The organism is Caulobacter sp. 17J80-11 (assembly GCF_014349105.1).
Lineage (GTDB): Bacteria > Pseudomonadota > Alphaproteobacteria > Caulobacterales > Caulobacteraceae > 17J80-11.
The window spans coordinates 1-170,786 of the sequence record NZ_JACSJI010000007.1 but is presented as its reverse complement, the minus strand read 5'-3'; the positions used below and the strand labels follow the sequence as shown (position 1 = coordinate 170,786).

Genomic DNA, 170,786 nt, shown 5'->3' with positions numbered 1-170,786 from the left:
GCCGCGACCGGCTCGCGGCCGGCGGGCGGCGCAGCGTGCGCGGTCTCGACAGGCGGCTGGGGCGGCGCGGCCGCCGCCGACGACGACGCCGGGCCAAGCACCGTGTCGAGCTTGTGCTCCAGCAGGTCGATGCGCCGGGCGCGATCGGCCGCCTCGGCTTTCAGGGCGCTGAGCTCGGCGCGCAGGGCCGCGACCTCGTCGGCGGACAGGGTCACGTCCTGGGCGAACGCGGGGCCGGCGAACGCGCCGGCGCCCAGGGCGAGCGCCAGCCATCCCGCCCGTGCGGCGGCGAACCGAAGCGACATCACTACCCCCGTCGGTGAAACGGACGCCCGGCCCTCAGACCGGGCGCACCATGTACGGATTGCCGCCAAGCGCGTTGGAGACGTCGGTGATGGCCCGTTGCCCGCGCACGCTGTTGCCGGCCTCGTCCAGCGGCGGCGAGAAGGTGCCGATACCGAACTTGCCCGGCGACACCGCCATCAGGCCACCGCCGACGCCGCTCTTGGCCGGCAGGCCGGTGTGGAACAGCCACTTGCCGCTGTCGTCGTACAGGCCGGCCGTCGCCATCACCGCCAGCGCATGGGCGATCAGCTTCGGATCGACGATCTGCTGCTTGCTGACCGGGTTCTTGCCGCCGTTCGCCATGGTGGCGGCCATCACGCCGAGATCCTTGGCGGTGACGTTGATCGAGCACTGGCGGGTGTAGAGGTCCACCGCCTGGGCCGGATCGCCGGGGAAGCGCTCGTAGGCGCTCATCAGGGCGCTGATCGCGCGGTTGCGCTGGTTGGTGTCGGACTCCGACTTGTAGACCTCCTGGTTCACCTCCAGCTGGCGCCCGGCGAAGGCGCTGTGGATGGCCAGGATCTTCTTCCAGACCTCGTCGGCGCTGGCGCCCTTGACGTTGCCGACCGTGGCGATGGCCCCCGGATTGACCAGGGGGTTCATCTCCTTGCCCTTGTACTGCTCGATCGCCTCGATCGAGTTGAACACCCGGCCGGTGGCGTCGACGCCGACCGTCTCCTCGATCTTCTGCGGGCCGGACTCCTGCATCACCAGGATCATGGTGAAGACCTTGGAGATCGACTGGATCGAGAACGGGCTGTCGATGTCGCCGGCCGTGGCCTGCTGGCCGCCCGGCGTCAGCAGGGCGATGCCGAACAGGCTGGAAGGCACCTTGGCGAGCGCCGGGATGTAGTCGGCGTTCTTGCCTTCCTGCAGGCCTCGGTACTTGTTGAAGGCGGCCTTCACCGCCTTGTCGGCGGCGCCGGCGGCGACGCCGGCCTCCTCCTTCTTAAAGAACATGGCGTTGGCGGGGGCGGCCGAGGCGGCGGCGCCCGCGATGGCGATCCCGCCCAGGCCGAGGGCGAGGCGGCGACGGGTGGTGTCCATCAGAGGATGTTCCCGCTGGAGAAGTTGTATTTGGCGGTGAGCTGGATCCGGTAGTCCTCGGCCGACCGGTCGTCGTTGTCCTCGCGCTGGCCCCAGAGGAACTCGCCGCCGAACAGCAGCTCGGGCGCGGGCGTGAACAGCAGGTTGATCGAGGCGTACTGGCCGGTCTGGAAGGCTTCCGGCGCCTGGAAGTCGGTGTTGTCGACCTTGGTCTGGCTCCAGCCGAAGGAGGTCGACCAGCGGTCGTTCCAGTAGTGGTCGTAGTAGAGCGAGATGCCGACCAGATTGACCGCCTCGGCGCTCAGATCGCCGGGCACGCCCTCAGGCGCCAGGTCGGTGCCGCCGTCGTTCATGTAGCTGGCGATGCCCTTGCCGGCGACCACGCCGGCCAGGATCTTGTCCTTGTGGCCGACCATGATGTTCGACGTCAGGTTCAGCCCGTAGCCGAGTTCGTTGCCCTTCGGCCGGTTGTCGACCGTGCCCAGCGTCTCGAAGCCGAGATTGCGCAGGATTCCGGCCAGTTGCACGTAGCCCCACTCGCCGCCGGTGTAACGGAACTGGGCGGTCAGGTCGGGCACGTTGTCGTGGGCTTGGATGTTCGCGCCGATGTTGGGGTCGATCTCGCGGATGCGGCCGGGATCGATGTCGTTGCCGGGTTTTTCGGCCGCGATGGCGAACCGGTAGGTGTCGTTGTCCACGAAGGTCCAGCGCGCCTGCGGGTTGCGCAGGAAGACCATGCCGGCCGGCCCCCAGTAGTCGATCACGTTCGGGAAGATGTCCCCGTCCATGAACAGGCTGTTGGTCTGCCCGGCCAGGAAATGACCCCACACGCCGTAGGCGTGGCGCAGGCGGATGGTGGTCTGGCCGGCGTCCGAGCCTACTCCGAAGAAGTCGAATTCGAACTTGAACTCGAACGGCAGGCCGTCGACGTCGTCCTGGCCGCCCTTCACCCCGAAGCGGGTCTGGCGGACGCTGATGATCGACTCGCCGTCGCCGCCGAACTGGCCCGGGATGGTCGGGATCTTCGAGGGTCGCAGCGTGGCTTCCCAGTCCGGGTCCACCCGCCGGAAGTCCTGAATGTAGTCGGCGTCCGCGAAGCCGTAGACCTCGAAAGTGCGGTCCTGGGCCTGGGCGGCGCCGGGCAGCGCCACGAGCAGCGCGGCCGCCGAGAGGCCGCAGAGCAGTGCCGGGCGCAGCGCGCCCGTTTGGCTGGGAAACATCCCCCACCTCCGACAGTGAATGACCAGAGCGACGCTACCGACGCGCCTTGCCGCCTCACTCTCGGGACAAGCGCCACCACAACCACGGTCAAGCCGGACTGTTCCGTTTCGCCTAGGCAGATTCTCGGGGGGACAGCGGTGCGGACCGGCGCGCGGGCGGCCGCGGCGCAACCATGCCCGCGCGCTCGCGGTTGGATCGCCGCGCTTGGAAGCGCCGCAAGCAGCCGGGTCGATCGTCCATGAAAGCCCTCGCCGTCCTGTCGGCCATCGCCCTGCTGTCCGGCTGCGCGCCGCCGGCCCCGGTCACGCAAGGCGCCCACCGCGGCTATACGCAGGGCGAGGCGGCCAAGGGGCGCAACTGCGCTGACAACCGTCGCGCCGGCGAGGTGTGGTGCACCGCTTGCTGGGTGGTCGCCGGCGAGCCGCAGTTCAAGGAAGTGACCTGCGACGACGGCAAGGTCCGCGACTACGGCCCGTGCACGACCGAAGCGGTCTGCAAGGCCCCCGCCCCCCCGTCCGGCTCGGACGCCAAGGCGTCGCTGATGGTCTACGACATCGACGCGCCGGACCGCGGCTGCAACCTGCCCGGCAAGGGCGCGCGTGCGGTGATGCTGCTCAATCGCGACAAGGTCCGCGCCGTCGTCGCGACCATCCGCTCCGAGCAGAGCGCCGCCCAGGCCATCACGGTGCCGCCGGCCCAGCAGGTCCGCCTGGGCTGCGCCGAGGAGGCCACGCAGCCGACCAACTGGCGGGTCGAAAAGGCGGAGTGGGCGGCCTCGTAGCAGGCGCTATGTTGCCGGCATGACGACGCAGACGGTGACGATTCCGATCGAGGGCGCCGAGCCCGTGTCGGGCCTGTGGCAGGCGCCGGCCGGTGCCCGTGCCAGCCTGGTGCTGGCGCACGGCGCGGGGGCGGGCATGACCCACAAGGCCATGGCCGCGACGGCCGACGGCCTGGTCGAGCGCGGCGTGGCCGTGCTGCGCTACCAGTTCCCCTACATGGAGAAGGGCTCCAAGCGCCCGGACCCGCCGGCCGTGGCGCACGCCGCCGTGCGCGCCGCGGCGGCCGAAGCGGGCCGGCTGGCGCCGGGCCTGCCGCTGTTCGGCGGCGGTCGCTCGTTCGGCGGGCGGATGACCTCCCAGGCGCAGGCGCAAAGCCCCCTCCCCGGCGTTCGCGGCCTGGTGTTCTTCGCCTTCCCGCTGCATCCGGCCGGCAAGCCCGGCATCGACCGGGCCGGCCATCTGGCGGACGTGACCGTGCCCATGCTGTTCCTGCAGGGGACCAACGACGCCCTGGCCGGGCTGGACCTGCTGCGCCCGGTGGTCGAGGGGCTGGGCGAGCGCGCCAGCCTGGTGCTGGCCGAGGGCGCCGACCACAGCTTCCACGTGCCGGCCAAGAGCGGCCGCAAGGACGCCGACGTGCTGGCCGAGCTGCTGGACGCGGCGGCGGCGTGGATGACGGCGCGGGCCTGACGGCCGCGCTGCGTCTTCTCGCCCGGCCGGGATGTTGTCCGCCGGGTCGCGAAGGAGTGAAGCATGGCTGGCGCGCACAAGGTCGAGATGAAGCTCGAGGTCCTCGTCATCCCCGTCTCCGACGTGGATCGCGCGGCGCAGTTCTACGAAGGGCTCGGGTGGCGCAAGGACGCGGACTTCCGCGCGGAGGGCCGCCGGCTGCTCCAGTTCACGCCGCCGGGCTCGCCCGGCTCGATCATCTTCGGCACGCGCGCCAGCCCGGCCGCCCCGGGCTCGGCCCAGTTCAATCACCTCGTGGTCGAGGACGTCGAGGCGGCGCGGGCGGAGCTCGTCGCCAGGGGGATCAAGGTCAGCGAGGTCTTTCACGACGTCGCCGGTGGCTACAACCCGTTCGACCCGGCGGCGCGGGCCAGCGGGCCGGATCCGCAACGGCGCAGCTATCTGTCGTTCGTGAGCTTCAAGGATCCGGACGGCAACGTCTGGCTGCTGCAGGAGGTCACCTCCAGGCTCCCCGGCCGCATCGAGGCGGAGGCGACCAGCTTCGCCGACGCGTCGGACCTCGCCGCCGCGATGAAGCGGGCGGAGACCGCCCACGGCGAGCACGAGAAGCGGTTGGGTCACCGCGACGAGGACTGGCCGTCCTGGTACGCCGCCTACATGGCCGCCGAGCAGCACGGCGCGGCGCCGCCGGCGTGAGCGGCGACATGATCGACCGGCGCGCCGTCCTGGCCACGGGCGTGGCGACGGTGGTCGCGCCGGCGGGGCTGGCCCGGGCCGTCCCGGCGAAGGCGCGCAACGTTGTCTGCGTGCACGGCCTGTTCGCCGACGGCTCCTGCTGGTCTGACGTGATCGTCCGCCTGCAGGCCAAGGGACTGAACGTCACCTCGGTGCAGAACCCGCTCACCACCCTGCCCGAGGCCGTCGCCTCGGCGGAGCGGGTGCTGGCCCGGCAGGAGGGCCCGACCGTGCTGGTCGGCCATTCCTTCGCCGGCATGATCGTCACCCAGGCCGGCGTGCAGCCGAACGTCTCGGCCCTGGTTTATGTGGCGGCCCGCGCGCCGGACGCGAACGAGGACTACTCGGCGCTGGCCGCGAAATATCCGCCGCCGCCGGCCACGGCCGGGATCGTCTACGACGGCGACGAAGGCCGGCTGAGCGAGACCGCCTTCCTGCGCGATTTCGCCAACGGCGTCCCGGACGTGCGGGCGAAGGTGCTCTACGCGGTGCAGCAGCCGTTCCACAAGGCGCTGCTGGCCGGGCGGACGAGCGTGGCGGCCTGGCGGTCGAAACCCAGCTTCTACGCGGTGTCGAAGCAGGACCGGACCATCGACCCGGGGCTGGAGCGCTTCATGGCGAAGCGCATGGGCGCCACGACCATCGAGCTCGACGCAGGCCACCTGTCGCTGATCTCTCATCCGGACGAGATCGCCCGGCTGATCCTCGACGCCGCCGGCGCTTAGTCGGCGGCCGCGTCCGTCCGGCGCTGGGCGACATGCCAGAGCACGCCGGAGGGATCGAAGACGTAGGCGACGCGCAGGCCCCAGGGCTGCATCGCTGGGGCACGCGGCGCGGCCACCCCGAAGGCGGTCGGGAGGTCCAGCGCCTCGATGTGCGCCCACCAGCCGTCCAGGTCGTCGACCAGCAGCTGCATCATGAAGTTCGAGGCCCAGGCCTCGACGTAGTAGTTCTGCAGGATGAACTCGCTGCGCCCGACGCTGAAGATCGCCACGTCGCTGTCGAGGAGTTTCGCGAAGCCTAGCGCCTCGTAGAAGGCGCGGCTCAACTCGAAGTCTTTGGCCGGCAGGAAGGGCCGCGCCGATTCAGATCCGTCGAGCGCCGCCATGTCCCTGCCCCGCCTCAGCCCAGGGTCTTCTCGTACACGTCGGGCTTGAAGCCGACCAGCAGGGTCCCGTCCACGTCCAGCACAGGGCGCTTGATCATCGACGGCTGGGCCAGCATCAGCGCGATCGCCTTGGCTTCCGTCAGATCGGCGCGGTCGGCGTCGGGCAGCTTGCGGAAGGTGGTGCCGGAGCGGTTCAGCAGAACCTCCCAACCCACGGACTTCACCCAGCTTTCCAGCCGCGGCCGGTCGATGCCGACGACCTTGTAGTCGTGGAAGGCGGCGTCCACGCCCCGGCTCTCCAGCCAGGTGCGGGCCTTCTTCATCGTGTCGCAGGCCTTGATGCCGTAGATGGTGACGGGGCGAGTCATGCGGATCCTCGGAACTCGCCGCTGCTTAGCCGCACGCCGCGGCGGCCGCCAGAGGCGGGGGGGCGCCTGCGCCGCTCAGGGCTCAATTCGGGGATGGGAACCGAACTTCACCGTCACGAGGGCGCGCGCTTTCTTGCCTGCTCGGACCTTCGGGACGCCGTGGCTGACCTGATAGGCCTTCAGTGCGTCGGCGACGGTCTTGTGCAGCTTTTGCTTCGGTAGGTCGCCGCTGCACGACGCCACGTGCCAGGTGACGTGTTCCTGGATCCCCGGGTTGAGCAGCCGCTCCAGCGCCGACAACGGTCGCATGCCGGTCTGGGAAGCGAGAAAGCCGATGTAGCTAAGACCCTTGCGGGTGATCCGGTACGTCGCCGCATGGCGCATGTGCTCGACGACGCTCAGTTCGAGCCGCTCGTTCGGCTCCCAGGTGCGCTCGCTTTCGTAATCGGACTTCCACGCCACCGAAGCCCCCCGGACCGCGTGTGCGGACGGTAAGGCTTCGGCCGCGAGCCTGCAAACCGCCCTGAGCAAGCGGAATGCAGGCGCGCCGCCTTCTCCCGCGAGGGGAGCGGCTTACGGCAGGATCACTCCCACTCGATGGTCCCGGGGGGCTTGGAGGTGACGTCGTAGACGACGCGGTTCACGCCGCGGACCTCGTTGATGATGCGCGTGGCGGTCTTGCCCAGCACGTCCCACGGGAACTCGAAGAAGTCGGCGGTCATGCCGTCGGTGGAGGTCACGGCGCGGAGCGCCAGGACGTTCTCGTAGGTGCGCGCGTCCCCCATGACGCCCACCGTCTTCACCGGGAGCAGCACGGCGAAGGCCTGCCAGATCTTGTCGTAGAGACCGGCCTTGCGGATCTCCTCGAGGTAGATGGCGTCGGCCTCCTGCAGGACGGCGACCTTCTCCGGCGTGATGTCGCCGGGGATACGGATGGCCAGGCCCGGCCCCGGGAACGGGTGACGGCCGACGAAGGCCTCGTCCAGGCCCAGTTCACGGCCCAGCGCGCGGACCTCGTCCTTGAACAGCTCGCGCAGGGGCTCGACCAGCTTCAGCTTCATGAAGTCCGGTAGGCCGCCCACGTTGTGGTGGCTCTTGATCACCGCCGAGGGGCCGCCGCGGGCCGAGACGCTTTCCACGACGTCCGGGTACAGCGTGCCCTGGGCCAGGAACTCGGCGCCCTCGATCTTGGCGGCCTCGCGGTCGAACACGTCGATGAACAGCTTGCCGATGGTCTTGCGCTTGGTCTCGGGATCCGAGACGCCGGCCAGGGCGCCGAGGAAATCCTTAGACGCGTCAACGTGCACCAGCGGGATGTTGTAGTGGTGGCGGAACAGGTTCACGACCTGGTCGCTCTCGCCCTTCCGCATCAGGCCGGTGTCGACATAGACGCAGGTCAGCTGGTCGCCGATGGCCTCGTGGATCAGCACCGCGGCGACCGAGGAGTCGACGCCGCCCGACAGGCCGCAGATCACCCGGCCTTGGCCCACCTGGTCCTGGATCTTCTTGACCATCTCCTGGCGGAAAGAGGCCATGGTCCAGTCGCCGGTCAGGCCGGCCACGCCATGGGTGAAGTTCTTCAAGAGCTGCGCGCCGCGCGGGGTGTGCACCACCTCCGGGTGGAACTGCACGCCGTAGAAGCGGCGCTCCTCGTCGGCGATGGCCGCGAACGGCGCGCCGGTCGAGGTGGCGACGACGCGGAATCCTTCCGGGATCGCGGTGACGCGGTCGCCGTGGCTCATCCACACCTGCTCGCGGTGATCCATCGCGCCGATGCCGGCGAACAGCGGGGTGTCGTGGGCGATGACGATCTCGGCGCGGCCGAACTCACGGTGATGGCCGGCTTCGACCTTGCCGCCCAGCAGGTCGCACATCAGCTGTTCGCCGTAGCAGATGCCCAGCACCGGCACGCCCATCTCGAACACCTTGGCGCCGATGCGCGGGCTCTCCTCCTCGGTGACGCTGGAGGGGCCGCCGGACAGGATGATCGCCTTGGGCTGGTAGTCGTCGAGGATCGCCTCCGCCTTGTCGAACGGATGGATCTCGCAATAGACGCCGCTTTCGCGGATCCGGCGCGCGATCAGCTGGGTGACCTGCGAGCCGAAGTCGATGATCAGGACGCGCTCGTGTAGTCGGGCGGGATCGGGGGCGGTCATGCGGTCCTTTCGTATAGCGCGATGAAAAAGCCGTCGGTGCCGGTCGCGCGCGGGGAGAGCCGGAGCCTATGGCTCCCGTTCGCCAGCGAGGCAAGCCGAGCCCGGGCGGCGTCGGTCAGGTTCGGAGTGTTCAGGGCCGTCTCGATCGAAACCGGGCGGAAGTTCGGGTGCGCCGCCTCGAAGGCGTCGCAGCTGTCCTCGTTCTCGCGCTTGAGCATCGAGCAGGTGACGTAGGCGAGCCGCCCGCCAAGGCGCACCAGCTTGGCCGCGCGTCCCAGGATCACGACCTGCAGGGCGTGCAGGCGATCGACCTCTTCTTCGGTCAGCCGCCAGGCGTCCTCGGGACGGCGACGCCAGGTGCCCGAGCCCGAGCACGGCGCGTCGGCCAGCACCAGCTCGGCCGAGTTCTCCAGGTCGGCCATGCCGCCGCCCTCGAGCCCAAGCTTGCGCAGCTCGGCGGTGACGCCGGCGCGGTTCAGGCGCGGGCGGATGTTGTCCAGCCGCTTCTGCTCGACGTCGCAGGCGATCAGGCCGCCGCTGCCGGCCATGGACTGGGCCAGCGCCAGGGTCTTGCCGCCGCCGCCGGCGCAGTAGTCGACCACGGTCCAGCCCGGATGCGCGTCGGCGAGCCACGCGGCCAGCTGGCTGCCCTCGTCCTGGATCTCGATGTGGCCGGCCTGGAAGGCCTCCAGCTTCTGCACGTTCGGCGGCGGTTCGGCGGTCAGGCGCAGGCCCCAGGCCGAGAACGGCGTGCGCTCGGGGGCCAGCCCCTCGCCTTCCAGCTCGGCCTTCACGGCCTCGACGCTGGCGCGTTCGCCGTTGACCCGCAGGTCGATCGGCGCGCGCGGCCGCATCAGGGCCTCGGCCTCGTCGGCCCAGGCGTCGCCGTAGACTTCGCGGAAGCTGTCCGCCGCGAAAGCGGGAAGGCCCGCGGCGACCCAGGCCGGCGGCTCGCCCGGCCGGGCCTCGAGGCGGGCCCGTTCCTCCGCGGTCAGCGCCGCCGGGGCATAGCCTTCGCCGGTGTAGAGGGCGTCGATCTCCTCCAGCGGCACCCCGTCGATCAGGGCCAGCGACCCGATCACCAGCGCGCGGCCGTTGCTCGCGCCCATGGCCCAGCTCAGCCGGGCCTTGGCGCGGATGCAGCGGTAGACCCGGTCGGCGATGGCGCGCCGGTCCTTGGAGCCGGCGAACCGGTGGGTCTGGCCCCAGGCTTTCAGCGCCCCTTCCGCCGGCGCGCGCGAGCGGGCGATCTGGTCGAGGACTTCGGCGGCGGCGGCGAGGCGGGCGGCGGGGGTCAAGGGACTCCGATCAGACGAACGGCGCGGCCAGCACCATCAGCAGGCCGACGAGGGAAACAAACCAGACCAGGGAGCGCACGGTGGGCACCCCCAGGGCGTAGAGCGGCACGTAGACGATCCGCGCCACGACGTAGAGGAGCGAGCCCCACAGGCTGAGCTCGCCGAGCTTTCCCGTGACGGTCGCCAGCAGCACGGCGGCGGCGAAGAACGGGAAGGTCTCCATGTAGTTCTTGTAGGCGCGGTCCAGGCGCCCGGCGACCTTGCCCAGCGGCCGGTCGGTGTCGCGGGCGCCCGCGCCCCACTTCAGCCCCTGGGTCATCCGTGCGGCGTAGGCCGCCCAGGCCAGGTGCAGGACGCCCAGCAGGATGGCCGCGCCGAGCAGGCAGAACTCGGGCCGGCAGCCGGCCTTGAACGCCAATTCCGAAATCTGAACGCCCGTCATGGTCCCCTCCCCCTCGTCGCTCTCGCGGAGCCGAAATCCTCGCCCTTCGACAAGCTCAGGGTGAGGATTTCTACTTCGCTGTCAGTCGCCCTCATCCTGAGCTTGTCGAAGGACGAGGGCGATCGCACGGGTTCACCCCGGCCGGTAGTTCGGCGCTTCGCGGGTGATCTGCACGTCGTGCACGTGGCTTTCGCGCAGGCCCGCGTTGGTGATGCGCACGAAGCGGGCGCGCTTCTGCAGTTCCGGGATGGTCGGCGCGCCGACATAGCCCATGGCCGCGCGCAGGCCGCCCACCAGCTGGTGCAGGATGGAGCTGATCGGCCCCTTGTACGGCACCTGGCCCTCGATGCCTTCCGGCACGAGCTTCAGGGTGTCGCGCACCTCCTTCTGGAAGTAGCGGTCGGCGGACCCTTGCGCCATCGCGCCCAGCGAGCCCATGCCGCGGTAGCTCTTGTAGGAGCGGCCCTGGTGCATGAACACCTCGCCCGGAGCTTCCTCGGTGCCGGCGAACATGGAGCCCAGCATGGCGACCGAGGCGCCGGCGGCGATGGCCTTGGCCAGGTCGCCCGACTGCTTGATGCCGCCGTCGGCGATGATCGGCACGCCGGAGCCTTCCGCCGCGCGGACCGAGTCCACGATGGCGGTCAGCTGCGGCACGCCCACGCCGGCGACGATGCGGGTGGTGCAGATCGAGCCCGGCCCGATGCCGACCTTCACCGCGTCGGCCCCGGCGTCGATCAGGGCGCGGGTGGCGTCGTAGGTGGCGACGTTGCCGGCGATGATCTGAACCTTGCCGGCCTCGCGCCGCAGGCGGCGGACGGCCTCGGCGACCTGCGAGGAGTGGCCGTGGGCGGTGTCGATCACCACCACGTCCACGCCCGCCTCGACCAGGGCCAGCGAGCGCTCCAGGCCGGCGTCGCCGACGGTGGAGGCGGCGCCGACGCGCAGGCGGCCCTGCTCGTCCTTGGCGGCGTTCGGGAAGGCCTGGGCCTTCTCCATGTCCTTGACGGTGATCAGGCCGACGGCGCGATAGTCGCCGTCCACCACGATCACCCGCTCGACGCGGTTCAACGCCAGCAGGCGGCGCGCCTCGTCAGGCCCCGTGCCCTGCAGCAGGGTGACCAGGTTGTCCTTGGTCATCAGGTCGGCGGCGATACGGTCGCCGTCGCCTTCGAAGCGCATGTCGCGGTTGGTCAGGATGCCCAGCAGCTTGCCGCTGCCGCGCTCGACCACCGGGAAGCCCGAAACGCTCTTCTGGGCGACGATGGCGCGCACTTCGTTGAGCGTGGTGTCCGGGTGGACGGTGATCGGGTTGATCACCATGCCGCTCTCGTGGCGCTTCACCTGGCGGACCTGCTCGGCCTGCTGTTCCACGGTCAGGTTGCGGTGCAGCACGCCCAGCCCGCCGTACTGCGCCATGGCGATCGCCAGGGCGCTTTCGGTGACCGTGTCCATGGCCGAGGACACGATCGGGATGTTCAGCTCGATTTCGCGGGTAAGCCGTGACGCGGTGGTCACTTGGGTCGGCATCACATCGGACGGACCCGGCTCCAGCAAAACGTCGTCGAAGGTGAGACCTTCGCGAATCTCCATAGGGACTCTCCGTTTTGCGGGCCGCCTATAAACCCTAGTGCTGCGGTGCGGCAACCCCGATCGGGCGCGGCGCCACAGCGCAGCAGGATATTTCTCGGAACGCCGCTACGGAGGTCGTCTGCTGCGTCGTCGAGCTTGAGCGCGCAAAACGGCGCCTCGGGTGGTCAGGTGCGGTCGGCGTCGCCGGAGCCCGGTTCGGCCAGCTTGCGATGGCTCTCGGCCGTGGCGGTCTTGGGCAGGATGGCGGCGGCGGCCGCCTGCAGCTTGTTCTTCATGCCGTGCACCACGTCGCCGTCGCCACGCATCATCGCCTCGAAGCCGGTCTTGGCCACGTCGGCGGGATCGTCCTTCTTCTCCTGGCCGACCTTGGTGTCGGTCAGGTCGGCCCGCTCGAAGAACCGGGTGTCGGTCGCGCCGGGCATCAGGCAGGTGACGGTCACGCCGGTGTCCTTCAGCTCGTTGCGGATGGCGAAGGCGAAGGAGTCGATGAAGGCCTTGGTGCCGTTGTAGACCGCCTGGAAGCTGCCGGGCATGAAGCCCGCGATCGAGCCGGTGATCAGGATGCGCCCGCGGCCGCGCTCGCGCATGTCGTTGCCGACCAGCTGGATCAGGCGAAGCGTGCCGGTGATGTTGGTGTCGATCACCCGCACGACCTGGTCGAAATCCTGGTCGAAGAACGACTTGCCCAGGCCCACCCCGGCGTTAGCGGCCAGCGCGTCGACCGGCCGGCCGGCGCTGCGCGCCTGCTCGTAGAGCCGCTTCACCCCGTGTTCGGTCGACAGGTCGGCCTCCAGCGGCGTGGCTTCGACCCCGAGGCGCCGGCAGGTGTCGGCCGCCTCGACGATCGCCGGTTCGTCGGCGACCAGCAGCAGGTCGTAGCCGTTCTGGGCGAACTGCTTGGCCAGCTCGTAGCCGATGCCGCTGGACGCGCCGGTGACGACGGCGAAGGGGCGAAGGAGGTCTGCCATGGCGAAACTCCGGAAACGGGGATTTCGCCAGAACGGCGCGCCCGTCCGGGACGTTCCGGACGCCCTTCCCTTTCCGTCCGCGACGAAATCTTAGCCCTGTCGGCGCAGTCTGAGGATCGACGCCAGTTCGCCCGGCGCCCTCGTTTCGGAGGGGTCACATGGCTGCGGCTCGCACACGAACGCCTTCCCCGAAGGTCGCTCCGGGGAAGGCTGTGCGGCGCGGTCCGCCGGCGGTTCGCGCCAACCGGGCGCTGGAACAGCACCGCGCCGACGTAGCCGTGCTGGCCGAGATCGCCGACACCTACGTGAAGATCGCCTGCAAGCTGATCGGCGCCGCCGTCGTGGCCTGGGCGGCCAGCCGGCTTTTTACCGGCCGCGTCGCGGAGCTCGACCCGTGGTGGGTGGCCGGCGGCGGCGGCGCGGGGGCGCTGCTGTGGTTGTTCGGACGGCTGACGGACCGCAGCCCGCCGCCGGGCCTCAGGCCACGTGAACGGCGTCGGAGCTGAAGCTCTCGAAGCTGAGCGCGTCGGAGCCGTAGCGGTCCTCGCGTTTCAGCGACACGCCGACCTCGCCGCCGTCCTCGAAGCGCACGAACACGCGCTCGGCCTGCACCTCGGCGCCGGCGACCTCCCGGCCGATGCGGGCGCACAGCGCGTCGCGGAAGCCCGGGTCGTCGGCCGTGATGGTCCCGTCCTCGTCCCGGACGTCGGTCAGGGCGTAGGCCGAGATCACGTGACCGTCGAAGTCGAGCTGCAGGTAGTCCTTCAGGAAGGTCACGGCGCTCAGGCGTTCGCCGGCCAGCACCTGCAGGGCGTCGTTGAGGCTCATCGGGGGGCTCCCTTGAATCCGGTCGCCACCAGATAGACTTCCGAGGAGTCCTGCCGGCTGGCCTTGGGTTTGACGAACTTCACCTCGGTGAAGGCCGCTTTCAGGCGGCCCAGCACGTCGCCGGCCGAGCCGCCCTGGAAGTTCTTGGTCACGAAGGCGCCGCCGGGCTTAAGCGTGTCGATCGCGAAGTCGGCGGCGATCTCGATCAGGGCGACGATGCGCAGGTGGTCCGTGGCTTTATGGCCGACCGTGTTGTGGGCCATGTCCGACAGCACCAGGTCCGGCGCGCCGCCCAGCATGTCCAGCAGCCGCTCGCCCATGCCGGGCTCGGTGAAATCGCCCTCGACCAGGTCGGCGCCCGGGATCGGATCGACCGGCAGCAGGTCGACGCCCACCACCTTCTCCGCCCCGCGCTTCAGCGCCACCTGCACCCAGCCGCCCGGCGCGCAGCCCAGGTCGATGACCTTGGAGCCGCGCTTGATCAGCCGGAATCGGTCGTCGATCTCGGCCAGCTTGAAGGCCGCGCGCGAGCGCCAGCCCTCGGCCTTGGCCTTCAGGACGTAGGGGTCGTTGATCTGACGCTCCAGCCACTTCTGCTGGGAGGTCGTCCGCCCGAACGCGGTCTTCAGCCGCTTTTCGGTCCCGCCTCGCCCGGCCGGATCGCCGCCCGTGGGCGGGCGGACCATGCGGCGGCGCTCTTCACCTTCACTCATGGGCGCCCTCTTAGCACGTCGGGCGGGCGCGAATACGGCGTTTGCAGCCTTCCCCCGCCGCGCGAGTTGGGGCAGACAGCGCGAACACTGAAATCAGGAGTGCCCGCCGATGGCCGCCGATCCCGAAAACACCCTGCTCGTGAAGCTCGACACCGGCGACGTGACCATCCGTCTGCGCCCGGACCTGGCGCCGAACCACGTCGCACGCATCAAGGAACTGGCCCGTGAGGGCTTCTATGACGGCGTCGTGTTCCACCGGGTCATCCCGGGCTTCATGGCCCAGGGCGGCGACCCGACCGGCACGGGCTACAACGGCTCCAGCAAGCCGAACCTGAAGGCCGAGTTCTCCGACGCGCCGCACGTGCGTGGCGTCTGCTCGATGGCCCGCGCCGCCAGCCCGGACAGCGCCAACAGCCAGTTCTTCATCGTATTCGACGACGCCCGCTTCCTGGACAACCAGTACACCGTCTGGGGCGAAGTGACCGAGGGCATGGAAGCCGTGGACGCCCTGCCGAAGGGCGAGCCGCCGCGCGCGCCCGGCAAGATCGTCAGCATGAAAGTCGCGGCCGACGCCGCCTGATGCGGCCGGGGGCGACCGCCCTCGCCGTTCTCGTCGCCCCGTTGATCGCCCTGCCTCTGGCGGTGGTGGTCGGCGGGGCGGCCGACACCTTCGCGTCCGGAGACCGGCCCGACCTGATCGGCCTGTTGCTGCTGGGCGCCGACGCTGTGACCCGGGGCTATCTCCCGGCGATCCTCGTCACCGCGCTTCTGCTGGTCCCGCTGAGCCGCGCGCTCCACGCCGCCGGCGTGGTCGGCGCCTTCAGCTACGGCCTGGGCGGCGCCCTGACCGCCGTTCCGCTTCTGCTGATCCTGCCCTTCGTGGAGCGCCTGCTCGATGAAAGCCTGCTCGGCGGGTACGTCGCGCCCGTGTTCTGGGCGACGGCGCTCGGCGTCGGGTGCGTCGCCAGCTGGCTGAGCTTCTGGGTCGTGGCGCGCCCGGATCTCGCCAGCGATCACGCCTGAACTATTGTTAACTCGGCCGTATTTAACTTCAGCGCTAGCGTCCGTGCCGTATCGCCAGCAGTTCGGCGGCAGGAATGACACGCGCACCTCACTCCGGCCTGGTCCTGGCCTACGCCGAGCCGCATCGGCGCTATCACACCCTCGCCCACGTGCAGGACTGCCTGGACGAGCTCGCCGCCGTCCCGGACCTGTCGGCGGCCGAGCGCCTGACCCTGGAGCGGGCGATCTGGTGGCACGACGCGATCTATGACCCGACCCGCTCCGACAACGAGGACCGCAGCGCCGACCGGGCCGAGCGCGACCTGGCCGGCCAGGGCGTCAGCGCTGAGGAGCGCGCCGAGGTGGTGCGGCTGATCCATCTCACCAAAGGCCATGCGGTGGAGCCCGGCGACCGGCTGGGCGCGCTGCTGGTCTCGATCGACCTTTCGATCCTGGGCCGGCCGGCGGCGGCGTACGACGCCTACGCCCGCGCGATCCGGCAGGAATACAGCTACGTGCCCGAAGACCTCTACCGGATGGGCCGCGCCGCGGTGCTGAAGCACTTCCTGAACGGCCCGGCGATCTACGCCGATCCGGGCTTCCGCGAGCGCTACGAGACGCAGGCGCGGGCTAACCTGGCGCGCGAGGTGGCGGCGCTGACGGCGTGAACCGCCCTCGTCCTTCGACAAGCTCAGGATGAGGGCTCCTGCGCGGTCAGTAGAAATCCTCATCCTGAGCCCGTCGAAGGACGAGGATTTCGGCCTCGCATTGGCTTTCCGGCTCTGCAGTCCCTAGATCGGAGCGCAATGAGCGCCCCCGCCTCCGCCCCAACCAACGTGCGCGTGCACGGCCGCATCGCCGAGATCGGCCGCGAGGCCTGGGACGCCTGCGCCGCGCCCTCCGGCAATCCGTTCGTCAGCTTCGATTTCCTCGACGCCTGCGAACAGGCCGGCTGCGCCGTCGAGGCGGCCGGCTGGGGACCGCGGCACCTGGCGGTGGAGGGCGAGGCCGGCAGCGTTGTCGGCGTCATGCCGCTCTACCTGAAGGGTCACAGCCAGGGCGAATACGTGTTCGACCACGCCTGGGCACAGGCCTACGAGGACGCCGGCGGGCGCTACTATCCCAAGCTGCTGTCGGCCGTGCCGTTCACGCCGGTGACCGGCCCGCGCCTGCTGGCCCGGCCGGACGCCGACGCCGAAGCCGTGCGGGAGGCCCTGCTGGGCGGCGCGCTGCAGTTTTGCCGCCAGAGCCGCGCCTCGTCCCTGCACGTGACCTTCCCGACCGAGGCCGATTGGAAGCGGCTGGGCGGCCACGGCCTGCTGCTGCGCCAGGACGTGCAGTACTGGTGGGACAACCCGGGCTACGCCTCGTTCGAGGACTTCCTGGCCGCCCTCTCGTCGGGCCGGCGCAAGACCATCCGGCGCGAGCGGCGCGAGGCCCTGGCCGGGCTCGAGATCCAGATCCTGACCGGCGCCGATCTGACCGAGGCGCACTGGGACGCCTTCTTCGCCTTTTATGAGGACACCGGCTCGCGCAAGTGGGGCCAGCCCTATCTGAATCGGCGGTTCTTCTCGCTGATCGGCGAGCGCATGGCTGACCAGGTCGTGCTGTTCCTGGCCCGGCGCGGCAGCGAGCCGATCGCCGGCGCGCTGAACTTCGTGGGCGGCGACACGCTCTACGGCCGCTACTGGGGCGCGACCGAGCCGGTGCCGTTCCTGCACTTCGAGCTCAGCTATTACCAGGCGATCGAGTACGCGATCGCGCGAGGGCTGAAACGGGTCGAGGCCGGCGCCCAGGGCGAGCACAAGCTGGCCCGCGGCTATCTGCCCAGGCCGGTCTATTCCGCCCACTACATCGCCGACCCGGCGCTGCGCGCGCCCGTGGCCCGCTACCTCGAGCGCGAACGCCCGGCGGTGGCGGCGGAAATGGCGGCGCTGGAAGAGGAGTGTTCGCCCTATCGTTCTCCTTCTCCCGGTCGGGAGAAGGAAGGGGCCCGCCCGCGATAGCGGGTGGGAAGGTTGAGGGACAAACGGCGGGCCGCGTAACCCCTCACCCTCCCACGCTGCGCGTGGGCCCCTCCCTCTCCCTCTGGGAGAGGGTCACGAGTTCTCGTACGCCCGCTTTAGCCAGGCCGCGAGCTCCGCATCGACGTCCGTCGGCCGGTCAAGCCGCACCGTCGCCTTCAGGCGGTCGGACCAGGACACGCTCTTGCCGCGCGGGGCCAGGCGCTCGCCCTCGGGCGGCACGGCCAGGCCCAGCGACGCCGCGCCGCCCTTCAGCGGCTTCACGGCCGCGAACTGCACCTTGCGCGACCAGGCGGTGTAGCCCTTGCGCTGGCCCTCGGTGACGTCGTCGTGGGCGGCGGCCGCCTGCGCCACCGCCTCGAAGATCGCGCGCGCGGCCGGGTCGGCCCACAGGGCGGCGCGCAGGGCGTCCGGGTCGTCCCAGCCCATCTCGTTCGGGAAGGCGGCGTCCAGCACGGTGGAAGCGCGGTTCTGGCCCAGGCCGTGGTGCGTCTTCAGCCACTCAAGGCGCGCCCGGTGCGCGGTCTCCGGACAGCCGCGGGCGATCTCGGCCCACTCTTCCAGGGTCTTGCCGGTTTCGCGCTCCAGACCCTCGCGCACCGAGGCGAACCACTTGGCCTGGCGCTCGGTGATGTTGGCGTCCCGCTTGGCCAAGGGCCCCTCCCCGTTCTAGCGTTCGCAGAACGCAAGCCTCCGACTCCCGGGAACGTCAAGATGAGCCTGAACGGCGCCTACGACCGCGACAACGTCTTCGCCAAGATCCTGCGCGGCGAGATGCCGGCGACCAAGGTCTATGAGGACGACCAGGTGCTGGCCATCATGGACGTCTTCCCGCAGTCGCGCGGCCACACCCTGGTGCTGCCCAAGGTCGAGGCGCGCAACCTTCTCGACATCGAGCCTGACGCCCTGCAGGGCCTGATCACCCGCGTGCAGAAGGTCGCGCGCGCGGTCGAAAAGGCGCTGGATCCGGACGGCGTGACGGTCATGCAGTTCAACGGCGCGGCCGGCGGCCAGACCGTCTTCCACCTGCACTTCCACATCGTGCCCCGCTGGGACGGCAAGGCCATGGGCCGCCACGCCGAGGGCATGGCCGATCAGGCCGAACTGGCCGAACTGGCGAAGCAGATTTCGGCGGCGATGAGGGGGTAAGGCTCAAGGCGTCGTCGTGTCAGACGGCGGCCCGTCCGGCTTCCAGGTCAGAGGGATGCGGCCGTCCGGATTCCGAGGCTACTCCGTCGCGGTCGTGCCGGGCTTGAAGCGGAACGGGATCCGAACCCGCTTCACCTCGCCCAGCTCCGGCGGAGGCGGCCTCATGCGGATTTCAGCCGTCGCCTTCAGGCAGCCCTCTGCGAAGCCGCTCCCCGCAGGCGCTTCGTAGAGCGTCAGGCAATTCGCGAGGGTGCCGTCCGCGTTCAGGTCGCATTCGATCAGGGCGTAGGCTTCGCCGGGCTGCAGGACGGGTACGCTCGCCGGATCAGACGATGGAGCCGCAGACTCGGCTGCGAGCGCGGCCGCGAACGCAAACGCTGCACTGATCATTTGACGCCCCCCGACGCCCAGCAAAAAGGCCGTCCGGATCGCTCCGGACGGCCCATGCTTAGCTCAGGTTGCGAGCCGGCGTCACTCCACCGGTTCGGCCGCGTCGTCGGTCTTGGCGTGCCCGTCCTTGGCCGCCTCGATGTCGAAGGCCAGCTTGCCGTCGACCAGGGTGATCTTGACGTGGCCGCCGCGGACCAGCCGGCCGAACAGGATCTCGTCGGCCAGGGGCTTCTTGACGTGCTCCTGGATGACGCGGGCCAGCGGCCGGGCGCCGTAGAGCTCGTCGAAGCCGTTCTTGGCCAGCCAGTCGGCCGCGTCCTCGGCCAGCTCGACCGTGACGTTGCGGTCGGCCAGCTGGGCCTCCAGCTGCATGACGAACTTGTGCACGACCTGGCGGATGATCTCCGGGCTCAGCGGCTTGAACGCGACGACCGCGTCCAGGCGGTTGCGGAACTCCGGCGTGAACAGCCGCTGGATCGCCTTCTCGTCCTCGCCCTCGACCTTGGAGCGGCCGAAGCCGATCGAGTTACGGGCGTTGTCGGCGGCGCCGGCGTTGGTGGTCATGATCAGGACGACGTTGCGGAAGTCGACCTTCTTGCCCACCGCGTCGGTCAGGGCGCCGTGGTCCATCACCTGCAGCAGGATGTTGTAGACGTCCTGGTGCGCCTTCTCGATCTCGTCGAGCAGCACCACGGCGTGCGGGTGCTGGTCGACCGCGTCGGTCAGCAGGCCGCCCTGGTCGTGGCCGACATAGCCCGGAGGCGCGCCGATCAGGCGGCTGACGGTGTGGCGCTCCATGTACTCCGACATGTCGAAGCGCAGGAGCTCGATGCCCAGCGTCGAGGCCAGCTGCTTGGCCACCTCGGTCTTGCCCACCCCGGTCGGGCCGGAGAACAGGTAGGAGCCGATCGGCTTCTGCGGGTCGCGCAGGCCGGCGCGGGCCAGCTTCATCGCCGCCGACAGCTGGGTGATGGCGTCGTCCTGGCCGAACACGGTGCGGCGCAGGTCGCTTTCGAGCTGGCGCAGCGCCTCGGTGTCGGACTTGGAGACCGACTTGGGCGGGATGCGGGCGATCTTGGCGACGACGGCCTCGACCTCCTTCTGGCCGATCACCTTCTTGCGCTTGGACTCGGCCACCAGCATCTGGCTGGCCCCGGCCTCGTCGATCACGTCGATCGCCTTGTCCGGCAGCTTGCGGTCGGTGATGTACTTGGCCGACAGCTCCACCGCCGCCTTGATGGCGGAGTCGGTGTAGCGGAGCTTGTGGAAGGTCTCGTAGTAGGTCTTCAGGCCCTTGAGGATCTTGATGGTGTCCTCGACCGTCGGCTCGTTCACGTCGATCTTCTGGAACCGGCGCACCAGGGCCCGGTCCTTCTCGAAGTGCTGGCGGAACTCCTTGTAGGTCGTGGAGCCCATGCAGCGCAGCGTGCCCGAGGCCAGGGCCGGCTTCAGCAGGTTGGAGGCGTCCATCGCCCCGCCGCTGGTCGCGCCGGCGCCGATCACGGTGTGGATCTCGTCGATGAACAGCACCGCATTCGGGTGGTTCTCGAGTTCCTTGACCACCTGCTTCACGCGCTCTTCGAAATCGCCGCGGTAGCGGGTGCCGGCCAGCAGCGCGCCCATGTCGAGCGAGTAGATGGTCGCCCCGGCCAGAACGTCGGGCACTTCGCCGTTGACGATCTTGCGGGCCAGGCCCTCGGCGATGGCGGTCTTGCCCACGCCCGGGTCGCCGACCAGGAGGGGATTGTTCTTGGTGCGGCGGCACAGGATCTGGATCGCCCGCTCGACCTCGGCCGCGCGGCCGATCAGCGGGTCGACCTTGCCCTGGCGGGCCTTCTCGTTGAGGTCGACGCAGTAGGCCTCCAGGGCCTCGCCGCCGGACTTGGCGACGCGCTCCTCGGGCTCCTCGTTGGCGCCCTTGACCGCGCGCGGCTCCGAGGCGCCCGGCTTCTTGGCGATGCCGTGGGCGATGAAGTTCACCGCGTCGTAGCGGGTCATTTCCTGCTCCTGCAGGAAGTACGCCGCGTGGCTTTCGCGCTCGGAGAACACCGCGACCAGCACGTTGGCGCCGGTCACCTCGTCGCGGCCCGAGGACTGCACGTGGATGACGGCGCGCTGGATCACGCGCTGGAAGCCGGCGGTCGGCTTGGCGTCGTCGCCGTCCTCGACGATCAGGCTGTTCAGCTCGCTGTCGATGTAGTCGGTCAGGCTCTTGCGCAGCAGCGTCAGGTCGACGTTGCAGGCCCGCATCACCCCGGACGCCTCCGGGTCGTCCGCCAGCGCCAGGAGCAGGTGCTCCAGGGTGGCGTACTCATGCTTGCGCTCGTTGGCGTAGCCGACTGCGCGATGAAGGGTCTCTTCGAGGTGACGGGAGAAAGAAGGCACCGGTGCTCAGTCCTTTTCCATAGTGCACTGGAGCGGGTGTTGATGGCGGCGCGCGGTCTCGACGACCTGCGCCACCTTCGTTTCGGCCACTTCGTAGGTATAAACGCCACAGACGCCGACACCATGCTGATGCACATGCAGCATGATACGAGTCGCGTCCTCTCGCGATTTGTTGAAGAACCGCTCGAGGACGTAAACCACGAATTCCATCGGGGTGTAGTCGTCGTTCAGGATCAGCACGCGGTAAAGCGAAGGCTTCTGCGTCTTCGGCTTGACCTGCGTGACGACCGCCGACCCGGCGCCGTTGCTTTGATCACCTTGCTTCCGCTCGGTCATCAGGTTCCCCGACTGTGTGGGCCGAAGCCCGGACTCTAGAATTAGATATGGCAACGCGGGCGCATTGGAAGGTCCCCCCGGCAACCTTAACGTCGCACGCGCGGCCTTCGATCCGGTAAACGCGGAAAGGCCCGGGACGTCGCCGTCCCGGGCCCCTTGCTGCGTTCGGGTTTCGGCGCCGCTTAGCGGACCGACTGGAACCGCTCGACGGTCGCGGTCATGCGCTCGTTCAGCGGCTTCAGGCTGTCGTTGACCGACGACGAGACGATCTCGGTCATCCGGGTCATTTCCGACAGGTAGGATTCGATGGCGGATTTCGCCCACTTGGTCTGCAGCTCGACCACTTCCTGGACGCTCTTGGCCGACGACAGGGCCTGGGCGGCGGACACGTTGTCCTCCCAGCTCTTCTTCGAATAGGCCAGCGCCTGGGCGCCCAGAGTCTCAGCCCCGCGGGTCGCGGCGGTGACGCTCTCGACCACGGCTTCCAGGTTGCGCTTGCCGGCCGAGTTGATCTCGTTCAGCGCGCCCAGCGACTTCTCGACGTTCTCGCGGAAGGCCTGCTGGCCGGCGGCGGTGGCGCGCTCGACGTTGGCCTTGATGGCTTCGGAACCGTTCTGCATCTCAGTCTCTCCTGCGATGTCCACGGGGCGATGGGAGGCCCCGCGCGCGCACCGTCGGGGTCCGCGCCACGTGACCCTCGATATATTGCACCTGCGAACTAAGTCAAGGTCACGTTGTGCGCTGCACAATCGACAAGGCTTACCCTGCGACAATCACGTTTGTGGCAAAGCTCGTTTACCGGCGAGAAACCGTAACGGGATCATGCTAAACAGATGTTTCGACGGCGCGGAAAGCCGTCGCGTGCCTTCCAGAACGACGGACGATCGTATGCTCCTCACCGCCCGCCGTATCGCCGTGGCGCTCAGCCTGGTTTTCGGCGCCGTCACGGCCTCGCTGCCTCTCGCCCTCGCCGCCCCCGCCGTCGCCGCTCCGGCTGACGACGTTCGCTATGCGGCCATCGTCGTCGACGCCAATTCCGGCGAAGTCCTGTACGCGCGCCGCGCCGACGAACAGCGCTACCCGGCGTCGATCACCAAGATCATGACGCTCTATCTGGTCTTCGAGCAGCTGAGCCAAGGCAAGCTGAAGCTGACCGACACCATCACCATTTCGCCGCGCGCGGCCGCCCAGCCCCCGTCCAAGCTGGGCCTGGCCCCCGGTCAGAAGATCACCGTCGACGAGGCCATCCAGGCCCTGTGCATCAAGTCGGCCAACGACGTGGCCCTGGCGGTCGCCGAGAAGATCGGCGGCTCGGAAGCCCGCTTCGCCGCCCTGATGACCCTGCGCGCCCAGGAGCTGGGCATGACGCAGAGCCGCTTCGTCAACCCGCACGGCCTGCCCGACAGCCGCCAGCTGACCAGCGCCCGCGACATCGCCATCCTCTCGCGCGCCATGATGCGCGATTTCCCGCAGTACTATTCGTACTTCGGCCAGAAGAGCATGACCTTCCGCGGTCAGACCATGCGCAACCACAACGGCCTGCTGCACCGCATGCCGGGCGTGGACGGCATCAAGACCGGTTTCACCAACGCTTCTGGCTACAACCTGGCGGCCTCGGCCGTGCGTGACGGGCGTCGCCTGATCACCGTGGTGATGGGCGGCTCCTCGACCCGCTCGCGCGACGACAACGTGGCCGACCTGCTGAACACCGGCTTCGAGGTCATGCGCCGCCGCCAGGCCGGCGAGGTGATCAACGTCGCCCAGAACCTGTTCGAGCACCCGACGAGCCCGAACGGCCCTGTGGCCTACGCTTCGCTCGGCCCGAGCGCGCAGCCGCGCGACATCGGCGACGTGCTGAGCGCCGCCCAGGCGTCCGACTCCGGCGTCGCCGTCGCGGCCACCTCCCGCATGCGGCCGATCGCCAACCCGGAAGAGTCCGACCCGATGGCGATGGTCTCGGGCATGGACGCCAAGGCCAAGGCCAAGGTCGTTCCCGCCAAGACTACCCCGGCCAAGACTGCGCCCGCCGCCAAGAAAAAGAAGAAGGACCCGGACGCGATCTGGTCCGTCCAGGTCGGCGCCTACAAGCAGAAGTCGCTGGCCAACAACCAGCTGAAGCAGCTGAGCAAGAAGTTCGCCCAGCACTTCGCCGAGGCCGAGGGCGGCGTCGACGCCGGCGGCGGCTGGTATCGGGCCCGCTTCGAGGGCCTGACCAAGAGCGGCGCGCAGCAGGCCTGCAAGGCGCTGAAGGCCAAGAAGATTCCCTGCCTGGTGATGGCTCCCTGAGCGGGGGTCGCGCCGATCAGACCGATTGAGAGCCCTCCGCCCCACGGCGGAGGGTTTTTCCTTTGGGCCCTTGCGAGCGTTGTCTACGCTGCGCCGATGCTCACCGTCTCGATCAGCGGCGATGAATGGGATCCCCGGGCGGTGGAGGCGGCCACCTGGGCCCTGCACGAGGTCGGGGCGAAGCCCCACGGCGGCTCCTGGGGCGTCGGCGGCTCGCAGGAGATCGTCTCGCAGGAGTGGCGCTGCGGGGGAGCTTCTCTGACCCTTGGGGCCGAGACCTATGTCGGCCTCACGCTTAGCGGGCCGGCGGCGTTGGTTATGCGGGTGGCGCGACTGGCGGCAGACAGGCTCAGCGCCGCTCCAGTAGGCGATCCCGCGCGGCGTTGAGCTGGCTGGCGAGGCCGCTGGTGCCGCCGGCGTCGGGGTGCACGGCGCGCATCAGGCGGATGTAGGCGGCCTGGATCTGCTCGGGGCCGGCTTCGGCGTCGACGCCCAGGACCGCCCTCGCCTCCGCCAGGCTCATGCGCCGCTGCGGATCGGCGGGCCGTTCGGCGCGGCGCGCGCGAGGCCGGCGGGCCGAGGCCGCCACGCTGACGCCCACGGCCAGCAGGGCCAGCCCCACGATGTAGGCGCCGCGGATCACCGCGGCCGTGCCGGCCACCAGCACCGCCAGGCCCAGCAGGGCCGCGGGCGTGCGCCAGTCGGCGCGGGCGGAGGCGCTGCGCCGTCCCAGCCAGACCAGGAAGGCGAACACCGCCACGATGAGCAGCAGATAGGTCATCGGTCGGCCGTCAGCCCGCGGGTGAGCAGGGCTCCTTCATAGGCGCGGCCGCCGGCCGGGGAAATCCCGCTCAGGCGGCTTCGTCGCGGACCAGTTCGCCCAGGTTCAGCGCCTTCATCAGCGAGCGCAGCTCCTGGCGGGCGGCCACGTGGGCCAGCGACACGGCCACGGGACGGATCTGCGAGGACAGGTCGGCCACGGTCAGGCCGAAGGGGAACAGCTCGCGATAGATCACCCGGTCGCGCAGGCCCGGGCCGATGCGGAAGCCGACCTTCTTGGACAGGGCGGCCATGCGCTCCTCGACCCGGCGGCGGTTCTTGGCCTCGGTCGGGGCCAGGCGGTTCCGCAGCACCACCCAGTCGGCCATTTTGCGCTCGCGCTGGGCCTTCAGCTTGCGCGCTTCCCAGACGCTCTCCGAATAGATCGACGGCTTCACCAGCTCGAAGCTGACCGGGTCGACCTGGCCCAGCAGGTCGAAGTCCACGAAGCTGTCGTTCATCGGGGTGACGATCAGGTCGGCCGCGGCGTGGGCCGCGCGCGACAGCGGGGTGTCGGCGCCGGGGGTGTCGATCACCACGTGGTCGGCCTGGGCGCGGGCCTCGGCCAGGATTTCCTCGAAGCGGGCCACGGCGGCCTCCGCCGTCGCGCTGGCGAAGGCGGCGGTGTCCTCGCCCAGCTTGAACTCCAGCGGCATGGGCGCCTCCGCGTTGGAGGCGGCCAGCCAGGTGCGGCGGTTGGCCAGGAATCGGCCCAGCGACTGCTGGCGCAGATCCAGGTCGATGATGGCGACGCTCGCCCCGCCCCAGCCCAGACCGGTGGCGAGGTGCATGGCGATGGTGGACTTGCCCGCCCCGCCCTTTTCGTTGCCGATGACGATCACACGTGACTGAGACACGACGAAGCTCCCCCGCCCGACTCAGATTCGGGCCAGGCGCGCAGGGTCACTTGCCCCGCCCGAGGGGTCAACGCGGCGTTCCGGACGTCGTTCGACGAGGGGGGGCTCGTGTCCGCCGGGCAACCGGCCGAGGCACGCCGCGTTGTTCCGTCATGGCCCACCCCCGTCCCCGATGCCTGTTGGTGGTCGAAGACGAGGCCCTCTTGCGTATGCTGCTCGAGACCGTCCTCGAGGACACCGACTACACCTTCCGGCTGGTGAGTTCGCCGGGCTCGGCTATGGCGGCGCTGGAGGCCGAGGGGAGCCGGTTCGACGCCCTGGTGACCAACGTCAACCTCGGCGAGGGGCCGGACGGTTTCGACATCGCGCGGCGCGCCCGCGAAGTGAAGCCGGACATTCACGTCATCTACATGAGCGGCGACGCCGCCCACCGGGTCGAGAGCGAGAAGGTGCCGGACGGCGTGTTTCTGCCCAAGCCGTTCGACCCGAACGATCTGCTGGAGGCGTTGCACCGCCGGCTGGCCCCGCCGACGGGGCTTGGCGCCTCCGTCGAGCAACCGCGACCGGCCTAGCTTTTCGTCAGGCGCGCGCGCACCAGGCGTCGGCGACGCCGGCCGCGGCGCACAGGGCCTTGGCGGCTTCCGGCGTGGTGATCGGGCCGGCCTTCAGGCGCACCCAGGCGCCCTTCGAGCCCAGATCGACCTTCTCGAACTGCGGGGTCAGGCCGGCCAGCTCGCGGTGGCGGTCCACCAGGTCCGACCAGGCCGTACGCGCGTCGGCCTCGCTGCGGAAGGCGGCGATCTGGACGGCGCGGCCGGCGGTCGCCTGGGTCGCCTGGGCGAGCTTCTCGCCGATCACGTCGCGGACGACCGGAGCCATGGCCGGGGCGGCCGGGCCTTCGTTCGCCACGGCGGCGATCAGCCGGCGCTCCGCCTCGGTCGTGGCGGCCTCGACCGGGTCGATCACGTCGACCTTCACCGGCTCGGGCGCGCCGTGGCGCTGACGCGAGGCCTCGATGTCGGTGACCGGGATGCTCTTCACTTCGGCGGCCCAGCGCTGGAACATCTGCCCGTCGTTCTGGACGCTGCAGCCCGTGAGCACGAGGGCGGCGAGGACGAGGGCGGCTGGACGGAACGCGCGCGACAGGTTCATAAGGCCGACCCTACGCGCCGCCGCTTAAATCGTGGTTGAGCGACGTGCTTAAGAGGCCTGGTTAACGGCTTAACCATGACGAACGAATTTCCCCTCCCCGTGGCCCGTACCGTGGCCGATCTCCGCGCGACCGTGCGCGGCTGGCGCAAGGCTGGCGAGAGCGTCGGCTTCGTGCCGACCATGGGCGCCCTGCACGAGGGCCACCTGTCGCTGATCCGCGAGGCCAAGGCCCGCGCCGACCGGGTGGTCGCCAGTGTGTTCGTGAACCCCAAGCAGTTCGCCGCGCACGAGGACCTGGGCACCTATCCCCGCCAGGAGGGCCGCGACGCCGAGCTGCTGGCCGCCGAGGGCTGCGACCTGCTGTTCCTGCCGTCGGTCGAGGAGATGTACCCGGAGGGCGCGGTCACGTCCGTCAGTGTCGGCGGCCCGGCCGAGGGCCTGGAGAGCGACTTCCGCCCGCACTTCTTCGGCGGCGTGGCGACCGTGGTGGCCAAGCTGCTCAACCAGGTCCAGGCCGACGTGGCCGTGTTCGGCGACAAGGACTACCAGCAGTTGCTGGTGGTCCGGCAGATGGCCCGCGATCTCGACATCCCGACCGAGATCGTCGGCGCGCCCACCGCCCGCGACGACGAGGGCCTGGCCCTCTCCTCCCGCAACGCCTACCTCTCGCCCGAGCAGCGCGACCGCGCCGTGTCCCTGAACCTGGCCCTGGCCGAGGCCGCCCGCCGCGCCGCCAAGGGCGAGCCGATCGCCCGGGTCGAGGCCGACGCCGCCGCCGCCATCCTCGAGGCCGGCTTCGACAAGATCGACTACGTCTCGATCCGCCGCGCGGACGACCTGAAGCCGTTCGAAGGCGGCGTCCTGCGCGGACCCGGCCGGGTGCTGGCGGCCGCTTGGATGGGCAAGACGCGGCTGATCGACAACCTGGCTGTTTGACGAGGTCCGCCCCCATTGGGGCGCCCTAAACCCGTCTGTCCCGGCGAAAGTCGGGACCCAGGTTCATCCGAAAGCGTGAGTGGGTTTCACTCCGACTTTCGTCGGGCATGCGGGGAAAAGTGAGCCTGGAAGCCTGCTCCAGGCCGGCCTCACCACGCCCCCAGCGCGCGCAGCTCGCGGGCCAGTTCCAGCGGCATCTCGCCGGCGTCTCCGGTCGAGAGGTCGGGCGGGATGTCCTTGGTCTCGAAATAGCGCCAGCCCTGGAAAGCCCGCCGGGGCTGCGGGGCGGTCGGGATCACGTCGTCGTGCAGCGTGATCTCGCAGCGGCTCTGGCCGCCTTCCTCGAAGGTGTCGACCTTGAGGATCTGCTGGCGGCACAGGATCACGCCCTTGATCACCCAATAGAGCGAGCCGCCCTCGATCAGTTCGTCAGCGCGCTTGGGCGTCTGGCGGGTGTGCACGATCGGCACCCGGCCGCGCCCGCGCTCTGCCCGGCCCCACGCGGTCAGCTCCTCGACGCGCTCGACGCCGACGCAGAGTTTGACGAGGTGCAGGGGCATGGACGCGATCCGCTACTGGTGACGGTGTGCAGATAGCGGCTTCAGCCCGCCTTCTCCACCCGCGCCAGGGTCGCGCCCTCGACCACCTGGTCGCCGAGCTGGACCGGCAACTCGGCCACCACGCCGTCGAACGGGGCGGTGAGCGCGTGTTCCATCTTCATGGCTTCCAGCACCACCAGCGCGCGGCCCTTCTCGACCGTGTCGCCGGCCTTGGCCTGCACGGCGACGATCTTGCCGGGCATGGGCGCCAGCAACGCGCCGGTGGCCTCGGCCTCGCCGTGGGCGTGGCCGGCCAGTTCGCTCTCGCGCACGTCCAGGGCCAGGCCGTCGTCGAACAGGGCCACGCCGTCGTCGGTGCGGACGAAGTTGAGCGACAGCTCCTCGCCGATGGTCACCTGCTCGTGCATGACCGCGGCCACGTCCATGCGGCCCTCGTGCTCGATCATCCAGCGCCATTCGCCGGGCGCGAGCGGACGGGCGGAGCCGACCACGGTCTGGCCGTCGACCTCGACCTCGTGGCGCACGCGCTCGGGCCCGTTCAGGCGGAAGCCGTAGAGACCGTCGGGGGTGGCCTGCCAGGGGCTGTTGCGGTCGCCCTCGGCCGGCAAGCCCAGGTCGGCGGCGGCGTCGGCCGCGGCCAGGGCCAGGGCGGCCACGAAGGCCTCCGGCGAGCCGCCGGTCGGAACCAGCTCGTCCAGGCGCGCGGGAATGAACCCCGTGTCCACGTCCCCCGCCACGAAGTCGTCGTGGTCCAGGCAGCGGGCCAGGAAGGCGGCGTTGGTGCGCACCGGCCAGACCTCGACCTCGCGGCAGCCTGCGCCCAGCAGGGCGGCGGCGGTCTCGCGGTCGTCGGCGTGGACGATCAGCTTGGCGATCATCGGGTCGTAGTGCTGGCTGACCTCGCCGCCCTCCTCCACGCCGGTGTCGACGCGGATGAAGTCCTCCGGCAGGCGGAAGTGGTCCAGCCGGCCGATCGACGGCAGGAAGCCCTTGGCCGGATCCTCGGCGTAGAGGCGGGCCTCCATGGCCCAGCCGTTCAGCTCGATCTCGTCCTGCTCCAGCGGCAGAGGCTCGCCCGCGGCGACGCGCAGCTGCCATTCGACCAGGTCCTGGCCGGTGACCATCTCGGTGACCGGGTGCTCGACCTGCAGGCGGGTGTTCATCTCCATGAACCACACGCGGTCGGGCTTCAGGCCTTCGGAAGCGTCGGCGATGAACTCGACCGTGCCGGCCCCGACATAGTTCACGGCCTTGGCGGCGCGGACGGCGGCGGAGGTGACGGCGGCGCGGGTGGCCTCGTCCATGCCCGGCGCGGGGGCCTCCTCGATCACCTTCTGGTGGCGGCGCTGCAGCGAGCAGTCGCGCTCATAGAGGTGCACGACATTGCCGTGGCCGTCGCCGAACACCTGCACCTCGATGTGGCGCGGGCGGGTGACGTATTTCTCGATCAGCACGCGGTCGTCGCCAAAAGCGGCCTTGGCCTCGCGCTTGGCCGAGGCCAGGGCGGCGGCGAACTCGCCGGCCTGCTCGACCTTCTTCATGCCCTTGCCGCCGCCGCCGGCGACCGCCTTGATCAGCACCGGATAGCCGACCTTTCCGGCCTCCTCGGCCAGGCGCGCTTCCGACTGGTCCTCGCCCAGATAGCCCGGGGTCACCGGCACGCCGGCCTCGGCCATCAGCTTCTTGGCGGCGTCCTTCAGGCCCATGGCGCGGATCGCGCCCGGCGGCGGGCCGATCCAGACCAGGCCGGCGGCCATGACGGCTTCCGCGAACTCGGCGTTCTCGGACAGGAAGCCGTAGCCCGGGTGGATGGCCTGGGCGCCGGTCGCCTTGGCGGCGGCCAGCACCTTGGCGGCGTCGAGATAGCTCTCGCGCGCCGGCGCGGGGCCGATCAGCACCGCTTCGTCGGCCATCTGGACGTGCGGCGCGTCGGCGTCGGCCTCCGAATAGACGGCGATGGTGCGCAGCCCCATCTGGGCGGCGGTGCGGAACACGCGGCAGGCGATCTCGCCGCGATTGGCGACCAGGACGGATTCGAACATGGCGGTCCTTTAGCGCACCCGAGCGGTCGGCGGCCACAGGTCTGCGTGGCCGGCGCGCGGGTTATGGGCAGTCCGTCGACGGCGCAGCGAGGCAGCGGTCGGCGAGGCGCACGGCCTCGGCGCGCTGCTCGGGGGTCAGGTTGGCGAGGATGGCGTTGCGCCCCTCCGGCGAGACCCCGTTTCCGGCCTTTTCGGCGACCAGCACCCAGGCCTGCGCCTTGACCGGGTCCCTGGCCACGCCGCTCCCTTCGAAGAAGGCCTGCGCGAGCTTGGTAGGTGACTCCTTCGCTCCGGCCGCGAAGGCCTGCCGCCACAGGTCAACCGCGCGCGCGGAGTCGCGGGGGACACCCTCGCCGCGATCCAGCAGGTCAGCCAGTTCCGAGAGGCTCTCAGTATCTCCGGCCACCACGGCGCGTTCGAACCAGGCCGCCGCTTCGGCGGGGCGGCGGTCGGCGTAGCGGGCCATGTAGCCGAGATTGTAGAGCGACGACGTCTGGTTCAGCTCGGCGCCCCGGCGCCAGATCCTTTTCGCCTCCTCGAGGCTTTGCGGCACGCCGTCGCCTTCGAGGTAGGCCATGCCCAACGCGCCGATCGCGCGCGGCTCCCCGCCCTCGGCGGCGCGGCGCAGCAGGACGAGCGCCTGCTCGGGATCGGCCCGCACGACGCCGTAGCCGTCCTTGACGATGACGCTCAGCACGAAGGCCGCCTCGGCGCCGTACGGCGACGCGGTCAGGGCCGAGTAATGCGCGTACGCGGTCTTGAAGTCGTGCGCCTCGAAAGCGGCGCGTGCCTGGGCCAGGTCGTCAGCTGGCGGCTGCGCGGACGCGCGCCCGCCGGCCAGGGCCAGGCCGAGCGCCAAGGCTGTCGCAACAATCCGCATGGTCCCCTCCCCGGCCGCTGAGCGCGTCCTCAGTGTCCCGCCATCTGCTGGACGCCGAGGTAGAACCACAACAGCGCCAGCCCGCTGAAGCCGAACACGGTCAGCACCGCCAGGCCGGCCATGCGCCCGATCGTGCCGAACACGCCGGTCGAATAGACCCCGCGCATGTGCAGGAACAGGTGCACGGGGGCCAGCAGCACCAGCCACCAGGCCACCGGCCCCAGCGGAATCGACAACAGCAGGATGGTGGTCAGCAGCAGCAGCTGGAACGACAGCGAGTGCATCGAGAACACCAGGTGGTCGAACACGAAGAACCGCCGCTGGAACACGAACAGCAGGCTCAGGAACAGGGCGGCCATGGGCAGCATCAGCACCGCCACCCGGTGGGCCCAGATCTCCAGGATCAGGAAGAACCGCTCGGGGTCCTTGTTGATGGTGTCGACGCGGCTCTCGAGCCAGTGCTCGAAGGCCTGCCCCTTGTCGTCCTTGGGCGAGAACAGGTTGATGTCGGCCGAGCCGGTCGCCTTCAGGCGGTCGTCGGCCTTGTCCAGCTTGGCGAGCGCGGCCTTGCGTTCCGCCGGCGACAGGCTCTTGTCCTGCTCGACCGCCTTGCGGGTGGCGGTGGACAGGGTCGCCGGCGTGGCCTTGTCCTTCGGATCGAGCACGACGGGCGCGGTGCGGACGCTCTCGGCGTGTTCCTTGTTTCCGCTGGCCAGGTGACTGGCGAAGAAGGCGACCAGCAGCACCACCAGGAACAGGCGGAAGGGCGGGATTTGCGGCGCGCGCTTGCCGTCCAGGTAGGCGCGGGTCAGCCGGCCGGGCTGGATCGCGAGCTGCGGCAGGGTCTTCCACAGCCGCCCGTCCAGGTGCAGCAGGCTCTCGATCGCCTCGACGAACAGGGCGACGATCGACTTGTGGAAGTCCTCGGCGAGCTGGCCGCAGGTGTGGCAGTAGGCCCCCTGCAGCGGCGTCTCGCAGTTGGCGCACGGCGTGCCCGGCGGGATGTCCGCGTGCTTGCGCCGCCATTTCAGCCAGCCGCCCGCCGCCGCGGCGCCGACCAGCTCAAGTTCCCTCGCCATGTCACGCCCTCGCTGATCGTCGATCAGCGCAGGGCATAACGGCTAGGCTGGAGTCGTCAACCGTGAAGGTCCGCGGTTCGGCGAACCGGCCTACGCGATCCAGCTGGGCTTGCGCTTTTCGAGGAAGGCGCGGACGCCTTCGCGCCCCTCGGGCGAGACCCGCTTCTTGGCGATGCGCCGGGCGGTGTCGTCCATCAGGGCGTTGTCGATCGGCCGGCCCCAGACGTCCCAGACCAGCCGCTTGGACTCGGCGATGGCTTCGGGCGCGCAGGCCATGATCTCGCCGGCCAGCCGCTCCTGCAGCGCGTTCAGCGCCTCGGAGTCGTGGACGACCTCGGTCACCAGGCCGATTTGGCGGGCGTATTCGGCGTCGAACACCCGGCCGGTGCTGAACAGCGCCCGGGCCTGGCGCGGGCCGATGGCGTCGACCACGTAAGGGCTGATGGTGGCCGGGATCAGGCCCAGCTTCACCTCCGAGAAGGCGAACTTCGTGTCGCGGGTGGCCACGGCCATGTCGCAGGCGGCGACCAGGCCCGCGCCGCCCCCCATGGCGGCCTTCTCGACCAGGGCCACGGTCAGGGCGGGGATGTCGTAGAGCGCCTTCAGCATGCGGGCCAGCTGCAGGGCGTCGTCGCGGTTGTCGGCCTCGGTCCAGTCGGCGGAGTCGCGCATCCATTCCAGGTCGGCCCCGGCGCAGAACACGCCCTCCGCCCCGCGCACGAACACCACCCGCACGTGGTCGGCCCCGTGCAGGGTCTCGAACGCCTCGCGCAGCGCCGCGATGGTGGCGGCGTCGAAGGCGTTCTTCTTCTGCGGCCGGTTGATCATCACGAAGGCCACCCCCGACGGGCTGGCGTCCAGGAGCACCTTGGTGGTCTCCAGGTCCGGGGCGGGCTCTTCCACCCAGGGGTCGGTGATCGGGAAGTCGGACATCGCGCTGGCGCTCCTGGTCCGCCCTCGTCCTTCGACAAGCTCAGGATGAGGGCTACTGATCCGACGAAGTCCTCACCCTGAGCCTGTCGAAGGGCGAGGACTTCAGCATTACATCCTAAACACGCCGAACGTCGTTTCGGGCACGGGCGCGTTCAGCGAAGCCGAGATGGCCAGGCCCAGCACGTCGCGGGTCTGGGCAGGATCGATCACCCCGTCGTCCCACATCCGGGCGGTGGCGTAGTACGGGCTGCCTTCCTGCTCGTAGCGCTCGCGGATCGGGGCCTTGAAGGCCTCCTCGTCGGCCTTCGACCACTCGCCGCCCTTGGCCTCGATGCCGTCGCGCTTGACGGTGGCCAGCACGCTGGCCGCCTGCTCGCCGCCCATCACCGAGATGCGCGAGTTCGGCCAGGTGAAGAGGAAGCGCGGGCCGTAGGCGCGGCCGTTCATGCCGTAGTTGCCGGCCCCGAACGAGCCGCCGATCAGCACGGTGAACTTCGGCACCTCGGCGGACGCGACCGCGGTGACCAGCTTGGCCCCGTCCTTGGCGATGCCGCCAGCCTCGTACTTGCCGCCCACCATGAAGCCCGAGATGTTCTGCAGGAAGACCAGCGGGATCTTGCGCTTGCAGGCCAGCTCGATGAAGTGCGCGCCCTTCAGCGCGCTCTCCGAGAACAGCACGCCGTTGTTGGCCAGGATGGCGACCGGATAGCCCCAGATGCGGGCGAAGCCGCACACCAGGGTCGTGCCGTACAGCGGCTTGAATTCGTCGAAGGACGAGCCGTCGACGATGCGGGCGATCACCTCGCGCACTTCGTAGGGGGCGCGCACGTCGGTCGGCACGATGCCGTACAGCTCGGACGGATCGTGGGCCGGCGGGACCGGGTCGCGCACGTCCAGCGGGACGTCCTTGACAGTGTTCAGGTTGCCGACGATCGAGCGGACGATCTCCAGCGCGTGCTCGTCGTTGGCCGCCACGTGGTCGACCACGCCGGAGCGGCGGCCGTGCACTTCCGCGCCGCCCAGGTCCTCGGCCGAGATCACCTCACCGGTGGCCGCCTTCACGAGCGGCGGGCCGGCCAGGAAGATGGTGCCCTGGTTGCGGACGATGACGGTCTCGTCCGACATGGCCGGGACATAGGCGCCGCCGGCGGTGCAGCTGCCCATCACGCAGGCGATCTGGGCGATGCCCTTCGCCGACATGCGGGCCTGGTTGTAGAAGATCCGCCCGAAGTGCTCGCGGTCGGGGAAGACCTCGGCCTGGTGGGGCAGGTTCGCGCCGCCGCTGTCGACCAGGTAGACGCACGGCAGCCGGTTCTCGGCGGCGATCTCCTGGGCGCGCAGGTGCTTCTTCACCGTCATCGGGAAGTAGGCGCCGCCCTTCACCGTCGGGTCGTTGGCGACGACCATGACCTCGCGGCCGGAAACGCGGCCGACGCCGGTGATCACGCCCGCGGCCGGGGCCTCGTCGTCGTACATGCCGCCGGCGGCCAGTTGGCCGACTTCCAGGAAGGGCGCGCCGGGATCCAGCAGCCGCTCGACCCGCTCGCGCGGCAGCAGCTTGCCGCGGCTGACGTGACGCTGACGGGAGGCCTCAGGGCCGCCCAGGGCGGCCTTAGCGACCTTCTCGCGCAGCTCGCGCACCAGCGCTTCGTTGTGAGCGCGGTTGGCCTTGAAGGTTTCGGACTTCGGATCGATCGAGGAGGTCAACTTCGGCATGGGGCCCGCCATAGCGGGGTTCCCCGGCCGACGGAAGGCCCGCCGCGGCGATCACGGGCGCCCAGCGCGCGCGCGCCTGGTTCAGCTGGGTGACCAGCTCGTGGGCGCTGATCTTCAGTCCGCCCGGCAGGCGGCCGGGACGACGGGCGTCGGCGTAGTCGAAGCCGACGCTTTGCCGGACGACCTTGAACGCCCGGACTTCGGACCAGGCGAGCCGGGTCCGCTTGCCCAGGCGGGTCCAGGAAAGCCCCTGCGGTCCGTAGGTCAGGCGGGCCGGAAACAGCGCGTCGACGAAGCCGACCACGAGGCAGCAGGCGCCGGCGGCGGCCCAGGCGCCCGCCTCGACGGCATGGACCCAGTCCGTGCGGGGATCCCAGCCCGTCTCGCCGCGGAAACGCCAGACGGCGACCATCATGAGCCAGAACAGCAGGCTGAAGCCCGACAGGCGGGACGCCTTGAACACCCTGGGTTGGTTGAGATCTGTCGCCACGGCGTGCGCCCCCTGCCCCGAATTGATGCCTTGCGGCGGCGCTTGCGTCTAGCCGACCCGCGTTCGACGGGAGCTCGTGGGCTTCCGGATTCAACCGGCGCGGGCGGGTTGCAGCTTTCGGGGCACAGGGTACGGCGGCCCGAAATGCCGGCGCAGCGCCGCGACGACCAAAATGCCAAGCTGCAGGTAGACCAGCACGCTGATCAGCCACCACTGGGCCCACCAGGCGGCTCCCCAGGCGCCCTTCGGCATGAAGGCGTAGTGGATGAAGTCCACCACCGTCGTGATGGTCTGCACGACGACCTGCAGGCCGACCCACAGCGCGCGGTCGCGCCAGTAGAGCCAGAGCGCGGCCGCCAGGATCGCGCCGTCCAGGGCGACCGAGGCCCACGTGAAGGTCCGCCCCATGGGAATGACGGCGTAGGCGATCAACGACAGGCCGCTCACGATCAGCAGCACCAGCGCGAAGTAGCGCACGGCGCGGCCCCCGGGCCCGCTCGAGATGGCGACCACGGCGAACAGCACGAAGATGAAGATCAGCGGCGAGAGCATCCGCCCCCTTCGTCGCTCCAAGCGTGGCGGTTTGGCAAGCCGGCGGGCTTGTCAGGGCGCCCGGTGCGCACGATTTCATCGCGACGAATCCGAAACCGCCTTAGTTTCCGTCCATGGCCCACGACCGACGCTCCGACACGGTGGAGAGCGCGCTGGCGCGCCTGTTCGAGGCGGCGCCTGACGCGCACTGGTTCTCCTTGCCTGGCGGCGAACGCCTGTTCTCGGCCGGCGAGGCCGCCGACGCGGTCTATCTGCTGCGGGTCGGACGGCTGGGCGTGTTCCGCCGCGAGGAAGGCCAGGACCCGCACCTGCTGGGCGTGGTGAAGCCCGGCGAGCCGGTCGGTGAAATGGCGCTGATCGCCGGCACGCCGCACACCTCCACCGTCGTGGCGCTGCGCGACAGCGAGCTGATCGCCCTGCCCCGCGACGCCTTCTTCGCCGCCGCGCGCCAGATGCCGGAGCTGATGACCGAGCTGGCGCGGCTGATGATCCTGCGCGCCCGCCAGACCGGCGCGCACGCGGCCGAGCCGACGGTGTTCGGCTTCCTCGGCTGCGCCGAGCACCCCTGCCGGGGCTTCGTCGAGCAGGTCGCCGCCGAGGTCCGCTCCCAGGGCTCCAGGGTCCAGGTGATCGATTCCAAGGCCCTGCGCTCGGCCGCGGCCTGGTTCTCGGCGGTCGAGGAGAGCCACGACTACGTGCTCTACGTGGCCGAGCGTGGCGAGGTCGCCTGGTCGCACCTGGTCGCCCGCCAGGTCGACCGGCTGTTCCTGGTCGGGCGCGCCGAGGACCCGGCCCCGCACGAGCGGCTGTGGGCGGCCGCGCCGCTGGACGAGCACCGGCTGGTCGACCTGATCCTGATCCACCGGCCCGACACCGTGCGCCCCAAGGGCACGTGCGCCTGGCTGGACGCCAAGAACCCGGCCCGCTGGTTCCACGTTCGGGCCGACGACCGCGGGGACGCCCAGCGGATCGCCCGGGTGCTGACCGGGACCTCCGTCGGCCTGGTGCTGTCCGGCGGCGGCGCGCGCGCCTACGCCCACATCGGCGCCATCCAGGCCCTTCGGGAAGCCAAGGTGCCGATCGACTTCATCGGCGGCTCGTCCATGGGCGGCATCGTGGGCGGCGGCGTCGCCATGGGTTGGGACCAGGACGAGCTGGACGACCGCATCCGCAAGGCCTTCGTCGACTCCAGCCCGGTCGATGACCTGACCTTCCCGCGCATCGCCATGACCCGCGGCCGCAAGGTCGACCGCCGGCTGGAGGAGCACTACGGCGAGGCCCAGATCGAGGACCTGTGGCGGCCCTTCTACTGCGTGTCGTCCAACATCACCGCCGGCGGCTATGTCGTGCACCGCACGGGCTCGCTGCGCCACGCGCTCCGCGCCTCCATTTCGCTGCCGGGCGTGCTGCCGCCGGTGCTGGAGAACGGCCAGGTGCTGGTCGACGGGGCGGTGATCAACAACTTCCCGGTGGGGCTGATGCGCGCCTGGCACCTGGGCCCCGTGGTGGGCGTCGACGTCAGCCGCGCCCGCAGCGTCGATCCGAAGGCCCTGGAACCGCCGAAGTCGTGGCTGCGCTGGATCGCGACGGGCGAGTGGCGCAGGGGGCCGCCGATCGTTTCGATCATGATGCGCTCGGCCACCCTGTCGACCCGCGCCGACCTGATGGAGGCGCGCAGCGCCACCGACCTGCTGGTCATCCCGGAGCCGGCCGGCGTCGAGATCCGCGACTGGAAGGCCTACGAGCCGGCCGTCGCCGCGGGCTACACCGCAACGGTCCACGCGCTCGCCAAGCTGGACGGCCCGGTCCCGACCCTGCGCCGGCGAAAGCACGCCGCCGCCGCCGCCCTGGTCGCCCCGGTCAGCCCCGACGCGCCGCTGGACGTCGCCGCCGCCAAGCCCAAGGGCTGGTTCCGCCGCTCCGGCGAGAAGCCGGCCAAACCCGCCCCGGCTCGACGCCGCCAGCCCTCCCCCGCCCCCTCGCGGAGCTGAGGCCGGGCGTTCGGCGAACGCGGTTGCCAGACTCGGCTGTCCCCCGCAGGATCGAAGTTTGGGGGACAGCGAATGTTCAGACGTACATCGAGCCCGGCCGTCGTCCTGTGCGCGGTCCTGCTGCTCGGCGGTCCGGCGATCGCCGGTCCGGCCGCGAAGGCTGACGAGGGCCGGCCGATCGTCATCGGCCGTTCGTTCGAGCTGCCGTCCAAGGTCCTGGGCGAGGTGCGGCGGATCAACGTCTACGTGCCCCCCAGCTACGCCAAGGGCGACGCGCGCTATCCGGTGCTCTACGTGATCGACGGGGGCGAGGACCAGGACTTCCACCACATCAGCGGCCTGGCCCAGCTGGGCACCATCTCGGGCACCACCCAGGACCTGATCGTGGTCGGGATCGAGACCGTCGACCGGAGGCACGAGCTGACCACCCGCAGCGCCGACCCGGCGTACGTGAAGCGCTGGCCGACCCACGGAGCGTCGGCCGACTTCCGCCGCTACGTCGCCGACGAGGTGATCCCCTTCGTCGAGGCGCGCTGGCGCGCCGACGGCGAGCGCGCCGTGATGGGCGAGAGCCTGGCCGGCCTGTTCGTGCTCGAGACCTTCCTGCGCGAGCCGGGCATGTTCGACCGCTATGTCGCGATCAGCCCCAGCCTGTGGTGGGACGGCGGCGCCCTGGCGGCGGAGGCCCCAGCCCTGCTGGCCAAGCACGACGGCGCCGAGCGCACGCTCTGGATGACCGTCGCCGACGAGGGCGACGAGATGCAGGCCAGGATCGACGACGTAGTCGCGGCGCTGAAGGCTAAGCCGCCCTCGGGGCTCAAGTGGAGCTACGCGCCGCGGCCCAACGAGACCCACGCCACCATCTATCACGCCGCCGCCCTGGACGCGCTGCGCGCCCTGTACGGCCCGAAGCCGGAGACTTCGGCCGCGCGCTAGGCCCGGCGGGCGACCAGGAAAAGGCGCTGGAACGGGAACAGGGTGACCCCGTCGGCGCGCCGCAGGAACGCCGCGCGCAGCCGCGCCCGGTAGGCGTCCACAAATCCTGACCGCTCCGCTTCGGAGGCGAGCGCCTGCAGGTAGGGCCGCAGGCCCGTGCCGGCCATCCACTCCAGCACCGGGTCCTCGCCCTCGAGCGCGTGCAGGTAGGTGGTGGTCCAGACGTCCACGCTGGCGCACGTCGGGGCCAGCCAGGCGTAATAGTCGGCCGGCTCGCCCAACGGACGCACGCCGATCACGCCGGCCAGCCGCTCGGCCCACGGGCCGTCGGCGGCGGTCTCGCGGAGCAGGCGGTGCTGGTCGCCGACGTAGGACACCGGCATCTGGCAGGCCAGCACCCCGCCGGTGGCCAGGAGGCCGGCCAGGCGCGGGAACAGCGCCTCATGGTCGGGCAGCCACTGCAGGGCCGCGTTGGAGAAGATCAGGTCGACCGGCCGCTGCGGCGTCCAGGTCCCGGCGTCGCCTTCGACCCAGCGCACGGCCTCCGGCCGCGCCGCGCCCTTGGCCAGCATGTCGGGACTGGTGTCGAGGCCGCAGACCTCGGCGTCGGGCCAGCGCCGCTTGAACAGCGCCGCCTGCTCGCCCGTGCCGCAACCCAGGTCCCAGACCTCGCGCGGCCGGAGGTCGGCCGGGATCTGGGCGATCAGGTCGTTCGCCGGCCGCTCGCGCCAGGCCTTGTAGCGGTCGTATTGGGTCGGGTCCCAGCGAGTCGTCATGGCGGGAGTCTAGCGCGAGCGCGTCGGCCCGCCCTCGTCCTTCGACAAGCTCAGGATGAGGGCTACTGAAGCGCAGTCGAAATCCTCACCCTGAGCCTGTCGAAGGGCGAGGATTTCGGTTCGTCCGCCCTAGCGCGCGCCCAGCCGGGCGATCACCGCGCGCGGGATCTGGTAGGCCTCGATCGCCTCGCTGTGATCACAGAAGCCGCTGAGCTCGCGCAGGATGAAGTACTCGTAGACCGCCTCGGCCGCGTGCCCCATCGGGCCGGCGTCGCCGCTCGCGGCGGCTTTCAGCGCGACCATCGCCTGCTCGACCTTCCGGCCGGCGCGGCCGAGCGCCGCAGCCCGTTCGGCCAGGATTTCGGCGTCGAGGATGCTGGCGCCGGTCTCGAACTGGAGCTGGTTGCTGAGGTTCTGGGGCATACGCAGCGACATGGGGCGGGCTCCGCTCTGCTGAGAGCGCTGGTACGCCTGGGCGCGGGCCCGTTCAACCTCGCTGGCCTTCAACCATTGTGACGCGAAACCATTGCGCCGGAGGTCGGGAAGGCCCACCTTCGACTTCCTGTTCAACAGCTGAAAGGAGGTGACCCAGTGTCTCATTGTCTCAAACGCGGTGCTGAGATCGTGACCCTGGCCCTCGTTTCCGAGGTCCGCGCGTAAGCAAGGGTTCGAGACCGCATCGCGGTCGACAATGGAAAGGCCGCTCCGGCGACGGGGCGGCCTTTCGCATTTCGGGGGTCGCCGTATAAGCGCTACTGTAGGCTGCGCTGTGGGAGGACGCCTCGTGTTGAAGAAAGCCGGATTGCTCGCGGCGCTGCTGCTCGGGGTCAGCTCCGGCGCGCTCGCCGACTCGCGCGTGCGGGCCGACCGTCCGGTCCTGGCCTCCTCCGCCCTGGAAACCAGCGCCCGGCGCGACGCGCGCATGGCCATGGCGATCGGCGATTTCCGCCAACGCGATCCAGCCCAGGCGAAGACCGAGGAAGGCCGACGCTACGCGGTGGCCTTCAACCGCACCCTCTCGCAGGAGCGGCCGTACATCACCGCCGGCAATCCGCTGGAGGAGACCCTCCTGGCCCTGGCCCGCACGCCGTCGCCGCTGACCAGCCAGGCGTTCGAGGACGCCTTCCTGACCTCGAAAGTCTATTTGGTCACCACCAAGGAAGGTCAGGCCGAGGCGCGCCCGCCCTTCTGGCGCACCTCGGTGGGCGCGAGCGCCGAGGCCATGGTGGTCTTCACCAGCGAGGATCGTCTGCGCGAGGCGCTGACCAACGAGCCGACGATCTATTGGGTGACGATGAGCGGGCGCGACGCCCTGCGGCTGGCGCGCGGCCTGCCGGTCGCCATCAATCCCGGCCTGCGCCCGCCGGCGGTGATCCAGCCCGCCCAGGCGGAAAGCCTGCTGCAGAAGATCGGCGGCTAATCCGCGGCGGCGCGGCGCTTGGCGTCCTTGCCAGCGGCGCCGTCCACGCGCACGGTGCCGCCCGACGCCCAAGGTTGCCGATGACCCGTTCCCTTCTTCTCGCCCTCGCCCTGCTGGCCGGCGGTTCGGCGGCGAACGCCGCGCCCGCCCCGGCTCCGGCCCCGGCCCAAAACCCCGCCCAAAACCTGGCCAAGCCTCCCGCCGCCGCGCCTGCGCCCGCGCCGACGCCGGACGACGCGGTCGCCGACGCTCGCGCCGCCATCGCCAAGGGCGACCTGCGCCCGCGCGAGCTCAAGGCCGGCCTGACCGACGCCCAGCGCCGCTACGCGCTCGCCTACAACAAGACCATCCTGCTGGAACGGCCGTTCATCGCGCCGGCCAACGAACTGGAGCGGCGTCTAGTGTCCATGGCGCGCAACCCCTCGGAGGCGAGCGAGCGCGCCTTCGGCGAGCTGCTGCTGACCTCGAAGGTCTATCTGGTCACCAACAAGGAAGGCTACGCCGCGGCCAAGGCCGGCTCGACCGACGTGTCGTTCTGGACCGCCCCGATCCGGCCGGGCACGGACGCCCTGGCCCTGTTCACCAGCGAGCAGCGGGTGCGCGAGGCGATGGCCAACGACGACAAGATCTACATGCTGGCCATGCCCGGCCGCAGCGCTCTGGAGCTCGCGGGCGGCGTGCCGATCGCCGTGAACTACGGCCTGCAGCCGCCCGCCATCGTGCAGCCCGAACAGGTCGCGCTGCTGCTGGAACGCTCGACCGCGCCATAAGGCTCAGTCCTCGGGCTGGGCGGGCAGTCGGGCCAGCACCGCGGCGGTCATGCGCTCGCAGCGCGTGCCCAGGAACGGGAAGGCCGAGCTGGTGGTGGCGGACAGCTGCTCGTCCAAGGCCGCGCGCAGCATCCGGCGCGCCCGGTGCAGGCGGGTCTTCACGGTCTCGGGCTTGAGGTCGAGGTTCGCGGCCGTCTCTTCGACCGTGCACTCCTCCACTTCGCGCATGACGAACACCACGCGGAACGGCTCGGGCAGATCGTCGACCGCGCGCTCGATCAGGCGGCGGATCTGGGCGCGGGCGGCTTCGGATTCCGGGCTTTCCGGCCGGGCGGCCGACAGGGACACGATTTCGGCTCCTTGGCGCTGGGCGGTCTCGACCGCCTCCAGCTCGACGGTCGGGCGGCGGCGGCGCAGCCGGCCGCGCGCCTCGTTCAGGGTGATGCGGGTCAGCCAGGTCAAAAGCCCCGCCTTGCCGCGGAAGCTGTCCAGCTTAGCGAAGCCCTGCAGGTAGGCGGCCTGCACCACGTCCTCCGCCTCGGCGTCGTCGCGGACCACCGCACGCGCGACCCGGAACAGGCGCTGGTTGCAGCGCTGCACGATCACCCGGCAGGCCTCGCGTCGGCCCGCACGGGCCAGGGCGACCAGTTCGGCCTCGTCGAGGTCGTCGTAGTTCAGCGCGTGCGCGTGGCTGACTGGCATCGGCATGGGCTTTCCCGGAACTCGCACCATTGGATGCGGCCGCGGACTCTAAGGTTCCCGCAATTCGCCTCCAAGCGGCGCGCACCCCCGGGAACCTTTCGAGCGGCCCCCTCCTCCAATGGAGCGTCTCAAGGAGGACGCCCCATGTTCAACCGCCTCGGCCTCGCGGCCGCCCTCGCCATCGCCGTTCCGGCCGTCGTCTCGGCTCGGGCCCAGAAGCCGACCGATCCCCAGATCGCCCACATCGCCTACACCGCCGGCGCGATCGACGTCGCCGCGGGCGAGCAGGCCCTGAACAAGTCGCAGAACCCCGACGTCCGCGCCTTCGCCGAGGAGATGGTGCGCGACCACAAGGCGGTGAACGACCAGGCGCTGGCCCTGGTGAAGAAGCTGGGCGTAACGCCCCAGGACAACCCGACCAGCCAGGCCCTGACTAGGCAGGCCGAGGCCAAGCGCGCCGAGCTCGCCAGGCTGAGCGGCCCGGCCTTCGACAAGGCCTACGTCGCCAACGAGGTCGCCTACCACAAGACCGTCAACGGAGCGCTCGCCGGCACGCTGATCCCGGACGCGTCGAACGCCGAGCTGAAGTCGCTGCTGCAGACCGGCCTGAAGCTGTTCCAGGAACACGAGATGCACGCCGAGCACCTGAGCGGAGAACTGAAGTGAGCGCCCGCCGCGGCTTCGGCTTCGCGCGGCTGCTGATCGCCGCGGGCTGGGTGACGGTCGCGGCGGTCTCGTCCGCCGCGACGGCGCCCAAGGTGCACACGGTCGTCATCGCCGACATGGCCTTCGGGCCCGCGCCGGCCGACGTGCACGTCGGCGACACGGTGCGCTATGTGAATAAGGACATGTTCCGCCACACCGCCACCGCGCGCGACGGATCGTTCGACCTGGACATGCAGCCCAAGACCAGCGCCGAGACGGTCGTGAAGAAGGCCGGGACGATCAACGTCTATTGCCGCTTCCACCCGGGAATGAAGCAGGCGCTGACGGTGAAGTGAGCGTTTTAGGGGCCGAAATGGCCGGCGCCCTACTTCCGGTCCGACACGTGCTCCGGCTTGCCGGCGCGCTTGGTGTGGGCGAATTCCTCGAGCTGCTTTTCGCTCATGGACTCGTACATGGACTTCGACGCGCCCTTGAGTTCGCTCTTGGGCGTCTCGCCCCGCTTGGCCGACAGGGCGATCCCGGCGGCCTCCTGTTGCGCCTTGGACTTGGCGGGCATGTAAGCCTCCCGCGGTTACTGGTGGGACAGGCGGAACGGCCCGGTCAGCCGCCGGTTCCGGCGTGGAACAGGCCGTCGACCACCGCCTGCACGCCGTCCCAGGCGGCGTTGCCGACCAGGGCCAGCAGGCCCGCGGCGATCGCGGTCGCCAGCCAGCCGAGCAGGGCGATCAGCCCGTCGCGCTCCATGATGGCCAAGGCGAACAGGGCCATGGCCAGGGCCGGCACGAGATTGCCCAGCGGTATGGGCAGGATCAGCACCAGCGACAGGATCACCGAGGCGATCCCGATCAGCCGCTCGCCCACGCCCGAGACCAGCCAGCTCATCCGCTGGTCGGACAGCCGCTCGGCCACCCGCACGGCCGGCATGACCTTCTCGGCTCCCTTGCGGAAGGCGGAGCGCGACACCGAGGCGTCCATCACCTTGTGCGGCAGCCACAGGCCGCCGCCCAGCGCCAGTTCCAGCGACAGGAGCAGCAGCGGCAGGCCGGTGATGGTGGTGCCGCCTGGCGGCAGGGGCAACAGGTTGATCAGCGCGATCACCAGCATGATCGCGCCGAAGCCCCGGCCGGCGAAGGTGTGAACCATCTCGGCGACCGGCAGGCGTTCGCCGTCGCCTTCGCCGAGCGTACGGATCAGGACCGAGAAGTCGCGGCCGTCGTGGGGGCCCTGCCAGTGGCTTTCGCCTCGTCCTTGGCTGGCCTTCATCCGCCGTCCGACCTTTCGCGAGCGTCTCGCGCGGCGGATGCGCCGCGGGGGTGAAACTCGCGAAACGGTGAGAGGTCCCGGCGGCTCCCCCGAAAAGGGGATGGGCGCCGCGCCCCGGAGCGCGCGGCGCCCGATGACGCTTACGCGCCCAGCAGCTCGCGGCCGATCAGGAAGCGGCGGATCTCGTTGGTGCCAGCGCCGATGTCGTAGAGCTTGGCGTCGCGCAGGAAGCGCTCCACCGGCCACTCCTTGATGTAGCCTGCGCCGCCGAGGGCCTGGATGGCCTCCAGCGAGGTCTTCACCGCGTTTTCCGAGGCCATCAGGATGGCGCCGGCGGCGTCAAAGCGGGTGGTCTTGCCGGCGTCGCAGGCCTTGGCCACCGCGTAGACGTAGGCGCGGGCCGAGTTCAGGGCGACGTACATGTCGGCGATCTTGCCCTGCATCAGCTGGAAGCTGCCGATCGGGCGGCCGAACTGCTTGCGTTCGCGGACGTAGGGCAGGACCACGTCCAGGCAGGCCTGCATGATGCCGAGCGGGCCGGCCGACAGGACGGCGCGCTCATAGTCCAGGCCGCTCATCAGCACGGCCGCGCCGCCGCCGATCGGGCCCATGACGTTCTCTTCCGGGACTTCGCAGTCCTCGAACACCAGCTCGCCGGTGTCGGAGCCGCGCATGCCCATCTTGTCGAGCTTACGGCTGACCTTGAAGCCGGCCATGTCCTTCTCGATCAGGAAGGCGGTCACGCCGCGGCTGCCGTCCTCCGGCGAGGTCTTGGCGTAGACCACCAGGGTGTCCGCGTGCGGGGCGTTGGTGATCCAGAACTTGGTGCCGTTCAGGACGTAGCGGTCGCCCTTCTTCTCGGCCCGCAGCTTCATGGAGATGACGTCCGAGCCGGCCTCGGCCTCGGACATGGCCAGGGCGCCGACGTGCTCGCCCGAGATCAGCTTGGGCAGGTAGCGCCGCTTCTGGTCGTCGTTGGCCCAGCGGCGGATCTGGTTGACGCACAGGTTCGAGTGGGCGCCGTACGACAGGCCGACCGAGGCCGAGGCGCGCGACACCTCTTCCATGGCCACCACGTGCTCGAGGTAGCCCAGGCCCAGGCCGCCCCACTCCTCCTCGACGGTGATGCCGTGCAGGCCGAGGTCGCCCATTTCGGGCCACAGCTGGCGCGGGAAGGCGTTGGTCTCGTCGATCTCGGCCGCCAGCGGGGCGATCCGGTCGGCGGAGAACCGGGCGGTCGTTTCGCGGATGGCGTCGGCGGTCTCGCCGAGGCCGAAGTCCATGGAAGGGGTGAATTGAGTCATGGCGCGCGCTTAGCACGCGCGCCGCGGCCCCTCCACTCCCCCGCTTCAGTCGTGAACGCCGCCCAGCCGCTTCAGCAGGAAATAGACCGAGATGGTCACGCAGCCGAAGGCGATCAGGGCCAGGGTCCAGGCCAGGATCACCGGCTCGGGCGAGGCCAGCTGCTTGGCCTTGATGAAGGCCGCCACCGCGCCGCCGAAGGCGAACAGGCCGATCACGCCCAGCAGCACGAACGGCCCGCTGGGACCGGCCTCCTCGTCGCCCAGATCGGTGTCGACCGGCTCGTGGCGGATGATGCGCGGCGCCGGGCGGACCTCTTCCCAGGTCTCCTCGAACAGCGGCGTCTCGTCGACCGCCGCCGTCTCAGGCTGCGTCCAGACGACGCTGGCCGGCTGCGGCATGAAGGTCGGTTCCCGCTCGGGCGGCGGGGTCAGGCTGAAGGCCTGGGCCTCGAAGCCGGTCTGGGTGGTCACCGCCGGCTCCGGCTGCGCCGGCGGTTCAAATTTTGACGGGGCGGCCTCCGCCAACGCCGGCTCGAACGCCGGGGCGGCGGCCACGGGCTCGGGCGCGCGCTCCACGACCGGCTCGACGACCGGTCCAGGCGCCGGAGCGGCCCCGACCTCGGTCAGGGTGGCGCGCGGCGGCAGCGGGCCGAAGCCGGCGCCGCCGCCATAGGGCGAGAACAGGCGCGCGCTCATCACCGCGGCGGCGGCGACGTTGAGCGCCGGCGCGCCCGGTCCGGGCGTGGTGTCGACGGCGGGCGCGGGGGCCGGCTGGACCGGCTCCGGGGCGACCGGCGCGGGCTCGGCGGCGACCGGTTCGACCACGGCCGGTTCGACGACCGGTTCGAAGGCCGCTTCGGGGGCGACAGGTTCGGCTTGGGCGGCGACCGCTTCGACGACGGGCTCGGCCATCACCGGGGTGATCACCGGCGCGATCGCCTCGGCGCCCGGCTCCGACGCCTCGGCGGCGGCGACCTGCTGCTCGAAGGCGTTCCACAGCGGGGCGACGACGTCGGCCGGTTCCACCGGCGCGGCTGCGACTTCCGGCTCCAGCGCCTCGGCGCCGGGCTCGGCGGCCTCGAGGACGGCCAACTCGACCTCGGCGGGCTCCGCCTCGACGACCGGCGCGGCTTCGACCTGCGTCTCCACAGGCTCGGCGGCGACCGGGATGACGCCGGCGCCCGCTGCGGCGGCCGTCAGCGCCTCGGCGCCGGGTTCGGCCTCTTCCGCGACTTCAAGCGCGTGTTCGGCCGGCGTCGCTTCGGCGACAGGCGCCGGTTCCGGCTCGACGGCGGCGGGCTCGGGCTCGGGCTCGTCGATCGGGCCGACGCGGCGGACGACCGCCTCCTCGCCTTCCAGCGGGGTTTCGATGTGGGCCGGGCGGCGCTGCGGCAGCATGGGCGCCATGGCCGGGTCGTAGGCCGGGCGGACCAGCGGGGTCGGTGTCGGCACCACGCCGTCGGCCGGGGTCAGGAACAGCGCCTTCTCGGCCGCGCGGCGGCGGATCAGGGCGTCCAGCACCATCTCCTCGCCGGCGATGTCGGCCTTGCGCCACAGGTCGAAGGCGCAGGCGGCTTCGGTGAGCCGGCCCTCGTTGACGCGCTTGAGCACGTCGGAGCTGCGGAACGCCTCGACGCCGACGTTGAAGGCGAAGGCGCTGAGCGCATCGAACTGGTTCTGGGTGAGCTCGACGAAGACCAGGCCGTTGACGGCCTCGACCACCGGCAGCAGGTCGAACAGCAGCAGGGCCTCGGCGTCCTCCGCCGTGACCTCCGCCCCCTCGCGGGCGGAAAGCGTGTGTCCGTAACCGATCGTCCAGCGGCCGTCGGGCAGGCGCGCGGCCTTGCGACGCAAGCCTTCGAAGCTCTCGATCAGTTCGATCCCCGCGCGGGAGATCTTCAAACGCGATCGCATGTCGTCGTCGGTCCCCTGACCCAAAACGGCACGGGCGTCCTCGCCCCGGAGGCGAAGGAGCAAGACCCGCGCCGCCGTAACGGCGCCGCTGGCCACTCTAGAACGCGTTCAGCGAACGGGAGGTCGACAATTTCGTGAACAGGAAATTCACCCTCCCCTCGACGGGGAGGACGGCCTGAAGGGCCGCGTCCTAAAGCAGGACGATGGTCGCCAGGCCCAGGAAGATCAGGAAGCCGAAGAAGTCGGTCGTGGCGGTCACGAACACGGCCGAGGAGACGGCCGGGTCGAACTTCAGGCGCGACAGGGTCAGCGGCGTCAGCACGCCGACCGAGGCGGCGATCAACAGGTTCAGCACCATGGCGGCGCAGATCACCAGGCCGATGCGGTAGTCGCCGGACCAGACGGCCGCCACCACCCCCATCAACGGGGCCAGGGCCAGGCCGTTCAGCAGTCCGACCGCGATCTCGCGCCCGAAGGTGCGGATCGAGTTGGCCGCGGTCAGCTCGCGGGTCGCCAGGGCGCGCACGGTGACGGTCAGCGACTGTGTGCCGGCGTTGCCGCCGATGGCCGAGACGATCGGCATCAGCACGGCCAGGGCGACCACCTTCTGAATGGTGCCCTCGAACAGCGAGATCACCCAGGCGCCCAGCATGGCCGTCGCCAGGTTCACCGCCAGCCACGGAATGCGCGAGCGCGAGATGCCCAGCACCTTGGCGTCGCGGCCCGCGTCGGTCACGCCGGCCAGGGCCAGGATGTCCTCGCGGTTCTCCTCCTGGATGATGTTCACGACGTCGTCGACGGTCAGCTGGCCGACCAGCCGCCCGCCCGCGTCGATCACCGGCGCCGAGATCAGGTGGTATTTTTCGAAGACGTAGGCGACTTCTTCCTGATCGGCGTCGACGGCGATTTCGGTCACCGGCTCCATGATCTCGGAAAGCTTCACGTCTCTTTTCGTACGAAGAAGACGGCTGACCGGAACAGCGCCCACCGGCTTGTAGGCGGGATCCACGACGTAGATGTCGAAGAACAGCTCCGGCAGGTCCTCGTCGTGGCTGCGCACGTGGTCGATGGTCTGGCCGACGCTCCAGAACTGCGGCGCGGCCATGACCTCGCGCTGCATCAGACGCCCGGCGGTGTCTTCCTCGTAGGCCAGCGACTTTTCGATCGCGGCCCGGTCGCCCTCCGGCATGGCGGCCAGCACTTCGCGGCGCTGGTGCTCCTCCAGGTCTTCGACCACGGCGGCGGCGTCGTCGGAGTCGAGCTCCTGCAGCGCCTCGGCCAGGGCGCCCGGCGGCAGCAGGTCGAGCACTTCCTCGCGGATGCGGTCGTCCAGTTCGGGCAGGATCTCGGCCAGTTCGTCCAGCGGGATCCAGGGCGCGACTTCGGCCCGGTGCTCCGACGACAGGAAGCCCATCAGGTCGGCGACGTCGGCCGGGTGCAGCGCGCCCAGCAGCTCGCGCAGGCGCAGGCCGTCGCCGCGGTCGGCGGCGTCGACCACCAGCTCGACGTATTCCGGATTGAGCGCGTAGTCGTCACGGAGCGCCAGCTCTTCCAGCGCGGCCGCGTGATCGAGGGGCTGGGCGGCGGTGTCGCTCATCTCAGCCTCCTCTTGGCCGGGGTGGTCCCCGGATTATTCTTTTAGAGAGTTGGTGCGGTCGAGAAGACTCGAACTTCCACGGGTTGCCCCACAGCGACCTCAACGCTGCGCGTCTACCAATTCCGCCACGACCGCACGCGTCGGAGGCCGGGGGAATAGCAACTGATTCCGCCCTTGTGAAGGCTCGTCGAAGCCTTGTCGCAGAATCGCCGTAGAACGCCGGCTTCCTACGGTGATGGTGAGACCGCGCACCGTGTCCGAGCCCGCGTTCCGCATCCTGGTCGTCGAAGACGAAACCCTTGTGGCCCTGCTCCTCGAAGAGCTGCTGGTCACGCTCGGCTGCGAGGTGGTGGGCCCGGTCCCGACCCTGGACGAAGGCCTGGAGCGCGCCGGCGCCGGCGGATTCGACGCCGCCCTTCTGGACGTGAACCTGGGCGGCCAGCGCAGCCACCCCATCGCCGAGCTGCTGGCCGCGCGCGGCAAGCCGTTCGCCTACGCCACCGGCTACGGCAGCTACGGCGTGCGCGACGAGGACCTGGAGCGGCCGCTGCTGCTGAAACCGTTCACGCGCAAGGAGCTGGCGAAGGTGGTGGACGAGCTGAAGGCGCTGTGCGCCGGCGCTTAGGTGTTCTTGGCCCCGGCCATGTAGTCGTAGACGTCGGCCGCGCGGGTGACGGTGATGGCGATCTTGTCGTCCTGGATCTGGATCTCGCCGCGCGCCACCGGATGGTTGTTGGCCAGAATCCACACCTCGTCGTTCTCGCGGGCGTCCAGCGGAATCACCGCGCCGCGGCCCATGCGCAGCAGTTGCTGCATGGGAAGCGAGCTGCGCCCCAGCACCACCGAAATTTCGACGTTGACGGCTTCGACCTGACTCACGGCTTTTCGATACGCCCCGGAATCGCCGGCGCCTGTTGCGCGGCGGATCACGCTCCCACATTGGATCGGCATGCTTGACGACGCGTTAAACATCTCCGCCCCGCCCTTCGCCCGCGAAGACGGACTGCCCGCCGGCTGGGCGGTCTCGAAGGGCTATGTCCCCTACCCCGACGCCGTGGCCTTCATGGAGAAGCGGGTGGCGGAGATCGCCGAGGGCACGGCGGGCGAGCTGGTCTGGCTGCTGGAGCATCCGCCGCTCTACACCGCCGGGGTCACCGCCAAGGAAGCCGACCTGCTGACGCCCGAGCGCTTTCCGGTGTTCAAGACCGACCGCGGCGGCCAGTTCACCTATCACGGCCCCGGCCAGCGGGTGGCCTACCTGATGCTGGACCTGAAGGCCCGCAAGCGCGACGTGCGCGGCTTTGTCGAGGCGATGGAGCGCTGGATCATCGGGGCGCTCGGCGAATTCAACGTCGAGGGCCAGATCCGCGAGGGCCGGGTCGGCGTGTGGGTCGAGCGCAAGGCGCCGGGCTTCCCGACCCGCGAGGACAAGATCGCCGCCATCGGCGTGAAGCTGCGCCGCTGGGTCTCGTTCCACGGCATCGCGCTGAACGTCGAGCCCGACCTCTCCCACTTCGGCGGCATCGTGCCGTGCGGCATCACTGAGCACGGGGTCACCAGCCTGGTCGACCTGGGCCTCCCGGTCGGGCTGGACGAGGCCGACGAAGCGCTGAAGGCGAGCTTCCGCCGGGTGTTCGGCGAGGTGGTCGAGGCGGAAGCGCCCGCGCTCTAGCGCGCTTACGCCGCCACGGGCGCGCCGCCGTCGGCCTTCGGGTCCGGGCCGTAGCGGTTCGGGCCGTGCGTACCCGGAATGATGCACAGCAGCACGAAGAGCGCGAAGCTCGCGCCCGGGATCAGGGCCAGCAGGGCCAGCCAGCCGCTGGCGCCGACGTCGTGCCAGCGCCTCGCCGCCAGCGCCATGTTGGCCCAGAAGGCCAGGATTCCGACCAGGGCGGCCAGGGCGGCCACCACCGGATTGGGCGTGAACACCATGGACCAGCTGTGCAGGCCGTGGACCACGTCGGCGTCGCCGTTGATGGCGGCCAGGCCGAACAGGTTGGAGATCACGCAGACGGCCAGCGCGGCCAGGAAGTAGTGGGACCGGCGCAGGCGCCCGTTGAACCCGAACAGAAAGCTCAGCATCGGAGGCCTCCCTGTGTGTCGCCAGGGAGCCTCGGCCCGAAGACGGGCGGTCGCAACTTAAGCTTTGTTCACACCCCGCCGGGGCCTTGCGGCGCGCGGCGCGGGCTGGGGCCGAAGCGGTTGGCCCCCTGCTCGCTCGGCATCAGGGCGCACTCCACGAAGGCCCAGCCCAGCAGGATCATGCCCAGCACGTCCCAGAAGTTGGTCGGGTACGGCAGCACCAGGGCGTAGGCGAACAGCACCGGCGCCGCCCACCAGCCCGACCGGCCACGGTCGTGGAAGCGCTTGGCCAGCACGCAGGTCGCGACATAGCCCAGCAGCAAATAGACCGGCACGCCGGTGATCCAGTGCAGCAGCGAGCTGCCGGCCACCAGCGACTCATAGAGAGTGAAGAGCAGCAGCAGCAGCACGCCGGCGATCAGGAACGGCGTGCGCGCGACACGCCCGTTGGCCGAGAAAAACAGCTCGCTCCAGTCGATCCGATCGGTCATGGACGTCCCACGCTGATACCGGCGCGAAAGCTAGGGATGTTCGCCCCGCCGGTAAACCGGTGACGCTGTTAGCGCGGATACGCGATGGCCGACGAGTCCAGACGCTCGGTGAAATACTCGACCCTTCGCCGCCCCTGCGGGTCAGGCTTGGACAGCAAGACCAGGTAGCGGCTCCCGTCGACAGGCGGCGGACCGTTGCCGCACTGCGCCCGAGGCTGCTCCCATTCGGTGTAGGCGACGTCGACCGCGCCGGCGGCGTCGAGCGCGCCGAAGCGCACGCTCTCCACCGTGAACCGGCTGCTGAAGGTCTGGGTCGAGCCCTCGCCTTCCGGCGTCGCGGGCGCGGCCTCGGTATCGGTGATCACGCCGACGGCCACGACCGAGCCTTCGCTCGCCCGCGGCTGGGCCAGGCTGCACGCGGCGGCGGGCGTGGCGGCCACGGCCAGGGCTGATGCGACGAGGGCGGCTGCGGCTTTCACGACAAAACCTCCGGCTCGCCGTGACGCTATCGGGATCAGGCGAACTCGACCAGCACCTCGTCGGCGGCGACGCTGTCGCCCGCCTTGGGGCCGACCGACTTCACCACGCCGTCGCGTTCGGCCTTGATGATGTTCTGCATCTTCATGGCTTCGATGATGGCGACGGTCTCGCCTTCCTTGACCTCCTGGCCGGCCGTGACCTCCAGCGCGACCACCAGGCCCGGCATGGGCGAGACCACCAGCTTGGAGGTGTCGGCGGCCTGGCGCTCGGGCAGGCGGGCGTAGAGTTCGGCCACCTTCGGGGCCAGCACGCGCACGCGGGCCTTGGCGGCGCGGTGGCGCACCACGTAGCCGTCGGCGGCGGGCTTCACTTCGGCGGCGAAGCTGCGACCGCCCAGCACGCCGCGGAACAGCGGCTGGCCCGGTCGCCAGTCGACCTGGTCGAGGCGCAGGGTTCGCCCTTCCTCCGGCAGCTCGACGTCGAGGCCGCCGTTGGAGTGGGTCACGCGCACGCCGCGCACTTGGCCGTCGATCGAGACGATCCATTCCGACCGGCTGGTCGGCGCGCCGCTGCGCTCGGCCTGCAGGCGCTGCATGGCCATGGCCGCGACGGTCATCACGTCGCGCTGGAAGTCGGAGGCGTCCAGGCCGTGGAAGCCGTCCTTGAACTCCTCGGCGATGTAGGCGGTCGAGATCGCGCCCGAGCGGAAGCGGTCCTGGTCCATCACCGCCGACAGGAACGGCACGTTGTGGCCCGGGCCCTCGATGTGGAATTCCTCGAGCGCGTGGGCCATGCCCTCGATCGCGCCCTCCCGGGACGGCGCCCAGGTGCAGAGCTTGGCGATCATCGGGTCGTAGTACATCGAGATCTCGTCGCCCTCGCGGACGCCGGAATCGTTGCGCACGGTGTAGGCGCCGGTCGCGGCCGGGCCTTCGGCCGGCGGGGCGTAGCGCGACAGCCGGCCGATCGAGGGCAGGAACTTGCGGTACGGATCCTCGGCGTAGATCCGGCTCTCCATGGCCCAGCCGTTGATCTTCAGGTCGGACTGGCCGAAGGCCAGCTTCTCGCCGGCGGCCACCCGGATCATCTGCTCGACCAGGTCGAGGCCGGTGATCAGCTCGGTGACCGGATGCTCGACCTGCAGGCGGGTGTTCATCTCCAGGAAGTAGAAGGAGCGGTCCTGGCCGGCGACGAACTCCACCGTGCCGGCCGAGTCGTAGCCGACGGCCTTGGCCAGCGCGACGGCCTGGGCGCCCATGGCCATGCGGGTCGCCTCGTCCAGCAGCGGCGACGGCGCCTCTTCGATGACCTTCTGGTTACGGCGCTGGATCGAGCACTCGCGCTCGAACAGGTGCACGACGTTGCCGTGCTTGTCGCCCAGCACCTGGATCTCGACGTGGCGCGGATTGACGATGAACTTTTCCAGGAACACCCGGTCGTCGCCGAAGGCGTTCTTGGCCTCGGCCTTCACCGCGGCGAAGCTCTCGGCCATCTCGGCCTTGGAGTAGGCGACGCGGATGCCCTTGCCGCCGCCGCCGGCCGAGGCCTTGATCATCACCGGATAGCCGATCTGCTCGGCGATCTCGACGGCGTGTTCGGGGCTGTCGATCAGGCCCATGTAGCCCGGCACGGTCGAGACGCCCGCCTCGGCGGCGAACTTCTTCGAGGTGATCTTGTCGCCCATCGCCTCGATGGCGTGCGGGTTGGGCCCGATGAAGACGATGCCCTCGTCCTTCAGGCGCTGGGCGAAGGCGGCGTTCTCGGACAGGAAGCCGAAGCCCGGGTGGACCGCCTCGGCGCCGGTCTGGCGCACGGCCTCCACGATCTTGTCGGCCAGCAGGTAGGACTGCGCCGCCGGGGCCGGGCCGATGAACACGGCCTCGTCGGCCATCTCCACCGCCATCGAGTCGGCGTCGGCCTCGGAATAGACCACGACGGTTTTGATCCCGAGACGGCGGGCCGTCTTGATGATGCGAACGGCGATCTCGCCACGGTTGGCGATCAGGATTTTCGAGAACATGGCGGTCGCGGACCCAATAAACCGAAGCGCGCCTGCTTACGGCGACCGGCGTTGGTTGGCAATTCGCGACACGCGGCCAAGCCTTGGCAATTCGCGACAGGGTTGGTTTACGCTAACGCTGGTATAAGCTTGACCGTTAAAGCCGCGACTCCGGAGTTCGCCGATGAAAGCCTTCGCCCTCGCCGCCTGCGCCGCCGCCCTGGCGGTCGCCACCGGCGCCCAAGCCCAGGACTGGCGCGCCGCCGCGGGTCAGGACCTCGCCAAGATGCGCGAGCTGCTGAAGGCCGATCACCCGGCCGCCTATGTCGAGAAGGACGGCGGCACGTTCCGCAGCTGGGTCGACACCGGCTACGAGCAGGTCCGCGCCAACCTGGACAAGGTCGACGACACTTCCGGCTACTACTACGCGCTGAACGGCTACGCCGGCGGCTTCCGGGACGGCAACATCCGCGTGGTGCGCACCCTGCCCGCGCTGGATCCGGCCTTCGCGGGCGCCTGGCCGGGCTTCTCCACCGCCTGGCGCGACGGGGCCTACATCGTCGCCTGGTCCGACGGCGCCTCGAAGACCCCGCCGGTGGGGGCCAAGCTGATTTCCTGCGACAAGCGTCCGGCCGAGGCGATCGCCCGTGAGCGGCTCGACCGCTGGGAGGGCGACCTCGAGCTGCAGGCTGACCGCGCCCGCACCGCGCCCTACCTGCTGTGGGATCGGGGCAACCCGTTCGCCGGCGCGAAGCCGGCAAAGTGCGATTTCGACGTCGCCGGGCGCAAGAAGACCTTCACCCTGACCTACGGCTTCACCGCCGAGGCTCAACGGAAGGCGGCCTTCCAGGCGGCCACGCCGCGGCCGGAGCGCGCCCTGTCGGTCGAGCAGTGGAACGACGGCTACTGGATCCACCTGCCCTCCTTCGCCGACGACATGCCGTGGGAGGCCTTCCTGGGCCAGCTGGAGGCGCAGCGCGCCGCGATCCAGAACTCCAAGGTGGTGGTGATCGACATGCGCGGCGCCGGCGACGGCCCGGGCCGTCACGGCTACCGGGTGGCCAACTGGCTGTGGGATCCCGACTTCGTGCTGGCCCACACGCCCCAGTTCGGCGACGTCGCCTATCGGGTCTCGGTCGACAACCGCGCCTTCTACGCGGGCGTGCTGGCCAACCTGAAGACCGACGGCAAGTACTACAAGGAATGGGCCCGCTGGGAGGCCCTGCTGGCCGAGTTCGACCAGGCTCTGGCCTCGGGCCAGCCGCTGCTGAAGCGCAACGAGGCCCGCGCGGCGGTGGCCGAGACCCCGGCCAACCCGATGAAGGCCAAGGTCGTGGTGCTGACCGACGCCGCCTGCGCGCGCGCCTGCCTGAACATGATGGACCTGTTCACCCGTCTGCCGGGCGTGGTGCACGCCGGCTCGGTGACCAGCGCCGACAGCATCTTCGTCGGCGAGGCGGTTTCGCCCCTGCCGTCCGGCTTCGCCAACCTCAGCATCGGCGACCGCGCCTGGCTGGACCGCCCGCGCGCCTCGCACACGCCCTACACGCCGTCCCTCGCCTACACCGGCGACCCGGCCGACGAGACGGCGGTGCGCAGCTGGCTGGCGGGGGCGCTGTAAGGGGACTGCAGGAGCTTTGATCCTTCTCCCCTTGAGGGAGAAGGACGGAGCCCGCGCACCGGAGCCCGTCAGGGCGAAGGTCCGTGCGGGAGGATGAGGGGTCGCACCGCGGCCCCTTTTTCTTTGTCCCGGATGTGTCGACGGGTGAAATGAAGTCGTCACCCTCGGGCTTGTCCCGAGGGCCCAGAGTTCCGCTCGCACGAACCGTGGCGATGTGATCGCCCGGCCAGCGCTCTGCGGCTGCGCCCTGGGCCCTCGGGACAAGCCCGAGGGTGACGAACCTTGGACAGCGCTCGCCTGGACTTACGCCCGGAACACCTTCTCCAGGTCCGTCCCCAGCGCCTCGAACTCTCCGCGGGCCATGTTCCAGTAGGCGACGACTTCGGCGGCGCGCTCGGGCTTCACCGCCGCGGCCACCGCGCAGGCGAAGCTGGCCGGGGCCGAGCCCGGGGCGGTGACGATCACCCCGTCGCTGACCGCGTGGGCCACGTCGCGATAGTGCGCCTCGCCGTGGTATTCGGCGGCGTTCTCCTTCAGGAAGCCCAGGGCGTTGGAGGTGTGCGGGCGGCCGTCCAGCACGCCGGCGCGGGCCAGCGGCAGGGTGCCGGCGCAGATCGCCGCGATCGGCCGGCCGGCGTCGGCGCGGGCCTTCAGGCGCTTCTCCAGGGCGCTGTCGCCCTGCGGCTGCCAGACGTCCGATCCGACGATCATGACGATGTCGGCGTCGACGATGTTGGCGGTCTCGAAGATGGTGTCGGCCTGCACGCGCAGCCCGCCGATGGTCTCGATCGCATGGCCGTCCGGCGTGGCCGTGCGAATCTCCAGGCCCAGGTAGTAGCGCAGCACCGGCAGCACCGGGCCGAACTCCCAGTCGGCGGCGCCTTGCTGAAGAAGGACGGTGGCGACGGCGGACATGGGGAGGCTCCGGGTTCGGGTGGCGGGGCGTCGTCGTTACGCCCGCGTCGTCCGGTTTGCAAACCGCGCGTGGGCACGCCAGTTGAGGGGCGAAAGCGGAGACCCGACCATGACCGACCCCCGGCTCGAGAGCGCCCACGCCCACACGTCGGACTTCGACCTGACCCCGCCCTCGCCCGAGCAGCTGCAGGCGCTGGCCGCCAAGCTGGACCCGGAGGCCCGGCGCGTGCTGCTGCACCACGGCACCGAGGCGCCGTTCTGCGGGGCCTTCCTCGATGAGAAGCGCAAGGGCGTGTTCGCCTGCCGGCTTTGCGGCCTGCCGCTGTTCCGCGGCGGCGAGAAGTTCGACAGCGGCACCGGCTGGCCCAGCTTCACCGCGCCCTACGACGAGACCCACCTGAAGTTCGTGCAGGACACCAGCTACGGCATGGTCCGCACCGAGATCCGCTGCGCCCGCTGCGACGGCCACCAGGGCCACGTCTTCGACGACGGCCCGCCGCCGACGGGGCTGCGGTTCTGCATCAATTCGGTGTCGTTGGACTTCGTGCCCGAGGGCGAACGCCTGCCGGATCCGCTGGGGCGTGGGGAAGAGTTCGCCTGACTCCCGCGCGCGCAGCGCGTGGGAAGGATGAGGGTAAGGCGGCTAGCCACGTAACCCCTCACCCTCCCAGCCTACGGCTGGGCCCCTCCCTCTCCCCCCGGGAGAGGGGTCACTTGAGCTCCCCCAACAGCGTCGGGATCAGCTCGGCCACCGTCGGGTGCACGTGCACCGCTCGGCGCAGCGCCGGGTACGGCATCTTCGCGTACATGGCGTCGATCACCGCGTGGATCGCCTCGTCGCCGCCGGGGCCCAGGATGGCCGCACCCAGGATCTCCTGGCTGTCGGCGTCGACCACGATCTTCATCAGGCCCTCGGTCTCGCCTTTCTCCAGCGCGCGGGCGACACGGGTCATGGGCCGCGCGCCGACCTTTACGTTGCGGCCTGAGGCGCGCGCCTCCGTCTCGGTCAGGCCGACCCGACCAAGCGGCGGGTCGGTGTACAGCGCGTAGGCCGGCAGGCGGTCGGTCACCTTGCGGTCCTCCCCGTCCAGCAGGGCGCCCGCGACGATCTCGAAGTCGTTGTAGGCGGTGTGGGTGAAGGCCCCCCGCCCGTTGCATTCGCCCAGCGCCCAGACGCCCTCGGCGCTCGTGCGCAACCGCTCGTCGACGCTGACATAGCCGCGCTTGTCGGTCTCGACCCCGGCGGCCTCCAGGCCCAGGTCGCCGGTGTTGGGCGTGCGCCCGGCCGCGACCAGCAGGTGCGAGCCCTCGACCGCCGACGCGTCGTCGCTCCGGCCGGTGCGGACCCGCACCCCGGCCGCGCACGGCTCGACCGCTACGCACATGGCGTCGGTGACCACCCGCACGCCCTCGGCCTGCAGCGCGCCGCGAATGGCCTCGCAGACCTCCGGATCCTCGCGCGACAGCAGCCGCGCGTCGGCCTCGACCACCGTCACCTGCGCGCCGAGACGCCGGTGAGCCTGGGCGAACTCCAGTCCGACATAGCTGCCGCCGATGATCACCAGGTGGTCCGGAACCTCGTCGAGACCCAGGACGGTGCTGGAGGTCAGGAAGGCGACGCCGTCCAGGCCTTCGATCGGCGGACGGGCCGGCCGCGCGCCGACGTTCAGGAAGATCTGCCGGGCGGTCAGGGTCTGGTCGCCGACGCTGACCGTGCCCGGCGCCGTGAAGCGCGCCTGGCCGCGGATCAGGGTGCAGTTCTCGGTCTCGCTCAGGCTGTGCTCCAGCCCGCGACGGAAGGCCAGCACCACCTCGTCCATGCGCCGCTTGACGTTCTTCATGTCGACGGCGAGCTCGCCCACGTTCACGCCCCAGCGCGCGGCCTCGCGCGCCTGCCAGGCCACCCGGGCGCTGGCGATCAGGGTCTTGGTGGGCGTGCAGCCGACGTTGACGCAGGTGCCGCCGACCCGGGCCCGTTCGATGATCGCCGTCCGCCAACCGGTCGCCGCCAGCCGCAGCGCCAGCGACGGACCGGCCTGGCCCGCCCCGATCACGATCGCGTCGTACTCCGCCATCCCGCCCTCCGCCGAAGGTCCTGGACGTCGAACCCCGGGAGCGGCGGCGGCGTTGCGGGCGCGCCGGAACGGCCCGATGCTGGCGCCCTCAGATTCGGGGGTATTCAGATGCGTCTCGCCGTCATCGCCGCCTGCGCGGCCCTCTTCGCCACGGCCGCTTCGGCCCAGACTTCGCCGGCCGCCCCGGCCGCGGCCCCGGCCCCCCCGACGATCTACCCCTACGGCGCGCCGGTCCTTCAGGAGCAAGCCCGCAAGGTGCTGGCCGCCGCCGAGGCCGAGGCGCGCAAGAACGGCTGGGTGATGTCCTTCGCCGTGGTCGAGCCGTCGGGCGAGCTGGTCGCCTTCCAGAAGATGGACGGGGCCGGCTACGGCTCCATCGAGGTCAGCCAGCTGAAGGCCCGCTCCGCCGCCCGCTTCGGCCGCGAGACCAAGGTGTTCGCCGACGGCGTCGCCGCCGGCCGGCTGGGCGCGCTGGACATCGACGCCATCGTGGCGGTGGAAGGCGGCGTGCCGATCGTGCTCGCCGGCAAGACCATCGGCGCCATCGGCGTCAGCGGCGCCACCGCCGCCCAGGACGGCCAGGTCGGCCGCGCGGCCGCGGCGGCGGTGCAGTAGGACCTGCGCGCCGCCCTCAGGGGCGCTCCCGTGGCTCGCAATGCTTGAAGAACGCCCTGATCGCATCCCGCTCCGGCGCGGTCTGGGCCGGGAAGCTGCCGACGCTCGGCCCCGACAGGCCCCCGGTCACGCGGAAGGCGGTCATCACCGCGTCGGACGTGCGGGCGCGCAGCACGGCGTAAAAGCCGTCCGTGAGTTCGCCGTCGTAGCGGACCTCGGCGGCGTAGTCGGCCCTGGCGGCTCCGGCCCAGAGCTCGACCCGCTCCGGCCAGGGACCGTCGCCGGCGCCGGGCCGATGGTAGCCGGGAACGGAGACGAGGACCTGGACCAGCCCGCTGCCCGGCACGCAGGTCAGCGACACGGGCTCGTTGTCGGTCTCGTCGACGGCGTAGCCGAGATAGCCGTGGTTCTGGGCGTCCTTGTGGAAGCCCCAGACGAACGGGTCAGACGCCGCCGCTTGCGTTGTGCAAGCGAACGTCGCCAACGCCAGTCCGGGAATGCATACACGCATCTTCACTCCCCTATCGGACGGGGACGATGGACCGACGTGGGCGAATGCTCAAGCTCGTGAAATCCTTCTCCCCTTGCGGGAGAAGGAGGGGCCCACGTGGCCGCAGGCCGCGTGGGAGGATGAGGGGTCACACGACCTCTCAGAGCGCGGCGCGACCCCTCACCCGCCCGCGCGGACCTCCGCTGGCGCTCCGGTGCGCGGGTCCCTCCCTCTCCCGCAAGGGGAGAGGGCAAGAAGCCTCACAGCGGAATGTTGTCGTGCTTCTTCCAGGGATTCGACAGCTGCTTGTTCTTCAGCGTCTTCAGCGCCTTGATCAGGCGACGGCGCGTGCCGTGGGGCATGATCACGTCGTCGATGTAGCCGCGGGAGGCCGCCACGAACGGGTTGGCGAAGCGCTGCTTGTATTCCGCCTCGCGGGCGGCCAGGGCTTCGGGGTCCTTGGCCTCGGCGCGGAAGATGATCTCCACCGCCCCCTTGGCGCCCATCACCGCGATCTCGGCGGTCGGCCAGGCGTAGTTGACGTCGCCGCGCAGGTGCTTGGAGCTCATCACGTCGTAGGCGCCGCCGTAGGCCTTGCGGGTGATCACGGTCAGCTTCGGCACGGTGGCCTCGGCGTAGGCGAACAGCAGCTTGGCCCCGTGCTTGATCAGGCCGCCGTACTCCTGCTTGGTCCCCGGCATGAAGCCCGGCACGTCGACGAAGGTGACCAGCGGGATCTCGAAGGCGTCGCAGAAGCGCACGAAGCGCGCGGCCTTACGGCTGCTGTCGATGTCCAGAACCCCGGCCAGCACCTGCGGCTGGTTGGCGACCACGCCCACGGTCTGGCCGTCCAGGCGGCCGAAGCCGGTGATGATGTTCTTGGCGTAGTCCGGCGAGATCTCGAAGAAGTCGGCCTCGTCCACGACCTTCAGGATCAGCTCCTTCATGTCGTAGGGCTTGTTCGGGTTGGCCGGGACCAGGCTGTCCAGCGAGGCCTCGTCCCGCATGGGATCGTCGAAGGTCTTGCGCGGCTCGGGCCGGTCGCGGTTCGACAGCGGCAGGAAGTCGATCAGCCGGCGGATCTGCGCCAGGGCCTCCAGGTCGTTGTCGAAGGCGCCGTCGGCCACGCCCGACTTCTGGGCGTGCACGCGCACGCCGCCCAGGTCCTCGTGGGTGACGACCTCGTTGGTGACGGTCTTCACCACCTCAGGGCCGGTCACGTACATGTAGGAGGTGTCCTTCACCATGAAGATGAAGTCGGTCATGGCCGGCGAATAGACGTCGCCGCCGGCGCACGGTCCCATGATCACCGAGATCTGCGGGATGACGCCCGAGGCCAGGGTGTTCTGCAGGAAGATGTCGGCGTAGCCGGCCAGGCTCTCCACGCCCTCCTGGATGCGCGCGCCGCCGGCGTCGAACACGCCGATGATCGGGGCGCCGTTCTGCAGCGCCATCTTCTGCAGCTTGACGATCTTGCTGGCGTGCGCGCCCGACAGCGAACCGCCGAAGACGGTGAAGTCCTTGGAGAAGACATAGACCAGCCGGCCGTTGATGGTGCCGTGGCCGGTGACCACGCCGTCGCCGGGGATCTTCTGGTTCTCCATGCCAAAATCGGTGCAGCGGTGCTCGACGAACATGTCGGTCTCCTCGAAGGAGCCTTCGTCGAGCAGGACCTCGATGCGTTCGCGCGCGGTCAGCTTGCCCTTGGCGTGCTGGCTGGCGATCCGCTTCTCGCCCCCGCCCAGACGGGCCTGGGCGCGGCGGCGTTCGAGTTCCTCGAGGATGTGCTGCATGGGGGTACCCGGCTGAACTGTGCGCCCCGGATTAGAAGCGTGCGGGGATTGTGGCAAGCGCGTGACGTGAAATGGCAAGCGGGGCGGCGCGCACAGGCCTTCGCCCGCGTGTGAATTCACGACACAGTGGCGCCGGGGACAGGGAGTTCAGCGATGATCAGCGGCGTTCACGCCATGCTCTACAGCCGCGCCGCCGACCAGGTGCGCGCCTTCTTTCGCGACGTGCTGGAGGTGTCGGCGATCGACGTCGGCGGCGGCTGGCTGATCTTCAAGCTGCCGCCGGCCGAGATGGGCGTGCACCCGACGGAAGAGACGCCGCACGCCGAGCTCTACTTCATGTGCGACGATCTCGCGGCGGTCATGGCGACCCTGGACGCCAAGGGGATCGCCTACAGCCCGGCGCGCGAGGCCGACTGGGGCGTGGCGATCGGCGTCGAGGTCGCGCCGGGCGAGCGGATCGGCATCTACCAGCCGCGCCACCCCTCCCCGCGCTGAGGCGTCAGAACGCCTCCCAGCCCTCTTCGTCGACGACCGGCTCCAGCTTGCGGGCGGTCGCCGCGCCGCCGGCGTAACCTCCGGCCTGCGGGCGGGCGGCGGGACGGCGCTCGGCGGAGCCAGCTGACGCGGTCCGGAACTGGCGCATCAGGCGCGCCACCGAGGCGGCCTCCTCGGCCAGGCTGTGCGAGGCGGCGGTGGACTCCTCGACCATGGCGGCGTTCTGCTGGGTCATCTGGTCCATCTGGTTGACGGCCGTGTTGACCTGCTGAAGCCCGGTGGCCTGCTCCTGCGCCGAGGCGGCGATCTCGCTCACCGCGCTGTCGATCTGGCCGACCTGGGCCACGATCTGCGACAGCGCCTTCCCGGTCTCGGCCACCAGATCGACGCCGGCGTCGACCTGCTCGGTCGAGGTGTTGATCAGCGCCTTGATCTCCTTGGCCGCCTCGGCCGAGCGCTGCGCCAGGGCGCGCACCTCGGAGGCCACCACGGCGAAGCCCTTGCCGGCGTCGCCGGCGCGGGCGGCTTCGACCCCGGCGTTCAGCGCCAGCAGGTTGGTCTGGAAGGCGATCTCGTCGATGACGCCGATGATCTGCCCGATCTGCTTGGCCGACCCCTCGATCTGGTGCATGGCCGCGACGGCGCGGGACACCACCTCGCCGCCGTGCTCCGCCCCTTTGCGGGCCGTGGAGACCACGCCACGCGCCTGACCGGCGCTGTCGGCGGTGCGCCGCACGGTGGCGGTCAACTCGTCCAGGGCCGCGGCGGTCTCTTCCAGGCTGGCGGCCTGCTGCTCGGTGCGGCGCGACAGGTCGTCGGCCGCGCGGCTGATCTCGGCGGCCCCGGCGTGCATGCCGCCGACCGCGCCGGCCACACCGCCCAGCGCGTCCTGAAGACGGGTCGCGGCGGCGTTGTAGTTGTCCTTCATCGGCTGCGACATGGCCGTGAACGGCGCGTCGATGCGGTGGGTGAGGTCCCCGTCGGCCAGCGCCTGCAGCGCCCCGGCCAGCGCGGCGACGATGGCCTCGTCTGTGGCGTTGGCCTGCGCCCTCTCGGCCTCAAGGGCGGCGCGCGCGGCCTCGGCGTCGCGGCGCTCGGCGTCGCCGGCCCTCTCGCGGCGGCGCACCTCCAGTTCGGCTTCACGGATCAGGCCCAGGGCGTAAGCGATCTGCCCGATCTCGTCGGGGCGCCGCGCGTCCGGCAGCTTCACCTCGGCGTCGCCGGCCGACAGGGCGCGGGCGGCCGCCACGGTGCGCGCCAGCGGACGAGCCACGGATTGCAACAGCCACCAGCTGGTCGCTGCGGCGATCGCGAGCACGCTCGCCCCGCCCAGCAGCAGGCCGCCGCGGGCGGAAGGCTCCAGGGCGCCATAGGTCGATGCGACCGTGGCGACGACCCCGATCGCGGTTACGCCGAACCCCACCGCAAGTTTTGCGCCCACACGCATGCGACCCACCCCTATTCGCAGCCGGGCCGCCTTGAGTCGGGCGGGCCCCGACGCACTCAGTGGGGGGACAAGGGTTAACGGTTGCTGTAACGCGGGTCCGCGTCGCAGGCGCGTCAGGCGAGCGCGCGGAACCAGCGGTCCAGCAGCAGGGCCTCGGCCTTGTGCGCCTCGGCCCGTTCGGCGGCTTCGGCGTCCACGCCCCACTGCTCGGCCTGGTACTGCTCGTCCAGGCGCGACAGGTCGAAGGCTTCCGCCCCGCTCAACCGGCCGCGCTGCAGCGCGAAGGCCAGCACCGCCGAGCCCAGCAGGCCGGCCGCCCAGGCCAGGCCGGTCAGGCCGAAGTCGTCGCTCTCGGCCGCCAGCGCCCGGGCGCGGGCCAGGGTTTCCGGCGACTGCGGCCGGTGCACGACGCCGCTGGTCCGTTCCAGGTGCAGCCCCAGCTCCTTCGCGGCCCAGGTAAGCCACGGGCCCCAGCGTTCCTCCTCGCGGTCGACCAGGGTCGCGGGACTGTCGGCGAAATAGCAGAGCACGTCGGAGCCGGCGTAGCGGCCGACCTCGTCGGCGACTTCGGCGCGCGTCTCCGACACCCGGTCGATGGCGGTGAAGGCCAGGCGGGTGGCCGGCATCAGGGCGTAGTCGACGACCTCCCCAACCCCGTTCCATTCGCCAGCCACCAGAGCGGCCAGGGCCTCGGTCGGCAGCACCAGCTCGGCCTTGGCCGGGGTGCGGGCGGTGCGCGCGTCCAGCAGCACCGGCCAGCCGTCGTCCTGGCGCGGACCCACGGCGGCCTCCTTCCAGAACCGCCGCGGGCGGTACAGCTGGTCGGGACGTTCCTTGAACTGGGACATGGTCGGGCCTCACGCGGGGAACGACGCCTATGGAGCGGAACGCGCTTGTCCCGCAAGGGGCGCCGCGCGCCCCGCGAACGCGCGAACTTCTCCGCGAGATGGAAGCATTCGCCTCTTACGGCGCCGTCTTGCGGCGGGGAAACCCCCGCAAAATCAGGCCGAACGGTGAAGCTCGGCCGGCCCGTCCGCCGCTTCGCGCCCGGCGGCGATGCTAGCTTCGCCATATCCGGTTCAACGAGAGGCCGGGTCCATTCACGCCGGGGGGCGGGACGACGCGGCGCACGCCGCGACGTCGGGTGCGCGTGCGGTTTCTTCAACGCTTTCAGACATCTGCAGAAGGAACAGCCATGAAGCTGTTGATCACTTGCGGCGTGGCCGCTGTTGCGCTGGCGGCCGCCTCCTCCGCCTTTGCGGAAACGGGGAACGGCTCGGTCACGGTCATCCGGCCGCTGACCGTCACCAAGAACGACGACCTGGCGTTCGGCACCGTCGTGCGCCCGACCTCCGGTTCCGGCTCGGTGGGCGTCAGCACCGCGGGCGTCGCCTCGTACAGCGGCGGCGTCGCCAACGTGACGTCCGGCGGCGGCCAGGCCCCGGCCCGCTTCACCATCGACGGTGAAGGCGGCCAGGCCATCTCGGTGTCGGTCGACCCGACCTTCACCATCTCGGGCAGCGCCGGCAACCTGACCGTCACCACCACCAACGACTTCGACAGCCTGCCGCTGTCGGGCTCTCTGGGCGGCTCGGGCTCCAAGACCGTGAAGGTCGGCGGCAGCGTGCCGATCACCTCCACGACGGGCACGGGCGCCTACACGGGCGCCTTCAACGTGACCGCCAGCTACAACTGAGCCGACGGCGACGGCGGGCCTCGCCGCCCGCCGTCGCCGTGTTCATCCTCGGGGGGATCTGAATGCGGTGGACGTGGGTGCGGGCCCTGAGGCTCGCCTTGCTGACCTGTCTGGTCGTCGGCGTGGCGGGCTCGCGCGCCTCGACCCCGGTCGGCGCGGACCTGAACCTTTCGCCCAAGCGCCTGGTGTTCGACGACGCCGGCCGGTCGGCCACGCTGTTCGTGTTCAACCAGGGCGACCAGCCGGCCACCTACAACATCGAGCTGATCGATCAGGCGATGACGCCGGAAGGCCGCATCGAGCGGCTTGGCGATACGCCCGGCGCGGCCGAGGCCGCCGGCGTCCGTTCCGCCAAGCCGCTGGTCACCTTCACGCCCCGGCGCGTCACGCTCGGCCCACAGCAGAGCCAGACCGTGCGGCTTCGCATCCTGCGCCCGGCCGATCTGCAGCCCGGCGAGTACCGAAGCCACCTGCTGGTCACCGCCGTGCCTCCTCAGGACACCGGCCTGACCGCCGACCAGGCGGCCGCGGGCGGCTCCAGCCAGGAGCTGTCGGTGCGCGTGGTCGCCGTGTTCAGCCTCAGCATTCCCGTCATCGTCCGCCAGGGCGCCCCGGACGTGAACGCCGGCATCGAGGGCGTGCGCTACGCCGCGGCCGACCCGCAGATTCTGAACCTGGAGCTGGTGCGCAAGGGCGCGAGCTCGCTCTACGGCGACGTGGAGGTGGAAGCCCAGCGTCCCGGCAAGCCGGCCGAGAAGATCGGCGGCGTGCGCGGCGTCGGCGTCTATCCGGAGATCGGCCGGCGCGCCCTGCGCGTGCCGCTCAGCCGGGCGCCGGCCGCCGGCGAACGCCTGACCGTGACCTATCGAGACGACGACACTCACCCGGGCGCGGCCCTGGCGACGGCGACCTACGCCGCCCCATGACCGCGCTTGTCCGGATCGGCCGGACGCTCTGCGTGCTGTTCCTGAGCGTCGCGGCGGTCGCCCATGCAGAGACCAGCGATGGCCAAAGGGTCGAGACCTCCGCCGCCGCCCCCGCCGCCGCCCCGTTCGGGCGCGACGACCTCATGCTGTTCGAGGTCGAGGCGGCCGGCCAGCCGCTGTCGGACTCGTTCGAGGGCTACGCCGCGCGCGGCGGGGTCTGGCTTCCGCTGGGCACGTTGGCGCGGCTGCTGGACCTCGCCGTCGTCGTGGTTCCACCCGAGCGGCGGGCCGAGGGCTGGGTGATGGACCGGGCCCGCACGGTGAGCCTCGACCTGAGAAACGGCCGGGCCACGGCGAACGGGCGCGACTTCTCCGTGTCGCCGGCCGAGGCCGTGCTGTTCGACGACGACATCTACGTGCGCACCGACCTGGTCGAGAAACTGCTGCCGGTCGCGGCCGAAGCCGACCTCTCCAGCCTGAAGCTCACCCTCACGCCGAAGGAGCCCCTGCCCTTCCAGCAGCGGCTGGCGCGCGAGCAACGGCGCGACGGACTGGGCGCGACGGGCACGCCGGCCGAGACGGTCATGCGAGTGGAAACGCCCTACGCGCTCGCCACCGCGCCGGCCATAGAGCTGGTCCTGGACGCCGGCTGGTCGAACCGCGAGCCGGAACTTGTCGGCCGCTACGACCTGCGCCTGGCCGGCGACCTGGCGCGTGCGGGCTATCAGGTGAACGCCGGTTCCGACGACGACGGCCGCCTCAGCTATGTGCGCATGCTGTTCGAGCGGTCCGACGTCGAGGGCCGGGCGACCGGCCGTCCCTGGGGCGTGACGCGCGCGGCGCTCGGCGACGCCTACAGCCCGCAGACCTCGCTGGGCGCGCGCAGCGTCGGCGGTCGCGGCGGCTTCTTCACGACCGCGCCGCTGGAGGCGGCCGACGTGTTCGACGGCCTGGACGTACGCGGCGACCTATCCCCCGGCTACGAGGTCGAGCTCTACGTCAACGACGTGCTGCGCGGCTCGCAATCCGCGCCGGTCGCCGGCCGATACGAGTTCAACGACGTGCCGCTGGCCTTCGGGGGCAACGTGCTGCGCCTGGTGTTCTACGGCCCGCGCGGCGAGCGGCGCGAGGAGGTCCGGCGGATCAACTACGGCCAAGGCCACACGCCTAAGGGCAAGCTCTACGCCAGCTTCGGCGCGGTGCAGCAGAACGTGCCCGTGGTCGAGCTCGACAGCGTCGGCGGACCAGGCGACCCGGGCTACGGCCGCTGGCGCTTCGCCGGCACGCTGGACTACGGCCTCATCTCGAACCTGAGCGTCAGCGCCGGCTTCGCCCAATACACGCCGGCGTTGGACGACACTCGTCAGCTGGTCAGCGCGGGCCTGCGCACCTCCTTCGACGGCTTCGCCCTGCAGGCCGATCTGGCGGGCGACAGCACGGGCGCGGCCGCCGCGGCGCTGGGCGCGGCCGGGCGGCCGTTCGGCGTCTCCCTGGTCGCGCGCCACGCCGAATACGCGGGCGGCTTCCTCGACGAGACGCATCCGCGCGGCGCGCTGCTGGGCGCGCCGCTCCTGCGCCGCTCGAGCGAGCTGCGCCTGGACGCCCTGGCGCACGTGTTCTTCACCGACCTCGCCGTGCCGGTTTCGGCCGACGCGCGGCGGGACGAGAGCGTCGACGGCGCCGCCTTCCTGCAGGCTGGCTTGCGCGTCTCCACGGCGGTGGCCGGCTGGTACTGGTCGTCGGCCTGGTCTTACCAGCACGACGGGACGCTCGCCGAACCCGACCGCCTCGCCGGGGCGTGGGACGTCTCGCAGCTGTCGGCCGGCGGCTGGCGCCTGCGGGGCGGCCTGACCTACGACGTCCTGCCTGAAAGGCGGCTTTCGACCGCCTTCGTCAACGCCGACTGGGAGGTCGCGGACCGGAGCGCGCTGCGTCTGGGGGTGGCCCACAGCTTCGGCGACACGCCCGACACGACCGTCTCCGCCGTCCAGACCTGGCGGCTGTCGACCATGGACCTGTCCCTGACCGGCGCTTACGGCGTGCGCGACGGCGACGTGCGCGTGGGCCTTCAGCTGGCGCTCGGCGCCTGGCGCGATCCCTGGAGCCGCCGCTATCTCGCCGCACGGCCGGGCGTGGCCAGCGGCGGCGATCTGGCGCTGCTCGCCTTCGTCGACCGCAACCACGACGGCGTCCGCCAGCCCGGCGAGCCCGCCCTTGGCGACCTTGCGCTGGAGGGCGGCCAGCGCCCGACCACGACCGACGCGGACGGCCGCGCCGCCCTGGTCGGCCTGGGCGTCGCGCCGCGCGCGCGGCTTCGCGTGCCGGCGGACTCGCTGGGCGACCCGTACCTGACCGCTCCGGCCGAGGTCATCGAGTTCGCGCCGCGCGCCGGCCGGACCACGCGGGTGGCCTTCCCGGTCACCGCGCTGGGCGAGGTCGAGGTGCAGGTCCAGCTGCAGCGTCCGGGCGCGCCGGCCAAGGGCCTGGCCGCCGTGCAGGTCCAGCTGGTCGCGCCGGACGGCGCCGTCGTCGCCTTCGGCTCGACCGAGCACGACGGCACCCTGGTCCTGGACCGCCTGCCCCCCGGGGCCTTCGCGGTCCGTCTCGATCCCGCCCAGGCCGAGCGCCTGGGCCTGAAGCTGGTCGCGCCCGCGGCCGTGCGCATCCCGCCCGAGGGCGGCTTCGCCGGACGCGTGCCCGCCCTCGTCGCCCTGGAGTCTGTCCGATGACGTGGAGACCTTCGATGAAAGCACGCGTGTTCGGCCTGCTGGCCGCCCTCACCGTCGGCGTGTCCGGCGCGGCGGGCCAGGCCCTGCCGGTGTCCGCCTCGCCCTCGGCCGAGGCGCCGAGCCTGGGCAAGGTGATGACCGGCCCCTCCAGCAGCGTCTTCGCGATCAGCTCGAGCGGCGCCGTCACCCGCACGAGCGGCACGGCGGTCCGCATCACCAACACCGGGACGTCCGTTCCTACGGTGACGGTCACCTGCAACATCCAATCCGGCAACACCTGCAGCACCGGCACGGTCCGCATCGTCGTCACCGCGGCCAGCACGTCGCGGGCGTCGATCACCTCGTTCACGGCCAGCGGGCTGAAGTGCGACGGCGCGACCTGTCAGTCGATCACCGGCACGACCGGACCGGCTCCTTCGCTCGATTTCAGCGTGCGGGCGCCGGGGAAACAGAAGGCGGTGACCTTCACCCTGCCGATGGAGGTGACGATCGCCGCAACCCCCACGACCGGAAACGCCGTCTACCGCTACAACGTCTCAGCGAGCGTGAACTGATGACCCGCGCACACCTCTCTCCCGCCCTGCGCGCCGGCACCCTGATCCTGGCCGCCGCCCTCGTGTCGACCAGCGCCGCCTCCGCGCCCGCCAAGCAGGGCGCCGCCCGCATGACCCTGCTCCAGCCGCTGACCCTGACCTATGACAGCGACCTGGCGTTCGGTCGGTTGCACACCGACAACGGCCACGGGAGCGGGACGGTCACCGTCAAGCCGGGGCCCACGCCTACTCGCACCGCGGTCAACGCTCACATTACGCCGGGGGGAGCTTTCGGGCCTGCGATCACCACGGTGCGCGGCGAACCCGGGCGGCTCTACAGGGTGACTCTGCCGAGCGGAGTAAAGGCCGCGCCCGGCGCCCACCCGGTCGGCGCCTTCACCGTTTGGAGCGCCCTGCGAGGCGACGTGACCACCTCGGGCGTTGGCCAGATCGGCCCGGACGGCAAGGACACCATCCGCATCGGCGGAACAGTCACCCTGCCGCCAGGGACTAAGGTGCAGATCTTCCACGCCGAGCCGGCGATCACCGTGTCCTACGAATAGGCGCGGAGTCGGACGGGCGCGGATCTATAGCGAAGCTTCGCCAGTTGCTCAGCTGTCTGACGGTCAAGCTGCCGGAGGTCCGCCATGAGCGACGCTTTCGTTCCCGAGTACGCTTCCTCGGTTCCGATCCGCGCCGCGGCGCGGCCCCTGCCCGCGGCCGCCGTGCCTCTGTGCCTGGGCGCGCTGGCGGGCGTGCTGGTCGCGCTGAGCGCCGGGCAGGACCTGATGCTGGCCGTCAGTCCCACCCTGCAAGCGCAGAAGATCTGGCTGCTCGACCTCGACTACGAATACAACTTCTCGACCTGGTTCTCGTCGGCCGTGCTGCTGGGCGCGGCCATCCAGCTGTTCGAGATCGCCGAGCAGGCGCGGCTGGCCGGGGACCGGTTTTTCGCCCACTGGGGCGTGCTCAGCCTGAGCTTCGCGGCGGTGTCGGCCGACGAGTTCATCGGCCTGCACGAGCGGCTGAGCGACGTGCTGCAGGCGCGCCTGAACACACATGGGGCGCTCTATCCGGCATGGGTGATCCCGGTGCTGATCGCCTGCGCCGCCGGCGCCTTCGCCTATCGCGGCTTCCTCAAGGCGCTGCCCTGGCCGGTCGCGCGCACCATGCTGCTCGCCGCCGCCTTCTACGTCGGCGGGGCGGCCGGCTTTGAGATGGCGGCCGGGAGCTTCTTCGAGAACGACGCCACGCACCAGCTGGCCTACCGCGTGGTCACGACGCTGGAGGAGAGCGGCGAAATGGCCGGGGCGATCCTGTTCCTCTACGCCCTGGCCCTGTACCGCCGGGGCGCCGAAGGGGCGCGTCCGAAAACGCGCCCGTCTGGTGCTAGCCGAGCGACGGATCGAGCTTGAGCGCCCTGGCCTTGTCGGCGGCGGCGCCTGCGGCGTCGCCCAGCTCTTCCTTCGCAAAGCCGCGCTGCCACAGCACGATCGCCAGGTCCGGATTGATCGCCAGCGCGGCGTCGAACCACTCCAGCGCCGTGGTTTCGTCACCCATCCGGCGGTAGGCCTCGCCTTTCGCGCCCAGCGCGTTCGCATCCTTGGGCGACAGCTTCAGGGCGGCGTTCAGGTCGCGCAGCGCGCGGTCGTAGCGGCCCTGGTCGGTGAACACCAGGGCGCGGTTATAGAGGACGTAGTCGGTGTCCGCCTCGATCGCGAGCGCCGTGTCGAAGTCGACGAGCGCCTTGTCGTATTTCTCCGCGCGGTAGTAGGTGAGCCCGCGGGCGTTCAGCGCGTAGACCGACTTCGGGTCGATCTTCAGGGCGGCCTCGAAATCAGCCAGGGCCTGCTTCGCGTCCTTCTTCTTCACCCACACCCAGCCGCGATCGACCAGGAGGTCGGCGCGCTTGGGATTGAGCGCGATGGCGCGGGTGTAGTCGCGGATGGCGTCGGCGTCGCGGCCCTCCTCGCTCGACAGGTTGGCGCGGGTCGTCCAGTTCTCGACGCTCTTCGGATCCAGCGCGATCGCCTTGTCGAGGGCCGAGCGGGCGCCCTTGCGGTCGCCGGCTTCGGACAGCACCCCGCCCAGCCAACGGTGGAGGTCGGCGCGCTGGGGATCCTGGGCGATGGCCTTGCGGTAGGCGATCTGCGCGTTCGCCAGGTCGCCCTTGCGCCAAAGGGCGCCGGCGCGGGCGGTCAGGGCCCAGGCGTGCTTCGGGTCGAGCTTGAGGGCCGCGTCGTAGCTGGCCATCTCCTCGTCCGGGCGTTTCAGGCCCAGCAGCTCCTCGCCGATGGCGACCAGGGCGTCCGGATCCTTCGGGTCGAGCTCGGCGGACTTGCGGTAGTCGGCCAGCGCCACGGCGTGGTCGCAGTTCTCCGACGCGCTCATCAGCTGAGCCCGGTTGTAGTAGGCCCCGGCATTGGGCGCGATGCGGATGACTTCGTCGTAATCGGCCTTGGCCTTGGCGGCCTCGCCCAGCAGGGCGTGGGCGCGGGCGCGCTGGAACAGGGCCTCGCTGTTGTTGGGCTCGGCGGCGATCAGCGGTTCCAGCCGCTTAAGGGCGGCCTCGGCCTGATTGTCGCCCACCAGCGCGCGGGCGAGGCCCGTGACGGCTTCGTTGTTCTTGGCATCGATCGCCAGCGCCGCCTCATAGGCTTTGACCGCTTCCGCGTTTCGATTCAGGTCGACCAGAACGCCGCCGCGGTACAGGTGCGCGCCGGCGTACTTGGGGTCGAGCCGGACGGCGGCGTCGAGGTCGCGCAGCGCGCCGGCGAGGTCGTTGCGGTTCCACAGCGCCACGGCGTGGTACATCAGCGGCTCGGCGTCCTTGGGGTGCGCCTTGATCAGCCCAGCGTAGATCGCCAGCGCCTCGTCGTGGCGGTCGAGGTGTTCGAGCGCGGCGCCTTTGGCGAGCAATATGCTCTGGCTCTTCGGGCTGTCCTTCAGGGCCACTTCGAGATCTTCCAGCCCACCGGCCGGATCGCCGTTCTCGGCGCGCAGCTGGCCGCGGGCGTATTTCCACCAGGGCTTCGGGTCCAGCGCGATGGCGGCGTCATAGTCGACCCGCGCCTTGGCCGGCTCCTTGCGGAAGCGGTCGTAGATCCAGCCGCGCAGGTAGAGGCCTTCGGCCTGCTTGGGATTGATCTTCAGCGCCGCCTCGAGATCGCTCATCGCCGGGACGTCTTCCTCCAGCCCCAGGTGGGCCAGGGCGCGGGCGACCAGGGCGTCGGCGTCGCCGGGGGCCAGGCTGACGGCCTTTGCGGCGTCTTCGAGGGCGGCCTTGTACTTCTCCTGGTCGAACAGCGCGTCGCTGCGACCGCGGTGGGCGCGGGAACGATCGGCGTCGGTCGTGGCCGCCTCCAGCGCCCGGTCGCAGGCGGCGGCGCGGGGCACGGCGTCCATCTTCCGGTCGGCGCAGGCGACGGCCGGGTCGATCGCCGTGCGTGGCGCGGCCAGGGCGTGGGCGGGCAGGCTCGCCATGCCGAGGGCGAGAGCGGCGGCGGCGGCGGGACGGGACATGGAGACGGACTTCATCGGGCGACGCGGGTGGGCTGCGCGGCGGCGGCGGATACGGAGGTGACGACCATGGGCTGACGCGCCAGCCAGGTGGCGGCGGCGGCGCGCAGGTCGTCGACGGTCAGGCTGTTCATGATGGCGGCGTAGTCGAGGACTTCCTTGACGCCCTCGTCGCTGCTCGCCGAGCCGTCCAGCGCGGCGACCCACAGCTCGTTGCTGGCCAGGTCGGTGCGCATCTGGGCGAGCATCGGCGTGCGGGCCGCCTCCAGTTGCTTGGCGGTGATCTCGCCGCGCGCCAAGGCCGCGGCGGCTTCGCGGACCTGGGCCACCACGGCGTCCAGGTCGCCCGGACGCGCCTCGACGGCGGCGACCAGCATGCCCTGGTCGGCGTTGTCGGGCATGGCGGTCGAAACTTCCGGCGCATAGGTCATGCCCAGCCGCTCGCGCACCCGCAGGCGCAGCTGTTCCGCCAGGATCTCAGAGACCACGCCCAGCGCGTACTCTTCCTTCCGGCGCGCGGGCGACGCGACGTAGAGCGGCCAGACCACCAGCGCGATGCCCTGGTCGGCGGGGCCGTCGTGGACCGTCTGGACCGGCCCCGGGAGAGTTTCGGGGAAGCGCAAGAACCAGGGGTCCGGACGCGACCTGTTCACTGCCTTGCGCGGCGGCAGGGCCCCCAGGGTGGAGGAGACCATGCGCAGGACCTCCGACTCCGGCACGTCGCCGACGATGGTCAGCTCCATCGGCGACTGGGTCAGGGCCGGCTTGAACATTTCGGAGATCTGGGCGCTGCGCAGGCGCAGCAGGACCGCTTTGTCCGGCATGGCCGACGGACTGTCCGGCTCGAGCGCGCGGGCCATGGCGTCGGAGGCCGTCGTGCCCGGCGCGGCGGAGTAGGCGCGGTAGGTCGCCTCGACCGCGGTCGGCAGCACTTGATCGACGGTGTCGCGGAAGCCCGGATCGCTGACGAAGGCCGCCAGCACGTTCATCTGCACTTCCAGGCTGCTGCGGTTGGTGCCTGCGTACAGCACGAAGGAGTCGTTGCCGATGCCGACCTCGGCGCCCCACGACGAGTTGCCGAACATGGCGTTCAGATCGTCGGCGCTGTGACGGCCGAGGCCTCCGGACGGCAGCACCGCCGCCGCGAGCGCGGCGGTCGGCAGGTTGGCGCGGCCCAGTTCGTGGCGCCCGGCGCCGAAGCTCAGCCGCACCTGCACGCCTTCCTTCACGAAGTCGGTGCGCTTGTAGTTGAGGACCAGCCCGTTCTGGAACCGGAAGCGGACGTAGTCGCCCAGCGCCACCGGCTCGCGCTTCGCCACCTTTCCGGTCGGCCCGAAGGTCGAGTAGGCCCAGGTGGCGGTGTCGTGGTCGACGTACTTCGAGATCGCCGGCGCCTTCTCGGCCGCGCGCCAGGCGTCCGCCAGGGCGGTCGAGGCCGGGGCTTCGGGGGTGTTGAGGGTCACCAGCGGTCCGGCGCCGGACCAGTCGCGGGCGAACGCCGCCTTGATCGCCTCGGGCGTCAGGTCCTCGACGGCGAGGTTGAACACCCGCATGGCCTCGCGCGGGGTGACGAAGGTCTCGCCGTCCAGTTCGCTGCCGAGGATGTCGCCGGCCAGGCCGTAGGAGCTGCGGGTCGGGGCCTCGCTGACCGAGCCGCGGTGACGCGAGCGGAGCTCCTCGATCGCGGTTTCCACCTCCCGTTCGGTCGGCCCGTCGGCCGCGAACCGGCGCAGTTCGGTTTCGAGCGAACCCAGCGCGGTCTTCCAGTCGTCGCCCACCGCGGTCGCCTCGACGCACGCCGCCCAGGAGTCGCGGCGGTCGTCGACGCCGGAGGCGGCCCGCGCCACGGCGGTCTCCGGCCGCTGGCGCAGGTTCATCAGGCGCTTGTCGAGAATGCTGCGCCACAGATCGGAGCCGGCGCGGCGGCGCAGGCGCGCCGTCTCGTCCATGTCCTCCGGATCGCTGGCGCGCATCCGGCACACCGACACCGCCGTGGGCAGGTGGGTTTCGGCGATCGCCAGGGCGTCGAGGCCGCGCTTGGAGCTGTAAGGCGGGACCGGCGCCCGAACGGGCGCGGGCCCCTTCCCTTTCCAGCCCTCAAAGGCGGCCTTCACCTCCGCTTCCATGGTCTCCGGCGGCAGGTCGCCGACCATGACCACCACGGCGTTCTCGGGCCGATACCAGCGCTCGTAGAAACCGCGCAGGCGCGCGCCGGTCGCCGAGGCGACGCTTTCCGGCGTGCCGATCGGCTCGCGCGCGGTCGAGCGCAGGTTCGGGCCGCGGAAGGCGCTGGCCGCGCGCCAGACGCGCATGCCGGGGCCGTCGCGCGTGTCCGCCTCGGCGCGGATCACGCCGCGCTCGCGCACCACCGCCGCGTCGTTGAAGTCCAGGCCGTCGGCCACGTCGCGCAGCCAGCGCATGGCCATGGCGCGCGGCTCGGCGCGGCTGTCGGGAAGGTCCAACTGGAAGGTCGTGGCGAACCAGTCGGTGCCGGCGTTCAGGTCGCGCCCGAAGGCGACGCCCATGGGCGCGAACAGCTCCTCGATCTGGTCCTCGGGGACGTTGCGCGTGCCGTTGAAGGCCATGTGCTCGACGAAGTGGGCGTAGCCGCGCTCGGCGTCGGTCTCTTCGTAGCTGCCGACGTCGACGCCCAGGCGGACAGACACGCCGTCCTTGGGCGAGGCGTTGCGCATGACCGCATAGCGCAGACCGTTGGCCAGCACGCCGCGGCGAACGGCCGGATCGGGCCGCGGCTTGGCGGGATCGACGGCGGGCGCGGCCGCAGCCGGCGCGCCGGTTGACGCGACAGGGGGCGTCGCGGGCGGCGCGGCAGGCGCCTGGGCCTGTGCGGCGGCCGTGATCGGCCAGAGAGCCCCGAGGGCGACAGCGTAAGCGACTATGGACTTGGACAAGGCACTCGCCCCCCGGCGTGGACTATGGCCAAGCTATACACGGCGCGAGGCCGAGGCCAGTACACGCGGGGGCTGTTTGATCGCATTCTCCCCGGTGGGTGGGGCGCCGGCCTCAGAGGGCGGCGGCGAAGCGGTCCAGTTCGGCGTCCAGTTCGTCGAAATCGTTCGCCACATGGTGGGCGCCGGCGGCCCAGACCTCGTCGGGCGTGTGGAAGCCCCAGCCCACGCCCTGCGCCCGCGTGCCCGCATTCAGCGCCATGCGGATGTCGTGGCCGGTGTCGCCGATCATCACCGTCTGGCGCGGCTCGCAACCCGAGGCCTTCATCGCTTCCAGCAGCATGGCCGGGTGCGGCTTGCCCGGGCCGTCGGAGGCGCAGTGGGTGGAGACGAACAGGCGGCTCCAGTCGTGGTTCGCGAGCAGCCGCTCGACCCCGCGGCGCGAATTGCCTGTGGCCATGGCGATCAGCCAGCCGTCCTTCTCCAGCCGCCGCAGGGTGCGCTCCGCGCCCTCGTAGAGCGGCTCCTTGAAGCCCGGTTCGGCGTGCATGCGCGAGAACGAGGCCTGGAATCGCGCCACGAACTCGGCCAGCTCCGCGTCGGTCAGCTGGGGCGCCAGCACGCGCAGCGCCTCGTGCAGGGACAGGCCCACGATCTGGCGCACCGCGTCATAGCGCGGCTCAGGCAGGCCCACGTCACGGGCCGCCTCGACCGCGGCGCGCAGGATGGTCTGGCGGCTGTCGACCAGGGTGCCGTCGACGTCGAAAACGGCGAGTTTCAAGGACATGGACGCGACTCTGGAACTACGGGGTCAGGCGGGGACGACGTCGAAGGCCACGGTCATGCGGCTCTCGTCGGTCGTGAAGGGCACGGTGCCGTGCCACATGTAGGAAGGGAACAGCACCAGCGTACCGGGCTCGGGCCGGACGTAGTGTCCCGCGTCCAGCGCCGGCGTGGTGCGCATGCGCGGCCGGCCGAACCGGATCCAACCTTCGCGGCCCGGCGTGTCCAGCGCCGCGGCCGGGGTCTCGACGTAGAAGGCCGAGGACAGCCAGCCCTGCGGATGGATGTGGTCGACGTGGAAGCCGTTGGGCCTGAGGCGCACCGACCAGGCGGCCTTGACCGAATAGTCGCCGGTGTTGCGCGAGCGGACCGGGTCGTCGCCGTTTCCAACGGCGGCCATATACGCCCGGATAGGCTCGTCGATGGCCTGGAAGAAGGCCGTGATCACCGGATCCTTCGAGCGCAGCAGGCTCTGCGAGGTCTGGCTGCCGCCGCGCAGCGAGTTCTCCAGCGGGTGGGCCTTCAGCGCATGCAGCCGGACCAGGGCGTCCTTCAGGTCGGCCAGGTAGGCGTCCAGCGAGCGCCAGCCCTTCGGCGCCGCGATCTGCGCCGGCCGCACGAAGGCCGCGTAGTCGTAAAGCCGCTCGTACTGGGGATCGCCGACCATGCGCGCGGCCACCGCCGCGAAGGCCAACGCGACGTGGTCATGAGGCGCGCGGGCCAGGCGTCGGCGCGCGACGGCGAGCGCGTCGTGCGGACGACCGGCGGCCAGATAGACCGTGCACAGCGCTTCTTCGACCGCCGGCACGCCCGGCGCGACCTGGGCCACGGATTCGGCCAGCCGCACGGCGGCGGCGTCCTCGCCGAGATCGGCGGCGGCCTGGGCGGCGGACAGGCGCAGGCGCGGATCGCCCGGATGGCGCGCGATCGCCGCGTTCAGCACCTCATAGGCTTCGCGGGGGCGCCCGCCGCGATCCAGCACCAGGGCGCGCACGGAGGCGAGTTCGGCGTTGGCGCCCTGGGGGTCGGCGCGGTCCAGCGGTTTCAGCGCGGCGTCGACGTCGGCCGTGCGCATCCAGATCAGCTGGGCCAGGTCGCGGTGCGCCTCGCCGTAGGCCGGTCTGCGGAACAGGGCGTCGCGATAGGCGGCCTCGGCTTCGTCCAGCTTGCCCAGGCCCAGCAGGGCGCGGCCGTAGACCAGCCGGGTCTCCGGCGCCTCCAGACCCATCCGGATGGCCCGCTCAGCGGCGGCCTTGGCCTCGTCGTTACGGTTCAGGTCGCCCAGCACCGAGGCGTAGTTGTGCCAGGCGATACGGTCGTTCGGGGCGATCAGGGTGGCGCGCCGGTTGGCCTCGGCGGCCTCCTCGTGGCGGCCGGCGGCCTTCAGGGCTTCTGCGTGCAGCTGCAGGTGGTTGGCGCTGACCGCGGGCGCGTTCGCCAGGTCCGCGGTCAGCCGCAGAGCTTCGTCGATACGGCCCTGGGCCAGCAGCTGTTCGGCGAGCTGCGCGGGCGTGGGGCCGCCGGCGATCACCGCCGCCCGCCCTTGCCGCCCTTGCGGCCGAAGGGCTCGGCGTCGGCCTCGTGCTCGTCGAAGCCGAAGCGCTCGAAGCCTTCCTTCATCTCCTTGGAGAGCGGCGCCTCGATCACCAGCCGGCCGCCGCCGGGGTGGTCCAGCTCGATGCGACGGGCGTGGAGCTGCAGGGCCAGCCCGCGGCCCAGCTCGTTCGACTCCTCGTTGCCGTACTTGGGATCGCCCAGGATCGGGTGGCCGATCGCCTGCATGTGGGCGCGCAGCTGGTGGGTGCGGCCGGTGTGCGGGCGCAGCGCCATCCAGGTCGCCCGGTGGCCGGCGCGCGAGACGGTGACGTACTCGGTCTCCGCCGGTTCGGCCCCGAACTCCTTCGGATCGGCCGGGCGGACCAGTTCACGGTCGCCGATGCCCTTCTTGACCAGGTGCAGGTCGATGACGCCCTCGGGCGGGCGCGGATCGCCGGCGACGATGGCCCAGTAGGTCTTCTTGGCGCGCCGCCTGGCGAAGGCGCCGGCCAGCCGGGCCGCCGCGTTCGGGGTCTTGCCCAGCAGCAGCACGCCGGAGGTGTCGCGGTCCAGGCGGTGGACCAGGCGCGGACGCTCCAGCCCCTCGCCCCAGGCCGACAGCAGCCGATCGACGTGCTTGGTGGTCTTGGTGCCGCCCTGCACGGCCAGGCCCGAGGGCTTGTTCAGGGCGATGACCTCTTCGTCTTCGTAGAGCACCAGCGACTTGGCGTAGGCGACGTCGCGCGGGGTCAGCTTGGGCTTCTCCCCTTCCCGCTTCTCCTGCTGCTCGGGCAGCGGCGGCACGCGCACCTGCGCGCCGGCGGTCAGCCGGGTGGCGGCGTCGGCGCGGGCGCCGTCGACCCGGATCTGGCCTGAGCGCAGCAGCTTCTGCAGCTGGATGTGGCTGACGTGCGGCCAGCGCCGCTTGAACCAGCGGTCCAGGCGCACGTCGTCCTCGCCGGCGCCCACGAACAGTATCTTGACCTCACGGCTCACGCGAACGCTCTCCGGACACTCACAGGGGACGAACGTCGAAGGCCACGGTCATGCGGCCTTCGTCGGTCGTGAAGGGCACGGTGCCGTGCCACATATAGGACGGGAACAGCACCAGCAGGCCCGGCTCCGGGCGCACGTAGTGCTCGGCCGGCAGCGGGTTGCGCAGCGGCATCTCCGGCTGGCCGAAGCGGATCCAGCCCTCGCGGTCTGGGCTGTCCAGCGCCTGGGTCGGGGTCTCCACGTAGAAGGCCGACGACAGCCAGCCCATCGGATGGATGTGGTCGACGTGGAAGCCGTTCGGCTTCAGCCGCGCCGACCAGCCGCCGGCGATGGCGTAGTCGCCGGTGTTGACCGCGCGGACCGGGTCCGGCCCCTGCCCCACCGCCGCCATGTACTCGCGGATCGGCGCGTCGAAGGCCTTGAACAGGGCCACCAGCACCGGCTCGTCAGAGGCCGAGATGTCGCCCGAGGTCTGGGTGCCGTGGCGCAGCGACTGGTAGAGCGGGTGGTGGTCGAACTGGTGCATCTCGTCCAGCTTGGCCTTCAGGTCGGCCAGGAAGGCCTCCAGGCTGGGCCAGCCGGCCGGGGTCTCGATCTTGTAGGTGCGGACGAAGGCCTTGTAGTCGTAGAGCGTCGCGGCCTCGCGACCGCCGCCGGCGCGGGAGGCCGTGGCCAGCAGGGCCAGGCTGGTCTGGTCGCCCGGGTTCAGCACGATCAGTTCGCGCGCGACCAGCAGGGCCCGCTCGACGTCGCCCGCGGCCAGCAGCACCCGGCACAGGCGCTGCAGGACGATCGGGTTGTTGGCGGCGTACTTGGCGGCCCGCGCCGCCAGCTTGAGGGCGGAGTCGAGATCGCCCGCCTTCAGCGCCAGGTCGGCGCCGATCACGTCGACCGGGACGGCCGCGACGCCCTGCTGGATCAGCATGCGGACTTCGGCCCAGGCCTGGGCGTGACGGCCGACCAGTTCCATGGCCGAGGCGCGCACGGCGATCAGGCCGGTCGCGCCCGGACGCTCGGCCTTGGCGCGATCCAGCGCGGCCAGCGCCTGGTCGGCGTCGCCGGTGCGCATCCACACGATCTGGGCCAGTTCGCGGTGCAGTTCGGGATGCTCCGGCTCGCGCAGCAGGCCGTCCTTCAGGATCGCCTCGGCCTCGAAGATCGAGCCCTGCTGGACCAGCGCGCGGGCCTGCAGCAGCACCGTCACCGCGCCGGCGGCGCCCAGCTTGCGGGCCTGTTCGGCGGCGTGGGCGGCCGGGACCGGGCGGCCGCATAGCATCAGCGTCGCGCCGAGCGCCAGCCAGCCCTGCGGCTCTTCAGGCGCAAGCTCGACGATGCGCAGGTCGTAGTCCAGCGCCTCGCGCCGCTTGCCGCAGGCACGCAGCGCCGTGGCGCACAGGCGCAGCGCCGCGACCGGCGCGTCCGCCGCGGCCGCGACCGGCTGGATCAGGGTCAGCGCCTCGCGCGGCTTGCCGGCGCGCAGCAGCGCCTCGGCCTGGTCGGTGACGGTCTTGGTCATGCGAACGCCCTTCGCGCGATAAGCAGGCCTGCGAACAGGGCCGCGACGGAAAACACGACGGAGCCGGAGATGTAGCCGGCGGCCGTGGCCAGTTCCCGGCGCTCGATCATCAGCGCCGTTTCAAGGGAGAAGGCCGAGAAGGTGGTGAATCCGCCCAGCGCGCCCACGCTCAGCAGCAGGCGCCAGCGCTCCTGGTCGGCGCCCCCGCGGTGCGCCAGCCAGCCGGCCAGCACGCCCATCAGCAGGCCGCCCACGAGGTTGACGGCGAAGGTGCCGTAGGGCCAGCCCGGACCCAGCAGACGGCCGGCCTGAACGCCCATGGCGTAGCGCGCGATCGAACCCGCGGCGCCCCCCGCGGCCACAAGCAGATACTTGTCCATACGGCGCCTTATGCCCGCTTCGCGCTCAATCGCGAAGTCCTGCGCGACGCGCCTTCAGTCGCGGGCCCCGAAGGCGCGGATCAGGGCGGCCAGTTCCGGCTCGTGCACGGCGTCGGCGGCGGCCTCGACGCTGAACCACTGGCGGGTGCGCTGGCTCTTCTCAGGCCACTTCTTGCGCTCGCGCTCGACACGCAGGGCGTACAGCTGCACCTCGCACAGGCGCGTGTTGCCGCGCTTCAGGCGCTTGTCGTAGCGGTAGCAGCCCAGCGGCCAGGCCTCGACCTCGCCCTCGACCCCGGCCTCCTCCAGCGCCTCGCGGGCGGCGGCGTCCCAGGGCTCATGGTCCTCCATGGGCCAGCCTTTGGGCACCACCCAGCGCTTGGTCTCGCGCGAGGTGACCAGCATCACCTCGACCACCCCGCCCTCAAGGATGCGCCAGGGCAGCGCCGCGTACTGGGCCGCGGGCTGGCCGTGCTCGACTTTCGGGGCGTGGGCGGGGTGCGTCGTCACGAGGTCAGTGGGTCCACAGGCCGGCGAGGTAGTAGAAGGCCGCGGCGATCACAGCGGCCATCGGCATGGTGATGATCCAGGCCCAGACGATTCGCCCTGCGATGTTCCAGCGCACCGCCGACATGCGCCGGGCGGCGCCCACGCCGACGATGGCGCCGGTGATGGTGTGGGTGGTCGAGACCGGAACGCCGAGGTTGGTGAACAGGAACAGGGTCAGGGCGCCCCCGGTCTCCGCGCAGAAGCCCTGCTGCGGCGACAGCCGGGTGATCTTAGAGCCCATGGTGTGGACGATCTTCCAGCCGCCGAACATGGTGCCCAGGCCCATGGCCGCCTGACAGGTCAGGACCACCCACAGCGGCACGTCCTCGGGCCCGTTGAACTCGGGAATCATGCCGTGGGCGAACAGCAGGACAGTGATGATGCCCATGGTCTTCTGGGCGTCGTTGCCGCCGTGACCGAGCGAATAGGCGGCCGCCGAAACCAGCTGCGCCTTGCGGAAGAAGCCGTCGGCGAAGGCCGGCGTCGACTTCAGGAAGGTCCACGAGACGATCAGCACCAGGACGAGGGCCAGCAGGAAGCCGATGGTCGGCGACAGCACGATGGCGGAGGCGGTCTTGACCACGCCCTGCATGACCACGGCTTCGAACCCGGCCTTGGAAATCCCCGCGCCCAGCAGGCCGCCGATCAGGGCGTGCGAGCTCGACGACGGGATCCCGCCGATCCAGGTGATCACGTTCCACGAGATCGCGCCCATCAGCGCCCCGAAGATCACCTGATCGGTGATGATGTCGGCGTTGATGATGCCCTTGCCGACCGTGGAGGCGACGTGGAGGCCGAAGAACAGGAAGGCGATGAAGTTGAAGAACGCCGCCCACAGCACCGCCACGCGCGGCGACAGCACGCGGGTGGAGACCACGGTGGCGATCGAGTTGGCGGCGTCGTGCAGGCCGTTCAGGAAATCGAACAGCAGCGCGATGCCGATGAGGATGATGGCGAGGATGAGCCCGGCGTCCACGGTCGTCGGCTCACATGTGCTCGATGACGATGCCGCTGATGCGGTTGGCGACGTCCTCGAACCGGTCGACCACCTTTTCGAGGTGGTCGTAGATCTCGGCGCCGACGATGAACTTCATCGGCGAGGCCTCGCCGTAGGTCTGGAACAGGGCCTTCATGCCCTGGTCGAACAGCTCGTCCGACTTCTCCTCGACGCGCACGATCTCGGCGGTCAGGGCGTTCAGGCGGCCGACGTTCGGGCCCATCTTGTTCAGCAGCGGCAGCGCTTCCAGCGTCAGCTTGGCGGCCTGCACGACGGTGTCGGCCATCTCCAGCATGGCCGGCTCGAACTTGGCCACGTCGTAGAGCGTGACCGCCTTGGAGGTCTTGTGCATCTGGTCGATCGCGTCGTCGAGCGAGCTGGTCAGCTCCTGGATGTCGATGCGGTCGAACGGGGTGATGAAGGTGCGGTGCACGGCCGTCATCACCTCGGCGGCGACCAGGTCGGCCTCGTGCTCGTGCTGAGCGACCTTGCGGCTCTGCTCCTGCACGTCTGCGCCGGGCTCCATCATGGCGCGCAGGGCTTCGGCCCCGGCGACCAGGGTCTGGCCGTGACGATTGAACAGATCGAAGAAGCGCTCTTCCTTGGGCATGAGCGCGCTGAACAGCTTCAGCATGGGACCCCGCACTGGACCGACGAAGCACCGACGGCGCACGCCGTGGGGCGCGGCTGACTACGCCGTGGACGGAGCAAAGTAAACCGAGGCCCGAACGCCGCCGTTCCGGATCAACTGGCGATGCGGGCGCCCCGGTCCCTCAACAGCTGGCGCAGCACCGAACGGTGGCAGCGGGTCTCGTCGTCGCAGTAGCAGCCGACCGAGGCGTTCGCGGTGTGCGAAAGCGCCGCGAGCAGATCCAGCGAGCGCGCGGCGTGCGGCTCGGCCATCTCAGAGCGGAAGGCGCGCACGAAGCCGTCCCAGTCCTTGTCGGTCCGGGCGTCCTTGCCCCTGGCCATCAGCTCGGCGCTGGGCGACAGGTCCGGGTACCAGACGTCGTACCAGTCCTCCGAGGCGTAGTTCTCCTTCTTCACCCCGCGCGGCGGGCGGCGCACGGTGCCGATCCGCAGGCCTTCGTCGGGCGCGCGCGGCGTGCCGAGGCGGACGATGCGAAGGGTCATGGGCGCGTCTCCCGGGCGGTGCGACAGAGCTGAACTGATAGCGGCGGAACGGCAGAGCGGCCAGCGCGGCTCTACGTTCAGGCGAGCCGGCTGGCGCCCCGCCGGACCGGCGTTATGCTGCGCGCCGCCGGCGTGACAGGAGGGGCGCATGTTGTTCGGGAAGAAAAAGAAGAAGGCGGCCGCGCCCTGCCCGCCCACGCCGATCGATCCGAACGGCGCGACGCCGGTGATCCGCACCATCGCCATGCCGGCCGACACCAACCCGGCCGGGGACATTTTCGGGGGCTGGCTGATGTCGCAGATGGACCTGGCGGCCGGCAGCGTCGCCACCCGCCGCGCCGGGGGCCGAATCGTCACCGTGGCGGCCGAGGGCATGGTGTTCCACGAGCCGGTCAGCGTCGGCGACGAGGTCAGCCTCTACGCCCGCATCGTCTCCACCGGCCGCACTTCGATCCGCATCGAGGTCGAGGCCTGGCGCCGGCACCGTCACGAGGCCGACAGCGTCAAGGTCACCCAAGGCCTGTTCACCTGCGTGGCCATCGACGCCGAGCGCAAGCCGCGCCCGCTGCCGCCGGCGTGACCGCCCCCAATCCGGGGCGCGGCCGCGAAGCTTGGCTGTAGCGCTGACGAGAACATTTCGATAACATCGGTCTCCGAAACGCCGACAACTCGACGACCGGGGGATGATGGTGCGCGTCCTGATCGACCTTTCGCCGCGGGCGATCCGTGGCCTGGCCGGGGTGCTGGGCGCCGTGGCCGCGCTCGTCTCGACGGCGACCGCGGGGCCGGCGCGCGCCGAGGAGAAGCCCGTCGATTGGGTGACCGTCTTCAGCGACGACGAGGGGGAGATCCAGGTCGACCGGGTCTCGATGGCGCGCCACGGCGGCGTGGTCTACTCCTGGATGACCTACACCCCGCGCAAGCGCCACAAGTCGCCGGTCAACAACCAGAAGTACGACTACCAGCTGCACGCGCGGATCGACGACTGCACCGCCGCCACCATGGCGACCGAAGTCATCCTCTACACCCGCTACGACGGCCGGGACGTCGAGGTGAACCGCGCCGAAGGTCCCCTGAAGTTCGGACCGCACCCGCCGGGCAGCGTGGGCGAGCTCGTCGCTTCGACCATTTGCCGGCTGGGCGCGCAGGCCACGGCTCTGCAGTCCAGCGTCAGTCTGGACAAGGTCGAGCCCGGCGATTGGCGCTCGTTGGGGCCCGACCAGGGCCGCGGCGCGACCCTGTCGGTGCTCACGCCCTCGGCCTACCGGGACGGCTCCACCGCCGCCATCGTCGTGCGCGGCGACTTCGCCAAGCCGCTGGAGCTGGAGGACGGGCGCGGGTACAGCCGCATCGTCGAGCAGGCGATCTTCGTGTGCGACGAGAAGACCTACGTCGTGCTCTCGTCCGATTACTACAACAGCTCCGGCCTTCTGGTGGCGGCGGACCGTCACCCTCTGGAGACCGCGCCGGTGCGCCCGGTCGGCGACTCCGGGGTGGCCGAGGTCGCCAAAGCCGCCTGCAGCGCGCCGGGCGCCACGCACACCGGGACCGGCTGGCTGGCCGGCCAGGGCTATATCGTCACCGCCAGCCACGTCGTGGGCGAGCTGACTGAGGTCGAGGTGTTCCAGGAAGGCCGCCGGCTCGGCGCGGCCCAGGTGGTCCGCAACGACCCGGCCAACGACGTCGCCGTCCTGAAGCCGCTGTTCGACACCTCCCGCCACGCAGCGCTGCGGGTCAGCGCCTCCGCGCCCGCCCTGGGCGCGCGGGTCCTCACCCTGGGTTATCCGTTGGCGGACGAACTGGGCGTGGGCGCGGTCAAGATGACGACCGGCGACGTCAGCTCGCTGGCCGGGGTCGACGTCGCGACCGGCCGCGCCGACGACCATCGCTACCTGCAGGTCTCGATCCCGGTCCAGAGCGGCAACAGCGGTGGCCCGGTGATCGCCGCGGACGGCTCGGTCGTCGGCCTGATCGTCGGCAAGCAGGAGATGAGCGCCGACCGCGAGATCGTCCAGAACGTCAACTTCGCGCTCAAGGCGGCCTACATCAACGGCGTGATCGAGGGCCTGCCCGCGATCGGCCGCGCCAAGGTGTCGTCCGCGCGCGGCGACACGGCGGCCGTGGTCGCCGGCGCGCAGAGCGGCGTGTTCCTGATCGTCGCCGCGCCGAAGCGCGAACAGACCGCAGCGAGGTAGGCCGATGAAGACGGAGCTTCAGGCGTCCGGGACGGCGCTCGCCCTCGTGGTCACCGGCTTGATCGGGTGCGCGCCTGCCGAGGCCGAGCCAACCGGGAGCGAGCCGAACCGGGATTGGGTGTCGGTCGTCGATCAGGACGGCTTCCGGGTCCACGTCGACCGTAGGTCACTCAAGCGCGACGGCATGCGCGTGCGCTCCGAGATCAGGGTCGCCAACGACGAGCCGGGTCGGACTCCGAAAAGCCGGGCTTACGTGGACGCTATTCACTTCAGGGTCGACGACTGCGCCACGGGCGCTTTCACGACGGAGCTCTTCGTCTATCGAACCGCAGACGGTGCCGTGGTCGAGGAAGATCGCCGGAAGGATCCGCGACCGATCTCGAATGATCCGGGCACCGTCGCCGCGCGGGTCACCGCGTCGATCTGCGAGCTCGCGGGGCTTCCCGCGCCGTTGGTGGCGAGCATCCCGCTCAGCGGCCTGAAACCCGCCGATTGGCATGTCCTCGGGATTGATCCCAAGGGCGGCTTCACCGTTTCCGTTATGCCCGCGTCAGCTCACCAGCTGGACGACGGCGTCGCTACGATCGTCGCCCGTATCGAACTCCCGTCGCCCTGGAAGCTTCCGGACGGCCGGCCATTCAAGAGCATAGTGAACAAGCTCTATTTTACTTGCGCCGGGAAAGCCTACGGAATCGAAACATCGGACTATTACGGCCTTTCGGGCGAGCTCCTCCAGGCGGACCTTCTCGACGTCATGAAATCGGCGCGCACCGTCGAAGCCGGCACCCTGACCGACTCGGCGCGGCAGATCGCCTGCGCCGCGCCGGCCCGTACCAGCTAAGCGCCGCTCAGGCCGCCTTCACGCCCTTGGCGTCGCCGTTGAGCAGCTTCTTGATGTTGCGGGCGGCCTGGCGGATGCGCTGTTCGTTCTCGACCAGGCCGATGCGGACATAGCCCTCGCCGTATTCGCCGAAGCCGACGCCGGGCGCCACGGCGACGTGGGCCTCTTCCATCAAGAGCTTGGCGAACTCGATCGAGCCCATGTCGCGGAACTTCTCGGGCATGGGGGCCCAGGCGAACATGGAGGCCGGCGGCGCGGGGATGGTCCAGCCGGCCCGGCCCAGGCTCTCGACCAGCACGTCGCGGCGCGACTTGTAGGTGTTGCGGATCTCGGCCACGCAGTCCTGGGGCCCGTTCAGCGCCGCGCTCGCGGCGACCTGAATGGGCGTGAAGGCGCCATAGTCGAGATAGGACTTCACGCGCGCCAGCGCCGCGCACAGCTCCGGATTGCCTACGACCATGCCCATGCGCCAGCCGGCCATGGCGTAGGTCTTGGACATGGAGTTGATCTCCACCGCCCGCTTCTTGGCGCCCTCGACCTGCAGGATCGACGGCGGCGGGTTGTTCTCGAAGTAGATCTCCGAATAGGCGACGTCCGACAGCACCAGCAGGTCGTGCTTCTCGGCCAGCCGGATGACCTCCCTGTAGAAGTCGAGGTCGACGGTCTGGGCGGTCGGGTTGGACGGATAGCTGACGATCAGCACCGAGGGCGCGGGCACGCTGTGGCGCACGGCGCGGCTGATGCCGGACAGGTAGTCCTCCGGCGACAGGGCCGGCACGTGGCGCACCACGCCGCCGGCCATCAGGAAGCCGAAGGTGTGGATCGGATAGGCCGGGTTGGGACAGATCACCACGTCGCCGGGCGCGGTGATGGCCTGAGCCAGGTTGGCGAACCCTTCCTTGGAGCCGAGGGTCACCACGACCTCGGTGTCCGGGTTCAGCTTCACGTCGTAGCGGCGGTCGTAATAGCCGGCCACGGCGCGGCGCAGGCCGGGAATGCCCTTCGAGGTCGAGTAGCCGTGGGCGGCCGGGTTCTGGGCCGCCTCCACCAGCTTGTCGACGATGTGCTTGGGCGTCGGCATGTCCGGATTACCCATGCCGAAGTCGATCACGTCTGCGCCCTCGGCCCGCAGGCGTGCCTTCAGACGGTTCACTTCCTCGAACACGTAGGGCGGCAGGCGGCGGATCGAGTGGAACTCGCGGGACGAGGACATGGCGGTGGACCGGGGCCGAAAAGGAGAGGATGACCCGCTCAGGTTAAGCGCGGTTTTCGGCGCCGGTCACGCGTCATTTTTGCAGGTGCGAAGGTGACGCTGCGGCGCCCTCCTCGCACGCGTTTCACATGGGCGCGCCCGGTCGGTTCGACGGGGCCGCCAGCACCCGCACCTACACCCTGATGGGCGCGGACTTCTTCTCGACCCTGGTTCTGCCGCGGCTTTTCGAACGCGTGCCAGCCGAGGCGCTAAGCGCGGCGGGCTGATCGCCTGCGCGCCGCGCCAGGTCGCCCTTGCGGTGGCCGTTCAGCTCGGTCTGTCGGGTTATTTGCCGCCGGTTTCCGTGCCGGTTCCGGAGATAATAATGTACTGGCGCAGGCGCCACGACCGTAATCCGACCCACGCCTGGCTGAGGGCGCGGGACCTCGACGTCGTGGCCGATTTGTGACGGAAAACCGTCCGCGAACGCCGGTATGCGTTAATCGCGCTGGATTCCTTGGAGAGAGCGCGGCAAACACCGGAGCGAAAGCGGCCGTGAGCCGCGGAAGAGGATGCTGAAATGGCGACGGGCGTGGTCAAGTGGTACAACCCCACCAAGGGGTTCGGCTTTATTCAGCCGGACGACGGCGGCAAGGACGTGTTCGTCCATGTCAGCGCCGTCGAGCGCGCGGGCCACGGCGACCCCATGGAAGGCGACCGCATCAGCTATGACCTCGAGACCGGCCGTGACGGCCGCGCCTCGGCGATCAACCTGCGCCCGCCCGAGGAGTGAGCGCTTGCGCCGGCTGATCGACCTGCCCGGCGTCGCCGACCTGGAAACCAAGGCGTTGATGAAGCCCCGCTATGCGGAGCCTGAAGCGCGCGAGGAGTTTCCGGAGATCGACGCCTGCTCCACGGCTGTCTTCGGGATCACCGCCGACCAGGCGGCCGACCTGAAGCCGGCCGACTGGGACGGGGTGGACCGGCTGCCGGTGCGCGATCAGATCGAAGCCTTCGAAGCGGCCGGCTGGGACGTCACAGACGCCAAGCGCCGGCCGCTTCGGATGTTCGGTCACTTCAACCTGCAGCTCTGGCTGGCCGTGCGCGGCGTGGCCGGGCAACTGCCGTTCGAGCCTGAAAAGCCGGGCGCCGCCGACCTGTGGGGCGGCTCGCTGGCCGCCGACGCGGCCAAATTCCGGCGGGATCGTCGCTAGGACCTGAGGTCCTTTCCCAGTTCGGCCGCCACGTCGCGGACATTGGTCCCGCTCTTGTGGGCCGCCGCGGTCAGCTGTTCGCGGCTGACGTGCCAGCGCTTGGCCCAGTACTCGACCTCGTGCCGGTCGCGCAGGTCGATGCGCTCCTTGCCCTGAAAATCGCGTCTGCCCTTGCCGGTCATGGCCGTCTCTCGCGTCTTTACGCGTGAACGGTTGAGGCGCGCGTCCGTGCCCGCTATCGCACCCGCATGACCGCCCCCGAAGACGCGATCCGCGCCCGCCGCAAGCTGACCAACAAGCTGATCGCCGCCCACGAGGCCGCGCGCCTGCGCCCGTTCTTCGCACCGGACATGAAGCTGATCGCCGGCGACGGCTCACTGATCCTGGGCGCTGACGAAGTGGTCGCCGCCTTCGACGCCCAGTTCCGCGATCCGACCTTCGTCGCCTACCTTCGCACGCCCGAGACCGTGACCCTCGACGACGAGGGCGCCCGCGCCGCCGAAAGCGGCCGCTGGGTCGGGACCTGGAAGGACCAGCAGCAGTCCGGGACCTATCTCGCCACCTGGCGCAAGGTGCTGGGCCAATGGCTGCTGGAGAACGAGCTCTTCGTCACCCTGGATCAGGGCGGCTGACGGTTAACTCTGTTCACGAAGGGGGCTGACAGCGGTCGCCGGGACGACCAAGCTCGCGGCCTCGACCGGAGCCTCCCGATGTCCCGCTTCGCCCCAAGGACGCACCTCGAGACCCACGAGGTCTTCAACCAGCCGCCCGAGTTCGCCGGCCGCAACCTCTATGCGACCGACGCGGCGCTGCGGGACGCGGCCGTGCGGGAAGCCGGCGACTGGGTCGAGGCGCCGCTGTCGGCCTTCGGGGCCGTGGTCGGCTCCGAGCAGGTGCTGGACTGGGGCGAGCAGGCCAACCGCTATCCGCCCGAGCTGGTCAGCTTCGACCGCTACGGCCGGCGCGTCGACGAGGTGCGTTTCCATCCGGCCTACCATTCGCTGATGGCGCTCGCGACCGAGCACCGGATCCACGACATCGCCTGGACGGCGGGCCGGCCGGGCGGCCATGTCGCCCATGCCGCCCTGCTGGCCCTGCACACCCAGGCCGAGGCCGGCACCATGTGCCCGATCAGCATGACCTACGCGTCGGTCCCGGCGCTGCGCCGCCAGCCGGGCGTCGGCCAGGCCTGGGCCGACAAGATCCTCGGCGGGACCTACGACGCGCCGCTGAAGCCGGTCGCTGAAAAGTCCGGGATTACCGTCGGCATGGCCATGACCGAGAAGCAGGGCGGCAGCGACGTGCGGGCCAACACCACCCGCGCCTACCCCCTAAGCGCCGGCGGTCCGGGCGAAGCCTACCGCCTGGTCGGCCACAAGTGGTTCTGCTCGGCGCCGATGAGCGACGGCTTCCTGACCCTGGCCTACACCGACGCAGGCCTGTGCTGCTTCCTGGTCCCGCGCATCACGCCGGACGGCGAGCGCAACTCCGTCCAGGTCATGCGGCTGAAGGACAAGCTGGGAAACAAGTCCAACGCGTCCAGCGAGATCGAGTACCACGACGCCTTCGCCTGGCTGCTGGGCGAGGAAGGCCGCGGCGTGCAGGTGATCCTGGACATGGTCCACCACACGCGGCTGGACACCATGGCCGGGACGCTCGGGATCATGCGCATGGCGCTGGCCCAGGCCGCCTGGCATGTCGGCCATAGGCGGGCCTTCCAGAAGACCCTGATCGACCAGCCGGCCATGCGCGCGGTGATCGCCGACCTGGCGGTCGAGTACGAAGCGGCCGTGGCCCTGACCATGCGCGTCGCCTCGGCTTTCGACGGAACGACCGAGCATGAGCGCGCCTTCGCCCGGCTGGCGGTGGCGCTGGGCAAGTACGGCCTGACCAAGCGCAATCCCGACTTCGTCTACGAGTGCATGGAGTGCCACGGCGGCGCCGGCTACGTGGAGGAGAGCCCCCTGCCCCGGCTCTATCGCGAGGCGCCGCTGAACGGCATCTGGGAGGGCTCCGGCAACGTCATCGCTCTGGACGTGCTGCGCACCCTGCAGCGCGAGCCGGCGGCGCTGGAGGCCTACGTTGCGGAGATCAGGAAGGCCGAGGGCCAGGACGCCCGCTTCGACGCCGCCGCCCGCGAGCTGACCGACCAACTGGCCGCGCCGCTGTCAGAAGGCCGCGGCCGGCGCCTGACCGAGCGCATGGCCCTGCTGCTGCAGGGGGCCCTGCTGGTTCGCCACGCGCCGGCGGCGGTCGCCGACGCCTTCTGCGCGTCACGGCTGGCGGGGCTGGGCGGGCGCAGCTACGGCGCCCTGCCCGACGGCGTCGACATCGACGTGATCGTGGCCCGGCAGGTCACGACCTAGCGCCCCTTCACGATGCTCAGGGTCATCGCCCCGCCCGGGCCCGCGGTCCAGGTGTCGCCGACGTTCTGAGTGATGGCGGGCATGCAGCGCGCCGCCACCGGCTGGGGCGCGGTCTGGGTGAGGCAAAATTTCCCGCCGGTGTCCGTCCAGGTGCCCGACACCTTCGAGCCGTCGGCCTTCACCTGGGTGTAGGTCCCGCCCTGGTCCACATAGACCTTGCCGGTCTTGCCGGCGTGGGTGACTTGCAAGGTGTTGCCGAACAACACGCTGGTGTCTGCCAGGGCCGGCGCAGCCCCGGCGAGAGCGGTGATCAAAGCGGCGGCGGCGAGCGAACGACGGAGCATGGGATCTCCTTTCCGTGACGCGGCGGCGGAGCGGGAACGCGCGTCCGCCGGCCCCGGGCTTCTGCGCCCAGCGCCGGCTCGGGTCCAGCGGCGCGTGGGCTGAAAATCTCCCGCCCCGATGCGGAACAGGTCCCCATAGCCGGGGCGGAACCTCTGAGCGGAACGACGGATTTTCACTCCTGAGCGGGCGCGCGCGTCCCGCCAGCGGGGCCCCGGATGAAGTGGCCGTTTCGACCGCTCAGCCTGAGAGCGACTGTCGCGGCGGCCCTGCTGACGGCCGGCCTCGCGCCGCTGGTGGCGACCCTGGGGGTCTACCTGCTGGTGCTCGAACCCCGGCTGGAACGCGACATTCTGAAGGAGCACGAACAACTGGCGCTCGAGATGGGCGCCGTGCTGAACCGCGGCCTGTTCGAGCGTATCGCCGACACCCGCGCCTTCGTCCTGAACCCGCACACGCGCGAACCGTCCGCCTGGCGCACCCCCGGAACGGGCCCTCTGGTCGGCGCGATGAACGATTACGTCGATCTCTACGACGCCTATCGCCTGATCATGCTGGTTTCGCCCTCCGGCGAGGTGCTGGCCGTCAACAGCCGCGACCCGAACGGACGGCCGCTGGACACCGCTTGGCTGTATGACCGCGACCTGTCGGTCGAACCCTGGCTGGCCGCCGCGAGCGGCCTCAACGGATCGTTCGGCCGCGCGCCCCCGGCCGTCGTCGGGGCTCCGATGAAGTCGGATTACGTAGGCGAGATCTACGACGACGACGGTCACGTCCTGCCGATCGCCGCGCCGGTGCGGGCCGCCGACGGCCGCGTGCTGGGCGTTCTGGTCAATCTGTTCGACTTCCACCGGGTGGGGGCGACCGCGCGCCAGATGATCGCCCAGCGCCAGCAGATCGCCCGCTCGGATCGCCGGTTCCAGATCTTCGGTCCCGGGGGCGAGCTGATCTTCGACTCGCGGCCCGACGCCCCCGATCCCCGGCCGGCCTGGCTGCTCGACCTGCTGGCGCGACGCGCGTACGGCGTTCCCGCGATCGCCGGCGTGCTGCACGGCGAGGCCGTGGCCGCGGCCCCTGCCCCCGCCCAGCCCGGCTTTCCGGGGCTGGGCTGGGTCGTGGTCACCCGCGAACCGGCGGCCGACGCCTTCGCCGGCGTGCGGGACATCCGCGAGAAGGTCCTGCTGCTGTTGGCCCTGACGGCCGTGGCCATGTCGTTGCTGGGAGCGTGGTGGGGCCGGCGGATCAGCGCGCCGCTCATCGACATCACCGACCGTATGCGCGCCCTGGCGGCGGGCGGCACCGCCGCGCCGGTTCCGCACGTCGAGAGCGGCGGCGACATCGGCGAGATGGCGCGCGCCCTCGCAGTCTTCCGGCAGGCGGTGATCGACAAGGACGTCGCCGTCGCCGACCTGGCGCGGGAGAAGGCCGAGACCGAGACCGAGCGAGGCCGCCTGCGCGACGTGATCGAAGGCGTCGGCGACGGGTTCTTCGCCGTGGATCGCAACTGGCGGGTGACGCTGATCAACTCGCTGACGGCCCGTTACACCGCCATGCCCGAGGAGGCCCTGGTGGGCGCGCTGCTCTGGGACGCTTTCCCCGCCATGGCGGGCTCCCAGCTGGCGAGCAATCTCCGAGAGGTCATGCGCAACCGCACCGCAGCCAACTATGAAGCGCCCTCGGTGACGCGCCCGGACCACCTGATCCAGACGCGCCTGTTCCCGACCCCGGAAGGCGTCGGCGCGTGGTTTCGCGACGTCACCGAGCAACGGCGAGCCGAAGCGGCGCTACGTGAAAGCGAAGCGTTCCGCACTCTGGCCCTGGAGGCGGCCGACATCGGGGCCTGGGATTACGACCCGCTCACCGGCAAGGTCGTCTGGGACGACCGCTGCCAGGCGCTATACGGTGTGTCTCCCGGTACGGTCGTCGACTACGCCGGGTTTGTGGCCCTGGTGCATCCAGCCGACCGCGAACGGGTCGACGCGGAGGTGCACGCGGCGCTCGACCCGGCCGGGACCGGGGCCTATGCGACCGAATTCCGACTCAATCCCGGGCCGAGCGGGGGCGAGGAGCGCTGGGCGGCCGAGGAAGGCCAGGTCCTGTTTGAAGACGGCCGCGCGGTGCGCATGATCGGCGTGGTCCGCGACGTGACCGAATACAAGCGCTCGGAGTTACACCGCGAGCTTTTGGTCAACGAACTGAACCATCGCGTGAAGAACTCGCTCGCCACCGTTCAGGCCATCGCCCAGCAGACGCTCAAGGCCGACGCCGATCCCGAACAGGCGCGCCAGCGCTTCATCGTGCGCATCCAAGCCCTGGCCCGCGCCCACGACGTGCTCACCCGGCGTAACTGGGAGAGCGCGGACCTGGCCGAGGTGATCGCCGAAGCCGTTCTGCCTTATCGCGAAGCGGCGCAGCACCGGGTGCGCCTGGAGGGGCCGCGCGTGCGCCTGACGCCGAAGGCGGCCCTGGCGATCTCGATGGCGGCTTACGAGCTGGGGGCGAATGCGGCCAAGTACGGCGCGTTGAGCAGCGACGGCTCGGTCGAGATCCGCTGGTGGGTCGAGCACGGGCGCCTACATCTGGTCTGGCGCGAGGCCGGCGGCCCGCCGGTGACGCCGCCGGGGCGCAAGGGCTTCGGCACGCGATTGATCGAACAGGGACTCGCCGGAGAATTGGAGGCGGACGTGCGCTTCGAGTATCGCCCCGAGGGGCTGGTCTGCGCCATCGACGCGCCTCTGGCGCGCCTGTCGCCGCCATGACGGAGGAGACGCCGCTGCGGGTGCTCGTTGTCGAGGACGAGATGCTGGTGGCCATGATGGTCGCCGACATGCTGGAGGACCTCGGCCACGAGCCGGTCGGGCCGGCCATGCGGCTGGACCAGGCGCTGGAGATGGCGCGCACCGAGCCGATCGACGCCGCCGTCCTCGACGTGAACCTGGGCGAAGGCAAGTCCTTCCCCGTCGCTGACGTGCTGCGCGAACGCCACGTCCCCTTCATCTTCGCCACCGGCTACGGAATCCAGGGCCTGAGCGAGGGCTACCGGAACGTCGAGACCCTGAACAAGCCGTTCCAGGCCGCCGATCTGGCGCGCGCGCTCGAGCACGCCGCCTAGAACCACCCTAGTGCGACGGCGCTATGGGGACGGCCCGCGTCGGTGCGGCGGGCGGCTTGCAGCCGGCCTTCTCGCCGACGCCCTTCAGGTAGCCCCGGCGCACCGCCCCGGCGACGACCGCCTGCTCCACCTTGGCGGCGTGGGCGGAGGCGCCGGTCACCTGGCGAATGGCGCCGCGGAACGGGATCCAACCGGTGGACAGGCCGCGAACCGCGCCTTCGACGATTTCCATAGTCGGGTTCTCGTCGCCCTTGGCCGGTTCGACGTCGAGGTCGGCGCCGAGGGCGGCGTCCAGCGCTTCGATCTCCTTCGTCAGGCCTTCGCAGTCGAGCGGCGGCGCCCGGTAGGTGTCGGCCCGCGCGTCGAGCAGGACCTTGGGGACCTCGACTTTCTGGATGTTGAAGTCCTGCAGCGGCTGGGTGGCCGCGCCGGCCATCTCGGTCAGGTCCGTTTCGTGTGCGCCGCCGGGCAGCCCCTTCGGCAACGGCGTCGTCGCGCAGGCCGACACCGTCAGCACGACGGAGACCGCCGCCATCGCCCGCGTCGCGCGTCCCCATCGTGGGGTGTGCATCGCCGTCTCCTGGTGGGCCCGAAGACCCTTGCCTGGAAAAAACACTCGACGGTGCAGGTGGTTGCGCCTGAAAGCTCAGGTCTTGGACGCGTGCCGCCCGAGGCCCTCGATCATCTCGATCGGCAGGGGGAAGACGACGGTCGTGTTCTTGTCGACGCCGATATCCTGCAGGGTCGAGAAGTAGCGCAGCTGCATGGCCCCCGGCTGCTTGGCCAGCACGCCGGCCGCCTCGGCCAGGGTGTCCGCGGCCTGGCGCTCGCCAAGGGCGTTGATCACACGCGCGCGCCGGGCCCGCTCGGCCTCGGCCTGGCGGGCGATGGCGCGGATCATGCTCTCGTTGATGTCGACGTGCTTGATCTCGACGTTGGCGACCTTCACGCCCCAGGCCACGGTCTGGCTGTCGAGGATTTCGCGGACGTCGTGGTTCAGCTTGTCCCGCTCGGCCAGCATCTCGTCCAGCTCGTGCTTGCCCAGCACCGAGCGCAGCGTGGTCTGCGACAGCTGGCTGGTGGCGAACAGGAAGTCCTGCACCTGGATGATCGCCTTGTCCGGGTCGATCACCCGGAAATAGACCACGGCCGAAACCTTCACCGAGACGTTGTCGCGCGAGATCACGTCCTGGCTGGGCACGTCCAGCACGACGGTCCGCAGGCTGACCTTCACCATTTGCTGCACGATCGGGATCAGCAGGATCAGGCCCGGCCCTTTCACCCCGGTGTAGCGGCCGAGCGTGAACACCACGCCGCGCTCGTATTCCCTCAGGATGCGGATCGCCTGCAGCAGCAGCATCACCGCCAGCACGGCGATCACCAGGACGACGAACAGGGCGATCATTGGGGGCTCCGGGGCTCGGGTTCGACGGTGAGGGTCAGACCGTCGCGGCTGGTCACGCGCGCGGCCTGGCCGGGCGCGAGCGGGGATTTCGCGTGGGCGCGCCAGTCCTCGCCCTCGACCCGGACGGTGCCCTGGGTTCCGGACCAGCGGAGCACCTCGGCTGGCGCGCCGATCAGGGCCTTGCCCCCGGTCCTCACCCGCAGGCGCCGGCTGCGTACGGCGGCGCCGATGACCACGAGGAAGAAGGCGAGGCTCACGCCCACGCCGACCAGGATGACGCCCGGCGACAGGCGGTATTCCGGGCCGGCCGCCCGGAACAGCATCAGCGAGCCGAGCGCCAGGGCGACCGTGCCGCCGGCCGCGCAGGCCCCGGACGGCGCGTGCGCCTCGGCGACCAGCAGGCCGATGCCGATGACGATCAGGCCCAGGCCCGCATAGCTCACCGGCAGCAGGTTCAGAGCGAACAGGCCGACCACGAGCGCGATGGCGCCGACGACCCCGGGGCCGACCGTCCCCGGGGTCAGGAACTCGAAGATCAGGCCGTATACGCCGACCAGCAGCAGCAAGTAGGCGATGTTCGGGTTGGTGATCACGCCCAGGAAGCGCGAGCGCCAGTCCGGCTCGACGGCGACCACCCGAGCGCCGGCGGTCTTCAGTACGAAGAGCTGGCCGTTCAGCTTGACGGTGCGCCCGTCGGCCTGGGCCAGCAGGTCGGGCACGTCGCGGGCGACGATCTCCACCACGTCCTGCTTCAGGGCCTCGTCGGCGGTCAGGGTGGCCGCCTCGCGCACGGCCCGCTCGGCCCACTTGGCGTTGCGGCCCTGCAGGGCGGCCAGCGAGGTCAGGTAGGCGGCCGCGTCGTTGACGACCTTGGACGTCTCGGCGTCGGCGGCCGGGGGCTTCGTCTCCCCCTCGCCCGCTCCGCCGCCCAGCGGCGAGCCGCCGCCGCCGATCTGGACCGGGGTGGCGGCGCCGAGGTGCGTGCCCGGCGCCATGGCCGCCAGATGGCTGGCGTAGAGGATGTAGGTCCCGGCGCTGGCCGCGCGCGCGCCCGAAGGAGCGACGTAGGTCGCCACCGGCACGGGCGAGGCCAGGATGTCGTGAACGATGTCGCGGGTGGAGGATTCAAGCCCGCCCGGCGTGTCCAGGCGGATGATCACCAGCGCGGCGTTGCGCGCGGCGGCGGTCTTCATCCCATGCTCGAGGTACTCGGCCGTCGCGGGCCCGATCGCCCCGTCGACCTCCAGTTCGACGACGGGGGCTCCGGCGGGCTGGGCCAGGGCGGCTGACGTCGCGGCCAAGCCGAGCACGAGGCCGAACAGGGCCGCCCCGAGCTTCCAAAGCGTCGGTGTTTTCCGCCCCCGGACCGGACCTCGCCGGGTCCCCACGGTCGGCGCTCCTTCGCCGCGTCGTTCGCGGCCGGACTACGTCCAGATAACCCCCGCGCCGGGCGAAGGGTTCGGCCGGTAGGGCGGGTTAGAAGCCGTGAGCGGCCAGCGCCGCGGTCACGCTGTCGCGTACGCCCGCCGCCCGGAAGGGGAAGGCGCGCAGGAAGTCGTCGCGGGCGAAGGGCGGCGCGCGGCGGCGCACCGACTGCGCCCACCGTTCCGCCTCGGCTGGATCGCCGTTCAGGGTGTGAGCGGCCACCGCGATCATCTCGATCAGCGCATGCGCGCCGGGCGACAGGCCGGCCTGCTCGGCCCAGCGGGCGGCCTCCCCCGGCTCCTCGCGCACCAGGTGGGAAAAGGCGCGCACGCCCAGCATGCCGTAGCGCCGCGGGTCCAGCGGGCTCAGCCCACGGGTTCGAGGATCACGCCTTCGTCGGGGGCCAGCCGCAGGTCGGCCTGCGCCAGCGTCGCCCCCTCCTCCCGGCCGGCGGTGGACAGCAGCACGCGCGCCCCGGCCAGGTCGGGGCGATGCAGGCGCTGCGGCTCCGCGCCGAAGTTCAAGGCCACCACCAGCCGCTCGGCCCCGGCCCGGCGCTCGAAAGCGAACACCTCGCCGGCCACCGCCAGCGGGGCCCAGGCGCCCCCATGCAGGGCCGGACGCGCGCGGCGCAGGGCCAGCAGACGCCGGTAGAGGTTCAGAAGCGAGCCGGGATCAGCGCCGGCGGCCGCCACGTTGCGCGTGCGCCAGTCCGGGCTGAGGGGCAGCCAGGGGGCGGCCGTGCTGAACCCCGCGTTGGTCGATCCGTCCCACTGCATGGGCGTGCGCGACGGGTCGCGCCCGAAGGCCGGTTCGTTCTTGCCCCAGGGGTCCTGCACCGCCTCGGCCGGCACCGGCACGCGGCCCAGGCCCAGCTCGTCGCCGTAGTAGAGGGTCGGCGTGCCCCGCAGCGTGGTCAGCAGCATGGCCGCCACCCGCGCCTGACGCTCGCCCGCACGCGCCGCCACGCGGAGCCGGTCGTGGTTGGACAGCACCCAGTTCGGCCATCCGCCGTCGGGCAGGGCCGCCTCGTAGGCCTCGACCAGGGCGGCGACCGCGTCCGCCCGCCAGGCGGTCTCCAGCAGCAGGAAGTTGAACGGCAGGTGCGCGCCCGCCAGATCGCGCCCGTAGTAGGTCACCAGCCGTTCCAGCGGCAGGTAGATCTCGCCGATCAGCACCCGGTCGGGAAACTCGTCGACCACCCGGCGCAGCTCGGCCACCACGTCGTGCACCTCGGCCTGGTCGGCCGAGAACAGCGGCAGCAGCCGCTCCTCCTGCGGCCGGTCGGCGGTCCAGGCGGGATTGACGGGATCGTCGCGGAAGTCGGCGTCCTTGATCAGCCGCCACAGCACGTCGACGCGGAAGCCGTCGACCCCGCGCCGCATCCAGAAGCGCAGCACGTCGTACATGGCCGCCCGCACGCGCGGATTGCGCCAGTTCAGGTCCGGCTGCTCGCGCAGGTAGGAGTGCAGGTAGTACTGGCCGCTGGCCGGATCGAAGGTCCAGGCCGGGCCGCCGAAGCTGCTCAGCCAGTTGTTCGGCGGGCCGCCGCCCGGCGCCGGATCGCGCCAGACGTACCAGTCGCGCCGCGGGTTCTCGCGCGAGGCCAGCGCCTCCACGAACCACGGGTGGCGCTCGGACGTATGGTTGGGGACGAAGTCCATGATCAGCTTCAGGCCCAGCGCCCGCGCCTCGGCCGCCAGGGCGTCGAACTGGTCCAGGTCGCCGAACAGCGGGTCGATCCCGCAGTAGTCGGCCACGTCGTAGCCGAAGTCGGCCATGGGCGAGGGAAACACCGGCGACAGCCAGATCGCGTCGATCCCCAGCTCCGCCAGATAGGGCAGCCGCCGGCGCAGGCCGGCCAGGTCCCCCACCCCGTCGCCGTCGCCATCCTGGAACGAGCGCGGATAGACCTGGTAGATCACGCCGCTTCGCCACCAGCTCATCCGCCCGCCTCCGGTCTCGCCGGAAGGAAAGCTCCATGGCTTCGCCGGTTCCACCGCGCGTCATGGCGACGGTTTGGCGATGACCGAGGGTACACGAAGAACTCGGACGTCATGGGCAGATCTACAAAGATCATCCCGCGGCCCCGCTAGTTCTTGCGGGCGAATTCTACGGTAACGCCAGAGCAGATAATGCGCGACGGCGGGAACACCTTAAGGGACGCCTCGGTTTTTCGGCTCGCCTTTGCGTAGTTCATTGGAGGCTGTCGAATGAATATCAAGCTTGCTCTCGCCGCGGCCGCCGCTGCGGCCCTCGCCACGGGCGCCGTCGCGGTCGCGCAGTCGTCCTCGACCTACGGCCAGACGCCGTCGCCTACCCAGTCGGGCCGCACCACGACCGGCACGACCGGCACAGCCACGTCGCCGAGCGCCACGACGCGCTCGACCACGCCTGAGTCGTCGACCACCACGCCGTCCAGCCGGATGATGACGCAAACGACCCCGGCCGAGCCGTCCGACACCGGCACGGCCACCACCACCACGCCGTCCAGCCGGACGACGACCGGCGCGACCACGACCCGAGGCTACGAGACGACCCAGCCGTCGAGCCGGATGATGACCAGCACGACGGAGGAAGAGCAGGCCCGGATGCGCCGCGCCGGAGAGCGGGGCTGACCACGCCGCCTCGCGGCGACATTGACGCTCATAACGCTTCCGACCGACCGCGGTCCGCGAAGCCGGTCCGGGGTGCGACCCTGGCCGGCGCGCTGGCCGCGGTCGCGCTGTCGGTCGCGGCCCTGCCGGGCTGCGTCGGGCACGCGGTCCAGACCGTCGCCAACCCCGCCGGCCCCGGCCTGCGCGCGGCGCTGGGCGATGCCGACGCCGACCGCGAGCTGGCGGAGGCCTACCGCGCCCGCAACTGGCGCCCGATCTGGTGGGACGGCGCGCGTCCGCGACCGGCGGCCGCCGCCCTGCTCCGCGTCCTGGCGGACGCCGGCGCCGACGGGCTGGATCCGGAGCGCTACGGGACCGACGAACTCGCCGCGGTGATGAAGGCGGCCGAGGCCGGCGGCCCCGCCGAACGCGCCCGCGCCGACGTGCGCCTGACCCGCGCCTACGCCGACTACGTCGTCGACCTGCACCGGCCCAGGGCCGACGCCGCGCTGTTCGTCGCCGATCCCGCCGCCGCCCCGGCGCCGCCGACGCGCGCGGCCGTGCTGGCCGACCTGGCCAAGGCGCCGGATCTCGCCGGCCAGCTCGCGGCGTCGCGTCGGATGAACCCCGTCTATGAAGACCTGCGTCGCGCGCTTCAGGCCCATCGCGCGCTCTGGAGCGGCCTGCCGCAGGCCGGCGTCCCGACCGGTCCGACCCTGACCCAAGGCGCCGAAGGGCCGCGGGTCGCGGCCCTGCGACGGCGCCTGGGCCTGCCCGGCCACGGCCCCTACGATCCGGTGCTGGCCGAGGCCGTCCGCGAGTTCCAGGCCAGCCACGGCCTGCCCCAGACCGGCGAAGCGGACGCACAGACGATCGGCGCCCTGAACCGGGGCTTCGCCCATGACGAACAGCTGATCCTGGCCAATCTGGAGCGCGCCCGCGCCCTGCCCGCCGACCCCGGGCGGCGGTTCCTGGTGGTCGACGTCGGGGCCGCGCGTCTGGCCCTCTACGAGAACGGCCATGTCGCCGACAGCATGCGCGTCGTGGTCGGCAAGCCCGCCCAGCCCACACCCGCGCTGGCCGGCATGGTCCGCTACGCGGTCTTCGAGCCCTACTGGAATGTGCCCGAGGACTTGGCCCGCACCGGGGTCGCCGCCCACGTGCTCAGCGAGGGGGTGGGTTATCTGGAGCGGCAGCGCATGGAGCTGCTGTCCGACTGGAGCGACGACGCCCACGTGATCGCGCCCTCCGAGGTCGACTGGCCGGCGGTCGCGGCCGGGCGGCGGTCCCTGCGCGTGCGCCAGCTGCCGGGCCCCGGCAACATGATGGGCCAGGTCAAGCTGATGTTCCCCAACCCGTACGGCGTCTATCTGCACGACACGCCGGCCAAGGAGCTGTTCGGCAAGGCGCAGCGCAACTTCAGTTCCGGCTGCGTGCGCCTGGAGGACGCGCCCCGGCTGGCGCGGCGGCTGTTGGGGCCGGCCGCGCCGGCGATCGCGTCCGGGGGCGTTCCCGAACAGCGCGTCGACCTGGCCGAGCCGGTGCCGGTCTACATCCTGTACCTGACCGCCGCGCCCGGCAGCTGGGGCGTGGAGTTCCGGCCCGACGTCTACGGCCGCGACCCGGCCCTGGTCGCCGCCCTCGCCCGCCCGTCGGCGCCGTCCGTGCGGACGGCCGCGGCGCCGGCGGATCCGCAGCTCATCCAGACGCGCCGATAGCCAGACGATAGTCGGCCTTCTCGCCCCGGCGCGCGGCGTTGCGCATCAGATAGACCTGGACCGTGTAGTCGCCGCCGGCCAGCACCTTGCCCTGAAACGTGTCGCCCGAGACCGGGCCGACGAACATGGCCTCGGTCGCGCCCGGCGCCAGCAGGTTGAAATAGGCCGACGCGTTGTCCGAGACCAGGCGCACCGCCAGGGTCTGGCCGGCCCGCACGTTCACCAGGTAGCGCACGCTCTCGTAGCCCGAGACCCGGCCCTGCAGCAGGGTCGACGAAGCCCCGGGCAGGAAGGTCACCCGCTCGGTGCGCACGCCGGCGTCGGCGGCGATGCAGGGGGCCGCCGCCAGGATCGCGAGCACGGCCGGGGCGGATCGAAGGGGCATGCCGGGCTCCCGTTGTACACCTATGGCCGTCCAACGGCGTCAGCCCCGCCCCGTTCCGCCGAGGCGCCACCCGATCCGGCCCCGGGCGCGGCTCGTCCCGGCTTCATCCGACGGACGCGACCGGGACTGGGCCACGCCCTCAGGTCAGGCCGCCGCCACCGGCTCCTTGGCGCCGGGTTCGCCGGAGTGGACCTGGTGGTCGAAGTACCAGCGCACGTTGCTGAACCGCGGATGCTCGGCCAGCGCCCGCGCGAGCTTGGTCATGATCTCCTGATAGGCCGGGTGATAGCCCAACGCCTTGCCGAAGAACGTCCGGTCGTCGACGACGACCAGGTACTCCTCGATCAGCGTCACCTGGCACCACAGCCCCCGCTCCTTGTAACGGAAACTGAACTGCCACCCGTGCTCGTGGGCGTAGGTCACAGGCTCCATCGCGCAGCCGAGCCCCTCCAGCACCGCATGGATCGCCTCGGCGACGCTCTTGCCGCCGTACTGCACGATGTCGTGCTCGTCCTCGATCTGATCCTCCGGCAGGTCCGAAGCGAACTCGGCCCACCGCCTCACCGTCACGCCCCCCATCACTCGCCCTCCTCGTCTGTCAGCATGTCGCCGAAGTCACCCAGCAATCCGAGTTCGACCAGGCCGAGCCCGAGCTCACGCGCCGCGATGGGTCGGCCATGCCAGTTGCGCCCGAGCTCGCCGTACTTCGTCAGCCCCATCCTTTTCCCACTCCAGCCCCGTTGGCCCACCCATTTGGGAAGCCGGCCGCCGAAGAAGTCCTCGTCCACCTTGAAGTGCAGAACGTTCTGCTGGCCTTTGTCGAAGCCGACCGGCTTCAGCACGTTCAGGGAGTGATCAAGGATTTCCCTTGGAAAAGGTCCCCCGCCGAGGAACTTCGGGAGCAGGTCGCTTTGCCTGATGAAGGCGTGGTGTCCCTGGCCGACGTCCGGCAGCGCCCAGTTTTCGGCGAACTTCGGCTCAAGTCCTTCGGCGGCGTACTTGGCGAGCCGCTCCGCTCTGGTCATCCGCCCCATCTTCGCGACTTCGCTCAGCCCCTTCAGCTCGGCGCCCCCGTACAGCAGCGACCCGACATCGAGAGCCAACTCGCCCTGCTTCCTTCCCATCGGCGCGACCCTCACGATCTCACCCAGGGCCGTGTCCGCGCGGGGCGTCGCCGCCGGGTCGATCCCGACGTACCAATCGTGCACCCCCTTCTTGATGTCGTCGCCGATCCTCCCCGGATCAGCACGCCGACTGTCGACGTATGCGCCAAGCTGCTCCTTCAGCTCTGCCGTCGCGATCGCAAGTCCGAGCGCCTGCCGTAGGGCTTCGTCGCGATTTGGCCCGACGAGGGTCTCCAGAGGGTGTGCCGCCAAATTGATCAGAGGGGCGGCCTCGACCAGTCCTGTCGCGCTGTCCCACATGCTTCGGGCGGCGCCATATGGGCGCGCGGCTTGCATCGTCGCATAGCTCGCCACCTCTCGGACCAGAGGGTTGCGATTGAGCTCGCCGATGAGGCGATCGACCCTCGGCGCCACAGGCGTCGTCGGCTGCACGCGGTTCCCCACCGCGACTGGCCGCTTGGCGCGCGGGGCGGGCGTAGTCCTTCGGCTGGCTTCCCGATCCGCCAACAACTTGGCGACCGCCACCGCTTGTGCCCCGGGTGTCATCAGGCTCAGCACCGCCGGCGCATACCGGCGCGCTTCGTTCAGCGCGGTTCCAAACCAATCTTCCTGCCTCTGTCGCTTCGCCGGTGCCGGGTTCGCCATTCCTGTTCGTCGCCGCCTTATGTCGTGCCCGCGCCCAAATTGCGCAGCTTGGAGCGTCGCACGAGAACGGCGTTACGGCAAGAACAAAAACAGAACAAATCGCATCGGTCGAGCTAAAGGCACGCCTGACGTCGCCCGGGTCGCGGCAGACTTTTGCCGCGGTTGGGTCTCCCTGGAGGTTTCCATTAACCCGCCGTCCGCACCGCGCCTGGGGAAAAACCTCCACAGCCCCCGAGGCTTCCGTTGCCATCCCAAACCGAACAGGCTATCCGGATCGCGCCGGAGACGTGGCCGAGTGGCTGAAGGCAACGGTTTGCTAAATCGTCATACCCCCTAAAGGGTATCGAGGGTTCGAATCCCTCCGTCTCCGCCACTGCTTCCCGCTAAATCGCGAGCGATGTGACCGCGTGGCCCCGCGCCACGCCATCGTCGCCGCCGTCGCCACGCGTGCGTCGCGAAACGAGGCGAGCTCCGCGCCCCATCCCCACTTCAGGTTGCGATGAGGGCGGGCCCTGGCCTCGCGCCGCAATCTGCTTACTCGCCAGCAAACATTATGGCCGCTTTGCGGCCAATCTGCGGCGCATCCAACATTCTACAGGTCAGCATCCTGTATTCGGGCAGTTTCGTCTCGGCGACTCACGTTGACTCCCTGAACCTTACGAGTCTGTAATCCGATCAACCGTGGGGGCGGGGATCGATGTTCAGACTCTGGAGTATACGATGAGCGGGTCGGCCGGCGCGGCCGCCCGGGAATGCGGCGCATGCAACCTGTGCTGCAAGCTGCTGGGGATTTCCGATCCGCAGCTGAAAAAACCCGCCGACACCTGGTGCCCGCACGTGAAGAAGGGCGCCGGCTGCGGGATCTACGAGACCCGCCCGATGCAATGCCGGGCCTTCGTGTGCGGCTGGCTGGCCGGGGCGCTGGACGGTCACTGGCGCCCGGACCGCAGCAAGATGATCCTGTCGTCGACCGACCGGCCGGACGTGCTGCTCGTGCACGTCGACCCGGCGCACGCCGGCCGCTGGCGCGAGCCGCGCTACCTGAACGACTTGAAGGCCCTGTCCCGGCGCGGGACCACGGTGCTGATCGGGGCCGGGGCGGACTCGGCGCAGATCATGGCCTTCACCGGCGAGGTGATCGAACGGCGCCGCCGTCCGGAGCTGTTCGAACCGCAGGGCGCGCAGGCTTCGGCGTGATCGGAAGGCGCGAGCGCCGCTCGCCTGTTGCACGAGCTTTGCAAGCCTGAGGCGCGATAGCTCGTTTTCGGACAGTTGATGCCCGTCGTCGCCCGCAAGCTCGTCCCCGCCAACGATTCCGCGCCGCTGGAAGCCGCCGATCCGAAGGAGCGCCGCGGCCCGTTCCGGCCGGGCCGGCTGGTCTCGTCGCGCGCGCGCCAGAGCGGGGCGCAGGCGGTCGCCATGTTCCGCGCGGTCGACACGACCGTGCTGGCCGCCCTGGCCCTGGCCGGCGCGGCGACCGCCCTGCCCGCCCCGCTGTCCCAGGCGCCTGTGGCCCAGGCAGCGCCCTTCGTAATGGCGCTGGCCTTCACGCTGTGGGCGCTGAAGAGCCTGGACCTGTACGGCTTCGGCGGCCGTAAGCGCCGCGTCCCCCACCTGGCGCGGCTGGTCGGCGCCTTCGCCCTGGCCGGCGTCCTGACCGGTTTCGGCTCGGCCCTGCTGGGCGCGGACGCCGTGGTGCTGAAAAGCGTGCTGGCCGGCTTGGCGCTCAGCTTCCTGACCGTCCACGCCCTGCACATGACCTGGTGGGGCCTGGTCCAGCGCTGGCGCACGGAGGGCAAGCTGACACCCAACGTCGTCGTCGTCGGCGCCACGCGTCACGCCGAGCGGCTGATCCGCGACGCGCTGGAACGGCGCGAGGTCAACATCATCGGCGTGTTCGACGACCGGCTGGCGCGCGCGCCGGGCGCGGTGGCCGGCGTGCCGGTGCTGGGCGACACCCAGGCCCTGCTCGACCATCGTCTGCTTCCCTATGTCGACCGCGTGGTGGTGGCGCTGGACCCGTCGGCTCGCACCCGCGTGCGCCAGGTGGTCGAGCGCCTGCGCGTGCTGCCGAACGAAGTCTCCCTCCTGGTCGATCTGGAGGACGCCGAGGGCCGCGACGCCGCCTTGTCCAAGCTCGCCAATGCGCCGCTGGCCAAGCTGTCGGGCGCGCCGGAGGACGAGCGCCGCGCTTTCGCCAAGCGGATCCAGGACCTGGTGATCGGTGGGGTCGCGCTGGTCCTTCTGGCCCCGGTGCTGGCCGTGATCGCGCTCTTGGTGCGGCTGGACAGCCCGGGCCCGGTGTTCTTCCGCCAGCGCCGCCACGGCTTCAACAACGAAGAGATCGTGGTCTGGAAGTTCCGCTCCATGCGCCACGAGGCGGCCGATGCGCGCGCCGAGCGCCAGGTCGTCGCCGACGACGACCGCGTCACCCGTCTGGGCCGGTTCCTGCGTAAAACCAGCCTGGACGAGCTGCCGCAGCTTCTGAACGTGCTGAAGGGCGAGATGAGCCTGGTCGGCCCGCGCCCGCACGCGGTCGGCATGAAGACCGGCGAGACCGAGAGCGCGCAACTGGTGGCCGAGTACGCCTGGCGCCACCGCATGAAGCCCGGCATGACCGGCTGGGCCGCGGTCAACGGCTCGCGCGGCCCTCTCCACGACGCCGCCGACGTGCGCCGGCGCGTGGCGCTGGACGTCGACTACATCGAGCGCCAGTCGTTCTGGCTGGATCTCTGGATCATGCTGGTCACCGTGCCGTGCCTGCTGGGCGACCGCGAGGCGATCCGCTGATGCGCGCCATGTTCTGGAGAGGCGTGTGGGGCTACCTGCCGGCCAACGCCGTGCAGGGCCTGGTGGGCCTGGGCTCCATCGTCGTCTTCACCCGCCTGCTGACGCCGGAGGAGTACGGCCGCTACGCCCTGGCCTTCTCGGTGCTGGTGCTCGCGCATACGAGCGTGTTCACCTGGCTGGAGGCGGCCATGGCCCGCTTCTGGGCGGCCGAGCGCGACGAGGGCCTGAGCGCGCACTTCGCCACCCTGTACCGGACCTTCTTCGCCCTTACCGTCCCGTTCGCGCTGGTCGCCGGCCTGGCGCTGTGGCTGTGGCCCGCCGCCCCGGCCCTGAAGGGCGCCGTCGCCGCAGCGCTCGGGACCGTGATCGCCAAGTGCCTGGTCCAGCTGGCCCGCGAACGCCGCCGGGCGGCGGGCGAAGTCGCGTCCGCCTCTCTGCTCGACATGGCCCAGACCGCCGGCGGCTTCCTGCTGGGCGCGGGCTTGGCGGCCGCCGGTCTCGGCGCCCGCGGTCCGCTGCTGGGCCTGTTGCTGGGCGCCCTGCTGCTGGTCCCGTTCTGCCTGCCGCGTGAGCTTTCGTTCGCCAAGGGCGGCGGCTTCGAACCTGCCCGTGCGCGAGCCTACGCCGCCTACGGCCTGCCGGTCTCGGCCTCGCTGATCCTGGCGCTCGGCCTGGCCAGCCTGGACCGGTTCCTGATCGCGGGCTTCCTGGACGCGGGCGCGGTGGGCGCCTACCACGCCGCCTACACCCTGGCGAACCGCACGCTTGACGTCCTGTTCGTCTGGCTGGGCGCCGCCGGCGGCCCGGCCCTCGTGGCGGCGCTGGAGCGCGGCGGGCGCACCGAACTCGAAAAGACGGCGCGCGAACAGGCCTCGACCATGCTTTTGCTGTGCCTGCCGGCCGCCGCCGGCCTGGCCCTGGTCGCGCGTCCGCTGGCGGAGCTGCTGGTCGGCGAAGGTCTGCGCGCCGCGGCCGCCCAGGTGACGCCCTGGGCCGCCCTGTCGGCGCTGTTCGCCGGCCTGACCACCTACTACTTCCACCAGGCCTTCACGCTGGGCCGACGCACGACGCTGCTGCTGGCGGCCATGGCCGTGCCGGCGGCCGCCAACCTGGCGCTCAACCTGATCCTGCTGCCCCGCTTCGGTCTGGCCGGCGCCGCCTGGGCGGCGGCGGCCAGCTACGCGATCGGCGCGGTCGCCTCCTACGTCATCGGCCGCAAGGCGACCCGCCTGCCCCTGCCCTGGAACACACTGCTACGCTGCGCGTTCGCCACAGCCGCCATGGCCGTCGTCGTCGTCCTGCTGCCCGAGCTCGGAGGCCTGCCTGAACTGATCCTCAAGGCCGGCGCGGGCGTGATCGTCTACGGCGCGTGCGCCTGGGCGCTGGACGCCGGCGGCGTGCGCGAGGCGGCCGCCCGCACCCTCTTCCCCCGTTTCAACGCCTTCCTGTCAGGACGTCCGGCATGACGCGTAAGACCAAGAAGACCGCCACGGCCGAGACCGTCCGCGACAACATCGCCTACGCCGCCGCCCGCCCGGTGCTGTCGGTGCTGGTGCCGTTCCTGCGCGATGATCCGTTGGCCCTGCTGGAGGCGCTGGACCAGGAAGCCGACATCACCCAGGGCGCGGTCGAGGTCGTGCTGCTGGACGACGGCTCGGCCGACGCCGCTCTCGCCGCGCGCGTCGACGCCGGGGTGGCGCGCGCGAAGCTGCCGGTCCGCGTGGTGCGCCTGACCGAGAACGAAGGTCGCGCGCGCGGCCGCAACCGCCTGGCCACCCACGCGCGCGCCGACGTCTTCCTGTTCCTCGACGCCGACATGCGCCCGGACAATCGCCGCTTCCTGCAGGCCTGGCTGGACGTGATCGCGCTCGACGATCCGGCCGTCGCCTTCGGGGGCTTCTCGCTGAAGCACGCCTCGCGTGAGTCCGCCTTCGCCGTGCATCGGGCCATGGCCGAAAAGGCCGAGTGCGTGCCGTGGTACGAGCGCGCCCGGGCGCCGGAGAAGTTCGTTTACACCTCCAACCTGCTGGTCCGCCGCGACGCCTTCCAGGCGGAGGCCTTCGATCGCGACTTCGCCGGCTGGGGCTGGGAAGACGTCGAGTGGGGCATGCGCGTCGCCCGCCGCTTCAGCGTCCGCCATGTCGACATCCCCGCCACCCACCTCGGCCTCGACACGGTCGAGAGCCTGGCCGCCAAATATGAGAGCTCGGTCGGCAACTTCGCGCGCGTGGTGAGCCGCCATCCCGAGGTGGTCCGCGGCTATCCCAGCTATCGCGCGGCTCAGCTGCTGAAGAAGGCCCCTGCCCTGCCGGCCTGGCGCCCGCTGCTGAAGCGAGCGGCACTCGCCCGCCTGTTGCCGACCGCCGCGCGCGCCTTCTCGCTGCGGCTCTACCGCGCCGCGCTCTACGCCGAGGCCGTATGATCCCGCAGGTCTACACCGCCGACGCCTCGCTGAAGGGCAAGCTGCGCCGCCGCTGGAGCCGGCTGGCGCACCGCCGCGCCGTGGCCTCGTCGCCCGCGCGGCCGATGATCAGCTTCAGCTTCGACGACGCGCCGGTCTCGGCCGCCCGCGACGGCGCGCCGATCCTTCGGTCCATGGGCGTGCGCGGCACCTTTTACGTGTGCGCCGGCCTGGCCGGCACGGACGGACCGATGGGGCCCTACACCCAGCGCCACGACATCGAGGCCCTGGTCGAGGCCGGCCATGAGATCGGCTGCCACACCTTCGGCCACCTGGACTGCGGCCAGGCCGACGTCGACGAGGTCGCCCGCGAGGCGCGCAAGAACCGCGAGGCCCTGATGGCCTGGGGGGCGCCGGACCCGACCACCTTCGCCTATCCCTACGGCGACGTCGCGCCGGCCGCGAAGGCGCAATTGGCCCGCGATTACGACGGCTTGCGCGCGCTGCATCCGGGCCTGGTGAAGGCCGGAAGCGACCTGAACCAGCTGCCCGCCGTGGGCGTCGAGGGCCCCGACGGCGAGGCGGTCGCCTGCCGCTGGATGGACCGCGCCGCCGAGCGCGGCGGCTGGCTGATCCTCTACACCCACGACGTGCGCGAGGGCGCGTCGGCCTTCGGCTGCACGCCGCGTGCGCTGGGCCGGCTGGTCGACCGCGCGCTTGAAGCCGGGTTCGAGCCGGTCACCGTGGCCGAAGGCGTTCGCCGCCTGGGCGCGGCCGCATGAACCGCGACGTCGCCATCCTGATCCCGACGCTGCGCCGGCCCGACAGCCTGGCGCGCGCCGTGCGCTCGCTCTCCGGCCAAGCGCCGGAGCGGCTGCGCGAGATCGTGGTGGCCGACAACGATCCGGCCGGATCGGCCCGCGCGACCGTCGACGCCGTGGCGGCCGAGGCCTCCGTACCGGTGATCTACGTGCATGCGCCCAAGCCCGGCGTGGCCACCGCCCGCAACGCTGCGCTGGCCGCCACCGACGCCCCGCTGATCGCCTTCCTCGACGACGATGAGGAGGCCGCCGACGGATGGCTGGCCGCCCTGCTCGACACGCACGAACGGTTCGGCGCCGACGCCACCTTCGGCGCGATCGAGGGCCGCGCGTCCGACGCGAAGCCCTGGCTGCGACCCTATCTGGAAGACTTCTTCTCCCGTCGCGGGCCTGAGGTCGCCGGTCTGGCGGCGGAGCCCTACGGCTGCGGCTGCTCGCTGATGACACGGGCGGTCGCCCTGCCCGGCCCCGCCCCGTTCGACACCTCGGCCGACCAGAGCGGCGGCGAGGACGACAAGCTGTTCGCGGCGCTCGCCGCCCGCGGCGGCCGTTTCGCCTGGGCCCCCGATGCGATGGCCTTCGAGCACGCGCCGGCCCACCGGGCGACCCTGGGCTACGCCCTCAAGCGCGCCTTCGCCTACGGCCAGGGCCCCAGCCAGACCTGCGCCCACGCGCGTGACTGGGCCGGCGTCCTGAAGTGGAGCGCGGTCGGCGCCGTTCAGGCCTGCGTCTGGGGCGTGCTGGCGCTGGCCCTGTGGATCGCCCGCCGCCCGACCCGCGCCCAGGCGCTGGACCGGGCCGCTCGCGGTCTCGGAAAGCTGTGCTGGTTCAACGGTCTGGAGCCGCAGCTTTATGGCGCGGCCGAGCTGCGCCGCGCCGCAGCCGCGCACGCCTGATCGCTACTTCGAGCCGGTCGTCGTGTCGTCGTGCCGGGCGACCGGCACCGCGAAGCCGATGGTCGGCCGTCGGGCCGGCTCCTGCTTCAGGGTCAGCGCCGTCTCCTCGTAGGCGCTCTCCATGTCCTCGGTCACAGAGGGCCGCACCTCGCGCAGCGCCACCTCGAAGCAGCCGGCGTCTATGGTCTCGGCGTCGATCGAACGGTACAGCGCCGTCAGCCCCGCCGCCCGCACCAGGTCACGCAGGTCGGTGCCGGTGAACCGCTCGGTGCGCTCGGCGACGGTCTGCAGGTTGACGTCCTCGGACAACGGTACGTTACGGGTGGCGATCTCCAGTATCTTCCGGCGTGCGTCGACATCGGGCGCCGGCACATAGACCAGCTCCTCCAGCCGGCCGGAGTGCAGCAGGTCCCGCTCCAGGATGGCCGCACGCGCCGTGGCGCCGACCACGACGATGCCCGGCGTCTGGACCAGGGCGTCCATTTCGGCCAGGAGGGCGTTGAGGCCGTGGCGCGCGGCGTTCGGATCCTCCACACCCGCGGCCACCGGATTGGTCAGCCGGTCGACCTCGTCGATGTAGATCAGCGCCGGAGCCACTTCGCGCGCCCGGGCGAACAGGTTGGCGATCAGGTCCGGGACTTGGCGGCCGGTGGACAGCAGCTCCGACACCCCGGCCGACAGGAAGTTGGCGCCCGCCTCGCAGGCGGCCGCGGCGGCCATCATCGACTTGCCGTTGCCCGGCGGGCCGAACAGCAAAAACCCCCGCGGCGGGCGCACGCCCAGACGCGCCAGGGCCTCCGGCCGGGTCAGCGGCAGGACCACGCCCTTGCGCAGGCGGTCCATGGCGGTCTCGTCGGCGCCGATGTCGTCCCATTTGACGGCCGGCGCCTGCACCACGACCTCGTGCAAGGCCGAGGGCTTCACCCGCTTCATGGCTTCCATGAAATCTTCGCGGGCGATCACCGTCGGGCCGGTGCCGCACATGTCCTCGCCGCAGGCGCGGTGGATGGCGTGCAGCGCCGCTTCGCGCACGAACGAGCTGAGATCGCCGATCGAATAGCCCCAGGTGAACCGGGTCAGCTCGTCATAGTCGACGTCCTCGGCCAGAGGGCTGCGGGCCAGGCCGATCTCGAGGAACTCGCGTCGGGCGTCGGGATTGGGAGGCGAGTTGACGATCTCCCGGTCGAGCCGGCCGGGGCGCCGGACCGCCTCGTCCAGCGCTTCGGGCCGCGAGGTCATGCCGACCACCACCACGCGCGCGTCCGGATCCAGCGCGTCCAGCCGCGCCAGGAAGCGCGCTGCTATCCGCCGCTCCGCGTCGGTCGTGGTCCAGTCGCGACGTCGGGCGACCTGATCGAGGTCCGACACCACCACCAGGGTGGGCTCGCCCGGCTTGACCGCTGCGAACGCCTCGTCCAGCTGTCGATCCGCCTCGTTGATGTCGACCGCGTTGAGTTCGGCGCCGCTCACCAGCAGCAGCTTCGCCCCCATGTCGGCCGCGACCGCGCGCGTCAGGCGGCGGGCGCCCGACAGCGGCGCCCCCCGGATCAGCACGCCTCGTGGCGGACGGATGCCGAGCCGCCGGTACATGTCGGGCTGCCGCAGGGGCAGCTCGATCATCTCCCGGATCTGGTTGAGGATCGGCCGAAGCGTCCGCACGTCGTCGTAGATGGCGTCCAGCCCCGGCGTCAGGCTCTCGACGGTCGGTACGGGCCTGTCGCGCACCTCGATCCGGGTCCCGTCGTCGACCTGCACTCGGCCTTCCGGCGTCGTCGCCACGACTTGAAGGCGCACGGGCGGCGCGCGGCCCGGCTCGGCGCGGGCCACGGGGGCCTCGACCAGCTCGCCGGCGCTCACCGGATGGTCGCGCAGGGCCTCACGCACCTGCTCAGGCGCGAAGGTCCGGCCCTCCGCGGTCGCACCGGCGGCGGGCGCCAGCACCACGCGCGCTGCGGGCCGCACCTCGTCGGGCGCGCGGCTGGTCGGACGGTCCTGGTCGGGCATGGCGCTCTCCGCTGCGGTCGCAGGGGAAACGCGCCGAAGGGGGGCCTTGCTCCCGCTTCGTTTAGCCGACGAAGCGGCGCAGGAATTTCGGGGTCTGCACCTGGGCCCGGTTGAAGACCAGGCCGATGCAGCGGCCGCCGGCCTCTTCAATGCGCGTCTTCAGCGCCGAGGCCTGTCGGGCGTCGGTGTCGTCGGCGGCGACCACCAGGACGGTGGCGTCGACCAAGGGCGCGAGCACCTCGGCCGTCTCGGCCCGGTCGGCGGCGGGGCAATCGATCACCACGGTGTCGGCGTGGCGGCGCAGCGCGCTCCAGTAGGTCCCGTCGGAGAGCACCTTCGCGCGGCGGCCCGGCGGCACCAGCTCGACGCTGAAACGGCTCACCCACAACCGTCCGCCCAGCGCCGAGCGCGCCACGGTCAGGCGGCGATCGGCCACCGGCACGCCGTTCCTCGAGCGGATCGGCGGGCGCACCGCGTAGAAGATCGACTGGTCGGGCGTGGCGGACGCCGGCGGGCCGACCCGACCGAACCGCTCGGGCTCGGCGCAGACGGCGTCCAGCTGGCTGGGGTTCTCGAGATCGGCGTCGACCAGCCAGACCGGCTTGCGGGCGCGAACGGCGGCCATGCGCGCGAATTCACGGGCGACGGTCGAGGTGCCCTCGCCCTGGTGCGCGGCCACGAACTGGATGACGCGACCGCCGGCCCCGGCGCCCTGGACGCGCGCCAGAGCGGCCCACAACGCCGCCATTTCAGCCGTCAGATCCACCATCTCGAATCGCCCGTACGCGCGTTCCTGACTTCCGTAGCACAGGCTATGGGATTCGCCCTTCAGGGGGTCTTAAGCGGCGCGCTGGCCAGCACCGGCAGCTCCAGCGTCCGCCCGGCCGAGGCGGCGGTCGGGAAGCCCCGGCGCAGGAACACCCGCAGCAGACCGGCGCACACCGCGGTGAAGGCCGCGAAGCAGAAGGCCAGCGCCACGATGACCTTGCGCATGCTCTCGCCGCGGGCCGGTTGGGCGGCGCGCTCGACCACCCGGATGTTGTCGTCGGCGCCCTCGGCGATGGCCCGAGCGGCGCCGATCTCCTCGGCCCGGGTGGTGAAGCCGCGGATGTTGGTCTGCAGCACTTCGCGCTCGACCGACAGGTTCTGGTACTCCGACTCCAGCTTGGTCAGGTTCAGCTGGCGGTCGGAGACCTCTTTCAGCTGGCCCACCAGGGCGTCGCGACGCGCGGCCAGCGACGCGGCTTCGGCCGACAGGCGCACGCGGTCGGTCTCCAGGTCCTGCCAGACCGGGTTGGCGCCCAGGCGGCGATCCTTCTCGCCCACGCCCTGGCCCGAGCCGATCAGGCGCTCCAGCTCGGAGATCTTGGCGTCGACGTCCTTCACCGGCTGCGAGTCCGGCTTGTAGCGCGACAGCAGGTCCTGCCGCTCGACCTTCAGGGCCAGCAGCTTCTGCGGCGCGGTCAGGTCCAGGTCGCGCTGGACGCCGACTTCCGCCGGCACCGAGGCCAGGCCGGCCGACAGGCTCGCCAACTGGGCGCGCACCTCGCGCAGGCGGGCGTCGACCTTGTACCGTTCGTCCAGGACGTTCTGGTAAAGCGCGGAAAGGCTTGCCTTTTCCGTCGGGAAGTCGCCCAGCGCGTGATCGCGCAGGAAGGTCTCATAGGCCGCGTCGGCCTCGACCAGACGCTTTTCGAACGCCGCCTTCTGGGCCAGCAGAACCGGCGAGGAGACGTCTTTGAACACCTCCTTACGGTAGGCCAAGTAGGTCTCGACCAGCCGGTTCAGGATCAGGGCCGCGGTCGCCGCGTCCCTGTGCTTGAAGCTCAGCCGCACCACCCCGGTCTCGGGCGCGGTGTCGACGCCCAGGCCGTCTGTGATGGCCTTGATCGCCGCGCCCTCGATCTTGCGACGCTCCTCGGCGTCGGCCTGGTTCCAGGCCTCGGCCAGCTTCGGGTCGATGGCGGCCAGGCCCACGGCCTTGACCACACGGGCCTTCAGCTCGTCGCTGGACAGGATCTCGACTTCGGAGCGCACCACCTCGTCGGTCTTCGGCACCGCGCCGCGGGCGGCGTCGCCGGCGCGCGGTTCGTAGACGTATTCCTGGCCCAGCTGGACCAGCAGGCTGGACTTGGCGGTGTAGGTGCGCGGCGACATCACCGCCGCCGCTACCCCCAGGCCGAACACCAGAGCGAAGACCAGGAACATGTTGGTCTTTTCGCGCCACAGCAGCACGGTCAGGTCGCCCGCGGAATAGCGCGGACGCACGACGAGCCGGCCGCCCCAGGGCGCCTCGCTTCCGCTCGTCCAGTCCGTATCCCGCATACTGTTCCGACTCACTCCGCGCACGTCGCGGGATGGAAGCACGGTCGGCCGGTAGCGTTAACCGTGAGTGAACGAGCCTGCGAAGACGCCGCGGGTCAGCGGACGGTGAAGCCGAAGGCGCCGTACATCATGTGCCCGTCGGCCGAGGTGGCGTGCCAGGCGGCCTTCCAGACGCCGGCGGCCAGCACCGGCAGCTTCACCGTGGCGCTGTCGGCGACCGCGGCGGATCCCTTCAGCTTCAGGGTGGCGCCGTTCGGACCGGTCAGGGTGACCATGTCCAGCTTCATCGGGTGCTCGAAGGTCAGCGCCAGGGTCTTGGGGGCGCTGACGGTCGACCCGGATTCGGGCGAGGACGACTTCAGGCCGCCTTCCATCATGGCGCCGTGGCCGGCGTGATCCTGCGCGCCGTGGTCCATACCGGCATGGTCGGCCAGGGCCGGGGTGGCGACGGCGAGCGCAAAGGCGGCCGCGAGGGCGAGTTTCATTCGGGTCTCCAGGGGAAGGATTAGAACCAGCTCCGCACGCCGATGCGGATCGAGGTCGTGTCGACGTCGGATCCGCTAGCGCGGGCGATGGAGGCGGTCTCGCCGAGGCGCCGTTCGTAGGCGGCCTCGACATAGGGGGCGAACTTGCGGGTGATCTCGTAGCGGAGCTTCAGCTTGGCCTCGACGTCAGAGAAACCGGCGCCGACCTCCTTCTCCGGAACGTCCTGGGCGAAGGCGTTCACTTCGACCTCGGGCTCGAGCACAAGCCGCTGGGTCAGCAGCACGTCGAAGCTCTGCTTGAAGCGCACGCCCACGTCGCCGTCCTCGCTGAGGAAGGCGGCCGCGTCGGTCTCGAACTGGTAAGGGGCCAGGCCCTGCACGCCCAGCGCCAGATAGGTGGTCGGGTCCGGCTCGAAGTCGTGGCGCACGCCCGCCTGCAGGTCCCAGAAGGTCGCCACGTTGCGGCTCCACAGGGCCTGCAGCTCAGCCTCTTCGGTCTCGCCGTCCTCGACGTCGCCCTCGGTCTTGAACCAGAGCTTGTTCTTGTCCCCGCCGATCCAGGCGTCGCCCTCCCAGGAGCCGATCCCCTCCCCGTCCGTCGTCGTCCCGGCGTCGGCTTCGAGCCGGACCATGGAGTAGGTGCGGTGCTTGTGGGACGCAGGATCGTTCAGCGACTTCTCGCGGACTTCCTCGGCGGCGGCCGGAGCGGCCAGGGCGGCGGCGGCCAGGCTCGCGAACACGGCGGCGCGGATCATTGGCCCGCTCCATGGCCGGCGTGGTGGTGCCCGTGTTCGGCCTCGCCCTTGTCGGCCGAGGCGGCGGGCGCGTCGCCGTCCAGGCGGGCCACCGTCACCTTCTGCATCATGCCGGACTCCATGTGGTAGAGCAGATGGCAGTGGAAGGCCCACTCGCCCGGGGCGTCGGCGCTGATCAGCACCGAATAGCTCTTGCCCGGCGCGACGCTGACCACGTGCTTGTCCGGCAGGCGGTCGGCCGGCTGGCCGTTCTCCAGCTGCACGAACATGCCGTGCAGGTGCATCGGGTGAGCCATCATCGACTCGTTGATGAAGGTCATCCGCACCCGCTCGCCGTAGCGCAGGCGGATCGGCTCGGCCTCCTCGAAGGTCTGGCCGTTGATGGTCCAGCGGTAGCGTTCCATGTTGCCGCCCAGCCGCACCACGATCTCGCGCTCGGGGGCGCGCGTGTCGGCCTGCGGGGCGGCCGAGCGCAGGTCCGCGTAGCTCAGCACCTTGGCCCCATACGGCGCGCCCGAGGCCCAGCCGTAGACCTCGCCCGAGCCGTTCAGGCTGCCTTCCGGCGCCAGCTCGCCCATGTCGTGGGCCATGGTCGGCTTGCCCATGCCGTAGTCGATCTTCGGATAGTCGGTGACGACCTCGTCGCCGACCGACATGTCGTGGCCCATGGCGGCGTGATCCATGCCCTCCATGCCGGCCATGCTCCCGTGGTCCATGCCTTCATGGCCGGCGGCCGGCGTGGAAGCGCCGTGCCCCATGGCGGCGTGGTCCATGCCGGGCATGGCGTGGCCCATTTCGCTCATCATCAGGACGGCGCGCGGGCGCATTTCGGGTATGGCCGCGCTCATGCCCTCGCGCGGGGCCAGGGTGGCGCGAGCGTAGCCGGAACGGTCGATCGCCTCGGCGAAGACGGTGAAGGCTTCCTCGGTCTGCGGCTCCACGATCACGTCGTAGGTCTCGGCCACGGCGATGCGGAACTCGTCGACCGGCACCGGCTCGACGTCGCGCCCGTCGGCGGACACCACGGTCATCTTCAGGCCGGGGATGCGCACGTCGAAATAGCTCATGGCCGACGCGTTCACGAACCGCAGCCGCACCTTCTCGCCCGGCCTGAACAGGAAGGTCTCGTTGGTTTTCGGCCCCTTGCCGTTGACCAGGAAGGTGTAGCCCGAGACGTCGGCGATGTCGGTCGGGTCCATGCGCATGCCGCCCCAGGCCGTCCGGTCCTTGACCGCCGCGCCGAACCCGAAAGTCCGGGCGTCACGGAAGAAGTCGCCCAGCGTGCGCTTGCGGTAGTTGTAGTAGCCCGGGTCGACCTTGAGGTTGCGCAGGATCCGCTCCGGATCCTCCGGCGTGAACTCGGACAGCACCACCACGTAGTCGCGGTCAGTCTTGATCCGCGGCCCGTCGGCGGGATCGATCACGATCGAGCCGTAGTGACCGGCCTGCTCCTGCGTGGCGGCGTGGGCGTGGTACCAGTAGGTGCCGTTCTGCTGGATCTGGAACTGGTAGGTGTAGGTCTCGCCAGGCGCGATGCCCTTGAAGCCGTTGAAGCCCGGCACGCCGTCCTTTTCGGCCGGCAGCAGGAAGCCGTGCCAGTGGATCGAGGTGGTCTCGTTCAGCCGGTTGGTGACCCGGATGGTGGCGGTCTCGCCCTCGCGGAAACGCAAGGTGGGACCCGGCAGCTGGCCGTTGACGGTGATCTGCTCGGCCTTGCGGCCGTCGATGTCGACGAGGCGCTTGTCGATCACCAGGTCGTACTCGGCCGCCAGCACGGCCGGCGCGAGCATCAGGCTCACACAGATCGCCAGCAGCAGTCGGGTCAACGTCATCACAACTCTCGAGCCGTCACGGGAACGGCGCACCCTGCCCCTTCCCATCATGGGAGGGTCAAGTCCCCGTCTCCAGTCTCATACGCGCCCGCGGCGCTCACCCCTCGCGGTCGCCGAGCGAGGCCCCTGTAATTTCCGCCAGACGCCGCCGTGCCCGGTACACCCGGGTCTCCACCGCCTTGACCGAGACGCCCAGCAGGGCGGCTGCTTCCTGCTGCGACAGCCCCTCGAGCGCCGTCAGGATCAGGGGCTCCTTCAGCGCCGGCGGCAGGTCGGCCACCGCGCGGTCCAGCCGGCGCAGCGCCTCGGCCTCGACCAGGGCGGCCTCGGGCGAAAATCCCGGATCGGGCGCGGCCTCCAGTTCCGCCGTCTCCGCGCCGACGCCGCGCACCAGCCGCCGCACGAACCGGCGGCGGCTCCAGTCGCGGCACTTGTTCAGCGCCACCCGCCGCAGCCAGACTTCGAACGGCCGTGCGGGGTCGTAGCGGTCCAGCCCCCGCCAGGCGGCAGCAAAGCTCTCCTGCAGCAGGTCATAGGCCTCGTCGGCGTCGCCGACATAGCGGCGGACAAAGCGGTACAGCCCCTCCTTGTGCTTGCGCATCAGGAGGGTGAAGGCGCGCTCATCGCCGCTGGCGGCCCGGCTGGCGAGCTCGCCGTCGCTTTCGACCGGAGGCGGACTCACTTGTCTTCGGCGGTCAGGGTCCGGGCGACCTCGGCGTCGAACCGCGCGGCCTGCGCCGGGGTCAGCTCGGCCCGCATATCGAAGACGTGGGCGATGGTCTCCTTCTGGAGCGCGCCCATCGCGTGGTGGAAATGATCGACCGCGGCCTGGACCTGCGGGGAATAGCCGTCGCTGGCCTCGATGGCGGCGGCGAGCTCGGCGTTGGCGGCGCGCATGTCGGCTTCCAGCGCTTTGCGGCGGACGGCGAAGCGGCCTTCCAGCGCGTCGATCCGGCGCTCCTGCTCGGCGCTGAGGTCCAGCTTGTGATGCACGGTCTCGTGCAGGGAGGCCGGCGCGCGGGCCCCGACCACGTAGCGCGCGCCGCCCCAGGCCCCGAGCGCGGCGGCGACGGCGGCCAGGGCCGCCGTGAACAGCAGGTTGCGCAGACCCACGCTCATCGGCCGCCCTCCAGCAGGGTCGAGGGCGCCAGGTCGGGCTTCACCGCAAAGACCTGCATCTCCTTGGGGGTGTGGACGGCCGCGGTGGCCGCGGCCCCGCCGACCGCCACGCCGGCGACGAGGGCCAGCGACACGGTGGCGACCCGCAGCGGCCCGAACGGTCGCGGCTGGACCTCCTCGCGCGCGCCGATCCGCGCCCACACCGCCGGCTCCAGCTGGGCCAGAGACCGCTCGGGCGCGGTCCGCGCCAGCGCGCGCAGCTGCTCGTCCAGCGAATTCGTCATGGCGGCGGACTCCGGGGCTCTCGCTTGCACACTACGCGTGGTTCGGCCCGAACCCTCAATATGAGGGCTCGGGAACCTCGGCGCGTATTCCCTCATCGAAACCGGCGGCGCGCGCAGGGAACGCGGGCCGCCGACAGTGTGAGTCGGGGGGACGTGATGAAGGTTCTGCGTTGGTCGCTGCAGCTGCACAAGTGGATCGGCCTGGTGGTCGGCGTGCAGGTGCTGGCGTGGGTGGCGGGCGGTCTGATCATGACCGTCCTGCCGATCGAGAAGGTCCGCGGCGAGCATCACGTCGCTGACGCCCGCCCCGCCCCGCTTGACCCGTCCCGGCTGCTTTCGGCCGCCGACGTCGCGCGGATCGCCGGCGTGGCCCCGATCGACGCCGACCTGAAATCGACGCCGCGCGGCCCGGTCTGGGTGCTGAAGCCCGCGTCGGGCGAACCGGTGATCCGCGACGCCATTCTCGGAACCCCGCTGCCGCCGATGGACGACGAGGAGGTCCGCACCTTCGCCCGGCTGGCCTACAAGGGCGACGCCCACGTCGTCGCCGTGCGCCTGCTGGCCGAGGCGCCGCAGGAAACCGGGCGGACCGGTCCGCTGTGGCGGGTCGATTTCAACGACCTGGAGCGGACCACATTCTACCTGTCGCCGGCGACCGCGGAGGTGGTGACCCGCCGCTCCGGTCTCTGGCGGTTCTACGACGTCTTCTGGCGGCTCCACATCATGGACCTGAAGACCGGCGAGAACTTCAACCACCCGCTGATCATCGCCGCGGCGGTCCTGACCCTGAGCATCGTGGTCACCGGCATCATCCTGCTGTGGATCCGGCTGGCGCGCGATCTCCAGCAGTGGCGGGCCGCCGGTCGACGCGCACGGGAAGCCCGCCAAGCCGGCTGAGCCGATCAGGCCATCCGGAGCGCGCTGGCCGGCGTGCCGAACATCCGCCTGAACGTTCGGCTGAGATGGGCGGAGTCGGCGAAACCCGCGTCGTAGGCCGCCTCGGTCAGGGGCGCGCCCTCGGCGTAGCGCCGCACGGCCCGCATCAGCCGCAGCCACAGCACGTAAGAGCGGAACGCCACCCCGGTCTCCTGCACGAACAGGTGCCGGGTCCGGCCGGGCGACAGGCCCGCGACCTCGGCCGCGGCTTCGAGGGAGAGCGGCTCGGCCACGTTCTCGTTGGCCCATTCGATCACTTCGCGCACGCGGGCGTCCGGGGCGCTGACCTGCTCGACGGCCGGCGCGAGGGCTCCGAACGCCACTTTGGCGAGTTCGGCCAGACGCTCGTCCGGCGCGCTGGCGCGATAGGCGTCCCGCAGCGCTTGGGCGGCCTCCTGCAGGACGGCCTCCGGCAGCAGTGCGACCGGAGCGTCCCCGCAGTAGGCGGCCAGCAAGGCGCGCCCAATCCGACTCTCCGGTTCGACAAACAGATGGGCGATCTCGCCCTGGGCGCGGAAGGCGTGAAGGACGTCGCTGGCCACCATCGCGGCGCGGCCGCACACGACCTTGTCGCGGGCCTCGAAGCGGAAGTCGCTGTCGAAGCCGAGCGTCAGCTGAACGGCGTGGTGGGCGTGCGGTTCGAATTCGCCGGTCGTTTCGCCGATCCAGAGGCTCCCGCCTTCCCAGAGACAGATGCGGCCGCGGCTGTGGACGGTCATGACGTGCTCTCCCGTTTGCGCGGGCGAACCTGCTGCTTCCCATCGTGGGAAGGTCAACCCCCGTTCATCGAGAGAAATTTTCCGGCCCGAAAGCGCTTAGCCCCTTCGTTCAATCGCCGGCCCGCAGGCGTCGGTAGGGATGCTCTCACCAACGACGAAACAGGAGCTACCCCATGTCGACCAAGTGCGAGAACCAAGCCTGCACCTGCGCCCCGCGCTGCGAATGCGCCCCGGCCGCCTCGAGCTGCGCCTGCAACACCCAGTGCGGCTGCGGCGACCGGTGCGCCTGCTCGTCCGAGCAGCGGTGCGCCCCGGGCTGCGCCTGCGGCGAGTGAACCTCGTGCCGCTCGCGCGCACGGCGGCGGCGATCCTCGTCCTGACGGGCGTCTTCTGGATCGTGGCCGCCTGGTACGCCGCCGACCGCGGGCCGACCGTCGCACGCAAGGCGCCCCCGCCCTTCGCGTCCGACGGCCGCCACCGCGCGGCGCCCGACGCCGGCTGACCCCGGCCGGCGCCCCCTAGCGCCTCCCGGTCCTCCCCCTCGCCGGGGGGCGCACCTCTTTCCCAGGACCCGTTACGATGACCGCCGCGCCCCGCGTCCTCGTGGTCGAGGACCATCCGCTCATCCTGCCGCTCGCGGCCGAAACCCTGGCCAGCGTCGGGTGCGAGGTGATCTCAGCCGCCACGGCCGAGGCCGCGCTGGCCGCGCTCGACGCCCATTCGGGGCGCCTGAGCGCGCTTGTCGCCGACATCGACCTCGGCTCCCCGGACCTGACCGGCTTCGACGTCGCCCGGCGCGCGCGCGAGCTGAACCCGGCCCTGCCGGTGATCTACGCCAGCGCCCGTGCGGCCGAGGACGTCGAGGCCCAGGGCGTTCCCGGCGCCGTCTACCTGCCCAAGCCCTACTGCCCGGCGCGGTTGTGCCGGCAGGTCGCCGCCCTGCTCGCGGCGCCGGCCGGGATTGCGGCGTGAGGCCTAGAGCGTCACGCGCCTCAGTCGAAGCGCGTTGCCGACCACGCTGACCGACGACAGGGCCATCGCTCCGGCGGCGATCGCCGGCGACAGCAGCAGTCCGAACAGCGGGAACAGCACCCCGGCTGCGATCGGCACGCCGGCGGCGTTGTAGACGAAGGCGAAGAACAGGTTCTGGCGGATGTTGCGCATCACCGCCCGCGACAGTCGCCGGGCCCGCACGATGCCCGCGAGATCCCCCTTCAGCAGGGTCACGCCGGCGCTCTCGATGGCGACATCCGCGCCCGTGCCCATGGCGACGCCGACGTCGGCCGCGGCCAGGGCGGGCGCGTCGTTGACCCCGTCCCCGGCCATGGCGACGACCCGCCCCTCGCGCCTGAGCCGCTCGACCACGGCGGCCTTGTCCTGCGGCAGGACCTCGGCGGCCACGTCGTCGATGCCGAGCTTGCGCGCCACCGCCTGGGCGGTCGTGCGGTTGTCGCCGGTCATCATCACCAGGCGCACGCCGGACCGCTTGAGCGCTTCGACGGCGTCGGGCGCGTTCGCCTTGATCGGGTCGGCGATCCCGAAGACCCCGGCCAGCCGCCCGTCGAGACCGGCGAAGATCGCCGTCGCCCCGTCCTGCCGCAGCCGCTCGGCCGCGGCGTCCAGATCGGCGGTGGCGACGCCCAGCTCGGCCATGAACTTGCCGCTGCCCAGCGCCAGGGCGCGGCCTTCGACCCGCCCGACCACGCCCTTGCCGACGGGCGAGTCGAACTCGTTCGCCTCCACGAGCGCGATGGAGCGGTCCGCCGCCGCCCGGACGATCGCGTCCGCCAACGGGTGTTCGCTGTTGCGCTCCAGACTGGCGGCCAGTCGCAGCAGCTCCGTTCCGTCGAAGCCGGCGGCCGGTTCGATCGCCACCACGGCGGGGCGCCCCTCGGTCAGGGTGCCGGTCTTGTCGACGACCAGGGTGTCGACCTTCTCGAAGCGCTCCAGCGCCTCGGCGTTCTTGATCAGAACGCCCGCCTGGGCCCCGCGGCCGACGCCCACCATGATCGAGATCGGCGTCGCCAGGCCCAGCGCGCAAGGACAGGCGATGATCAGCACCGACACCGCCGCGACCAGGGCGAAGGCCATGCGCGGCTCCGGTCCGACCAGCGACCAGGCGAAGAAGGCCAGGGCCGCCGCGACGATCACGGCCGGCACGAACCAGCCCGACACCAGGTCGGCCAGGCGCTGGATGGGCGCGCGGCTGCGCTGGGCGGCGGCCACCATCTGAACGATCTGGAACAGCAGGGTGTCGGCCCCGACCTTCTCGGCCCGCATGACGAACGAGCCGGTCTTGTTCAGGGCGCCGGCCACCACCTGCGCGCCCGGCTCCTTGGTCACGGGCATGGATTCGCCGGTCACCATGGACTCATCGACGGCGGCGCGGCCGTCGGTCACCACGCCGTCGACCGGGACCTTCTCGCCGGGCCGGACCCGCAGCCGATCGCCGACCCCGATCAGGTCGAGGGTGACCTCTTCGTCGGTCCCGTCGTCGCGCACGCGCCGCGCGGTCTTGGGCGCGAGGTCCATCAGGGCCCGGATCGCGCCGGAGGTCTGTTCGCGCGCCCGCAACTCCAGAACCTGGCCCAGCAGGACCAGCACGGTGATCACCGCCGCGGCCTCGAAATAGACCGGCACCGCGCCGTGCTCGCGGAAGGCGTCGGGGAACACGTCCGGCGCGAACACGGCGACCACGCTGTAGAGCCAGGCGACGCCGACGCCCATGGCGATCAGGGTGAACATGTTGAGGCTGCGCGCCTTCAGCGACGCCCAGCCGCGTGCGAAGAACGGCGCGCCCGCCCACAGCACGACCGGCGTGGCCAGGGCGAACTGCAGCCAGTGCGAGGTCTGGCGCCCGATCAACATGTTCAGGCCGGTCAGGTGGCCGCCCATCTCCAGCACGAACACCGGCGCCGCGAAGGCCAGGCCGATCCAGAACCGCCGGGTCATGTCGGCCAGCTCCGGGTTGGGGCCGGTGTCCGCGGTCATGACCTCCGGCTCCAGGGCCATGCCGCAGAGCGGACAGGCGCCCGGACCGATCTGCCGGACTTCCGGGTGCATGGGGCAGGTGTAGACCGTCCCCTCCGGCGCGGGGGGCGGCGGGGCGCGGTCAGCCTTCAGGTAGGCCTGCGGGTCGGCTTCGAACTTGTGCCGGCAGCGCTCGGCGCAGAAGTGATAGGTCCGTCCGTCGAACATCGCGCGGTGCTTGGACGTATGCGGGTCGACCTTCATGCCGCACACGGGGTCGACGACATGACAGGAAGCGTGGGGATCGGCCGTGTGGGTCACGACTTCGCACTCCGGAAATCTGCAAGGAGCCGCACGCTAGGGCTTCCCATCATAGGAGGGTCAACACCGCCGCCGCAGCTCCCGATCGCCGCTCGCCTTCCAAAAGAACGCCGAAAATGGCCGCTTGACCTTCCCATGACTGGAAGGTCTATCACCCCCAGGCACATCGCTGACCAACGAGGTTCGACATGCCGACCAAGTGTGAATGCTCCCCCTGCACCTGCGCCCCGTGCACGTGCGCGTCCGCCAGCGCCGGTTGCGGCTGCGGCCCCGCCTGCGCCTGCGAGTGCTGCAAGTGCTCCAGCGCCGACAGCCGTGACGGCTGCGACGGCCACTGCGGCTGAGCCGCCCTCCCCCGCGCCTCCCGGTCCTCCCCCCGGGGGGCGCGCCCATTCCGACAGGAGGACCTGATGAACATCGGCCAGGCGTCCAAGGCCTCCGGCGTCTCCACCAAGATGATCCGGTATTACGAGAGCATCGGCCTGGTCCGGCCGGCCGACCGGACCGATAGCAACTATCGCAGCTTCGGCCCGTGCGAGGTCAATGAGCTGCGCTTCATCCGCCGCGCCCGCAACCTGGGCTTCTCGGTCGAGGAGATCGGCAAGCTGCTGTCGCTTTGGCGCGACCGCGAGCGGCCCTCGCGCGAGGTCAAGGCCATCGCCCAGAGCCACGTCGCCGACCTCGACGCCCGCATCGCCGAAATGCAAGCCATGGCCGACACCCTGCGCGAACTGGCCCGCTGCTGCGCCGGCGACGAACGCCCGGACTGCCCGATCCTGGCCGACCTGGCGGAGGCTTGATTTGAAGCGTCACCCTCGGGCTTGTCCCGAGGGCCCAGTCGTCAGGTACGCGAACGGAGCCGGACAACCACTCCCTCAACGCCGTGCGAGCCGAACCCTGGGCCCTCGGGACAAGCCCGAGGGTGACGCAGCTTTGTTGGGCGACCCTTGTCGTTAACTGCTGATTACCCATTCCAGCGGACTTTCACCTCTATGTTGAATGGCGCGCGGACAACTCGGCGGCTGATGCTGGCGGCTCTGGCGGGCCTGGCGCTCGCGGGCTGCGCCACGTCGCGCGAGGCCGCCCGCTTCCCCGATATCGGCTTCGCCACCTGGGACGACGGCGAGCCCGGCTACCGGCTCTATCCCGGCGACGAGATCGAGGTCGCCACCCCGACCGCGCCGGAGCTGACCCGCACGGTCAAGGTCGGGCCGGACGGGCGCGTCGCCCTGCCCCTGATCGGCGACGTCATGGCCGCCGACCGCTCGCTGCCGGACCTGCAGGACGACATCTCCAAGGCCTACAGCGCCCAACTGCTGCGCCCCGTGGTCGAGGTCTCGCTGAAGACCGCCGGCCTGAAGGTGTTCGTCGGCGGCGAGGTCGCGTCCCCGGGCGCCATCGATATGCCCGGCGACATCGACGCCCTGCAGGCGGTGATCATGGCCGGCGGCTTCAAGCCCGGCGCCAAGACCTCGGAAGTGGTGCTGATCCGGCGCGGTCCGGGCGGGCGCGCCATGGCCCGCACCATCGACCTGTCCAAAGCCCTGAAGGACCCCAGCCGCGCCGACCGCGCCGCGCTCCGCCGCTTCGACATCGTCTACGTGCCGCGCACCGCCGCGGCCGAAGCCGGCGTCTACATGGCTCAGGTCCGCGACATGATGCCGATCGGCTTCAGCTACTCGCTGAACAATCCTTACGGGCGCTAGCGCATTTTCCGCCGGAGCGGCCGCCGGTTCGGCGGAGAAAATGCGCTCACTCCAGGCTGCCGACCTGATCCGATCCGAGCGATCGGATCAGGAGGGGCGTATTAGCCACACCTCGCCGAACAAGCTTGGCATTACGCCTTTGTAACGCGACTCACCCCATAGGCGACGGCACAGCTTCGCGGTGCGCGAGGGAGCCTCCGGCGTGGGTATCGGGAGGACGGCGCACCAGGGGGGATCTCCATGACGCGCATCGTCCGCTCGCGCCGCAACGGCGCCTGGCTCGCCGCCGTGGCCGCCGCCAGCAGCCTGCTCGCCGGCGCCGCCCTGGCCCAGGTCCCGGGTGCGGACGGCAGGACCGTCTATCCGGCCGAGTGGTTCGCGAAGTTCGCGCCTTCGAACGCCTGGGACATGGCTTCCCAGGTGCCGGGCGTGACGGTCGAGAACGGCGAGGACGTGCGCGGCTTCGCCGGCGCGGCCGGCAACGTGGTGATCAACGGCGCGCGCCCCAGCGCCAAGGCTGAGAGCCTGCAGTCGATCCTGAGCCGCATCCCCTCCGCCCAGGTCGTGCGCGTCGAGGTGGTCCCTGGCCAGCTGATCGGCGGCGAGTACCGGGCCCGCGCCCAGGTCATCAACGTGGTGCTGACCGAGGAGGCCAGCGGCTGGTCCGGCGCGGTCGACGCTGCGGTGCGCATGCCCTACACCAACCAGGCGGCGCTCTCCGGCGGCGTGTCGGCCCTTTACCGCAAGGGCGCGACCTCGCTGAACCTGGCCGCCAGCCACTACAGCGAGAACGCGCCCGACCAGGGCTACGACCTGTGGGTCGAGCGGCCGTCCGGCGACCTGATCGAGCGCCGCGACAAGGTCAACCGCTACACCACCCGCGAAGACACGCTGAGCGCCAGCTGGGCCTGGGAGCCGACCGACGGGCGCGCCGCGCACCTGAACGGCCGGGCCTGGAGCTGGGAAAACCCGCTGCGCCACAAGTCCGAGGTCAGCAACGACAGCGGCCCGCTGCGCTACGACACCATCGCCCAGAACCCCGAGCGACTGGGCTTCGAGCTGGGCGGCGACTTCAGCCGGCCGTTCGCCGGCGGCACGGCCAAGCTGGTCGGCCTGATGCGCCGCGACCACTACCAAACCGAAGAAGCCCAGCTGAACCACACGCCGGCCGGCGTCCTCACCGGCGGCGTCGCCCAGAGCGTCGACAACAGCTACGGCGAGAGCATCGTGCGCGGGACCTGGGCGCGCGAGAACCTGTGGGGCTGGTCGATCGAAACCGGCGCCGAAGCGGCGCTGAACACGCTGGACGCCGACATCGGCCTGGCCCTGGTCGACGACCTCGGCGTGCGCACCCCGATCCAGCTGCCGGGCTCGCAGGCCACGGTGAAAGAAGTCCGCGGCGAAGCCTTCGTCAGCGGCGGACGCAAGCTGTCCCCGACGCTCAGCTTCGACTGGGGCGTGGCGGTCGAGACCTCGACCATCTCGTCCGACGCTTCGACCCTCACCCCGGGCCTGACCGTCTCGTCCGAGCGGACCCTGACCTTCGTGAAGCCGCGCGCTTCTCTGGAATGGCGCCCCGACACGAACTGGCGCGCGCGCGTGGCGGTCGGGCGCACGGCGGCCCAGCTGAATTTCGACGACTTCGTCTCCAACGTGGAGCTCGCTAACGGGCGCTCGAACGGCGGCAACGTCGCGCTGGAGCCCGAGCGCACCTGGCGGCTGACCGGCGAGATCGAGCGCAAGGTGCTGGGCGACGGCACGCTTCGCCTGGGCCTGAACAGCGACTGGGTCGAGATGGTCCAGGACCGGGTGCCGATCGAGATCTTCGACGAGCACGGCGTGCTGGTCGACATCGTCGACGGCCCGGGCAACCTGGGCGACGGCCGCCGCATCTGGCTGGAGGCCGTGGCCGGCCTGCCGCTGGACCGCTTCGGCGTCACCGGCGGGCGGTTCAACGCGCGCTGGACGCTGCAGGACAGCTCGGTCACCGACCCCTACACCCACACCGACCGCGAGTTCACCGGCGAAGAGCCGTGGGGCTTCTCGGCCGACTTCCGGCAGGACCTGCGCGCCCACAACCTGGCCTGGGGCGTGGTCTACGACGCCGAGGGCGGCAGCCCGCAGTACCGGATCAACGAGATCGACGTCTGGAACCCGGAGAACTACTGGTTCCGCGTGTTCGTGGAGGCGCGTCCGAACGCCCAGACCACCATCACGCTCAGCGCCAACAACGTGTTCAACCGGCCGGTCATCCGCGACCGCACCTTCTTCGACGGCACGCGCGAGTTCGACATCAACGGCCATGAGCTGCGCTGGCGCAAGCAGGGCACGGTCTGGGCGATCCAGCTGAAGCGCACCTTCGGCTAAGGGCCTCCGCCCGATCCGGTTTCGTCGCCGAAAAGCGGGGGTTCGTCGCAAATCCCCGCGCCTTTCCCGTCCCCACGGCAAAGCTTTCGCGTGCGCGAAAACCCCCGACGCGTGATGATCGGCGGGACGGCGCAGTACGGGGGATACCGATGCGCCTTTCTTATCGTTGTCGCGGCCGCCGCGGCTGCCTGCTCGCCTTCGCCGCCGCCGCCAGCCTGGCCGCCGGGGCCGCCCTGGCCCAGGAACAGGCCGCCGACGGCCGCACCGTCTACGCCTCCGCCTGGTTCGAACAGTTCGCCCCGTCCAACGCCTGGGACATGGCTTCCCGTGTTCCGGGCGTGAACGTCCAGGACGGCGAGGACGTCCGCGGCTTCGCCGGCGCGGCCGGCAACGTGGTCATCAACGGCGAGCGGCCCAGCGCCAAGGCCGAAAGCCTGCAGTCGATCCTCAGCCGCATTCCCGCCGCTCAGGTCGTGCGCGTCGAGATCGTGCCCGGTCAGGTGATCGGCGGCGAGTACCGCTCGCGCGCCCAGGTCATCAACGTGGTGCTGAGCGACAGCGCCGACGGCTGGTCCGGCGCGGCCGAGGCCACGGTGCGCATGCCCTTCACCCGCCAGACCGCCCTGTCCGGCGGCGTGTCGGCGCTCTACCGCAACGGCGCGACGTCGCTGAACCTGGCGGTCGACCACTACAGCGAGAACCTGCCCGACGAGGGCTTCGACCTGCTCACCGCCCTGCCGTCCGGCGACCTGATCGAACGGCGCGACAAGGTCAACCGCTACGCCCAGCGGCAGGACACGCTGAGCGCCAGCTGGGCCTGGGAGCCGTCCGACGGCCGCGCCGCCCATGTGAACGCCCGCGTCTGGAACTGGACCAACCCGCTCGCCCACAACTCGCGCGTCAGCGACGCCCTAGGCCCGATCCGATACGACACCATCAACCAGGTCCCCGAGCGGCTGGGCGTCGAGCTGGGCGCCGACTTCAGCCGCCCGCTCGCCGGGGGCACGGCCAAGCTGGTGGGCCTGATGCGCCGCGAGCGCTACGAGACGGACGAAGCCCAGCTGAACCACACGCCCGACCGCGTGCTGACCGGCGGCTTCGCCCAATCCGTGAACAACCTCTACGGCGAGACCATCGGCCGGGGAACCTGGTCGCACGAAAACCTCTGGGGTTGGTCGTTCGAGACCGGCGCCGAGGTGGCGCTGAACACGCTCGACGCCGACATCCGCATCGCCTCGGTCGACTCGTCGGGCGTCCACACCCCGATCCCCTTCCCCGGTTCGCAGGTGCTGGTCGAGGAGATCCGCGGCGAAGCCTTCGTCAGCGGCGGGCGCAAGCTCACCCCGACCCTGACCTTCGACTGGGGCGCGGCCATCGAGACTTCGACCATTTCGGTCGAGGCGGCCGACTACGAGCGCACCCTCACCTTCATCAAGCCGCGCGCCTCGCTGGAATGGCGCCCCGACGACAAGTGGCGCATGCGCCTGGCCGTCGGCCGCACGGCGGCCCAGCTGAACTTCGACGACTTCGTCTCGAACGTGGAGCTCGCCACCGAGCGCGAGAACGGCGGCAACGTCACCCTGGAGCCGGAGCGCACCTGGCGTGTCACCGGGGAGATCGAGCGCAAGGTGCTGGGGGACGGCGCGGTGCGCCTGGCGCTGAACAGCGACTGGGTCGAGATGGTCCAGGACCGCGTGCCCGTCGAGGTGCTGGGCCCCGACGGTCCCGACCCGGACAGCGATCCGGACGTGGTCGACGTCATCGACGCCCCGGGCAACCTTGGCGACGGCCGGCGGCTGTGGCTGGAAGCGGCGGTCGGCCTGCCGCTGGACAAGTTCGGCGTCGCCGGCGGCCGCTTCAACGCCCGCTGGACGCTGCAGGACAGCCGCGTGCGCGATCCGTACACGCACAAGGATCGGGACTTCACCTTCGAGGAGCTGTGGGGCTTCTCGGCCGACTTCCGCCAGGACCTGCGGGCCCGCAAGCTGGCCTGGGGCGTGATCTACGACGCGGAAGGCGCGCTGCCGCAGTACCGGCTGAACGAATTCGACGTCTACAACCCCGAGAACACCTGGTTCCGCGTGTTCGTCGAGGCGCGCCCCAACGCGCAGACGACCATCACGCTCAGCGCCAACAACGTGCTGGACCGGGCGCTGGAGCGGGATCGGGACTTCTACTTCCCCAACCGCACCACGCCGGATCCGATCGCGCACGAATACCGCTGGCGCACCCAGGGTGTGACCTGGGCCCTGCAGGCCAAGCGGACGTTCGGGTAAATCCTCCTCCTCTGGGGGAGGGGGACCATGCGAAGCATGGTGGAGGGGGCTCGTCTTGGCGCGACCCTGCAGCTGAGCGGGTCCACTCCGCTGGCCCCTCCACCGCTTCGCGGTCCCCCTCCCCCACCGCTCCGCTCGGGGGAGGAATTAAAGGTACGGCGCGAGCGTCAGCGCCCCCAGCACGACCGCGCCGATCGAGCAGATCAGGACGGCGCCGGCGGCCACGTCCTTGGAGCGCTGCACCAGGACGTGGAAGTCCGGCGAGACCACGTCGCACAGGTGTTCAAAGGCGGTGTTCATCGCCTCGGCCACCCAGACCAGGACGACGGCCACGATCAGCCAGCGCCAGTCCTCGGTCCGGACCTTCAGCCCGATCCCGGCGGCCACGACCGCCGCGGTCGCGGCCAGGTGGATCCAGGCGTTGTGCTGGGTGCGCAGCATGAAGCCGATGCCTGTGAAGGCGTAGCGAAAGCTCTTCAGCCGGGCGGCGATGGTGAAACGGGCGGGCGTCATGGCGTCGAGGGTCATGGTGAGGCGACGGCGGCGAAAACGCCAAGCTAGGCCATTGCGCGCGCCCGCGTCAGCCCGCTGCTCGCCTGTCGGGCGACACGAACTTGCACAACCCTGACGGTTGAGCGAACGTCCGCGCTGTAGAGGTCGACTGCGCCGATTCCGGGGGGAAGCGCGCCAGGCGGCCTCGCGATCCGGGGGGATCGTCACAAACCAGACCGCAATCGCGGCGCGCCTGCGCCGCGGCGGCGCGTGCGCGTCGGACTCCCTCGCATTTTCGGCGGTCGCGGCCGCCCATCGAAGGAGAGAGTTCCGTGCTGATTATCTGGTCCGGCAAGGGCATTCTGGTGCCGCTGTTCGTGGTGGTCGCGTTCTTCCTGTGCATGTTCATCGTCACCCCGCTGCACCTGCAGGGCGGGCTCGAGTCGGCCGCGGCGGTCAGCCTGGCCGGCGTGGTCGCCGGGGCGGCGCTGTTCTTCACCACCCGCGCCATCGAATCCAAGGAAGGCCGCGTGTACATCGACGCGGCGACCAACCAGCGCTTCGAAGTGAAGCCCAACGCCGGCTCGTTCTTCTTCATCCCGACCCGCTACTGGTCCTACATCGTCGCCGTGCTGGGCGTCGGCATCGCCGTCATGGCCATGTTCGACCCGGCCGGCACCGCGTCCAAGTTCTGATCCCGGTTGAGCCCGGGAGGAGCGCGGGGGGCTTTGGCCCTCCGCGCTTTTTCGTGTCCGGCGGCGGTTGAAAGCGGCCGGCCGCCGGCGCGGGCGTGTTACACTGGGCGGATGTCCGATCCCGTCGACACCGCCCAGAAGCCGGCCAACGCGGCTGAAGCCCTCGCCGCCGCGCTCGCCCGCAAGAAGGCCGCCCAGGCCGACTACGCCAACGGCCCCGGGGGCCGGCGCCAGGCCGAGCGCGCCGCCGCCGCCCGCGCCGCCTCGAAGTCCAAGCCGAAGCTGCGCAAGTGAGCGTCGCCTTCACCAAGGAGCAGGATTACGAGGCGACCGCCGCGGACCTGCCCGACCGCCCGATCTCGACCCATCCCAACCTGGTCACCGCCTCGGGCCTGGCCCAGCTGGACGCCGCCCTGGCCGAGGCGCGTGAGGCCTACACCGCGGCCAAGGCCGGGGGCGGCGACATCCAGGCCGACCGCACGGCCATGGCGCGCGCCACCCGTGACCTGCGCTACTGGAACGCCCGGCGCGCGTCGGCCCAGCTGACCGAGCCGGACGGCCCGGCCGACCAGGCCCTGTTCGGCCGCACCGTCACCATCGAGCGCGAGGACGGCCGCACCCAGAGCTTCCGCATCGTCGGCGAGGACGAGGCCGACCCGGCCAAGGGCAGCGTCTCCTACATCTCCCCCCTCGCCCAGGCCCTGATGGGCAAGGCCGTCGGCGACGAGGTGGTGGTCAACGGCGCGGAAGTGGAGATCGTCGCGGTCGCCTGAAACGCGAGCGCTGTCCCGAGCGGACGCCACGGTGTAGCTTGCGCGCCGCGGCGCCTCGCCGCTCGGGGGATCAGTCTCATGCGCTTCTTGGCCTCACTCGTCGTCGCGACCGTCATGCTGGTGGCTGGCCCGGCCGCCGCCCAGGCCGCCTGGACTAACTTCAAGAGCGTCGACTACGGCTTCTCGGTCGACCTGCCGGGCGAGCCGGCCGTGACCCATCCCCCCATCGAGCAGACGGTGGACACCGCCCAGTTCACCGTGGCCGGCGATGGCGAGGCCTTCATGATCATGATCGTCCAGTTCCGGCCGGGCGAAGCCGCCACCCCGGGCGCCCTGGACACCTTCCTGGACGGCGTGGTCACCGGCGCAAACGGCCGGGAGACGTCGCGCGAGACCACGCGCGTCTCGGGCAAGGACGCCCGCAAGGCGGCGATCGAGTTCGAGAGCGGCGCGAAAGGGAGTGCGGTGGCGTTCATCCACGGCGACCGAGCCTATATCGCGGTGGGCATGCGCGCGCAGAACGTCGGCTCCGCCGACGTCGAACGGATGGTCGCCTCCTTCCGCCTCATGGGCTGAGATCGGCCGATCGGGCGTCGTCGCCCCCGTCACGGACCTCCGGTATTCACCACGGCGCTTTTGTGGTTAAGCTTGCCCCGGCTCGGGGGAGCTGGAGGGCGGGATCATGGTCTGGTGGTGGTGGATTTTGCCGGCGCTCGTCGGCCTGATCGGCGTGGCGATCCTGCTGGGCGGGTTCGGCGCGATGTTCCGCGGCAAGCCGGGCAAGGGCCTTTTCGGAACCCTGGCCGGCGCTCTGTTCCTGGCGGTCGCGGCCGCCGCGGCCCTGCTGGGCCTGAACGTGCAGACCTACAACCGGCTGACCTATGAACGTCCGGTCGCCACGCTGGAGCTGAAGCAGAAGGGGCCGCGCCTCTACGACGCCGCCCTGTCCCTGCCGGCTCCGGAAGGCCAGGCCTCGGCGGTCACCCGCACCTACGAGATCCACGGCGACGAATGGCGGGTGGAAGCCCGGGTGCTGAAGTGGAAGGGCTGGGCCAACGTGCTGGGCCTGGACAGCCAGTACCAGCTGGACCGCCTGTCCGGCCGCTACGAGGACACCGAGTCCGAACTGCACGCCGAGCGCAGCGTCTACGACCTGCGCCCGACCCAGCAGGGCGGCCTGGACGCCTGGACCCTGGCGCGCAAGCACAAGAAGTACGCCCCCATGGTCGACGCCCTCTACGGCTCGGGCGCCTCCATGCCCATGGCCGACGGCGCGAAGTACGAGGTCTGGATCACCCAGAGCGGCCTGATCGCCCGCCCGGTGAACCCGCAGGCCGAACAGGCGTCGACCAGCGGCTGGCGCTGATTTCCTTCTCCCCTTGCGGGAGAAGGAACACAGCACCTCTACCCCCACTTCGGCCACGTCTCTCCGACCACGCGGCCCACGTCGGCCAGGGCCTGATCCCGCGCCTTGGCGTCGACCGCCTCGGCCCCGGTCAGGTAGGCGGTGATCAGCACCGGCCCGCCGCTGGGCGGCCAGGCCACGGCGATGTCGTTGGCGGTGCCCCGCTCGCCGGTGCCGGTCTTGTCGCCGATGGTCCAGGCGCTCGGCAGTCCGGCGCGCAGCCGGTGCTGGCCCGTGGTGGTCGCCTTCATCCAGCCCGTCAGCCGGGTGCGCGACGCTTCCGTCAGGGTCGGGCCGAGCACGATCGCGCCCATCGACTTCAGCATGGCCTGCGGCGAGGTGGTGTCGCGCGGGTCGCCGGGCCGGCCCATGTTCAGCCCGGGCTCGGTGCGGTCCAGCCGGGTGACCTCGTCGCCCAGCGAGCGGGCGAAGGCGGTCAGGGCCGCCGGCCCCCCGCTGAAGCCCAGCATCAGGTTGGCGGCGGCGTTGTCGCTCTGGCTGACCGCCGCGGCGCACAGCTCCTCGACGCTCATGTCCGCGCCGACCCGCTCCTTGGTCGCCGGCGACCAGCTGACGATGTCGGCCGCCGTCACCGGCACGCGCCGGTCCAGGCCTTCTTCGCCGCGGTCGACCCGGGCCAGCACCTGCGAGGCCAGCAGGAATTTGAAGGTGCTGCACATCGGGAAGCGCTCGTCCCCACGATGAGCGAACCGGCGGCCGTTCTGCAGGTCCAGCGCCGCCACGCCGAGCCGCCCGCCTACGCGGGCCTCGATTTCGGCGATACGCGGACTAATCACGTCCGGCACCGGCGGGGCCGGTTCGGCCGCCGCGCGACCCTCCGCCCGCACGCCGCAGCCGGCCAGGGCCGCCGCTCCAAAGCCAAAGCCGGTCAGGACCGCGCGCCGTCCGATCATCGAAAATCCCCTGTTGATGGAGAGAGCGTGGCCGGAGGGGCGCGCGGCGGCAAACGATGATAACTGGGACGAGCCATTAGATTTTCTAAGACGTCGTCGTGACCCGCCCTCACCTGCCGCTGAACGCGCTGCGCGCCTTCGAGGCCTCGGCCCGCCACCTCAGCTTCACCCGCGCCGCCATCGAGCTGTGCGTCACCCAGGCCGCGGTGAGCCACCAGGTGAAGGGGCTGGAGGAGCGGCTGGGCGCGGCCCTGTTCCGTCGTCTGCCGCGCGGACTGGCCCTGACCGACGAGGGGCTGGCCCTGCTGCCGACGCTGCGCGACGCCTTCGACCGCATGGGAGACCTGGTCGCCCGCTTCGAGGCCGGCCAAGTGCGCGAGGTGCTGACCGTCGGCGCGGTCGGCACCTTCGCGGTCGGCTGGCTGCTGCCGCGCCTGCCGGCCTTCCACGACGCGCATCCGTTCGTGGACCTGCGGCTGATGACCAACAACAACCGCGTCGACCTGGCCGCCGAGGGCCTGGACTGCGCCATCCGCTTCGGCGACGGGGCCTGGCACGGCACCGAGGCGGTCGAGCTGTTCGACGCGCCGATGACGCCGCTGTGCACCCCGGCCCTGGCCGAGCGCCTGCGCCAGCCGTCCGACCTGGCTGCCGAAACCTTGCTGCGCTCCTACCGCGCCGACGACTGGCCCGACTGGTTCGCCGCCGCGAACGTGCCCTGCCCGCCGGTGCGCGGGCCGGTGTTCGATTCGTCCTGGGTGATGGTCGAGGCCGCCCAGCTCGGCACCGGCGTGGCCCTGGCCCCGCCCGCCATGTTCGAGCGCGACCTGACCCGCGGCCGGCTGGTGCGGCCGTTCGCAACCCAGGTGTCGACCGGCCGCTACTGGCTGACCTGGCTGAAATCACGCGCGCCCTCGCCGGCCATGCGCGCCTTCCAGGCCTGGCTGGCGGAGGCGTCCGCCGCCTGACCTGCGACGTCCCGCCGCACCCGCGGACCCGCCTTGCGCGCACGGCGTTATCCCTGCGAGCCACCCGGCTTACGTACAGGGTCCCCGCATGAGCACCGCCGACGAGTTCCGCGCCCACGCCGAGCACATGGAGCGCCTGGCCCGCAGCGCCCGCACCGACGCCGAGCGCGAAGTGTTCATGGGCTTCGCCACCACCTGGCGGCAACTGGCGGACGAGTCCGATTACGGCCGCCGGCGGCTGGCCGAGCCCCCGCCGCATCCGACCCGCACCCAGTACCTGACCCACGCGGTGGAAATGGAAGAACGCGCCAAGGCCGCCAAGACCGGCGAGGAACGCGAGCTGTTCCGCGACTTCGCCGCCCGCTGGCGCCAGCTGGCCGATGAGCTGTCCGCCCACGCCCGCGGCGTGGCGGAGACGCGGCCGCGGCACTGACGCGGGCCCGCCCTCGTCCTTCGACAGGCTCAGGATGAGGGCTACTGTGGCGGCGCAGTCGAGATCCTCATCCTGAGCTTGTCGAAGGACGAGGATTTCGCAGCGCGGCCCGCGCCGCCCACACGCCCGTCGCGAAGCTGGCCTGCAGCAGGTAGCCGCCGGTCGGCGCCTCCCAGTCCAGCATTTCGCCCGCGACGTAGACGTCCGGCAGGGCACGCAGCATCAGCTCGTGGTCGACCGCGGCGAAATCAATCCCGCCCGCGCTGGAGATGGCGCGGTCCAGGCTCTGAACGCCGCTCAGCACCACGGGCGTCGCCTTGATCCGGCGCGCCAGTTCGGTCGGGTCGGCCGGGATCTCGCCGGCCTCGCGCAGCAGGCCGGCCGCCGCCGGCGACAGGTGCGCCGCCTTGCGCAGGAAGTTGGACAGGGACTGCCCCGCGCGCGGACGCGAAAGCCGTTCGGCCAGGCGCTCCAACGGCAGGTCGGGGCGCAGGTCGATCTCCAGCACCGCCCGCCCGTCGCGCTCGACGGCGTCGCGCAAGGGCGCCGACAAGGCGTAGACCGCCCCGCCCTCGATGCCGTAGCGGGCCAGCATGGCCTCGCCCTTCACCGTGCGCCCGCCGAACGACAGGGCCACGTTCTTCAGCGGCTCGCCGGCGAAGCGGTCCTTGAACACCGGGCTCCAGGCCACGTCGAAGCCGCTGTTGGCCGGCCGGAACGGCTGAACCGGCACGCCGCGCTCGGCCAGCACGCCGGCCCAGGCGCCGTTGGACCCCAGGCCCGGCCAGCTGGCCCCGCCTAAAGCCAGGATCGTGGCGTCCGGCCGAACCGTTTCGATCGCGCCGGCCTCGGTGCGGAAGCGAAGCGCCCCCTCGGCGTCCCAGCCCAGCCAGTCGCGCCGGGTGCGAATTTCCACGCCCAGCTCGGCCAGCCGCGCCAGCCAGGCCCGCAACAGGGGCGAAGCCTTCAGCGCCTTGGGAAACACCCGCCCGCTGCTCCCCACGAAGGTGGGTTGGCCCAGCCCCTCGGCCCAGGCGACCAGGTCGGTCGGCGCGAAAGCCTCCAGCATCGGGCGCAGCCGCTCGGCGGCCGGCCCGTAGCGGCCGACGAAGGCCTCGAACGGCTCCGAGTGGGTCAGGTTGAGCCCGCCGCGGCCGGCCATCAGGAGCTTGCGCCCAGTTGTGGGCATCCGTTCGAACACCGTCACCCGCGCCCCGGCCGAGGCCAGGGTCTCGGCCGCGATCAGGCCGGCGGGGCCGGCGCCGACCACAGCGACGGAAGGGCGGTGATCGCTCATGCGGCCGCCCTACGCGGCTGGACCCGCCGGGCTGTTCGCAGTACGTGGCGCGACGGCTCGCCGACGCGGGCCGAACCGGGTCTGGAGGCGAAGATGGCGGGGCTGAAGGACAAGCGTGGGTTCATCGACAAGGAACGGCTCGACCTGTCGGAGCGCCAGGCCGTCGAATACTGGATGAAACGCTGGGGCGTGACCCGCGAGCAGATCACCGCCGCGCACCGCAAGGTCGGCCGCCTGACCAAGGACATCGCCGCCGAACTCGGCAAGAAGCGCTGACGGAGCGGCGATCGGATCGCCGCCCCGCGCCCCTCGCCTGGATCAGGCCACGCCCAGGAAGTCTTTCTTACCGATCTCCACGCCGTTGTGGCGCAGGATCGCGTAGGCGGTCGTGCAGTGGAAATAGAAGTTCGGCATGGCCTGCATCAGCAGGTAGGTCTGGCCCTTCACCACGCTGGTCTGGCCGCGGCGCACCAGGGTGATGTCGCGCTCTTCCGAGCCGTCGACGTCGGCGGCCGGGATGCTCTCGAGGAAAGCGACGGTCTTGGCGATGCGCGCCTTCAGCTCGTCGAAGCTCGCTTCGTTGTCTTCGTAGGCCGGCGGCTCCTGACCGGCCAGGCGCGCGACGCAGCCCTTGGCGAAGTCGGCGGCGATCTGCACCTGGCGGGTCAGCGGGAACATGTCGGGGAACAGCCGCGACTGCAGCAGGACGGCCGGCTCGATGTTGCGCGCGGCCGCGTGGGCGGCGGCCTTGTCGAGCACGCCGGCGAGGCCCTTCAGGCCCTGGATGAAGACGGGCGCAGAGGCCTGATGCATGGAAAGGGACATGGGAGCTCCGAAGGTCCGAACGACTCGCCCGGCCCTTCTACAGGGCGCTCACGCCGCCCGCGACGGTTACCTTTGATCACAAGCTGCGGCGCGGGACTCCGCTGGGCGTCCGATTGTGTCATTATGAGCAAACCGGCCGAGACGTCTGGGGCGTCCGCACGGCCGGACCTGTGAGGCGAAAGTGCCTGAGTGCGCAGTGAAGACGGTGCTCGTCGTCGACGACGAGGCCCTGATCCTCGACCTGATCGCAACCGCCCTCGAGGAGGCCGGCTACCGCGTCCTGCGCGCCGCTCACGGCATCAAGGCGATGGACGTGCTGGCGGCCGAGCGCCCGGACCTGATCGTCACCGACTACATGATGCCGCTGATGAACGGCCAGGAACTGGCCGTCGCCGTCCGCTCCGACCCGCAGCACATCGCCCTGCCGATCATCCTTCTCAGCGGCGCCCAGAGCTTCCTGGCGCGCGGCCGTCGCGACCTGTTCGACGCGGTGTTCGAAAAGCCGTTCGACGTCGACGAACTGACCGCCGAAGTCGCCAACCGCATCGGCGCCGCCTGAACCACCTCGCCCGCGAAGCTTAACTGTGGCGCAACGTCCGCGTGTGCTATCAGCGGCGCCGGGGGACAGTGAATCGTGGCGTCGGCGTCTCAGGTGAAACAGGGTGCGGTTCAGGGGGACGCGGTCGCGCGGGCCCATGAACAGATGCTCGCCGACAAGTCGCTGCAGTTCGACCTGAAAGGGTTCGACCCGCCGAAAGTCCCTGAATGGCTGCAGTGGCTGGGCGAGCTCTTTCGCGCGCTGGCCCCGGTCCTGAAAGTGCTGTTCTACGTCGGCCTGGCGGCCGGGGTCGGCCTGATCCTGTACTTCGTGGGCCGCGAGCTGATCCGCCTGCACTGGGGCGGCCGGGGCAAGGTCCTGGTCCTGAACAAGGGCGAGCCCGCCGTCGAATGGCGCCCCGACGCGGCCGTGGCGCGCACCCTGCTGGAGGACGCCGACCGCCTGGCCGGCGAGGGCCGGTTCGCGGAGGCCGTGCGCCTGCTGCTGTTCCGCAGCATCGAAGACATCCAGGGCCGCCGCCCGCATGCGGTGAAGCCGGCCCAGACCACCCGGGACATCGCCGCGCTGGACGCCCTGCCCGCCTCCGCGCGCCCGGCCTTCGCCAAGATCGGCGAGGCGGTGGAGCGCAGCTTCTTCGGCGGCCGCCCGGTCGACGCCGAGACCTTCGCCGACTGCCGCCAGGCCTACGAAGCCTTCGCCCTGCCCGGGGGCTGGAGCGCATGAGCGAGGCGGTCCTGAACACGCCGGCTGCCGGCGCGCGCCGGGGCGCCTTCTCGCCGGTCACCGTGCTGTGGCTGGTGCTGGTCGGGGTCTTCACCCTGTCGGCGCTGGGCGTGCTGTCGGCCTATGCGCCGGACCTGCGCAAGGGCGACGACGGTGGGGCGCACGCCCTGTCGACCTCGGCGGTCGGCTACGCCGGGGCGGTGAAGATGCTGCGCCTGCGGGGCCAGCCGGTCGTGGTCAGCCGCGGCGCCCTGCCCGACGACGCCGAGGGCCTGCTGATCCTCACCCCGACCGAGGCGCACGACGCCAAGGCCCTGAACGAGATCGACTACGACGGGACCGTGCTGGTCGTCCTGCCCAAGTGGCGCACCGCGCCGGAGCCGCTGCACCGGGGCTGGGTGCGCGCCGTCGAGAAGATCGACCCCGGCGTGCTGACCAAACGCCTGCTGAAGGACCTGGCGCCGGGCAGCAAGGTCGAGCGCCGCAAGGGCAAGGCCCGCCCCCGGCTGGGCGAGACCGGCCAGGCCCTGGGCGCCCCGCTCGGCGAGATCGAGGACTTGCAGACCCTCTCAGGGGCCGGCTGGGCGCCGGTGCTGGTGGACGAGACCGGCCGCGCCGTTCTGGCCCGGCAGAAGAACGGCGGCGTCTACGTCCTGGCCGATCCCGACCTGCTGAACACCCACGGCCTGCGCGATCTGGCCACGGCCCGGGAGGCGATGGCGATGATCGATTACCTGCGCGCCGGCGACGGCGGCCCGGTCGTGTTCGACGCCACCCTGCACGGCTTCAAGCGGCCGCGCAGCGTGCTCCGCCTGGCGCTGGAGCCGCCGTTCCTGGGCGTGACCCTGTGCGCCCTGGCCGTGGCTCTGCTGGTCTCGCTGCAGGCCTTCGCCCGCTTCGGCCCGGTGCGGGTCGCCGGCCGTTCGCTGGCGCTGGGCAAGCAGGCCCTGGCCGACAACACCGCCGCGCTCATCCGCATGGCCGGGCGCGAGCACCGCATGGCCGCGCCCTACGCGCTTCTGATCCGCGCCGCCGTCGTGCGCGCGGTCGGCGCGCCCCGCAACCTGAGCGGAGACGAACTGGACGCCTTCCTCGACCGGCTGAGCAAGCTGGGCGGGGCCAGCCACGGCTACACCGAACTGGCGGGCGAAGCGCGCGCGGCGCGCACGCCGGCCGATCTGATGCGGGTCGCCCGCAAACTGCACCTTTGGAGACTGGAGATGACGCGTGAACGTCGCTGACGTGAAGGACCTGGCCGGCCGCATGCGCGCCGAGATCGCCAAGGCCGTGGTCGGGCAGGCCGACACCGTGGACCTGATGCTGACCGCCCTGTTCGCCGGCGGCCACGTCATGCTGGAAGGCCCGCCCGGCACCGCCAAGACGCTCCTTGCGCAGAGCTTCGCTCGCACGCTGGGGCTGGACTACGGCCGCATCCAGTTCACGCCGGACCTCATGCCGGGCGACATCATCGGCACCAACCTGTTCAACTTCCAGACCAGCACCTTCACCCTGACCAAGGGCCCGGTGTTCGTCGACCTGCTGCTGGCCGACGAGATCAACCGGACGCCGCCGAAGACCCAGGCCGCCCTGCTGGAAGCCATGCAGGAACGGACGGTCACCATCGACGGCCAGGGCCATCGGCTGAGCGAGCGCTTCACCGTCATCGCCACCCAGAACCCGATCGAGCAGCAGGGCACCTATCCCCTGCCCGAGGCCCAGCTGGACCGCTTCCTGTTCAAGCAGACCCTGGCCTATCCGGGGCTTGAGGAGGAGCGCGCCATCGTCGCCGCCCACGGCGCGCGCACCGGCTCGCCCGATCCGGTGGCGCTGGGCGTCACGCCCGTGGTGGGCGCGGCCGACCTGGCCGTGGCCGTGAAGGCCGTCGCCGACGTGCGCCTGACCGACGAGGTGGTCGGCTATGTCGTCGACCTGGTCCGCGCCACCCGCGAAAGCGCCGACCTGGAGTCCGGCGCCTCGCCGCGCGCCGCCGCCATGCTGGCCGTGGGCGCCCGCGCCCGCGCCGCCCTGCAGGGCCGCGACTACGTCATCCCCGACGACGTGAAGGCCCTGGCCCTGCCGGCGCTCCGCCACCGGGTGATCCTGTCGCCGGCCGCCGAGATCGAGGGCCGCAAGGTCGACCAGGCGATCGCCGCCCTGGTCGAGCAGGTCGCCGCGCCCCGGTGATCTGGTGATCTACCCCACCCGCCGCGCCGTCATCCTGGCCGCCGTCGGCGCGCCCGCAGCCATGCTGCTGGGCGTGCTGGCGCCTGGCCTGTGGCTGGTCGGTCCGGGCTGGATCGCGCTGACAGCCGGCCTGCTGCTGGCCGACGCCGCCCTGTCGGCCCGGCGCGGGGCGCTGGCGCTCGAACTGACCGCGCCGACCAACGTCGGCGTGGGCACGACCGAGCCCCTGCCGGTGGCCGCCCGCTTCGCCAAGGGCCCGGCGCCGCAGTCGGTGGAGCTGGCCCTGGAAGCCGATCCGCGCCTGGGCGCCCGGCCCGGTCGGCTGACCGCCGAGGTCGCGGACGGCGCCGCGCGCGGGCTGTTCGAACTGGCCCCCGCCCGTCGCGGCGAGGCGGTCATGCAGAAGCTGTGGGTGCGCTGGCGCGGGCCGCTGGGCCTCATCTGGAAGCAGACCGTCGAGACCATCGACGCCGTCGTGGCGGTCACCCCCGACGTCCAGGGCGTGAAGAACGAGGCCGTGCGCCTGTTCGCGCGCGACGCCATGTTCGGCGTGAAGGTGCAGATCGACACCGGCGACGGGGCCGAATTCCACGCCCTGCGCGACTTCCAGACCGGCATGGACCGCCGCGCCGTCGACTGGAAGCAGTCGGCCCGCCACTCGATCCTGCTGGCCAAGGAGTTCCGCACCGAGCGCAACCACCACATCGTCGTGGCGCTGGATACCGGCCGGCTGATGTGCGAGCCGCTGGCCGGCCTGCCGCGCGTCGACCGCGCCCTGAACGCCGCCCTGCTGCTGGCCTATGTCAGCCTGCGCATGGGCGACCGGGCCGGCCTGCACGCCTTCGACGCCAAGCCGCGGCTGACGACCGGCGCGGTGGCGGGGGTCGGCGCCTTCCCGCTGCTGCAGCGGATGGCGGCCAAGCTCGACTATTCGGCCGAGGAGACCAACTACACGCTGGGCCTCACCGCCCTGTCCGGCTCGCTGGAGCGCCGCTCGCTGGTCGTGGTGTTCACCGACTTCGCCGACGCCACCAGCGCCGAGCTGATGATCGAGAACATCGCCCGGTTGCTGCGCCGCCACCTGGTGCTGTTCGTGGTGCTGCGCGACGAGGAGCTGGAGGCGCTGGCCCGCGCCGAGCCGCACGAGCCGGAAGACGTCTCGCGCGCGGTCACCGCCGCCGCCCTGCTGCACGAGCGCGACAAGGTGATCGCGCGGCTCCGCCGCATGGGCGTGCACGTGGTCGACGCGCCGGTCGAACGGGTCGGGCCGGCGCTCCTGAACGCCTACCTGGACCTGAAGCGCAGGGACCTGCTGTGAGGAGGACGCCGTGGCCGAGCTGCAGCTGAAGAGCTGGCGCTTCCGGGTCGAGCGCGAGGACGACTGGCGTCGCCTCGAGGCCCTGCTGCGCAAGGCGGAAAGCAAGTCGGCCAGCGCCCTGACCGACGAAGAGATCCTGGCCATGCCGGTGCTGTACCGCTCGGCCCTGTCGTCGCTGTCGGTGGCGCGCGCCACCTCGCTGGACCGCGGGCTGGTCGAGTATCTCGAGAACCTGTCCACCCGGGCCTACTTCTTCGTCTACGGCGCGCGCTCCACCCTGGGTTCGCGGCTCCAAAGCTTCTTCGCCCGCGACTGGCCGCGGACCATCGCCGGCCTGTGGCGCGAGACCCTGGCCTCCTTCGCCCTGCTGGCGATCGGAGTGATCGCCGGCTACGTGCTGACCGGCCAGGATCCGGACTGGTTCTACTCGTTCATCCCGGCCGGGATGGCCGGCGGGCGCGATCCCACCGCCTCGACCGAGTCTTTGCGCGCCACCCTCTACGGCGCCGACCACGACGGCCTGTCGGTGTTCGCCACCTTCCTGTTCACCCACAACGCCCAGGTCGCCCTGCTGGCCTTCGCGCTGGGCTTCGCCTTCTGCCTGCCCTCGGCCCTGCTGGTCGCCTACCAGGGCGCGACCCTGGGCGCCTTCGTCTGGCTGTTCGTCAACCGCGGCCTGGGCTTCGAGGCGATCGGCTGGCTGGCGATCCACGGGGTGACCGAGCTGTTCGCCATCGTGTTGGCGGGCGCGGCCGGCATCCGCATCGGCTGGGCCACAGCCTTCCCCGGCGAGCGGCCGCGGCTGGAAGCGGCGGCTGCGGCCGGCAAGACCGCGGGCGTCGCCATGGGCGGCGTGGTGGCCATGCTGTTCGTCGCCGGCATGCTTGAGGGCTTCGGCCGCCAGCTGATCACCCTGGACCTGGCCCGCTACGGCGTCGCCGCCGCCACGGCGGTCATGTGGGGGCTTTACTTCTACTGGCCGCGTCGCCGGGAGGCGCTCGATGGCGCGCGCTGAAGCGATCCGCAAGCCGGGTGGCGACGCGCCCCTGGTGCGCGAGCTGATCACGCCGGAGGGCGTCGACCTGCGGCTCCAGCTGGGCGACGCCGGCCAGCGCGCGTCCGCCTTCCTGCTGGACGGCGCCTTCATCGTCCTGGCCCTGATCGTCATGACCATCGCCGCGATCGGCGCCGCCATCGCCTCGGGCTTCAAGGAGGCCGGCGCCGAGGTGGCCCTGATCGTCTGGCTGCTGGGCGCCTTCCTGCTCCGCAACGCCTACTTCCTGGCCTTCGAGCTGACGCCGCGGGCCGCCACGCCCGGCAAGCGGATCATGGGTCTGCGGGTGGCCGCGCGCGACGGCGGCCGGCTGACCGCCGACGCCGTCTTCGCCCGCAACGCGCTGCGCGAACTGGAGGTGTTCCTGCCCATGTCGGTGCTGGCCGCTCAGGCGCAGAGCGGCGACGTCGAGGGCTGGATGTGGCTGCTGGCCCTGATCTGGAGCTGCATCTTCGTCTTCATGCCGCTGTTCAACCGCGACCGCCTGCGTTGCGGCGACCTGGTGGGCGGCACGTGGGTGGTGCGCACGCCCAAGCGCAAGCTGGAACAGGACCTCGCCGACGACGCCTTGCTGCGCCTGAAGCGCTTCGCCTTCAGCCCGGCCCAGCTGGACGCCTACGGGGTGAAGGAACTGCACGTGCTGGAGGATGTCCTGCGCGTGCGCCACCGCGCCACCATGGCCGAGGTGGCCGGCCGTATCCGCCGCAAGATCGCGTGGGTGGCCGCTCCCGCCGAGGACGACGAGGACTTCCTGAACGCCTACTACGCCGCGCTCCGCGGCCGGCTGGAGGCGCGCCTTCTCATGGGCAAGCGCCGCGCCGACAAGCACGACAAAAGCTAGTCGAACGCGGCGGCCAGCGCCTCGACGCCCTCGCCTTCCCGGGCGGTTTTCAGCTCATGGTAGATCGTCGCGACCATCACGGAGCTGATCACGGCGAACAGCGCCGCGAACAACGGTCCGATCAGGTTCTTGAGCAAGGCCAGCGTCGCGGCCTCGTACGCCACGCCGAAAAGCCCGACGACAAGCGAACAGACCACAAACACCACGCAACCGAAGGCCAGGAACAGGAGCAGCGTCCCGAGGACAGCCCAGCGGCGTCCCTCGGTGAGCTTCGCACTTCGCGCAAGACTGGCCCGAACGCCGCGCCTCTCGACGACGAGCGCCGGGACCGCCGCCATCCACATCAGCGCCAGCACAAGGCCGGGGACGAGCAACAGCAGGCCGGCGAGCGCCAGGGCGACGACAACGACCAGCGCCAGCCCGATCGCCGGCAGCAGGCGCTCAGTCCCGGCTCGCAGGCTTCGTCCCCAGGAGCTGCGGTCTCCGCGCAGATCCTCCACCGCGCCGTGGACCAGCGCGGCCTGCAACAGCACGCCGGCGAGCAGGATCAACGCGCTGCCACCGAACGTCACGACGACCAGCAAGGTCTGGTCGCCCCCGATCAGCTGGGCGCGCAGCGTCCCCCACAACACCCGCGGCGCAAAGCTGAGCAGCCCCGCCAGCAGGACATAGGTGATCGCGTTTCGCCGCAAGGTCGCGAACACTCGGCGCACCACGCGCGTGATCTCGTAGCGCCCCGGCTGGATAATCGCACTCACACTCAGCCCCCAGAATGAAAACGCCGGCCTTAGGGGCCGGCGCTACGCGTTACTCGAACTCGCCCGCGCAAGTGCGCCGGCCCGAAGGCCGGCGCTTCGCGTCAGTCGAACACCGAGGCCAGGGCCTCGGCGCCGACGCCTTCCTTCGTCGAGCGCAGCTCGTAATAGATCACCGCGCCACCGGCCGTGCCGACCAGCGAGACCAGGCCCATCACGACCTGCTGCACGAGCAGGTTCACGATGACCCCGACGGACCCCAGGGCGAGGCCGATGATCCCCCCGATGGCGCCCGACACCAGGGTGACCAGCCAGATGGCCACGAGGTAGGCCACCATCAGGCCGAAGATCATCCAGCGGGAGCCCTCGGTCAGCCGCGCGCTGCGGCCGAACGCGGCGAAGACGCCGGTGCGCTCGACGACCAGCACCGGCGTCGCGACGCACCAGAGGACCGCCAGGATGACCCCCGGGACGATCAGCAGCATCGAAGCCGCGCCGATCGCGAGGGCCGACAGCAGGGCCAGCCCAATCACAGGCAGAAGGCGGTTCAGCCCCGTGCTGAGCGCGGCCCCGAACGTCACAGGCTTGCCGTTCAGATCCGCCACCGTGCCATGCACGAGGGCGGTCTGCAGGACCGCGCCACAGATCATGGCCACGACCATGCCCAGCATCATCTTCGGGATGGCCCCGAGCATGGCGCCCGGGTCGGCCACGCCGCTCTGCGCCGCCGCCATGACTTTCGCATACGTGAACAAGGCGAACAGAACCTGCGGCAAGATGCTCAGGACCAGCGCCAAACCAATGAACACCGTGAGGTTTCGGCTCAGGACGCTGAAGGTCCGTTGCACCACCCGCCCCATGTCGAAGCGCCCGACGCCGTCCGCTGTAACAGCCACCATCTCAATCCCCCGTCATCACAACTGCACCGGCCCGACGCCGGCGCGGGAAACTCAAGCCCAGTCGTCTTAGATCGCCCCCCGCGGCGGACAGCCCGCTCAGCGACGGAAATGCGCCGAACACGGCCGAAGACCGCGCCGGCGCAGGCCTCGTCAATCGAACACCGAGGCCAGGGCTTCGACGCCCACGCCTTCCTTGACCGCACGCAGTTCGCAGTAGATCGCCGCGCTCCCAGCCGAGCCGACCAGCGAGGTGACGACCGTGATCGCCGCCATGACCAGCGCCTGGACGATCGTCACGCCACCGGTCTGGCCCGAAACCACGCCGCCAGCGGCGAGCCCCATCGACAGGCCGATGACCACGATGGAATAGACGGCGATCAGGCCGAACACCGGCCAGCGGCTGCCCTTGGTCAGACGGCCACTGCGCGACAAGCTCTCGCCGACGCCCTTGTTCTCCATCACCACGGCGGGGACGGCCACCGCCCAGGCGGCCATCAGCATGCAGCCCGGAACGATCAGCAGCAGGAAGGCCAGCCCGAGCCCCAGGCCCATTACGATCGCCAGGCCGAACAGGGCCAGGAAGTTGCGCAGGCCGACCTGCACGGCCGCTTCGAGCGAGGGCTTCTTTCCGTTCAGATCCTTGACGGTGCAGTAGATGATCGCCGCCTGCAGGGTGTAGCTGCAGACCGTGGTGACCACCCACCCGACGATGCTGACCATGACGTTGGTGAAGCTCGCACCCTCGGTGCGCACTTGCTGGCCACCCAGCGTCACGACCAGATAGGGAAGCGCGCCGAACACTACGGCCAGTCCGCAGAACGGGACCAGATTGCGCCGGATCACCCCGAAGGTGCGCCGCACCACCCGGGCCATGTCGAAGCGCCCGGCCGGGCCCTCCGCGAAGAGTTCAGCCGCAACCATCTGATTCCCCCTACTCACTTGCCCCGACGCTAGCACGCAACTTGAGCGTGCGTGTTAATGCGCGCCGTTGACCGGGCGCCGGCCTGTCGATACGGCCCACCCTCGGCGGGGCGCCCAGGGACGCGAGCGTTTTGACTTCCTACGACGTGGTGGTGATCGGCGCGGGCGCGGCCGGGATGATGTGCGCGGCCGAGGCGGGCAAGCGCGGCCGCCGGGCGCTGATCGTCGACCACGCCGACAAGCCGGGCGAGAAGATCCGCATCTCGGGCGGCGGGCGCTGCAACTTCACCAACCTGCGCGCCAGCCCGGCCCAGTTCCTGTCGGCCAACCCGCGCTTCTGCATCTCGGCGCTCAGCCGCTACACCCAGCACGACTTCCTCAAGCTGGTCGAACGCTATGGCATCGCCTGGCACGAGAAGACGCTCGGCCAGCTGTTCTGCGACGACAGCGCAAAGCAGATCATCGACATGATGCTGGCCGAGATGCGCGCCGGCGGCGTGGAGCTGCGGCTGGGCACGTCGGTGACCCGCGTCGCCAAGGCCGACGACGGCTTCGAGGTGTCGCTGTCCAGCGGCCAGGTCCGCTGCCGTTCGCTGGTGGTCGCCACCGGCGGCAAGTCGATCCCCAAGATGGGCGCGACCGGCTTCGGCTACGACCTGGCCCAGTACTTCGGCCTGCGCCTGGTCGAGACCCGCCCGGCGCTGGTCCCCCTCACCTTCGAGGTCGGCCTGCTGGAGCGGCTCAAACCCCTGGCCGGCGTGGCGGTCGATCCGACGGTGATCGGGGCCGGCAAGACCCGGTTCGAAGAGGCCATGCTGTTCACCCACCGGGGCCTCAGCGGCCCGGCGGTGCTGCAGATCTCCTCCTACTGGCGCGAGGGCCAGGAGATCGTCGTCGACATGGCGCCCGGCGTCGACCTGTTCGAGGCGCTGCGCGCCGCCCGGCGAGAGCGCGCCCGCCAGGCCCTGGTCACCGTGCTGTCCGACCGCCTGCCCCGGCGCCTGGCCCAGCACGTCGTCGAGACCGAAGACGCCGCCACGGGCAATGTCGGCGACCTGTCCGACAAGGTGCTGCGCCGCGTCGCCGACGCCGTGAACGCCTGGCGCGTGAAGCCGGTGGGTTCGGAGGGCTATCGCACCGCCGAGGTGACGCTGGGCGGGGTCGACACGCGCGACCTCGATTCCAAGACGATGGCGGCGCGCGACGTGCCCGGCCTGTATTTCATCGGCGAGGTGGTCGACGTGACCGGCTGGCTGGGCGGCTACAATTTCCAGTGGGCCTGGTCGTCCGGCTGGGTGGCCGGGCAGACGGTCTAGCGCCGGCGCCCATGCAATCCCCGTCATCCCGGAAAGCGCGCAGCGCTTATCCGGGACCCAGCAGGCTCTAGCTCAACGCTGCGCGTGTCGGCCTGCAACAAGCGTCGCGCTTGCTGGGTCCCGGCTCTCCGCTGCGCTTCGCTCCGCTACGGCCGGGATGACGGAAAGCTTTGCACCGTCCCCGGAGCATTTGCCGCGCGCCCCTCGACTCGCTAGCGTCGCCGCAGTCGGGGAGCCTACCAATGAACACCAAAACCCTGCTCGCCGCGTGCGCGAGCGTTCTGGCCTTGTCGATGGCCGCGCCGGCCTTCGCCGCGGACGCGCCCAAGCCCTTCGCCGAAGTGGTGAAGGACATGAAGGCCGAGGTCGGCCTGCTGCCGGTCTACGTGGACGCCAAGCAGGGCAAGATCCTGCTCTCCCTGCCCAAGCCCGACGCCCAGGGCGTCTCGGCCAAGTACCTCTACTTCACCGCGCTGCGCACGGGCCTGGGCTCCGCGCCGGTGGGCCTGGACCGCGCCAAGACCAGCGACGCCCAGGTGCTGGTGTTCCGCCGCGTCGGCAAGAAGGTCGTCGCCGAGCTGGAGAACCCGCGCTTCCGCGCCGCCAACGCGCCCGCCGACGAGCAGGCCGCCGCACGCGACGCCTTCGCCTACTCCACCCTGTGGGCGGGCGAGGTCGTGTCGGAGAACCCCGACGGCCGGCTGCTGGTCGACATCTCCAGCTTCCTGAACCGCGACGCCATGGGCGTGGCCGACACGCTGAAGCAGGCCGGCGAGAACGGCTGGAAGATGGTCGGCGACCTGACCATGGCCGATCCCTCGGCCGTGAAGGTCTTCCCGGAGAACCTGGAGTTCGAGGCGCGCCAGACCTTCGCCTCCGACACCCCCGGACCTGAGGTGCGCAACATCGCGCCCGATCCGCGCCAGATCACCCTGGTGGTGCGCCACTCTCTGGTGAAGCTGCCCGACGACGGCTACCAGCCGCGCCGCTTCGACCCGCGCGCCGGCGGCTTCTCCACCCAGGTGCTGGACTACGCCGCACCGCTGGGCCAGCCGATCGTGCAGGACTTCGCCAACCGCTTCCGCCTGGAGAAGACCGATCCAAAGGCCGCGCGCTCGACGGTGAAGAAGCCGATCGTCTTCTACGTCGACCGCTCCGCCCCTGAGCCGATCCGCTCGGCCCTGGTCGAGGGCGCGGCCTGGTGGGCCAAGGCGTTCGAGGACGCCGGCTATATCGACGCCTTCAAGGTCGAGGTGTTGCCCGAGGGCGTCGACCCGCTGGACGTTCGCTACAACGTCATCAACTGGGTCAACCGCGCCACCCGCGGCTGGTCCTACGGCCAGAGCCTGGTCGACCCGCGCACCGGCGAGATCGTCAAGGGCTCGGTGCTGCTGGGCTCGCTGCGCGTGCGCCAGGACATGCTGATCTTCGAAGGCCTGGTCGGCGCCGACAAGGTCGGGACCGGCGGCCCGAACGATCCGGTGCAGGTGTCGCTGGCCCGCATCCGCCAGCTGTCCGCCCACGAGACCGGCCACGCCATCGGCCTGGCCCACAACTTCGCGGCTTCCACCCAGGGGCGCGCGTCGGTGATGGACTACCCCGCCCCGCGGCTGAACGTGAAGGACGGCGAGATCGACCTGTCGGACGCCTACGGCGTCGGCGTCGGCCGCTGGGACGACTTCGCCATCGACTGGCTGTACGGCGACGCGCCCGAGGCCCAGCAGCCGGCCAAGGCGCTGGCCGGCGTGAAGGAAGGCCTGCGCTACATCAGCGACTCCGACTCGCGGGCGGCCTCGACCGGCCAGCCGTACGGCAGCATCTGGGACGACGGCACGGACCCGGCCGCCGAGCTGTCGCGCATGATGGACGTGCGCAAGACAGCCCTGGCCCGCTTCGGCGTGAACGCGCTCCATACGAACGAGCCGGCGGCCAACCTGCGCCGCAAGTTCGTGCCGATCTGGCTGGTGCACCGCTACCAGGTCGAGGCCGCGGCCAAGCTGGTGGGCGGCGTCGACTACGCCTACGCGGTCAAGGGCGACGGCCGCGAGAGCGCCCGCGCCGTCCCGGCCGCCGACCAGCGCAAAGCCCTGGCCAGCCTGCTCGACACCCTGAAGCCCGAGGCGCTGGACGTGCCGGAGGCGATCGTGCCGCTGCTGTCGTCGGGCTGGTCCGGCGCCTATGACCGCCAGTTCGACATCGAGATCTTCCGCACCGCGGGCGAAGGCGTGTTCGACCCGCTGGCGGCCTCGGAAGCCGCCGCCAACCAGACGCTGAACGCCCTACTCGCGCCCGAGCGCCTGAACCGCGCCGCCGACCAGCACCGCCGCGACGAGACTTCGCCGGGGGCGGACGAGATCGTCCAGAAGCTGATCGACGCGACCTTCGCCGCGCCGTCCGGCGAGCCGCACCGCCTCGGCGACGTGCGCCGCCGCGTCGCCCGCCAGGCCGCCCTGCAGCTGGCCGCGGCCAGCCGCGACACCGACCTGGCCGCCGGCGTCTCGGCCGACATCGACCAGCGCCTGCACGAGCTGGCCGGCAAGCTGGCCAAGCGCGGCGGCGACCCGGCCGAGCGCGCGTGGGCGCAGAGCCTGTCGCGCCTGCTCTCCGACCGCGAGGCGCTGGACGCCGCCCTGAAGGACCAGGCCAAGGCTCGCGTCCCGGTCCCGCCGGGCATGCCGATCGGCGCCGGCGAGGCTGACTGGATGGGCGACCTCTAACACGCGGCGGCGCCTCAGTATTTTCTCCGGAGATCTCCGCAAGGGAACGAACCTCACCCCCTACGGGTCATGCTGTTCGCTCGCGCGTGCTCGCGTCCAGTTCACGGCCGCGCGGTCGGAGAGCTGTAAATGCCCGACCTCGCCCCGACCGAGTACGCAGACGATCCCCCGCAGTCGAGCCGCCCCAGCAGCAATCGCGTCGAAGGCAGCTCCGCCGCCGAAACCTTGACCGGCACGCCCGGCGACGACGCCATGATCGGCCGGGGCGGCGGCGACGTCCTTTACGGCGGCGCGGGGGACGACGTGTACACCCTCGAGAGCGGCGGCGACGTCGTCGTCGAAGCCGCCGGAGAAGGTGTCGACACGGTCAACATCGCCTGGTCCTACGTCCTTCCCGACGGCGTCGAGAACCTCGTCCAGTGGGGCTGGTCCGCCAGCGCCCAGGGCAACGCGCGCGCGAACCTCATGCTCGCCTATGGCGGCGATCAAGTCCTGAACGGGCTCGGCGGCGACGACGTCCTCACGGGCGGCGACGGTTCGGACGTCTTCGTGGTCGACCCCGGCGCCGGGCGCGACACGATCAGCGATTTCGCCGGCGGCGCCGACAAGGTGCGGCTCACCGGAGCGGCGATCTGCAATTTCAGCCAGGTCCAGGCCGCGATGACCCAGGTCGGTGCGGACGTCGTGCTGGACCTGGGGGCGGACCAGAGCGTCACCTTCCGCAACCATCAGATCGCCGACTTCCAGCCGCAAGACTTCCAGCTGCCGGTCGATTTCAGCCAGATGAGCCTGACCTTCGACGACGAGTTCGACGCCTTCGACCGGCGCGTCGACTGGTCCGGTCCCGGCGTCTGGAACACCACCTTCGGCCCGGGCCGCGCGTTCGACACCCGCACCCTGCCCGGCAACGCCGAGAAGCAGTACTACATGGATCCGGAGTTCGCCGGCTCCGGCGCGGCGCCGCTCGGCGTCAATCCGTTCTCCGTAGCCGACGGCGTACTGACCATCACGGCCCAGCCCGCCTCACCCGAAGTCCAAGCGGCGATCGGAGGGTACGACTACACCTCGGGCCTGATCGACACCCGCGACACCTTCAGCCAGCTCTACGGCTATTTCGAAATGCGCGCCGCCGTGCCGGCCGGTCAGGGCCTGTGGCCCGCGTTCTGGCTGTTGCCGCAGGGCGGGGGCTGGCCGCCCGAGCTAGACGTGGTGGAGATCTTCGGGTCGCAGCCGCAGGTCGCGCACACGGCGGCGCATTCGAACGCTTCCGGAGCGCACACCGCCGACTACAGCGCCAGCGACGTTCAAGGCGATCCGGCCGGGTTCCACACCTACGGGGCCCTTTGGGAGGCCGACAAGCTCGTCTGGTACGTCGACGGCGTCGAGGTGGCCCGGACGGCGACGCCGGCCGACATGCACCAGCCCATGTACATGCTGGCCAACCTGGCGGTGGGCGGGACCTTGCCCGGCGATCCGGACGCGACGACCCCGTTTCCGGCGCAGATGCGGATCGACTACATCCGCGCGTACAGCCTGAACGGCGGCACGGCCGGGGGCGCGACCGAGGCCGCGGACGTCCTGCTCGGCGGCGCGAGCCACGACCGCATCAACGGCCAGGGCGGCGACGACCGGATCGAGGGCGGCGGCGGCGACGACGTGCTGGACGGCGGCGCCGGGGCGGATCTCATGGTCTTCGGCCCGGCCTCCGCGGCGGACGTCGTGTATCACTTCCAGCCGGGCCAGGACCGCCTGGACTTCGGCGGATACCAGGCCGCCGGCCTCGCCCCGACCGTCGCCCAGGACGGCGCCGACGTGGTGTTCAGCTTCGCCGACGGAGCCACGGTGACGTTGAAATTCATCGCCCTCGCCGCCCTGACGGCCGCCGATGCGTGGCACTGGAGCTGATCACGCCCCGGTCGCACGGAACGATCAGACCCTCCCAACGGTCTAGCCGGGGTCCACGGAGCTCCAGCTTGGCCGACGTCCGCACGCGTATCGCTAGCCTGATCTTCACCGCCGCCGCCGCCCTGCTCGCCGGCGGCTCGAGCTGCGGCGCGCAGAGCGCGGTTGATCGCGGGCGCATGACCCTGACCTTCGACGACGAGTTCGACCGGTTCGACCGGCGGGCCGACTGGAGCGGGTCGGGCGTGTGGAACACCACCTTCGGGCCGGGCCGGGCCTTCGACACCCGCACCCTGCCCAACAACGCCGAGAAGCAAGTCTACATGGACGTCGACTTCGCCGGGGCCGCCAAGGCGCCGCTGGAGGTCGATCCGTTTTCGGTGAAGGACGGCGTGCTGACCATCACCGCCGAACCGTCGACCCGAGAGGTGAAGGCGGCGACCGGCGGCTACGGCTACACCTCGGGCCTGATCAACACGCGCGACACCTTCAGCCAGCAGTACGGCTACTTCGAAATGAGGGCCCGGCTGCCGGCCGGTCAGGGCCTGTGGCCGGCCTTCTGGCTGCTGCCCCAGGCCGGCGGCTGGCCGCCCGAGATCGACGTCATGGAGGTGCTGGGCAACGAGCCCGGCACGGTCCACACCTCGACCCACTCGAAGGGCCCCGGCGCCAACGTCACCGAGCACGCCGCCACCAAGGTGGCCGACACCTCGCAGGGCTTCCACACCTACGGCGTCCGCTGGGACGCGGCGGAGATCGTGTGGTACGTCGACGGCCGCGAGGTGTTCCGCACCGACACACCCCACGACATGCACCAGCCCATGTACCTGCTGGCCAACCTGGCCGTCGGCGGCAAATGGCCCGGCGACCCCGACGCCGGCACGCCGTTCCCGGCCAGGATGCAGATCGACTACATCCGCGTGTACCAGTTCAAGGCGGCGAAGAGCGGGGCCGGCCGCTAGCGCCCTTCTCCCCTTGCGGGAGAAGGTGGCCGGCGGAGCCGGCCGGATGAGGGGGGCACGCGCGCCGCTCACCGTCTGAAAAGCAATCGGCGCCACGATCCGAGACCGCGGCGCCGACACCCCTCATCCGACGCGCTCCGCGCGCCACCTTCTCCCGCAAGGGGAGAAGGAACTCAGTGACCTACTTCCCGCCAAGGAACGCGCTCACCTCGTCGGCGAACACCTTGGGCTGGTCGAACATGATGAAGTGGTCGCTGTCGGGGATCCGCTTCAGGGTCGCGGCCGGAAGGTTCACGAACGAGGCCTTGTAGAAGCCCTCCATCTGGGCGTCGGTGACCGGCGCGTTGTTGCCGCGCACGAAGAGCACGGTCAGCGGCGCGCTGATCGACTTCAGCTCCGGGCGCAGGTCGGTGAGGATCAGCTCGGCGAAGGCGCGGGCCGACACGTCCGGATCGCTGGCCTTGGCGTCGGCCAGGGCCATAGGACGCATGTCGACCGTGCGTATCATGCCCGCGATGGTGGCGTCCAGGCTGGCGGCGCGCTGGGCGTCGTTCGCTTCGGCCATGGCCTTGCGGATCCGCTCGGCGGTCGGCTTCAGGGTCTCGGGCGTCGAGCCAGGCGGGCCGAACATGGCGCCCATGAACGGCAGCATGTCGACGACCATCACCTTGCTGACCTCGTCCGGGTGACGGGCCGCGACCATCATGGCCATGGTGCCGCCCATCGAGTGGCCGATCACGGCCGGCTTCTTCAGGTGCCGCTCGGAGATGTAGCGGGCGATCTCCTCGGCGGCCGGGGCGGCGACGTCGCCGGTCGCGGCGCCGTCGACCGGCGCGCCGGCGAAGCCGTTCAGCTGGACCAGGTGGAAGCGGTAGCCCGGGTGCGCCTTGACCGTCTGCTCCCACACCTTGGGCGAGGACGACAGGCCCGGGATCAGCACGACGTCGGGGCCTTCGCCCACCGTGGTGACGATGATGCGGTCGCTCTTGAACGGCGCCTTGGCCTGCGCCGGCGCGGCCACGGCGACGACGGCGGCCAGCGCCAGGGTCAGCATACGAAACATGAGGGCTCCTCCCCGCGCGGCCGCCCCTGCGTCCGCGTCATGACGAAGAACTTTGCATCTTAAAGTGCAATCGTCAAGCTGGGAGAACGAGGGTCGGGCTACCGCTAGATCGAAGGCGCCGCGACCATGACGCCAATCAAAGCGAGCGCCACGGCAGTCACAAGGCGCAAGCCCCAAATCAGCAGGGAAAACACCGGATCCCGCAGCTCACGGTGCTCGCCCGTCCAGACGAACCGGATCGCATGCCAGCGGTCGAAGAAGCCCCAGGAGAAGAAGCGCGGCGCCCGCGCGCCCATCCTCGCCGCTCCTCCAATCGCTTCAAAGCGCAAGGCGACGAGCAGGCTGAGGCCCAAGAGCGGCAGCACCAAAAGCGGAAGGATTCCCTCCCCGTTGAGTGTCATGCTCGTCCTCACGCCTTCAGCCGGTACCCGGTCTTGAAGATCCAGCCGACGATCATCAGGCACAGCAGCAGGAATCCGCCGGTGGCCGCCAGGCTCCACCACACGCCCACGTCCGACACCCCGAAGAAGCTCCAGCGGAAGCCTGAGACCAGGTAGACGACCGGATTGAACAGGGTGATCTGCCGCCACGGCTCGGGCAGCATGTCGATCGAGTAGAACGCCCCGCCCAGGAAGGTCAGCGGCGTGACGATCAGCATGGGCACGATCTGCAACCGCTCGAACCCGTCGGCCCAGATGCCCAGCACGAAGCCGAACAGGCTGAAGGTCACCGCGGTCAGCACCAGGAAGCCGGCCATCCAGGCCGGATGGGCGATCTCGAACGGCACGAACAGCCGCGCCGTGGCCAGCATGATCGAGCCCAGGATCACCGACTTGGTGGCGGCCGCGCCGACATAGCCGATGACGATCTCGGTCGAACTGATCGGCGCCGACAGCACCTCGTAGATCGTGCCGGAGAACCTCGGCAGGTAGATCCCGAAGGAGGCGTTGGAGATGCTCTCGGTCAGGATCGACAGCATGATCAGGCCCGGCACGATGAAGGCGCCGTACGGGACCCCGTCGATGGCGACCATGCGCGAGCCGATCGCCGAGCCGAACACGATGAAGTACAGCGACACCGAGATCACCGGCGACAGGATGGACTGCATCAGCGTCCGCCAGGTGCGCGCCAGCTCGAAGAAGTAGATGGCTCTAATGGCGTGCAGGTTCACTTACCGCCCCCTCACCAGGTTGACGAAGATCTCCTCCAGCGAGGTCTCCTTCGTCTGCAGGTCCTTGAAGTCGACCCCGTGCGCGGCCAGCCGGCGCAGCAGGGCGGCGATGCCGGTTTCGTCGGCGTGGGCGTCGAAGGTGTAGACCAGCGACTGGCCGTCGCCCGACAGCTCCAGCGGCTCGCCCTCGAAGCCGGCCGGCAGGGCGGTGAGCGGCGCCTGCAGGTGCAGGGTCAGCTGCTTCTTGCCCAGCTTGCGCATCAGGACGTGCTTGTCCTCGACCAGGATCAGCTCGCCCTTCGAGATCACCCCGATCCGGTCGGCCATCTCCTCGGCCTCCTCGATGTAGTGGGTGGTCAGGATGATGGTGACGCCACGCTCGCGCAGGCCCCGGACCATCTCCCACATCTCGCGGCGCAGCTCGACGTCGACGCCGGCGGTGGGCTCGTCCAGGAACAGGATGTCCGGCTCGTGCGCCAGCGCCTTGGCGATCATCACCCGGCGCTTCATGCCGCCCGACAGGGTCATGATCTTGTTCTTGCGCTTGTCCCACAGGGCCAGGTCCTTGAGGACCTTCTCGAGGAACTTGCGGTTGGGGCCCTTGCCGAACAGGCCGCGGCTGAACTTCACCGTGTCCCAGACCCGCTCGAACATGTCGGTCGACAGTTCCTGCGGCACCAGGCCGATCTTGCGGCGCGCGGCCTTGTAGTCCGCGACCACGTCATGGCCGTCGGCCTGAACCGTGCCCGTGGTCGGGTTGACGATGCCGCAGACGATGCTGATCAGGGTGGTCTTGCCGGCCCCGTTCGGCCCCAGCAGGGCGAAGATCTCGCCCTTGCGGATCTCCAGGTCGACGTTCTTGAGCGCCTGGAAGCCGCCCTTGTAGGTCTTCGACAGACCCGAAACCGAGATGATCGGCTGCACGCGGCCCCCGTGTGTGACGCCCCGCCCTCAGATACCGGCGCTCCGTCGCGGGCGCTAGTGGCCGGAACCATCGGCCCCCTCCCTCGTTCGGCGCGGAAGGGGACGGGCTCCGTCAGGAGACCCGCATGCGCATCGCTTCATCCATCCTCGTCGCGGCCGCCCTGCTGGCGGCCAGCCCGGCGCTGGCCGTGCCGCCGGCCCGCTCGGACCAGATCAAGCAGGACGACGATCCCTATATCGCCGGACCGAGCACGCCGGAGCGCACGCTCCAGCCGCGCGAGCCGGCGCTGGAACAGACCACGCCCAGCCAGACCCGGCAGTTCGTCGCCCAGACCGACGACCAGGGCCGGGTGATCTCCAACGCGCCGATACCCGACACCCAGGCGAACCGGCAACGCTACGGCCAGCCGCTGTCCAACGCCGGGCGCCGCTCGCCGGCCAAGGGCAACTAGGGCCGCCGCCCCTCCCCACGCGGTTCGCCCGAGCCCGGGTCGGTGCGGGTCGGGCTCTCCTTCTGCGCCCGCGCGCCCTTCGGCTCGGTGGCCGGCCGCGGCGGCCCGCCGTCAGCCGACGGGCGCAGGTCCTCATTCTCGACTTCACGGTTCTTGGGGCGTTCGGCCATGGCGGGGCTCCTCTGTCGGGAGGGAACGCGTGACCGCCCAGGAGGTCGCGCCTCCCCTCCGTCATCCCGGCCGCAGCGGAGCGAAGCGCAGCGGAGAGCCGGGACCCAGCAAGCGCGACGCCGGTTGTCGCCCGCCTTCGCCGTGGTCAGGTCGAGCTTGCTGGGTCCCGGCTCTCCGGCCCGCTTACGCGGACCTCGGCCGGGATGACGGTGAGGATGCGGGGCAGAGATCGCGCTACAGCCTTTCCAGCTTCAGCCAGCCCGGCTCGCCCTTCCAGGCCTTGGCCAGCGCCGCCCGGCTCTGCGCCGCGCCGGCCTTGTCGCCGAGCGCCGTCTGGGCCTCGGCCAGGCCGTACAGCGCCCACGCGTCGTTCGGGTGGCGGGCCAGCACGGTCGTGAAGGTCTGCCTCGCGTCGGCCGCCCGGCCGGCCTTCAGCTGGGCGGCGCCCAGGGACTGGCCGACGGGGTAGTACCAGAACGGCGGCTCCATGTAGGGCACCTCGGCCTCCAGCTCGGCCGCCTTCTGGAAGTAGCCGACCGCGCGCTCGTAGGCGCCCTGCTGCATGGCCAGGCGCCCCCAGGCCACCTGCTCGGCCAGGCTCAGCAGGGTGCGCGCCGGGAAGCCGCCGGCCTCCATGACGGTGAAGTCGCTCCCGTCGCGCACCTTGCGCAGCTCGATCAGCTCCGCCTCGACGCCCTTCGGATCGTCCTTCAGCGCGTTGGCCACGGCGCGCGAATAGCGCCACATGCCGACCGCGTAGGGCAGCCGCGCGTCCGGGGCCGGCTGGGCCAGGATCTCCTGCGGCGGGCTGTACTGGGCGTAGGCGAAGGACGGCGCGGCCCAGATCGCCTGCACCCACGGCGCGCGCATCGCCGTCTCGACGTCCAGCACCGAGCGCAGGCGAGCCGCCTCCATGAGCGCCGCGTCGCGGTCGCCGGCCATCTGGGACGAAGCCACCAGGAAGTGCACGTTGTGCGGGTAGTAGCCGTAGCGATAGATCGCCGACTCCGGGTTGGCCTTGAAGAAGGCCTCGTCGGCGCGCACGGCCGCGAGGTTGGACTTATACGAGTCCTCGAACCGCCCGACCCGGTAGTAGATGTGGGCCGGCATGTGCACCAGGTGCCCGGCGGTCGGCACCAGCGGCTTGTTCAGCCGGTCGGCGTAGGGCTCGGCCCGTTCCGGCGTCTTCGACGCCTCCACCAGGTGGATGTACAGGTGGTCGGCCTGCGGGTGGCCGGGATTGCGCTTGAGCACCTGCTCGACCCGTTCGATGGCCCAGCCGGCCTCGCCCTTGGGCGTGACGCCGTCGGCCTCCCAGTAGGACCAGGGCTGGGTGTCCATCGCCGCCTCGGCCGCCATCAGCTGGATGTCGTCGTCGGCGGGAAAGCGATCGGCCGCCTGGCGCATGGCGGCCGAGAACGCCTTGTCCAGCGCGGCGCGATCGGCGTTCGGATCGAGCGAATAGCGGGTCTGCACCGCCTGGATCAGCGCCTGCTCCTGGGCGGTCGTCTTCGCGGCCAGGCTGGCGGCCTTCTTCGCCGCGGCGACGGCGCCGGGCGTCTCGCCGGCGTCCATGGGCGCGTTGATGTTGGGCCCGCGCGCCCAGGCCTCGCCCCAGTAGCACATGGCGCAGGTCGGGTCGGCGGCCTGGGCCTTGCGGAAGGAGCGGATCGCCGCGTCGTGGTTGAAACCGTAGGCCAGCATCAGGCCCTGGTCGAACCAGGCCTGGGCGTCGGGGCTGTTGGTGGTGATCTTCACCCGGGTCGGGCCGAGGTCGGGGATGCGCTGGATCTCGCCTCCCCCCGGCGCCTCCAGCGCGGCGGCCGCCGCCAGGCGCGCCCGCATGGCCGCGCCGCCGCCGCGCCCCGGCCCGCACATGGCCTGGGCCTGCTGGACGGGATCGAAGGGGTCGGCCGGTGCAGGCGCGCGCGCGGCGCCCAGCATCAAGCCCGCCGCCCCGGCCGCGGCCAACAGCCTTATCCGCCGTTCCATGGCGCGCCTCCTGTCGTCTCAGGCGAAACAACCGGACGCGCGCCGGAACGGGTCCGGATCAGAACAGCAGGAAGCCGTCGAAGGTCGGCAGCGGCGCCCCGAAGCTGCTGAACAACTGCGGCTGGCCGAACACCAGGCCGACGTCGGTCGGCGTGGGGAAGTCGACCGAGACGGTCACGACGTGCGAGGTCTGGTCGGCGAACTCCACCCCGCCGCCGACCAGGGGCGAGACCTCGGCGGTCACCTGCAGGTTGGTCACGGCCGGAATGGAGAAGCCGGGGACGACCGCGTCGGTGATCAGGGCCTGGCCCTGGTCGGAGAAGGATTGCACCGCCTCGCGTACGATCTGGCGGTCCTCGGCCTGGAAAAGGAACATCAAACTACTCCGGAATGCGTACCCGGCCGGGCCAACAGCCCAGGACGCTCCGGTGTTTCAGCGTCAGCGCACCGACCAAATCTCCCCCCGAGCGTCAGCGCTGGGGGGAGCAGGCGGCGTAGCCGCCGAGGGGGGGGGGCCAGCGGAGCGCGACGGCGCCCGTCCGGCCAAGACGAGCCCCCTCCGCCGCCTTCGGCGGTCCCCCTCCCCCACCGCTTCGCTCGGGGGAGGATTTCAGTCTATGACGGGCGCCCGCATTCACGAACGGACCGCCCGTGGCCGAGCCTGCTCCCCTACATGTCCTCTACGGCTCGCCGCCGCTGGAACTGGTCGATCCCGGCGCCGCCGTGCAGGTTTCGCCGCTGGCGCCAGGCGCCGCGCGGCTGGAAGATCTCGCCGACGGATCGCTGGAGGCCGCCACCCTGCTGGCCCCGCCCGGCACGGCCGAGCGCCGCTACGCCCTGGCCCACGCCCTGCGCGCGCTTAAGCCGGGCGGCCGGCTGACGGCGCTGGCCCCCAAGGACAAGGGCGGCTCGCGCCTGGGCAAGGAGCTGGCGGCGTTCGGCTGCCAGGTCAACGAGACCGGCAAGCGCCATCACCGCATCTGCGTCTGCGAACGCCCGGCCGAACCTGTGGGCGTCGCCGAAGCCATCGCCGCCGGCGCGCCCCGCTTCGTCGAGCGGCTGGGCCTGTGGTCGCAGCCCGGCGTGTTCAGCTGGGACCGGCCGGACCCCGGCAGCGCGCTGCTGCTGGAACGGCTGCCGGCGCTGGCGGGCCGCGGCGCCGACCTGGGCGCCGGCGTCGGCTTCCTCGCCGCGAAGATCCTGGCCTCGCCCAAGGTCGAGGCCCTCGCCCTGATCGATCTGGACCGCCGCGCCGTCGAGCTGGCCCGCCGCAACGTCGAGGACGCCCGCGTGACCTTCCGTCAGGCCGACGTGCGCTCAGGCGTCGGCCTGGAGGGCCTGGACTTCGTGGTCATGAACCCGCCCTTCCACGACGGCGGGGCCGAGGACAAGGCGCTGGGCCAGGCCTTCATCCGCCGTGCGGCCGAGGCGTTGAAGACCGGCGGCCAGCTCTGGCTGGTGGCCAACCGCCACCTGCCCTACGAGGCGGTGCTGAAGCCGCTGTTTTCCCGCGTCCGCCTGGACGTCGAGACCGGCGGCTTCAAGGTCTACGAGGCGCGCAAGTGAGCAAGACCCCGACGCTGCGCCTGGACCGCCTGCTGTCCAACCTGGGCTACGGCTCGCGCCGCGAGGTGCAGTCGCTCGTCCGCGCCGGCCGCGTGAAGCTGGACGGCGCCGAGGTCGAGGACGCCGACGACAAGATCGCGCTCACGCCCGACCTGCCGGCGCGCATGACCGTCAACGGCAAGCCGCTGGACCCGCCGCCGGGCCTGGCGCTGATGCTGCACAAGCCGCTGGGCGTCACCTGCTCGCACAAGGAAGCCGGGGCGCTGGTCTACGAGCTGCTGCCGGCGCGCTGGCGGCTGCGCGATCCGGCGATCTCGACCGTGGGCCGGCTGGACAAGGAGACCTCGGGCCTGCTGCTGCTGACCGACGACGGGGCCCTGCTGCACCGGATCATTTCGCCGAAGAGCAACGTCGCCAAGCGCTATCGCGTGACCCTGGACCGCCCGATGAAGGGCGACGAGGGCCAGGTCTTCGCCGCCGGGACGCTGATGCTGGAGGGCGAGGAGAAGCCGCTGCTGCCCGCCGAGCTGGAAGTCCTGTCCCCGACCGAGGCCCTGCTGACCATCCACGAGGGCCGCTACCACCAGGTCCGGCGCATGTTCGCGGCCGTGGGCAACCACGTCACCGCGTTGCATCGCGACCGGATCGGCGGGCTGGACCTGCCGAGCGACCTGCCGGCCGGCGAATGGCGGGTGATGGGCGAGGCCGACGTGGCGGCGGTGTTCGGCGGCTAGAGCTCAGCCGAGCCAATCCGGTCGGTGCTCAATCACCAAGAGCCCGAGCAACCCCCAAGCGCCTAGCCAGAGCACGGCCACCTCGACAAGGTAGATCCGGTCAGGTGAGGAAATCCGATGGGCCGCCCAGAGCGGCAGCACAGGCGGCGTGATCCAGAACAAGCAAAGGGCCGGGATAACTGCCCAGTCCCCAAAGACGGCGGCCGCCGGCTTAGCCACAAGCATCGCCGGAATGATTGCTGCAAGGGTTCCTAGCCCACCGGCCCAAGGGACAGCGAAGACGACGAACGCGGCAAAGAGCAGGGTCGATACGCTGCGCCAGGGGATAAGCATGACCGTACGGGAAATGGGTGGTTAGGCCCACAGTCCGCCAGACCTAGTTCAGGACACGTGAACGAGCCCTCCTCGCTCGCATAATGACGTTACCGTAAGTTGCGGCGCAGCTTCGCCCGCCGCATACGGGACCTAGCCGGCCCGCGCCGGCCGGGGGTCCGCCATGCGCTTCAGGTCCGTTCTCGTTTCCGCGCTGCTCACGCTGGGAGCCTGCGCCAGCGCGCCGAAGCCTGAGCCGGTCGACGTCGACGTCACCGTCTCGCCGGCCGCGGACGGGAGCTGGACCGCCGACTACCGCTTCGGAAAGTCCGCCCCGGCCTGGGCCTTCGCGCGGTCGGCCGTGACCGCCGCCGACAAGACGCCCTGGCGGGCTCAGGCCTGGACGGTCGAGACCCCCGGCGTCAGCCTCAAGCGCATCGGCCGCTACGACGTGCTGAGCGCCGACGGCGCGCCGCTGACCGGCGTGCGGATCCGCTTCAAGCCGTTCACCGAGGAGCTGGAGAAGGACTACCGCCCCACCCTGCAGTTCTCCGACGGCGGCCAGGCCCACTACACCAACCAGTTCGAGGTCGTGCCGCTGGCCAATGCGGCGGCCGCTGAAAGCCTGCCGGTCGACGTCGACAGCGAGATCATCCCGACCCGCTCGCGCCTGACCTTCGACGCGCCCGGCCGGCGCGCGCTCTACAACGGCGCGGTCCTGGACGGCCGCGTGGTCACCGGGGCCGGCTCGGGCGGCTACGCCTATTTCGGCGACGCGAAGGCGATCGAGACCGGCTCCCTGGCCGGGATCGTGGACCCGGGCATTCCGAGCTGGCTGCGCGACGAGCTCGACGACTACCTCCCAAAGCTGCTGGCCCAGCATACGCAGCGCCTCGGCGCGCCCGCCGCAGGGCGGCCGATGGTGTTCGCGGCCTGGGGCGGCGCGGCCCAGCCCGGCGTCAGCCTGAACGGCGGCGTGCTCGGCGGCCTGATGCAGATGGACCTGCGCGGCCAGCGCGTCCTCAATCCCGACAAGCCGGTGAAGAACCTGGCCCGCTGGTTCCTGGGCCACGAGACCGCGCACTTCTGGCTGGCCCAGACCCTGCGGGTCGAGACCGGCGCCGACAACTGGATGATGGAGGGCGGCGCCGACATCCTGGCCGTACGCGCGCTCGGCGTGCTGGCCCCCGACTACGATCCGACGCGCCGGCTCCAGGGCGAGGTCGACGACTGCCTGGGCCTGGTCGGGCCGAACGAGTCGCTGGCCGGGGTGCTGGAGCGCGGCGAACCGCAGGCCCAGTACGGCTGCGGCGCGGTGCTGCTGCTGGCGGCGGAGGCCGGCCTGCGCAAGCGCGAGCCCGAGGCCGACGCCTACACCTTCTGGCGACGGCTGATCGACGCCAACCGCGCGGACGGGGTGGTGACGGCCGACGAATGGCTGGAGGCCTTCGGCCAGGCCACCGGCGACGCCGAACTGACGGCCGAAACGCGCCGGTTCGTGACCGAGGGCGTCGCCGATCCGACGGCCTTCGTCGCGACGCTGTTTGCGCGCACGGGCGTGGCCCATAGCCTGGGTGCGGACGGAAAGATCAAGCTGGGCGCGAACTGAACCGGGCGCGGGCGCGGGGAGTTCAGCGACGAACCGCTGGAGAATACGATGGGACTACGTTTCGCCGCCGCGGCGCTGAGCCTGATCCTGCTGGCCGGCTGCGCGCCCACCGAAACGGCGGCGCCGAAGCCTGTGGCCGACTCCAGCGTGGATGTGGCCTCGTGCCAGGCCAAGGGCGGGACCGTGAAGCCGGTCTGCCGGCGGCAACTGCCGCAGTGCGTGATCGCCTACCCGGACGCCGGCAAGAGCTGCACCGACGGTTCGCAGTGCGCGGGCGACTGCCTTTACCAGGGGGACGCCGCGCCCGGGACGCCGGTCACCGGCCAGTGCCAGGCCGATTCTGATCCCTGCGGGTGCAAGACCCCGGTCGTCGGCGGCAAGGTCGGAATGGGCCGCTGCGTCGACTGACGCTGCAGTCGGCCCGTTTCCGTCAGGATTAGGCGCGCAGCGCGGTGACGCCCTGGTCGATCCAGCGGCGGGCGCAGCGCTGGGCCTCGGCCACGTCCTCGCGCTCCATCTCGGCGCTCAGTTCGCGGCGGTAGGCGACGGCTTCGACCGAGCCCATCATCGAGGCCAGGTTGAACAGCATGTGGGCCGAGACCCGGTCGAACGGCGCGCCGCCCTGGCCGGTCGAGTACATCATGCCCAGCTTGAGCAGTTCGTCGGCCGACATGGCCGGATGCGGAAGCGGCAGGCCTTTGGCCGGAAAATCGCTGACGTGCATCATCTTCTTGTCCTCCGCCGGCGCGCTTTCTGTGCGCCGGTTCCCTCATTGGATGAGACGATAAAAACGCCGGTACGTGAAACTAGGGTTAACGGCGAAATTCAGCACAAATATTTTCTGTAAAGCGAAGATGAATACTCGAACCGTGCTTAAGACTTGCGCAAGACGTCGGTAACGCTTCGTTCAGAACCCGCGCGCGGCCTCTCGGCGTTTCTAAGGGAATTCCACGCCTCGAGCCCGAAAGGAGCTTTGCCTATGGGACCGTCCCGACCCCTGGCCTGCGGCGCCCTGGCGGCCGCCGCGGCCCTCATGACCGGCTTCGCGCCGGCCGCCGCGCCCAGCGACGACGTCTGCGCCCTGCTGAGCGCGGCTGAGATGGGCCGTGTCATCGGCCGGCCGGTGGCCAGCGCGGTCAGCGGCGAGGACGAGAACGGCGACACCTGCACCTACGCGGTCACGCCCGACGGCCCGCGCGTCACCCTCACCCGGCCCGACGGCTCGTGGAACGACGCGGTGGCCGCGCGGAACGACAGCCCGCAGGACAATGTCTACGGCCTGGGCGCCGCGGCCCTGTGGGCCCCGAACGCGACGGACCTGCTGGTGCGCTCGCAAGGCGGCGCGATCGTTCTGGTGTCGATCGACGACGACGCGCGGGCCCTGCGCGGCGGCGACGCCAAGGGCGTGGCGATGGACGTCGCGCGGGCGGTGCTGGCGCGGATGAAGTAGCAGCTCGCCTTCCCTGCCCGTCATCCCCGACAGCGCGTCAGCGCTGATCCGGGACCCAGCAACTCGACTTCGAAGCTGCAGGCGAGCGGCATCACCCGCAGTTCTTGCTGGGTCCCGGCTCTCCGCTGCGCTTCGCTCCGCTCCGGCCGGGATGACGGTCAGATATTTGCTGGTGGAGTCGACGCCCCCTGCCCGCCCGCGCATAGTCCGCCCGCAAAGCTTCTGGGGGCGAGTCATGGTTTCGAGGCGGGGTCTGTTCGGGTTCGCGGGTCTGGCGCTGGCGGCGGGGCCGGCCCTGGCGGCGACGGAAGCCAAGCCGGACGTGAGCGGGCTGAAGTCGCTCACCACCAACGTCCAGCCGATCTCCAAGGCCGAGCGCGCCGCCCGCATCGAGAAGGCCCAGCGGCTGATGGCCGAGCGCGGCGTGTCGGCCCTGCTGCTCGAGCCGGGCTCGTCCATGACCTACTTCACCGGCGTGCGCTGGAACCGCTCGGAGCGGACCACGGCGGCGGTGATCCCGGCCAAGGGGGCCGTGGTGATCGTCACCCCGGCCTTCGAAGAGCCCTCGGTGCGCGAGAGCCTGGCCGTCGACGGCGAGGTGCGCCCCTGGAACGAGCACGAGAGCCCGTTCGAGCGCATCGCGCAGGCCTTGGCCGACGGCGGTGCGGGCTCCGGGACCCTCGCCGTCGAGGCCACGACCCGCTTCTTCATCGTCGAGGGCGTGCGCGCCGCCGCGCCCGGCGTCACCGTCACGTCGGGCGACCCGATCGTGCGCGGCTGCCGGATGATCAAGTCGCCGGCCGAGCTGGCCCTGATGCAGGCGGCCTCGGACGTGACCCTGGCGGCGCTGCGCTACGTCCACCCGCGGGTGAAGCCCGGCATGACCGCCGGCGAGATCGGCGCGATGATGAACGCCGCCACCGCCGCTCTGGGCGCCAGGCCCGACTTCGCCCTGGTGCTGCTGAACGACGCCTCGGCCTATCCGCACGGCTCGGAGAAGCCGCAGGTGGTGCGCGAGGGCGGCGTGATCCTGATGGACTGCGGCGCGGACGTGCACGGCTACCAGTCCGACATCTCGCGCACCTGGGTGCACGGGACGCCCTCGGCCAAGCAGCGCAAGGTCTGGGACACGGTCAAGCGCGGCCAGGAGATCGCCCTTGCGACCGCCAAGCTGGGCACGCCCTGCGGCGCCGTCGACGACGCCGTGCGCGCCTTCTACGAAAAGGAAGGCTGGGGGCCGGGCTACAAGCTGCCGGGCCTGTCGCACCGCACCGGCCACGGCATCGGCATGGACGGCCACGAGCCGTCCTTCTTCGTGCACGGCGACACGACCCCGCTCGCCCCCGGGATGTGCTTCTCCGACGAGCCCGGGATCTACATCCCCGGCGAGTTCGGCATTCGGATGGAAGACTGCCTCTACATGACCGAGACCGGCCCGAAGCTGTTCTCGGCCTTCGCCAAGTCGATCGACGATCCGATCTGAGGCGGCGCGGCCGTCTTCTCAGGGTTTCTCCCGATTTTCGCCTGAACGCCGCGGGCCGAAGGTGCGGGCTCTGACAAGGAGCCCGCGCCCATGTGGAATATCCGCTCCCTGGCCGCCGGCGCGGCCGTAACGGCCGCGGCCGCCCTGCTGACCGGCTTCGCCCCGGCGGCCCCGCCGGCTGGCGATGTCTGCCGTCTGGTCGACAAGGCGCAGATGAGCCGGATCATCGGCAAGCCCGTGGCCCTGGCCGAAGCCGCGGCCGACGACGGCGGCCCCTACTGCAACTACGGCGTCTCCGACGACGGCCCGTTCATCCGGGTCAGCCAGCTGAACGGCGACTGGGGGCAGATGGTCGGCGAGCTCAGCGACGAAGCGCAGGAGACCGTGGCCGACCTCGGCGCCGCGGCGGTCTGGACGCCGGACGACTACGCCCTGCTGGTGCGGGCCAGGAACGGCAAGATCCTGCGCGTGTCGCTGGACGACGACGACAAGTCCCTGCGTAGCGGCGACCTGAAGGGCGTGGCCGTCGACATCGCGAAGGCGGCGCTGAAGAGCCTGGGCGGCTAGCCTTCTCCCGGAGGGAGAAGGACGGAGCCCGCGCGCCGGAGGGCGAAAGCCCGAAGGCCTGCGCGGGAGGATGAGGGGTTACGGACCGAGGCGGCCTTGGCGCGCCAAGTCCTGATCCCTCCCGTATCCCACACCCTCTCACGCTTCGCGTGGGCCCCGCCCTCTCCCGACCGGGAGAGGGAATGGAGTCACCGTCCCCTTTGCCCGAACAGCACCGCGCGGGCCGCGTCGCCCTGCTTGCCGGCGTTGGACAGAGCGTTGTTGCGCAGCGCCTCGCCGACGGCCAGGCCGCGCTGGACGCCGTCGCGCTCGCCGACCCGTTCGAACCAGGCCTTCAGGTGCGCGAAGGCGTCCAGGTCCTGGCCCTGGTTCTTCCACGGCCGGATCCACGGGAAGATCGCCATGTCGGCGATCGAGTATTCGCCCGCCACGAAGTCCCGGTCGGCGAGGCGCTTGTTCAGCACCCCGTACAGCCGCTCGGTCTCGTTGGTGTAGCGGTTCACGCCATAGGCCAGCTGGCGCTGGTCCTTGATCATCTGCGGGGCGTACTGGCGGAAGTGATGGGTCTGGCCCGCCATCGGTCCGAGGCCGCCCATCTGCCAGAACAGCCACTGCTCCACCTCGGCGCGCTCGCGCGGGCTCTGGGGATAGAACTTGCCGGACTTGCGGCCCAGGTGCTGGAGGATGGCGCCGGACTCGAAGATCGACAGCGGCTGGCCGTCGCCCGCCCCGTCCGGGTCGACGATGGCCGGCATGCGGTTGTTGGGGGAGATGGCCAGGAATTCGGGCTTGAACTGCTCGCCGGCGCCGATGTTCACGGCCTTCAGCTCGTAGGGCAGACCCATTTCCTCCAGCGCGATGCTGATTTTCCAGCCGTTGGGCGTGGGCCAGTACCAGAGCTCGATCGGCGCGGTCATACAGTCCTCCATCTGCAACAGACGGCGATATGGATAGCGTCGAAGCCGGCCGCAACGGCTCAGCTCTCATGAACGCAGCCTGACAGCGGGCTCAGCGTCGGTTCAGCCTGAGAGGACGATAACGGTCCTCGGAAGCGGACGAAAAGGGTCCGCAAGGTAACCGAGGTGAGCGTCATGAAACGTCTTCTTCTCGCCGTCGCGGCCGTCACCGCCATCGCCGCCCCCGGCATGGCCCTGGCCGACAGCTATCGCGGCGATGGGGGTTACTACGACGGCCGTTACGACGGCGGCCGCTACGACGGCGGCCGCTACGACGAGCGCGACTACGGCGGCCGCTACGATCGCGGCGACTACGGTCGCTACGAGCGCGCCTACGCCCGCGAGTGGCGCCGTGGCGAGCGCCTCCCGCCGCGGTTCCGCGGCGAGTGGGTGAACTGGCGCCGGGCCGGCCTGCGCCCGCCGGTGGACCGCAACCACGCCTGGTTCCGCGTCGGCGGGCAGTTCGTGATGGCCAACGTCAACAACGGCCTGATCGCTGTGGCGATCTGGCGCCGCTAACCGAACGCGCCCTGCCCCGCTCGTTCAGGTTCGGTTCAGCCGCGGGGCGAAATAACGGCGATACGGCGGCGGAGCGGGGCCGTTTCGCCGGGCGGGTCCAGGACGGACCGCCCATTCAGGAGGACGGGATATGAAGCGTCTGATGCTCACCGGGCTCGCGGTCTTGGCCGTGGGCGCCCCCGGGGCGGCCTTCGCCCAGCCGGGCCGGGAAAACCCGCGCGCCGAGCAGCGCGACGAGCGCCCGGCTCGCGGCGACCGCAGCCAACGCACCCAGCCGACCCGCGACGACCGCGGCGGCCGGCCCGGCGGCGGCGACCGCCAGAGCGGCGGCGGCCAGACCGCCGGTCGCGGCGACGGCCGTTGGGACGG

At 70.9% G+C, this 170,786-nt stretch carries 182 protein-coding genes, 2 tRNA genes and 6 pseudogenes; 87 read left to right on the top strand and 103 right to left on the bottom strand.

Annotated elements, in window-relative coordinates:
• The 3 genes from H8B08_RS09805 to H8B08_RS09795 form a co-directional block, all read right to left on the bottom strand.
• Positions 1-305: hypothetical protein (locus tag H8B08_RS09805; RefSeq protein ID WP_370545452.1), on the bottom strand; the 305-nt coding region annotated here is incomplete at its 3' end.
• Positions 306-339: 34 nt separating this feature from the next.
• On the bottom strand, positions 340-1,392 hold the full coding sequence (gene glsA, locus H8B08_RS09800; RefSeq protein ID WP_187450005.1) for a glutaminase A: 1,053 nt from the start codon (positions 1,390-1,392) through the stop codon (positions 340-342).
• Positions 1,392-2,612 carry a DcaP family trimeric outer membrane transporter gene (locus H8B08_RS09795; RefSeq protein WP_222934392.1) on the bottom strand — a complete coding sequence of 407 codons (1,221 nt, stop codon included), beginning with the start codon at positions 2,610-2,612 and terminating at the stop codon, positions 1,392-1,394. The genes glsA and H8B08_RS09795 overlap by 1 nt, the downstream gene beginning before the upstream one ends.
• A 239-nt stretch (positions 2,613-2,851) precedes the next feature.
• Here H8B08_RS09795 and H8B08_RS09790 point away from each other — a divergent pair, with 239 nt between their 5' ends.
• From H8B08_RS09790 to H8B08_RS09775, 4 genes are all read left to right on the top strand, one after another.
• The gene (locus tag H8B08_RS09790; RefSeq protein WP_187450004.1) at positions 2,852-3,394 is read left to right on the top strand and encodes a hypothetical protein; all 543 of its coding nucleotides are present in this window, start codon (positions 2,852-2,854) and stop codon (positions 3,392-3,394) included.
• 19 nt (positions 3,395-3,413) lie between these two features.
• On the top strand, positions 3,414-4,085 hold the full coding sequence (locus H8B08_RS09785; protein WP_187450003.1) for an alpha/beta family hydrolase: 672 nt from the start codon (positions 3,414-3,416) through the stop codon (positions 4,083-4,085).
• A gap of 63 nt (positions 4,086-4,148) precedes the next feature.
• Positions 4,149-4,781, top strand: coding sequence for a VOC family protein (locus H8B08_RS09780; RefSeq protein WP_187450002.1), 633 nt, complete (start codon positions 4,149-4,151; stop codon positions 4,779-4,781).
• 8 nt (positions 4,782-4,789) lie between these two features.
• Positions 4,790-5,545 (top strand): alpha/beta fold hydrolase, encoded by a 756-nt coding sequence (locus H8B08_RS09775; RefSeq protein WP_187450001.1) that lies wholly within the window; start codon positions 4,790-4,792, stop codon positions 5,543-5,545.
• Here H8B08_RS09775 and H8B08_RS09770 read toward each other — a convergent pair.
• The 6 genes from H8B08_RS09770 to H8B08_RS09745 all read right to left on the bottom strand — a co-directional run bounded on the left by H8B08_RS09770 (position 5,542) and on the right by H8B08_RS09745 (position 10,192).
• Complete coding sequence (locus tag H8B08_RS09770) at positions 5,542-5,928, bottom strand: VOC family protein (RefSeq protein ID WP_187450000.1); 387 nt, start codon at positions 5,926-5,928, stop codon at positions 5,542-5,544. The genes H8B08_RS09775 and H8B08_RS09770 overlap by 4 nt on opposite strands.
• A 14-nt stretch (positions 5,929-5,942) precedes the next feature.
• Positions 5,943-6,296, bottom strand: a complete 354-nt coding sequence (locus tag H8B08_RS09765) for an ArsC family reductase (RefSeq protein ID WP_187449999.1) — start codon at positions 6,294-6,296, stop codon at positions 5,943-5,945.
• A 75-nt stretch (positions 6,297-6,371) separates the two neighbouring features.
• Positions 6,372-6,758, bottom strand: a complete 387-nt coding sequence (locus H8B08_RS09760) for a hypothetical protein (protein ID WP_187449998.1) — start codon at positions 6,756-6,758, stop codon at positions 6,372-6,374.
• Between the two features lie 122 nt (positions 6,759-6,880).
• Positions 6,881-8,452 carry a glutamine-hydrolyzing GMP synthase gene (guaA, locus tag H8B08_RS09755; RefSeq protein ID WP_187449997.1) on the bottom strand — a complete coding sequence of 524 codons (1,572 nt, stop codon included), beginning with the start codon at positions 8,450-8,452 and terminating at the stop codon, positions 6,881-6,883.
• Positions 8,449-9,750, bottom strand: a complete 1,302-nt coding sequence (locus H8B08_RS09750) for an RsmB/NOP family class I SAM-dependent RNA methyltransferase (RefSeq protein WP_187449996.1) — start codon at positions 9,748-9,750, stop codon at positions 8,449-8,451. Before H8B08_RS09750 ends, guaA begins: the two co-directional genes overlap by 4 nt.
• 10 nt (positions 9,751-9,760) lie before the next feature.
• Complete coding sequence (locus tag H8B08_RS09745) at positions 9,761-10,192, bottom strand: MAPEG family protein (RefSeq protein WP_187449995.1); 432 nt, start codon at positions 10,190-10,192, stop codon at positions 9,761-9,763.
• On the opposite strand from H8B08_RS09745, the pseudogene H8B08_RS19560 reads away from it, so the two are divergent.
• A pseudogene (locus H8B08_RS19560) lies at positions 10,168-10,314 on the top strand (hypothetical protein); the annotation flags it as partial. The gene H8B08_RS09745 and the pseudogene H8B08_RS19560 sit on opposite strands and share 25 nt — an antisense overlap.
• Positions 10,315-10,324: 10 nt before the next feature.
• Here H8B08_RS19560 and guaB read toward each other — a convergent pair.
• Positions 10,325-11,785, bottom strand: a complete 1,461-nt coding sequence (guaB, locus tag H8B08_RS09740; RefSeq protein ID WP_187449994.1) for an IMP dehydrogenase — start codon at positions 11,783-11,785, stop codon at positions 10,325-10,327.
• A gap of 164 nt (positions 11,786-11,949) precedes the next feature.
• Positions 11,950-12,753 carry an SDR family oxidoreductase gene (locus H8B08_RS09735; RefSeq protein WP_187449993.1) on the bottom strand — a complete coding sequence of 268 codons (804 nt, stop codon included), beginning with the start codon at positions 12,751-12,753 and terminating at the stop codon, positions 11,950-11,952.
• Positions 12,754-12,965: 212 nt separating this feature from the next.
• On the opposite strand from H8B08_RS09735, the gene H8B08_RS09730 reads away from it, so the two are divergent.
• Positions 12,966-13,259: a hypothetical protein gene (locus H8B08_RS09730; RefSeq protein ID WP_187449992.1), complete on the top strand. Its 294-nt coding sequence runs from the start codon at positions 12,966-12,968 to the stop codon at positions 13,257-13,259.
• Here the strand turns inward: H8B08_RS09730 and H8B08_RS09725 are convergent.
• Both H8B08_RS09725 and H8B08_RS09720 read right to left on the bottom strand, forming a co-directional pair.
• A complete protein-coding gene (locus H8B08_RS09725) occupies positions 13,231-13,581 on the bottom strand; it encodes a hypothetical protein (protein ID WP_187449991.1) in 351 nt (116 codons plus the stop codon). The genes H8B08_RS09730 and H8B08_RS09725 overlap by 29 nt on opposite strands.
• Entirely contained in the window at positions 13,578-14,294 is a 717-nt protein-coding gene (locus tag H8B08_RS09720) for an RlmE family RNA methyltransferase (protein WP_187449990.1), read from the bottom strand. The genes H8B08_RS09725 and H8B08_RS09720 overlap by 4 nt, the downstream gene beginning before the upstream one ends.
• Before the next feature lie 109 nt (positions 14,295-14,403).
• On the opposite strand from H8B08_RS09720, the gene H8B08_RS09715 reads away from it, so the two are divergent.
• The 3 genes from H8B08_RS09715 (at position 14,404) to H8B08_RS09705 (ending at position 15,964) form a co-directional block, all read left to right on the top strand.
• Positions 14,404-14,874 carry a peptidylprolyl isomerase gene (locus H8B08_RS09715; RefSeq protein ID WP_187449989.1) on the top strand — a complete coding sequence of 157 codons (471 nt, stop codon included), beginning with the start codon at positions 14,404-14,406 and terminating at the stop codon, positions 14,872-14,874.
• Positions 14,874-15,317: a hypothetical protein gene (locus tag H8B08_RS09710; RefSeq protein ID WP_187449988.1), complete on the top strand. Its 444-nt coding sequence runs from the start codon at positions 14,874-14,876 to the stop codon at positions 15,315-15,317. The genes H8B08_RS09715 and H8B08_RS09710 overlap by 1 nt, the downstream gene beginning before the upstream one ends.
• A 74-nt stretch (positions 15,318-15,391) precedes the next feature.
• A complete protein-coding gene (locus H8B08_RS09705; protein WP_187449987.1) occupies positions 15,392-15,964 on the top strand; it encodes a phosphohydrolase in 573 nt (190 codons plus the stop codon).
• 1 nt (position 15,965) lies between these two features.
• Here H8B08_RS09705 and H8B08_RS19555 read toward each other — a convergent pair.
• Positions 15,966-16,103: pseudogene (locus tag H8B08_RS19555) on the bottom strand (hypothetical protein); the annotation flags it as partial.
• On the opposite strand from H8B08_RS19555, the gene H8B08_RS09700 reads away from it, so the two are divergent.
• A complete protein-coding gene (locus tag H8B08_RS09700; protein ID WP_187449986.1) occupies positions 16,103-17,302 on the top strand; it encodes a GNAT family N-acetyltransferase in 1,200 nt (399 codons plus the stop codon). The pseudogene H8B08_RS19555 and the gene H8B08_RS09700 overlap by 1 nt on opposite strands.
• Positions 17,303-17,395: 93 nt before the next feature.
• Here the strand turns inward: H8B08_RS09700 and H8B08_RS09695 are convergent, their stop codons facing one another.
• Positions 17,396-17,974: a DUF4287 domain-containing protein gene (locus H8B08_RS09695; RefSeq protein ID WP_187449985.1), complete on the bottom strand. Its 579-nt coding sequence runs from the start codon at positions 17,972-17,974 to the stop codon at positions 17,396-17,398.
• 60 nt (positions 17,975-18,034) lie between these two features.
• Between H8B08_RS09695 and H8B08_RS09690 the strand changes: the two genes are divergently transcribed.
• Complete coding sequence (locus tag H8B08_RS09690) at positions 18,035-18,469, top strand: HIT family protein (protein WP_187449984.1); 435 nt, start codon at positions 18,035-18,037, stop codon at positions 18,467-18,469.
• A gap of 78 nt (positions 18,470-18,547) precedes the next feature.
• Here the strand turns inward: H8B08_RS09690 and H8B08_RS09685 are convergent, their stop codons facing one another.
• The 4 genes from H8B08_RS09685 to H8B08_RS09670 all read right to left on the bottom strand — a co-directional run bounded on the left by H8B08_RS09685 (position 18,548) and on the right by H8B08_RS09670 (position 22,200).
• Positions 18,548-18,859, bottom strand: a complete 312-nt coding sequence (locus tag H8B08_RS09685) for an energy transducer TonB (protein ID WP_187449983.1) — start codon at positions 18,857-18,859, stop codon at positions 18,548-18,550.
• Positions 18,860-18,940: 81 nt separating this feature from the next.
• A complete protein-coding gene (gene clpA, locus H8B08_RS09680) occupies positions 18,941-21,244 on the bottom strand; it encodes an ATP-dependent Clp protease ATP-binding subunit ClpA (RefSeq protein ID WP_187449982.1) in 2,304 nt (767 codons plus the stop codon).
• A gap of 6 nt (positions 21,245-21,250) precedes the next feature.
• Positions 21,251-21,580: an ATP-dependent Clp protease adapter ClpS gene (gene clpS, locus H8B08_RS09675; protein WP_187449981.1), complete on the bottom strand. Its 330-nt coding sequence runs from the start codon at positions 21,578-21,580 to the stop codon at positions 21,251-21,253.
• Between the two features lie 182 nt (positions 21,581-21,762).
• Positions 21,763-22,200 carry a phasin family protein gene (locus H8B08_RS09670; RefSeq protein ID WP_187449980.1) on the bottom strand — a complete coding sequence of 146 codons (438 nt, stop codon included), beginning with the start codon at positions 22,198-22,200 and terminating at the stop codon, positions 21,763-21,765.
• A gap of 268 nt (positions 22,201-22,468) precedes the next feature.
• Here H8B08_RS09670 and H8B08_RS09665 point away from each other — a divergent pair, with 268 nt between their 5' ends.
• Positions 22,469-23,866: a D-alanyl-D-alanine carboxypeptidase gene (locus H8B08_RS09665; RefSeq protein ID WP_187449979.1), complete on the top strand. Its 1,398-nt coding sequence runs from the start codon at positions 22,469-22,471 to the stop codon at positions 23,864-23,866.
• A 349-nt stretch (positions 23,867-24,215) separates the two neighbouring features.
• On the opposite strand, the gene H8B08_RS09660 is transcribed toward H8B08_RS09665, so the two are convergent.
• On the bottom strand, positions 24,216-24,647 hold the full coding sequence (locus tag H8B08_RS09660; protein ID WP_187449978.1) for a molecular chaperone DnaJ: 432 nt from the start codon (positions 24,645-24,647) through the stop codon (positions 24,216-24,218).
• A gap of 70 nt (positions 24,648-24,717) precedes the next feature.
• Positions 24,718-25,542 carry a division plane positioning ATPase MipZ gene (locus H8B08_RS09655; protein WP_187449977.1) on the bottom strand — a complete coding sequence of 275 codons (825 nt, stop codon included), beginning with the start codon at positions 25,540-25,542 and terminating at the stop codon, positions 24,718-24,720.
• A 152-nt stretch (positions 25,543-25,694) separates the two neighbouring features.
• Between H8B08_RS09655 and H8B08_RS09650 the strand changes: the two genes are divergently transcribed.
• Positions 25,695-26,114, top strand: coding sequence for a response regulator (locus tag H8B08_RS09650; protein ID WP_255500754.1), 420 nt, complete (start codon positions 25,695-25,697; stop codon positions 26,112-26,114).
• A gap of 7 nt (positions 26,115-26,121) precedes the next feature.
• Here H8B08_RS09650 and H8B08_RS09645 read toward each other — a convergent pair whose 3' ends face one another.
• A complete protein-coding gene (locus tag H8B08_RS09645; protein WP_187449975.1) occupies positions 26,122-26,694 on the bottom strand; it encodes an SPOR domain-containing protein in 573 nt (190 codons plus the stop codon).
• Between the two features lie 75 nt (positions 26,695-26,769).
• Here H8B08_RS09645 and panC point away from each other — a divergent pair, with 75 nt between their 5' ends.
• Entirely contained in the window at positions 26,770-27,630 is an 861-nt protein-coding gene (panC, locus tag H8B08_RS09640) for a pantoate--beta-alanine ligase (RefSeq protein WP_187449974.1), read from the top strand.
• Between the two features lie 149 nt (positions 27,631-27,779).
• Here panC and H8B08_RS09635 read toward each other — a convergent pair whose 3' ends face one another.
• The 9 genes and pseudogenes from H8B08_RS09635 to H8B08_RS09600 form a co-directional block, all read right to left on the bottom strand.
• Positions 27,780-28,190 carry a DUF1489 family protein gene (locus H8B08_RS09635; RefSeq protein WP_187449973.1) on the bottom strand — a complete coding sequence of 137 codons (411 nt, stop codon included), beginning with the start codon at positions 28,188-28,190 and terminating at the stop codon, positions 27,780-27,782.
• 41 nt (positions 28,191-28,231) lie between these two features.
• Positions 28,232-30,232 carry an acetyl/propionyl/methylcrotonyl-CoA carboxylase subunit alpha gene (locus tag H8B08_RS09630; protein ID WP_187449972.1) on the bottom strand — a complete coding sequence of 667 codons (2,001 nt, stop codon included), beginning with the start codon at positions 30,230-30,232 and terminating at the stop codon, positions 28,232-28,234.
• Between the two features lie 61 nt (positions 30,233-30,293).
• Complete coding sequence (locus tag H8B08_RS09625) at positions 30,294-31,112, bottom strand: tetratricopeptide repeat protein (protein ID WP_187449971.1); 819 nt, start codon at positions 31,110-31,112, stop codon at positions 30,294-30,296.
• A gap of 29 nt (positions 31,113-31,141) precedes the next feature.
• Entirely contained in the window at positions 31,142-32,191 is a 1,050-nt protein-coding gene (locus tag H8B08_RS09620) for a DUF3667 domain-containing protein (protein ID WP_187449970.1), read from the bottom strand.
• Between the two features lie 90 nt (positions 32,192-32,281).
• On the bottom strand, positions 32,282-33,124 hold the full coding sequence (locus tag H8B08_RS09615) for an enoyl-CoA hydratase-related protein (protein WP_187449969.1): 843 nt from the start codon (positions 33,122-33,124) through the stop codon (positions 32,282-32,284).
• A 21-nt stretch (positions 33,125-33,145) separates the two neighbouring features.
• Positions 33,146-33,225 (bottom strand): annotated as a pseudogene (locus H8B08_RS19550) (hypothetical protein); the annotation flags it as partial.
• 7 nt (positions 33,226-33,232) lie between these two features.
• Positions 33,233-34,840 carry a carboxyl transferase domain-containing protein gene (locus H8B08_RS09610; protein WP_187449968.1) on the bottom strand — a complete coding sequence of 536 codons (1,608 nt, stop codon included), beginning with the start codon at positions 34,838-34,840 and terminating at the stop codon, positions 33,233-33,235.
• Positions 34,737-35,330 carry a hypothetical protein gene (locus H8B08_RS09605; protein ID WP_187449967.1) on the bottom strand — a complete coding sequence of 198 codons (594 nt, stop codon included), beginning with the start codon at positions 35,328-35,330 and terminating at the stop codon, positions 34,737-34,739. Before H8B08_RS09605 ends, H8B08_RS09610 begins: the two co-directional genes overlap by 104 nt.
• Before the next feature lie 90 nt (positions 35,331-35,420).
• Positions 35,421-35,882 carry a hypothetical protein gene (locus H8B08_RS09600; protein WP_187449966.1) on the bottom strand — a complete coding sequence of 154 codons (462 nt, stop codon included), beginning with the start codon at positions 35,880-35,882 and terminating at the stop codon, positions 35,421-35,423.
• A 113-nt stretch (positions 35,883-35,995) separates the two neighbouring features.
• On the opposite strand from H8B08_RS09600, the gene H8B08_RS09595 reads away from it, so the two are divergent.
• Together H8B08_RS09595 and H8B08_RS09590 are read left to right on the top strand one after the other, a co-directional pair.
• Positions 35,996-37,873: a patatin-like phospholipase family protein gene (locus tag H8B08_RS09595; RefSeq protein ID WP_187449965.1), complete on the top strand. Its 1,878-nt coding sequence runs from the start codon at positions 35,996-35,998 to the stop codon at positions 37,871-37,873.
• Positions 37,874-37,945: 72 nt separating this feature from the next.
• A complete protein-coding gene (locus H8B08_RS09590; protein ID WP_187449964.1) occupies positions 37,946-38,809 on the top strand; it encodes an alpha/beta hydrolase in 864 nt (287 codons plus the stop codon).
• Here H8B08_RS09590 and H8B08_RS09585 read toward each other — a convergent pair.
• The 3 genes and pseudogenes from H8B08_RS09585 to H8B08_RS09580 form a co-directional block, all read right to left on the bottom strand.
• Positions 38,806-39,585 carry a methyltransferase domain-containing protein gene (locus H8B08_RS09585; RefSeq protein WP_187449963.1) on the bottom strand — a complete coding sequence of 260 codons (780 nt, stop codon included), beginning with the start codon at positions 39,583-39,585 and terminating at the stop codon, positions 38,806-38,808. The two genes, H8B08_RS09590 and H8B08_RS09585, sit on opposite strands and share 4 nt — an antisense overlap.
• A 28-nt stretch (positions 39,586-39,613) precedes the next feature.
• Positions 39,614-39,699: pseudogene (locus H8B08_RS19545) on the bottom strand (hypothetical protein); the annotation flags it as partial.
• A 15-nt stretch (positions 39,700-39,714) separates the two neighbouring features.
• The gene (locus H8B08_RS09580; RefSeq protein WP_187449962.1) at positions 39,715-40,020 is read right to left on the bottom strand and encodes a DUF6665 family protein; all 306 of its coding nucleotides are present in this window, start codon (positions 40,018-40,020) and stop codon (positions 39,715-39,717) included.
• Between the two features lie 349 nt (positions 40,021-40,369).
• Here H8B08_RS09580 and H8B08_RS09575 point away from each other — a divergent pair, with 349 nt between their 5' ends.
• Together H8B08_RS09575 and H8B08_RS09570 are read left to right on the top strand one after the other, a co-directional pair.
• Entirely contained in the window at positions 40,370-41,005 is a 636-nt protein-coding gene (locus H8B08_RS09575; RefSeq protein ID WP_187449961.1) for an SseB family protein, read from the top strand.
• Positions 41,006-41,085: 80 nt separating this feature from the next.
• Positions 41,086-41,775, top strand: coding sequence for an SseB family protein (locus tag H8B08_RS09570; RefSeq protein WP_187449960.1), 690 nt, complete (start codon positions 41,086-41,088; stop codon positions 41,773-41,775).
• Between the two features lie 3 nt (positions 41,776-41,778).
• Here the strand turns inward: H8B08_RS09570 and H8B08_RS09565 are convergent, their stop codons facing one another.
• The gene (locus H8B08_RS09565) at positions 41,779-42,483 is read right to left on the bottom strand and encodes an RNA polymerase sigma factor (protein WP_222934391.1); all 705 of its coding nucleotides are present in this window, start codon (positions 42,481-42,483) and stop codon (positions 41,779-41,781) included.
• 138 nt (positions 42,484-42,621) lie between these two features.
• Between H8B08_RS09565 and H8B08_RS09560 the strand changes: the two genes are divergently transcribed.
• Positions 42,622-43,143: a DUF4142 domain-containing protein gene (locus tag H8B08_RS09560; RefSeq protein ID WP_187449959.1), complete on the top strand. Its 522-nt coding sequence runs from the start codon at positions 42,622-42,624 to the stop codon at positions 43,141-43,143.
• Positions 43,140-43,478, top strand: a complete 339-nt coding sequence (locus H8B08_RS09555; RefSeq protein WP_222934390.1) for a cupredoxin domain-containing protein — start codon at positions 43,140-43,142, stop codon at positions 43,476-43,478. Before H8B08_RS09560 ends, H8B08_RS09555 begins: the two co-directional genes overlap by 4 nt.
• 29 nt (positions 43,479-43,507) lie before the next feature.
• On the opposite strand, the gene H8B08_RS09550 is transcribed toward H8B08_RS09555, so the two are convergent.
• From H8B08_RS09550 to H8B08_RS09525, 6 genes are all read right to left on the bottom strand, one after another.
• Positions 43,508-43,699 carry a DUF3008 family protein gene (locus H8B08_RS09550; RefSeq protein ID WP_187449958.1) on the bottom strand — a complete coding sequence of 64 codons (192 nt, stop codon included), beginning with the start codon at positions 43,697-43,699 and terminating at the stop codon, positions 43,508-43,510.
• A gap of 44 nt (positions 43,700-43,743) precedes the next feature.
• The gene (locus H8B08_RS09545) at positions 43,744-44,406 is read right to left on the bottom strand and encodes an exopolysaccharide biosynthesis protein (RefSeq protein ID WP_187449957.1); all 663 of its coding nucleotides are present in this window, start codon (positions 44,404-44,406) and stop codon (positions 43,744-43,746) included.
• A gap of 140 nt (positions 44,407-44,546) precedes the next feature.
• Complete coding sequence (locus tag H8B08_RS09540; RefSeq protein ID WP_187449956.1) at positions 44,547-45,710, bottom strand: isovaleryl-CoA dehydrogenase; 1,164 nt, start codon at positions 45,708-45,710, stop codon at positions 44,547-44,549.
• Positions 45,711-45,755: 45 nt separating this feature from the next.
• On the bottom strand, positions 45,756-47,624 hold the full coding sequence (locus H8B08_RS09535) for a lysozyme (RefSeq protein ID WP_187449955.1): 1,869 nt from the start codon (positions 47,622-47,624) through the stop codon (positions 45,756-45,758).
• 190 nt (positions 47,625-47,814) lie between these two features.
• Positions 47,815-49,221, bottom strand: a complete 1,407-nt coding sequence (gene mgtE, locus H8B08_RS09530; RefSeq protein WP_187449954.1) for a magnesium transporter — start codon at positions 49,219-49,221, stop codon at positions 47,815-47,817.
• 50 nt (positions 49,222-49,271) lie between these two features.
• Positions 49,272-49,356, bottom strand: a tRNA-Leu gene (locus tag H8B08_RS09525).
• Positions 49,357-49,474: 118 nt separating this feature from the next.
• Here H8B08_RS09525 and H8B08_RS09520 point away from each other — a divergent pair.
• A complete protein-coding gene (locus H8B08_RS09520; protein WP_370545451.1) occupies positions 49,475-49,846 on the top strand; it encodes a response regulator in 372 nt (123 codons plus the stop codon).
• Here the strand turns inward: H8B08_RS09520 and H8B08_RS09515 are convergent.
• Entirely contained in the window at positions 49,843-50,100 is a 258-nt protein-coding gene (locus H8B08_RS09515; protein WP_370545450.1) for a FliM/FliN family flagellar motor switch protein, read from the bottom strand. The two genes, H8B08_RS09520 and H8B08_RS09515, sit on opposite strands and share 4 nt — an antisense overlap.
• 70 nt (positions 50,101-50,170) lie before the next feature.
• Between H8B08_RS09515 and lipB the strand changes: the two genes are divergently transcribed.
• Complete coding sequence (gene lipB / locus H8B08_RS09510; RefSeq protein WP_187449952.1) at positions 50,171-50,893, top strand: lipoyl(octanoyl) transferase LipB; 723 nt, start codon at positions 50,171-50,173, stop codon at positions 50,891-50,893.
• A 5-nt stretch (positions 50,894-50,898) separates the two neighbouring features.
• Here the strand turns inward: lipB and H8B08_RS09505 are convergent, their stop codons facing one another.
• From H8B08_RS09505 to H8B08_RS09490, 4 genes are all read right to left on the bottom strand, one after another.
• Complete coding sequence (locus H8B08_RS09505; RefSeq protein WP_187449951.1) at positions 50,899-51,303, bottom strand: DUF805 domain-containing protein; 405 nt, start codon at positions 51,301-51,303, stop codon at positions 50,899-50,901.
• A gap of 68 nt (positions 51,304-51,371) precedes the next feature.
• Positions 51,372-51,794: a DUF805 domain-containing protein gene (locus H8B08_RS09500; protein ID WP_187449950.1), complete on the bottom strand. Its 423-nt coding sequence runs from the start codon at positions 51,792-51,794 to the stop codon at positions 51,372-51,374.
• Between the two features lie 68 nt (positions 51,795-51,862).
• Entirely contained in the window at positions 51,863-52,273 is a 411-nt protein-coding gene (locus tag H8B08_RS09495) for a hypothetical protein (protein WP_187449949.1), read from the bottom strand.
• Between the two features lie 35 nt (positions 52,274-52,308).
• Complete coding sequence (locus H8B08_RS09490; protein ID WP_187449948.1) at positions 52,309-54,294, bottom strand: acetyl/propionyl/methylcrotonyl-CoA carboxylase subunit alpha; 1,986 nt, start codon at positions 54,292-54,294, stop codon at positions 52,309-52,311.
• 163 nt (positions 54,295-54,457) lie between these two features.
• Between H8B08_RS09490 and H8B08_RS09485 the strand changes: the two genes are divergently transcribed.
• Positions 54,458-55,894 carry a hypothetical protein gene (locus H8B08_RS09485; RefSeq protein ID WP_187449947.1) on the top strand — a complete coding sequence of 479 codons (1,437 nt, stop codon included), beginning with the start codon at positions 54,458-54,460 and terminating at the stop codon, positions 55,892-55,894.
• A gap of 303 nt (positions 55,895-56,197) precedes the next feature.
• On the opposite strand, the gene H8B08_RS09480 is transcribed toward H8B08_RS09485, so the two are convergent.
• Positions 56,198-56,809 (bottom strand): DJ-1/PfpI family protein, encoded by a 612-nt coding sequence (locus H8B08_RS09480; RefSeq protein ID WP_187449946.1) that lies wholly within the window; start codon positions 56,807-56,809, stop codon positions 56,198-56,200.
• Positions 56,810-56,918: 109 nt separating this feature from the next.
• On the opposite strand from H8B08_RS09480, the gene msrB reads away from it, so the two are divergent.
• Positions 56,919-57,410 (top strand): peptide-methionine (R)-S-oxide reductase MsrB, encoded by a 492-nt coding sequence (gene msrB, locus H8B08_RS09475; RefSeq protein WP_187449945.1) that lies wholly within the window; start codon positions 56,919-56,921, stop codon positions 57,408-57,410.
• A gap of 109 nt (positions 57,411-57,519) precedes the next feature.
• Here msrB and H8B08_RS09470 read toward each other — a convergent pair whose 3' ends face one another.
• Positions 57,520-58,884: an FAD-containing oxidoreductase gene (locus H8B08_RS09470; RefSeq protein WP_187449944.1), complete on the bottom strand. Its 1,365-nt coding sequence runs from the start codon at positions 58,882-58,884 to the stop codon at positions 57,520-57,522.
• A gap of 108 nt (positions 58,885-58,992) precedes the next feature.
• Here H8B08_RS09470 and H8B08_RS09465 point away from each other — a divergent pair, with 108 nt between their 5' ends.
• The gene (locus tag H8B08_RS09465; protein WP_222934389.1) at positions 58,993-59,499 is read left to right on the top strand and encodes a heme-binding protein; all 507 of its coding nucleotides are present in this window, start codon (positions 58,993-58,995) and stop codon (positions 59,497-59,499) included.
• 16 nt (positions 59,500-59,515) lie between these two features.
• Here the strand turns inward: H8B08_RS09465 and H8B08_RS09460 are convergent, their stop codons facing one another.
• Together H8B08_RS09460 and H8B08_RS09455 are read right to left on the bottom strand one after the other, a co-directional pair.
• A complete protein-coding gene (locus H8B08_RS09460; RefSeq protein WP_187449943.1) occupies positions 59,516-59,983 on the bottom strand; it encodes a hypothetical protein in 468 nt (155 codons plus the stop codon).
• A 266-nt stretch (positions 59,984-60,249) separates the two neighbouring features.
• Entirely contained in the window at positions 60,250-61,782 is a 1,533-nt protein-coding gene (locus H8B08_RS09455; RefSeq protein WP_187449942.1) for an acyl-CoA carboxylase subunit beta, read from the bottom strand.
• A gap of 153 nt (positions 61,783-61,935) precedes the next feature.
• Here H8B08_RS09455 and H8B08_RS09450 point away from each other — a divergent pair, with 153 nt between their 5' ends.
• Positions 61,936-62,277 carry a VOC family protein gene (locus H8B08_RS09450; protein ID WP_187449941.1) on the top strand — a complete coding sequence of 114 codons (342 nt, stop codon included), beginning with the start codon at positions 61,936-61,938 and terminating at the stop codon, positions 62,275-62,277.
• A 4-nt stretch (positions 62,278-62,281) separates the two neighbouring features.
• Here H8B08_RS09450 and H8B08_RS09445 read toward each other — a convergent pair whose 3' ends face one another.
• Positions 62,282-63,724, bottom strand: a complete 1,443-nt coding sequence (locus tag H8B08_RS09445) for a methyl-accepting chemotaxis protein (RefSeq protein WP_187449940.1) — start codon at positions 63,722-63,724, stop codon at positions 62,282-62,284.
• 113 nt (positions 63,725-63,837) lie between these two features.
• Positions 63,838-64,572 carry an ATP12 family chaperone protein gene (locus H8B08_RS09440; RefSeq protein ID WP_187449939.1) on the bottom strand — a complete coding sequence of 245 codons (735 nt, stop codon included), beginning with the start codon at positions 64,570-64,572 and terminating at the stop codon, positions 63,838-63,840.
• A gap of 347 nt (positions 64,573-64,919) precedes the next feature.
• Between H8B08_RS09440 and H8B08_RS09435 the strand changes: the two genes are divergently transcribed.
• The 6 genes from H8B08_RS09435 to H8B08_RS09410 all read left to right on the top strand — a co-directional run bounded on the left by H8B08_RS09435 (position 64,920) and on the right by H8B08_RS09410 (position 71,023).
• Positions 64,920-65,420 carry a DUF4402 domain-containing protein gene (locus tag H8B08_RS09435; protein WP_187449938.1) on the top strand — a complete coding sequence of 167 codons (501 nt, stop codon included), beginning with the start codon at positions 64,920-64,922 and terminating at the stop codon, positions 65,418-65,420.
• 62 nt (positions 65,421-65,482) lie between these two features.
• Complete coding sequence (locus H8B08_RS09430; protein WP_187449937.1) at positions 65,483-66,346, top strand: molecular chaperone; 864 nt, start codon at positions 65,483-65,485, stop codon at positions 66,344-66,346.
• Positions 66,343-69,075, top strand: a complete 2,733-nt coding sequence (locus H8B08_RS09425) for a hypothetical protein (RefSeq protein ID WP_187449936.1) — start codon at positions 66,343-66,345, stop codon at positions 69,073-69,075. The genes H8B08_RS09430 and H8B08_RS09425 overlap by 4 nt, the downstream gene beginning before the upstream one ends.
• Before the next feature lie 14 nt (positions 69,076-69,089).
• Positions 69,090-69,629 carry a hypothetical protein gene (locus H8B08_RS09420; RefSeq protein ID WP_187449935.1) on the top strand — a complete coding sequence of 180 codons (540 nt, stop codon included), beginning with the start codon at positions 69,090-69,092 and terminating at the stop codon, positions 69,627-69,629.
• Positions 69,629-70,171 carry a DUF4402 domain-containing protein gene (locus tag H8B08_RS09415; RefSeq protein WP_187449934.1) on the top strand — a complete coding sequence of 181 codons (543 nt, stop codon included), beginning with the start codon at positions 69,629-69,631 and terminating at the stop codon, positions 70,169-70,171. Before H8B08_RS09420 ends, H8B08_RS09415 begins: the two co-directional genes overlap by 1 nt.
• 84 nt (positions 70,172-70,255) lie before the next feature.
• Positions 70,256-71,023 carry a hypothetical protein gene (locus H8B08_RS09410; protein WP_187449933.1) on the top strand — a complete coding sequence of 256 codons (768 nt, stop codon included), beginning with the start codon at positions 70,256-70,258 and terminating at the stop codon, positions 71,021-71,023.
• Here the strand turns inward: H8B08_RS09410 and H8B08_RS09405 are convergent.
• The 11 genes from H8B08_RS09405 to H8B08_RS09355 all read right to left on the bottom strand — a co-directional run bounded on the left by H8B08_RS09405 (position 70,998) and on the right by H8B08_RS09355 (position 83,927).
• Positions 70,998-73,130: a tetratricopeptide repeat protein gene (locus tag H8B08_RS09405; protein ID WP_187449932.1), complete on the bottom strand. Its 2,133-nt coding sequence runs from the start codon at positions 73,128-73,130 to the stop codon at positions 70,998-71,000. The genes H8B08_RS09410 and H8B08_RS09405 overlap by 26 nt on opposite strands.
• Positions 73,131-73,141: 11 nt before the next feature.
• On the bottom strand, positions 73,142-76,039 hold the full coding sequence (locus H8B08_RS09400; protein ID WP_187449931.1) for a pitrilysin family protein: 2,898 nt from the start codon (positions 76,037-76,039) through the stop codon (positions 73,142-73,144).
• 112 nt (positions 76,040-76,151) lie between these two features.
• On the bottom strand, positions 76,152-76,823 hold the full coding sequence (locus tag H8B08_RS09395) for an HAD-IA family hydrolase (protein WP_187449930.1): 672 nt from the start codon (positions 76,821-76,823) through the stop codon (positions 76,152-76,154).
• Positions 76,824-76,847: 24 nt separating this feature from the next.
• A complete protein-coding gene (locus H8B08_RS09390) occupies positions 76,848-78,350 on the bottom strand; it encodes a putative 2OG-Fe(II) oxygenase (protein WP_187449929.1) in 1,503 nt (500 codons plus the stop codon).
• Positions 78,347-79,351 carry an RluA family pseudouridine synthase gene (locus H8B08_RS09385; RefSeq protein WP_187449928.1) on the bottom strand — a complete coding sequence of 335 codons (1,005 nt, stop codon included), beginning with the start codon at positions 79,349-79,351 and terminating at the stop codon, positions 78,347-78,349. Before H8B08_RS09385 ends, H8B08_RS09390 begins: the two co-directional genes overlap by 4 nt.
• A gap of 19 nt (positions 79,352-79,370) precedes the next feature.
• Positions 79,371-80,867 carry a putative 2OG-Fe(II) oxygenase gene (locus H8B08_RS09380; RefSeq protein ID WP_187449927.1) on the bottom strand — a complete coding sequence of 499 codons (1,497 nt, stop codon included), beginning with the start codon at positions 80,865-80,867 and terminating at the stop codon, positions 79,371-79,373.
• Complete coding sequence (crcB, locus tag H8B08_RS09375; protein ID WP_187449926.1) at positions 80,864-81,247, bottom strand: fluoride efflux transporter CrcB; 384 nt, start codon at positions 81,245-81,247, stop codon at positions 80,864-80,866. The genes H8B08_RS09380 and crcB overlap by 4 nt, the downstream gene beginning before the upstream one ends.
• 54 nt (positions 81,248-81,301) lie before the next feature.
• Positions 81,302-81,757 carry an NUDIX hydrolase gene (locus tag H8B08_RS09370; RefSeq protein WP_370545449.1) on the bottom strand — a complete coding sequence of 152 codons (456 nt, stop codon included), beginning with the start codon at positions 81,755-81,757 and terminating at the stop codon, positions 81,302-81,304.
• Between the two features lie 4 nt (positions 81,758-81,761).
• On the bottom strand, positions 81,762-82,772 hold the full coding sequence (locus H8B08_RS09365; protein ID WP_187449925.1) for an inorganic phosphate transporter: 1,011 nt from the start codon (positions 82,770-82,772) through the stop codon (positions 81,762-81,764).
• A gap of 10 nt (positions 82,773-82,782) precedes the next feature.
• On the bottom strand, positions 82,783-83,427 hold the full coding sequence (locus H8B08_RS09360; protein WP_187449924.1) for a DUF47 domain-containing protein: 645 nt from the start codon (positions 83,425-83,427) through the stop codon (positions 82,783-82,785).
• Positions 83,428-83,537: 110 nt separating this feature from the next.
• The gene (locus tag H8B08_RS09355; protein WP_187449923.1) at positions 83,538-83,927 is read right to left on the bottom strand and encodes a DUF488 domain-containing protein; all 390 of its coding nucleotides are present in this window, start codon (positions 83,925-83,927) and stop codon (positions 83,538-83,540) included.
• A 244-nt stretch (positions 83,928-84,171) separates the two neighbouring features.
• Between H8B08_RS09355 and H8B08_RS09350 the strand changes: the two genes are divergently transcribed.
• The 3 genes from H8B08_RS09350 to H8B08_RS09340 all read left to right on the top strand — a co-directional run bounded on the left by H8B08_RS09350 (position 84,172) and on the right by H8B08_RS09340 (position 86,963).
• Entirely contained in the window at positions 84,172-84,507 is a 336-nt protein-coding gene (locus H8B08_RS09350) for an acyl-CoA thioesterase (protein WP_255500759.1), read from the top strand.
• Positions 84,508-84,610: 103 nt separating this feature from the next.
• Positions 84,611-86,122 carry a serine protease gene (locus tag H8B08_RS09345; RefSeq protein WP_187449921.1) on the top strand — a complete coding sequence of 504 codons (1,512 nt, stop codon included), beginning with the start codon at positions 84,611-84,613 and terminating at the stop codon, positions 86,120-86,122.
• 4 nt (positions 86,123-86,126) lie between these two features.
• The gene (locus H8B08_RS09340) at positions 86,127-86,963 is read left to right on the top strand and encodes a surface-adhesin E family protein (RefSeq protein ID WP_187449920.1); all 837 of its coding nucleotides are present in this window, start codon (positions 86,127-86,129) and stop codon (positions 86,961-86,963) included.
• Between the two features lie 7 nt (positions 86,964-86,970).
• On the opposite strand, the gene H8B08_RS09335 is transcribed toward H8B08_RS09340, so the two are convergent.
• Positions 86,971-88,176 carry an LL-diaminopimelate aminotransferase gene (locus H8B08_RS09335; RefSeq protein ID WP_187449919.1) on the bottom strand — a complete coding sequence of 402 codons (1,206 nt, stop codon included), beginning with the start codon at positions 88,174-88,176 and terminating at the stop codon, positions 86,971-86,973.
• A gap of 128 nt (positions 88,177-88,304) precedes the next feature.
• Here H8B08_RS09335 and H8B08_RS09330 point away from each other — a divergent pair, with 128 nt between their 5' ends.
• The 3 genes from H8B08_RS09330 (at position 88,305) to H8B08_RS09320 (ending at position 89,369) form a co-directional block, all read left to right on the top strand.
• On the top strand, positions 88,305-88,442 hold the full coding sequence (locus H8B08_RS09330; RefSeq protein WP_187449918.1) for a hypothetical protein: 138 nt from the start codon (positions 88,305-88,307) through the stop codon (positions 88,440-88,442).
• 293 nt (positions 88,443-88,735) lie between these two features.
• The gene (locus tag H8B08_RS09325; RefSeq protein WP_187449917.1) at positions 88,736-88,948 is read left to right on the top strand and encodes a cold-shock protein; all 213 of its coding nucleotides are present in this window, start codon (positions 88,736-88,738) and stop codon (positions 88,946-88,948) included.
• A gap of 4 nt (positions 88,949-88,952) precedes the next feature.
• The gene (locus H8B08_RS09320) at positions 88,953-89,369 is read left to right on the top strand and encodes a hypothetical protein (protein WP_255500753.1); all 417 of its coding nucleotides are present in this window, start codon (positions 88,953-88,955) and stop codon (positions 89,367-89,369) included.
• Here H8B08_RS09320 and H8B08_RS09315 read toward each other — a convergent pair.
• The gene (locus H8B08_RS09315; protein WP_187449916.1) at positions 89,366-89,551 is read right to left on the bottom strand and encodes a DUF3606 domain-containing protein; all 186 of its coding nucleotides are present in this window, start codon (positions 89,549-89,551) and stop codon (positions 89,366-89,368) included. The two genes, H8B08_RS09320 and H8B08_RS09315, sit on opposite strands and share 4 nt — an antisense overlap.
• Positions 89,552-89,617: 66 nt before the next feature.
• Between H8B08_RS09315 and H8B08_RS09310 the strand changes: the two genes are divergently transcribed.
• Both H8B08_RS09310 and H8B08_RS09305 read left to right on the top strand, forming a co-directional pair.
• Positions 89,618-90,001 (top strand): nuclear transport factor 2 family protein, encoded by a 384-nt coding sequence (locus tag H8B08_RS09310; RefSeq protein ID WP_187449915.1) that lies wholly within the window; start codon positions 89,618-89,620, stop codon positions 89,999-90,001.
• 78 nt (positions 90,002-90,079) lie between these two features.
• The gene (locus H8B08_RS09305) at positions 90,080-91,735 is read left to right on the top strand and encodes an isovaleryl-CoA dehydrogenase (protein ID WP_187449914.1); all 1,656 of its coding nucleotides are present in this window, start codon (positions 90,080-90,082) and stop codon (positions 91,733-91,735) included.
• On the opposite strand, the gene H8B08_RS09300 is transcribed toward H8B08_RS09305, so the two are convergent.
• Positions 91,732-92,079, bottom strand: coding sequence for a hypothetical protein (locus H8B08_RS09300; protein WP_187449913.1), 348 nt, complete (start codon positions 92,077-92,079; stop codon positions 91,732-91,734). The two genes, H8B08_RS09305 and H8B08_RS09300, sit on opposite strands and share 4 nt — an antisense overlap.
• Before the next feature lie 216 nt (positions 92,080-92,295).
• Here H8B08_RS09300 and H8B08_RS09295 point away from each other — a divergent pair, with 216 nt between their 5' ends.
• Positions 92,296-94,836: a sensor histidine kinase gene (locus H8B08_RS09295; protein ID WP_187449912.1), complete on the top strand. Its 2,541-nt coding sequence runs from the start codon at positions 92,296-92,298 to the stop codon at positions 94,834-94,836.
• Complete coding sequence (locus H8B08_RS09290; protein WP_187449911.1) at positions 94,833-95,189, top strand: response regulator; 357 nt, start codon at positions 94,833-94,835, stop codon at positions 95,187-95,189. Before H8B08_RS09295 ends, H8B08_RS09290 begins: the two co-directional genes overlap by 4 nt.
• Positions 95,190-95,196: 7 nt before the next feature.
• On the opposite strand, the gene H8B08_RS09285 is transcribed toward H8B08_RS09290, so the two are convergent.
• From H8B08_RS09285 to H8B08_RS09260, 6 genes are all read right to left on the bottom strand, one after another.
• Positions 95,197-95,760, bottom strand: a complete 564-nt coding sequence (locus H8B08_RS09285; protein ID WP_187449910.1) for a hypothetical protein — start codon at positions 95,758-95,760, stop codon at positions 95,197-95,199.
• Between the two features lie 75 nt (positions 95,761-95,835).
• Positions 95,836-96,594: a slipin family protein gene (locus H8B08_RS09280; protein WP_187449909.1), complete on the bottom strand. Its 759-nt coding sequence runs from the start codon at positions 96,592-96,594 to the stop codon at positions 95,836-95,838.
• On the bottom strand, positions 96,591-97,895 hold the full coding sequence (locus tag H8B08_RS09275) for a nodulation protein NfeD (RefSeq protein WP_222934388.1): 1,305 nt from the start codon (positions 97,893-97,895) through the stop codon (positions 96,591-96,593). The genes H8B08_RS09280 and H8B08_RS09275 overlap by 4 nt, the downstream gene beginning before the upstream one ends.
• A gap of 175 nt (positions 97,896-98,070) precedes the next feature.
• Positions 98,071-98,358, bottom strand: a complete 288-nt coding sequence (locus H8B08_RS09270; protein WP_187449908.1) for a hypothetical protein — start codon at positions 98,356-98,358, stop codon at positions 98,071-98,073.
• A gap of 26 nt (positions 98,359-98,384) precedes the next feature.
• Positions 98,385-99,965, bottom strand: a complete 1,581-nt coding sequence (locus tag H8B08_RS09265; protein ID WP_187449907.1) for an alpha-amylase family glycosyl hydrolase — start codon at positions 99,963-99,965, stop codon at positions 98,385-98,387.
• 350 nt (positions 99,966-100,315) lie between these two features.
• The gene (locus H8B08_RS09260) at positions 100,316-100,537 is read right to left on the bottom strand and encodes a hypothetical protein (RefSeq protein WP_187449906.1); all 222 of its coding nucleotides are present in this window, start codon (positions 100,535-100,537) and stop codon (positions 100,316-100,318) included.
• A gap of 96 nt (positions 100,538-100,633) precedes the next feature.
• Between H8B08_RS09260 and H8B08_RS09255 the strand changes: the two genes are divergently transcribed.
• Positions 100,634-102,334 (top strand): murein L,D-transpeptidase, encoded by a 1,701-nt coding sequence (locus H8B08_RS09255; RefSeq protein WP_370545453.1) that lies wholly within the window; start codon positions 100,634-100,636, stop codon positions 102,332-102,334.
• On the opposite strand, the gene H8B08_RS09250 is transcribed toward H8B08_RS09255, so the two are convergent.
• From H8B08_RS09250 to H8B08_RS09240, 3 genes are all read right to left on the bottom strand, one after another.
• Complete coding sequence (locus tag H8B08_RS09250) at positions 102,315-102,719, bottom strand: DNA breaking-rejoining protein (protein ID WP_187449904.1); 405 nt, start codon at positions 102,717-102,719, stop codon at positions 102,315-102,317. The two genes, H8B08_RS09255 and H8B08_RS09250, sit on opposite strands and share 20 nt — an antisense overlap.
• A gap of 144 nt (positions 102,720-102,863) precedes the next feature.
• A complete protein-coding gene (locus H8B08_RS09245) occupies positions 102,864-103,298 on the bottom strand; it encodes a hypothetical protein (RefSeq protein ID WP_187449903.1) in 435 nt (144 codons plus the stop codon).
• Positions 103,298-104,488, bottom strand: a complete 1,191-nt coding sequence (locus H8B08_RS09240) for a hypothetical protein (RefSeq protein ID WP_187449902.1) — start codon at positions 104,486-104,488, stop codon at positions 103,298-103,300. Before H8B08_RS09240 ends, H8B08_RS09245 begins: the two co-directional genes overlap by 1 nt.
• 281 nt (positions 104,489-104,769) lie before the next feature.
• Between H8B08_RS09240 and H8B08_RS09235 the strand changes: the two genes are divergently transcribed.
• From H8B08_RS09235 to H8B08_RS09205, 7 genes are all read left to right on the top strand, one after another.
• Positions 104,770-104,861 (top strand) — tRNA-Ser (locus H8B08_RS09235).
• Positions 104,862-105,208: 347 nt separating this feature from the next.
• Positions 105,209-105,685, top strand: a complete 477-nt coding sequence (locus H8B08_RS09230; RefSeq protein ID WP_187449901.1) for a YkgJ family cysteine cluster protein — start codon at positions 105,209-105,211, stop codon at positions 105,683-105,685.
• A 78-nt stretch (positions 105,686-105,763) separates the two neighbouring features.
• Positions 105,764-107,278: an undecaprenyl-phosphate glucose phosphotransferase gene (locus H8B08_RS09225; protein ID WP_187449900.1), complete on the top strand. Its 1,515-nt coding sequence runs from the start codon at positions 105,764-105,766 to the stop codon at positions 107,276-107,278.
• Positions 107,278-108,744 carry a lipopolysaccharide biosynthesis protein gene (locus tag H8B08_RS09220; RefSeq protein ID WP_370545448.1) on the top strand — a complete coding sequence of 489 codons (1,467 nt, stop codon included), beginning with the start codon at positions 107,278-107,280 and terminating at the stop codon, positions 108,742-108,744. Before H8B08_RS09225 ends, H8B08_RS09220 begins: the two co-directional genes overlap by 1 nt.
• Positions 108,741-109,700 carry a glycosyltransferase family 2 protein gene (locus H8B08_RS09215; RefSeq protein WP_187449899.1) on the top strand — a complete coding sequence of 320 codons (960 nt, stop codon included), beginning with the start codon at positions 108,741-108,743 and terminating at the stop codon, positions 109,698-109,700. Before H8B08_RS09220 ends, H8B08_RS09215 begins: the two co-directional genes overlap by 4 nt.
• Positions 109,697-110,461 carry a polysaccharide deacetylase family protein gene (locus tag H8B08_RS09210; RefSeq protein ID WP_187449898.1) on the top strand — a complete coding sequence of 255 codons (765 nt, stop codon included), beginning with the start codon at positions 109,697-109,699 and terminating at the stop codon, positions 110,459-110,461. Before H8B08_RS09215 ends, H8B08_RS09210 begins: the two co-directional genes overlap by 4 nt.
• Entirely contained in the window at positions 110,458-111,396 is a 939-nt protein-coding gene (locus tag H8B08_RS09205; protein WP_187449897.1) for a glycosyltransferase family 2 protein, read from the top strand. Before H8B08_RS09210 ends, H8B08_RS09205 begins: the two co-directional genes overlap by 4 nt.
• 3 nt (positions 111,397-111,399) lie before the next feature.
• Here the strand turns inward: H8B08_RS09205 and H8B08_RS09200 are convergent, their stop codons facing one another.
• From H8B08_RS09200 to H8B08_RS09160, 9 genes are all read right to left on the bottom strand, one after another.
• A complete protein-coding gene (locus H8B08_RS09200) occupies positions 111,400-113,400 on the bottom strand; it encodes an AAA family ATPase (RefSeq protein ID WP_187449896.1) in 2,001 nt (666 codons plus the stop codon).
• Between the two features lie 61 nt (positions 113,401-113,461).
• A complete protein-coding gene (locus H8B08_RS09195; protein ID WP_187449895.1) occupies positions 113,462-114,169 on the bottom strand; it encodes a hfsB in 708 nt (235 codons plus the stop codon).
• A 59-nt stretch (positions 114,170-114,228) separates the two neighbouring features.
• A complete protein-coding gene (locus H8B08_RS09190) occupies positions 114,229-115,725 on the bottom strand; it encodes a Wzz/FepE/Etk N-terminal domain-containing protein (protein WP_187449894.1) in 1,497 nt (498 codons plus the stop codon).
• A gap of 95 nt (positions 115,726-115,820) precedes the next feature.
• A complete protein-coding gene (locus H8B08_RS09185; RefSeq protein WP_187449893.1) occupies positions 115,821-116,210 on the bottom strand; it encodes a copper resistance CopC family protein in 390 nt (129 codons plus the stop codon).
• Positions 116,211-116,230: 20 nt separating this feature from the next.
• Positions 116,231-116,965: a copper resistance protein B gene (locus H8B08_RS09180; RefSeq protein ID WP_187449892.1), complete on the bottom strand. Its 735-nt coding sequence runs from the start codon at positions 116,963-116,965 to the stop codon at positions 116,231-116,233.
• The gene (locus H8B08_RS09175; RefSeq protein WP_187449891.1) at positions 116,962-118,797 is read right to left on the bottom strand and encodes a copper resistance system multicopper oxidase; all 1,836 of its coding nucleotides are present in this window, start codon (positions 118,795-118,797) and stop codon (positions 116,962-116,964) included. The genes H8B08_RS09180 and H8B08_RS09175 overlap by 4 nt, the downstream gene beginning before the upstream one ends.
• A 97-nt stretch (positions 118,798-118,894) precedes the next feature.
• Positions 118,895-119,479 (bottom strand): RNA polymerase sigma factor, encoded by a 585-nt coding sequence (locus H8B08_RS09170; protein ID WP_370545447.1) that lies wholly within the window; start codon positions 119,477-119,479, stop codon positions 118,895-118,897.
• A complete protein-coding gene (locus tag H8B08_RS09165) occupies positions 119,476-119,916 on the bottom strand; it encodes a periplasmic heavy metal sensor (protein WP_187449890.1) in 441 nt (146 codons plus the stop codon). Before H8B08_RS09165 ends, H8B08_RS09170 begins: the two co-directional genes overlap by 4 nt.
• A complete protein-coding gene (locus H8B08_RS09160; protein ID WP_187449889.1) occupies positions 119,913-120,200 on the bottom strand; it encodes a hypothetical protein in 288 nt (95 codons plus the stop codon). The genes H8B08_RS09165 and H8B08_RS09160 overlap by 4 nt, the downstream gene beginning before the upstream one ends.
• 156 nt (positions 120,201-120,356) lie before the next feature.
• On the opposite strand from H8B08_RS09160, the gene H8B08_RS09155 reads away from it, so the two are divergent.
• Positions 120,357-121,097 carry a PepSY domain-containing protein gene (locus H8B08_RS09155; RefSeq protein WP_187449888.1) on the top strand — a complete coding sequence of 247 codons (741 nt, stop codon included), beginning with the start codon at positions 120,357-120,359 and terminating at the stop codon, positions 121,095-121,097.
• A 5-nt stretch (positions 121,098-121,102) separates the two neighbouring features.
• Here H8B08_RS09155 and H8B08_RS09150 read toward each other — a convergent pair whose 3' ends face one another.
• A complete protein-coding gene (locus tag H8B08_RS09150; RefSeq protein WP_187449887.1) occupies positions 121,103-121,855 on the bottom strand; it encodes an AraC family transcriptional regulator in 753 nt (250 codons plus the stop codon).
• 173 nt (positions 121,856-122,028) lie between these two features.
• Here H8B08_RS09150 and H8B08_RS09145 point away from each other — a divergent pair, with 173 nt between their 5' ends.
• From H8B08_RS09145 to H8B08_RS09135, 3 genes are all read left to right on the top strand, one after another.
• Positions 122,029-122,190 (top strand): hypothetical protein, encoded by a 162-nt coding sequence (locus H8B08_RS09145; RefSeq protein ID WP_187449886.1) that lies wholly within the window; start codon positions 122,029-122,031, stop codon positions 122,188-122,190.
• Positions 122,191-122,195: 5 nt separating this feature from the next.
• A complete protein-coding gene (locus H8B08_RS09140; protein WP_187449885.1) occupies positions 122,196-122,357 on the top strand; it encodes a hypothetical protein in 162 nt (53 codons plus the stop codon).
• A 77-nt stretch (positions 122,358-122,434) separates the two neighbouring features.
• The gene (locus H8B08_RS09135; RefSeq protein ID WP_187449884.1) at positions 122,435-122,827 is read left to right on the top strand and encodes a response regulator; all 393 of its coding nucleotides are present in this window, start codon (positions 122,435-122,437) and stop codon (positions 122,825-122,827) included.
• 3 nt (positions 122,828-122,830) lie between these two features.
• On the opposite strand, the gene H8B08_RS09130 is transcribed toward H8B08_RS09135, so the two are convergent.
• The gene (locus H8B08_RS09130; RefSeq protein WP_370545446.1) at positions 122,831-125,146 is read right to left on the bottom strand and encodes a heavy metal translocating P-type ATPase; all 2,316 of its coding nucleotides are present in this window, start codon (positions 125,144-125,146) and stop codon (positions 122,831-122,833) included.
• Between the two features lie 410 nt (positions 125,147-125,556).
• Between H8B08_RS09130 and cueR the strand changes: the two genes are divergently transcribed.
• The 4 genes from cueR to H8B08_RS09110 all read left to right on the top strand — a co-directional run bounded on the left by cueR (position 125,557) and on the right by H8B08_RS09110 (position 131,495).
• Entirely contained in the window at positions 125,557-125,946 is a 390-nt protein-coding gene (gene cueR, locus H8B08_RS09125; protein ID WP_187449883.1) for a Cu(I)-responsive transcriptional regulator, read from the top strand.
• A 225-nt stretch (positions 125,947-126,171) separates the two neighbouring features.
• Positions 126,172-126,852 (top strand): polysaccharide biosynthesis/export family protein, encoded by a 681-nt coding sequence (locus tag H8B08_RS09120; RefSeq protein ID WP_255500752.1) that lies wholly within the window; start codon positions 126,172-126,174, stop codon positions 126,850-126,852.
• Between the two features lie 240 nt (positions 126,853-127,092).
• Positions 127,093-129,219: a TonB-dependent receptor plug domain-containing protein gene (locus H8B08_RS09115; protein WP_187449881.1), complete on the top strand. Its 2,127-nt coding sequence runs from the start codon at positions 127,093-127,095 to the stop codon at positions 129,217-129,219.
• Between the two features lie 149 nt (positions 129,220-129,368).
• Positions 129,369-131,495, top strand: coding sequence for a TonB-dependent receptor (locus H8B08_RS09110; RefSeq protein ID WP_187449880.1), 2,127 nt, complete (start codon positions 129,369-129,371; stop codon positions 131,493-131,495).
• Positions 131,496-131,642: 147 nt separating this feature from the next.
• Here the strand turns inward: H8B08_RS09110 and H8B08_RS09105 are convergent, their stop codons facing one another.
• Positions 131,643-132,023, bottom strand: coding sequence for a diacylglycerol kinase family protein (locus tag H8B08_RS09105; RefSeq protein ID WP_255500751.1), 381 nt, complete (start codon positions 132,021-132,023; stop codon positions 131,643-131,645).
• Positions 132,024-132,319: 296 nt separating this feature from the next.
• Here H8B08_RS09105 and H8B08_RS09100 point away from each other — a divergent pair, with 296 nt between their 5' ends.
• From H8B08_RS09100 to H8B08_RS09080, 5 genes are all read left to right on the top strand, one after another.
• The gene (locus H8B08_RS09100) at positions 132,320-132,682 is read left to right on the top strand and encodes a hypothetical protein (RefSeq protein ID WP_187449879.1); all 363 of its coding nucleotides are present in this window, start codon (positions 132,320-132,322) and stop codon (positions 132,680-132,682) included.
• 111 nt (positions 132,683-132,793) lie between these two features.
• On the top strand, positions 132,794-132,976 hold the full coding sequence (locus H8B08_RS09095; protein WP_187449878.1) for a hypothetical protein: 183 nt from the start codon (positions 132,794-132,796) through the stop codon (positions 132,974-132,976).
• Positions 132,973-133,455, top strand: coding sequence for a transcription elongation factor GreA (gene greA / locus H8B08_RS09090; RefSeq protein WP_187449877.1), 483 nt, complete (start codon positions 132,973-132,975; stop codon positions 133,453-133,455). The genes H8B08_RS09095 and greA overlap by 4 nt, the downstream gene beginning before the upstream one ends.
• 78 nt (positions 133,456-133,533) lie before the next feature.
• Positions 133,534-134,031 carry a hypothetical protein gene (locus H8B08_RS09085; RefSeq protein ID WP_187449876.1) on the top strand — a complete coding sequence of 166 codons (498 nt, stop codon included), beginning with the start codon at positions 133,534-133,536 and terminating at the stop codon, positions 134,029-134,031.
• Positions 134,032-134,137: 106 nt separating this feature from the next.
• Complete coding sequence (locus H8B08_RS09080; RefSeq protein ID WP_187449875.1) at positions 134,138-134,821, top strand: hypothetical protein; 684 nt, start codon at positions 134,138-134,140, stop codon at positions 134,819-134,821.
• Between the two features lie 38 nt (positions 134,822-134,859).
• On the opposite strand, the gene bla is transcribed toward H8B08_RS09080, so the two are convergent.
• On the bottom strand, positions 134,860-135,774 hold the full coding sequence (gene bla, locus H8B08_RS09075) for a class A beta-lactamase (protein ID WP_187449874.1): 915 nt from the start codon (positions 135,772-135,774) through the stop codon (positions 134,860-134,862).
• A gap of 98 nt (positions 135,775-135,872) precedes the next feature.
• Here bla and H8B08_RS09070 point away from each other — a divergent pair, with 98 nt between their 5' ends.
• Both H8B08_RS09070 and H8B08_RS09065 read left to right on the top strand, forming a co-directional pair.
• Positions 135,873-136,742, top strand: a complete 870-nt coding sequence (locus H8B08_RS09070; protein ID WP_187449873.1) for a LysR family transcriptional regulator — start codon at positions 135,873-135,875, stop codon at positions 136,740-136,742.
• An 88-nt stretch (positions 136,743-136,830) separates the two neighbouring features.
• Complete coding sequence (locus H8B08_RS09065; protein ID WP_187449872.1) at positions 136,831-137,175, top strand: hypothetical protein; 345 nt, start codon at positions 136,831-136,833, stop codon at positions 137,173-137,175.
• A 7-nt stretch (positions 137,176-137,182) separates the two neighbouring features.
• On the opposite strand, the pseudogene H8B08_RS19195 reads toward H8B08_RS09065, so the two are convergent.
• Together H8B08_RS19195 and H8B08_RS09060 are read right to left on the bottom strand one after the other, a co-directional pair.
• Positions 137,183-137,271: pseudogene (locus tag H8B08_RS19195) on the bottom strand (hypothetical protein); the annotation flags it as partial.
• Positions 137,243-138,472, bottom strand: a complete 1,230-nt coding sequence (locus tag H8B08_RS09060; protein ID WP_187449871.1) for a TIGR03862 family flavoprotein — start codon at positions 138,470-138,472, stop codon at positions 137,243-137,245. The gene H8B08_RS09060 and the pseudogene H8B08_RS19195, both read right to left, overlap by 29 nt.
• Positions 138,473-138,565: 93 nt before the next feature.
• On the opposite strand from H8B08_RS09060, the gene H8B08_RS09055 reads away from it, so the two are divergent.
• A complete protein-coding gene (locus H8B08_RS09055) occupies positions 138,566-138,748 on the top strand; it encodes a DUF3606 domain-containing protein (protein ID WP_111513858.1) in 183 nt (60 codons plus the stop codon).
• Between the two features lie 42 nt (positions 138,749-138,790).
• On the opposite strand, the gene H8B08_RS09050 is transcribed toward H8B08_RS09055, so the two are convergent.
• Positions 138,791-139,297 (bottom strand): DUF1993 family protein, encoded by a 507-nt coding sequence (locus tag H8B08_RS09050; protein WP_187449870.1) that lies wholly within the window; start codon positions 139,295-139,297, stop codon positions 138,791-138,793.
• Positions 139,298-139,493: 196 nt separating this feature from the next.
• On the opposite strand from H8B08_RS09050, the gene H8B08_RS09045 reads away from it, so the two are divergent.
• The 7 genes from H8B08_RS09045 to H8B08_RS09015 all read left to right on the top strand — a co-directional run bounded on the left by H8B08_RS09045 (position 139,494) and on the right by H8B08_RS09015 (position 145,976).
• Positions 139,494-139,856, top strand: a complete 363-nt coding sequence (locus tag H8B08_RS09045; RefSeq protein ID WP_187449869.1) for a response regulator — start codon at positions 139,494-139,496, stop codon at positions 139,854-139,856.
• Positions 139,857-139,931: 75 nt separating this feature from the next.
• Positions 139,932-140,579 (top strand): DUF4129 domain-containing protein, encoded by a 648-nt coding sequence (locus H8B08_RS09040; RefSeq protein ID WP_370545445.1) that lies wholly within the window; start codon positions 139,932-139,934, stop codon positions 140,577-140,579.
• Positions 140,576-141,820, top strand: coding sequence for a DUF4350 domain-containing protein (locus H8B08_RS09035; RefSeq protein ID WP_187449868.1), 1,245 nt, complete (start codon positions 140,576-140,578; stop codon positions 141,818-141,820). The genes H8B08_RS09040 and H8B08_RS09035 overlap by 4 nt, the downstream gene beginning before the upstream one ends.
• A 22-nt stretch (positions 141,821-141,842) precedes the next feature.
• The gene (locus tag H8B08_RS09030) at positions 141,843-142,763 is read left to right on the top strand and encodes a MoxR family ATPase (protein WP_187450007.1); all 921 of its coding nucleotides are present in this window, start codon (positions 141,843-141,845) and stop codon (positions 142,761-142,763) included.
• A gap of 4 nt (positions 142,764-142,767) precedes the next feature.
• Positions 142,768-144,081, top strand: coding sequence for a DUF58 domain-containing protein (locus H8B08_RS09025; protein ID WP_187449867.1), 1,314 nt, complete (start codon positions 142,768-142,770; stop codon positions 144,079-144,081).
• Positions 144,082-144,091: 10 nt separating this feature from the next.
• Positions 144,092-145,096, top strand: a complete 1,005-nt coding sequence (locus H8B08_RS09020) for a stage II sporulation protein M (RefSeq protein ID WP_187449866.1) — start codon at positions 144,092-144,094, stop codon at positions 145,094-145,096.
• The gene (locus tag H8B08_RS09015) at positions 145,083-145,976 is read left to right on the top strand and encodes an RDD family protein (protein WP_187449865.1); all 894 of its coding nucleotides are present in this window, start codon (positions 145,083-145,085) and stop codon (positions 145,974-145,976) included. Before H8B08_RS09020 ends, H8B08_RS09015 begins: the two co-directional genes overlap by 14 nt.
• Here H8B08_RS09015 and H8B08_RS09010 read toward each other — a convergent pair.
• From H8B08_RS09010 to H8B08_RS09000, 3 genes are all read right to left on the bottom strand, one after another.
• Positions 145,973-146,734, bottom strand: coding sequence for a glycerophosphoryl diester phosphodiesterase membrane domain-containing protein (locus H8B08_RS09010; RefSeq protein WP_187449864.1), 762 nt, complete (start codon positions 146,732-146,734; stop codon positions 145,973-145,975). The genes H8B08_RS09015 and H8B08_RS09010 overlap by 4 nt on opposite strands.
• 101 nt (positions 146,735-146,835) lie before the next feature.
• Complete coding sequence (locus H8B08_RS09005; RefSeq protein ID WP_187449863.1) at positions 146,836-147,630, bottom strand: hypothetical protein; 795 nt, start codon at positions 147,628-147,630, stop codon at positions 146,836-146,838.
• 150 nt (positions 147,631-147,780) lie between these two features.
• Entirely contained in the window at positions 147,781-148,551 is a 771-nt protein-coding gene (locus tag H8B08_RS09000) for a hypothetical protein (protein ID WP_187449862.1), read from the bottom strand.
• A 131-nt stretch (positions 148,552-148,682) separates the two neighbouring features.
• On the opposite strand from H8B08_RS09000, the gene H8B08_RS08995 reads away from it, so the two are divergent.
• From H8B08_RS08995 to H8B08_RS08980, 4 genes are all read left to right on the top strand, one after another.
• Positions 148,683-149,867 (top strand): NAD(P)/FAD-dependent oxidoreductase, encoded by a 1,185-nt coding sequence (locus tag H8B08_RS08995; protein WP_187449861.1) that lies wholly within the window; start codon positions 148,683-148,685, stop codon positions 149,865-149,867.
• 242 nt (positions 149,868-150,109) lie between these two features.
• Positions 150,110-152,584: a zinc-dependent metalloprotease gene (locus H8B08_RS08990; protein WP_187449860.1), complete on the top strand. Its 2,475-nt coding sequence runs from the start codon at positions 150,110-150,112 to the stop codon at positions 152,582-152,584.
• 129 nt (positions 152,585-152,713) lie between these two features.
• Positions 152,714-154,489, top strand: coding sequence for a family 16 glycosylhydrolase (locus tag H8B08_RS08985; protein ID WP_187449859.1), 1,776 nt, complete (start codon positions 152,714-152,716; stop codon positions 154,487-154,489).
• A gap of 68 nt (positions 154,490-154,557) precedes the next feature.
• Positions 154,558-155,448, top strand: a complete 891-nt coding sequence (locus tag H8B08_RS08980) for a glycoside hydrolase family 16 protein (protein WP_222934387.1) — start codon at positions 154,558-154,560, stop codon at positions 155,446-155,448.
• 181 nt (positions 155,449-155,629) lie between these two features.
• Here H8B08_RS08980 and H8B08_RS08975 read toward each other — a convergent pair whose 3' ends face one another.
• The 4 genes from H8B08_RS08975 to H8B08_RS08960 form a co-directional block, all read right to left on the bottom strand.
• Positions 155,630-156,511: an alpha/beta fold hydrolase gene (locus H8B08_RS08975; RefSeq protein ID WP_187449858.1), complete on the bottom strand. Its 882-nt coding sequence runs from the start codon at positions 156,509-156,511 to the stop codon at positions 155,630-155,632.
• A 104-nt stretch (positions 156,512-156,615) separates the two neighbouring features.
• Entirely contained in the window at positions 156,616-156,912 is a 297-nt protein-coding gene (locus H8B08_RS08970; protein WP_187449857.1) for a hypothetical protein, read from the bottom strand.
• A gap of 8 nt (positions 156,913-156,920) precedes the next feature.
• Positions 156,921-157,682 (bottom strand): ABC transporter permease, encoded by a 762-nt coding sequence (locus H8B08_RS08965; RefSeq protein ID WP_187449856.1) that lies wholly within the window; start codon positions 157,680-157,682, stop codon positions 156,921-156,923.
• Positions 157,683-158,606 (bottom strand): ABC transporter ATP-binding protein, encoded by a 924-nt coding sequence (locus H8B08_RS08960; protein WP_187449855.1) that lies wholly within the window; start codon positions 158,604-158,606, stop codon positions 157,683-157,685. It lies immediately after the preceding gene.
• Positions 158,607-158,731: 125 nt separating this feature from the next.
• Between H8B08_RS08960 and H8B08_RS08955 the strand changes: the two genes are divergently transcribed.
• Complete coding sequence (locus H8B08_RS08955; protein WP_187449854.1) at positions 158,732-159,058, top strand: hypothetical protein; 327 nt, start codon at positions 158,732-158,734, stop codon at positions 159,056-159,058.
• Here H8B08_RS08955 and H8B08_RS08950 read toward each other — a convergent pair.
• The 3 genes from H8B08_RS08950 to H8B08_RS08940 all read right to left on the bottom strand — a co-directional run bounded on the left by H8B08_RS08950 (position 159,055) and on the right by H8B08_RS08940 (position 161,597).
• On the bottom strand, positions 159,055-159,228 hold the full coding sequence (locus tag H8B08_RS08950; RefSeq protein ID WP_187449853.1) for a hypothetical protein: 174 nt from the start codon (positions 159,226-159,228) through the stop codon (positions 159,055-159,057). The genes H8B08_RS08955 and H8B08_RS08950 overlap by 4 nt on opposite strands.
• Positions 159,229-159,463: 235 nt before the next feature.
• Positions 159,464-161,221 carry a tetratricopeptide repeat protein gene (locus H8B08_RS08945; RefSeq protein WP_187449852.1) on the bottom strand — a complete coding sequence of 586 codons (1,758 nt, stop codon included), beginning with the start codon at positions 161,219-161,221 and terminating at the stop codon, positions 159,464-159,466.
• Positions 161,222-161,279: 58 nt separating this feature from the next.
• Positions 161,280-161,597 (bottom strand): hypothetical protein, encoded by a 318-nt coding sequence (locus tag H8B08_RS08940; RefSeq protein WP_187449851.1) that lies wholly within the window; start codon positions 161,595-161,597, stop codon positions 161,280-161,282.
• 275 nt (positions 161,598-161,872) lie between these two features.
• Here H8B08_RS08940 and H8B08_RS08935 point away from each other — a divergent pair, with 275 nt between their 5' ends.
• The 4 genes from H8B08_RS08935 (at position 161,873) to H8B08_RS08920 (ending at position 165,850) form a co-directional block, all read left to right on the top strand.
• Entirely contained in the window at positions 161,873-162,787 is a 915-nt protein-coding gene (locus H8B08_RS08935) for a class I SAM-dependent methyltransferase (protein WP_187449850.1), read from the top strand.
• Positions 162,784-163,521 carry a pseudouridine synthase gene (locus H8B08_RS08930; RefSeq protein ID WP_187449849.1) on the top strand — a complete coding sequence of 246 codons (738 nt, stop codon included), beginning with the start codon at positions 162,784-162,786 and terminating at the stop codon, positions 163,519-163,521. Before H8B08_RS08935 ends, H8B08_RS08930 begins: the two co-directional genes overlap by 4 nt.
• Positions 163,522-164,017: 496 nt before the next feature.
• Positions 164,018-165,442 carry a hypothetical protein gene (locus H8B08_RS08925; protein WP_187449848.1) on the top strand — a complete coding sequence of 475 codons (1,425 nt, stop codon included), beginning with the start codon at positions 164,018-164,020 and terminating at the stop codon, positions 165,440-165,442.
• A gap of 48 nt (positions 165,443-165,490) precedes the next feature.
• Complete coding sequence (locus tag H8B08_RS08920; protein WP_187449847.1) at positions 165,491-165,850, top strand: hypothetical protein; 360 nt, start codon at positions 165,491-165,493, stop codon at positions 165,848-165,850.
• A gap of 28 nt (positions 165,851-165,878) precedes the next feature.
• Here the strand turns inward: H8B08_RS08920 and H8B08_RS08915 are convergent, their stop codons facing one another.
• Positions 165,879-166,169, bottom strand: coding sequence for a sel1 repeat family protein (locus tag H8B08_RS08915; protein ID WP_187449846.1), 291 nt, complete (start codon positions 166,167-166,169; stop codon positions 165,879-165,881).
• A 252-nt stretch (positions 166,170-166,421) separates the two neighbouring features.
• Here H8B08_RS08915 and H8B08_RS08910 point away from each other — a divergent pair, with 252 nt between their 5' ends.
• The 3 genes from H8B08_RS08910 (at position 166,422) to H8B08_RS08900 (ending at position 168,942) form a co-directional block, all read left to right on the top strand.
• On the top strand, positions 166,422-166,892 hold the full coding sequence (locus tag H8B08_RS08910; protein WP_187449845.1) for a hypothetical protein: 471 nt from the start codon (positions 166,422-166,424) through the stop codon (positions 166,890-166,892).
• A 235-nt stretch (positions 166,893-167,127) separates the two neighbouring features.
• Complete coding sequence (locus H8B08_RS08905; RefSeq protein WP_187449844.1) at positions 167,128-168,375, top strand: Xaa-Pro peptidase family protein; 1,248 nt, start codon at positions 167,128-167,130, stop codon at positions 168,373-168,375.
• Between the two features lie 90 nt (positions 168,376-168,465).
• Positions 168,466-168,942, top strand: a complete 477-nt coding sequence (locus tag H8B08_RS08900; protein ID WP_187449843.1) for a hypothetical protein — start codon at positions 168,466-168,468, stop codon at positions 168,940-168,942.
• A gap of 188 nt (positions 168,943-169,130) precedes the next feature.
• Here the strand turns inward: H8B08_RS08900 and H8B08_RS08895 are convergent, their stop codons facing one another.
• Positions 169,131-169,859 carry a glutathione S-transferase N-terminal domain-containing protein gene (locus H8B08_RS08895; protein ID WP_187449842.1) on the bottom strand — a complete coding sequence of 243 codons (729 nt, stop codon included), beginning with the start codon at positions 169,857-169,859 and terminating at the stop codon, positions 169,131-169,133.
• A gap of 174 nt (positions 169,860-170,033) precedes the next feature.
• Between H8B08_RS08895 and H8B08_RS08890 the strand changes: the two genes are divergently transcribed.
• Together H8B08_RS08890 and H8B08_RS08885 are read left to right on the top strand one after the other, a co-directional pair.
• A complete protein-coding gene (locus tag H8B08_RS08890; RefSeq protein WP_187449841.1) occupies positions 170,034-170,417 on the top strand; it encodes an RcnB family protein in 384 nt (127 codons plus the stop codon).
• Positions 170,418-170,547: 130 nt separating this feature from the next.
• A pseudogene (locus tag H8B08_RS08885) lies at positions 170,548-170,786 on the top strand (hypothetical protein); the annotation flags it as partial.

Coding starts and splice junctions, on each gene's coding strand:
- glsA (WP_187450005.1), bottom strand. CDS start 1,392: ATGGACACCACCCGTCGCCGCCTCGCCCTCGGCCTGGGCGGGATCGCC.
- H8B08_RS09795 (WP_222934392.1), bottom strand. CDS start 2,612: ATGTTTCCCAGCCAAACGGGCGCGCTGCGCCCGGCACTGCTCTGCGGC.
- H8B08_RS09790 (WP_187450004.1), top strand. CDS start 2,852: ATGAAAGCCCTCGCCGTCCTGTCGGCCATCGCCCTGCTGTCCGGCTGC.
- H8B08_RS09785 (WP_187450003.1), top strand. CDS start 3,414: ATGACGACGCAGACGGTGACGATTCCGATCGAGGGCGCCGAGCCCGTG.
- H8B08_RS09780 (WP_187450002.1), top strand. CDS start 4,149: ATGGCTGGCGCGCACAAGGTCGAGATGAAGCTCGAGGTCCTCGTCATC.
- H8B08_RS09775 (WP_187450001.1), top strand. CDS start 4,790: ATGATCGACCGGCGCGCCGTCCTGGCCACGGGCGTGGCGACGGTGGTC.
- H8B08_RS09770 (WP_187450000.1), bottom strand. CDS start 5,928: ATGGCGGCGCTCGACGGATCTGAATCGGCGCGGCCCTTCCTGCCGGCC.
- H8B08_RS09765 (WP_187449999.1), bottom strand. CDS start 6,296: ATGACTCGCCCCGTCACCATCTACGGCATCAAGGCCTGCGACACGATG.
- guaA (WP_187449997.1), bottom strand. CDS start 8,452: ATGACCGCCCCCGATCCCGCCCGACTACACGAGCGCGTCCTGATCATC.
- H8B08_RS09745 (WP_187449995.1), bottom strand. CDS start 10,192: ATGACGGGCGTTCAGATTTCGGAATTGGCGTTCAAGGCCGGCTGCCGG.
- guaB (WP_187449994.1), bottom strand. CDS start 11,785: ATGGAGATTCGCGAAGGTCTCACCTTCGACGACGTTTTGCTGGAGCCG.
- H8B08_RS09735 (WP_187449993.1), bottom strand. CDS start 12,753: ATGGCAGACCTCCTTCGCCCCTTCGCCGTCGTCACCGGCGCGTCCAGC.
- H8B08_RS09725 (WP_187449991.1), bottom strand. CDS start 13,581: ATGAGCCTCAACGACGCCCTGCAGGTGCTGGCCGGCGAACGCCTGAGC.
- H8B08_RS09720 (WP_187449990.1), bottom strand. CDS start 14,294: ATGAGTGAAGGTGAAGAGCGCCGCCGCATGGTCCGCCCGCCCACGGGC.
- H8B08_RS09715 (WP_187449989.1), top strand. CDS start 14,404: ATGGCCGCCGATCCCGAAAACACCCTGCTCGTGAAGCTCGACACCGGC.
- H8B08_RS09710 (WP_187449988.1), top strand. CDS start 14,874: ATGCGGCCGGGGGCGACCGCCCTCGCCGTTCTCGTCGCCCCGTTGATC.
- H8B08_RS09705 (WP_187449987.1), top strand. CDS start 15,392: ATGACACGCGCACCTCACTCCGGCCTGGTCCTGGCCTACGCCGAGCCG.
- H8B08_RS09700 (WP_187449986.1), top strand. CDS start 16,103: ATGAGCGCCCCCGCCTCCGCCCCAACCAACGTGCGCGTGCACGGCCGC.
- H8B08_RS09690 (WP_187449984.1), top strand. CDS start 18,035: ATGAGCCTGAACGGCGCCTACGACCGCGACAACGTCTTCGCCAAGATC.
- H8B08_RS09685 (WP_187449983.1), bottom strand. CDS start 18,859: ATGATCAGTGCAGCGTTTGCGTTCGCGGCCGCGCTCGCAGCCGAGTCT.
- clpS (WP_187449981.1), bottom strand. CDS start 21,580: ATGACCGAGCGGAAGCAAGGTGATCAAAGCAACGGCGCCGGGTCGGCG.
- H8B08_RS09670 (WP_187449980.1), bottom strand. CDS start 22,200: ATGCAGAACGGTTCCGAAGCCATCAAGGCCAACGTCGAGCGCGCCACC.
- H8B08_RS09665 (WP_187449979.1), top strand. CDS start 22,469: ATGCTCCTCACCGCCCGCCGTATCGCCGTGGCGCTCAGCCTGGTTTTC.
- H8B08_RS09660 (WP_187449978.1), bottom strand. CDS start 24,647: ATGACCTATCTGCTGCTCATCGTGGCGGTGTTCGCCTTCCTGGTCTGG.
- H8B08_RS09650 (WP_255500754.1), top strand. CDS start 25,695: ATGGCCCACCCCCGTCCCCGATGCCTGTTGGTGGTCGAAGACGAGGCC.
- H8B08_RS09645 (WP_187449975.1), bottom strand. CDS start 26,694: ATGAACCTGTCGCGCGCGTTCCGTCCAGCCGCCCTCGTCCTCGCCGCC.
- panC (WP_187449974.1), top strand. CDS start 26,770: ATGACGAACGAATTTCCCCTCCCCGTGGCCCGTACCGTGGCCGATCTC.
- H8B08_RS09635 (WP_187449973.1), bottom strand. CDS start 28,190: ATGCCCCTGCACCTCGTCAAACTCTGCGTCGGCGTCGAGCGCGTCGAG.
- H8B08_RS09630 (WP_187449972.1), bottom strand. CDS start 30,232: ATGTTCGAATCCGTCCTGGTCGCCAATCGCGGCGAGATCGCCTGCCGC.
- H8B08_RS09625 (WP_187449971.1), bottom strand. CDS start 31,112: ATGCGGATTGTTGCGACAGCCTTGGCGCTCGGCCTGGCCCTGGCCGGC.
- H8B08_RS09620 (WP_187449970.1), bottom strand. CDS start 32,191: ATGGCGAGGGAACTTGAGCTGGTCGGCGCCGCGGCGGCGGGCGGCTGG.
- H8B08_RS09615 (WP_187449969.1), bottom strand. CDS start 33,124: ATGTCCGACTTCCCGATCACCGACCCCTGGGTGGAAGAGCCCGCCCCG.
- H8B08_RS09610 (WP_187449968.1), bottom strand. CDS start 34,840: ATGCCGAAGTTGACCTCCTCGATCGATCCGAAGTCCGAAACCTTCAAG.
- H8B08_RS09600 (WP_187449966.1), bottom strand. CDS start 35,882: ATGCTCTCGCCGCTGATCTTCATCTTCGTGCTGTTCGCCGTGGTCGCC.
- H8B08_RS09595 (WP_187449965.1), top strand. CDS start 35,996: ATGGCCCACGACCGACGCTCCGACACGGTGGAGAGCGCGCTGGCGCGC.
- H8B08_RS09590 (WP_187449964.1), top strand. CDS start 37,946: ATGTTCAGACGTACATCGAGCCCGGCCGTCGTCCTGTGCGCGGTCCTG.
- H8B08_RS09585 (WP_187449963.1), bottom strand. CDS start 39,585: ATGACGACTCGCTGGGACCCGACCCAATACGACCGCTACAAGGCCTGG.
- H8B08_RS09580 (WP_187449962.1), bottom strand. CDS start 40,020: ATGTCGCTGCGTATGCCCCAGAACCTCAGCAACCAGCTCCAGTTCGAG.
- H8B08_RS09570 (WP_187449960.1), top strand. CDS start 41,086: ATGACCCGTTCCCTTCTTCTCGCCCTCGCCCTGCTGGCCGGCGGTTCG.
- H8B08_RS09565 (WP_222934391.1), bottom strand. CDS start 42,483: ATGCCGATGCCAGTCAGCCACGCGCACGCGCTGAACTACGACGACCTC.
- H8B08_RS09560 (WP_187449959.1), top strand. CDS start 42,622: ATGTTCAACCGCCTCGGCCTCGCGGCCGCCCTCGCCATCGCCGTTCCG.
- H8B08_RS09550 (WP_187449958.1), bottom strand. CDS start 43,699: ATGCCCGCCAAGTCCAAGGCGCAACAGGAGGCCGCCGGGATCGCCCTG.
- H8B08_RS09545 (WP_187449957.1), bottom strand. CDS start 44,406: ATGAAGGCCAGCCAAGGACGAGGCGAAAGCCACTGGCAGGGCCCCCAC.
- H8B08_RS09540 (WP_187449956.1), bottom strand. CDS start 45,710: ATGACTCAATTCACCCCTTCCATGGACTTCGGCCTCGGCGAGACCGCC.
- H8B08_RS09535 (WP_187449955.1), bottom strand. CDS start 47,624: ATGCGATCGCGTTTGAAGATCTCCCGCGCGGGGATCGAACTGATCGAG.
- mgtE (WP_187449954.1), bottom strand. CDS start 49,221: ATGAGCGACACCGCCGCCCAGCCCCTCGATCACGCGGCCGCGCTGGAA.
- lipB (WP_187449952.1), top strand. CDS start 50,171: ATGCTTGACGACGCGTTAAACATCTCCGCCCCGCCCTTCGCCCGCGAA.
- H8B08_RS09505 (WP_187449951.1), bottom strand. CDS start 51,303: ATGCTGAGCTTTCTGTTCGGGTTCAACGGGCGCCTGCGCCGGTCCCAC.
- H8B08_RS09500 (WP_187449950.1), bottom strand. CDS start 51,794: ATGACCGATCGGATCGACTGGAGCGAGCTGTTTTTCTCGGCCAACGGG.
- H8B08_RS09490 (WP_187449948.1), bottom strand. CDS start 54,294: ATGTTCTCGAAAATCCTGATCGCCAACCGTGGCGAGATCGCCGTTCGC.
- H8B08_RS09485 (WP_187449947.1), top strand. CDS start 54,458: ATGAAAGCCTTCGCCCTCGCCGCCTGCGCCGCCGCCCTGGCGGTCGCC.
- H8B08_RS09480 (WP_187449946.1), bottom strand. CDS start 56,809: ATGTCCGCCGTCGCCACCGTCCTTCTTCAGCAAGGCGCCGCCGACTGG.
- msrB (WP_187449945.1), top strand. CDS start 56,919: ATGACCGACCCCCGGCTCGAGAGCGCCCACGCCCACACGTCGGACTTC.
- H8B08_RS09470 (WP_187449944.1), bottom strand. CDS start 58,884: ATGGCGGAGTACGACGCGATCGTGATCGGGGCGGGCCAGGCCGGTCCG.
- H8B08_RS09465 (WP_222934389.1), top strand. CDS start 58,993: ATGCGTCTCGCCGTCATCGCCGCCTGCGCGGCCCTCTTCGCCACGGCC.
- H8B08_RS09455 (WP_187449942.1), bottom strand. CDS start 61,782: ATGCAGCACATCCTCGAGGAACTCGAACGCCGCCGCGCCCAGGCCCGT.
- H8B08_RS09450 (WP_187449941.1), top strand. CDS start 61,936: ATGATCAGCGGCGTTCACGCCATGCTCTACAGCCGCGCCGCCGACCAG.
- H8B08_RS09445 (WP_187449940.1), bottom strand. CDS start 63,724: ATGCGTGTGGGCGCAAAACTTGCGGTGGGGTTCGGCGTAACCGCGATC.
- H8B08_RS09440 (WP_187449939.1), bottom strand. CDS start 64,572: ATGTCCCAGTTCAAGGAACGTCCCGACCAGCTGTACCGCCCGCGGCGG.
- H8B08_RS09435 (WP_187449938.1), top strand. CDS start 64,920: ATGAAGCTGTTGATCACTTGCGGCGTGGCCGCTGTTGCGCTGGCGGCC.
- H8B08_RS09430 (WP_187449937.1), top strand. CDS start 65,483: ATGCGGTGGACGTGGGTGCGGGCCCTGAGGCTCGCCTTGCTGACCTGT.
- H8B08_RS09425 (WP_187449936.1), top strand. CDS start 66,343: ATGACCGCGCTTGTCCGGATCGGCCGGACGCTCTGCGTGCTGTTCCTG.
- H8B08_RS09420 (WP_187449935.1), top strand. CDS start 69,090: ATGAAAGCACGCGTGTTCGGCCTGCTGGCCGCCCTCACCGTCGGCGTG.
- H8B08_RS09415 (WP_187449934.1), top strand. CDS start 69,629: ATGACCCGCGCACACCTCTCTCCCGCCCTGCGCGCCGGCACCCTGATC.
- H8B08_RS09410 (WP_187449933.1), top strand. CDS start 70,256: ATGAGCGACGCTTTCGTTCCCGAGTACGCTTCCTCGGTTCCGATCCGC.
- H8B08_RS09405 (WP_187449932.1), bottom strand. CDS start 73,130: ATGTCCCGTCCCGCCGCCGCCGCCGCTCTCGCCCTCGGCATGGCGAGC.
- H8B08_RS09395 (WP_187449930.1), bottom strand. CDS start 76,823: ATGTCCTTGAAACTCGCCGTTTTCGACGTCGACGGCACCCTGGTCGAC.
- H8B08_RS09380 (WP_187449927.1), bottom strand. CDS start 80,867: ATGACCAAGACCGTCACCGACCAGGCCGAGGCGCTGCTGCGCGCCGGC.
- crcB (WP_187449926.1), bottom strand. CDS start 81,247: ATGGACAAGTATCTGCTTGTGGCCGCGGGGGGCGCCGCGGGTTCGATC.
- H8B08_RS09360 (WP_187449924.1), bottom strand. CDS start 83,427: ATGCTGAAGCTGTTCAGCGCGCTCATGCCCAAGGAAGAGCGCTTCTTC.
- H8B08_RS09355 (WP_187449923.1), bottom strand. CDS start 83,927: ATGACCCTTCGCATCGTCCGCCTCGGCACGCCGCGCGCGCCCGACGAA.
- H8B08_RS09350 (WP_255500759.1), top strand. CDS start 84,172: ATGCCGGCCGACACCAACCCGGCCGGGGACATTTTCGGGGGCTGGCTG.
- H8B08_RS09345 (WP_187449921.1), top strand. CDS start 84,611: ATGATGGTGCGCGTCCTGATCGACCTTTCGCCGCGGGCGATCCGTGGC.
- H8B08_RS09340 (WP_187449920.1), top strand. CDS start 86,127: ATGAAGACGGAGCTTCAGGCGTCCGGGACGGCGCTCGCCCTCGTGGTC.
- H8B08_RS09335 (WP_187449919.1), bottom strand. CDS start 88,176: ATGTCCTCGTCCCGCGAGTTCCACTCGATCCGCCGCCTGCCGCCCTAC.
- H8B08_RS09330 (WP_187449918.1), top strand. CDS start 88,305: ATGGGCGCGCCCGGTCGGTTCGACGGGGCCGCCAGCACCCGCACCTAC.
- H8B08_RS09325 (WP_187449917.1), top strand. CDS start 88,736: ATGGCGACGGGCGTGGTCAAGTGGTACAACCCCACCAAGGGGTTCGGC.
- H8B08_RS09315 (WP_187449916.1), bottom strand. CDS start 89,551: ATGACCGGCAAGGGCAGACGCGATTTTCAGGGCAAGGAGCGCATCGAC.
- H8B08_RS09310 (WP_187449915.1), top strand. CDS start 89,618: ATGACCGCCCCCGAAGACGCGATCCGCGCCCGCCGCAAGCTGACCAAC.
- H8B08_RS09305 (WP_187449914.1), top strand. CDS start 90,080: ATGTCCCGCTTCGCCCCAAGGACGCACCTCGAGACCCACGAGGTCTTC.
- H8B08_RS09300 (WP_187449913.1), bottom strand. CDS start 92,079: ATGCTCCGTCGTTCGCTCGCCGCCGCCGCTTTGATCACCGCTCTCGCC.
- H8B08_RS09295 (WP_187449912.1), top strand. CDS start 92,296: ATGAAGTGGCCGTTTCGACCGCTCAGCCTGAGAGCGACTGTCGCGGCG.
- H8B08_RS09290 (WP_187449911.1), top strand. CDS start 94,833: ATGACGGAGGAGACGCCGCTGCGGGTGCTCGTTGTCGAGGACGAGATG.
- H8B08_RS09285 (WP_187449910.1), bottom strand. CDS start 95,760: ATGCACACCCCACGATGGGGACGCGCGACGCGGGCGATGGCGGCGGTC.
- H8B08_RS09280 (WP_187449909.1), bottom strand. CDS start 96,594: ATGATCGCCCTGTTCGTCGTCCTGGTGATCGCCGTGCTGGCGGTGATG.
- H8B08_RS09270 (WP_187449908.1), bottom strand. CDS start 98,358: ATGCTGGGCGTGCGCGCCTTTTCCCACCTGGTGCGCGAGGAGCCGGGG.
- H8B08_RS09265 (WP_187449907.1), bottom strand. CDS start 99,965: ATGAGCTGGTGGCGAAGCGGCGTGATCTACCAGGTCTATCCGCGCTCG.
- H8B08_RS09250 (WP_187449904.1), bottom strand. CDS start 102,719: ATGCCCCTTCGATCCGCCCCGGCCGTGCTCGCGATCCTGGCGGCGGCC.
- H8B08_RS09245 (WP_187449903.1), bottom strand. CDS start 103,298: ATGGGGGGCGTGACGGTGAGGCGGTGGGCCGAGTTCGCTTCGGACCTG.
- H8B08_RS09240 (WP_187449902.1), bottom strand. CDS start 104,488: ATGGCGAACCCGGCACCGGCGAAGCGACAGAGGCAGGAAGATTGGTTT.
- H8B08_RS09230 (WP_187449901.1), top strand. CDS start 105,209: ATGAGCGGGTCGGCCGGCGCGGCCGCCCGGGAATGCGGCGCATGCAAC.
- H8B08_RS09225 (WP_187449900.1), top strand. CDS start 105,764: ATGCCCGTCGTCGCCCGCAAGCTCGTCCCCGCCAACGATTCCGCGCCG.
- H8B08_RS09220 (WP_370545448.1), top strand. CDS start 107,278: ATGCGCGCCATGTTCTGGAGAGGCGTGTGGGGCTACCTGCCGGCCAAC.
- H8B08_RS09215 (WP_187449899.1), top strand. CDS start 108,741: ATGACGCGTAAGACCAAGAAGACCGCCACGGCCGAGACCGTCCGCGAC.
- H8B08_RS09210 (WP_187449898.1), top strand. CDS start 109,697: ATGATCCCGCAGGTCTACACCGCCGACGCCTCGCTGAAGGGCAAGCTG.
- H8B08_RS09205 (WP_187449897.1), top strand. CDS start 110,458: ATGAACCGCGACGTCGCCATCCTGATCCCGACGCTGCGCCGGCCCGAC.
- H8B08_RS09200 (WP_187449896.1), bottom strand. CDS start 113,400: ATGCCCGACCAGGACCGTCCGACCAGCCGCGCGCCCGACGAGGTGCGG.
- H8B08_RS09195 (WP_187449895.1), bottom strand. CDS start 114,169: ATGGTGGATCTGACGGCTGAAATGGCGGCGTTGTGGGCCGCTCTGGCG.
- H8B08_RS09190 (WP_187449894.1), bottom strand. CDS start 115,725: ATGCGGGATACGGACTGGACGAGCGGAAGCGAGGCGCCCTGGGGCGGC.
- H8B08_RS09185 (WP_187449893.1), bottom strand. CDS start 116,210: ATGAAACTCGCCCTCGCGGCCGCCTTTGCGCTCGCCGTCGCCACCCCG.
- H8B08_RS09180 (WP_187449892.1), bottom strand. CDS start 116,965: ATGATCCGCGCCGCCGTGTTCGCGAGCCTGGCCGCCGCCGCCCTGGCC.
- H8B08_RS09175 (WP_187449891.1), bottom strand. CDS start 118,797: ATGACGTTGACCCGACTGCTGCTGGCGATCTGTGTGAGCCTGATGCTC.
- H8B08_RS09165 (WP_187449890.1), bottom strand. CDS start 119,916: ATGAGCGTGGGTCTGCGCAACCTGCTGTTCACGGCGGCCCTGGCCGCC.
- H8B08_RS09160 (WP_187449889.1), bottom strand. CDS start 120,200: ATGACGAATTCGCTGGACGAGCAGCTGCGCGCGCTGGCGCGGACCGCG.
- H8B08_RS09155 (WP_187449888.1), top strand. CDS start 120,357: ATGAAGGTTCTGCGTTGGTCGCTGCAGCTGCACAAGTGGATCGGCCTG.
- H8B08_RS09150 (WP_187449887.1), bottom strand. CDS start 121,855: ATGACCGTCCACAGCCGCGGCCGCATCTGTCTCTGGGAAGGCGGGAGC.
- H8B08_RS09145 (WP_187449886.1), top strand. CDS start 122,029: ATGTCGACCAAGTGCGAGAACCAAGCCTGCACCTGCGCCCCGCGCTGC.
- H8B08_RS09135 (WP_187449884.1), top strand. CDS start 122,435: ATGACCGCCGCGCCCCGCGTCCTCGTGGTCGAGGACCATCCGCTCATC.
- cueR (WP_187449883.1), top strand. CDS start 125,557: ATGAACATCGGCCAGGCGTCCAAGGCCTCCGGCGTCTCCACCAAGATG.
- H8B08_RS09120 (WP_255500752.1), top strand. CDS start 126,172: ATGCTGGCGGCTCTGGCGGGCCTGGCGCTCGCGGGCTGCGCCACGTCG.
- H8B08_RS09115 (WP_187449881.1), top strand. CDS start 127,093: ATGACGCGCATCGTCCGCTCGCGCCGCAACGGCGCCTGGCTCGCCGCC.
- H8B08_RS09110 (WP_187449880.1), top strand. CDS start 129,369: ATGCGCCTTTCTTATCGTTGTCGCGGCCGCCGCGGCTGCCTGCTCGCC.
- H8B08_RS09105 (WP_255500751.1), bottom strand. CDS start 132,023: ATGACCCTCGACGCCATGACGCCCGCCCGTTTCACCATCGCCGCCCGG.
- H8B08_RS09095 (WP_187449878.1), top strand. CDS start 132,794: ATGTCCGATCCCGTCGACACCGCCCAGAAGCCGGCCAACGCGGCTGAA.
- H8B08_RS09085 (WP_187449876.1), top strand. CDS start 133,534: ATGCGCTTCTTGGCCTCACTCGTCGTCGCGACCGTCATGCTGGTGGCT.
- H8B08_RS09080 (WP_187449875.1), top strand. CDS start 134,138: ATGGTCTGGTGGTGGTGGATTTTGCCGGCGCTCGTCGGCCTGATCGGC.
- bla (WP_187449874.1), bottom strand. CDS start 135,774: ATGATCGGACGGCGCGCGGTCCTGACCGGCTTTGGCTTTGGAGCGGCG.
- H8B08_RS09065 (WP_187449872.1), top strand. CDS start 136,831: ATGAGCACCGCCGACGAGTTCCGCGCCCACGCCGAGCACATGGAGCGC.
- H8B08_RS09060 (WP_187449871.1), bottom strand. CDS start 138,472: ATGAGCGATCACCGCCCTTCCGTCGCTGTGGTCGGCGCCGGCCCCGCC.
- H8B08_RS09055 (WP_111513858.1), top strand. CDS start 138,566: ATGGCGGGGCTGAAGGACAAGCGTGGGTTCATCGACAAGGAACGGCTC.
- H8B08_RS09050 (WP_187449870.1), bottom strand. CDS start 139,297: ATGTCCCTTTCCATGCATCAGGCCTCTGCGCCCGTCTTCATCCAGGGC.
- H8B08_RS09035 (WP_187449868.1), top strand. CDS start 140,576: ATGAGCGAGGCGGTCCTGAACACGCCGGCTGCCGGCGCGCGCCGGGGC.
- H8B08_RS09030 (WP_187450007.1), top strand. CDS start 141,843: ATGCGCGCCGAGATCGCCAAGGCCGTGGTCGGGCAGGCCGACACCGTG.
- H8B08_RS09015 (WP_187449865.1), top strand. CDS start 145,083: ATGGCGCGCGCTGAAGCGATCCGCAAGCCGGGTGGCGACGCGCCCCTG.
- H8B08_RS09005 (WP_187449863.1), bottom strand. CDS start 147,630: ATGGTGGCTGTTACAGCGGACGGCGTCGGGCGCTTCGACATGGGGCGG.
- H8B08_RS09000 (WP_187449862.1), bottom strand. CDS start 148,551: ATGGTTGCGGCTGAACTCTTCGCGGAGGGCCCGGCCGGGCGCTTCGAC.
- H8B08_RS08990 (WP_187449860.1), top strand. CDS start 150,110: ATGAACACCAAAACCCTGCTCGCCGCGTGCGCGAGCGTTCTGGCCTTG.
- H8B08_RS08985 (WP_187449859.1), top strand. CDS start 152,714: ATGCCCGACCTCGCCCCGACCGAGTACGCAGACGATCCCCCGCAGTCG.
- H8B08_RS08975 (WP_187449858.1), bottom strand. CDS start 156,511: ATGTTTCGTATGCTGACCCTGGCGCTGGCCGCCGTCGTCGCCGTGGCC.
- H8B08_RS08970 (WP_187449857.1), bottom strand. CDS start 156,912: ATGACACTCAACGGGGAGGGAATCCTTCCGCTTTTGGTGCTGCCGCTC.
- H8B08_RS08955 (WP_187449854.1), top strand. CDS start 158,732: ATGCGCATCGCTTCATCCATCCTCGTCGCGGCCGCCCTGCTGGCGGCC.
- H8B08_RS08950 (WP_187449853.1), bottom strand. CDS start 159,228: ATGGCCGAACGCCCCAAGAACCGTGAAGTCGAGAATGAGGACCTGCGC.
- H8B08_RS08945 (WP_187449852.1), bottom strand. CDS start 161,221: ATGGAACGGCGGATAAGGCTGTTGGCCGCGGCCGGGGCGGCGGGCTTG.
- H8B08_RS08940 (WP_187449851.1), bottom strand. CDS start 161,597: ATGTTCCTTTTCCAGGCCGAGGACCGCCAGATCGTACGCGAGGCGGTG.
- H8B08_RS08925 (WP_187449848.1), top strand. CDS start 164,018: ATGCGCTTCAGGTCCGTTCTCGTTTCCGCGCTGCTCACGCTGGGAGCC.
- H8B08_RS08920 (WP_187449847.1), top strand. CDS start 165,491: ATGGGACTACGTTTCGCCGCCGCGGCGCTGAGCCTGATCCTGCTGGCC.
- H8B08_RS08915 (WP_187449846.1), bottom strand. CDS start 166,169: ATGATGCACGTCAGCGATTTTCCGGCCAAAGGCCTGCCGCTTCCGCAT.
- H8B08_RS08910 (WP_187449845.1), top strand. CDS start 166,422: ATGGGACCGTCCCGACCCCTGGCCTGCGGCGCCCTGGCGGCCGCCGCG.
- H8B08_RS08905 (WP_187449844.1), top strand. CDS start 167,128: ATGGTTTCGAGGCGGGGTCTGTTCGGGTTCGCGGGTCTGGCGCTGGCG.
- H8B08_RS08900 (WP_187449843.1), top strand. CDS start 168,466: ATGTGGAATATCCGCTCCCTGGCCGCCGGCGCGGCCGTAACGGCCGCG.
- H8B08_RS08895 (WP_187449842.1), bottom strand. CDS start 169,859: ATGACCGCGCCGATCGAGCTCTGGTACTGGCCCACGCCCAACGGCTGG.
- H8B08_RS08890 (WP_187449841.1), top strand. CDS start 170,034: ATGAAACGTCTTCTTCTCGCCGTCGCGGCCGTCACCGCCATCGCCGCC.